Below are 199,369 nucleotides of genomic sequence, written 5' to 3' on the forward strand. Positions count from 1 at the left end.
AACCCAGCGCCGGGCGGCAGGTTATCGCCAGGCGTTCGCTACGGCTCTACACCGTCAACCGAAATCCGCCGGGGTCAATGGCGCCATCCCATGCCGCACGCGCGCCTTGTCGCATTGCGGGCTCGGGGTGACCCCGTCTTCCCACGCCGGCTTCAGGTCGTGGCACGGCGAGGGCCGCACCGCGTAGATGCCGCAATGCGCAGCCACGCCTACCTCGCCGACCAGCGAGCGGCAGCGCGGTTCCTTCTGGTTGGTGCCATGCATGTTGACCCGGTGCGGGTCGAGGTGTTCGGTGAGCGAGGCAGGGGTGATGCCCCCGGCCTCGTCGGTTTCCATCCAATGGAAGGCGACGCGATAGGTCGCGCAGCAAGCGCCGCAGCGCAAGCAAGGGTGGGTCATACGGTCAGATCGAACCTGAGAAGGTGTTGCACTTGCCGATGTCGCCGGTCTGGAAACCGGTCTTGAACCAGCGCACGCGCTGGGCGGAGGTACCATGGGTGAACGAATCGGGCACCACCCTGCCCTGCGCCTGCTCTTGCAGCGCATCGTCGCCGATCGCCGTGGCCGCGTGCAATGCCGATTCGATATCGCCCGCCTGGAGCCACTGCTGGCGCTGCTGCGAATGGTTGGCCCACACGCCCGCGAAGCAATCGGCCTGCAGTTCCTGGCGCACCGACAGGCCGTTGGCCCCTTCCATGCGGGCACCGCGGCGGCGGGCCTCGTCCACCTTGGCGAAGACGCCCACGAGGTTCTGCACGTGGTGGCCCACCTCGTGCGCAATCACATAGGCACGGGCGAAATCGCCCGATTCATGGAAGCGACGCTGCATTTCCTGGAAGAAACCGAGATCGAGATAGACCTTGCGGTCGCCGGGACAATAGAACGGCCCCACCGCCGAGGACGCCGAACCGCAGGCGGTTCGCACCCCGCCCCGGAACAGCACCAGGTGCGGCTGCTCGTAGCGCTGGCCGTTGGCGGCGAAGATCTCGCCCCAGGTGTCCTCGGTCTCGCCGAGGATGGCGCGAACGAAATCCACCTGCGGGTCGGTCGCCTCCGCCGGCCGGGTGGCCTGGGTCCGCTGCGGCGCCGGAGCGCCCTGCTCCGCCTGGCCCAGAAGTGCGGTGGGGTCCTTGTAGAAGACCGCGCCGAGGATCGCCAGGATGATGATGCCGCCGATCCCGAGCCCACGACCGCCGCCGAACGAAGGGCCGCCGCCACCGCCTTCGCCGGCGTCTTCCACGTTGTCGCTTCTACGTCCTTTCTGCCAGAGCATCGCCTTTCCCTCCTCCCGGCATGTCCCCACGAGACACGGTCGGCATGATCGCATGGACGGTTGCCGGTAAACTCCCGCGCTGTCGTCGTACCACGGATCAGTTCATGACCAGTCAGCTCCCCGCCGTCGTCACCCTGCTTACCCTACTGCTGATGTTCTACACGGTGTTTATCGTAGGCAAGGCGCGTGAACGCTATGGCATCAAGGCGCCCTCCATCTCGGGCGACCCGCAGTTCGAGCGTGCCTGGCGCGTGCAGATGAACACGCTGGAAAACGCCGTGATGTTCATCCCGGCCCTGTGGCTCGCCGCCCAGTACGTGGACCCCCTCTGGGCCGGCATCGCCGGCATGGTCTGGCTTGTCGGCCGCGTCTGGTACGCCGTGGCCTACCTGCGCGACCCGACCCGCCGCGGCCCCGGCTACATCGTCTCGATGGTGGCCTGGGGTGCCCTCATGCTGATGGCGGCCGGTGGCATGGGCATGGCCATCATGGAGAACAGCTCGGCCAACGCCGCCCAGGCGGAAGACGCCAGCGGCGACGGGCAGAGCTGAGGACCCTCGCCCTAGGAAACGTGAGCCGTCGGCCTGTTGAGGCAGGCGGCTCACCCTTAACGCTTTACTCGTCCGTCGGCAGCGCCAGAACGCGTACGCGCTGGATGCGCGCCCCATCCATCGCCGTCACCTCGAACGAGAGGGCACCGCTGTCGAAGCGATCGCCCACGCCCGGCAGGCGACCCAACCGCTGCAGCACGAAGCCGGCCAGCGTGGAGAAGTTGCCCTCCCCAGCGCCCGGCAGGCGATGGCCCAACAGGTGCTCCACGCGGCGCGCGTCGAGGCTGGCGTCCAGCAACCAGGCACCGTCCGGCTCGCTGACCGCCGAGGGATCGCCTTCGCGGGTCTCGTCGGGGAATTCCCCTGCGATGGTCTCCAGCACGTCGGCCGGGGTCACCAGGCCGAGGATGCTGCCGTATTCGTCGACCACAAGGGCCACCTGCAGGGAGGCACGGCGGAATTCGTCGATGAGGCGGAGCACGCTCAGTGACTCCAGCACCGTGATCGGCTTGCGCACTACCGACTCGTGCAGGCGGCCATTGTCACTCAGGCTGGCCAGCAGGTCGCGCGAGGACACCACGCCCACCAGTTCGTCGAGGTCGCCGTTGGCGACCAGCATCCAGTGGTGCGAAGATTCCCGCGCTTCTTCCAGCAGGTTGCCCAGTTCGTCGGACGGATCGATCCAGACGATCTCGGTCCGCGGCGTCATGATCGACCGCACGGGACGCTGGGACAGGTCGAGCACGCCCTGCACCATCTCCAGCTCGTCCTTGCCGAACACCGCCATCTCGGCGGTCTCGGTCGGCGCGTTGCCCTTGCCGTTGCCGTCCACCTCGTCTTCCGGCGTGCCGCCCAGCAGGCGCAGCACAGCCTTGGCGGTGCGGTCGCGCATGGTGCGGCCGCCCACCAGCAGGGAGCGGCGACGGTTGCGACGCATCGTCTGGTTGAACACCTCGATCATGATCGAGAAGCCGATCGCGGCGTACAGGTAGCCCTTCGGGATATGGAAGCCGAAGCCCTCGGCGATCAGGCTGAAACCGATCATCAGCAGGAACGACAGGCAGAGGATCACCACCGTCGGACGGGCGTTGACGAAGGCGGTGAGCGGCTTGCTGGCGGTGATCATCAAGGCCATGGCGATCACCACGCCGATCATCATGATCGACAGGTGATCGACCATGCCCACGGCCGTGATCACCGAGTCGAGCGAGAACACCGCGTCGAGGATCACGATCTGCAGCACGGTAAGCCAGAAGCTGCCGCGGCGGGCGCCCTTGCCGTCGTGGTCGTCGTCGGCCTCGAGCCGTTCGTGTAGTTCCAGCGTGGCCTTGAACAGGAGGAAGGCGCCGCCGATCACTAGGATCAGGTCGCGCCACGACAGGCCGAAGCCGTTCCACTCGAACAGGGGCTTGGTGAGGGTGACCAGCCAGGACATGGCGGCCAGCAGGCCCAGGCGCATGAGCAGCGCGAGGCCAAGACCCACTAGGCGCGCGTGGTCGCGCTGGCGGGCGGGGAGCTTGTCGGCGAGGATCGCGACGAAGACGAGGTTGTCGATACCGAGAACGATCTCCAACACGATCAGCGTGAGGAGTCCCGCCCAGGCGGAAGGGTTGGCTAGCCAGTCGAATGCGAACATGGGTAGGCGCGTTGGCGCCCGTTTTCCTCCTTAAGGGACGTGACACTATACAGGCCCCGCGTGACGGTCTGTGCCGCAAGCGCCATTGCGCCGCCGTCGCGCCGTCGGCTAGGGTGCGCCATGCCTCACGATACCGCCCCTGCCGCCGTCGCCCTTCCTGTCGAACCGTCGCCGCTGCCGGCCCGCGCGCCCGGCCTGCTCGAGACGATCGCCTGCATCATCGCGTATTTCGTTCTGCAGCTCGGTTTCGGAGCGCTGTTCGGGCTTATCTCGCAATTCATCACCCAGCACTACCCCGACCAGGTGCCCGCCTATCCGGATCGCCTGATCGTGGTCGTGATCCTTACGCTGCTGTGTGCCGCGGGGGTCACCACCGCCCTGCTGGTCAGGCGCTGGGGCCCGCGCAGCCTGGACGGCGGCGCGCTGGGCCTGGGCTTCACTCCGCCACAGGGCAAGTACATCGCCATCGCCACGGGCCTGGGCCTTGCCGCCCCCATCGTTGGCGGCCTGCTTACCCAGTTCCTGGCCGGCAACCACGAGGTGAGCCAGTCGGTGAGCGAAATCGCCGGCAAGGCCCATATCGGCATGCGTTTCGCCTTGCTACCCGCGGTGGTCCTGGTCGGTCCGCTGGTGGAGGAGACGCTCTTTCGCGGTGCCCTGCTCGCCGTGCTGCGCCACCGGTTGGGCGACGGCTGGACCATAGGTATTTCCGCGACGATCTTCGGGCTGGTCCACCTGCCCGACCTGGCCTGGCTCTGGTATGCGGTGCCGAACCTGGCCCTCATCGGACTGATCTGCGCCTGGCTGCGCGTACGAAGCGGCTCGATCTGGCCCGCCTTCGTCGCCCACGCGGTCAACAACTCGCTGGCGACGCTGGGCTGGTTCACCGGCTAGATCGTCTCCAGCGCCGCCACCTGACGGGCCAGTCGCGGCCCGGCATAGCACTGCGAACCGACGGGTAGCAGGCCCACGTCGGAGAAGGCGCCCCGGTACCAGCGGGCAGGCCGCGCATGGAAGCCCTCGCGATCGCCGCCGGGATCGTCCTCGCGGGTATACACCTCAAGAAAAGCCAATCCCTCAAGCATCTCGCCGATGCCGGTGAGACCGGCGCGGATCTCGGCCGGCTTCAGGTAATGCAGTACGTCCGTGCAGACGATCAGGTCGAAGCGGGTATCGAAACGCAGCTCGGCCAACTGGCCGAAACGGGCGTAACCGATGTTGCGGCTACGGCCATAACGGGCCACGGCGTACTCGCTGGCCTCCAGCCCCTGGTAGACGACGCCCGGACGCAGGCGCCGCAACTCGGCGCGCCAAGGCGCTTCGCCGCAGCCCACATCGAGCACGTTGCGGATGGGATGCCCGAGGTAGAACTCGGCCTGCCCCACCACCATGGCCACCTTGCGGCGCAGCTCCGCCGGCGAACGCACCGCATGCCCAGCGCTGCGATACCACTTGTCGAAATAGGCCTGATCGTAGGTCTTGGACATGGCGAGCCGCCCCGTGAAAACCGCCATGTTAGCCGGGCGTACACCTCGGGCATACATGACCCGTCGCAGCATCGTGCGCTATCGATGCAAGGAGACTCCCATGCCCCTCATCCGCCTGCGCATTACCGGCGACCGCGACATCTTCGACGACGTGGTCAATGCCCTCCACGGTATCGACCGGGTGGAGCGTGTCGAGGAGATCGACGACTTCATGAGCGATTTCCGTGACGACTCCAGCTCGCAGAACCTCTCCGACGACATGAGTTCGCGTGCGTTCACGGTCGAGGTGGAGGCACCGAAGAATCGCCTGGAGCGCGTGCGCGAGGTCGCTGAGGAGGCTGCCGGCAGCCGCGAGGCGACGATCGAGTTCGTCGACGAAGACGAATTCAAAAACTGACCTCCTACGGCCAGCTCCTGTAGGAGCGCGCTTGCGCGCGATACCACCCGAATCGCAAGTTCCAACGGTCAGCCAAAAGTAAACCTCGCACCCCGGACTCCGTTTAAGGTGGCGTCGCGCCTTCCACGGAGGTCCCATGCGCCCGCTCGCCGCCGCGTTACTGATCGCCCTGCTGCCCCTCCCCGCGCTCGCCGCGGATGAGCCCCTGTCGAAGGACGATGTCGCCTGGCTGGACCGGGTAACGTTCGGCATCGACACCGCCACGGTCGCGAGCTTCCGCGACCTGGGCAAGCGACGCTTCCTCGATCACCAGTTGCACCCGCGCGACGACGGCCTTCCGGCCGAGATCCGCCAGCAGATCGCCGGCTTCGACGTGATGAAGACGCCGCCTGCCACGATGATGGCGCAGATGCGCGACCAGTATCGCGACATCAACCAGATGCCCGACGGCGACGCCAAGCAGGCGGCACGCCAGGCCTTGCAGAAGCAAGGCAACGAGTATGCGCAGGAGGCCCAGGCCACCGAACTGCTCTACGCGATCTACGACGAAAACCAGTTGCGCGAGCAGATGGTGTGGTTCTGGCTCAACCATTTCAGCGTGTTCAAGGACAAGGGCCGCGTGCGCTGGCTGGTGGCCGACTACGCACAGAACACCGTACGTCCGCACGCGCTGGGCAAGTTCCGCGATCTGGTCATGGCGACGCTGAAAAGCCCCGCCATGCTGGAATACCTGGACAACGCCCAGAACGCCCGAGACAAGATCAACGAGAACTACGCGCGCGAGCTGATGGAACTGCATACGCTCGGCGTCAACAGCGGCTATTCGCAGGCCGACGTGCAGAACCTCGCACGCATCCTCACCGGCGTGGGCGTCAACTTCGACGGCCAGCCTCGCAAGTTCCGCAAGGACCTCCAGCCGTATTACCTGCAGGAAGGCGTCTTCGAGTTCAACCCGAACCGCCACGACTTCGGCGACAAGGAACTGCTGGGCAAGACGATCAAGGGCGGCGGCTTCGACGAAGTCGAGAAGGCCGTGGACCTGATCGTGAGCCAGCCGGCCTGCGCGACGTTCATTTCCACCAAGCTGGCGAAGTACTTCGTATCCGACAACCCGCCGCCGGAGCTGATCAAGGCCATGGCGAAGACCTTCCGCCGCAGCGATGGCGATATCGCGGAAGTGATGAAGACGATGCTGACCTCAAAGGAATTCGCCGCGTCGCTGGGCAGGCGCTACAAGGATCCCACCCAGTTCCTGGTGTCCACCATGCGTGTCGCTTACGACGGCAAGCCCGTCACCAATCCGCGTCCGCTGGTGAACTGGATCAACCAGCTCGGCCAGGCGCCGTACGGTCGCATCACGCCCGATGGCTGGCCCGTGGCCGACGTGGAATGGTCCAGTTCCGGGCAGATGGCCAAGCGTTTCGAGATCGCCCGCTCGATCGGCAGTGGCGCCAACCACCTGTTCGATCTCGACGAGGAAGGCAAGCGCCAGCGCGGCGGCTTTCCCCAGCTAACCACCCCGACCTACTACGCCACGCTCGATCCCCTGCTCGGCCAGAAGACGCGCGACGCGCTGTCGCAAGCCACCTCGCAGCAGGAATGGAACACCTTCCTGCTCTCCTCCCCCGAGTTCAACTACCGCTGAGGCCAGCCATGGATCGCCGCCAGTTCCTCCTCGCCCTCGCCGCCACCGTTCCTGCCCTCACGCTCGGGGGCAAGGTCTTCGCCGCCCCGGCGAACACGCCGCGCTTCCTGCTCGTATTCCTGCGTGGAGGCTACGACGCGAACAACATGCTCGTGCCGTACGCCAGCGACTTCTATTACGAGTCGCGGCCCAGCATCGCGCTGGCAAAGCCGGATCCCTCCAATCCCAAGTCGGTACGCGCGCTCGATGCCCACTGGGGCCTCGCGCCCGTGCTCGCCAATTCGATGGGGCCGCTGTGGGACAAGCGCCAGCTCGCCTTCATCCCCTTCGCCGGCACCGACGATCTTTCGCGTAGCCATTTCGAAACGCAGGACAACATCGAGTCCGGCGAAGCCGGTGAAGCGCGCAGCTACGCATCGGGCTTCATGGGCCGCCTCGCGGACGTACTGCGCGGTTCGACGCCGATCGCCTTCACCGATGCCCTGCCCCTGTCGTTCCGCGGCGCAGGCGATGTACCCAACGTCTCGCTGAAGGGCGGCGGCAAGGCCGTATTCGACGATCGCCAGTCGAAGATCCTCGCCAGCATGTACGCGGGCACGCCACTGCAAGCGGCCGCCACCGATGGCCTGCAATTGCGCCAGGAAGTGGCCCAGGACCTCCAGAACGAAATGGTCGCCGCCAGTCGCGGCGCGGTGAACGCGCGCGGTTTCGCGCAACAGGGCCAGCGCATGGCGACACTGATGCGCGATCGCTTCCGCCTCGGCTTCGTGGATGTCGGCGGCTGGGACACCCATGTGAACCAGGGCGGCGCCGAAGGCCAGCTCGCCAACAACCTCGACAACCTCGGGCAGGGCCTCGCGGCCTTCGCCGATGGCCTGGGCGAGGCCGAGTGGAACAACACCGTGGTGGTCGTCGTCTCCGAGTTCGGCCGTACCTTCCGCGAAAACGGCAACAAGGGCACCGACCACGGCCACGGCACCACCTACTGGGTGCTCGGTGGCAAGGTCCACGGCGGCCGCATCGCCGGCCAGCAGGTGGCCATCAACGCGGGCAGCCTGCTGCAGAACCGCGACTACCCGGTGCTCAACAACTACCGCGACGTCCTGGGCGGCATGATGCAACGCATGTACGGCCTGTCGTCGGCCGACCTGACCAAGGTCTTCCCGAACGCCAAGCCACGCGACCTTCAACTGGTGTAGGAGCGCGCTTGCGCGCGATCGCTACGCTTAGGGCTGCCAGACCTGCCCCTCAGGATGCGATAGCTGCCGGTCGAGGTAATACGCCGCGCTGATGAAAGCGAGGTGCGTGAGCGCCTGCGGGAAATTGCCCAGCGGTTCGCCACGCAGGCTCAGCTCCTCGGAGAACAGGCCGAGGTGGTTCGCATAGAGCACGCCACGCGCCATGATCTCGCGCGCCTCGTGCAAGCGACCCGCACGAGCCAGGCATTCCACATACCAAAACGTGCAGGTGGTGAACGCGCCCTCGCCGCCCTTCAGGCCATCGGCATTTAGGTAGCGGAAGACCAGGCCGTCGTCGGTGAGCTGGTCGCGGATAGCGTCCAGCGTGTCCAGCCAGACCGGGTCGGTGGCGGAGACGAAGCGCACCAGCGGCATCATCAGCAGTGAGGCGTCGAGGTCGGTGCCGCCCTTGGTCTGCACGAAGTAACCGTGTTCGGGATGGCGGAAGTTCTCCCAGATATCTTCGGCGATGCGGTCGCGTTCGGCGGCCCACTCGACGATCGGCCCGGGCAGCGACCGCTTGCCCGCCAGGCGCACCGTGCGATCCAGCGCCACCCAGCACATCAGGCGCGAATGCAGGAAATGCCGCGGCTTGTCGCGAATCTCCCAGATCCCTTCGTCCGCGTCGCCCCAATGGCGCGACACGTGATCGACCATGCGCCGCACGTGCTGCCAGCCGGCATGGCTGATCGCCGTGCCGTACTTGTTCGATAGGTAAATGCTGTCCATCAGCTCGCCGAAGATGTCGAGCTGGGTCTGCGAACGGGCGGCGTTGCCGATGCGTACCGGCTTCGATCCTGCATAGCCGGCGAGATGGTCGAGGGTTGCTTCGTCCTCCGCTTCGCTGCCGTCCAGCGCGTACATGATGCGCAGTGCGGAATCCTTGGCGAGCGCCATGATCCGTGCCTCCGACCATTGGCGGAAATGCTCTGCCTCTTCCACGTAGCCCATCCGCATGAAGGCATACACGGTGAACGAGGCATCGCGGATCCAGGTCGCGCGGTAGTCCCAGTTGCGTTCCGCGCCCGTCGCTTCCGGCAGGCCAAAGGTGGCGGCCGCCGCGATGGAGCCATGCCGATGCGACGTGAGCAACTTCAGCACGAGGGCGGAGCGATCCACCTTCTCGCGCCAACGCCCTCGATAGGAGGACTTGCGCATCCAGCGACGCCAGGCCTCGGCCGTATCGCGAAGGGCTGCGGCGCATTCGCGAACGTCCAGCGGCTCGATCTCCTCGTCGCACAACACGAACCAGACCTCCTTGCCCGGCTCCAGCGGGAAACGCGCATCCGCCTCGCCCTCTCCGATGCGTAGTGGCACGTTCGCCCCCAATCGCACCGACTGCGCATGCGTGTGGAAGACGACGGAGTCGCCGTACGCCTCGACCTCGGGCACGGCGCGGGCGTAGTCCAGTCGCGGACGACAACGGACATGGATATCGATCTTGCCGCGTAAGACGCGAATACAGCGGACGAGGCTTCGCGGCGCGCGGGACTGGATATCCGGGTGCGGCATGAAGTCGGTCATCTCGACGCTGCCCTCTTCGGACATCCAGCGCGTGATGAGGACGTTGGTCTCCGGCACGTAGAGCTGCATGCGGCGGGGCTCGTCCAGCGCAGGCTCCACCGAGAACTCGCCGCCCTCGTCCGGGTCGAGTAGGGCGGCGAAGATCGTCGGGCTGTCCAGGTGAGGCCAGCACAGGTAGTCGATGCAGCCGTCCGTGGCGACCAGGGCGGCGGTATCCAGGTTGCCGACGATGCCGTGCTCGCCGATACGCCGGCCGGGCATGGGGTTTTCGCGGTTCGGCACGCGCTTCTCCATCGGTGGGGACCGTACGGATAGCAATGCCATGGCGGACGTGAAGGCAGCGCCGATAGGACGCTCAGAATTCCATGCGGTAGGCCACCTTCACCAGGGCCTCGTTGACGTCCTTCAGGGCGAAGCCCCGACGGAACTGGCCATCCAGGTCATCGTTGGTGTCCTCACGATAACCGCCCCGGTTGTACACGATGTACAGGTTCGACAGGGGCGCGATCTCGTAGCGATAACGAATCTGGAAGCCCAGGTTGGCGACGCCCAGGTCGTCCACCGCCTCGTTGCTGGCGACGGCGCGACCCGTCGGCGAGATCTCATAGGCCTGGCGCATCCGGGCGGCCACGGCGAGGGTCTGGAGCTTCACCCGCAGCTCGTGGCGGTTGCCGAAGTTCCAGTTCAGGCCGCTGTCGATGCCGATGGTGCGCCCGTCGAAGCTGCCGACGAGGTTGTCGTGCTGCCAGATGAGCCAGTTCGGGTCCCACTCGTAGCTGGCGCCAGCGAAGATGCTGAAGCCGTCGGTGATGAAATAGGTCGGCGTGAACTTGAAGTAGTAGCCGAGACGACGCAGGCCGGTGAGCTGGTTGCCCGAAATCGAGCCTTCGGTGGTCCAACTCCAGCGGCCGGAGCGCGGCTGTTCGCGCTGCCACTTCAGGCGCGCCGTGGGCTTGGTCCGTAGCGGGTTGTTGCCCCGCGTCAGCAGGTCGTCATAGGCAGCCGTGAACATGTCCAGGCGCCACCATTCCGCACCACCGTCCCGACGCTGGCTGTCGCGCATGATGCGGAAACGACGGTTGATCAGGCGATTTTCCGTGTTGTCCTGCTGGGAGACACGGAAGCGCCACAGGTGCGAGGCGTAGGCGGAGTCGGCCGGGAGCTGCGTATCGCGGTAGCGCACCTCCCAGTGCAGGTACTCCATGTCGTTGCGCGGCAGGTAGCCAAAGTCGTCGATGTTCAGGCGCTTGCCGAAGTACATGCCGAGCCACTGCTGGCTCCAGCGGTCGTTCATTTCCCAGTACGCGATGCTGGTGGCGCCAAGACCTGAACTGTCGGCACCGCGCTGGTCGATCTTGCTGCCCACCACGTTGCTGGTGATGGTGAACGATGCGTTCGGCTGCCAGCGGTGGTCAATGCCCAGCACGTTGGCGTCGCGGTTGAGATAGGGATGATTGACCCGCGTGGCGAGCAAGCCGAGGGTCTGCGTGCCCAGGTTCTGCACGATGCGCAGGGCACCGAAGGTTCGCCCTGCGTCGCCCTTCTCCTGAGCAGTCAGGATGCCGTAGCTGGTGGACCCGACACTGCCGTTCACCTTGACCGCCGCGGAGATATCGGCCGACCCACGACCATCGTCGGCGGCACCGCCGACGCGACGCGTGTAGACGAGCTGGGAGTAATCGTCGAGCAGGCTGAAATCGAAGATGCCCTGATTCTCGGTGAAGAACGGACGCTTGTCGGTGAAGAAGGTCTCCGTCGGCGAGAAATTCACGACTAGGTCGTCGCTTTCCACCTGACCGAAGTCGGGATTGATCGTCGCCGTGACCTGGGTCTGACCGTTCGGCTTCCAAAGGATGTCCGCGCCCTGCTGGAACGAGGTGCCGCCATGGGCGCGATCGGTACGTGCCACCAGGTACGGGGTCACCGCGAACAGCGACTGGGAGTACGCCGGCACTTCCAGTTTTTGGAAGCTGGACAGGAAGCGACCGCGATCGAACGAGACGGTGGGCCATGCGGCACGCTCGCCGGTGGCGGCGATGATCCGGTCGATGTAGAGACCGATGGTGCGCGTGTTGCCCGACGCCTTGCGCATCGGTGCGATGTACCAGGGGATGAGGATCTCGACGGAGTAGCCTTCCGCGTCCTCGCTGGTCGCATGCTCCCAGATGCCATCCCAGTCGTAGCTGAAGTCGTTCTCGTTGGTGATGACCTCGTCCGCGATGCCACCTTGCGACTTCACCTCGAAGTCGTAGCCCACGCGGCCATCGGCGTCGAAGTCCACCATCACGTTCACGCGGTCGACGCGCGCATCCTCGTCGCGGCGAGCCTGCTGCTTCGAACGGGGAATGCCGGCCGGCTGGGTAACCCGGATCGCCACGGCCAGCCCCTTGGGCGTGGACAGCACCCAGGCGTCGATCGGCTGGCTGGCCGCCTTGCCGGTCCATGGCTGGGTCACATGAAAATCCGTGATGTGCTGCGCCCCGGCCCATTCCGCGGGATCAATATGGCCGTCGATCTTCACCTCCGCCACGGCGGAAGCCGAGGCGAAGCAAAGCGCGAGGAACAGGATGAAGCGACGGCGCATGGGATCCCCAATCGTGACAACTTGCGGGAATGGATGCGCCCCCGCGCGAAAGGGTTACCCATGACTATCGGCCTATGCCTGCGCACGGCCTCCTACGCAAAAGCCGATGCGACGCCTTCGCGGTGCTGGTAAACCGAGGCGCTGGGTTCCTGTTTGCACAGGAACGACGAGGCTGGGAGATCGTCGTTCCAGCGAACGCTGGAACCCAGCGCGAGGCAATCGGTTGTCGCCTCGCGACCTCCTACGTAAAGCCGATGCAGCGCCCTTGCAGTGCTGGCAAACCGGGGCGCTGGGTTCCTGTTTGCACAGGAACGACGAGCTCGCGATCCGTCGTTCCAGCGCACGCTGGAACCCAGCACGAGGCAATCGGTTGTCGTCTCGCGACCTCCTACGTAAAGCCGATGCAGCGCCCTTGCCGTGCTGGCAAACCGGGGCGCTGGGTTCCTGTTTGCACAGGAACGACGAGCTCGCGATCCGTCGTTCCAGCGAACGCTGGAACCCAGCGCGAGGCAATCGGTTGTCGCCTTGCGGCCTCCTACGTAAAGCCGATGCAGCGCCCTTGCCGTGCTGGCAAACCGAGGCGCTGGGTTCCTGTTTTCACAGGAACGACGAGCTCGCGATCCGTCGTTCCAGCGCACGCTGGAACCCAGCGCGGGGCGACCGGTTGTCGCCTCGCGGCCTCCTACGTAAAGCCGATGCAGCGCCCCCGCCATGCTGGCAAACCGGGGCGCTGGGCTCCTGGAACGACGAGCTCGCGATCCGTCGTTCCAGCGCACGCTGGAACCCAGCGCGGGGCGGTCGGTTGTCGCCTCGCGGCCTCCTACGCCAAAGCCGATGTGGCGCCCTCGCGGTGCTGGCGAACCGGGGCGCTGGGTTCCTGTTTGCACAGGAACGACAAGGCTGGCGATCCGTCGTTCGAGCCAACGCTGGAACGACGGCTGGGCTCAGAGCCCCAGCAGGGCTTTCGGTTCCAGGTATGCCTCCAGCCCGAACACCCCGTACTCCCGTCCCAGCCCCGACTGCTTGAAACCGCCGAACGGAGCCTTCGGCTCATGGCTCAAGGTATTCACCAGCACACGACCCGCATCGATGCGCGAAGCCACGCGACGCGCGCGCTCCGCGTCGGCGGACACGACATAGGCTTGCAAGCCATACGGCGTATCGTTAGCGATGGCGATGGCCTGCTCTTCGTCGTCGTACGCGATGATCGAAAGCACCGGGCCGAAGATTTCCTCGCGGGCGATGGTCATGTCGTTGCGCACATCGGTGAACAGCGTCGGCTTCACCAGCCAACCTTTATCCACGCCGTCGGGACGCCCTTCGCCACCGGCCAGCAGGCGCGCGCCCTCGTCGATACCCTTGCGGATGTAACCCTGTACGCGCTCCCACTGGCGCTGGCTGACCATCGGCCCGATCTGCGTTTCCGCATGGGACGGATCGCCCGACACCATCGCATTCGCCAGCGCCGCGGCGCGCGCTTCGAAATCCGCCAGCCGCGCACGAGGAACCAGGATACGCGTACCGGCGATGCAGGCCTGGCCGCTGTTGGCGAAGCCCGCATTGAGCGCAAGCGGCACGGCCACATCGAAATCCGCATCGTCGAGGATCAGCGTAGGCGACTTCCCGCCCAGTTCCAGGGTCACGCGTTTCAACGTATCCGCCGACGCGCGGACGATACCCTTGCCCACCACGGTGGAACCGGTAAACGATATCTTCGCGACGTCGGGACTAGTGACCATTTCCGCCCCCACCACGTCGCCGCGCCCTGTCACGATGTTGAACACGCCCGCCGGCGCACCGGCCGCATGCAACGCCTCGGTGACGATACGCGTCTGCCACGCACTCATCTCGCTGGGCTTGATGACGGCGGTGCAACCCGCCGCGATGGCGGTGGCGAGCTTGCCGCAGATGAAGCCCGCGTTGCTGTTCCACGGCGTGATAAGCTCGGTGACACCGACCGGTTGCATGACCACCGTCGCCTTGCCCAACTGTCGCGTGAATTCGTAATGCTCCAGCGCGTCGATCGCATCGAGGAACACGCTCGCGGCATGGTCGGTCATCCAGTGGGCACGCGACGAGGGCGCACCGTATTCCTTCACCACGGCCTCAAGCAGGTCGTCGGCGCGGGCCGCGACGGCGGTGTGCATACGTCGGAGCAGGTCGATCCGCTCGGCCACCGAGCTGCGTGAGAACGTGGCGAAAGCCCGCTTCGCCGCCGCGATCGCCATGCGTGCATCTTCCGCGTCGGCCAGGCGGACGCTGCCGAGGACTTCTTCCGTCGCCGGATTGAACAGGTCGAAACGCTCGGTGCCGTGCGGCGTGACGAAGGCACCGTCGATATAAATGGTGTCGATCGAAATCATGGAGGAACTCCTGCAGGGATGTGCCCCACAGGATGTAGCCCCTTCATTGACCTGATAAGCTGGACAACAACGAATGACCTATTAAGTAAAAGCGGACAATGCGCAGCGGACTGACCGAACTGGAAGCCGTCCTCGCCGTCGCTCGCCTGGGCAGCTTTCGGGCCGCCGCCGGTGAGCTGGACCTGTCCACCTCGGCCGTCAGTCAGGCTGTGGCGACGCTGGAAAGCCGCCTGGGCGCACGGATTTTCCACCGCACGACCCGCAGTGTCCGCCTCACGCCGACGGGCGAGCGTTTCGTCGCCGACCTGGCCCCTGCCCTGCAAGGCCTCCACACGGCCATGGACCGGGCCAAGAACGCCGAGGAAACCCCCAGCGGCACCCTCCGCCTCAATGCGTCCGGCGGCGCGGCCCTGCGGATCATGGAGCCGCTGCTGATCCCCTACATGCACCGCTACCCCGATGTGCACGTGGAGCTGATCACGGACGACCGGCTGATCGACATCGTCCGGGAAGGCTTCGACGCGGGATTCCGCACCCAGGACATGGTGCCCGGCGACATGATCGCTGTCCCTCTCGGGCCGCCGATCCGCTTCGCCGTGGTCGGTACGCCGGGCTACTTCACCCGGCATGGGCGCCCGCGTACCCCCGACGACCTGTCGCACCACAGGGGTATCCGTGCGCGCATGAGCACGGGCCATGTCTATCGGTGGGAGTTCGAGCGTCACGGCCAACCGGTCACCGTCGATGTGGACGGCGGCCTCACCCTCGACGATCCACGCCTGATGCTCGCCGCGGCGAAGGCCGGCCTGGGGCTGGTATACCTGAGCGAATTCGACGTGGTCGATGCGCTGGCCGATGGATCGCTGGAGCGCGTACTGGAGGACTGGACGCCACCGTTCGACCCGCTATGCCTCTACTACCCCGGTCGTCGCCACGTACCGGCGGCCCTGCGCGCGCTCGTCGAACTTATCCGCGAAAGCGCCGTGTAGGAACGCGTTCTACGGTGCATCGATGTCGATCGCCGTGAGCGTTAACATCGTGCGGCGATGAAAGCCGAGCTTTTCGTACAGCCGTGTCGCCCCGGCGTTGCCGTCGGAGACATGCAGGAAGGACACCAGGCCCTGCTCGCGATGCCGGTTCACCAAATCGGTGAGCAAGGCCTTCGCCAAGCCACGCCCAGCGAAGTCGGGGTGCGTGCAGACGGCGCTGATCTCGCGCGCACCGGGAACCACCATCCGCTCGCCAGCCATCGCGATCAGCCGGTTCTCGTGCAGGATGCCGACGTACGTGCCCAGTTCCGCCGTGTGTTCACGGAAGAATTCCGGATACACCATGCGCGTGAGCGCACGCATGCGCTCTCGGTGCTCCGGCCCGAGCAAAACTACCGTTTCGCGCGTGGAGGGCGCCGATTCGTCCAGCGATCGCACGAGTTGCAGCGTGGCCGGAACCGCGTGATACGCGTCGAGCGGCACGCGACGCCACCGCTCCGGCATCGCCTCCGGCGCCACGCCCAGGAAGTATCGACGTCCTGCCAGGCGCACATCGTCCTGCACTTTCGCGTCGGCACTGGCCACCGCCACGAAGGGCGCATAGCTGGCGCCATACCAGAGCGCATCGCCCGCATGACGGGCCAAGTCCGCATGACCGCCACGCAAGGAATGCCACAACGGGTTATCGAGTAAAGAGGTATCCATGCCACTCCCTTCGAAAGACCTTCTCCCCATCTGAGGGGTACCCGCGCAGATCTCAACCGGCTCTGATAACGTCACGGGGACGTATACACCCAGGGGACACCATGCTCGCTCGTACCTGCCTCGCGCTCGCCCTTTGCCTCGCCCTGCCCGCCATGGCCGAGGAAGCGAAGAAGACGCCCACGCCCAAGGAACTGCTGGCGAAGTCCTCGCCGGACGAGTGGCGCACGCCCGATCCGGCCAACCTGGTGTACATGGACCTGCCCCAGGGCCGTGTCGTCATCGAACTGGCCCAGGACTGGACACCCCAGCACGCCGCCAACATCCGCACGCTGATCCGCGAGCATTACTTCGACGGCACCCAGGTCATCCGCGTGCAAGACAACTTCGTCACCCAGTGGGGCGACGCCGACGGCGACGACAAGGCCAAGGCAAAGTCCCTCGGCAGCGCCAAGGAGACCCTGCCACCGGAGTTCACCCGCAAGGGTGGCAAGTATGCTTTCACCCGGTTGCCGGACGGTGACGTCTACGCCCCGGAAGTCGGCTTCTCCGACGCCTTCCCCGTGGCCCGCGACCCCAAGGCCGGTGAAGCATGGATCGCGCACTGCTACGGCACCGTGGGCGTGGCGCGCGACGTGGGTGCGGAAACGGGCAACGGCAGCTCGCTCTACGCCATCATCGGCCAGGCCCCGCGCAATCTCGACCGCAACCTCGCCGTGGCCGGCAAGGTGCTCAAGGGCATGGAGTTCCTCTCGGCCTATCCGCGCGGCGGCGAACCGATGGGCTTCTACGACAAGCCCGAGCAACGCGTAACGATCAAGAGCGTGCGCCTCGCCGCCGACGTGCCCGCCGCGGAACGCACGCCACTCCAGGTGCTGCGCACCGACAGCAAGACCTTCGCCGCCGTGGTCGAGGCCAAGCGTAACCGCAAGGACGATTTCTATACCCGTCCGGCGGGCAAGATCGACCTGTGCAACATCAGCGTGCCAGTGCGCGATCCGTCGAAGAAGCCCTGAAACACCTGTCGGCTCCTACCGGAGGGGTAGGAGCCGATGCATCGCCGATCAGGCGCCGGGAGTGGCTGCGACGATCGCCTCGCGCAACGCGCGAAGTTTTTCCTTCAGTTTCGCCTCGTTTTCCGGCCCCACGCGGACCATGAATTTCTGCCCTGCCGATAGCTGTTCATACGTAGGATTGGAATACACGTAGCCCTGCTTCTCCGGCAACAGTTGCAAACCGCCCTTCGGCTCCGGTGCGGCGAGCAGGTGGTCGATCACCTCGACGAGGCGATCGTTGAAATAGCCGTTGGTGCCCAGGTCGCGATAGGCCTGCTGGAACAGCGGATAGTTGCGCTTGTACCAGGTGGCGGCGGCCGTCGGGTTGATACGATCAGCCACGTACATGTAGGTGGCGTACCGTTCGGCGTTTTTCTTCGACGCCACGAACATGCCGTCGCTCGACTGCACCTGGAAGGTGCCTGTCGGCGTGCGCATCGGCAGCACGTTCATGCCGACGGACTGTTTCGGCAGCGAATCGATGGTGGAGACCATGCGCGAGATGATCGCGTCGGGCCGCAGCAGCGATTTCAGCGCACCGTCACCGGTGAGCGCCAGCAGGCCGGCCATCACCGCGTCATCGCTCTGGTCCAGTGACGGCAAGGCGGCGGTGGACGCACCGGCCGGTCCATCGATGGGATGCTGCGGAAGTGCCGGGTCATGGACCTGCGTCGGTGGCGTCGCCGATGACGAGGCCGATGCGAAGGGCGGAGCGCCCACCGCTTCCCTCGCCTGTTTTTCCCGATAGAGGAAAACACCAACCACGGCGACGATCGCCACGACCAACAAACCCGCCAACCACTTCGAACCCGACGACTGACTGCTCAACGCTGTTACTCCGGTGAAACCAACCCCCATGGGGACTACGAAGTCCATGGTTGGTTCAAGGCTGGAACGCCAACGTGGCCCACGGCGGCGCGAATCGTTGCGAATTCGTGGCAATCGACCGCCGAGGGCGAAACCTCTTGCGAAAATCCTCTGCATGGCGCAAAACTGACCGCGCTGGCCCATTCCCCCACAGGGGCCGGCACCAGGGGTTCCCCTTTCAATCGATCAGTCAGGAGGAAGTATGGCTTTCTCTGCAAGGCTCGATGCCGCACCCATCTCGGGTATCAACGTCACGCCGCTCGTCGATGTCATGCTGGTGCTGCTGATCATCTTCATGATCTCGGCGCCGGTCGTTGCCCACAAGACGCTCGTCGACCTGCCCAGTCCCAATCGCTCCTTCGTCGACCTCCGTCCCGATCCGCTGCGTATCACGGTGGAACGCGGCGACATGGTGTTCGTCGATGGGATGCTCGTGTCCGAGCCGGTACTCGAAAAACAACTCGCGATCGCCGCAGCACGTTCGGAGAAACCGCCCATCGAGCTGCATGTGCGCGACGATGCCGCCTACGAGGACGTGGCGCGAGTGATCGCCACGGTGAAGAACCAGGGGCTGGATACGATCGACTTCGCCAACGATTGAGACACTGCCGCCCTGTAGGAGCGCACTTGCGCGCGATCGCGCGCAAGCGCGCTCCTACAGGTCTTCTCCGGAAAGAAAGGCCAGTGCCGCCGTGCGGACGCATTCGTCGTCCACCACCTTGCGATGGCCCAGGTGGCGTGTCTTCAGCAGCGTCGCGCCGGGCCATAGCTGTGCGTATTGTTCTCCGTGCTCCACCGGCACCTGCTTGTCGAAGCAGTCGTGCACGATGAGCAACGGCTGCGTACGCCTGGGTGCGTGATGGCGGATATGTAGGTCGTCGATCGCATACCCGGTGCGCGCCGCCAGCGCGTCGTGCAGCGACGGACGCAAGTGTTCGGCCAGGCGCATGAAGCGCGCGAACTGCCGCGTCACTGCCTGCGGATCGGCAGGCGGCGCGATGAGCACGACACGCTTCGCCGTCCAGCCATCGTCCAGCGCGATCGTGGTGGCCGCACAGCCCAGCGAATGTGCCACCACACCGAGCGCATCGCCATAGTGCCTGGCCACGCCGGACAGCGCATGCATGAAGTCAGGCAAGGTGCACAGATCGCCATCGCTATGGCCATGCGCCGGCTGGTCGAACGCCACCGCCGCCCAGCCTTTTTCCTGCAGGAACGGCGCCCAGCTTTCCCAGCGAAGCCCCATGCTCGACCATCCGTGCACGAGCAACACATAGGGCTGCGTCGACGGATCGCCCCAGACGTAGGTGGCGATGTCCTGATCGCCGACACGCACTGTCTCGCGACGCGCGGTCATGGTCGTCTGCGCGAACGCAGCACGCGTACGGCTGCTGGGCAACGGTGTCTGGAATACGCGTGCCGCGTGCGCCACCGTGCGCCGCGGCGCCAGGTAACTGCCGACGCGCCAAGCGCAACGGATCCCGAGGATGGTCGCCACGGTACGGACGCCGAAGCGGCGAGGTGCTTTCATGGAAGATGCGGGATCGAGGGTCGGCATGCCAGGGCTTGGAGCGCGGCACCGGGGCAAGGTTCCCCGGACATCCCGCTTTCGGCTAGCTGAACACCGCGATCCCCGTCCGGTCAACCCGGCGCGAGGAAGGCCCGTTCTTGCGCCCGAGTCCGCCACTGCGGACACCCGAGGAGACACCGTATGAAGCGCTTCACTCGCACCCTGGCCATCGCCACCGCCCTGGGCCTGGCCGTCGGCGCGGCGAGCTTCGCCCCGCTCGCCACCGCGCGGGAAGTGATCGTCACCACCGTACGGGTCGCACCGCCCCCGCCGCGCTACGAGGTCGTGCCGGGACCGCGCGTCGGCTATGTCTGGGCGCCGGGTTACTGGAACTGGTACGGCGGCCGCTATGTGTGGATCGGTGGCCGCTGGTACGCCGGGCGTCCCGGCTATGTCTACCATCCGCCGGTGTGGCGTCCGTACGGCGGTGGCTGGCGGATCGAGCGTGAAACCTGGGTACGTGGGCCACGCTGGCATCGTTAAAAAAATGTAGGTTGCTACGCCGCACCTACACACCTCCCCCATAGGGGTTAAACTAGGAAACTGACAGGACATCATCGCCCCCGCCACCAGGCCGGGGCGATTTTTTTGGACGGTTACCCTCTCCGGCGGCGAAGCCACCGGAATCCACCTTGAAAGCGGTATTGCCGCCGCTTGACACTGGAGTTTGCGTTCGATGATTTTCGAAACCATCGCCAACACGGGCCACGAAGAAGTCGTCTTCTGCCATAACAAGGACGCCGGCCTGAAGGCCATCATCGCGATCCACAACACCGTGCTCGGCCCGTCCCTCGGCGGCCTGCGCATGTGGCCGTACAAGACCGAGCAGGACGCCATCAACGACGTGCTCCGCCTGTCGCGCGGCATGACCTACAAGAACGCGGTGGCTGGCCTGAACCTCGGCGGTGGCAAGGCCGTCATCATCGGCGATCCCTCCAAGGACAAGTCCGAAGCGCTGTTCCGCGCCTTCGGCCGCTTCGTCAACTCGCTCAACGGCCGCTACATCACGGCCGAGGACGTCGGCATCGACGTCAACGACATGGAATACGTGTTCCGTGAAACCGAGTACGTCACCGGCGTGCACCAGGTTCACGGCGGCTCGGGCGACCCTTCGCCGTTCACCGCGTTCGGTACGCTGCAGGGCCTGATGGCCGCGCTGCAGACCAAGCACGGCAACGAAGACGTGGGCAAGTACAGCTACGCCGTGCAGGGCTGCGGCCACGTGGGCAGCGAGTTCATCAAGCTGCTTCGCGAACAGGGCGCCAAGGTGTTCGTCACCGACATCAACAAGGATGCCGTGCAGCGCTGCGTCGACGAGCTCGGCTGCGAAGCCGTGGGCCTCGACGAAATCTACGATGTCGACGCCGACGTCTACAGCCCGTGCGCCCTCGGCGGCACGGTCAACGAGCAGACCATCGACCGCATCAAGGCGAAGATCATCTGCGGCGCGGCCAACAACCAGCTCGCCACCGATGCCATCGGCGACGAACTGGCCCGTCGTGGCGTGCTCTACGCCCCGGACTATGCCGTCAACGCCGGCGGCGTGATGAACGTCTCACTGGAAATCGACGGTTACAACCGCGAGCGCGCCATGCGCATGATGCGCACGATCTACTACAACGTCGGTCGCATCTTCGAAATCTCGGCCCGCGACAACATCCCGACCTACAAGGCCGCGGATCGCATGGCCGAAGAGCGCATCTCCGCCATCGGCAAGATCCGCCTGCCGCACATGGGCAACGGTGCTCCGCGCTTCCAGGGTCGCATGCGCGGTCAGTAAGCGTTTCACCCGTCGTTCTGAAAAAAGCCACCGCATCGCCGCGGTGGCTTTTTTTTGGGATCTTGTAGGAGCGCGCTTGCGCGCGATGCGGAGTTACCGCGAGCACCCATCGCGCGCAAGCGCGCTCCTACAGGTGCGTGATGACGCCGGGTCCGCTGGCCTGAGGACGGTTTGGGATAGTCAGCCGGCATTTAACGAGTCGTCGCGGGAACGGTCATCGCCGCAAAGTGATGACTTTTTTCTTGCCGGAAATTCATGGGCTCGTGAAGGGTGCGCCCGTTTCCGCCCAGGCGTAGCGTCGAATCACCGCCGAAAACGTGGCGGGATACCAGCTGAGATAACGGTCATGAGCGACAGGAAAACCGGTACGGTCAAGTGGTTCAACGATGCCAAGGGCTTCGGGTTCATTTCCCCGGAGGATGGGAGTGCGGATTTGTTCGTCCATTTCAGGTCGATCCAGAGCAACGGATTCAAATCCTTGACGGACGGACAAAAGGTCTCTTTCAAAGTTGTTCAAGGCCAGAAGGGACTTCAGGCTGACGAGGTCAAGGTCGACGGTACCTGACCATTACAAACAACGGAGGGTGCGTCATGAAGGACTTCTTTCGCATCGTCTTGTTCATCAACAGGGCGTTCTTCCGCGAGGAAGAGCGTTCCTTTCCCACGGAGCGGCGCATGCCGCCGGGGGCTCCCCGCCTCACGGCGGGTCAACGTGTCTCGTTCACCCTCAACGAAAGCCCCGAGGGCGGCTTCTACGCCACGGACGTGAAGCCGCTGGACGAGGACACCTGACCCACCTCAGCGGGCCGCGGCGACGGCCACCGGACCGGCGAAGCCGGTCCGGGTGACCAGCATGTCGCCGAACGTCAGCACGCAGGCCAGCGTGGCGGCGAAGAACAGACCTTTCAGCAGCACGGTTTCGGCTTTCATGGCGCAACTCCTTGAGTGGGTTCACCAGGGATGAGGCATGAAGCGTGCCAACCCGAGAACCCCGCCAGAATGCGGTTTTCCGAGGATGGGCGCCCTTCCATGAGTGTCCGCGGACGTGGCCGCCCGTCCGGACAGGCCGAACGCGGGAAAGGGACTACGCGAATACGGCACCCGCAGGCGGTGCGATCTGGTACACTCGCCGCGCCATGTGTATCTCGTAAGGCGTTGCCTGCGCGATGCTTTTGGGTGGCAGGGGATGCCGTCCGCGGGGGCGGCCACAACCGAAACCATCGATCACGACCTTCGTCGCCCTGGCGACGGTGCGGCCCGCTGTTCCCTTTGTGGCGCGGACGCCCGATCCCGGGGATGAAATGGACTTACCGAGCTATGAGCGCGATCCCAGCTGAAACCTTCACCTTCGACGACGTCCTCGGTCGCCTGCGATCGGTCCTGCACGAGACCTTCGAGATCGACCCGGCGCGCGTCACCCCCGAGGCCAACCTGTTCACCGACCTCGAACTGGACAGCATCGACGCGATCGACCTCGCCATCCAGGTCCAGGACATGACCGGCACCCGGATCAAGCCGGAAGACTTCAAGAGCGTGCGCACGGTCGGCGACGTGGTCGCCACGGTGCAGAACCTGCTCACCCGCTGAGCGGTCCGATGGCGGGCAGGCCCGGATCGCGGGACGCCGCGCAGGCCTTCGCGCCTTGCGCCGTCGTTCCCATCTACAACCACGGAAGCAGCATCGCCGCGACGGCGAACGCGCTCGCCGCCCACGGACTCCCGGTCATCATCGTGGACGACGGATCGAGTGCGGATACCCGCGCGATCCTCGACAGCCTCGTCGCCAGTCGTCACGACCTCCGCCTGATCCGCCTGCCCGTGAACGGCGGCAAGGGCAAGGCGCTTACGGCGGGCTTCCTCGCCGCCCATGAGGCCGGCTATAGCCATGTGTTGCAGATCGACGCCGACGGCCAGCACGACACCGCCGACGTGCCCCGCTTCATCGATGAAGCTCGCGCCCATCCCGACGCGATGATCTGCGGCCGTCCCATCTACGACGACTCGGTTCCGCGGGCCCGGTTGTATGGCCGTTACGTCACCCACGTTTGCGTCTGGGCCGAAACCCTGTCGTTCGACATCCAGGACTCGATGTGCGGCTACCGGGTGTATCCACTCGCGCCGACCCGCGCCGAGATCGCCCGCAAGCCACTCCCGGCGCGCATGGACTTCGACACCGAGATCGCCGTGCGCCTGTACTGGCGCGGCGTCCCCGCACGCAACGTACCTACCCGCGTGATCTATCCCGAGGGCGGGCTGTCGCATTTCCGCATGTGGCGCGACAACGTCCGCATCAGCGCGATGCACACGCGACTCCTGCTGGGTATGTTGCCGCGCCTGCCCCGCCTCGTCCTCCGAAAATTCCGCCGTACGGAAACCCGATGCGCCGTCTGATCGCCCTCGTCGCCCTGCTGGTCGCCTTCACCGCACAGGCGCAGTCAACCACACAGGTCAACGACATCCTCGCCCATCTGTCGACCCACACACAGGTGCGGGCGGATTTCACCCAGACCCGCGAGAACCCCGCGCTGGCCGCGCCGCAAGTCAGCCATGGCGACCTGCTCTTCGTGATCGGTCACGGCATGCTCTGGCACACCCGCGATCCGTTCGACGACACGCTCGTACTCACCTCGGGGCGCACCGCGCGCCTGACGGCGGAGGGTCGCGTGGAACGCGTGCCGGATGCGAACCGGGGCATAACCCAGGTTTCCGCCATGTTGCAGGGACTGCTCGCAGGCCACGCGGACGAGGCCCTGCGCCAGTTCGACGTGGCGGCCGACGGTACGCTCACGCAGTGGACGCTTCGCTTCACCCCGCGCCAGGCACGCATGGCGCGCGTCCTCGCCGGCATCACCCTGCGTGGCGGTGAATTTCTCGACGCGATCGAGGTGGACCTCGCCAATGGCGAGCGCACGCGCATCGTGTTCGCGAACACCCGGGACGCCGCTCCGCTGAATCCCCTCGAAGCGAAGGCCCTCGGCGTCCCATGAGGCGGTTGACGACCTCGGCCCGCGCCGGGCTCTTCACGCTCGCGGCGCTGCTGGTCTGCCTGCTGGGTACCTGGCTGCTGTTCGGCCGTGACACCCCCGCCCTGCGCACCGACCTGCTGGCGATGTTGCCGGCCACCGAGCGCAATCCGCTGGCCGAAGAAGCCGTCGAGCGCCTGACCCGGGCGAGCGGCGACCGGATGATCCTGCTGGTGGCGGACCGCGACGACGAGATCGCCAAGACCGCCGCTCACGAGCTGGGCACCGCGCTCGGCAAGGATCCGGCCTTCGCCTCCGTCATCGCGGAGCTGCCGCCGTTCGATCCCGCCCAGCTCGTCGCGCCGCTGCTCCCGCATCGATTCCACCTGCTGACGCCGACCGATCGCGCCGCGCTCGCCGCGCCAGGTTTCGACGCGTCCGCCGTGCTGCGCCGCCAGCTCAACGAGCCGTTCGGCGTCAACGTCGGTCCGTCGCTCGCCGACGATCCGTTCGGCTGGCTTCGTCACTGGTTCGACCGGCAACCCTGGAGCCAGGGCACCCTCATACCGGAAGACGACCTGCTCACGGCGCATCGCGACGACGGCAGCTATGTGATGGTGATCGCCACCCTCGCCGGCTCCTCCTACGATGATGGCGTGCAACGTCGCGCCCTTGCCGCGCTGGGTCGCGCGGAAGATGCCATGCACGCGGCACATCCAAACGCGCGCCTGTTGCGGACCGGTGCCGTATTCTACGCCGCTGCCGCACGCGCGGGAGCCGAGCGCGACACGCACGTGGTGGGCATCGCTTCCACCGTGGGCATCGCCCTGCTGCTGCTCTTCGCCTTCCGTTCGCCACGACCGCTGTTCATCGCGTTCCTGTCCACGGCGCTCGGTGTCGTGGGCGCGGTCGTCACCACGATCCTCGTCTTTGGGCAATTGCACCTGCTCACCCTGGTGTTTGGTGCTGCGCTGCTGGGAGAGGCCGTCGACTATTCCATCCAGTACCTCTGCGCGCGCGCCAACGCAGGGAACCACTGGCAGCCGGAAGATGGCGTACGCCAGGTCAGGCCGGCCCTGATGCTCGCGCTGGCGACCTCGCTGCTCGGTTATGCCCTGCTCGCGTTGCTGCCCTTCCCCGCGCTGCGCCAGATGGCCGTGTTCGCCATCGCCAGCATGTGCGTCGCGTGTGCGAGCGTCTTCTGGTTGCTTCCTGCGCTGGCACGCGCCCCGGCGCGCGCACCGATCTCCGCGCCGCTCGTGCATGCCGCGCGGGCCTGGCAACGCCTCGCCAGCGGCCGACGCGCCGTCGTTGTCGTCGGCCTGCTCGTCATCGCCGCGGTGCCCGGATGGCTGCGCCTGGGCCACGACGACGACATCCATCTGCTGATCTCTCCGCCACCCTCGCTCGACGCGCAGACGGCGATCATTCGCGACATCGCAGGCATGGGCGGCGGCAGCCAGTTTTGGCTGGTGGAAGGCGCGGATGCCGAAGAGACCCTGCGCCACGAGGAAGCCCTCACCGACCGTCTCGACCGCGAACACATCGGCTGGACGGGCATGACGGCGATGCTACCGTCCCAGAAGCGCCAGGCCGACAACCTCGCCCTCCTCTGCGCCAGCCAGGGTTCCACGGGATCGCCTCCTGCGACCGGAGACTGCGGAGAACGGATGCGCTCGGCGATGCTGGCCGCCGGGTTCAAGCCCGAAGCCGCGGATGCCTACGCCCACGCCTTTCCCGGCACGCCACTCACCCTTGCCGACTGGCAGGCCATGCCGGCCTACACGCCGTTCCGCTACCTGTGGCTCGAACGCGCCAGCATCGTGGTACCGCGCGGACAGGACGACGTCGCGACGTTGAAGGCGATGGCCGACGGCCTGCCTGGCGTGTCCCTCATCGACAAGCCGGCCAGCATTTCCGCCCTGTTCGGCCAGTACCGCGGGCAGGCCGTGCTCTGGCTCGGCGGCGCACTCGTGCTCGTCGGCATGGCGCTCGCCTGGCGCTATGGCATCCGCTCGGCGTGGCGCGTACTGCTGCCGCCGGCGGCAGGCATCGCGCTCAGCATGGGCACGCTCGGCTATCTCGGCGAACCGCTCACGCTGTTCCACGTGATGGCGCTCATGCTCGTGCTCGGCGTCGGCGCCAACTACGCCGTGTTCCTGCGCGAAGGCGAGCCGCATGCCGCGCATCGACCCGGCGCGGCCTATGCGGGCGTGCTGCTCTCCGCCGTCACCGCCCTGCTTTCCTTCGGACTGCTCGCCCTGAGCACGATGCCCGCGCTGCGGCACTTCGGAATCACCCTGCTCTTCGGCATCGGCTTCACCGCGCTGCTCGCGCCGGTAAGCGCGCCTGACACCAAGACATCACACGCATGACCCAGACCTCATCTTCCCGCCCTCTCCGTCGCGTCGTCGTCACTGGCTTTGGTGGCATCACGCCGCTCGGCCACGACTGGCCCACGATCGAAGCCCGTTTGCGCGAACGTCGCAACGCCATCCGCCGAATGGGCGAATGGGATTACTTCGACGCGCTCAACGGCCGCCTCGGCAGCCCGGTGGACGATTTCACCGTGCCGTCGCACTGGTCGCGCAAGCACATGCGTTCGATGGGTCGCGTCGCCCAGCTGGCCGTCGCCGCAAGCGAGCGCGCCCTCGCCGATGCCGGCCTGCTCGGCGACCCGTCGATCACGGACGGCCGCATGGGTGTGGCCTACGGCTCCTCCGGCGGCAGCATCGAGCCGGCACGCACGGTCGGCCACATGCTGGAAACCGGATCGATGCAGGGTGTCACGGCGACCAGCTACATCCAGATGATGGCGCACACCACCGCCGTGAACGTCGGCGTGTTCTTCGGCCTGAAGGGCCGCGTCATCACCACGTCGAGCGCGTGCACCTCGGGCAGCCAGGCCATCGGCTACGGCTATGAAGCGATCCAGCAGGGCAAGCAGACGCTGATGCTCTGCGGGGGTGCCGAGGAACTATCCGGTCCCGGCGCGGCCGTCTTCGACACCCTGTTCGCCACCAGCACGCAAAACGATACCCCCGGAGTGACGCCTCGTCCCTTCGATGCGAAGCGCGACGGCCTCGTGGTCGGTGAAGGCGCGACCACGCTCGTGATTGAAGAGTACGAACACGCCGTGGCGCGCGGTGCGACCATCCATGCGGAGATCGTCGGCTTCGGCACCAACTCCGATGGCGCGCACATTACCCAGCCCACCCGCGAGACCATGGCGGCCGCGATGCGCCTGGCCTTGCTCGATGCCGGCCTCGACGCCTCGGCCATCGGTTACGTCAGCGCACACGGTACCTCCACCGATCGTGGCGACGTGGCGGAAAGCCACGCCACCGCCGACGTGCTTGGCGCCAACGTGCCGATCAGCTCGATGAAGAGCTACGTTGGCCATACCCTCGGCGCCTGTGGCGCGTTGGAGTCCTGGTGGGCGATCCGGATGATGCACGAAGGATGGTTCGCACCCACGATCAACCTTGATACGCCAGACCCGGAATGCGCTGCGCTCGACTACATCACGGGCGAAGGCCGCGCCATCCACACCGACTACGTGATGAACAACAACTTCGCGTTCGGTGGCATCAACACGTCGCTGATCTTCAGGGCCTGGCGTTGATGCGTCGCGTCGTCGTCACCGGCATGGGGGCGGTGTCCTGCCTGGGGCCGGATCGCCATGCCTTGTTCGATGGCCTGCGCGCGGGGCGCACGGGCTTTTGCGACATGCCGGACTTCGCGGCGCTGGGCATGCGCAACCGTGTCGCCGCGCCGGCCGACACGGGCACGCTGGAGCCGCCACCGCGCAAGCTGCGCCGCTATTTCCCGCAGGCCGCCGAGTACGCCTGGCATGCCACCCGCGAGGCCCTGGCCGAGGCCGGTATCGACGAAGCCCGCGTGCGCGAACGCGACGTCGGCATCGTCATGGGCGGCATGGCGGCGCTTTCCGAATACGAGGCGGGGCTGGATGTCTTCCACGCCAAGGGCTATGCGCGGCTGTCGCCTTTCATCGTGCCGCGCAGCATGGGCAGTGCCGTCAGCGCGACGCTCGTGCACGCCTTCGGCTTCGGAGGGCGCGGTTTCACCGTCGGCTCCGCATGCACCAGCGCCACGCACGCGGTCGGCCAGGCGATGGAGTTGATCCAATTGGGTCGCCAGGAGATCGTAGTCTGCGGTGGCGCTGAAGAGCTGCACGACAAGGCAGCCATGTGCTTCGACGTGATGAACGCGCTGTCGACGGACAGTGTCGCCGACGACCATGTGTCCACACCCTATGCCAGGAGCCGCGACGGCATCGTGCTGGCCGGCGGTGCAGGCGTGCTGGTACTGGAATCGCTCGAACACGCGCTCGCCCGCGGTGCGACCATCCTCGCCGAGATGGCGGGCTATGGCGCGGCGTCCGATCCCGACGGCATGGTCAGCCCGAACGCCGATGGCATGGCCGAAGCGATGCACCAGGCCATCGACCTCGCCGGCACGATTCCCGACTACGTGAACACCCATGCCTGCGCCACCGTGGCCGGCGACCTGGCCGAGTGGCAGGCACTGCGTCGTGTGTTCGAGGAGCGCGGCCACCCCGTCCCCTGGATGTCGTCGATCAAGGGCCAGACGGGCCATGCGCCCGCCGCGGCCGGTGCGCTGGACCTGATTACGTCCATCGCGATGATGGAGCACGGTGTCCTGCTCGGCGGCACCCTGCCGCGGGATCTGGACGAGGCCTTCGCCGACGCGCCCCTGCTCGACGGCGAACGCGAAGCCCACGTGGACGCCGTGCTGTCCAACACCTTCGGCTTCGGCGGCAGTTGCGCCGCCCTTGTCGTCCGTCGATACCACGAGGCCTGAGCCATGATCGAGCTTCGCATCGAACGATGGCGTGCATGGGCACCGGACATCCAGGACGACGCGGGCTGGGCGGCGTGGGCTGCGTCGCCCATGCCGCTGCATGAGAACGACAGCCAGCCCGCTTGCGAGCTCGTGCCGCCGATGCAACGTCGCCGCCTGAGCCGCTTGGCGCGCATCGTCATGCACACCGCGTGGCCGCTTTGCGACGATGGTGAACAACTGCCCTTCGTCTTCGCTTCCCGGCATGGCGAGACGACCCGCACCTACGCCATGCTCGACGAGATCGGTCGTGACGCACCGCTGTCGCCGACCCAGTTCGGCCTGTCGGTGCACAATGCCATCGCCGGCCAGTGGTCGATCCTGCGCGGCCAACGCGGCGAATCCGTCGCCCTCGCCGGCGAGGCGGATACCTTCGAGCATGCGATCGTCGAAGCCGCCACCCTGATCGGCGAAGGCGCGAAAGCGGTGATCGTCGTGGTCGCCGAGGAACGGCCTGCGCCGGCCTATGACGGCTGGATCGACGATGTGCCTTGCTCATACGCCGTCGCTCTTCGCGTCGCAAGGGCCGATGCGCCCGGCGCGGGCACGCGCTGGCGGCTATCGCTTCGTGGTAATACCGACTGCGCGGCGGCGACCGGCGAGCCACACGCCCTGCGCTTCGTTCGCGCCCTGCACGATGGCGCGCCCCTCGACCACCCGTGGAAGACACGACGATGGACCTGGCAGCCGATACCGTGAGACGCCGTCGCGACGCATGGGCCTGGCGCTTCGTCAGCACCGCGCTGTCGTTCGCCCTGTTTGGCATCGGTGGCATCCTGCTGCGCGTCGCCATCCTACCCGTCGTGCTGCACTGGCCGGGTCCGCGGGAGGTTCGCCGTCGCCGTGCAAGGCGCACCGTGGGTCGGGCGTTCTGGCTGCATGCGCAGTTCATGTCGCGCACCGGCACGGTGAGCTATAGCTTCGAAGGCCTCGAACGCCTCGGCAGACCCGGCCAGATGATCGTGGCCAACCATCCGTCGCTGATCGACGTGGTGTTCCTCCTCGGCCACGTGCCCGATGCCAATTGCGTGGTCAAGCACAGCCTGTGGAAGAATCCGTGCATGCGCGGCCCCGTTACCGTGGCGCAGTACATCAGCAACGACGGCAGCGCCGATATGCTCGATCGCGCGGCCGACGTGCTGCGCGAAGGACAGACGCTCATCGTCTTCCCCGAAGGCACGCGTACCACGCCGGGCCAGGCGCCCGTCTTCCATCGCGGCGCTTCCGCCATCGCGGTGCGTGGCGCCTCGGTGGTCACGCCCGTGTTCATCCGCGTGGTGCCAACCACGCTCACCAAGGCCGAGCCGTGGTATCGCATCCCCGACCGGCGCGTGCACATGCACCTGCGTGTCGGCGACGATATCGACGTCGCGACCTTCAGCCGCGACACCCCCGCGCCGATAGCCTCGCGCCGGCTCAACGAACATCTCCACCATCTTTACGCCAGGGAATTGCAGGGATGAACACCCTCGAACGGGATATCGCCCAACTCATCATCGACACGCTCGCACTCGAACATCTCACGGTGGCCGACATTGATCCCGCGCAGCCACTGTTCGGCCAGGGCCTGGGGCTCGACTCCGTCGACGCCCTGGAACTCGCGCTGGCCTTGCAGAACACCTACGGCCTGCGCATCGCCTCGGATTCGCGCGACGCCCGCAGTCATTTCGAAACCGTCGCCAGCCTGGCCCTCTATGTCGAGGCCAGCCGCACCCATGCGTAAGCTCAGCGACATCGCCCTGCTTCTCGTGGGCGTGCTGTATCCCTTCGTCGTGTACTTCGGCACGGACCACGTTTCGCCGCCGATCTTCGGGCTGATCCTCGGCGGTCTCTGGCTGGTTCGTGCGCCGGCGCTGCTGCGCCGCCCCGGCGGTGGCTGGATGCTGGCCGTCACGCTGGCTTACTGCGCCGTGCTGGCGTTCGGTGGCAGCGAGCAGATGCTGCGCTGGTATCCCAGCCTCATCTGCGCGCTGCTGTTCGCGGCCTTCGGCCTCAGCCTGAAGTACGGGCCGCCGATGATCGAGCGCATCGCCCGGGTGACCGAACCCGACCTGCCGCCCGTCGCCGTGGCCTATACACGCAAGGTCACCTGGGTCTGGGTGGTTTTCTTTGCCGTCAACGGCATCTGCTCCGCCCTGCTCGCCGGCTGGGGCCCGTTGTCGTGGTGGACCTTCTACAACGGCATTCTCGCCTACTCGGTCATGGGCACGCTTTTCATCGGTGAATGGTTGTTCCGCCAGCGGCTGCGTCGACGGATCAACAAGGTGCCCATGGAGGCTGCCGCGGGCCGACTGGCGTCCCATCCCTGGGTGGACGGCGCGCTGGGCGGTTACGCCGGCAAGCGGGGGCCGGGCATGGTGGTGATGCCGTCGGCATCCGGTCGCCTGGCGCTGCTGCGCCATGGTCGTGCGGGACTGGTCACCGAACTGGGCCAGCATGCGGCCGGCGACGATGCCCTCGCCACGCCGTTGGTCTGGCGCTTCGTCGAAGCATTGCCCGAGCGGACGGACGTGGACGCCCTGCTGCGCGCGCCGTTGCCCACGGAAGCCATCCTGCTCGACGAGCGACGCGACGACGACGCCGTCGTGCTGCGCCTCGCGCTACCGCTGGACCTGGCGTGCTTCGCCGACCATTTCCCCGAGGCACCCGTGCTGCCCGGCGTGCTCCAGATCGGCTGGGCACTGGCCCTGGCCGCGCCACGTCTCGGTACGCAGGCCACCTGTCGGAACATCGACCAGCTCAAGTTCCAGCGCCTGCTGCGCCCCGGCGACGAGGTGGAACTGACACTGCGCGTCGACACCGTGCAGAACCGCCTGCATTTCGCCTACCGCGTGCAGGACACCCTTTGTTCGTCAGCATGGCTGCGCATGGACGCGCCCATCCATGTCTGAGCCGGTCGTGGACGAGCCGCACTGGGCAAGCCGGCGGGAACGCGGCAGCCTCCTGGGCATGCGCTTCACCGCATGGGCCGTGCGCCTGCTCGGCCGACGCGGCGCGGCGCCGCTGGTTCACCTTGTGGTGCTGTACTTCTACTTCACGGCCCGGCGCGAGCGACGGAACATCGCGAGCTATCAGCAGCGACTCGTCGAATGGAGTGGCCGTATCGACCTGTTTCCGCCCCGCGCCGTCTTCGCCCAATACCACGCCTTTGGCGACTGCATGCTCGACCGCCTGGATGTGTGGCGCGGGCGCCTTCGCCTGGCCTCCGTGATGCTGGACGACCCCGATGGCGTGCGTACGGCGCTGCTCAGCGGCCGCCGCGGTCAGATCCTGGTCTGCACCCACCTGGGCAACCTCGATGTCTGCCGCGCCATGGCGGAGTTGGGCGAAGGCGTCTCGTTGAACGTATTGATGCACCTGCCCCGCGCCGCGCATTTCAACCGCATGCTCGAAGCGTCCGGCGATCGCCGCCTGCGCCTCATGCACGTGGGCGACCTCGACACGTCAACGATGCTCGACCTCTCCCAGCGCCTGGAGCGTGGTGAATGGATCGCGATCGCCGGCGACCGCGTGGCAGTGCATGGCGGGCGCAGCGTCGTCGTGCCCTTCCTCGGCGAGCCGGCCTCGTTCCCGCAGGGCCCCTGGCTGATGGCCGCGATGCTCCGCGCGAAGACCAACCTCGTCTGCTGCCTCAAGCGCGAGGGCCGCTACCGCATCCACCTGCGCGCATTCGACGACGCGGCATCCTGGCAGCGCGCCCGTCGCGACGACGCCATCGCGGACGCCGCCAGTCGCTACGCGACATGGCTGGGCGAGCGTTGCCTCGACGCACCGTTGCAATGGTTCAATTTCCACCCTTACTGGCAACCGACGCCCGGAGTCAGCCATGCACGCTAAAGGTGTGCTCGCCACCGAGATCGATCTCGTCGTGCCGTTCTTCGACGTCGATTCGATGGAGATCGTCTGGCACGGCCATTACGTGAAGTACCTGGAGATGGCGCGTTGCGCCTTGCTGGACGACCTCGGCCACAACTATGTGCGCATGAAGGAAACCGGCTACGTCTGGCCCATCATCGACCTCCAGTTGCGCTACGCCCGCTCCGCGCGCTTCGGCCAGGCCTTGCGCGTGCGCGCCGAACTGGTCGAGTGGGAAAATCGCCTCAAGATCCACTACACGCTCAGCGACGTCGAAAGCGGCGAGCGCCTCACCCGCGCCAGCACCATCCAGGTCGCCGTACGCCTTTCCGACGGCGAGATGCAGCTTGTCTCGCCCCCCGTCTTCGTCCAGGACGTCGAGCGTCGCCTCGGCGCCTCCCGATCCCCCCGCGGAAACCCATGAAGTTCGCCAGCCCCACCTACGTCGAAGAAACCCGGATCGGTTTCGTTTTCCTGCGTACGCATACGTGGCAGCACCACGTGCTGCGCGTGGCGATCAACGACCTCAAGCGCCTTGTCGGCACACCCTTGCCGCATGGTGGCACCCTGCTCGATGTCGGCTGCGGCCAGGGCCGATCCTTCCGCCTGCTCCGTGACGCCTTCGCGCCGGAGCGCATGATTGGACTCGACGCCGATCCGCACAGCGTCGAGCTGTCGCGCGAGGAAGCCGCGCGCCAGGGCATCGACGCACGCCTGATCCTCGGCGACTGCGCCCGCATCGACCTGCCCGACGCCTCGGTGGATGTGGTGTTCTGCCACCAGACCTTCCATCACCTGGTCGAGCAGGAAAAGGCGCTCGACGAATTCTGGCGCGTGCTCAAGCCGGGCGGCCTGCTGCTGTTCGCGGAGTCCACCCGCGCCTATATCGATACCTGGGTGATCCGCTGGTTCTTCCGGCATCCGATGCACGTGCAGAAGAGCGCCGACGAATACCTGGCGATGCTGCGCGGACGCGGTTTCCGTTTCGAGGACCGCCACGTCTCGCTGCCCTACCTGTGGTGGAGCCGCTCGAAGGATTTCGGCCTCGCGGAACGCTGGGGCATCAAGGCGCCACCGCCGCCGGGCAAGCGCGACGAGACCCTGGTCAACGTCGCAGCCCGCAAACCCGTGGACGCGGTATGACTGCGACCTACCTCAACGCGCTGGGCGTCACCTGCTCGCTGGGCCAGGGCAAGGCGGCCGTCGCCGCCGCGCTGTTCGGCACCGACGACCATGGCCTCGCGGCCCTGGATGGCTGGGTGCCCGGCCACGCGTTGCCACTGGGTAACGTCGATGTCACGCTGCCCGCGGTCGCCCCCGAACGCGACACGCGCAACAACCGCTTGTTGAAGCAGGCCGTGGAGGAGATCCGCGCGGATGTCGACGCGGCCATCGCACGCTTCGGCGCGGACCGCATCGGCGTCGTGATCGGCACGAGCACCACCGGCATCGAGGAAGCCACTGGCCATATCGCCGCGCGCGGCCGCGATGGCGTGTGGCCGGAAAGCTATCGCTACGCCGATCAGGAGCTGGGCGCCCCGGCGGAAAGCCTTGCCGAGTGGCTGGGTTTGGCCGGTCCCTGCTATGGCATTTCCACCGCCTGCACATCGGGCGCACGCGCCCTGCTGAGCGCGCAACGCATGCTTCGGCTCGGCCTGTGCGATGCCGTGATCTGCGGCGGTGCCGACACGCTCTGCCGCCTGGCGATCCGTGGCTTCCACGCGCTGGAGGCCACGGCGCCGGAACGCTGCCAGCCGTTCTCCGCCTCGCGTCGCGGCATCAACATCGGCGAGGCCGCCGCCGTGTTCCTCATGACCCGTGAACCCGCCGACGTGACCTTCCTCGGCGGTGGCGCCAGCTCGGACGCGTACCATATGTCATCGCCCGAACCCGACGGTCGCGGAGCAAGCGAGGCCATGCGCCTCGCCCTCAACGCGACCGGACTCGACGCCTCGATGATCGACTACGTGAACCTGCACGGCACCGCCACCGAACAGAATGACGCGATGGAAAGCCGCGCCGTCGCCGCCGTGCTCGGTACCCAGGTACCCTGCTCGTCCACCAAGGCACTTACCGGCCACACGCTGGGCGCGGCCGGTGCGCTCGAAGCGGCGTTCTGCTGGCTTTCGCTGAGGGACGCCGAGCGTCGCCTGCCGCCCCATCACTGGGACGGCCAGTTCGACCCCGCGCTACCCGCGCTGCATTTTGTCGCGTCGGGCGACCGACTGGCCCCCGGGCGTCGTCATCTCATGAGCAATTCGTTCGCGTTCGGTGGCAACAACGCGAGCCTGATCCTGGCGGACGCCGCATGAGCGCGCGCACCATCGACCAGGTGCTGCCCCATGCCGGCCGGATGATCTGGCTCGACCGCATCGTCGTGTGGGAAACCGATCGCATCGTCTGCGAGCGCACCGTGCGCGGCGGCGATCCGCAGGTGGACGCCGCCGGTCTGCCGACCTGGACCGGCGTGGAACTGATGGCCCAGGCCATCGCCGCGTGGAACGGCTGTCGGATGCTCGATGCCGGTGGCGAGGTCCGTCCCGGTTTCTTGCTCGGCACGCGTCAGTACCGTGCCGATAGCGACCATTTCCCGCTGGGTGCCGTGCTGCGCGTGGAAGCCCTGCGCACCTTCCACGACGAGGACGGCATGGGCGCCTTCACCTGCACCATCGACGCACCGGGCGTTCACGCCGAAGCCCGCCTCACGGTGTTCAGCCCGGCCGACCCGACTCCCTTCCTCGATCCTCGCCAACATCTCGACCCCAGGGGAACCCCACCATGACCCATACCGTTCTCGTCACCGGCTCCAGCCGGGGTATCGGCCGCACCATCGCGCTGAACCTCGCTGACGCCGGCTACGACATCGTGGTCCATTGCCGCTCGCGTCGCGACGAAGCCGAGGCGGTGCGTGACGATATTCTCGCCAAGGGCAGGCAGGCCCGCGTGCTGTCGTTCGACGTGGCCGATCGCGCCGCCACCGCCGCGGCACTCGAAGCGGACGTCACTGCGCATGGCGCCTACTACGGCGTGGTGTGCAACGCCGGCCTCACCCGCGACGGCGCCTTTCCCGCGCTGAGCGAGGAGGACTGGGACACCGTGCTGCGCACCAACCTCGACGGCTTCTACAACGTGCTGCATCCGCTGGTCATGCCGATGATCCGTCGTCGCGCCGCAGGTCGCATCGTCTGCATCACCTCGGTGTCCGGCATCATCGGCAACCGTGGGCAGGTGAACTACAGCGCGTCCAAGGCCGGCGTGATCGGCGCGGCGAAAGCCCTCGCCGTGGAACTGGCGAAGCGCAAGATCACCGTGAACTGCGTGGCCCCGGGCCTCATCGACACCGACATGCTCGACCCCGACGTGCCGGTGGAACAGATCCTCAAGGTCATCCCGATGGAACGCAGCGGCACGCCCGAGGAAGTCGCCGCCGCCGTGCGCTTTCTGGTGAGTCCGGAAGCTGGCTACATCACCCGCCAGGTGCTCGCCGTCAACGGCGGCCTGTGCTGATCCCGTCCTTGTAGGAGCGCGCTTGCGCGCTCCTACAAGGAAACGCGGCTACCCTAGGCGAATGCGCCCCTTCCGCCAGCTCGCCGAATCCGATCGTTTTGCCGATGTCGCCCGCGTGTTCCTCGCGCTGGCCGGCATCGCGGCGTGGTGCACCCTGCGCGGTCCCGTCGTGGCCATCGTGCCATCCATGCTGGGCGCCATCGCCTGCGCCCTCTCGGAAACCGACGATGCGTGGCGCGGGCGCCTCCGCGGCCTCGTGGTGACCCTGGTCTGTTTCGCCCTGGCCGCCTCGGCGGTGAAAGCCGCCATCGGCACGCCGCTGCTGTTCGCGCCCATGCTCGCCTTGGGCACCTTCCTGCTGGTGATGCTCGGTGCGGCGAGCGGTCGCTACGCGACGATCGCCACCGGCACGCTGATCCTTTCCGTGTACACGATGATCGCCTCGGATGCGCCCGGCGGCAGCGGTCCGCAGGGCACGTGGGCCATCATCGCGGGCGCGGCCTGGTATGGCGCGCTGTCGCTGGCCTGGAGCGCCCTCGCGCCGCAGCGAGCCGTCCGCCATGCGCTGGCCCGGGTGTTCGAGGCGCTGGCGGCGCAGATGGACGCCAAGGCCGCCTTGTTCGAACCGGTCAGGGACCTCGACAGGCAGTCGCTGGATATCGCCTTCTCGCGCGCCAACCTGCGCACCGTGGATGCCCTCGCCTCCGCCCGCGCCGCGCTGCTCGACCGTATCGGCCGACGCCAGCCACGCGGACGCATCGCGTCGCGCCTGGGCATGTTCTTCGTCGCGCAGGACATCCACGAACGCATCAGCTCGTCACACTACCCCTACGACGAACTGGCCGCCGCGCTGTATCACAGCGACCTCATGTTCCGCTTCGGTCGGCTGATCCGTCGTCAGGCCCAGGGCTGCCGAGAGCGTGCGGACGCCATCCGCCGCACCGCGTCCCTGGGTTCGCTGGCGTTGCCCACGACGGCCCTCGACGACGTACGCGAAGCCATGGCGTATCGCCAGGCGAACGGGCGGCCCGACCAGGCCGTCGATGACGCGCTGGCGGCACTCCTGCGCAACGTGGAGGAACTGCACGTCGCGATCCAGGCCGATGGCGTGCTGCGCGAAGGCAGCGACATGGCCTTGCAGGGCGATGATCCGCCCAGCGTCCGGGAGGCCTTGGGGCGCATCCGCCTGCGACTCAACCGGCGATCGATGCATTTCCGACATGCGATCCGCCTTTCCGTCGGCATGCTCGCCGGTTACCTGTTGATGCTGGCCCTGCATCCCAGCCATGGCTACTGGATCCTGCTCACCACCCTGTTTGTCTGCCAGCCAAGCTATGGCGGCACGCGACGCCGGCTCATCCAGCGGGTACTAGGCACCACGGCGGGCCTCGTCCTTGGCTGGGCCATGCTGCGCCTGCTGCCGGGCGGCGACTGGCGCCTGCCGGTACTGGTCGCCAGCGGTGCCGCCTTCTTCGCCTTCCGCTTGCGCCGCTACGCGCTCGCCACGGGTGTCATCACCCTCTTCGTGCTGCTGTGCTTCGACCGCGTCGGTGCGGGATACGACGCCATTGGTCCACGCCTGCTCGACACCATGCTGGGCGTATGCGTCGCCGCCACCGCGATCCGCTTCGTGTTGCCCGACTGGCGCGTGCGCCGGCTGGATGACGTGGTGGCCGACGCCTTGCTGGCCTACGGCCGATACCTCGAACGCATCGTCGCCCAGTACGCCACGGGCAAACACGACGATCTCGCCTACCGCGTCGCCCGGCGCGACGCCCACGCGGCCCAGGCGGCCGTGGCGGGCAACGTGGTCGAGCTACTGGGCGAACCGGGACACCCCCACGAACGTGGCGAGCGCGCCCTGCGCCTGCTGACCGCCCTCCAGGCCGGGCTCTCGCACCTGTCCACCCTGGGCACCCACCGCCAGGTGCTGCGAGCCACCGACGCGGTCGCGCTGGCCGACCTGGCCCGGCACCTCACCCACGGTTTCGACGCCCTGGCCGAGCACGTGCGCGCCGGCACGCCGGCCACACCGCTGGACATGCCCGGCCTGTCCATCGATACCCATGCCGACGAGACCCTGCGCGTGCTCGACCGCCAGTGCCTGTTGCTGGCCCTTGTCCACGACCGTATCGCGGCCCTTCCCCCGGCCTGAATGGTGCGACGCGCCGTGGCTTGACGGGGTCCCCACGCTACGATGGGTAGCTTTTCCCCTGCCCCCATCCGGAGTTGCACCATGCGTCCGTTTTCCCTCGGTGACGATATCGACCTCCTGCGCGAAAGCGTCCGCGCCTTCGCCGAGAAGGAAATCGCCCCGCGCGCCGACCGTATCGACCGCGAAAACCAGTTCCCCCACGACCTGTGGGGCAAGTTCGGCGACATGGGCCTGCTCGGCATCACCCTGCCCGGCGACCTCGGCGGCTCCGAGATGGGCTTCCTCGCGCACATGGTGGCGATGGAGGAAATCTCCCGGGCATCGGCCTCGGTCGGCTTGTCCTATGGCGCGCACTCCAACCTCTGCGTGCAGAACATCTACCACAACGGCAACGACGCCCAGCGCCGCAAGTACCTGCCCAAGCTCGCCAGCGGCGAGTGGGTGGGCGCGCTGGCGATGAGCGAACCGGGCGCCGGTTCCGACGTTGTCGGCTCGATGAGCTGCAAGGCCGAGCTGGTCGGCGACACCTGGGTCGCCAACGGCACCAAGATGTGGATCACCAACGGCCCGGACGCCGACGTGCTGCTGGTCTACATGCGCACCGCGCCGCGTGCCGCCGGCAGCCGCTGCATGACCGCCTTCATCGTCGAGAAGGGCATGAAGGGTTTCTCCACCGCGCAGAAGCTGGACAAGCTCGGCATGCGCGGTTCGAACACCTGCGAACTGGTGTTCGACAACTGCGAGATTCCGGCGGAGAACATCGTCGGCGAGGTCAACGAAGGCGTACGCGTGCTGATGAGCGGCCTGGACACCGAGCGCCTGGTGCTCTCCGGTGGTCCGCTCGGCATCATGCAGGCGGCAGTGGACCTCGTGCTGCCCTACGTGCGTGAGCGCAAGCAGTTCAATGCGCCCATCGGCACCTTCGGCCTCATGCAGGGCAAGGTCGCCGACATGTACACCGCACTGCAATCCTCGCGCGGTTTCGCGTACATGGTGGCCCAGCAGTTCGACAACGGCGTGAAGTCGCGTATCGATCCGGCGGCTTGCCTGCTCAACGCGTCCACCAACGCGGTGACGGTCGCGCTTGAGGCCATCCAGTCACTCGGCGGCAACGGCTACATCAACGAGTTCCCGGCGGGCCGTCTGCTCCGCGACGCCAAGCTCTACGAGATCGGCGCGGGCACCAACGAGATCCGCCGCATGCTGATCGGCCGCGAACTGTTCCACGGCAAGTCGTAATCGGACCATGACGCGCCTGCGTACCGATGTACGCAGGCGCGATCGGATTTACCAGGCCACCCGCACGCTCGCCGTCCCCGAACGCGAATGATCGCGGTCGGCGAAACGCTGATCCATGCCGAACGCCAGCTGCGTGCGTTCGTTCACGTCCCAGCCCAGCTGGATACCCGCCGTGGCCGCCTGGCGTGACAGGCCGATGCCTTCCACCGGCGCCCATTGCGAGAAGCCCGTGTAGCGCGCGGCGAACACCTCGCCCTTCGTAGCGAACGCATTCTGCCAACCCAGCTTCATGTCCAGACGCAACTTGCCGTAGGACGTGAACCAGGTGCTACCCGCGCGCAGGCCGATGCCGGCCTGCCAGCGCGAGGTGGTGTGATCGTTCGCGGTCAGACCGAAGCCGTCTCCGCCCAGTTCCTGGAAACCCGAGCGGTGGATGCTGGCGTACTGCACGTTGGCGAACGGCGTCAGCGAGAACGCGCCCACCTGCGTGCGATAGCCGATCTCGCCGTACACGGCGTTGTAGCTACCATCGACATCGCTGCCCGTGAACGCAGCCTGGTCGCCGAACCGCAGCAGGCGGCGCGTATCGCCACGGAAGCTGCCGTAGCCCACGCGTCCCACCCCGTACCAGTTGGCGCCCTGGGCCCCCGCGTAGAACGATCCTTCGGTGGCACGATTGCGCTGACGATCGAAGTTGCCCGAGAGCTGGCCCGAGCTGTTCATCTGCGCCACGGACACGCCCGCGAAACCGTTGCTGCCGATTTTCACGTCCTGGCCGATCATGCCGCCGGAGAGATTGAAGCCGACGTTACCGAAGCCACCGCGATCCAGTCCTCCCTGGTTGCTGAGCGACTGGGTCCATGCACCCCGTGCGTTGCCCTGGTCCAGATGCGCGACCAACGCATCGTTACCCGCGTCGATACCGGCCAGCGTCACCGCCGTACCCGCCGCGTACAACTGGCCGGACAGGGAGTCGAGCGACTTGCGCACCGTGCCCACATCACCGGACTGCTGGAAATGACCGGCGGCAACCAACGTACCCGTCGCCACGCCGGCGCCGCCGGGCGACGCGAGCGCCGTATCGATCTGCGTGAACGCGGCGTCCATGCGCGTCGCCGACGATTGCGCGGCCAGCGACTCGGGCATCGACGACTGCGCCACCTTGTTGATGCTGATGTGCGAGGTGTCGAGCCAGACCTCGTTCGACGTGTACTGCAAGGTCGTGGACAGCAGGATCGACTTGTCCGTGGTAAACGTGTCGAACGTGTACTTGACGGCACCAGCGGAGATCACCGTCTGGTGGGCTGCCGGCACGTAGTTGCCGACCGTTCCCGCGACATGGAACTCGCCACCCAGGTAAGCCGTTCCACCCACGGTAAGTGGCGCGCCAAGCAACGCGCTGAACTGCGTCAGGGGCTGCTGGATGTAGTCGCCGTCGACGCGGATGGCATTGGTCGTCTGCACCGTCCCGTAACTGGTGAGTACCAGGTTGCCGTGGATGTCGCCGTGCGGAATGAACGTTGCCTTCTGCTGGACGCCAATCCTCCCCATGATGTCGCCCATCACTTCGAGGGTGGCGTTGCCCGTCACATTGGTACCGCCCGTAAACGTGTTGTGCTGTCCAGCCAGAACCAGCTTTCCGGAACCGGTCAGAGCGAGGCTACCTGCTCCCGAAATGTCATTGGAAAAAGTGTATTGATTGCCGCCCGGGTCCACGGAAAACGTGCCCCAGTCCAGTTTCGAGGGTCCCTTGATGGCCTTTCCGACGTTAAGCCGACCGTATCCGTAAATCGCATCCACGCCCGGATCGCCGATGTCGTCGGCCGTTCCCAGCAGGATCTGCCGAACGCTCCTTAGATCCATCGTGGGAAATATGCTTACGACCGCCGCCGCAGCACCGGCAACCTGAGGCGCGGCGAATGACGTGCCTTGCCATGTATCGTAAACAGGCGCACCTGCCGTGGCCTTTGCGTCCAAGGTCACAATGGAACCTGGAGCGGCGAGACAATACTTGGCGGCCACGCCACAGCGGTTCGAGTATGAGGCAATGGTGTCCGGATGGCTGCTATCCAGGGCAACCACCGTCAACCATCCATTTTCCAGGGCCGGGACACGCGTCGGCAGGGCGGCGACATCCGAGGGATTCGCCTTGCTGTCATTACCTGCAGCGAAGACAAAAAGCTTGCCGAGCGTGGCGGCCTGATAAGCGTTCGCGAAGCTGTTCGTCGTCGCCGTCGCACTGGCATCCCAGTAAAGACCGCCCCACGAATTGTTGATGATCGACGCACCGGCGGCGATCACATCCGCGTTGACCTTTCCGAGCGGATCGGCGGACGTCACCTTGTTGCCCTGTCCGCTTCCGTCATCGGTCGGCGGCTTGTCCGCGATGATGCGGGCACTGACGATATTCGCCTCCGGTGCGATACCACCGGCGAACTGGCCGACGGAGACGCCCGCCGCCACCTCGGCGACCGCCGTGCCATGCCCGACGACATCGCCGACGCTGAGGTCGTTGGTCGCCGGATCGACATACGTCAGGCTCTTCGTCACACGGCCCTGCAACGCGGGATTGCTGGCGATGACACCCGAGTCCACCAGCGCGATCGTGACGCCCTTGCCCTTCGCGCCAGCGGCCTGGGCCTCACGGGCGTGGGTCGCCGTCAGCTGGATGTCGAGCAGGGGATCGGTCGAGGGTGTCGACGGATTGGAGGGATTGGAAGGGCTCGAAGGATCGGACGGGTTCGAGGGATTCGAAGGCGTGGACGGATTCGAAGGCGTACCGGGTGAACTCGGCGACACCGGCGGAGGAATATTGAAGGTCGGTCGACCGCCACCACCGCCGCCGCACGCGGTCAGGCCGATACCTACGCAAACGGCCAGCGCGAGTTCGCGCTGGCGGAGCCCGTTGGACTGCATCTGGTTTTTCCCCCGAAATATGACGTCAATGTCGTGTGGCCAAGCCCTGGCCCATGGTGCAGGATGTTGCCACAGTCTTTGAGAATTTGCGTAAAGACTTGCGCCCCTGCCGCGGTGCAGATTGCCCCTCCCCCGGCGCCGCTGCGATACTCGACGGGTTTTCCACCCTGCGGGGTGGCCATCCGAGCATTACGGAGTCCCCATGTCCGACATCGTCATCGCGGGTGCCAAGCGCACCGCCATCGGTTCCTTCCTCGGCCAGTTCACCGGCGTGCCCTCGCCCGAACTCGGCGCCATCGCCATCAAGGCGGCCCTGGCGCAGTCCGGTATCGCTGCTGGCGACGTGAGCGAGGTGATCATGGGTTGCGTGCTGCCGGGCAACCTCGGCCAGGCCCCCGCCCGCCAGGCGTCCCTGAAATCCGGCCTGCCGACCTCCGCCGGCTGCACCACGATCAACAAGGTATGCGGTTCCGGCATGAAGGCGCTGATGCTCGCTCACGACCTCATCAAGGCCGGTTCGGCCGACGTGATCGTCGCAGGCGGCATGGAGTCGATGACCAACGCCCCGCACATGGTGAACGCGCGCACCGGTATCCGCTACGGCGACGGCCAGCTCGTCGACCATATGGCGTGGGACGGCCTGACCAATCCGTACGATGGCAAGGCCATGGGCGTGTTCGGCGAGCAGTGCGCCGACAAGTACCACTTCACTCGTGAAGAACAGGACGCCTACAGCATCGCGTCGGTGGAGCGTGCCAAGGCCGCGATCGCTTCCGGCGCCTTCGCCAACGAGATCGTCCCCGTGACGGTGCAGGGGCGCAAGGGCGCTCAGGATTTCGCCGAAGACGAACAGCCGGGTCGCTCGGACGTTGCGAAGATCCCGACCCTGCGCGCCGCTTTCCGCAAGGAAAACAGCACCATCACCGCCGCCAGCTCGTCGAGCATTTCCGACGGCGCCGCCGCCATGATCGTGCTCTCCGCCGACGAAGCCAAGAAGCGTGGCGTCACGCCGCTGGCGCGTGTCGTGGCTCACACCACGCATTCGCAGGAACCGGAATGGTTCACCACCGCGCCGGTCGGCGCGATCCAGAAGGTGCTCGACAAGGCCGGCTGGAAGGCCTCCGAGGTCGATCTTTTCGAGGTGAACGAAGCCTTCGCCGTGGTGCCGATGGCCGTGATGCGCGAGCTGGGCGTGTCGCACGAAAAGATGAACGTCAACGGTGGTGCCTGCGCACTGGGTCACCCGATCGGCGCCAGCGGCGCCCGTATCGTGGTCACTCTTCTCAATGCGTTGACGGCCCGTGGGGCAAAAAGGGGCGTCGCAGCGCTTTGTATCGGCGGCGGCGAGGCAACGGCGATCGCCATCGAAGTGGTGTGAACCCGACGTCGAGAAAAAACGGTCGTATCGAAATAATCACGCGGATTCCATCGGTTTTAATGACCCCTGAAGGCCGCGCCGATAATCGGTAGCCACACAGATACATCTGAGCTATTACTACGGCCGCCTAACGGCATTCCACGGCTAAGGAGAAACACAATGAATTTGACGCGTACCCTTCTCGCCTCTGCGCTCGTCGCGCTCCTGGCAGCATGCAGCAACGGCGCGCAGGATTCCGCGCAAGACGCCCAGAAGTCGGCTGCGGATGCCCAGCAGCAGGCTGACAAGGCACAGCAGGCCGCCGACCAGTCGCAGAACGCCGCGACCTCGCAGGCCGCCGACCAGGCTCAGCAGTCCGCCGACCAGGCCAAGGACGCCGCCGCCCAGGCCCAGGCCGCTGCTTCGTCCTCCACCGGCGCCGCCAAGGACGCCGCTTCCAACGCCGCGGACCAGGCCGACAAGTCGGCTGACCAGGCCAAGGATGCCGCTTCCAACGCCAATAGCGCGAAGGACGACAAGAAGTAATCGGGCCTATCGCCCTGAAACGGCCGCCGCAAGGCGGCCGTTTTTTTATGCCCTGCCGCATGCCCCCTACCGCAGCGCAGCGTTCGCGTGACGATCGACCCCGCTATGATGGCCGTTTCGTCCGTTCGCGAAGCCCCCATGCCCATCCTCACCTCGCAGATCGACACCCGTTCCGCCGATTTCCAGGCTTCGAGCCTGCGCCTGCGTACGCTCACCGACGACCTGCGCGATACGTTGAAGCGCACGGCCGAGGGCGGTGGCGCCAAGGCGCGTGAAAAGCATGTCGCCCGCGGCAAGCTGCTGCCGCGAGAGCGCATCCGCGCCCTGCTCGACCCGGGTTCGCCGTTCCTGGAAATCGCCCCGCTTGCCGCCCACGGCATGTACGACGATGCCGCGCCAGCGGCCGGCGTCATCGCCGGCATCGGTCGGGTGATGGGCCAGGAAGTCGTGGTGCTGGCCAACGACGCCACGGTGAAGGGCGGCACGTATTTCCCGATGACGGTGAAAAAACACCTGCGCGCGCAGGAAGTCGCGATGGAAAATCGTCTGCCGTGCATCTACCTGGTGGATTCCGGCGGCGCGTTCCTGCCCCTGCAGGACGAAGTCTTCCCCGATCGCGAACACTTCGGTCGCATCTTCTACAACCAGGCGCGCATGAGCTCGCAGGGTATTCCGCAGATCGCCGTGGTGATGGGTTCATGCACCGCAGGTGGTGCGTACGTTCCGGCGATGAGCGACGAGACGATCATCGTGCGCGAACAGGGCACGATCTTCCTCGGCGGTCCGCCACTGGTGAAGGCGGCCACCGGTGAAGTGGTGGATGCCGAGGCGCTGGGCGGCGCCGACGTGCACACGTCGGTGTCCGGCGTGGCCGACCATTTCGCGGAAAACGACACCCACGCGCTCGCCATCGCCCGCGACATCGTCGGCTCGCTCAATCGCGTGAAGCAGGTGCCGCTGGCCCTGCGTACCCCCATCGAGCCGCGTTTCGCCGCCGACGAACTTTACGGCGTGATTCCGGAGGACACCCGTCGCCCCTTCGACATCCGCGAGGTGATCGCGCGCATCGTCGACGATTCCGAATTCCACGAATTCAAGGCGCGCTACGGCAAGACGCTGGTGACGGGCTTCGCCCATATCCACGGGTATCCGGTGGGCATCGTCGCCAACAACGGCATCCTGTTCGGTGAATCCGCGCAGAAGGGCGCGCACTTCATCGAACTGTGCAACCAGCGCAACGTACCGCTGGTGTTCCTGCAGAACATCACCGGCTTCATGGTCGGTCGCAAGTACGAGAACGGCGGCATCGCAAAGGACGGTGCGAAGATGGTCACCGCCGTCGCCTGCTCGCATGTGCCCAAGTTCACCGTGGTGATCGGCGGCAGCTTCGGCGCCGGTAACTACGCGATGTGCGGCCGCGCCTATGGCGCCCGTTTCCTGTGGATGTGGCCCAATGCACGCATCAGCGTCATGGGTGGCGAACAGGCGGCGTCCGTGCTGGCCACCGTGCGTCGCGACGGTATCGAAGCGGGCGGTGGCCAGTGGAGCGCGGAGGAAGAAGAGGCCTTCAAGGCACCCGTCCGCGAGCAGTACGAACGCCAGGGTCATCCGTACTACGCCAGTGCCCGTCTGTGGGACGACGGCATCATCGATCCGGCGGATACGCGCCGCGTGCTCGGGCTGGCGATTTCGGCGTCGATGAATGCGCCGATCGAGCAGGGGCGGTTCGGCGTGTTCCGTATGTAATGCCCTATAGGAGCGCGCTTGCGCGCGATCGCGCGCAAGCGCGCTCCTACAATCGCTATGAGGAATGGCGGGTAAACCCCTGCCCCATCGACATTCCCGACCGGCGTGCTAACCTCGCCGGTCCATGTCCGATCTCGACCGCAACACGCCCCACGTCTTCACGCCTTCCGGTCTGAACCGGCTGGTGCGGGACTTGCTGGAAGACGCCCTGCCTGTCGGCGTCTGGGTCGAAGGTGAGTTGTCGAATGTCTCGCGACCGTCATCCGGCCACCTGTATTTCATCCTGAAGGATGCCGGCGCCCAGGTGCGCTGTGCCATGTTCCGCATGGCCGCCTCGCGACTGCGCTTCCGTCCCGTGGATGGCATGCACGTGCTGATGCGGGCCAAGGTCGGCCTCTACGAAGCACGCGGTGAATTCCAGTTGGTCGCCGACCACATGGAGCCCGCCGGCGAAGGCGCGTTGCAGCGCGAATTCGAGCAGCTCAAGGCCCGTCTCGGCGCCGAGGGGCTGTTCGACCCCGAGCGCAAGCGCGCCCTGCCCACCTTTCCCAAGCGGATCGGCGTCATCACCTCGCCGTCCGGCACCGCGATCCGCGACGTGCTCAGCGTGCTGGGCAGGCGCTTCAGCCTGGCCGAGGTTGAGGTGCTGCCCGTCCCCGTTCAGGGTCGCGAGGCCCCGCCCGCCATCGCCTCAATGCTGCGCAGCGCCTCGGCAAGCGGCCGCTACGACGTGCTGCTGGTCACCCGCGGCGGCGGCTCCCTGGAAGACCTCTGGGCCTTCAACGATGAGGCTGTCGCACGCGCCATCCACGCCAGCGACGTCCCGGTCGTCTCCGCGGTCGGTCATGAGGTGGACTTCACCATCGCCGATTTCGTCGCCGACCTGCGCGCGGCCACGCCGTCAGCCGCCGCCGAGTTGCTGGTGCCCGACGGGGCGGACCTGGAACGCCGCCTCAAACACCTGCGCCAGCGCATGGCCACCCTCGTCTCCCGCCGCCTCCAGGCCGCCGCCCAGCGCGCCGATCATTGGCAGGCTCGCTTGAATGCCCAGCGCCCCCAAGCCCGCCTGGCCCGTGACGCGCAGCGCCTGGAAGCCCTGCGTCGCCGGCTGCACATGACCATCGGGCAAGCCAACGCCCTGCGCCAGGCCCGCCTGGAGCGCCTCCAGACCCGTCTGGCCGCCCGCCACCCCCGTCTTCGGCTCGAACCCTCGAAAGCCCGCCTGGACCAGCTGAGCCAGCGCATGCGCGCCGCCATCGCCCGGCGGCTGGAGCGCGATCGCCTGCGCGTGGCCCAGCAGGGCCGCACCCTGCATGCCGTGAGCCCCCTGGCCACCCTGGAGCGCGGCTACGCCATCGTCTTCGACCAGCGCGACGCCATCGTCCGCCGCGCCAGCGATGTGGCGGTAGGCGAAAGCGTGCGAGTGATGCTGGGCGAAGGCGAGCTGACCCTGCGCCGCGACGACTGAGACCCTCTCTCTTTCTGTAGGAGCGCGCTTGCGCGCGATGGGGTGTGCGGCAACGTCCATCGCGCGCAAGCGCGCCCCTACCGATAGGAGGGGCGACGATACGCCTCACGACACCTGAACGCGTTCGGGTCGATCATGATGGGTATCGTTTCATGGAGGGCCATGCCCATGCTCGCCAAGAGCTATCCCTATTACCTCGCCAACAAGCCCGTGAAGGGCAAGGCGAAGCTCGACGTCACCGACAAGTACACCGGCAAGGTCGCCACGCGCGTCGCCCTGCCCGACGCGAACGCGCTGGAACAGGCTATCGCCGCCGCGACGGCTGCGGCGCCCGCGATGAAGCGCTTCAAGCCCTACGAGCGCCAGGCCGTGCTCGAGCATTGCGTGAAGCGCTTTCGCGAACGCCAGGACGAACTCGCCTATGCCCTATGCGTCGAAGCCGGTAAGCCGATCAAGGACGCCGTCGGCGAAGTCACCCGCCTGATCGAGACCTTCAAGATTGCCGCCGAAGAAGCCATGCGCATCAACGGCGAAACGATCAACCTGGAAATCTCCCAGCGCAGCGCCGGCTATCACGGTTACACCCGCCGCGTACCGCTAGGCCCCGTCTCGTTCATCACGCCGTTCAACTTCCCCTTGAACCTCGTCGCCCACAAGGTCGCCCCGGCTATCGCCGCCGGCTGCCCCTTCGTGCTGAAGCCCGCCGAACGCACACCGTTGGGTGCGCTGATCATCGGCGAGATCCTCGCCGAGACGAACCTGCCCAAGGGTGCGTTTTCCGTGCTGCCGATGGAGGGCCGCGACGCCGAGGCGCTGGTCACCGATCCGCGCCTGAAGCTACTGTCCTTCACCGGTGGGCTAATCGGCTGGGACCTGAAGGCCAAGGCCGGTCACAAGAAGGTCACGCTGGAACTCGGCGGCAACGCGGCCTGCATCATCGACGCCGACCAGGGACCGCATCTGGACGCCGTGGTGGATCGCCTCGTCTTCGGCGCGTTCTACCAGTCGGGCCAGAGCTGCATCAGCGTGCAGCGCATCCTCGTCCACGACGACGTCTACGACGCGCTGCGCCGCAAGCTGGTGGCGAAGGTGAAAACGCTCAAGGCCGGCGATCCGAAGAAGAAGAGCACCTTCCTCGGCCCCATGATCGACGAAGCCGCCGCCACGCGCCTGGAAGGCTGGGTCGCCGAGGCGAAGAAGGCGGGAGCCAAGGTTCTCTGCGGCGGCGGTCGCAAGGGCGCCATGCTGGAAGCCACCCTGCTGGAGAACGTGCCGCACGACGCGAAGCTGCAGCGTATGGAGGCCTTCGGCCCCGTCGCGCTGCTGCAGCGCTTCATGACCTTCGATGAAGCCATCGCCACCGTCAACGATTCCGACTTCGGCCTGCAGGCTGGCGTGTTCACGGATAACCTGCGTCACGCCATGCGCGCCTGGGACGAGCTGGACCAGGGTGGCGTGATCGTCAACGATGTGCCGAGCTTCCGCGTCGACAACATGCCCTATGGCGGCTCCAAGTCGTCAGGCATCGGCCGCGAAGGCGTGCGCTACGCCATCGAGGACATGACCGACATCCGCCTGATGGTCATCCGTGACGCCTGACACGAAGGCTACACGCTAGGGCAGTTACGCTGTTGCTTCCTCCCGATGGAAGCGACACGTGTCCACCCTGGTCTTCGTGCACGGCTGGAGCGTCACCGATACATCCACCTATGGCGACCTGCCCGCGGCGCTGAAACAACGCGCCGCGCAGGCTGGCACCGCGCTGCACATCGTCGATATCCGTCTTTCCGAATACGTGACCTTCGACGACGCGGTGACGATGGACGATATCGTCCGCGGCTTCGACCACGCCCTGCGTGACCTCGACCTGCCCGACGGCCGTTTCGACTGCGTGACGCACTCCACTGGCGGCCCGGTCGTGATGGCATGGCTGCGCGCCCAACGCCTCGCGCCGACCACGCATGCGACCGCGAAAGCCCGACATGTGGTCATGCTTGCTCCCGCCCACTTCGGCTCGGCCCTGGCGAAACTCGGCAAGGGCGTGCTCGGCCGTCTGAAGGCCTGGTTCAACGGCATCGAGCCCGGCCAGCGCATCCTCGACTGGCTCGAGCTGGGCAGCCCCGAGTCGCTGTCGCTCAACCTGGACATCGTGCACGGCGCCGACCTGGCGAGCCAGGGCACCTATCTGTTCAACCTGATCGGCGACCGACCCGACCGCAAGCTCTACGACGTCATCAACTCGTACACCGGCGAAGACGGCTCCGACGGCGTCGTGCGCCTTGCTGCCGCCAATCTCAACGCGACCCACCTGAGCCTCGTCCAGCAAGCCAGCGGCCCACTGCTGACGGCTTCGGTTACACGCGCACCTCGTACCGCTTTCCGACTGCTGCCGGGCCTTGCGCACTCCGGCGACACGCAGGGCATCATGGCGGCGAAGCCGCCCGCAAGCATCACGGTGGAGACCATCATGCGCTGCCTCGCGGTGGACTCCTCCACCGCCTACGCCGCGTTATGCGACGCCTTCGCCACGGAGAACGCCCAACGCGACGCCAGCAAGGTGGAGTTGGAACCGGCCGGTATTTTCCCGCCACGCGTGCACATCCACGACCCGCGCACGCTGCTCATCGTGCGCCTGCGGGACGACCGGGGCGAGGCGCCGGCGAATGCGCAGTTCCAGCTCACCGCCGGTCCCGACGCATCGCCCGATCACCTGCCCCCGGGATTCATGATCGATCGCCAGGCCAACGGCCGCGATCCGGCGACGTGGACGTTGTTCCTCAACCACGCGATCCTCGCGGGGGATGCCGCGGTGCCCGATCCGCGCGATACGTCGAAGATCCTGCGGGGCGCCATGCAAGCGCATTCGCCGTATGGTGCGCGCGTGCAACCGGCCGACGTGAGTGGACTGGTACGCCATCTCGCCGCAGCGACGGCAACGAACCAGGATCTTCTCGCCTCGCTACGCCCCCACGAAACGACCGTTGTCGACGTGACGCTGTCGCGTCGCGTGGCGGAAGGCGTGTTCCGGATGACCGATCGGTTGAGCCCCGAGGACTTTCATCACGCGGAGCCAGGTGCGGACCTGCCGTAACCGGGTAGGAGCGCGCCTTGCGCGCGACAGTTCGGGCGAAAACCTTGCGATTGCTGCAGCCTGGTGTCGCGCGCAAGGCGCGCTCCTACAAGGTGATTTCCTGTAGATCGCCTACAAGTGTCGGAATCAGTTCCGACACGGTCGGGTGGATCGGCACCGCCCATTGCAGGGTGTCGATCGAAGCTCCGGCGTTCATCATGTCGAGGACGCCGTGGATGGCCTCGTCGCCACCGGTGCCGAGAATCGCGGCACCCAGGATGCGACGCGTCTCCGCGTCGGCCACCATCGTCATGAAACCCTGCGTTTCACCCTTTTCGACGGCGCGCCCGACACGCGACATCGGTCGCTTGGACAACAGCAGTGACCTGCCAGAGGCTTTCGCCTGGGCGACGGTCATACCCACGCGCCCCAGCGGCGGATCGACATAGAGTGCATAACCCAGGATGCGCTCGCTCACCTTCCGCGAACCGCCATCGAGCAGGTTGGCCACGACGATCTCGTAATCGTTCCAGGCGGTATGCGTGAAGGCTCCCTTGCCATTGCAGTCGCCTAGCGCCCAGATACCTTCGACGCTGCTTTCCAGGCGATCGTTTACGGTGATGTAGCCGCGCGCATCCATCGCGACGCCCGCATGTTCCAGCCCCAGATCGTCGGTGTTCGGCCGACGGCCGACAGCGAGCAGCACATGTGAGCCGATCACTTCGGGATGACCTTCGCGACAGTCCACACCCACCGCCACGCCGTCGGCATGCTTCGCCAGACGGATGCAACACGCGTCGGTGCGCACGACGATGCCCTCGGCTTCGAGGATATCGCGCACCGCCGCCGAGATGTCCTCGTCCTCGCGCCCGATCAGGCGCGCCCCCTGCTCCACCACCGTCACCTTCGCGCCGAAACGGCGATACATCTGCGCGAACTCGAGGCCGATGTAGCTTCCGCCCACGACCACGAGATGATCGGGCACCGTTTCCAAGGAAATGATGGTGCTATTGGTGAGGTAATCCACCTCGTGAACACCGGGAAAGTCCGGTACGTTCGCGCGACCGCCAACGTTGAGGAAGATCCACGGCGCGCTCAGCGATTCGCCATTCACCTTGATGACGCGGGGGCCAGTGAATCGCGCGTGCCCACGAATCAGTTCGAGCCCCGGCATACCAGCAAGCCAGTCTTCGTTGCCTTTGCGGGAATCCAGGATCACCTTGCGCGCCCGCGCGGCGACGGTCGGCATGTCGATGCCAACCGGCCCCGTCGTCACGCCGTACTCGGCCCCACGACGTGCCAGATGCGCGGCGTACGCGCTGGCGACGAGGGTCTTGGTGGGCTTGCAGCCGGTATTGATGCAGGTGCCTCCAACCCGATGCCGCTCGATGAGCGCGACGGAACGGCCGGAGGCAGTGAGACGGGCGGCCAGCGCAGGTCCAGCCTGGCCGGCACCGATGATGATGGCGTCGAACGAACGGGACATGTGTTGTCGCCTGTCGATGCAAAGGGTGCGATCGATTCTGCCCTATCACAGCCCTGTTTGGCTTCTGTAGGAGCGCGCTCGCGCGCGATGGGTGCTCGCGGCAACCTGGCATCGCGTGCAAGCGCGCTCCTACAGCGGCACGGTCATCCGCGATGCAGCCAAAAAAAGCCCCGCGAAATGCGGGGCTCATCGTCACAGCGTCGCGTTGGCCTTTTGGCGGAATGCCCGGATGTATTCCTCGAACGCAGGCTGGTAAGCCTGCTGGATATTTTCTTCGGAGAGGAACTGCGAGATGTTGCCGCCCCTGCCGGACACCACGAAGCTCCTTTCACCCTGCGGCCCCTTGAAGGTAACCGCGGTGTCCACCCAGGTACGCAATTGCATCGTCCAGGTCAGCGCGCGCCCGAAATTGAAGGGCATGTAACACCAGAATTCCTTGATGTCGGCGCTGACCACGGGCGTGGCGGCATCCGCGTCGTCCGCTTTGACGACGCGATAACCGGCATTCTGCAGACCCGACACGAGCAGCGCCTTGACCACATCCTCTACCCGCTCGCCCTTGGGCAGGTCGTAGACGAAGCGGACCGCACCTCCCACCACCGATGCGCGGCCAGCCTCACCCAGTTCGTCCCGCGTGGCCTTGTCCAGGCGATCGCCATGGCTGTCGGGCGTGATCAGGAAGTCGCGCTGGTCGCGGATATCCCCAATGACGACCTTTTGCGCGTCCGGCTGTGCCAGTGTTTCCGGTGGTGCTAGCCGCACCGTGGTCCGGTGGATGCCGCAACCACCAAGCATGATCGACAGCGCCGCGATGGCGCCGATCCATGTCTTCTTCATCGATAACCCCTGTTTCGTGAGGGGCGAATTCTAGCGAATGCGCGCTCCGCGGCGGGAGGGCTTCGAATGGTGACCCCGGCCCGATTCGAACGGGCGACCTTCCCCTTAGGAGGGGGACGCTCTATCCAGCTGAGCTACGGGGCCCCGGTCGCGAAGCATACCCTACCGGCCCGGGCGAACAGAAGGCTTCGCCACGGGCGAAGATCAGCTGGACCGGCGAGCGCGTTGGGCGATCGCGAACGCCGCAAGGATCACGATCGGGACGCCCACGGCGATCACGGCGCCGATGACCGGCTCTTCGAGGTAGGCGATGGTGCTGCCGAAGACCACCGCCATGGCCGCCACGAGGAAACCGAACACCAGGCTCCACATGCCGCGGACATGCCCCTGCCGTGCCAGCGCGCGGTGATGGGCGCGATCGTCTTCCACCGAACGGATGTGGTGCTCCATGGTCCGCTCGACCATGTTCAGGATGCGCTCCGTCGCACCAGGCACCGCTTTTTCGTAGGCCATCACGGTTTCGGCGGACGGCAGGGTCGCGGGAATCCGCCCCCCGGCCCCTTCCAGACCGGTCGCACCGGCCACACTGTCGTCATTCATCGCCATTCTCCCCATCGACCGCCCGACTGTAATCGCCGCAAAGCGTCGCGCCAACCGACAGAGGTCACGTTCCGATGCGCCGAATCGACAAAGATCCTGCCCGACGATCGGCTAATCTTTCGCCATGCTCACGACCCTGGCCGTCACCAACTATCGTTCGCTGCGCGACCTCGTCGTGCCGCTTGAGCGCCTGAACGTCGTTGTCGGCGCCAACGGTAGTGGCAAATCCAATGTCTATCGCGCGCTACGCCTCCTGGCCGAGACCGCGCAGACCGGCATCGTGCCCGCGTTGGCACGCGAAGGAGGCATGGACTCGACGCTGTGGGCGGGCCCCGAAACGATCAGCCGTGCGATGCAGCGCCGAGATGTTCGCTTGCAAGGCGGCCCACGCCAGGACGTGGTCCGCCTCCAGCTCGGTTTCGCGAGCGACGACCTGGGTTACGCCATCGATCTGGGCTATCCCGAGCCATCGAGAAGCGCATTCGCACGTGATCCGCAGATCAAGCGCGAGGTGATATGGCACGGAGACATCCTGCGTAGCGCATCGACCCTCGTCGATCGCAGGGGGAATGTCATGAAGGTTCGCGAGGGCCGAACCTGGCACGTATCGCACCAGCACCTCAATACCTTCGAAAGCATCTTCATGCAGGCCGCCGATCCCCAGCGGGCACCCGAAGTGCTCACGTTACGGGAAACCATTCGCGGCTGGCGGTTCTACGATCACTTCCGGACCGATGCCGATTCACCCGCCCGCCTGCCGCAGTTGGGAACGCGGACACCGGTGCTCGGACACGACGGGCGCGATCTTGCGGCGGCCTGGCAAACGATCCGCGAGATTAGCGACGCCCACGCCCTGGACGCCGCGGTGAACGACGCGTTTCCCGGAGCCACCGTCGACGTGCACAACCTCGATGGTCGCTTCATTCTTCACCTCTCCCAAGAGGGCCTTCTGCGATCGCTTTCGACGGCCGAACTCTCGGATGGCACGCTGCGCTACCTGCTATGGATCGCCGCGCTGCACACACCTCGCCCGCCCGAACTGATGGTGCTCAACGAGCCGGAAACCAGCCTTCACCCCGACTTGCTGCCACCGCTGGCACGCCTCATCGGCGCCGCCGCGCGGCATTCGCAAGTGTGGGTCGTCTCACACGCACCACGCCTCATCGCCGCCCTGGAAGATCAACCGAACTGCCACACCATCACGCTCGACAAGGACATGAGCCAAACCGTCGTGAGGGGTCAGGGATTGCTGGACCGACCCGCGTGGCATTGGCCGGAGCGTTAAGCCCGGCCGAGCGCCTCACGACGCGATCAGAACATCGTGCAGGTCGGCTTGCGGATATCGATGGCCGAGATGCGGTCGTCCGCCGTCACGTGCAGGTTGACGCGATCGATGCACGAGGCGAGCAACCCCACCTGGAGTCGCTCGCATGTCGTCCATTTGCCTTCATCGTCGACGCCTTGCGCGTGGCAGGTGAAACGGACGCCGGACAGTCGCTCCTCGACGTCCGGTAACGGATCGCCGATGCGGGCGCGCTTGTGCACGACGCTCTTGAAGTGGCCGTTGGGCACGAGACGATGGCACGCGCCCAGCCCCATCGTCATGGCCGCGGTGGCGACAACGAAGACGATTCGCCTAGTTGGCGACATAACGCAGGTGCCCCGCCACACCGCCACCACCGTCCTTCGGATGATGCGCGCCATCGAGCACTGGCACGTCCTCGAAGTCGAAGGGGCTCAGCCCTTCAAGGCAGGCCACGTTCACGCCGTATTGGTTCGGATTGGAGCGTCGCTGGTGGAAGGTGTAGATGCCGCACTTCGAGCAAAAGAAATGCTTCGCCGTACCGGTATTGAACTGGTACTCGCTCAGCGCCTCCTTTCCTTGCTCGATCGTGATGCCACCGAGATCGGCCGAGACGGCCACCGCGCCGCGCATGCGGCAGAACGAGCAGTTGCACCGACGCGCGGTGCGCAAGCCGTCTGTGAGCTTCACGGTGAAGCGGACGCTGCCGCAATGGCAGGAAGCACGTGCCTCGGTGATGTCGGGGAGCATCGGTGGCCTACCCTGTGGGGAGGCTCATGATAATCCTTCAGCGGACCAGGGACAGGTGCCTCCCCGCAGGCAAGGCGGGCACGAGCGACGGCCGCTTGGCGTCGCTGCCGAACGGCCGCCACACGCCGTCGGCCCCCTCGATGCCGATGCTGGCGTCGCCACCGTCGGACGCGGCCTGGTTCAGGGCCGACCGCAGGGCCTCGTAACGGGAGGGAAACCGGTCGACGATCACGCCATCGACCCGAACCGGCCAGCGCAGGTCATCTCCGGGGTGAAAGGGAATCTCGTAGACGCGGGTCATGGCGCCATCCTCTGTAACAACTTGAGGCAAAGCATGCGGTTGCGCATGTCATCGCATGGTCGTGGAAGTTTGTTGCGGTCATGACATTTCGCCGACATCGGTCCCGCGCCGCACAACAGGTCGTGAAGGGGGTGTTTGCTAGAATCCCGGTTTTCCCTCGCACGCTGGCATCCTGCCGGCGCGTCGCCAAAGGAGTTGTCATGTCCGCCAAGATCCTCGAAGCGCTCGGCCTGAAGTCCACCGAGTCGGGTACCTACCTCGGCCGCGGCGAATGGGCCGCCACCACCGGTGCCGGCACGCTGTCCCCCGTCAACCCCGCCACCGGCGAGGTGATCGCCACGGTGCAGGCCTCCAGCGCGGCGGATTACGAGACCATCGTCCAGCGTGCCCAGGAAGCCTTCACGGTGTGGCGCAACACCCCGGCCCCGCGCCGTGGTGAGGCCGTGCGCCTGTGCGGCGAGGCGCTGCGCAAGCACAAGGACGCCCTCGGCTCGCTGGTCGCCCTGGAAATGGGCAAGATCAAGCCGGAAGGTGACGGCGAAGTGCAGGAAATGATCGACATCGCCGATTTCGCGGTGGGCCAGAGCCGCATGCTCTACGGCTACACCATGCATTCGGAGCGCCCGGGCCACCGCATGTACGAGCAGTGGCACCCGGTCGGCCTGGTCGGCATCGTCAGCGCCTTCAACTTCCCGGTCGCCGTGTGGAGCTGGAACGCCTTCCTGGCCGCCATCTGCGGCGATATCTGCATCTGGAAGCCGTCGCCGAAGACCCCGCTCTCGGCCATCGCCACGATGAAGATCTGCAACGAAGCACTGAAGGACGCCGGCTTCCCAGACCTCTTCTTCCTGTTCAACGACGCAGGCACCGAACTGGCCCAGACCTTCGTCGACGACAAGCGCATTCCGCTCGTCAGCTTCACCGGCTCCACGAAGATCGGCCGCATGGTCGGCGAGCGCGTCGCCCGCCGCATGGGCCGCAGCCTGCTGGAACTGGGCGGCAACAACGCCATCATCCTCGACAAGTCGGCCGACCTGAAGCTGGCCATCCCGGGCATCGTCTTCGGCGCCGTGGGCACCGCGGGCCAGCGCTGCACCACCACGCGTCGCCTGATCGTCCATTCGTCGATCCACGACGCCGTGGTCGATACCCTCGTGAAGGCCTACGGCCAGGTCGAGCAGAAGATCGGCGACCCCACCCTCGCCACCACCCTGATGGGCCCGCTGAACAGCCCCGAAGGCGTGCAGGCCTATGTCGACGCCGTGGAGAAGGCCAAGGCCTCCGGCGGTACCGTCCGCACGGGCGGCAAGGCGCTGACCGATCGCAAGGGCAACTTCGTGCTGCCGACGATCGTCACCGGCCTCACCAACGACGCCGAGGTCGTGCAGACCGAAACCTTCGCCCCGATCCTCTACGTGATGCCGTTCGATACGCTCGACGAGGCCATCGCCATGCAGAACGGCGTGCCGCAGGGCCTGTCGTCGGCCCTCTTCACGCAGGATCTCAAGGCCGCCGAGCAGTATCTGTCGGCGTCGGGTTCCGACTGCGGTATCGCCAACATCAACATCGGCACCTCGGGCGCGGAAATTGGCGGCGCCTTCGGTGGCGAGAAGGAAACCGGCGGCGGTCGCGAGTCGGGCTCGGATGCCTGGAAGGTGTATATGCGCCGCCAGACCAACACCATCAACTACTCCGATTCGCTGCCGCTGGCCCAGGGCATCAAGTTCGAGTTCTAACCCAAGGGTGATGCCATGACCGATCTGCGCTCCACGGAACGTTTCTCCGACCGCGTCGAGGACTATGTCCGCTACCGGCCGGATTACCCACGGGCGCTGGTCGGCTGGCTACACCACCACGGCGTAGGCGCCGACTGGACGGTGGCCGATATCGGCGCCGGTACGGGCATCTCGACGAAGATGTTCCTCGACGCCGGCCATCGGGTCACCGCCGTGGAGCCCAATGCGGCGATGCGTGCGGCGGCCACACGGTGGCTGGCCGACCAGGCGGGATTCACCGCCGTGGACGGCACGGCCGAGGCCACCGGGCTGCCTGATGGCTCAGTCGACCTCGTGATCGCCGCACAAGCGTTTCACTGGTTCGATAAGGAAAAGGTGCGCGCCGAGTTCCGCCGCGCCCTTTCGACGCGCGGGCTGGTGGCGGTGTTCTGGAATACACGCCGCCTCACGGGCACGCCGTTCCTCGAAAGCTATGAAAAGCTGTTGCACGAATATGGCGTGGATTACGTAGGCGTGGCCGAGCGCTATGCCGACGATGACACCATGCAGAAGTGGTATGGCCAGGGCTACATCGGCATGGCCTCGATTCCGCACACCCAGAAGCTCGATTACGATGCCTTGCAGGGCCGGCTGATGTCGTCTTCGTACGCGCCCAAGCCCGGCCATATCAACCACGAACCCATGCTGTTCGCCCTGCGCTCGTTGTTCGACGCCACGCAGGACGGCGGCACCATCGATTTCGACTACGACACCCGGATCTTCCTGGGTCGCCCGGACGCCTGATGTACGACCTGATCCGCCCCCTGCTCTTCACCCTCGACGCCGAAACCGCGCACGGCCTGACCCTCTACGCCTCCGACGTCGCCCAGCGCAGCGGGTTGTCGAAGTGGATCAACACCCCGCCGGACAACCTACCGGTGACGGTGTTTGGCATCACCTTCCCGAACCCGGTCGGCCTCGCGGCCGGCCTGGACAAGAACGGCGAACACCTCGACGGACTCGCCGCGCTCGGCTTCGGCTTCGTGGAGATCGGCACGGTCACCCCGCGCGCCCAGCCGGGCAACGACAAACCGCGCATGTTCCGCCTGCCGGAGTACAAGGCGGTGATCAACCGTCTGGGCTTCAACAACGGCGGCATCGACGCGCTGGTGCGCAACGTGGAAAAGGCCACGTTCCGTGGCGTGCTCGGCATCAATATCGGCAAGAACAAGGACACGCCAAACGAGCGTGCCACCGACGATTACCTGCTGTGTCTTGAGCGCGCCTATCCGCTCGCGAGCTATATCACGGTGAATATCTCCTCGCCGAACACGCAGGGCCTGCGCGACCTTCAGGAAGAGGACACGCTGCACCGCTTCATCGGCACGCTGCGCGACGCGCAGGAGCGCCTCGCCGGACAGCACGGCAAGCGCAAGCCCATGCTGTTGAAGATCGCGCCCGATCTCACCGAAGGTGAACTCGACGCCATCGCCGAGGTGCTGCTTGCCTCCGGGATCGACGGCGTGATCTGCACCAACACCACCATCGATCGCGACACCGTCGCGGGCTCGTCGCATGCAAACGAGACCGGCGGCCTCTCGGGCAAGCCACTGTTCGCAAAGTCCACCGCCGTACTGCGTGGCATGAAGGCCCGCGTCGGCGACCGCCTGCCCATCATCGGCGTCGGCGGCATTCTCGATGGCGACAGTGCCGCCGAAAAGATGGAAGCCGGTGCCTCGCTCGTGCAGGTGTACTCCGGCCTCGTCTATCGGGGGCCGAAGCTGATCAACGAAGCAGTGACCGAGATCCGTCGCCGCGGAGTCGTCGCATGAGCCTGAACAACGCCCCGGTCGACATGGGCGGCTTCACGCTCACCTCCGAGGCGCCGATGGCCGGCCGCAACACGCTGCGTGTGGACGCCCGCGCGACGCTGCTGGCCGAGGTGCACGATCCGGTGAAGATTCCCGAGTTGCTCGCCTACCCCGCCGTGAAGAGCGGCAAGGTGCTGGTGCTCGGCGAAGGCAGCAACATGCTCATCAAGGGCGACATCGACGGTACCGTGCTCGCCATGGCCAACCGTGGCGTCGAAACCTTCCAGCGCGACGATCGCGTATTGATCCGCGTAGCGGCCGGGGAACGCTGGGACGACTTCGTGCGCTGGTCGCTGGGCCAGGGCTACGCGGGCCTGGAAAACCTGATCCTCATTCCCGGCACGGTCGGTGCCGCGCCGATCCAGAACATTGGCGCGTATGGCGTCGAGGTCGCGGAGTTCATCGATACCGTCGAAGCCTGGGACACGCACGCCCAAGCGTTCGTCGTGCTCGACAAGGCCGCGTGCGCGTTCTCGTATCGCCATTCCAGCTTCAAGCAGCAGGCGGGACGCTGGATCGTGGTGGCCGTAACGTTCGCCCTGCCGCGCGAACGACCGCTGTCGCTGGATTACGCGGGCATCCGCGAAGAGATCCAGAAGATGGGTATCGAACGCCCGACGCCTTACCACGTCGCCGAAGCGGTGGTACGCCTGCGCTCGCGCAAGCTGCCGGATCCGGCGGTGATCGGCAATGCGGGCAGCTTCTTCAAGAATCCCATCGTCGGCCAGCCCAAGGCCGATGCCCTCGCCCTGGCGCATCCGGGCCTGCCCGTGTGGCCGCATGCGGGGGGCACCGCGAAGATATCCGCCGCCTGGCTGATCGAGTCGGCGGGTTTCAAGGGCGAACGCGACGGCGATGCCGGCATGTCCAACCGGCATGCGCTGGTGCTGGTGAACCACGGCAAGGCGACGGGGCCGCAGTTGTGGACCTTTGCACAGAAGGTGATCGCCGGCGTCGAGTCGAAGTTCGGCGTGACGCTTGAGCCCGAACCTTTGGTCATCTGACGACAGGTGCCTCAAATCGCTGTTGTAGGAACGCGCTTGCGCGCGATGGGTCTTGCCGCGAGCACCCATCGCGCGCAAGCGCGCTCCTACAAAAGAAGGGCTGGATCATGTACACGTTTGGGTGCCACGAGAACCTGAACTGTAGGAGCGTGCTTGCACGCGATCCCGCGACAGCGCCACCGAGGGATCGCAGGCATGCTGCCTGGCGTCGCCGTTAGCTGAGCGTACCCAGCCAGGTCAGTTCGGATTCGGAGAATCCCGCCTCGCGACGGGCGTCGAGGTTGAACGGTCCGCGCAGCGAACCGTGCATGTAGTCGTTGAGCAAGGTCGCGAACGTCGCTTCCGGCTCGATGCCGTCGCGTTCGCAGCAATAATGGAACCAGCGCGTGCCCGCGGCGACGTGGGCCACTTCCTCGCGCAGGATCACGTCCAGGATCGCCACCGTGCGGTCATCACCCTGCTTGCGCAGGCGATCCATCATGCCCGGCGTAACGTCGAGGCCGCGCGCTTCCAGTACGCGCGGCACCAGCGCCATGCGCGCGGTGTCGCTGTGCGCCGTCTTTTCGGCCATGTCCCACAGGCCGTTGTGCGCGTCGAAGTCACCGTAGGCGTGGCCCAGCTCGGCCAGTCGCCCGGACAGCATCGTGTAATGCCGAGCCTCATCGTTGGCGCACGATGCCCAGTCGCGATAGTACGCGACAGGCTTGCCCCGGAAGCGATACACCGCGTCCCAGGCCAGGTCGATGGCGTTGAATTCAATATGTGCGATGGCATGCACCAGCGCGGCGCGCCCTTCGGCCGAGCCGAGGCCTCGCTGCGAAAGCTCGCGCGGCGAAACGAGCCGGGGGCGTTCAGGCCGCCCAGGCAGGGCAATCGGCAGCGCGGGCGGCGACGCCTCGTCGGGACGAAGTTCGTCCCGGCACAAGGCGTCCCAGGTGGCGAAGGTCAGCCGGACCTTCTCGGCCGGATCGGCCGCATCGAGGCAACGGCGGGCGGCGGCGTGGAGATCGTGCATGGCGATGGATGGCGGCGCGACGGACGCGCCGCCGGATCCTCAGGCGCTGCGACGCTCGTTCTTGGCCGAATCCGAGCGCATGGTCTCCTGCTGCTGCAGGAAGTCCTTGTCCACGCCCGTGACGTATTCGCCCGAGAAGCAGGAGGTGTCGAAACGCTTCAGGTCGTCGTTGCCATCGGACACGGCCCAGATCAGGTCTTCGAGATCCTGGTAGACCAGCCAGTCGGCACCGAGCGCCTTCTCCACTTCTTCCACCGTACGACCGGCCGCGACCAGTTCGGACGTCGCCGGCATGTCGATGCCGTATACGTTCGGGAAGCGCACCGGCGGCGCGGCGGACGCGAAGTAGACGTTCTTGGCACCGGCATCGCGGGCCATCTGGATGATCTGGCGTGAGGTGGTGCCACGGACGATCGAGTCGTCCACCAGCAGCACGTTCTTCTTGCGGAATTCGAGGTCGATGGCGTTGAGCTTGCGACGCACGGATTTCACGCGCTCGCCCTGCCCCGGCATGATGAATGTGCGACCGATATAACGGTTCTTCACCAGGCCCTCACGCATCGGCACGCCGAGCGCCTGCGCCAGCGAGCTGGCCGCGGTGCGCGACGTATCGGGAATGGGGATCACGGCGTCGATACCATGGTCGGGACCGCGCTCGCGCAGGATCTTCTCAGCCAGCTTCTCGCCCATGCGCAGGCGGGCCTTGTAGACGGAGACGTCCTCCATCATCGAGTCCGGACGCGCGAGGTACACGTATTCGAAGATGCACGGCGTATGCACGGCGCCCTCGGCGCAGCGCTGCGCGTGGAGTTCGCCGCCTTCGGTGACGATCACGGCTTCGCCCGGCGCGATATCGCGCACGCGGTTGAAGCCGAGCACGTCGAGGGCGACGGATTCGGAAGCGATGGCGTACTCGCGGCCGTCGGCGGTGACGCGCTCGCCGAGCACCAGCGGGCGGATGCCGTTCGGGTCGCGGAAGGCGATGAGGCCATAGCCAAGCACCAGCGCAATGCAGGCGTAGCCGCCCTGGGCGCGCGCGTGCACGCGCGAAACCGCCTTGAAGACGTGCTCCGGCGTGAGGTCGCCGCGATCATCCACCTGCAGTTCGTGCGCGAGCACGTTGAGCAGCACTTCCGAGTCGGAATCAGTGTCGATGTGGCGACGATCGTCCTCGAACATCTCGCGACGCAGGGTCTCGGTGTTCACCAGGTTGCCGTTGTGCGCGAACGCGATGCCGTAGGGCGAGTTCACGTAGAACGGCTGGGCTTCTTCCATGCCTTCGGAGCCGGCCGTGGGGTAGCGGCAGTGGCCGAGGCCGATGCGGCCGCGCAGCTTGCTCACGCCCGCCGAGTTGAAGACGTCGCGAACCAGGCCGTTGCCCTTGTGCAGGCGCAGGCGCGCGCCGTCCACGGTGGCGATGCCGGCGGCATCCTGCCCGCGATGTTGCAGGACGGTCAGGCCGTCATACAGGGCCGATGCCACTTCCGTGGTACCGACGATGCCGATGATTCCGCACATGGGAGTTGCCTTCCTAAGGATGAGCCGCCGTGGAGGAGGCGGCAGGTTTAGCGTTGTTGTCTTGGCGCGGGGTCTGGCCGGGGAGCGCCAGGTCGCGGAGTTTCATGAGATCGCCACTGCTGGGGAGCTGGACGTCCGGCATTTTAATGTTCTCGAGCGCCGGCTGGTGCAAATATTGACGAATATTGGGTGGAATCTGCTGGCCGATCCACGCGGCGGGCGCGGCAAACTGGCCCAGCATGGTCGATTGGCGCCACCACGGATCGTTGGGCAGCGGAGTAAAACCAAGCAGGAACACCACGAAGCTCACGATCAGTACGCCACGGGCCAGGCCGAAAAGCATGCCGCACAAGCGATCCGTGCCGCCGAGACCCGTGCTCGACACGAGCCGGGAAACCATGAACCGCACCACCGCGCCGAGCAACAACACGCCGACGAAGCAAAGCCCGTAGCCGATAGCCGCACGGGCCGTGGGAACCGAGACGGTGCCGGCGAAGTAGTTCGACAGCGACGGACCGAACGCCCAGGCCACGCCAAAGGCGACCACCCAGATGACCAGCGATAACACCTCGGAAATGAGGCCTCGCGCGAGGCCGATCAAGACCGAGATGAACAGCACGGCCAGGATCGTGTAATCGGCCCAGTTGTTCATTTGCCCCCTCCCTAGCCTGAATGCCTGTGGCGACGACGGCGCTTAAGGCGCCGTCACCACCACACCGTCGAGGCCGACCTTGGCCTTGATCTGGTCTTTGAGGCGCACCGCATCGTCTCGCTGCGTCTGCGGGCCGGCGCGCACGCGCCAGAGCTTCGCACCGCTGCTGGAGGACACGGTATCGACATAGCCGGAGATGCCGGCGCCACGGAGCTTGTCGCGCAGGCGACCGGCCTCGGCCTCGCTGCTGACGGCCGCAACCTGCACGGCGAAGCCGCCGGCACGCGGGGCGGCGGCAGGCACGGCCGCAGCGGCGGCGGGCGAAGCAGCTGCCGGCTGGGGAGCCGCGGCCGCCGGTTTGGCGGGTGCCGGCACATCGGCGGTGGCCGTCTCGGCCTTGCCCGAAAGCGTGGCCGGCGCACCGGGCACGGCGGCGGTGATCTTCAGGCGGGCGGCCTCGGCGGCGGCGCGGGTCTCGAAGGGACCGGCGTTGACGCGCGTCAGCGCCTTGCCGCCCTGGTTGACCGCCGTCGCGGTGACCGGATAGCCCAGCGCACGCACCTTCTGCACCAGGGCATCCGCCTTGGAGTGGTCGGCGTACGCGCTCAGGTTGATCGAGAAGCTGCCGCGCGCGGCGGTGCCGGGCACCTGTGCCGGTGCGGGCGGCGGCGTGGCGACCGTCGGTGCAGGCGCGGTCGCCACCGGCTTGACCGGCTTCGGCGTGGCGGGAGCCGTGCTCTTCGCGGGGGCCTGGGGCTGGTTGGCGAAGTCTTCCGGCAACGCGTCCGCGGGCTTGCGCGAGGCGATATTCACGGAGGCGACGCGGTCGCTTCCGACCGGCTGGGCGCCGGTGTTGCCGGCCACCGGGGCCGCGGCGGGCTGCGCCGGGCTATTCGCCGACGCCACCGGCTGCGGCGCGGAAACGGCACCGCTGCCGTTCGGGGAGACATCGAGCGTGCGGGCCTGCAGCTCGCGATCGGGGGCCGGGGGAATCTCCAGGCTGACGGTCTGCTCGGTGTCGCCCTTGGGCGGTGCGCTGGAAAAAAGCATCGGCACGAACAGGACCAACAGCGCGATCAGAACAGCGGCACCCAACAGGCGTGTTTTCAAGGAAGGCTCCATACGACCGGCGCAATGCGGATCGTCGCGATTATAACCGTCAAAGGAGCCCCCCGCCGCCCTGCACCTCGAAGGGCGTTCACTTCCCGGAGGATAAGGCGGCGCTCGCGACGAAGAAGGAGCCGAACACCAGTACGGTGTCGTCCTCGCTCGCGGCATCGCGCGCCGCCGCCCAAGCGCTGTCCACGCTCGGGAAGGCCTCCGCTTCTGCGTCGGGCAGCGTCGCCGAAAGACTGGCCATGAGCGCGCCTTCGCCCAGGCCACGTGGCGTGTCGCGATCGAGCGCGGCGAGGTACCAGCGGGCGACGCGCGTGCCGAGCGCGGCGATCACACCGGCAGTGTCTTTGTCCGAAAGCGCGCCATACACCGCGAACACGCGCCCCTTCGGGCGCTCGGCATCGAGCCATTCCGCCAGCGCCCGGGCCGCCTGCGGGTTGTGTCCCACGTCCACGAGCGTCAGCGGCCGTTCGCCGATGCGCTGGAGCCGACCGGACACGCGCACGCGCCGCAACGCGTCGGCGATGGCCGCCGAGGACAGCGACAGTCGATCGCGCAACGCATGCAGCACCGCGATCGCCGTCGCCGCGTTGGCGAACTGCACGGGCGCGTCGAGCGCCGGACGCGGCAGGTCGTGGACGGTTCCGTCGCGATGGCTCCAGCGCCAGCCATCATCGCCCAGCATCTGGACGCTGAAGTCCTGCCCTGCCCGCTTCACCTGCGCACCGATGTCGCGCAGCGCGTCGAGCAGGCCAGCAGGGGGTGCGTCCTCGCCGACGATGGCGGGCCGGTCAGCCCGTGCAATGCCGGCCTTTTCGCGACCGATGCTGTCGCGATCGTTGCCCAGCCAGTCCTGGTGGTCGAGATCGATGGTGGTGATCGCCACGGCGTCCGCGTCCACGATGTTCACCGCGTCAAGGCGCCCGCCAAGGCCCACCTCGAGGATCGCCACGTCCAGCGACGCGCGAGACATCAGATCGATGGCGGCCAGCGTGCCAAATTCGAAATAGGTCTGCGGGATGGCGCCCCGAGCCTCCTCGATGCGCTCGAACGACGCCACCAGCGCCTCGTCGGACGCGTCCTCGCCGAGCAGGCGAATGCGCTCGTTGTAATGGATCAGGTGGGGCGAGGTGTAGCAACCGACGCGGTATCCCGCCTCGCCCAGCATCGCTTCCAGCAACGCGACCGTGGAGCCCTTGCCATTGGTTCCGCCCACCGTGATGACGATGGGCGCGGGCCGGGGCGAGCCCATCGCGCGCCAGACGGCGCCGACGCGATCCAGTCCCATGTCGATGCCGACGGTGTGGACGCTCTCCTGATAGGAAAGCCATTCGGCGAGAGTGCGGGTCATGCGGGGTCCTTGGCGCGGTCGATGCCGCGCATCCAGAAATCGAGGGTGTGTTCGCGAGCAAGCACGTCGCCGTGCTCCTTCCAGGAAAGCGTGCAGGCCATGCCGGCCACGGGCGCGTAGCCGCGCGCATGCCAGAAGGCGTCGTTGGGCCGATACCCCATGGGAGCGCGTGGATCGGCCGGATCGCGTCTCACCGAGCAGAAGGCGGTCCAGCGGAAATCCCCGGCCGAGCGCACGTGCCGCTCACGGGCATCGAAGAAGGCGTGCCCCACGCCTCGGCCGCGCCAGGGCGGCAGCAGCACGGATTCGCCGAAATAGAAGATGTCCTCCAGCGCCATGCCGCGCGCCAGGAAGGGGCTCTGGAAAGCCTCCCCATCGTCGGCCAGCGGGATGCCCGTGGAGGCGCCGACGGCCTCTCCGGCGTCGTTCCGGGCAACCACGCAGACGCTACGGGGTGAACCCGCGTACGCGGCGAGGTACTCTTTCTCATATCCGAAGTCGCCTTCGTAGAGATACGGCCAGTCGCGGAACACCGCGATACGCAACGCGGCGAGTTCCTCGATCACCGGCAGGATGGCGTCGCCCACATGGACGCCGACGGTGATCCCGGGAGTGTGTCGCATGGCGGAAAGCCCAACGAAAGAGGCGTGAAGCTTAATGTTGCAACCGGTCGCGCGCATCCCCTTGGCGCGACCCTTCGAAAGACAAAGGTTTATCGCATGTTCGCGCCGTGGTCCCACCTGGTCGACTGGACGAGCGTCCACGCCATCGTCCCCTTTCTCAGCCTGCTGCATCTCAACGGCCTGGCAGGCGACCCGCGGGAAATCGCCGAGGCGATCCTGATCTCGCTGCTGCAGGTCGGCATCATCGCCTTCCTGTTCCGCCCGCTGGAAACGCTGGCGCCCGCCGAGAAGTGGACCGATCGCAAGCTGACGAAAGTCGACTGGCAATACACGCTCATGATGCTGCTGGGCATCTTCCCGATGTTCAGCTATCTCGTGCTGACGCCGATCAGCAACTATTTCGGCGGCGCCGACGCCTCGCCGGGCGACGAGTCACTGCTGGGCATCGTGCACCTGATCCCGGCACTGAAGGACCATCCGCTGGTCCTTTTCATCGTCTATTACGCGATCTACGACCTCGTCTATTACTGGATGCACCGCCTGCAGCACGCGTTGCCGTGGTGGTGGGCCCTGCACAGCATGCACCACAGCACGCGACAGATGAGCTGCTGGGCGAACGATCGCGGCAGCCTCGTCGACGGCTTCCTGCAATCGATGGTGCTGGCCGGCGTCGGCCTGATCATCGGTGTAGCGCCCACGGAATTCGCGTGGCTGATGCTGCTGGGCGAACTGGTGCAGAACTTCTCGCACGCCAATGTCCGCGTCCGTTTCGGACCGGTGTTCGACCGCCTGCTGGTCTCGCCGAAGTTCCATCGTCTGCATCACATGCTGGTGGATCCGGATCGCCCCGATCTGCACAACTGCAATTTCGGCCAGGTCTTCTCCATCTGGGACGTGGTCTTCGGCACCGCGCTCTATAACGAGCCCATCCGCCCCACCGGCGTGGGTGATCCGATGGTGGACGCGGACAACGACAAGGGCCTGGTGGGCCTGCACTGGGCCGCCTTCCGCCGGTTCTGGGGCGCGGTCACCAGCAAGGCTGGCTGGAAGCTCGGCGACGTCGCCTTCGGCGAGGATTACCGCCCGATCCCGGTGAGCGAGATCGACCTGCACGCGCTTGAGGCCGGGCATGGGGTGAGGCGCAAGTCGGACATCGTGACCGAAGCGCCGGTCCTGCAGGCGGAACAAGCCACCCCGTAGGAGCGCGCTTGCGCGCGATCCAGGCCGCCGCCAGTCCCATCGCGCGCAAGCGCGCTCCTACAGGTGTGATCGTCGCGTCGTAGCGCGCGATGGGGCGGGTGACACGGCTACAATCCGCGCCATGGCCATCCAGAACCCCACCCGTAAAGCCCTTCCCATCGAAGTCCGCGGCAGCGCCGCCCAGCCGCTCGGCATGAGCGCGACGCAGTTCCTGCGCGATTACTGGCAGAAGCGTCCGCTGCTCATCCGCAACGCATTCCCCGACTTCGAGGCCCCGATCGAACCGAACGATCTCGCCGGCCTCGCCTGCGAGGAGGGCGTGCTCGCCCGCCTGATCGTCCATGACGAAAAGCGCGACCGCTGGACGGTGAAGAATGGCCCGTTCGACGAGGCCACCTTCGGCAAGACCCCCAAGCGCGACTGGACCCTCCTGGTGCAGGACGTCGACAAATGGGACGCCGACGTGGCCGCCCTGCTCGACAGCTTCGCGTTCCTGCCCACCTGGCGCGTGGACGACATCATGATCTCCTACGCCGAGGACGGCGGCGGCGTGGGTGCGCACGTCGACCAGTACGACGTCTTCCTGTTGCAGGGCCTGGGCCAACGCCACTGGGCCATCAGCAACGATCCGGATGCCCCACTCGACTTCCGCGACGACGTGGAACTGAAGCAGCTGAAGACCTTCGAGCCCACCCACGAATGGCTGCTCGAGCCGGGCGACATGCTCTACCTGCCCCCGGGAGTGCCCCACGACGGCGTGGCCATCGGCGACTGCATGACCCTCTCACTCGGCATGCGCGCGCCCTCGCAGGCCGAACTGACCGGCGACCTCGCCGACTTCCTCGCCGAGCGCATGCCCGAGGAACTGCGCTACACCGACCCCGACCTCGCCCCGGCCAAGCGCGCCGGCGAGATCGATTCGGCCGCGCTCAACCGCGTGCGCCAGGCCGTGCCCTTCGCCAGCGCGCTCGACCGCGACCTGCTGGCCGACTGGTTCGGCCGTTTCATCACCCGCTACCGCAACGCCCAGGACGCCGTCGCCCCGCCGAAGGCCACCACGGCGGCCGCGCTGGACAAATCCCTGGAAGGCGGCGCCAGCTTCGTCCGCCACCCGTATGCCCGGATCGCCTGGATACGCGGCAAGAAGGACGCCACGCTCTATGTGAGCGGCCATGCCTACGAATGCCCGGTGGACCTGGCCGAGCGCCTGGCCGGCGAACGCGACCTCGCCTTCGACGCCCTGCTCCCGGCCGCCGCACGGACCGTCCTGCTTGCCCTGGTAAACGACGGCCACCTCGCCGTCCGCAAGGGTCGCCGCCGGTGACCGAGCCGGCGGACACGCGCCTCTCGGCCGGGGATCGCACCGGCCTGGAAGCCGCCCATGTCCGCCTGCTCGCCGGGGCCCGGCACCGGGCTTGCCTTTACCTGCCGGTACTCGAACCCGGCATGCTCGAAAGCGAGGCGGCGCTGGCCGAACTGCGTCGCCTCGCGACGAGCGGCCGGCAGGCCCGTATCCGCCTGCTGACCCACGACGCCAACCGCGCCCATCGCGACGGCCACCGCCTGCTCGCCCTCGCCCAGCGCCTGCCTACGGCGATCGGCATTCGCGTGCCTACCGACGAAACCCACCTGCGCTACGGATCGGCCTTTGTCACCGACGAGGCCAGTGCGTTTCTGTTCAGGAGCGTGGCCACCCGCTACGAGGCCGAAGGCGACCTCGACCGCCCCGGTGAGACCTCTCGCCTGACGGCGTATTTCGACGAAGTCTGGGAGCGGGCCGAGCCAGCGTGGGAGATAAGACCACTCGGTATTTGACCTTCGTCGAATATCCGCAAATGGGTTGGCGCGCCGCAGCAGGCCGGGGCTATAATTAACGGATTCTTAGTGCCGCGGGGACCGTCCCCACATGTACCCCGCGACAACCCGCCCTTCCCGTGTGCCGGTGGTGACGTGAGCGCAAACCTGATCCGCGAGTTTTCCGAATCTTCCCAACTCGCCGGCGGAAACGCCGATTACGTAGAGCAAGTCTACGAAGCCTGGCTAGCCGATTCCGGCTCGGTCACGGCCGAATGGGATGCCTATTTCAAGTCCTTCAAGGGCCGTGAGGCGGGCGACGTTCCGCACTCCGAAGCCATTGCCCGCATCGAGGCCGCGCAGAAACAGCGCCGGACCGCCGGTGCCGCCGTGGCCGGCCCGGTCGACGACGCGTATGCGCGCAAGCAGGCCGGCGTGCTTCGCCTGCTCACCGCCTACCGTTCGCGCGGCCACCTGGGCGCCCAGCTCGATCCGCTCGGCCTGACCCAGCCCGACGTGGACGCCCCCGATCTCGGCCTCGCCTTCCACGGCCTGTCCGACGCCGATCTCGACACCGAGTTCGACGCCGGCACCTTCGCCGGTGGCGGCAAGCGCCTGAAGCTGCGCGACCTGCTCGCGACGCTCAAGAAGATCTACGCCGGCACCGTCGACGCCGAGTTCATGTACATCTCCGACTACGAGCAGCGCTCGTGGATCTACTCGCGCCTGGAAAAGGCCGCGGGCAATCCCGGCCTGCAGAAGACCGAAAAGGTCCGCGTGCTCGAGGCGCTCACCGCGGCCGAAGGCCTCGAGCGTTACCTGCACACCAAGTACGTCGGCCAGAAGCGCTTCTCGCTCGAGGGTGGCGACAGCCTGATCCCGATGGTCGACGACGTCGTCCGCGCCGCCGGCGACAACGGCGTCAAGGAAGTCGTGATCGGCATGGCCCACCGCGGCCGCCTCAACGTGCTGGTCAACATCCTCGGCAAGGCCCCCTCGCAGCTCTTCAACGAGTTCGAAGGCAAGTTCGAGCACGACGACAGCCCGATCCACACGGGCGACGTGAAGTACCACATGGGCTTCTCCGCCGACGTCAAGACGCCCAACGGCGGCGTGCACGTCGCGCTGGCGTTCAACCCGTCGCACCTGGAGATCGTCAACCCCGTGGTGGCCGGCTCGGTGCATGCGCGCCAGTGCCGTCGCCGCGACACCGCCCGCGAGAAGTCGCTGGCCGTGCTGATCCACGGTGACGCCGCCTTCGCAGGCCAGGGCGTCAACATGGAGCTCCTGCAGATGTCGCAGGCCCGTGGCTTCGCCATCGGCGGCACGCTGCACCTGGTGGTCAACAACCAGGTCGGCTTCACCACGTCCAAGCGCGAAGACTCCCGTTCCACGCTGTACTGCACCGACCTGGCCAAGATGGTCAACGCGCCGGTCTTCCACGTGAACGGCGACGACCCGGAAGCCGTGATCCAGGTCACCCGCCTGACCTACGAGTTCCGCAAGCAGTTCAAGAAGGACGTGGTCATCGACCTCGTCTGCTACCGCCGCCACGGCCACAACGAGGCCGACGAGCCGGCAGCCACGCAGCCGCTCATGTACCAGGTGATCCGCAAGCGCCCCACCACGCGCGACCTCTACGCGCAGGCGCTGGTCAAGGAATCCGCCATCGGTGCCGACGACGGCCAGAAGATGCTCGACGATTACCGCGGCCGCCTCGAAAAGGGCGCCTCGCTGATCGCCATCGACCCGAACCCGCAGCGTGACATCGCCGTCGACTGGGCCCGCTTCCAGGGCAACAAGCTGTCGATGGAAGTGAACACGGGCGTGTCCCGCGAGGTCATGGGCAAGGTGCTCGACACCCTGCTGAACATCCCGTCCAACGTCACCCTGCACGCGCGCGTCGCCAAGATCTACGACGACCGTCGCAAGATGGCCTCGGGCGAGCTGCCGGGCGACTGGGGCTTCGCCGAGAACCTCGCCTACGGCACGCTCATCGCCGAAGGCAACGACCTGCGCGTCGTAGGCCAGGACGCCGGCCGTGGCACGTTCTTCCACCGCCATGCGGTGCTGCACGACCAGAACAGCGACGACACTTACATGCCGTTGCAGAAGATCCGCGAGGGCGCGCGCGTCGACGTCATCGACTCACTGCTCTCCGAAGAAGCCGTCATGGCCTTCGAATACGGCGAAGCCACCACCTCGCCCGACCAGCTCACGATCTGGGAAGGCCAGTTCGGCGACTTCGCCAACGGCGCCCAGGTGGTGATCGACCAGTTCATCAGCTCCGGCGAAGCGAAGTGGGACCGCCTCTGCGGCCTCGCCCTCTTCCTGCCGCATGGCTACGAAGGCCAGGGCCCGGAGCACTCCTCCGCGCGCCTCGAGCGCTTCCTGCAGCTGTGCGCGCTCGACAACATGCAGGTCTGCGTGCCGACCACCCCGGCCCAGGCGTTCCACATGATTCGCCGCCAGCAGGTGCGCCCGGTGCGCAAGCCGCTGATCGTGATGACGCCGAAGTCGCTGCTCCGCCACAAGCTGGCCGTGTCCTCGCTCGACGAGCTGGCCAACGGCAAGTTCCAGCTGGTGATCGGCGAACATCGCGACGTGGCCGCCAAGAAGGTCAAGCGTGTCGTGCTCTGCTCGGGCAAGGTCTACTACGACCTGCTGGAAGACGCCGAGAAGCGCGGCCTCAACGACGTGGCCATCGTCCGCGTCGAGCAGCTCTACCCGTTCCCGCGCCCCGAAGTCACTGCCGAGCTCGAGAAGTACCCCGCCGCGAAGGAAGTGGTGTGGTGCCAGGAAGAGCCGATGAACCAGGGCGCCTGGTTCCAGATCCGCCACCACCTGCAGGCCTGCATCAACGCGAAGCAGAGCCTGTCGTACGCAGGTCGCAACCGCTCGCCGTCGCCGGCTGCGGGCCACCTCAACACCCATATCGCCGAACAGACGGCGCTCGTCGAGCAGGCGCTCGTCGCGCCGGTCGGCACCGATCACGCAGCGGAGTAAGACAAGCATGTCCATCGAAGTCAAAGTACCGGTCCTGCCCGAGTCGGTCTCCGACGCGCTCATCGCCACTTGGCACAAGAAGGCCGGTGACGCCGTCAAGCGCGACGAAAACCTGCTCGACCTGGAAACCGACAAGGTCGTCCTCGAAGTTCCGGCCCCGGTCGACGGCGTGCTCAAGGAAATCAAGTTCGCAGAAGGTTCCACGGTCACCAGCAGCCAGGTCATCGCCGTGATCGAGGAAGGCGCTGCCGCCGCACCTCCGGTCAAGACTCCTGAGCCCATCGATACCTCGGTGGCCGAAAAGGGTTCTAAGCCGACGCCGCCGGTTCATACTCCGGCCCCGATTGACCTTTCTCAGACCAAGGCCGTCGACGAGCTCTCCCCCGCCGGCCGCCGCGTCGCCGTGGAAGAAAACATCGATCCGTCCAAGGTCGCCGGCACTGGCCGCGATGGCCGCGTGACCAAGGAAGACCTGGTCAACGCCTCGAAGGGCGGTTCCGCCCCGGCCGCCGCCGCTCCCGCCGCCAAGCCCACCCCGGGTTCGCGTCCGGAAGAGCGCGTGCCGATGACCCGCATCCGCACCCGCATCGCCGAGCGCCTGATGCAGTCAAAGAACTCGATCGCGATGCTCACCTCGTTCAACGAAGTGAACCTCGCCGAGGTCGTGAAGCTGCGCAAGAGCCTGGGCGAGCAGTTCGAGAAGAGCAACGGCGTCAAGCTGGGCTTCATGAGCTTCTTCGTGAAGGCCGCCACCGAAGCCCTCAAGCGCTACCCGGTCATCAACGCCTCGGTCGATGGCAGCGACATCATCTATCACGGCTACCAGGACATCTCGATCGCCGTGTCGACCGACAAGGGCCTGGTCACGCCGGTGTTGCGCGACGTGCAGGACATGTCGTTCGCCGACGTCGAGAAGGGCATCCTCGGTTACGCCAAGAAGGCCCGTGACGGCAAGCTCGGCCTGGATGACCTCCAGGGCGGCACCTTCACCATCACCAACGGCGGCACCTTCGGTTCGCTGCTCTCCACCCCCATCGTGAACCCGCCGCAGAGCGCCATCCTCGGCATGCACACGATCAAGGAGCGCCCGGTCGTCGAGAACGGCCAGGTGGTGGCCGCCCCGATGATGTACATCGCGCTGTCCTACGACCACCGCATCATCGACGGCCGCGACGCCGTGCTGTTCCTGGTCGACATCAAGAACCAGCTCGAAAACCCGCAGCGCATGCTGCTCGGCCTGTAATGGCCGGTTGAAGGCCTATGTGAACACGGGAGTCGAAAGACTCCCGTTTTCATGTTCCGCCCCCATATTCCCCGGTAGCACATACCGTTGTTTCATCCGGAGCTAAGGAAATGAGCGAGAAGTTCGACGTCATCGTCATCGGTGCAGGCCCCGCGGGCTATGTGGCCGCGATCCGCGCCGCGCAGCTGGGTCTGAAGACCGCCATCATCGACGCCTTCGTCGGCAAGGACGGCAAGGCCGCCCCGGGCGGCACCTGCCTCAACGTGGGCTGCATCCCCTCCAAGGCGCTGCTGGACTCCTCCAAGCAGTTCCACAACCTGACGCACAACTTCAAGGATCACGGCATCACCGCCGAGAACCCGAAGATCGACATCGCGACCTTCATCGGCCGCAAGGACAAGATCGTCAAGCAGTTCACTGGTGGCGTCGGCCAGCTGCTCAAGGCGAACAAGATCACCTCGTACTTCGGCAAGGGCAAGCTGCTCAAGGGCAACGAAGTCGAAGTCAGCGGCCATGACGGCAGCAAGCAGACGATCTCGGCCACCAACGTCATCCTCGCCTCGGGCTCGGTGCCCATCGAGCTGCCGTTCGCCAAGTTCGACAACACGCACATCATCGACAACACCGGCGCGCTCGACCTGCCGGCCGTGCCGAAGCGCCTGGGCGTGATCGGCGCCGGCGTGATCGGCCTCGAGCTGGGCAGCGTGTGGAAGCGCCTCGGCGCCGAGGTCACCATCCTCGAAGCCCTGCCGAAGTTCCTCCAGGTCGCCGACCAGGACATCGCCAAGGTCGCCGCGCGCGAGTTCGCCAAGCAGGGCCTGGACATCAAGGTCAACGCCAAGGTCACCAAGGCCGAGATCAAGGGTGACGAAGTCCACCTCACCTACACCGACAAGGACGGCGCCGAGCAGAACCTCGTCGTCGACAAGCTCCTGGTCGCCGTGGGCCGTCGCGCCTACACCGACGGCCTGCTGGCCGACGACACCGGCGTGAAGCTCGACGAGCGCGGCCGCATCGTGGTCGATGCGCACAACCACACCGGCGTGGACGGCGTCTGGGCGATCGGCGATGCCGTGCGCGGCCCGATGCTTGCCCACAAGGGTTCGGAAGAAGGCGTCATGGTCGCCGAGCTCATCGCTGGCAAGCCGGGTCACGTCAACCTCGACACGGTGCCCTGGGTCATCTACACCGAGCCGGAAATCTCCTGGGTCGGCAAGACCGAAGAGCAGCTCAAGGAAGAGGGCGTGCCCTACCGCACCGGTTCCTTCCCGTTCTCGGTCAACGGCCGTGCCGTGGCGATGAACGAAGGCGTCGGCCAGGTGAAGGTGATCGCCCACGCGGAAACCGATCGCATCCTCGGCGTCCACATGGTCGGCCCGGTCGTCTCCGAGCTGATCCACGAGTGCGTCGTGGCGATGGAGTTCAAGGGCTCGTCCGAAGACCTCGCCCGCATCGTGCACGCCCACCCGGCGCTGTCCGAAGTGGTACACGAGGCCGCCCTCGCGGTCGACAAGCGCGCCATCCACAAGGGCAACTGATCGCCCTGTTGGCAAAAGCCCGTCCATGCGCAAGCATGGGCGGGCTTTGTCGTTTTCGGGGACGCGATGGTGTCTTTGTAGGAGCGCGCTTGCGCGCGATCGCGCGCAAGCGCGCTCCTACAAACACATCGAGAGGTCCCGACCATGCGCAACATCCAATCCCTCTGCGTCTACTGCGGTTCCAGCAGCGGCTCGCATCCGGCCTATGTCGAGGCCGCGACGGCCTTCGGCACGCGGCTCGCGAAGGAAGGCATCGCCCTCGTTTACGGCGGTGGCAAGGTCGGCCTGATGGGCACGGTGGCCGATGCCGTGCTCGCCGCCGGCGGTCGCGTGATCGGCGTGATCCCGCGTCAGTTGGTCGAGAAGGAAGTCGCCCATCCCGGCCTCACCGAGATGCACGTCGTCGAGACGATGCACCAGCGCAAGACGCGCATGTACGAGCTGTCCGAGGCCTTCGTCGCCCTGCCCGGCGGCTTCGGCACCATGGACGAGATGTTCGAGATGCTCACCTGGGCGCAGCTCGGCCTGCATACCTATCCCTGCGCCTACCTCGACGTGCGCGGCTTCTATAGCCAGTTGGCAGCCACCATGGACCACATGGTCGGCGAGGGCTTCGTCAAGAAGATCCAGCGCGACCAAGTCTGGTTCGGCGAAAGCATCGACGCCCTCTTCGATTGGATGAAGCACTACGAGTCCACGTACACCCCGAAGTGGATCACGCCGAGCGCCGTCGACAGCCAGTGAGGCGTCCCATGCAGCCGTTCCGTGCGTTTCGCATCCACCAGGACGACGCCGGCCACCGCGCCGGCATCGAGACCATCGCCCTCGACGACTTGACGGCCGGCGAGGTGGTCATCCGCGCCGAATGGTCGTCGGTGAACTACAAAGACGCCCTCGCAGGGACGGGCAAGGGCCGCATTCTTCGCCGCTTCCCGCTCAACGGCGGCATTGATGTCGCAGGCGTGGTGGCGGCCTCCACGTCGCCCGCGTTCCGCGAAGGCGACAGGGTGCTTGCCACCGGCTGTGGCCTGTCCGAGACGCTGGACGGCGGCTATGCCGACTACGTGCGCCTGCCTGCCTCGGCGGTAGTCGCCCTACCCGACACGCTGACCACGCGCGAGGCGATGATCATCGGCACCGCCGGCTACACGGCGGCCCTGGCGCTGCTGCGCATGACGGACAACCGGCAGACACCCACCAAGGGCCCGATTGCGATCACCGGCGCCACGGGTGGCGTCGGCATGCTGGGCATCGACATCTTCAGCGGTGCCGGGTACGAGGTGCACGCCATCAGCGGCAAGCGCGATCGCTTCGATACCTTGCGCCAACTCGGCGCAAGCACCTGCGTGGATCGCCACGAACTGGCCTTCGGCGACAAACCGCTGGAATCGGCGCGCTACGGCGGCCTGCTGGACAACGTCGGCGGCCGTACGCTCGCCGGCTTGCTGCCTTGTATCGTGCCCTATGGCAACGCCGCCATCTGCGGCAATGCGGGCGGTCCGGAGCTATCCACCACCGTGCTGCCCTTCATCCTTCGCGGCGTCGGCCTGCTGGGCGTGGCCTCGGCCGGCAGTCCGCGCGATATTCGCGAGGAGGTCTGGCGCCGTCTTGCGGGTGATTGGCGGCCGCGCCATCTCGACACCATCTGCACGCGGGACGTCGGTCTGGACGAGGTCCATGGCGTTTTCGACACCATGCTGGCGGGTGAATCCTTCGGCCGGACGGTGGTGCGGATCGCCCCCTAGGAGATTCCGACATTGCGACGTCGGCCGCGGCCGGTAGAATGGCCTCGCCGGAAGCGCATCGCGTGACGGGTTTTCGTCACCATGGCTAAAGATAAGAACACATCGGGCACTGTCCCGGGGGAAAGTGAATGGCTCGTATCCTGATCGTCGACGATTCGCCGTCGCAGTTGCTGGGCATCAAGCGCATCGTTGAAAAGCTGGGCCATGAGGCCATCACGGCGGAAGACGGCGCCCAGGGCGTCGAGGTCGCCAAGCGCGAACTGCCCGACCTCATCCTGATGGACGTGGTCATGCCCAACCTCAACGGTTTCCAGGCCACCCGCACCATCGCCAAGGAAGAAACCACCAAGCACATCCCGATCATCCTGGTCACCACGAAGGACCAGGACACCGACAAGGTATGGGGCCTGCGCCAAGGCGCGAAGGACTACGTGACCAAGCCGATCAAGGAAGACGAGCTGGTGAAGGCGCTGAAGGCGCACTTGCCCGCCTGAACCCGACATACCGTTGTAGGAGCGCGCTTGCGCGCGATGCGGGTCGCGGCGAGCACCCATCGCGCGCAAGCGCGTTCCTACAGATCAGTCAGCGCCTCGGATCGAAATCCTCGAACGCGTCCTGGAACTCCGCGTAGGCGGCCTGTTCCTCATGCGTCTCGGGTACCGGCACCCGAATCTCTAGAACGACGATCTGGTCGCCCGGCTCCGAGCCCGGCAGGCCACGCCCCTTCAGGCGCAGCTTGCGGCCCGACTGCGTGCCTGCGGGGATGCGCAGGTCCACATGCCCACCGAGGGTCGGCACGGGCACCGTGGCGCCCAGGGCCGCCTCCCAGGGCGAAATCGGCAAGGTATGCGTCACCGTGCGGCCTTCCAGCCGGAAGCGCGCGTCGTCGCGGATGGCGATCTCCAGCAACAGGTCGCCCGAGGGGCCGCCACCGGCACCCGGGTGCCCCTGCCCGCCCAGGCGGATCGTCTGGCCAGAGGTGATACCCGCGGGGATCTTCACCTCGAGCACACGCTCGCCGCCCGACGAATCGTTCAGCACCACCCGCGTCTTGCCGCCGTTGTAGGCGGTCTGCAGGTCGGTCTCGATCTTGGCCTGGATATCACGGCCCCGGCGCGCCTGCGCCTGCTGCTGACCCCGTCCACGCGCACCGCCACCGCCGAACAGGCTTTCGAAGAAGTCACTGAAATCACCGTTGCCCCGGCCACCCATGTCGCCGAAATCGAAACCGCCATCCTGGCCCCAGCCCGGCGGCGGCCGGAACTGTTCGCCCTGGCGATAGCCGCCGGCGCGGAACTGGTCGTAGGCACGACGTTTTTCGGGATCCTTCAAGGCCTCGTTGGCCTCGTTGACCGCCTTGAATTTTTCCTCGGCACCCAGCTCCTTGTTCTTGTCCGGATGGTATTTACGGGCAAGCTTGCGATACGCCGCCTTGATGTCGGCGTCGCTGGCGTCGGGCTTGACCCCGAGGGTCTCGTAGTAATCCTTGAACTCCACAGGCTCTCCCGCGCTTGTGTCGATAAACCAAAAACGAAAGACCCGCGGTGGACCTATCCACCGCGGGCCAGGCTTGCAAGCTTAGACCGAATCAGCCCGCGGCGTTGATCGCGATGCGACGCGGTGCGCTCTGCGCTTTCTTCGGAATCGCGATCTCCAGCACGCCATGCCGGCCCGCGGCGGTGATGCCATCGGCGTCGGCGCTTTCCGGAAGCGTGAAGCTGCGCTTGAACGCACCTGCCACGCGCTCGACGCGAGCGTACTTGCCTTCGGCCTCACTGGTATAGGCCTTTCGCTCGCCCTTGATGCTCAGCACGTTCTTGTCCATCTGGATTTCAATATCGGCCAGGTCGACACCCGGCACGTCGGCGAGGATCAGGAAGCGGCCGTCTTCTTCACGAATGTCGACGCGCGGTGCCCAGGCGGATTCGGGCGCGGCGGTGGGCGCGGCGATCTCGCTACCGAAGAAGTGATCGAACACATTGCGCAGGTCGGCGCCGAGGGCCGGCGAGCGACGGAAAGCGACATGACGAAGCTGGTTCATCTGTTTGACTCCAAAGAAGTTTTCCGGCCCCTCGGCCGTCTGAGGTCAAACATATGAGCGCCCGATCGCGATTCAAGGGGGCGATCGATCCAGTTGCCGTCGCTTCAGCTTAACCGGGCTCGCTTACACTGCGCGCTTTCCCCAAGAGGCTCATCCTCATGACCATCGCCGTTGGTGAACGCATTCCCGAAGCTTCCGTCAGCATCTACAAGGATGGCATCCAGTTCGTCAGCGCACGCGAGGTGCTCGGCGAAGGCAAGGTCGTGCTCTTCGCGGTGCCTGGCGCGTTCACGCCCACCTGCTCCAACAAGCATCTTCCGGGTTACATCCAGCACATCGAGGATTTCCGCACGCGTGGCGTGAAGGTCGCCTGCCTGTCGGTCAATGATCCCTTCGTGATGGAGGCCTGGGGCAAGGAGCGCGGCATTCCCGACGATATGGCGCTCCTGGCCGACGGCAACGCCACGTTCACCCGTGCCCTCGGCCTCGAACTCGATGGTACGAAGAATGGCATGGGTATCCGTGCGAAGCGCTTCGCCATGCACATCGTCGATGGCGTGGTGAAGGTGCTGAACGTGGAGGCGCCGGGCGAGTTCAAGGTGTCGTCCGCCGAGGCGATGCTCGAAGCCGTCGAGGCCTGACCTGTATCTGTAGGAGCGCGCTTGCGCGCGATCGCGCGCAAGCGCGCTCCTACAAGAGCATTGCAAAAAAAACCCGCCTTTCGGCGGGTTTTTTCATCAGGCTTCCGGCGACTCGTTGTCGTCGGCGACCGGACCGGATTCCACCGGCGGTGCATCGGCCGCCGCTTCTCCGTTCAGCGTTTCGCCTTCACCCTCGATCTCTTCTTCGGCTTCCAGGCGAACGACACCGATCAGGGTCTCGTCCTTCGGCAACTTGATGAGCGTGACGCCCTGCGTGTTGCGGCTCACCTGGGCGACCTCGGAAACGCGGGTACGCACGAGGGTGCCCTGGTCGGAGATCAGCATCAGCTGCTGGGTCTCGGTGACCTGTGTGGCGGCGACGAGGTTGCCGTTGCGCTCGGAGCACTGGATGCCGATGACGCCCTGCGTGCCGCGCCCCTTCTTCGGGAAATCCTCGAGCACGGTGCGCTTGCCGAAGCCACGCGCCGTGGCGGTGAGGATGTCACCGTCGCCGTGGGCGACGATGAGCGACACCACCGTAGCGTCATCCGCCAGCAGCATGCCGCGCACGCCGGTCGCGGTGCGGCCCATGGAGCGCACCTTGTTCTCGTCGAAACGCACGACCTTGCCGTTGGACGCGAACAGGAGCACGTCGCTTTCGCCGTTGGTCATGGCCACATCGACCAGCGCATCGCCCTCGTCGAGATTGATGGCGGCCTTGCCCTTCTGCAGCTGGAACTCGAACTCGGTGAGCGGGGTCTTCTTGACCGTGCCCTTGCGGGTGGCGAAGAAGACGTAGCACGTCGGATCGTAGTCGCGGATGGGCAACACGGCCTGCACCTTCTCGCCCTCGCCCAGCGGCAACAGGTTCACGATGGGCTTGCCACGCGCACCCGGGCCGGCTTCCGGCATCTGGTACACCTTGAGCCAGTAGACGCGACCGGTGCTGGTGAAGGTGAGCAGCGTGTCATGGGTGTTCACCACCCACAGCTGCTGCACCACATCCTCGTCCTTCAGCGCCGACGCCGAACGGCCCTTGCCGCCGCGCTTCTGCGCACGGTACAGGCTGGCGGCCTGACGCTTCACGTAACCGGTGTGCGAGAGCGTGACCACGACGTCTTCCGGCGCGATTAGGTCGAGGACGTTGAGGTCTTCCTGCGAGTGCTGAATCTCGGTGCGACGCGCGTCGCCGTAGTCTGTGCGGATCTGCTCCAGCTCTTCGCGGATGACTTCGAGCAGGCGCACCGGATTTTCGAGGATCTCGATGAGCTCGCCGATGACCTTGAGGATCTCGCGGTACTCGTCGGAGAGTTTTTCCTGCTCCAGGCCGGTGAGGCGATGCAGACGCATCTGCAGGATTTCGGTGGCCTGGGCTTCGGACAGCTGGTAGCCGCCGTCGCTGAGACCGTCACGCGGATCCATGTCTTCCGGACGCGAGGCTTCGGCACCCGTGGCAGCCAGCAGCGAGCGGACCATGCCCGGCTCCCACTTGCGGGCGACCATGCGCTCGCGCGCTTCCTGCGAGGAGTTCGAGGTGCGGATCAGCTCGATCATCTCGTCGATGTTGGCGAGCGCGACCGTCAGGCCTTCGAGGATATGGGCGCGCTGGCGGGCCTTGCGCAGTTCGAAGATGGTGCGGCGGGTAACGACTTCGCGACGATGGCGGATGAACGCCTCAAGGATGTCCTTGAGGTTCAGCAGCTTCGGCTGGCCGTCGAGCAGCGCGACCATGTTGATGCCGAAGGTGACCTGGAGCTGCGTCTGCTGGAACAGGTTGTTCAGCACCACATCGCCCATGGCATCGCGGCGGATCTCGATGACCACGCGCATGCCGTCCTTGTCGGACTCGTCGCGCAGCTCGCTGATGCCTTCGAGTTTCTTTTCCTTGACCAGCTCGGCGATCTTCTCGATCAGACGCGCCTTGTTCACCTGGTACGGCAGCTCGTGGACGATGATCGTCTCGCGGCCGTTGGCTTCGGTCTCGATCTCGGCGCGTGCGCGCACGAGAATGCGGCCGCGACCGGTGCGGTAGGCCTCGATGATGCCCGACGAGCCGTTGATGATGCCGGCGGTGGGGAAATCAGGGCCCGGGATGTGGGTCATCAGCTCGTCGACGCCCAGCGAAGGCTCCTCGATGAGGGCCAGCGTGGCGTTGATGACCTCGGTCATGTTGTGCGGCGGAATGTTCGTCGCCATGCCCACCGCGATGCCGGCGGAACCGTTGACGAGCAGGTTCGGCACGCGGGTGGGAAGCACCAGCGGCTCGCTCTCGCTTTCGTCGTAGTTCGGTCCGAAGTCGACGGTTTCCTTGTCGATGTCGGCGAGCAGCTCGTGCGTGAGGCGCGCCATGCGCACCTCGGTGTATCGCATGGCTGCCGCGTTGTCGCCGTCCACCGAACCGAAGTTGCCCTGGCCGTCGACCAGCATGTAGCGCAGCGAGAACGGCTGCGCCATGCGGACGATGGTGTCGTACACGGAGGCGTCGCCATGCGGATGGTATTTACCGATGACGTCACCGACGACGCGCGCCGACTTCTTGTAGGGCTTGTTCCAGGCGTTGCCCAGCTCGTTCATCGCGAACAGCACGCGTCGGTGCACCGGCTTCAGGCCGTCACGCACATCGGGCAGCGCGCGCCCGACGATGACGCTCATCGCGTAGTCGAGATAGCTCTGGCGCATCTCGTCTTCGATGTTGACGCGGATGACTTCTTTGGCGAGTTCTGCCATCAATCGGCTTCCTGGAAAATCCGTGAAAATGCCCCCGTCGACCGCCAACTGCCGCGGCATCGCGACGCGGTCGACCCAACCCGCCGATGATATCACAACAGGTGCCGAAAAGACAGCAAAAACACCTTTTAAATCAGTGACTTAAATAGGTGTTTTGGGGGCAGTGAAAAGCAGTGTCCTTGCCAGCACAAAGTTGGCGACGGCGCCCGCCACCGATCCCGCCGCGACGGCGACGATCGGCCACGCGTGAAGCGCGGGAAACAGATGGATGGCGAGCACGTAGGCACCGTTGTTGAAGGCGGCGCCGACCAGCATCAGGCCCATCCAATGCAGCCATTCGGAGCGCTGGTCGCGTCCGGATTCGCGGTGCGCGAAGGTCTGGTGGCGGCTCCACCACCAGGTGAAGGTGGCGGCGGCCAGGAAGGACACCACGCGTGCGCTGTAGACGTTCCAGCCCGCCAACCGGACGAGGCCCTGGGCGATGCCGCCGTCGATCGCGAAACCGAGCACGCCACCCACGGCGAACAGCGCGATTTCGCGACGCAGGCGACTCACGGGAACATAATCCGCATCTGCTCTTCGTCGGGCTTCAGGATCACGCCACGCTCGGTGACGATGGCGTCGATCAGCTCGGCCGGGGTCACGTCGAACACCGGATTCCAGGCATCGGCGCCTTCGATCACCGTGCGCGTGCCGCCCACGGACAGCAGTTCGGTGGCGTCGCGCAGTTCGATCTCGATGTCTTCCCCGCTGGCCGTGGCCATGTCCACCGTGGTGGACGGCGCCACCACCATGAACTTCACGCCGTGATGGCGCGCGGCGATGGCGAGCTGGTAGGTGCCGATCTTGTTGGCGGTGTCGCCGTTGGCGGCGATACGATCCGCGCCGACGATCACCCACTTCACCTTGCCGTCCTTCATGAGGTGCGACGCGGCCGAATCGGCGATCAGCTTCGCCGGGATACCGTCGCGGACCAGTTCCCACATGGTGAGTCGGGCACCCTGCTGCCAAGGGCGCGTTTCGCCGGCGTAGACGTGCTCGATGCGGCCCGCTTCCACGCCCGCGCGGATCACGCCCAAAGCCGTGCCGTAGCCCGCCGTGGCGAGCGAGCCCGTGTTGCAATGGGTCATCACGTGCGAGCCCGGCTCGATCAACGCAGCACCCAGCTCGCCCATGTGGCGATTGGCGGCCAGGTCTTCGTCCTGGATCGCTTGGGCCTCGCGCTCCAGCGCGGCGGCATCGGCGCCCGCATCGATGCGCGCCTTCATGCGATCCAGCGCCCACATCAGGTTCACCGCCGTGGGGCGCGCCGCGCGCAGGACGGCCAGGGCCTTCGGCAGGTCGTCGCCGGCTTTCGCGGCCAGTACTACGCCCCACGCCGCGGCGATGCCGATCGCGGGCGCACCGCGCACGGCAAGGTCGCGAATGGCTCGCGTGACGTCATCGTAGGAGACGCAGTCGAACCAGAGCTCCTCGGCGGGGAGGCGGCGCTGGTCGAGCAGGCGCAGGCGGTCGCCGCGCCACTGCACGGCGCGGATGGAGTCGTGGGAGGCGGAGGTGTTCATCCGGCCATTATCCCCCATCCCGCATCCATGTAGGAGCGCGCTTGCGCGCGATCGGTACGGAGAGGTGAGTCGCGCCCATCGCGCGCAAGCGCGCTCCTACAGGTCGGGGTCGGGGTCGGGCTGGTTGACGAAGACCAATGCGCCCAGCAGCGCCATGTAGAAGCGGAATGCGCCTTCCTGGCCGTTCCAGGTCTTCGATTGCCACATGGCGAACCATTCGCCACCGACCACCATGAAACCGAAGAACCAGACAAGGAAGCCGACGGTGCAACCGGCGATCACGAAACGCTTGGCGCGCTGGAAGGCGGCCATTGACTGGTGGCGCGCCACCCACAGTTCAATCGCGCCCAGCAGGAGCAACAAGGCCGTGAGGCCCTCCCCCGCGATGATCGCGACATAGGCGACATGCCAGGCCAGCGGCAACGTGATCGCCCGACCCATCAGGGCATTGCCGGGAAAGGTGGTGTCCATCGACAGCACGTGCTGCACGAAGGCGAAATTCGATCCATAGTCGATCAGGTTGTCGAACGTGACGATAAGGGCAAACAGGGCTAGCGCCAGGGCCATCGCCACCTTGGACCAACGAGAGATCATGCGGATGTCACCTCTGGTTCAACCACTCATGGATGGCCGGGGGCACCAGCTTCTGCGCGCGCCCGGAGACATAGATGCCGATATGGCCACCGGGAAACGCCAGCGCGGTGTAATCCTCGCTACCGATCGCCTCGCGCATCGGCGTGGAGGCCGCAGGTGGTACCAGGTGATCCTGCTCGGCGTAGATGTTCAGCACGGGCTGGGTCACGCGTTTCAGATCCACCTGTCGCTTTCCGATCTGGATCCTGCCCTGCATCAGCAGGTTCTTCTGGAAGAAATCGCGCGCGAACTGACGGAATGTCTCGCCCGCCTGGTCCGGCGAGTCGAAGATCCACTTCTCCATGCGCAGGAAATTTTCCAGTTCCTTCGGGTTATCGAGAATGTCGACAAGGCCGACGTACTTCTGCTGGTTGAGGCGCAGCGGCTTGAGCGTGAGGTACGCGAAATTCATGAGGTCGGCGGGTACGTTGCCGACGGTGTCGACGAACAAGTCGATGTCGACGTTGCGCGCCCAGTGCGAAAGCATGTTGTCCGGCGTATGGAAATCGACCGGCGTCACCATGGTGACGAGGTTGCGCACTTTCTCCGGATGCAATGCCGAGTAGCACAGCGAGAACACGCCGCCCTGGCAGATGCCGAGCAGGTTGATCGCGTCCAGGCCGTGCCGGCGACGCACTTCGTCGACGCAACGATCGAGGTAGCCGTCGATGTAGTCCTCCAGCGTGAGCCAGCGGTCGGCGCCATCGGGATAACCCCAGTCCACCAGGTAGACATCCTCGCCCTGCGCGAGCAGGTTGCGCACCATCGAGCGGTCTTCCTGGAGGTCGACCATCCACGGCGTGTTGACCAGCGCGTAGCAGATCAACAGCGGCGTTTTCGCCGTGGGCGCCTTCTCGCCCTTGAAGTGCCAGAGCGTCAGCTTGTCTTCCGTGTATACGATTTCGCGCGGCGTCGCGCCCAGTTCCACCGGGCCGACGTGGCGGAGCGTCTCCATGCCGGCTTCGAGCTTGCGACGGAACGCTTCCATCTCGGCGCGGGCACGCTCCGGATCGATATGGAAGGGAGCGTCGGTCATCGCGAGGTTTTCCGGGTCGCGGTCTTGCGCGTGGCCTTTTTGGCGACGGCAGCCTTCTTCGGTGCGGCGGTTTTCGTGGGCGCCTTGGCCGGTTTGGCTCGCAGCGTGGCGATCTCGGCCTTCAGCGCCTCGACCTCGGCGGCCAGCCCCTGCATCTGGCGCAATTCGCGGCGCATTGCCTGGAGGCGTTCGCCGAGGCTATCCACTTCCTTGCGGGTGGGCATGCCGGCCTGCGCGGACAGGCGTTCGATCTGGCGTTGCTGGAGCAGCTTCAGGCGCATCTGCGCATTGACCAGCGCCGCGTAGACCTCGCGGAACTCCGCCGATAGCGCGGCCTGCGCGTAGCTCTCCTCCGCCAGGTTTACCCAGCGATCGTAGAGCGAACGCATGGAGTCGGCGTCCGTGGGGGCCTGCTGATGACGCAGCGCCTCGGAGGCCCGGTCGTGCACGCCCTGCAACAGTGTCTGGTAGCGGGTGTACTGCTCGGCGTAGTCGATCCAGGCGCGCAGCAGGGCCTGCTGTTCCTCCTGCTGCTCGCGGGTGATCCCGAAGGCCGGCAGCGACAAGGCCTCGCGAGCCACCTTCGCCCAGTCGTCGAACCGCTCGGTACCCGGCTGGGCACCCGGAGGCGGGCCGAAACCGAACGACGGTGCGCCGGGAGCAGCCTGCCCGAAGGGCGGCGTCCCCATGCCGAAGGGCGATGTCGGGGCTTGCCCGCCCATCACCGAGCGCAGCCAGTCGCCATAGCCGTCCAGGCCGGAGAACAGGCGTCCGACGATATCGGGCGACGGCGTGACGGCCGGGCCGGCCTTGGGATCGAACTGGCGCGCCCAGGCTTCCACGCCATCGCGGACGAAGGCCTGGTACTGGTCGATGAAATCATTGGTCTTTTCGGACATGCGCTAATCGTACCGCGCCTGCCCGACACATGTAGGAGCGCGCTTGCGCGCGATGGGAGCTTGCGACACCTCCCATCGCGCGCAAGCGCGCTCCTACAACGGCAGGGGCAGCGACGAACGGGCATAAAAAAACCCGGCATCTTGCGATGCCGGGCTTTTTAGACCACAGGGGCGATGGATCAGCCCGCGGCGTTCTCTTCTTCGGTGACGGCCTTCATCGACAGGCGGATACGGCCCTGCTTGTCGACTTCGAGGACCTTGACCTTGACGATGTCGCCTTCCTTCAGCTTGTCGGAGACCTTCTCGACACGCTCGCTGGAGATCTGCGAGACGTGCACGAGGCCGTCCTTGCCCGGCATGATGGTGACGAACGCGCCGAAGTCCATCAGCTTGGCGACCTTGCCCTCGTAGATGCGGCCCGGCTCGACGTCCGAAACGATCTGCTCGATGCGCTTGCGGGCCGCTTCGGCGGCGTCGCGGTTGACCGAGGCGATCACGACGTTGCCGTCGTCGGTGATGTCGATGGTGGTGCCGGTCTCTTCGGTGATCGAGCGGATGGTGGCGCCGCCCTTGCCGATGACTTCGCGGATCTTGTCCGGGTGGATCTTGATGGTGAGCAGGCGCGGCGCGTACTCGGACATCTCCGAACGGGCCGTGCTCATGACCTTCGCCATTTCGCCGAGGATATGCAGGCGACCGCGCTTGGCCTGGGCCAGCGCCGTGCGCATGATCTCTTCGGTGATGCCGTCGATCTTGATGTCCATCTGCAGCGCGGACACGCCATCGGCGCTACCGGCCACCTTGAAGTCCATGTCGCCGAGGTGGTCTTCGTCACCCAGGATGTCGGAGAGCACGACGAAGTCGTTGCCTTCCTTCACCAGACCCATCGCGATACCGGCGACGGGAGCCTTGAGCGGCACACCGGCGTCCATCATCGCGAGCGACGAGCCGCAGACCGAGGCCATCGACGAGGAACCGTTCGACTCGGTGATTTCCGAGACGACGCGGACCACGTACGGGAACTCTTCGATCGTCGGCTTGACGGCCTGCACGCCGCGCTTGGCGAGGCGGCCGTGGCCGATCTCGCGACGCTTCGGAGCGCCGAAGCGACCGGTCTCGCCCACCGAGAACGGAGGGAAGTTGTAATGGAACAGGAAGGTGTCCTTCGACTCGCCTTCCGGCGCGTCGATGATCTGCGCGTCGCGGGTGGTGCCGAGCGTGGCCACGACCAGCGCCTGGGTTTCGCCGCGGGTGAACAGCGCCGAACCGTGGGTGCGCGGCAGGACGCCGACGCGGACCGAGATCGGGCGAACGTCGTCGAGCTGGCGGCCGTCGATGCGGACCTTGGTGGCGAGCACGCCGTCACGCAGGGTGCGGTACTCGACTTCACCGAAAGCGGCGCCGATGTCGGCATCGGTCCAGCCGTTGGCTTCGGCGTCGGACGCGATGGCGGTCTTGACGTCGGCCTTCAGCGCGCTGATGACGTCGCGACGGGCCAGCTTGTCGCGGATCTGGAAGGCTTCGCTGAAGCGCGTGCCGACGGCGGCCTTGACGGCGTCGTACAGCGCGGTCTTCGCAGCCGGGGCTTCCCACTTGAAGGTCTTGGCACCGGCTTCGGCGACGAAGGCGTTGATCGCGTTGATCGCGGCCTGCATCTGCTGGTGGCCGTGGACCACGGCGCCGAGCATGACGTCTTCGCTGAGCAGCTTGGCTTCGGATTCCACCATCAGCACGGCGTTGGCCGTACCGGCGACGACGAGGTCGAGGTCGGAGGTCTTCAGCTCGGTGGCCGTCGGGTTCAGCAGGTACTGACCGTTGGCGTAGCCGACGCGGGCGGCACCGATCGGGCCCTTGAAGGGCACGCCGGCGAGGGCCATGGCGGCCGAGGCGCCGAGCAGCGCCGGGATGTCACCGTCGACTTCCGGGTTCAGCGAGACGACCTGGGCGATCACCTGCACTTCGTTGCGGAACTCTTCCGGGAAGAGCGGGCGCAGCGGACGGTCGATGAGACGCGAGGTAAGCGTCTCCTTTTCCGTCGGGCGGCCTTCGCGCTTGAAGAAGCCGCCCGGGATGCGACCGGCGGAGTAGAACTTCTCCGTGTAGTCGACCGTGAGCGGGAAGAAGTCCTGGCCGTCGCGCGCCTTGGGGGCGGCGACCACGGTCACGAGGACGACGGTGCCGCCCATGCTGACCATGACAGCACCGGAGGCCTGCCGGGCGATTTCGCCCGTCTCCAGTGTGACTTCGTGACTACCGTACTGGAATGACTTGGTTACTTTCGCCACTGAGATCTCTCCTCGTCCTGTTTCGTTGGATTAGCGACGCAGGCCGAGGCGTTCGATCAGGCTCTGATAACGAGCGAGATCGCTCTTCTTGAGGTAGGCCAGCAGCGTCTTGCGCTTGTTGACCATCTTGAGCAGGCCACGACGCGAGTGGTGATCCTGCTTGTGCGCCTGGAAGTGATCCTGCAGCGCGGTGATGTTGGCGGACAGCAGGGCGACCTGGACTTCGGTCGAGCCGGTGTCGTTTTCCTTGCGGCCGTAGTCCTTGATGATCTGGCTGGTCTGTTCGACGGTGAGCGACATGTGTATCGATTCCTTAAAAAAGCGGATGCGAGACTTGAGCAACCTCAACGGCCCCCGATGAAGTTGCGCAAGCCTCGCTTTTGATGAAAGCCGTTAAACGAGCACGTAATTGTAACGTCCCCGGAGTAGCGGCAACAAGCCCGGTCAGGGCGCGGGCAGATTGAAGCCCCTGAGAACCTTCAGAATCCCGTCCTCGCCCACCTCTCCCAGGGCCATCAGGCGACCGTCGGCACCCCAGACGCCGCAACGCCCAGCGGGGATATCGGCCAGCGGCACGGGCTGGCCGAAGCCGAGCACGCGGGTCTGGGCAGGATCAAGTTCCACCCGGAGAATATGGGCCAGGCCGGCCTCGACGGGCAGCAGGCAGGCGTCGAGCGGGTCGGGACCTGTCTCGGCGGCGGACCGGAGCTGGTCCAGGGTGATCATGGCCGGGGCCATGAAGGGCTCCACCCAGGTCCGGCGCAGGCCGGTCAGGTGGGCGCCGCAGCCGAGGTTCGCGCCAAAGTCGACGGCCAGGCTGCGCACGTAGGTGCCCGAGCCGCATTCGACGTGAAGACGGACCGTGTCCCCTGCCCGCTCGATCACGTCCAGGCGATAGACATCGACCTCGCGGGCCGGGACATCCACCGCCTCGCCGCGCCGGGCGCGAACGTAGAGCGGAACACCGTCCTGCTTGATCGCCGAGTACGCGGGCGGGATCTGCACGATGTGCCCGCGCAGCGGCGCCAGCGCCGCCTCGATCATGGCGTCGTCCAGCACGGGGACATCCTTGGTCTCGACCACCTCGCCCTCGAGGTCGGCCGTGGTCGTGGTGACGCCCAGACGCACCTCGGCCTCGTAGGCCTTGCGCGAGCCAAGCAGCCAGCCGGCGATCTTGGTCGCCTCGCCGAAGCACAAGGGCAGCAGGCCGGTAGCCAGCGGATCGAGGCTGCCGGTATGCCCGCCCTTGGCCGCGCCCACGAGCCGACGCGCCGTCTGCAAGGCCTGGTTGGAACTCAGGCCGAGCGGCTTGTCGAGCAGGAGGATGCCGTGGATGTCACGAAAGGAGCGGCGATTCATAAGGAGCTAAAGATAAATGTAGGAGCGCGCTTGCGCGCGATGGGCCTGGCGATCAGGTCGTTCATCGCCAGGCCCATCGCGCGCAAGCGCGCTCCTACAGAGTTATTCGTCTTCGGCCGGGGCCGGCGGGACCGGGTTTTCGCGCAGCAGCGTTTCGATGCGCTCGCCGCGATCGACGGACTCGTCGTACTTGAAGCGCAGTTCGGGCACGCGGCGCAGGCGCATCGTGCGCGACAGCTCGCGACGAAACTCCTTGGCCAGCTCCTTGAGCGCCTTGACGGCCTCGACCGATTTCTCGGGCATCAACGCGGTGACCCACACCGTGGCGACGTCGAGATCCTTGGTGGTTTCCACGTCGGAAACGCTCACCGACGGCAAGCCATGGTCGCGCACGGCGGCATGCACCAGCAGGCCGATCTCGCGACGAAGCTCGGCGGAGACGCGGTCGGTGCGTTTGAAATCACGGGACGGCATATCCGCCTCCTATAAACGATAAAAGCCTCCCCGGCGTACCGGGGAGGCGATGGCTTGCGATTACAGCGTGCGGGCGACTTCGATACGCTCGAAGCATTCGATCTGGTCGCCGACCTTCACGTCGTTGTACTGCTTCACGGCGATACCGCATTCGGTGCCGTTGCGGACTTCGTCCACCAGTTCCTTGAAGCGACGCAGCGATTCCAGTTCGCCCTGGAACACCACGACGTTGTCACGGAGCACGCGGATCGGCTTGGAGCGCTTGACGATGCCCTCGATGACCATACAACCGGCCACCGCGCCGAACTTCGACGAACGGAACACGTCGCGGACCTGGGCGACACCGATGATCTCTTCGCGGATTTCCACGCCGAGCAGACCGGACGCCGCCTGCTTCACCTGGTCGATGACGTCGTAGATGATCGAGAAGTAACGGACGTCGAGGCCCGAGGTATCGATCACCTTGCGTGCCGAGGCGTCGGCACGGACGTTGAAGCCGATGATCAACGCCTTGGAGGCCGCTGCCAGCTGGGCTTCCGACTCGGTGATGCCACCCACGCCGGAGGCGATGACGTTCACCTTCACCATGTCGTTGCCGATCTGGGTCAGCGAGTCGCGGAGCGCTTCCACCGAACCCTGCACATCGGCCTTGACCAGGATGTTGAGGGTCTGCTGGCCTTCGCCCTGACCCATCTGGGCCATGATGTCTTCCAGGTGGTTCGACTTGGTGACCAAGCGGTTTTCGCGACGCTTCTGCTGACGCTCGGCAGCCACTTCACGAGCAAGACGCTCGTCCTTGACGGCCACGAAGTCGTCACCCGACTCCGGCACGCCGGACAGACCCAGCACCTGCACCGGGATGGACGGGCCGGCTTCGCCGACCTGCTTGCCCGTTTCGTCGATCAGCGCACGCATGCGGCCGTATTCCACGCCGCAGACGACGAAGTCGCCCTTCTTCAGCGTGCCCTGCTGCACCAGCACGGTGGCGACCGGGCCACGACCGCGGTCGAGGCTCGATTCGATGACCACGCCCGAGGCGCGGCCGTCGGCCACGGCCTTCAGCTCCATCACTTCGGCCTGGATCGAGATCGCGTCGAGCAGCTCGTCGATGCCCATGCCAGTCTTGGCCGAGACAGGCACGAACTGCGTGTCGCCGCCCCAGTCTTCCGGGATGACTTCGAGGTTCGCGAGACCCTGCTTGACGTGGTCCACGTTGGTGTCGGACTTGTCCATCTTGGTCAGCGCCACGATCAGCGGCACCTTGGCGGCGCGCGCATGCTTCACGGCTTCCTGCGTCTGCGGCATCACACCGTCGTCGGCAGCGACCACGAGCACCACGATATCCGTGGACTGCGCGCCACGAGCACGCATCGCGGTGAACGCCGCGTGGCCCGGGGTGTCGAGGAAGGTGACGACGCCACGGCTGGTCTCGACGTGATAAGCGCCGATGTGCTGCGTGATGCCACCCGCTTCGCCCGAGGCGACCTTGGTGCGACGGATGTAATCCAGCAGCGAGGTCTTGCCGTGGTCGACGTGGCCCATGATGGTGACCACCGGCGGACGGCTGACCTTCTCGCCGTCCAGTTCCGCGTTCTGCGTATGCGTGGCGAGTGCGGCTTCCGCGTCGTTGTCGGTAGCGCGAACCGGCGTGTGGCCGAGTTCTTCGACCACCAGCGCGGCGGTGTCGTGGTCGATCGTCTGATTGATGGTCGCCATGACGCCCATCTTGAACAGCGTCTTGACGACTTCGGCGCCCTTCACGGCCATCTTCTGGGCCAGCTCGGTGACAAGGTTGTTGTCACCGATGACCACTTCGCGCACCACCGCGGCGGTGGGACGCGTGAAGCCGTGCGGACCGCCGGACGAGGCGGAGCTGCGCGACGGTTCGATGCGACCGCCCCTGCCCGGCTTGCCACGACCGCCCTTGCCGCTGGAGCGGCGAGCACGATCGGCGTCGGACAGGTGCATCTCGCCACCGGCGAAACGCTTGCCACCGGCTTCGCGATCGTTACGACCGCCACCCGCCGTGTTGCCGCCACCGCCACCATGCTTGGGACGGGCGTTGCCACGCGTATCGTTGGCCGCTGCGACGGCACCCGGTGCCGGACGCGGCGCCGGAGCGGCGGACGCGGCAGGACGAGCGGCCGGCGCGGGAGCCGGGGTCGGTGCAGGAGCCGGGGCCGGCGGCGGAGCGGGCTTGGACACCACGCGCTCACGCTTACGCGGCTCATGGATGCGCGGCAGGATCATGCCGAGCGAGCGCGTATCGAACTTGGCCACCTGATGGGTCGGCGCGTCGTCACCGGCCGACGCGGCGGCAGCCGGCGGCGTGCCAGGTGCGGCGCTACGGGCTTCCGCTTCGGCGGCCTCGGCGACGGCGCGGGCTTCCGCGTCGGCACGGGCGCGCTCGGCGGCGGCCTGCTGCTCGGCTTCGGCCCGGCGACGGGCTTCGGCGGCTTCTTCTTCATGGCGTCGCGCTTCGGCCTCGGCGGCCTGACGGGCCGACTCTTCCGCCGCGCGACGCTCGGCTTCCTCGCGACGCTGCGCTTCTTCGTGCTCGCGCTGGGCCTGCGATTCGGCCTGGAGGCTAGCGGCCTCGTCGTGCTCGGCGTCCACGCCGGATTCCTCGGCGATGGTGCTGCGCTTGACGTAGGTACGCTTGGTACGGACCTCGACGTTGACCGTCTTGGCCGGACCCGCGCCGCGACCCGTGCCCGAGTTCACCTTCAGCTCGCCGACCGTGCGGCGCTTCAGGGTGATCTGGCGAGGCGACGCATCACCGGTTTCGTCGGCAACGGCATCGCTCTTGCCATGCGAGCGACGCAGGAATCCGAGCAGCTTCATCCTTTCGGTGCTGCTGATGGTCTGCTCTTCGCTATTGAATTTCATACCGGCTTGATCGAGCTGCCCCAAGAGCTTCTCGACAGGAGTTTTCATGTTCTGAGCCAGTTGTTTGATCGTCATGTCTGACATGTTTCTTTACTCCGCCTTTCCCGCGCGTACCCACCTTACGTGCCGTTCAGATGACCCGTACGGCTGCCTCCATCCTTGGCGGAAGGCCTTCGACCTTCCTCGGAGCGCCCCTCCGGGGCGCTTCCGGTCCCGCGCTTAGCCACCCTTCTCCAGGCGGGCGATCATCGGTGCGCGCGCAGCCATGATCAGCTGCTTGGCGCGATCTTCGGTCATGCCTTCGATATCGATGAGCTCGTCGACGGCCAGGTCACCCAGGTCGTCGAGCGTCTTCACGCTACGCTCGAGCAGGGCGAAGGCCGTAGCCTCGTCCATGACGTCGAGCTCAAGCAATTCCTGCGACGGGCCTTCGACGTTCTCCTCGACGGCCAGTGCTTCGGTGAGCAGGGCGTCGCGGGCGCGGGCGCGCAGTTCTTCCACGATGTCCTCGTCGAAGCCTTCCACGGCAAGCAGCTCGCCGCTGGGCACGTAGGCGATTTCCTCGACCGAGGAGAAGCCTTCCGAGACCAGGATGCCGGCGATTTCCTCGTCGACTTCGAGCTTGTCCATGAAGAGGCTGAGCGCGGCCTGCTGCTCGGCTTCGCTCTTGGCCGTGACCTGGTCCTGCGTCATGACGTTGAGCTGCCAGCCCGTGAGCTTGCTGGCGAGGCGCACGTTCTGGCCACCGCGACCGATGGCCTGGGACAGCTTGTCCTCGGCGACCGCGATGTCCATGGAGTGCTTGTCCTCATCCATGATGATCGACTGCACTTCAGCCGGCGCCATCGCATTGATGACGTACTGGGCCTGGTTCTCGTGCCACAGGATGATGTCGACGCGCTCGCCGTTGAGCTCGTTGGACACCGCCTGCACGCGCGAACCGCGCATGCCGATGCAGGCACCGATGGGATCGGTGCGGCTGTCGTGGGCGACCACGGCGATCTTGGCGCGATCGCCCGGATCGCGGGCGCAGCCCTTGATCTCGACGAGGCCCTGACCGACTTCCGGCACTTCGAGCTTGAACAGCTCGATCATGAATTCCGGCGCGCTGCGCGACACGAACAGCTGCGGGCCACGGACTTCCGACTTCACCTCGAACAGGTAACCGCGCACGCGGTCGCCGACGCGATGCGATTCACGGGGAATCGTCTTGTCGCGCGGGATGAAGGCCTCGGCATTGCTGCCCAGGTCGAGATAAATGTTGCCGCGCTCGACGCGCTTGACGATGCCGGTGACCAGCTCGCCCACGCGATCCTGGAAGGCGTCGACCACCAGCTGGCGCTCGGCTTCGCGGACGCGCTGCACGATGACCTGCTTGGCCGCCTGCGCCGCGATGCGACCGAATTCGGCGTTTTCGACCTGGTGCTCGATCGAGCCACCCACTTCCACCGGCTGCCCTTCGGCTTCGTCTTCGGCGTCCATGAGACGGATCTGGTAGGACGGATCTTCCATCTCGCCATCGTCGGCGATGATTTCCCACGAGCGGAAGGTCTCGTACTCACCCGATTTGCGATCGATCTCGACCCGGATATCCGGATCCTCGTCGGGGTAGCGCTTCTTGGCGGCCGAGGCCAACGCCGCTTCCAAGGCTTGGAAAATGACTTCGTGCGGCACGCCCTTCTCGTTGGCGACCGCCTCGACTACCAGCAAAATTTCTTTGCTCATTGCCGCTACTCCCATGAGGGGCCCCTGGGGCACCCCGTCGTTTCGTGTTTCGTTATTTGGTTTTCTTCTTGGCGCCCGGCTTGGGCTTCGGCTGCGGCGCATAGCCGAGTGCCACCCAGTCGGGAACCACGCGGGCGCTTTCGACGTCCGCATGTTCGAATTCGAATCGGCCAGCCTCGCCTTCCAGCACAATGTGCTCGCCGTTTACTTCAACGACGTTGCCCTTCAGGCGCCGGCGCCCCTCGATGGGAGCCTTGAGCAGCACCTTCACTTCCTGGCCGGAGACCCGGCCGAACTGCGCCGCCGTGAACAGGGGGCGGTCGATGCCGGGAGAGGAGACTTCCAGTACATAGTTGCCGGGAATCGGATCTTCAACGTCGAGCCACGCCGAGAACTCGCGGCTTGCGGCTTCGCAATCCTCGATATTCACTTCGGGCGGCTGCTCGGCGGCCTCGCGACGCTCGCGTTCGACCTCCGTGACGTCCAGGTACACGCGCAGCGTGCTCTGCCCGTCGGACGGGGAAAAATCGATGCCAAGGACTTCGAGGCCCAGTTCGGCCACGATGTCGGAGAAGCGCTGTGATAGTGCGTTGTTGTCCACGATGCCTGCGATTTTCCGGTCGCCAGAAACAAAAAAAGGGCTCGAGCGGCCCATTCCTTTCGTCGCCGATGTATCCCGACACTCTCCTCCAGCGCCCTCCGCGATGCCCTGACGGCGCTCACAGTGTGTCGCAGGACGCTTCCATGCGCCCAACAAAAAAGCCTCACGAGGAGGCTTTCTTGTAAAAAGAAAGTTCCTGAAACGCCGCGGACACGAAAGCCGGAATATTCGTCATCGGCGCTTTAAGATTCACGAATTCTATCGCATTTTTCTTCCATCGTGCAAGGAGCCCGTTCGGCGCGGGCGCCATGTAACCTCCCGCCGCCTGACGCGTTCTCGGCCTAGAATGGGGCCGGGGAACGAGGGTGACAGGATGGACGCGGCAGCGCATCTGGACGTTCACACGCTGGGCATCATCGGCCTGGCGGTGGGCGTGACCATCGCAATGAGTTTCACCCTGCTCAGCCTTGTGCTGCGCGGGATGGCGGCCCTTCACATCTGGGCAGCCGCCTTCTGGCTGCTGACCCTGGCCGGGGTGGCCGAGGGCTATGACGAGAACGCCGGATTCCTTTCAGCCATTGTCGGCAGCGTATTGATCGCCGTGGCGAACGCCGCGATGCTGATCGGTATCGCCCTACACATCGGGCGCCCGCTGCGCTGGCAGGGGCCCGCCCTGGTGGTGGCGGTCTTCCTGGCGATCCAGATCGGCTTCATGGCGTGGCCACCCGCCCAGGCCGTGGAGGCCACCGTCTTCGGCGCCAAAAGCATCCTCTGGGATGGCTGGATGATCGGGTTGCTCCTCTTCCGGGCACCGAAGGAATTGCGGACGAGCTGCGCCTTCACGGCCTTCGTCTTCATGATCGACACCTTCTTCTATCTCGCCCGTGGTGCAGTCTCGCTATTTCCTGAGACCAACTCCCACGCCTGGATCGCCCAGATGCTCACCACGTCGAACTACCTGTTCGGCATCCTCTGCACCTTCCTCCTCAGCACCGGCTTCACCCTGATGCTGGCCCAGCGCCTGGTCCACGACCTGCGTCGGGTCGCCGAGGTCGACGGCCTCACCGGCCTGCTGAACCGTACGGCCCTGGTGAAGGAATCGGGCCCGAAGATGGCCGTCGGCCGCCACCATGCCGCCCTGCTCTTCGACCTGGACAACTTCAAGGCCGTGAACGACTACTGGGGCCACGCCGGCGGTGACGCCGTGCTAAAGTACTTCGCCGACATCGTGCGCACCGGCGGCCTGCCCGAGCGGGCCCTGTTCTCCCGCTACGGCGGCGAAGAATTCCTGCTCCTGCTGCCCGACGCCAACGCCGGCGGCGCCGCCCTACTGGCCGAGGCGCTACGCGTGCGCATTCAGAACGCCCTGGCGAACTTCGCTGGCGGCACCATCGCCTTCACCACCAGCGTGGGCGTCTCCGTCGTCGTCGGCCCCGAACTCCACCGCCTCATCGAGGCGGCCGACTCCGCGCTGTACCGCGCCAAGAATGCAGGCCGGAATCGGGTCGAGGTAGCCTGAGCGTCAGGCCGCGCGAGGACGAGGACGAATCGCCGCCAGGGTGCCGCCAAGCTCCCGCTCGGCGACCTCCAGTTCGTAGTTCTGCTGCAAGTTGAGCCAGCTCCGCGCGTCGGTACCAAAGTACCGGGCCAGCCTCAACGCCGTATCGGCGCTGATACCCCGCCGACCGTTGGCGATTTCGTTGATGCGCGCGGCGGTGACGCCCAGAGCGATCGCCAGCGCATTGGCGGACAGCCCTAGCGGGATCATGTAATCCTCGCGAAGGACTTCGCCGGGATGGACAGGGGGAAGTTTCTTTGCCATGCGATATCCCGGTCAGCGAAAGATGCGATCATGCCACACCATTTATCGATCATCGATAAATGATCATGTCGAATCCGATCCTCTCGCCCAAGCGGCGAGTCCTCCGTAGCTACGTAGGTCAACTACCCAGCGGGGCAACATGCAGTGAATGCCACCCCTGCCCGTCACGTCGCATCACGTGAAGTTCCCGGCACGCATACGACACCGTGCCTGGCAGTGGCAGGCGTGACGCCAGCTGAAGCGTCATTTCAGCCACGGCATCCTCGCCACGGAGATTTCGTGCGACCGACAGGTGTGGAACGTAGTGGTCGAACTCCCGCGTGGCGCGTGGCCTTTCGGGAAAGGCGGCTTCCAGCGCAGCCGCCAATGCGGCGATCGGAGCGGATGGCTCGGGAGCTAGCCACACCGTGGACGGAAACGTGGCGATCCTGTCCAAGTCAAACGTCAGGGCGGAGTACATGGCAGCCACGTCGTCGAGCCGACGCAAACGCGACGCTGAAAGATCTTCGCTATCGAAGAACGGATAAACCAACGTGATGTGCGGCGCGAAGCCGAGTTTCGCCGAGGGATCGCATCGGGCACGAAGCTCGCCCACCCAGGGCTCCGCATCGGGAACCAGCAGCGCGAGCAACGTGCGACTCATGCGCCGTGGAACGACACCGTGCCGATCCAGTTCTTCGCACGGCGAGCAAGCCGATCGCCCTGCCCTTCGCCATCGAAGCTCACCGATACGGGATCGGTCACCGGCACGTCGCCTTCGAAGCTACGCACGTTGACCACCGCATAGCGGTGCCCGTCGATATCGCTGGTGCACACTGGCACCACGCCGCATATCGAGCACACATGGAAATCCGCCGTACGCGTTTCGAACGCATGGCGCGAAACGCGCGAGGCATCCTTGATATGCACCTCAAGGGACGCACCCGGATTCGCCGTCCACACCGCTGCATGCTTGCGGCAGAACGCGCAGGTGCAGGCCCGCGCCGGAATGGGAAGACTCTCCGGCCAGGCGAGATCGAAAACGATATTGCCGCAGTGACAACCGCCATGGATATGCACGAGCACGCTCCGTTCCGGGGACGAACGATGTTAGCGCGAAGCGTCGCAGCGCGCCCTCAACCACGCTTCAGCAGCGGCCTCGGCACGGCCACCCTCTTTCGACAAGAAATCAAAAACCCGCCTTACTCCGTGGAGACGAAGACAACTCGCGGGCGACGCCTACAGACAACTCTTCGTTGTTTTGCTACGTTTGACTCGCTGCCTGAGCTATGGGATTCACGTATCGCAGGCAGCCTTCGCTTCAAGGCGGTGAGGGCGCACGCCCTGGGGGGTTAGGAGCCCCCAGAGCATGCTAACCACCGAGTCATCCTTCAGACAAAGGACACCCCAATGGCTAACACCCATTCTACGGTACTCACCCGCCCGCCGCTTCCCCGCGGTGGCCCACCCTCCGGTGCCCGGGCCGTTCCGGCCTATCCCGAACGCGGTTGACGAACGGCGGCCTCGGCCGCGCCCGTGAGTTTTCTCAAGCCGTAAGCACCCGGCGTGTTGCCGCGCGCCGGTTCACGGGGCCCTGAGTCCGCACCACTTCCGATATCAAGCCGCCCGGCGTCCGCTCACGGACACGCCGGAGCCCCTTGTCGTCCCGGAGCGATGCGTTTCAAGACGTCAACTTGGCATTGCATTACTCGTGGCACGTCCATGCCTGCATGGCGTGCCACACCTGGGCGAAATGGTGCGGCACCTACGCAAGGAGCCCGAGATGAAGGACACCAACGAACGCTGGATTCTGGAGGATGACGATGCCTCCACCGACGCGTTGCTCAACGAGGCGAGTGAATGGCTGGCCTACGCGCAAGGCACGGCCAGCCTGTTGGCCGAATGGATGCGCGATGACGAAGGCGAGGGAGATCACCGTGAATTGTCACTGGCCTTGGGCGGTGTCGCCGCGATGATGGCCGTGGGCCGTATCTGCGTGCAGCGAGCGCATACGCAGGTGCTGTTCGATAGCCCGCAGCGCGGAGACGTATCGCATGAGGGTTGAATACGGCATGGGCATCGAACTGATCCAGGCGACGATCGCCATCGGCTTGATGGTGGTCAACGTGATGATCTTCGTGGATCAGAAGCACGGGATGAATGCGGCACGGCGCGGTGCGAGAGGATTCGCCGTAGCCGCATTCGCCAGCGCCATCGTCGCGTTGCTGGCGATGGATCACCTGATGATCCAGGTATGGATTCACCCGTCGGACGACACGACCTTCCTGCTGTTTCGCGCCGCCATGACCGGCATGGGCCTGGCGACATCCGGCGCAGTCGCGTTCTGGATCCTCTCCCGCTGGCATATGTAATGTGTAGGAGCGCGCCTTGCGCGCGACCCGCGGCAGCGGGCCAGATTGCCGCTTCGCGGATCGCGCGCAAGCGCGCTCCTACAGGTGTACGGGATCGCGAGAACCCATCGCCGATGCGATCGGCTCCCACCCTTCGGTAGGCAGATAGCGATGACCGGCATGGGCCTGGCGACATCCGGCGCAGTCGCGTTCTGGATCCTCTCCCGCTGGCATATGTAATGTGTAGGAGCGCGCCTTGCGCGCGACCCGCGGCAGCGGGCCAGAGTGCCGCTTCGCGGATCGCGCGCAAGCGCGCTCCTACAGGTGTACGGGATCGCGAGAACTCATCGCCGGTGCGATCGGCTCCCACCCTTCGGTAGGCAGATAGCGATGACCGGCACGGGCCTGATGACATCCGGTGCGGTAGCGTTCTGGATTCTCTCCCGCTGGCATGCGTAAGTCTGTAGGAGCGCGCTTGCGCGCGATCCGCGGCAGCGGGCCAGAGTGCCGCTTCGCGGATCGCGCGCAAGCGCGCTCCTACAGGTGTACGGGGTCGCGAGCACCCATCGCCGATGCGATCGGCTCCCACTCCTTCGGTAGTCAGATAACGGTGACCTGCTACCGGAGGGTGGGAGCCGATCGCACCGGCGATTGTCACAAGGGTGCCTCAGCGTACGGAGAGCCGTCGGGCCGCCGCCGGGGCGCGACTTGAGGAGCCGAGGGTAGGTGGTCGAAGAAGGCCGCGCAGCGGTGGCGGTCAGGATGACCGCCATTCCTCGCCGAGGCAGGATGCCGAGTCGAGGAACCTCGACCACCTGCCCGAGCCCGAAGGGGCGCAGCCATAAGACATGGGCCGCGCAGCGGCCCTCCTTTCCCGAGGGACGGCGGAGCGGGAGCGCCCCGGCGGCGGCCCGACGGCTCCACTAGCCACGCCCGAGCGCCGACGCGATGCCGAAGGCGAGCAACCCCTACGAAGCAAACGCCAAAAAGCAAACGGCCACCCGAAACACCGGGTGGCCGTCGTTCACATCGACCTCGTCAGTTCCAGGTCGCCTTCAGCGATACACCCGAGAACGCCGCATAGCCGTTCAACATGATGTAGTAGGTGCCCGCCTGCGGCGAAGCGAAGCTGCACGACTCCGCATTGCCCGTGAGGTACGGACGGCAGTCATAGCTCGACAGCGACGGCGCCGAACCGAACTTCACGTACAGGTCGGCATCGCCGCTACCGCCGGAAATGGCGATCTTCAGGTTGCTGGCGCCGGCCGGCACCACCACCGTATAGGCCACCTGTCCGTTCTTCGCCGCCGACAGGCCCGTGGCCGCCGTGCCGTTCTGCAGCACGTTGCCGCCGGTGTTACCGCCACCACCGGTGTTTCCGCCCGTTGCCCAGTTGGCCTGGGCATAGGTGTTGAGCTTGCCGATGTCGAAGCTGCCGAAACCAGTCGCTTCGTCGAAGCCCGTCGTCGCGTTGTAGCCATGACCCTGGTAACCGTTGTTGCCCGAGGTCACGTCATGCAACAGCGAGGTCTGCGTCGTGAAGGCCTGGTAGAACTTCGACGCCGGGAAACCGATGCTGTTGTTGGCTGCGGATTCGATACGCGCGAACGCACCGACGAACAGCGGCGACGCCAGCGACGTACCACCGACCTGCTCGGTCTGGCCATTGACGATGATCAGCGCGCCGGACGACGACGCGGCATCGAACGCAAGGTCCGGACCCACGCGCTTGGTCGAGCTGGACACCGCCGACTGCCACGACGGGGCGGTTTCGTACAGGCTGGTGCCGCCACCCGTCGCCCACAGGCGCTGGTTGTTGTCGCCCTGGCTCGGCGCGATGGCCGACAGGCCCTCGTTCCACACCGTCTCACCCGACCATGTCGTGCCACTGGTGGACAGCTGCGTGCCACCCACCTGGATCACGTACGGCGAGCTGGCCGGCTCGCTGACCGAATAATGCGTGAGGTCGATTTTCACCGTACCGGCCGAGTTGGCGACATAGCCCGGCGAACCCGACACCGGATCCTGCGACCACTGGTAGACACCCGCATCGCCCGAAGCGATCGAGAAGGTCTGGCCCTGGGCCACCGCCTGCTGGAAGATCGAATCGTCCGCCGACTGCGTACCGCTCTGCTGCGCGGCCGTCTCGTCTTCACCCAGCGACACGTTGATCAGCTTCGCCAGGTTGTCGGTCACCGCCTGGTTGTAGGTGGCCGTGATGCCAGCATCCGTGATGCCCGACGAGTTCGAGTCACCGTTGGGCGAGGTGTAGAAGATCAGCTGCTTGACGCCACCCGCGATACCGACGATATCCTGGCTGTCCAGCGACCATTCGCCGTTGGAATCCGTATCGTTCGCGAAAGTGCCGCTGCCGACCTTCTTGATCGTCGAGTTCACCGTGGCAAGACCCGCGCCCGAGGTGAAGCTGTTGAGATCGGTGACGGTCTGGGTGATCGAACCCCAGGTGATGATGCCAACGACCGTGTTGGTCGCGGCCGGTACGCCGGACGCGCCGTAGATCGCAGCGAAGTCCTGCGGATGATGCGCACTGACCGCCGCGGCGGCTTGCGTGCTGGCGGCCGGTCCCGGCACCGTCACGTTTTCCGGCTTGTAGACGTGATGCAGCGTGTGCTTCACGGACACGTTCTGCAGGCCGAGCACGGCGTTTACCGAATCGCCCAGCGAGGCCGGCACGAGAGCCGGTGCGTCGTTGGCGAAGAACTCGCGACCGTTCGCGTTGAAGCGCTTGATCGAAGTGTGGAAACCGTTGGTCGCCGCACCGGCATTACCGTCGGCGGAGATCAGCAGGTTGTTCGGCGCGACTTCGATGTTGGTGAAACCCGCCTGCTGCAGATGGGCCACGACAGCATCGACCTGGGCCTGCGTCGGTCCGAACTGGCTCTTGAACTGATCGGGCGTGAGGAACTTGCCGAACAACGCGTTGCCCGGCGTGGTGACGCCGGCGAGGAACTTCTGCAATGCGTCCTGGTTACGCAGCTTGAGGTTCACCACCACGTGCAGCGGGTGATCAGCTTCCAGCGCGGTGACCGCCGCGCCGTCGATCCGCGGCGAGCCGGTGACATTGAGCGTGTAGCCGGAGGCGACCGGCGTGGCGGCGGTGCTGGCGGCCTGCACCTGCGTGCTCGCCGTCGGCGAGATGGCCGCGCGGGTATTCGTGGACACCCAGGCCTCGTCGGCGTGAGCTGAAAGCGACGACATGGCCAGCGCGACGGCCAGCGTCAGCGCCGTCTTGCGAGTAACCCCCAAAGCGAATGCATCGATCTTCATGTGTGGTCCTTCGTTAGCCCGTAAGTTGCCTTTCGCGAATGCGAAAGACGCTGGCACTGCTGGCGAGCCGGACTGACGGCACCTTCCCTGTCCCATCCGAACGACGCATCCCCTGCCCCCGAAACGCTTACCGCAGGAAATCGCGACGCCCCACCGACCTACCGCTCCTCCCCCGTGCCCACGTCAACAAACGGCGACGAATCTTTCTTGAAACTTTCAATAGATGATGACCTTCATCGGCGTGACACACGGACGTGATGCACCCCGCAAAACAAGGCACTTCATTCATGGACGTACAGACGCCCTTACCCCTGGCCAACCGATGCGTCGGCATCGACGCATTCGCATATCCATACGCTCTTGCCGTGATTTGTTTCGAAGTCCATCCGGGCAAGTGCATCCTGCCCCCTTCCAGGATGGTCAACCCTCGTCGAAAACACGCCCGGCACCCACTAGCCGGTCGTGAACCGCATCCCCGACGATCCGGGCCACTGACCCCATCAGACATCACGCCCCCAGGAAGGCCTCGATGGCCGATACGAGGGCGAGCGGTGTTTCATTCATCGGGTAATGACCTGCGTTTCGCAGCACCTCGCATGAGGCCTGGGGATGAAGGCGCAGGTACGTCCGCGTCATAAGTGCGTGGTCGAAGACGGGATCGTGTTCGCCCACGAGAAGCTTCATGCGATGTCGGTCGACGACCTGCGCGCTGACGTCGGTATCCGTCCAGGCGCGAAGATACGCGGCGAACGCCTCGGGCGTGCTCGTCGATAGCGAGTAAGCGACTTTCCAGTCCAGCCAGGATGCCGGGAGACGCCCCCCCGTGCTGCGATCGATGATCGCGCGTCGCAGGGAGGCGTCGCCGCAGGCCCGATCGAGGACATCGCGGGTGGAGGCGTCGTAGCGCATACCTGTGGCAGGTACCGGCGCGATGGCGACGAGGCGGCGTATTCGGCCGGGCGCGAGAATCGCGACCTTTTCGAGCACCATGCCTCCCATGGAATGCCCTATCAGGCTGAAGCTGTCGAACCCCAGCTCATCCGCCAGCGACAGGATATCGATGGCGATCTCGTCGATGGTGTAGGCGCCGACGACGTCCCACCTGGCGCCGTATCCCCGGTAATCCATGAACACGTAGCTGAACGTGTCGCGGGACAGCCAAGGCTCCATCGGCTCGAACGAGCGAGCGTCGCCGAACCAGCCATGCAGGGCGATCACCGGATGCTCACCGTGCCCTACGCGATGCGTCGTCGCGGACATAGGACCTTCTCCATATTCAAGGGACGCCATCGTCGTGGACAGCCGCCCTGCCCGCCATCGACACCGGGTCGATCACTATAGAATTCGGGCCATGCGCCATACCCTGCTCGATCCGTACGAAGACCTGCCTCGCGCCGTGGTGGTGACCGCCAACGAGCATGCCCCGGGCAGCACGTTCCCTATGCATTCGCATCGTCGCGGTCAATTCGCCTACGCCTCGCGCGGCACCATCAGCGTCACCACGCCCATGGGACGCTGGCTGGTACCACCGCGACGCGCATGCTGGGTGCCGGCCGGCGTGGCGCACGACATGACCATGGGCGGCCCGGTCACAATGCTCAACGTCTTTCTCGCATCGGATGACGCACGCGCGGCCGGCATGCCAGGCCGCTGCGAGGTCTACGGGGTATCGCCCTTGCTGAGGCAATTGATCGAGGACGCGATCGACCTGCCCGCGCTCTACGATGTCGATGGGCGCGCCGGCAAACTGATGGCATTGCTGGTCGCGGAAATCGCTTCGATGCCACGCCTGCCATTGCATGCGCCGCTGCCGCTCGACCCGCGCCTGGCACGCGCTTGCCATGGCGTCTTCGCCTCACCGTCCATCGCGGTGCGAATCGACGACATGGCCGCCCGTGCGGGCATGAGCCGTCGAGCGTTCACGCGAGCATTCCGCGAAGACACCGGCATGAGTTTCGCTGCGTGGCGGCAGCAAGCCTGCCTTCTGGCGGCCATGGCCCGACTGGGCGAGGGACAATCGGTGACCCGCATCGCGTTCGATCTGGGCTACGGCAGTGCCAGCGCCTTCACGGCGGCCTTCCGGCATGCGCTCGGTGTCGCGCCAAGCCAGTACATGGACATGTAGCCCTCACCGGCGTCTTGCCGAACGACAGGCAAGAAAAAAGCGCTGACCTTGGTCAGCGCTTCTGAGATAACTGGTGACGGAGAACACAGTTCGGCCTTTACCTGCTCCACCGTCAGCGGGTTTACCCGCGTCCAGCCGAGGTCAAAGAGTGCGCTCTCCTCTTCCCCGGTCGACGAGTATAGCCTTTCGCCACTTTTGGCGCCAGAGGCCATCCGAGCAGGGATGTTCGACCAGACGTTAGAAGCCGCGCATCCGGCTCACCGTCGCCTCGGCATGCATCCGACGCGACGCCGCCGCCACGTCCACGCTGACCACGGTCTTACCGATCGGAGCCAGGGCGATGCCGGCAAGCTTCAGGTGCTGCCAGCCGAACGGGATGCCGATGATCGTCACGCAGCAGGCCACGGCCGAGCAGACATGGCCGATGGCGAGCCAAAGGCCCGCGAACACGAACCAGATGATGTTGCCCAGGGTGCCGAGCGGGCTGGTACCGATATCGCCCTGCCCCGACAACTCTCGCCGGTCCACGGCCTCCTTGCCGAACGGGAAGAACGCGAACGACCCGATCACGAAGCAGGAGCGCGCCCAGGGAATACCGACAATGGTGATCATGGCGATGAGGCCCGCCAGCCACCAACCAAGCCCCATCACCAGGCCGCCGCAAATGAACCAGATAAGGTTTCCGATCGTTTTCATGAGCCGCTCCCTGTGGACTGGCCCATACATTAGACCGGCGACGGTGCGCGACAAAGTGCCAATGGTTGGCCTTGGATCAACGTCGCAAAACGGGCGTGGTGTCGATGTGCGATTCCCACGAATCGCCATATGTCGTGACCACAAAAAAAAACGGCGCGATCCGAGGATCACGCCGTTTTAAAGAAAACTGGTAGCGGGGGTAGGATTCGAACCTACGACCTTCGGGTTATGAGCCCGACGAGCTGCCAGACTGCTCCACCCCGCATCAGAGTCAAAAAAGTATAGCTATGTGGCCGGTTTCTTGCAAGCCCTTTCTTACATCTTTGTGAAAAAAAGAGCGAATAACTTTGCGAACGCTCGCGGGCTCAGCCCGCGAACGCCTTCTGGCACCACGCGAACAGCGGTGCCCAGGTGAAGCCCAGCACCAGCAGCGCGATGGCGTTGATGGACAACACCCAACGCGACGTGACGTCCGGCGTGGCACGCACGTCGACGGCCTCGTTCGGCGCATCGAAGTACATGACCTTCACCACGCGCAGGTAGTAGTACAAGCCGATGATGGCGAACACGGCACCGACGATGGCCAGCCACAGCATGCCCGCGTCGACGGCAGCCTTCAGCACCAGCAGCTTGCCGTAGAAGCCGAAGAGCGGCGGCACGCCAGCCAGCGAGAACATCACCAGCAGCATCATGAAGGCGAACCACGGCGAACGCTGGTTCAGGCCCTTGAGATCGTCCACTTCTTCGCACTCGAAGCCGGCACGCGATAGCACGATGAGCATGCCGAACGCGGCGGCGCTGGTGAGCGCGTAGCTGACGGCGTAGAACATCGAGGCCGAGTAGCCTTCCGGACCGGCGTTGACCAGGCCCAGCATCAGGTAACCCATGTGCGAGATGGTCGAGTAGGCCAGGACGCGCTTGAGGTTGGTCTGCACGAGGGCGACGAGGTTACCGATGGCCAGCGAGATCACGGCCAGCACGGCAAGCATCAGCTGCCACTGCGGAGCGAGACCCGTCGTACCGCCGGCGATGTCACCCATGCCGGTGGACAGCAGGCGGTAGGCCATGCCGAACGCGGCGAGCTTCTGCGCCGAACCGATGAACACGGTGACGGCGGTCGGCGAGCCCTGGTAGACGTCCGGGATCCACATGTGGAACGGCGCGGCGCCGAGCTTGAAGCCGATGCCGACGATCATGAAGACCAGGCCGAACAGCAGCAGGGTCTTCCACTCCGTACCGACGATGGCGGCGTGGATCGTGCGCAGGTCGAGGCTGTGCGTGGCGCCGTAGACCATCGACATGCCGTACAGCAGCATGCCCGAGGCGAGCGCGCCCAGCACGAAGTACTTGATCGCGGCTTCCGACGACAAGCCCGAATCGCGGTTCAGTGCGACCAGGGCGTACGACGACAGCGTGAGCAGTTCGAGGCCGAGGTACACGGTGACCAGGCTACCGGCGGACACCAGGAACATGATGCCGACGCTGGCGAAGATGCTGAGCGTGTAGAACTCGCCGAACGGAATCGCGCGATCCTTCAGGTACGGCCTCGCGTAGATGAAGATCACCGCGGTGACCACCAGCGAGAACGTCTTCAGGATCTCGGACACGCCGTCGCGGACGAACATGCCGTTGAAGGCGGTGGCGCCACCGGCCGGCTGGCCGCTCACCACGAGGTAGGCGCCGACGAGGAGCACGAGGACCGACAGCCAGTGCACGGCGTCCTTCTGCGACGGCTTGAGGAAGGCGTCCAGAAGGAGCAGCACGCAGGCCGCGACCACGAGGTACACCTCGGGGAGCAGGGTTACGATGTCATTGATACCAGGCATGGAGTAATTCCCGCTCAGACTTTCGAAATGGCCAGCTGCTCGACAATCCGAGCGACCGACGCATCCATCAGGTGGACCAGCGGCTCCGGCCAGATGCCGAACAGCAGCACACCGGCAGCAAACGCGGAGAGCATGAAGATCTCACGACCGTTGACGTCGGTGAGTTCCTTCACGTGCGGGTTGGTGATGTCGCCCCACAGCACGCGCTTGACCATCCACAGGGTGTAGGCCGCGCCGATGATCAGGGTGAAGGCCGCGAACAGCGCGATCCAGGGGTTGGCGGAGAACGCGGCCAGGATGACCATGAATTCGCCGACGAAACCGCTGGTGCCCGGCAGGCCGCTGTTGGCCATGGCGAACAGCACGTAGAACGGGGCGAAGATCGGCATCACGTTGATGACGCCGCCGTAGTCCTTGATCTGACGCGAATGCAGGCGGTCGTAGAGCACGCCGATGCAGCTGAACATCGCGCCGGAGATGAAGCCGTGCGAAATCATCTGGACCATCGCGCCCTGCATGCCCAGGCGAGCTGCGTCAGGATTCTGCGATTCACGCACCAGCATGAAGCCGATGAAGATACCCAGGGTGACGAAACCCATGTGGGCGATCGACGAGTAGGCCACCAGCTTCTTCATGTCCTGCTGGACCAGCGCGATGTAGCCGATGTAGCAGACCGCGATGAGCGACAGGACGATGATCAGCCAGGAGAACTGGTGCGAGGCATCCGGCACGATGGGCAGGCTGAAACGCAGGAAGCCGTAGCCACCGATCTTCAGCATCACCGCCGCCAGCACCACCGAACCGCCGGTAGGCGCTTCCACGTGGGCGTCCGGCAGCCAGGTATGCACCGGCACCATCGGCACCTTCACCGCGAAGGCGATGAGGAAGGCGAAGAACAGCCAGCTCTGCTCCGTGAGGGTCAGGTGGACATTGGCCATGTCGGCCAGCGCGAAGCTGCCGCCGGTCTTGTGATACAGGTACAGCAGGCCGACCAGCATGAAGATCGAGCCGAAGAACGTGTAGATGAAGAACTTCAGCGTCGCGTACACGCGGCGCGGACCACCCCAGATACCGATGATGATGAACATCGGGATCAGCATGGCTTCGAAGAACACGTAGAACAGCAGCGCGTCGGTGGCGCAGAACACGCCGATCATGAGGCCTTCCAGGATCAGCATCGCAGCCATGTACTGATGCGGCTTGTTCTGGATGACTTCCCATGCGCCCACGATCACCAGGATCTGGGTGAACGTGGTCAGGACGATCAGCGCGACGGAGATGCCGTCGACGGCCAACGAGTAGTTGATGCCCAGGGACGGGATCCAGCTCATCGATTCGGTGAGCTGAAGCGTGCCGGTAGCGGCATCGTAGGCAGGCAGGAGGGCCAGACTGGCGGCGAACGTGGCGACCGCCACCAGCAGCGAGATCCAGCGGGCGAGGCCTGGGCGACCGGAGCCGGCCAGCAGCACCGGGATGGCGCCGACGACCGGGAGCCAGATCAGCAGGCTGAGCAAGTGATTCGACATATAGCTCGTTTCCCTTATTGCCCGATCAGCCAGTACCCGCCCAGGAGCAGGATGAGGCCGAGGATCATGGCGAACGCGTAATGGAAGAGGAATCCGGACTGCAGGTGGCGCACGCCACCGGCGATGCGGCGGACCAGACCCGCCGAGCCGTTGACGACGGCGCCGTCGATGATGGCGGTGTCGCCCACCTTCGACAGGCCTTCGCCCAGCTTGACGCCGCCCTTCGCGAAGACCGCGAAGTAGAGTTCATCGATCCAGTACTTGTGGTTGAGCAGTTCGTAGATCGGCTTGAGGGCCGTCTTCGCCGTGTCGGCCACCTTCGGGTTGAACAGGTAGACGTAGGTGGCGACCGCGAAACCGGCGAACGCGATCCAGAACGGCGCGGCGGTGAAGCCGTGGATGCCGGCTTCCAGCGCGCCATGGAACTCGTGCGCCAGCTCGCCCAGCACGTCGTTCTTCTCGTCGACGTGGATGGCCTTGCCGAACCAGCCGCCGTAGAGCATCGGCTTGACGGTGAACCAGCCGATGACGATGGACGGAATGGCTAGCAGGAGCAGCGGAACGGTCACAACCCACGGGGACTCGTGCGGCGCATGTTCCAGCACACCCGGGGTGTAGTGGCCATGGTCGTCGTGGTGGTCGTCATGGCCGTGGCCATGCTTCTTGTGCTCGACCTTGAAGCGCTCCTTGCCGTGGAAGGTCATGTAGAGCAGGCGGAAGCTGTAGAACGAGGTCACGAACACGCCGGCGAGCACGCAGAAGTAAGCGTAGCTGGCACCCCAGCGATGGGACTCGCCCACGGCTTCGATGATGGCGTCCTTCGAGTAGAAGCCCGAGAAGAACGGGGTGCCGGCCAGAGCCAGCGAACCGATCCACATCGTGATCCAGGTGACCGGCATGTACTTGCGCAGGCCGCCCATGTAGCGCATGTCCTGCTCGTGGTGCATGCCCATGATGACCGAGCCGGCGCCGAGGAACAGCAGGGCCTTGAAGAAAGCGTGGGTCATCAGGTGGAACACGGCGCCGCTATAGGCGGACACGCCGAGCGCGACGGTCATGTAGCCCAGCTGCGAGAGCGTGGAGTACGCGATGACGCGCTTGATGTCGTTCTGCACGATACCGATGAGGCCAGTGAACAGCGCGGTGGTGGAACCGATCACGAGGATGAACGACAGCGCGGTGTCGGTCAGCTCGAAGATCGGCGACATGCGGGCGACCATGAAGATGCCCGCGGTCACCATGGTGGCCGCGTGGATCAGCGCCGAGATCGGCGTCGGGCCTTCCATCGAGTCCGGCAGCCAGACGTGCAGCGGGACCTGGGCCGACTTGCCCATGGCACCGATGAACAGCAGGATGCCGATCACGGTGGCGGCGTCCCAGGCGTGGTTCTGGGTGATCTGCAGGGTCTTGCCCACCAGCTCCGGCGCGTGGTCGAAGGCGGTCTGGTAGTCGAGCGTGCCCAGGAAGTACAGGATCGCCGAGATGCCCAGCAGGAAGCCGAAGTCACCGACGCGGTTGACCAGGAAGGCCTTGAGGTTGGCGAAGATCGCCGTCGGGCGCTTGTACCAGAAGCCGATCAGCAGGTACGACACCAGGCCCACCGCTTCCCAGCCGAAGAACAGCTGCATGAAGTTGTTGCTCATGACGAGCATCAACATCGAGAAGGTGAAGAGCGAGATGTAGCTGAAGAAGCGCTGGTAGCCCGGGTCTTCCGCCATGTAGCCGATGGTGTACAGATGCACCAGCAGCGACACGAAGGTGACCACCACCATCATCATGGCGGTGAGGCGGTCGATCATGAAGCCGACCGAGGCGTGGAAGCGGCCGATCTCGAACCAGGTGTAGACATCCTGGTTGAAGTTGTCCGCCCCGCCGAAGACCAGCTGGTAGAGCACGTAGAACGACAGGCCGCAGGCGATCGCGACACCCAGCAGGGTGGCGGTATGCGCCCCTGCCCGGCCGATCACCTTGCCGAAGATGCCGGCAAGGATCGAACCCGCGAGCGGCGCGAGTGCGATCGTCAGGAGGATTGAAAGCGAGAGACTCATCGGATCAACCCTTCATGCTGTCGATTTCGGCGACGTTGATCGTGCTGCGATTACGGAACAGCAGGACCAGGATCGCCAGGCCGATGGCGGATTCCGCCGCGGCCACGGTGAGGATGAAGAACACGAAGACCTGGCCGGACACGTCGCCGAAGAAGCGCGAGAAGGCCACGAAGTTGGTGTTCACCGCGAGGAGCATCAGCTCGATCGCCATGAGCAGCACGATCACGTTCTTGCGGTTGATGAACAGTCCGGCGACGGCGATGCAGAACAGGACCGCGCCGAGGACGATGTAATGGGAAAGCGTGATCACTTGGCGTTCTCCTGCGTCGGTTCGGCGGGTGCCGGGGCCGGGACGACCGAGGCCATCTGGATCGAGGCGACCTTCACCACGCGGACGCGGTCGGTGGCCTTGACGACAACCTGCTGCGCGGCGGACTGGTGGCGCACGCCCAGGCGCTGACGCAGGGTCAGGGCGACGGCGGCGACGATACCCACGGTGAGGATCAGCGCGGCGATTTCGAACGGCAGCAGGAACTCGGTGTAGAGGGCCTTGCCCAGCCACGCCACGTTCGACTCGCCGGCCGGGTTCGGACCGAGCGTGTGGGCGTGCATCGCCTTCACGCCGATCATCGCCAGCATCTCGACCAGCATGACGGCCGCGACCACGATGCCCACCGGCAGGTACCGGATGAAGCCTTCGCGCACGGACTCCTGCTTGATGTCGAGCATCATGACCACGAACAGGAACAAGACCATCACCGCGCCGACGTAGACGACGACGAGGGCGATGGCGAGGAACTCCGCTTCGGCCAGCAGCCAGACGCAGGCCATGCTGAAGAAGGTCAGCACCAGGGACAGCACGGCATGAACCGTGTTGCGCACCGAGATGACCATCAGGCTGGCGATGACCGCCACGCCGCCGAAGAGGTAGAAACAGATGAGTTGGAGCAGATCGGTATTCATCGCATAGGTCTCTTCGGCGCTCAGCGGTAAGCCGCGTCCTGCGCGCGGGCGGCAGCGATGTCCTGCTCGAAACGGTCACCGATGGCCAGCAGCTGGCCCTTGGTCACCACGTTTTCGCCACGGTGCTCGAAGTGGTACTCGTGCACGTGCGTCTCGACGATGGAGTCGACCGGGCAGCTCTCTTCGCAGAAACCGCAGAAGATGCACTTGAACAGGTCGATGTCGTAGCGCGTGGTGCGACGCTGGCCGTCTTCCGGGCGCGGGGCCGAGTCGATGGTGATCGCGAGCGCCGGGCACACGGCTTCGCACAGCTTGCACGCGATGCAGCGTTCTTCGCCGTTGGCGTAGCGACGCAGGGCGTGCAGGCCGCGGAAGCGGTTCGACTTGGGGATGTGCTCCATCGGGTAGCGCATCGTGTACTTGGGGCTGACCATGTAGCGCATGGTCAGGCCCATGCCCTTGAACAGCTCGAGGAGCAGCAGGCTCTTGAAGTAATGAATGACGCGGAACATGGCTCTTTAGGCTCCCGTTCCGATGTGGACCCAGCCGAAGTACTTCATGCAGCCGGCAACGAGGACCCAGACGATGGTGATGGGAATGAAGACCTTCCAGCCGAGGCGCATGATCTGGTCGTAGCGGTAGCGCGGGAAGCTGGCGCGGAACCACAGGAACAGGAAGGCGAAGAAGAAGGCCTTGATGAACAGCCAGTGGAAACCGCCGTGGCCGATGAGGCCCCAGCTTTCCGGGAACGGCGACAGCCAGCCGCCCATGAACAGGATCGAGGTCAGGAAGCTGACCAGGATCATGTTGGCGTACTCGGCCAGGAAGAACAGCGCGAACGGCGAGCCGGAGTATTCCACGTGGAAACCGGCCACGATTTCGGATTCGCCCTCGGCCACGTCGAACGGGGCGCGGTTGGTTTCCGCGACGCCGGAGACGAAGTAGATGACGAACACCGGCAGCAGCGGAATCCAGTACCAGCTGAAGAAGCCGCCCTGCTGCGCGTCGACGATAGCCGTGAGGTTCAGGCTGCCGGTGAGCACCAGCACGCAGACGATGGACATGCCCATCGACAGTTCGTACGAGATCACCTGCGCCGCGGCGCGCATGGCGCCGAGCATCGCGTAGCGCGAGTTGGAGGACCAACCGGCGAGGATGATGCCGTAGACGCCCATCGAGGTCATGGCCAGCAGGTAAAGCACGCCGGCATTGACGTTGGCGAGCACCACGCCCGGGCTGAAGGGCACCACTGCCCAGGCCGCCAGCGCGGGCACGAGGGCCAGCAGCGGAGCCAGGTAGTAGAGCGCCTTGTTCGCGTTGGTCGGGAGCACCACTTCCTTAAGGAGCAGCTTCACGACGTCGGCGAAGGCCTGCAACAGGCCGGCAGGACCGACCTTGTTGGGTCCCATGCGGACGTGCATCCAGCCGAGCACCTTGCGCTCCCACCAGACGTAAAGTGCGACGCCGATGACCAGCGGCAGCACGATCGCCAGGATGTAGAGCACCGGCAGCAAGATGTGGTCGAAGAGTTGATCGGCCATGGGTTACGCCTTGCTCAGGGAGATGGCCGCGCCATACGGCGGGAGCATCGCGGTTTCGGAATGCGCGGCTTCGATCCACGCGGCGCCGGCAGGCACCGAGGCATCGATGGCCACCGGCAGGATCGCGTCGCCGATGCGAGCGTTGCCGCCTTCGGTCAAGCCAAGCTTGCCGGCCTCTTCCGCATTGATGCGGATGGCGGCGGCGCGGTTCAGCGGATGCGAGTTCAGCGCACCGGCGCGACGCAGCACCGCGTCGCCGCGATAGATCGGCGTCGTGGCGAGGCGCGAGAACGACACGCCCGAAGTGCGCGTGGCGAGCTGCGAGCGGGTTTCGCTGCCGCGTCCGGTCAGGCCGTCACGCAGACCGGCGAGGTCGTCGAACTCGAAACCGGCGACACCGAGCAGGCCACCCAGCGCACGCAGGACCTTCCAGCCCTGGCGAGCGTCGCCCGGTGCCTTGGCGCCGGCGGCCACGGCCTGGGCCGTGCCTTCGACGTTGACCAGCGTGCCGTCCAGTTCCGGCGTCAGGGCGATCGGCAGGATCACGTCCGCCGAGTCCTTGAGCGCGTCGCTGGCGTAGGCGGCGAACGCCACCACGGTCTGCGCCGAATGCATCGCCTGCTGCGCGAGGGCGCCGTCGGCGAAGTCGTGCGGCGGCTCGACGTTGTAGAGGATGTAGCCCTTGCGCGGCTGGGCCAGCATGGCGCGGGCATCCAGACCGCCAGCGCTCGGCAGCACGCCCACCGACGACAGGCCGATGGCGTTGGCGCCGACCGGCAGTTCGTTGAAGGCGGCACCAGCGGCCTGCGCGATGAAGCGAGCGATGGCACGCAGCCACGAGGCTTCCGGATGGGTCACCGCGGCGTGGCCGAGGATCACCACCGAACCGTCGACCGAGAGGCCCTTGAAGGCATCGCGGTGGGCGTCGGTCGTGGCGGCGCCGTTGACGGCGGCGGCGATCGATTCCGGCAGCGTCGCGCCATTCTCGGCGGCAGCCTTGGCGAGCTTCAGCAGTTCGTCGACCAGCGCGTGCGGCGCGGCCACGGCTTCACCGGCCAGCGGGTAGTTGAAGCGGAAGTGCGCCGGGTTGACGGCGTAGACCTTCGCGCCCTTCTTCACGGCCTGGCGGACGCGATGGTTGAGCAGCGGCACTTCGTGGCGCAGGTCGGAACCGACCAGCAGCGCGGACTTGATCGTGTCGAACGAGGCGATCGTCGACGCGAAGGGCTTGGCGAAGGCGTTGTCGGCGAAGTCGATCTGGCGCAGGCGGTGATCGACATGGGCGCTGCCCAGGCCACGGGCGAGACGGACGATCAGCTCGCCCTCCTCGTTCGACGTGGCACCGTGGACGAGCACGCCGAGGTCGCTGCCGGCGACGCTCTTGAGCGCTTCCTTCGCGACGGACAGGGCGTCTTCCCAGGTCGTGGTGGACCACTGGCCGTTGCGCTTGACCATCGGCGCCTTGACGCGGTCGGCCGCGTACAGACCCTGGTGGCTGTAGCGGTCACGGTCGGACAGCCAGCACTCGTTGATCGTCTCGTTGTCGCGCGGCACGTTGCGCAGCACTTCGCCGCGACGGGTGTGCATCCACAGGTTGGAACCCAGCGCGTCGTGGTAGGCGACGGACGGGCGCGCGATCAGCTCCCAGGCGCGGGCCTGGAACTGGAACGGCTTGTTGGTCAGCGCGCCGACCGGGCAGACGTCGATGATGTTGCCCGATAGTTCGCTCTCGATCGTCTTGCCGATGTAGGTGCCGATCTCGAGGTTTTCGCCGCGGCTCATGCCACCCAGTTCGTACGTGCCGGCGATCTCGCTGGTGAAGCGGACGCAGCGCGTGCACTGGATGCAGCGGGTCATCTCGGTGGCGATCAGGGGGCCGAGGTTTTCATCGGCCACCGTGCGCTTGCGCTCGACGTAGCGGGACACCGAACGGCCGTAGCCGAGCGAGATGTCCTGCAGTTCGCACTCGCCGCCCTGGTCGCAGATCGGGCAGTCGAGCGGGTGGTTGATGAGCAGGAACTCCATCACGTTGCGCTGCGACTTGAGCGCCTTGTCCGAACGCGTGAAGACCTTCATGCCCTCGCCCACCGGCGTGGCGCAGGCCGGCGCCGGCTTGGGCATCTTCTCGATTTCCACCAGGCACATGCGGCAGTTGGCGGCGATCGGGAGCTTGCGGTGGTAGCAGAAGCGCGGAATGGCGATGCCGACGGCATCCGCCGCCTGGATGATCATCGACCCCTTGGCTACCTGCACCGGAACGCCGTCGATCTCGATACTGACGAGATCCGGCGCGGCATTGGCTACGGGCTGCGCACTCATGCAGCGACTCCAGTGGTGACCGTGTCAGCCGGACCGTCGACGATCGAACGGCCATGCTCCACGTAGTATTCGAATTCGTGCCAGAAGTGGTGCAGGAAGCCCTGCACCGGCCAGGCGGCCGCTTCGCCGAAGGCGCAGATGGTGTGGCCTTCGATCTGGCCGGCCACGGCCTTCAGGCGGTGCAGGTCGTCCTGCGTGCCCTTGCCTTCCACGATGCGCGACAGCACGCGGTGCATCCAGCCGGTGCCTTCGCGGCACGGGGTGCACTGGCCGCACGATTCGGCCATGTAGAAGCGCGAGATGCGATGGCAGGCGCGGACCATGCAGGTCTTCTCGTCCATCACGATGACGGCGCCCGAACCCAGACCCGAACCCGCCTTCTGCAGCGAGTCGTAGTCCATCGTGCATTCCATCATCTTCTCGGCCGGCAGCACCTTCATGGAGGAGCCGCCCGGGATGACCGCCTTCAGCTTGTGGCCGTTGCGGACACCGCCCGCCATCTCCAGCAATTCGGAGAACGGGGTGCCGAGCTTGATTTCGAAGTTGCCCGGGTTGTTCACGTGGCCGGAGACCGAGAAGATCTTCGGGCCGCCGTTGTTGGGCTTGCCGATGTTGAGGAACCACTCCGCGCCGTTACGCAGGATCGCCGGCACCGAGGCGTAGGTCTCGGTGTTGTTGATCGTGGTCGGGCGGCCGTACAGGCCGAAACCGGCCGGGAACGGCGGCTTGAAGCGCGGCTGGCCCTTCTTGCCTTCGAGCGATTCCATCAGCGCGGTTTCTTCGCCGCAGATGTACGCACCGGCGCCGAGGGCGTTGTAGATGTCGACGTCCACGCCCGAACCACCGATGTTCTTGCCCAGCAGGCCGGCCGCGTAGGCTTCCTTCAAGGCTTCCTCGATGTGCTCGAACGGCTCGTGGTGGAACTCACCGCGCAGGTAGTTGTAGGCGACCGTCGAACCCGTGCAGTAGCAGGCGATGGCCAGGCCTTCCAGCACCGAGTGCGGGTTGAAGCGCAGGATGTCGCGATCCTTGCAGGTGCCCGGTTCGGATTCGTCCGAGTTGCAGAGGATGTACTTCTGGCCCGGCGCGTTGCGCGGCATGAACGACCACTTCAGGCCGGTCGGGAAGCCAGCGCCGCCGCGGCCACGCAGCGAGCTCTTCTTGAGTTCTTCGATGATCTCGCCCGGATCGGGCTTCTCGGCGAGGATTTTCTTCCACGCTTTCCAGCCGTCGACCTTCTCGTAGCTTTCGAGAGACCACGGCTTTTCGAAATGCAGGGTCGTGTAGACGACCTGGTGTTCCTTGGGAGCGGGTCCGACCGGACCGGTGGTGCTAGCCATTGCCCTTACCTCACTTCAGACCGTCGAGGATCGCGTCGAGCTTTTCGGCCGTCAGCTTCTCGTGGTAATGACCGTTGACGACCATCATCGGACCGCCCGCGCACGCGGCCAGGCATTCCTCTTCCTGCTTGAGGTAGATGCGGCCGTCGGCGGTGCTCTCGCCGGTCTTGATGCCCAGCTTCTTCTCGCAATGGCGCACGAGATCTTCGGCGCCGTTGAGCCAGCACGAGATGTTGGTGCAGATGGCGACGTTGTTGCGGCCCACGGGGGTCGTCTCGAACATCGAATAGAAGCTTGCGACCTCGTAGGCCCAGATCGGCGGCAGGTCGAGGTACTTGGCGACGGCGGTGATCAGCTCGTCGGTGAGGTAGCCCTGGTTCTGCTCCTGCGCCGCCATGAGCGACTGGATGAGCGCCGAGCGCTTACGATCCGGCGGGAACTTGCCGACCCAGTGGTCGATGTGCTGCCGGGTGTGATCGTTGAGCACGGCGATCGGATCGACGTCCTTCACCTGCTCGAAATGACCGGTGGCTTTCATGATTCTGTGTACTCCGTCGACTTAGCGGTCGACTTCGCCGAAGACGAGATCGTAGGTGCCGATCATCGCGACGACGTCGGCGAGCATGTGGCCACGCACGAACGCGTCCATCGAAGAAAGGTGCGCGAAGCCCGGCGCGCGCAGGTGCACGCGGAACGGCTTGTTGGCACCGTCGGAAACGAGGTAGCAGCCGAACTCACCCTTGGGCGCTTCGACGGCGGCATAGGTTTCGCCGGCCGGAACGCCATAGCCCTCGGTGAAGAGCTTGAAGTGGTGGATCAGCGCTTCCATGTCGTTCTTCATCTCGACACGGCTGGGCGGAGCGACTTTGTAGTTCTGCACCATGACCGCGCCCGGGTTGGCCTTCAGCCAATCCACGCACTGGCGGATGATGCGGTTCGCCTGGCGCATTTCCTCGACGCGGACCAGGTAACGGTCGTAGCAGTCGCCGTTGACGCCGACGGGGATGTCGAAATCCATCTTGTCGTAGGCCGCGTAGGGCTGCTTCTTGCGAAGATCCCACGCGATACCGGAGCCGCGCAGCATCGCGCCGGTCATGCCCCAGGCCTGCGCTTTCTCCGGATCGACCACGCCGATACCGACCGTACGCTGCTTCCAGATACGGTTGTTGGTGAGCAGCAGTTCGTATTCGTCGACGCGCTTCGGGAAGTCGTTGGTGAACTCCGTGAGGTAGTCCAGCATCGAACCTTCGCGCCAGGCGTTCAGGCGCTTCAGGTCGCCGCCCTTGTGCCACGGCGACTCGCGGTACTTCGACATCTGCTCCGGCAGGTCGCGGTACACGCCGCCCGGACGGTAGTAGGTGGCGTGCATGCGCGCGCCCGACACCGCCTCGTAGACGTCCATGAGCTCTTCGCGCTCACGGAAGGCGTACAGGAACACCGCCATCGCGCCCAGGTCGAGCGCGTTGGAACCCACCCACATGAGGTGGTTGAGGATGCGGGTGATCTCGTCGAACATCGTGCGGATGTACTGCGCGCGGACGGGCGCCTCGATGCCCAGCAGGCCCTCGATGGCGCGCACGTAGGCGTGCTCGTTGCACATCATCGACACGTAGTCGAGACGATCCATGTAGCCGATCGACTGATTGAACGGCTTGGATTCGGCGAGCTTCTCAGTGCCACGGTGCAGCAGGCCCACGTGCGGATCGGCGCGGACGATGGTCTCGCCGTCCATTTCCAGCACGAGGCGCAGCACGCCGTGCGCAGCAGGATGCTGCGGACCGAAGTTCATCGTGTAATTGCGGATTTCTTCCACGGCTTAATTCTCCCGCCAGCGGTCGGCGGCTTCCGCCCTGGCCTGATCGAGGTCGGCATCGTTGCGGATCGTGCGCGGCACAAGCACGCGCGGCTCGATCGAGACCGGTTCGTAGACGACGCGCTTCTGCTCGGGGTCGTAGCGAACCTCGACGTTGCCGATGAGCGGGAAGTCCTTGCGGAACGGGTGGCCGACGAAACCGTAGTCGGTAAGGATGCGGCGAAGGTCCGGATGGCCTTCGAAGATGATGCCGTAGAGATCGAACGCTTCGCGCTCGAACCAGTCGGCGCCCGGCCAGATGGAGGTGACCGAGGGCACGACGGGGAACGCGTCGTCTTCGCAGAACACGCGCACGCGGATGCGCTGGTTCAGTTCGATCGACAGCAGGTGGATCACGGCGGTGAAGCGACGCGGCTGCTCGACGTTGCGCGGACGGTCCGCCCACGTGAAGCGACCGATGGCCTCACCTTCGACGCCGCGCGAGAAGCTCTCGCCGTGCGCCGTGTCGGTGTCCCATTCGGTCTGGCCGTAGCTGAGGTAGTCGACGCCGCAGGTGTCGATGTAGACGGTGAAACGGAAGCCCGCCTCGTCGCGCAGCGCGGTGGCTACGGCGATGAGGTCGCGCGGGGCGACCTCGGCGGTGACTTCGTTGCGCTCGACCTTGACGGTGAGCATGTCGCCAAAACGCGCGGCGAGGCGTTCGACCAGCGAGGTCTCGTTGTTAACGCTCATGAGGCAGCCCTGTTAGCGCGCGATCGTGTGGGTGCGACGGATCTTCGCCTGCAACTGCAGGATGCCGTGGATCAGCGCTTCGGCCGTCGGCGGGCAACCCGGGACGTAGATGTCGACCGGAACGATGCGGTCACAACCACGCACCACCGAATAGGAATAGTGGTAGTAGCCACCGCCGTTGGCGCACGAGCCCATCGAGATGACCCACTTCGGCTCGGGCATCTGGTCGTAGACCTTGCGCAGCGCGGGGGCCATCTTGTTGACCAGCGTGCCGGCCACGATCATCACGTCGGACTGGCGGGGGCTGGGACGGAACACGACGCCGAAGCGGTCGAGGTCGAGGCGCGCCGCACCGGCGTGCATCATTTCCACCGCGCAGCAGGCCAGGCCGAAGGTCATCGGCCACATGGAACCCGTGCGGGCCCAGTTCATCAGCGCGTCGACGCTGGTGACGCCGAAACCGCGCTGCGGCAGTGGTGCGTCGCCATTCGGACGGATGATGTCGTCGACGAGGTTGAGCGGCGCCGGGTTGTGCATCACCCGGTCAATGGTGGTCATCACTCCCATTCGAGCGCTCCCTTCTTCCAGACGTAAGCGAAACCGACCACGAGCAGCGCGAGGAACAGCGCCATCTCGATCAGCGCGATGGCGCCGATCTTGTCGAACACCACCGCCCACGGAAACAGGAAGGCGATTTCGAGGTCGAAGATGATGAAGAGGATGGCGATCAGGTAGTAGCGCACGTCGAACTTCATGCGCGCGTCCTCGAAGGCCTCGAAGCCGCACTCGTACGGCGAGAGCTTTTCGGCGTCGGGGCGACGGGGGCCGGCGAGCATGCCGAGCACCATCAGGACGATGCCGAGGCCGGTGGCCACGGCGATGAACAACAGGACGGGCCAATATTGGGCAAGCACGATGCTGCGTACCTCCGCGCTTCGCTGGGCGCATCAGTGACCGTCGACGGGGACGAGCGGTCCGGCTAGGGGCGCCGAAGTTTTTTTCGAATCGATCCAAATGGGCCGATCCGCATCGACGCGACAAGCGCGCCAACGACTTCGGAGATCCTCAATCTCACGTTGGGGAACCGATCTATTGTACCAGTGCGTGCAGGTATGACGACAAGTCTTAATGGGAGAAAAACCTGCATCTAATTGGTGCAAATGCGAGTGCTTCCCATCGCGATCTCCCGGCATCCCGCCGGGACCGCCACGTACGCGTCACATCGTCTGGGTCGGCCGCTCGGAGGTGAGCGAGCCCGCGAGCAGGCCCTCGATCCGCTGCCGGGCCGCCTCGCTTTCGGACGACTCGTTGAACTGGATGCCGACGCCGGCCGTGCGATTTCCCTGAGCCCCTACCGGCGTGATCCAGACGACCTTGCCGGCGACGGACAGGCGCTCGCTCTCGTCGATCAGGGTGACCAGGAGGGCCACCTCGTCGCCGAGGTTGTAGCGCTGGGCGGTGGGCGCGAACAGGCCGCCGTTCTTGAGGAACGGCATGTACGAGATGTACAGGGAGTTCACGTCCTTGATTTTCAACAACAGGATGCCCTGTCGCGGCGAGGGTGCGGAGGCGTTCATCGGGGTATCCCCTTCAATTGCCCCGCATCCTAGCTAGGCCGGCTCCCGGGCCACAAGCCCGGCGGCCGCGTCATCGCGACACGTCCAGCCGTAGCGGTCATGGATCCAGGGCGTGGAGAGGTCCGCCGTGAGCTTGACGAAGGCCGGGCCGGGCACATCGCGCAAGGCCAGCCACCAGGCGCCGTCCCGGCGCGCCAGCGGCGCCTTGCGCCACGGCCACACCACGCTGCCCTGCCCGTCGGCCAGCACGAGGCGCAGGCGGGAGCGGGCCAGGACGCCGGGATGCCAGGGCAACCGCAGGCTGCCTCGCCCCGTCGCCTCCGGAGGCGCGCCGAACCGTTCCGGCCGCGCGGCCAGGGCCAGCATCCGGCGCTCGCTCAACACCATCTGCGTGCGGTGCTCGCGCATGGCCGCAATACGAATGGCCTCGGCATCCGCGGTGTCGAAGGTGACCGCGTCCTCCGCCAGCGCGGGACCGTGCACCATGTAGGTCAGGATCCGCGCCTCGCTACCCGCCTCCCAGGCGGCAAGACGAACCAGGACATGGGCGGCGCCATGATCCGGGTGGGAATCGGCGATATCCGGGAGGGCGATCAGGTTCGGGCGCACGCGGGCGATGACCTGGCGGATGGCCTCGACGGCCGGCCCGTGCCGGAAACGCAGCTCACCCGTCAGCCCCATGTCCGGCCAGCCGAGCGCATGCAACCGGCTCTCGTCCACGCCCAGCCGCCCCAGCGCCGCCAGGACCTCACCACGACGACGATGCCCCCAGCGCGCCCTGTCGGCCGCCCGGACCCACAGTCGCCGCTCGGCCCAGCGCTGCGGCCAGGGGTTGTTGTCGCCATCGGTAAGAAGCAGGACATCGACGGTGCCCTCGGCCGAAAGTACCTGCCGGACCAGCGCACCGGACGACAGGGTCTCGTCGTCCGGGTGGGGTGCGACGACAAGCAGCCGGGTGTCGGCATCGATGATCGGAGCGGCAGTCACGAGCGGACCTTCATGGAGGGACGGGTCCGAATAGCGCCGGTATCGCGGTCAAGAAGACGTCAACGCCATGCGGCGATCAGTTCGAGCAGGACCAGGTCGGCGCGCAACGGGCCGCGCAAGGCTTCACGCGCCCGGTTGGCGCGCCCGTACCAGGCGTCGAGTTCCTCGTCGTCCAGTCGGCTTTCCAGCGGCGACGCCGCGCCTGCGGCACGGGAGCGGAGTTCGTCCGTGGCCGCCTGCGCGGCGAACCAGAGGTAGCGCTGCGGATCGGCCGCCTGCCAACGCTTGATGACCTCCATCGCGTCGCCGCGACCGGCGGCGAGCGCCTTGAGGTCCTGGCGCACTTCGGTGCGCTGCTTGAGGGCGCCATCGGTGGCCCAGGCCCGAGCCATGCCGGGATTGCCGCCCGCGGCCTCCAGTGCGAGCACCGGATCGGGCACGCTGAGCGAGCGCAGCCACGCCAGGGAGGCCTCGCGCGACGGCACCATGAAATCAATGCGCTGGCAGCGACTGCGGATCGTGGCAGGCAGGCGGGCCGGCTCGTCGGCCACGAGGATCAGCAGGGTCGCCGGGGTCGGCTCCTCCAGCGTCTTCAGCAGGGCGTTGGCCGCCGCCGCGTTCATCGCGTCGGCCGGGTCGATGGTGGCGATCTGCCAGCCGCCGAACTGGCTGGCCATGGCCAGGCGCTGGGACAGTTCGCGGATCTGGTCGACCACGATCTCGCTGCGGGTGACGCCGTCCTTGCGCAGACCGAAGGAGAGCGCAATGACGTCGGGATGGGTGCCCGCGTCCACCAGGTGGCAGCTGCGACAGGTGCCGCAGGCTTCGCCCTCCTCCGTCGGGCGCTGGCAGAGCAGCCCCTTGACGAAGGCGGCCAGGAATTCGCGCTTGCCCAGTCCGGCCGGACCGGCCAGCAACAGGGCGTGCGGCAAGGCGTCACGTTGGCGGCGCGACTGCAAGCGCGTCCAGGCGTCGGCGTGCCACGGCCGCGCGATCACGCGGCCAGCCCCTGCGATGGCGTGCGCTTGCCGGTGTCTTCCAGGGCGATCGGTCGGCCTCGCGGGATATCGGTCACTTGCATCGCTTCAGCTGGTAGCAGGCCACGGCCCGGTTGTGTTCGTCGAGGGTAGCGGAGAAGACATGGCTGCCGTCGCCCCGGGCGACGAAGTACAGCTCCTTGCCATCGGCGGGATGCAGCGCCGCCAGGATCGCCGCACGCCCCGGCAGGGCAATGGGTGTCGGCGGCAGGCCGACCCTCGTGTACGTATTGTACGGGGTGTCCGTGGTGAGGTCGCTCTTGTGGATGTTGCCGGTGTAGGCCGCGCCCATGCCGTAGATCACGGTGGGATCGGTCTGCAGCAGCATGCGCTGCTCAAGGCGACGGACGAAGACGCCGGCGATGCGCGGGCGCTCGTCCGCCCTGCCCGTTTCCTTTTCCACGATGGAAGCCAGGATCAGGGCCTCGTACGGCGAGGCCAGGGGAAGATCCTTCGCCCTGCCCGGCCACGCACCGTCGAGCAGCTTGTCCATCGCGCCACGGGCGCGCTTGAGAATGGCCGACTCGCTGTCGCCCTTCACGTAGGCGTAGGTCTCGGGCAGGAAGCGCCCCTCCGGATTCTCACCCTCGGCACCAAGCCGCTTCATCAGCTCGGCGTTGTCGATGTCGGCCACATCGTGGGTCAACGTCGGTACCGCGTCCAGCGCCCGGCGCAGGTCGGCGAAGCTCCATCCGTCCACGATGGTGAAGTAACGCTGCAGGACCTTGCCATGGGCCATGTCGCCGATGAGATCGCGCGGCGTCATGCCCGCACGCAGGGCGTACTCGCCGGCATGCAGTCGACCGGAGGCCTGCATCTGGATGGCGAGCAGGCGCCAATACAGCGGCGAACTGCTCGTGATGCCGCGCGAACGGAGGTCGCGCACGATGTCCTTGAACGAGGTGCCACGCGCCACGTCGATACTTTGCCCCGGGCCGGGCAACGCCATCGGCGTACGCGCGAAACGCGCCCAGTCGTACCAGAGCCAGCTTCCCACGGCGATCGCCGCGACCAGCACCGTCAGCAGGATGACTCGCCAGACGACGAGCCCACGAACCTTGATCACGATTGACTTCCTTCCATCCAGGGCAACGGCAGGCCGATATCGCGCCAGTGCGACTGCAAGGCGCGGGCGACCGGGCCGGGCGACCAGGTGCGACCGGCGAATGCCCGAACGGGAAGGATGCCGCGAACGGCCGACGTGAGGAAGACCTCGTCGGCGACCACGAGGCGGGACAAGGGGATGGCGTCCACCGCCACCTCGCGACAGGCCATGACTTCCGCCCGGGCCACGCCGGCCACGCCGCAGCGATCCACGGCGGGCGTCACGATCTGTCCTTCAAAGACGGCGAACAGGTTGGCCGCCGTGGCGCTGACCAGGTCGCCGCCCAGGTCGCGCATGAGGCCTTCCCCGCGGAACGTGTCGGACCATTCGGCACGGGCCAGCACCTGCTCGAGCCGGTTGAGATGTTTCATGCCCGCCAGCAGCGGCTGCTCACCATAGCGGGTCTCGCAAAGACGCACCGCGATACCTTCCGCGTAGGCGCAGGCGTCCAGCGACAACGGCGAGGCCGCCACGACCAGGGTCTGCCGTGGCGAGGCCGGCAAGGCATAGCCTCGCTCGCCGACTCCACGACTGAGGGTAACGCGGACCACCGCGTCGTCGAAGCCATCGCAGAGACGGATCACCTCGGCGAACAGTCGGCCTTCGTCGGGAACCGACATATGCAGCCGTGCACAGCTGTCACGCAGGCGATTCCGATGGTGCGACCACAACGGCACGCGACCCTCGCGGACACGCAGGGTTTCGAACAGGCCGTCGCCATAGGTGAAACCCCGATCGGCGGGACTCAGCGAGCCACCGTCGATGAAGTCCACCGACCGACGCGTGGTCATGCCGCACCGAACACGCGCAGCAGGCCGCGTGCCTTGGCGCGTGTTTCGTCGAGTTCTTTTTCCGGCACGGAATCCGTGACGATACCGGCACCGGCCCGCAACGACACGGTGCGGCCTTCGGCCGTCAGGGTGCGAATGAGGATGTTGAGATCCATGTCGCCATTGTCATCGAGGTAACCGAACGCGCCGGTATACGCACCGCGCGGCTCGGCCTCGATGTCGCCGATGATCTGCATGCAGCGCACCTTCGGGCAGCCGGTGATGGTGCCACCGGGAAAGGTCGCCGCGATCACGTCACCCGGCGTGACGCCTTCGCGTGCGCGACCGCGCACGTTGGAGACGATGTGGTGCACATGCGCATAGCTTTCCACCACCATTAGCTCGTCGACCTTGACACTACCGGGGACGCATACGCGCCCCAGGTCATTGCGCTCGAGGTCGATCAGCATGACGTGCTCGGCACGTTCCTTCGGATGTGCCGTGAGTTCGCGAATGCGCACCGCGTCGTCGTCGCCCGGTACGCGCGGACGCGTGCCGGCGATGGGGCGGGTCTGCAACACGCCATCGCGCGATTCCACGAGGCGCTCGGGAGACGAACTGACGATGGCCCAGCCGGGTCGTTGCAAAAGCCCGGCGAAGGGCGCGGGATTCGCGTCACGCAAGGCGCGCATCAGCGCTGCGGGTGCGGGCGCCTCGGCAAAATGCGCCTGCCAGCGACGCGACAGGTTCACCTGGAAGACATCGCCTGCACGAAGGTGTTCGTGGATGCGATGCACACCGTCGATGAAACGATCGGGCTCATCCTCGTCCACCGCCAGCGGCGTCGCGAGGGGCAGCTCGGGAAGTGGAATGTCGACATCGGCCTCGAGTCGGTCGAGCCAGTGTGCGTGGCCTTCTTCGGCGATCAGGATCGTTCGGCCCTCGACGTGATCGACGATCGCCGCCGCCGGTGTACGCACCGCATACGCCACAGGGACATCGCCACGACTGGCAGGCAGGCCGAGCGAGGTTTCGATCTGTGCGACCAACTCGTAGGAAAGATAGACGAACCAGCCGCCATGGAACGGCAGACCATCGTCCACGCGCGGACGATGACGGGCCGCCCAACGACGATCGAGCGCGGCGAGGAAATCACCTTTGATCGCCTGCCCCGCTTCGTCGACGAGCGCACCATCGCCACGCAGGGTCAACGACGCATCACCCGCGGCGAACAGGATGTCGAATCGCGATTGCGGCATTCCCGTGACGGCGCTGGCGAGCAACGCGGGATAGCGCTCCGGATACGACGCGGCCGGCGCGAGGAGATCGCGCCGGCCGGCCAGGGTTCGCGTGACGAAAGCCAACGTCAGGCGCGACGGAAGATCAGCGTACCGTTGGTGCCGCCGAAACCGAACGAGTTGGACATGACGACCTGGAGGTCGGCCTTCTCCGCCTTGTTCGGCACGAGGTCCATGCCAAGGGCTGCCACTTCCGGATCGACGTTGTCGAGATTCATCGTCGGCGGAATGACACCGTCGCGCAGCGCCATGATCGAGAAGATGGCTTCAACGCCGCCGGCGGCACCGAGCAGGTGACCGGTCACCGACTTGGTGGAGCTGACCGCGAACTGGCCCTTCTTCGTGGCGTGCTCGCCGAAGACATTGCGGATGGCCTTGGCTTCGCCAAGATCGCCCACCGGCGTCGACGTGCCATGCGCGTTGACGTACTGCACATCTTCCGGCGTGAGGCCGGCATCATGCAGCGCGTTGCGCATGGCCAGTTCGGCACCGTCACCGCTCGGTGCGGTGATGTGGTACGCGTCGCCGCTCATGCCAAAGCCGATGATCTCGGCCAGGATGGTGGCACCGCGCGCCTTCGCGAACTCGTATTCCTCGAGCATGAGCATGCCCGCGCCGTTCGACAGCAGGAAGCCGTCGCGACCGGTATCCCACGGACGGCTGGCGTGCGTCGGATCGTCGTTGCGCGTAGACATCGCCTTGGCCGAGCAGAAGCCTGCCATGGCCGTCGGCGTGGTCGCGAATTCCGCACCGCCTGCCAGCATCGCGTCGGCATCGCCGTACTGGATGAGGCGCATGGCCATGCCGATGTTGTGCGCGGCCGTGGTGCAGGCCGACACGAGGGCGATGTTCGGGCCCTTCATGCCGTGATAGATCGAGAGGTTGCCCGCCACCATGTTGATGATGGAGCTGGGCACGAAGAACGGCGACACCTTGCGGGGGCCCTTGTCGTGCAGCTCGAGCGAGGTTTCCTCGATGGTGTGCAGGCCACCGATACCGGCGCCAGCGGCGACACCGATGCGACCGGCGTTTTCGTCGGTGACCTTCAGGCCCGACTGACGGAACGCATGCGTACCGGCGACGATGCCGTAGTGGATGAACGGATCCATCCGCTTGAAGTCCTTGCCGATGGCACGCCGCTTTTCATCGGTGGCCTCGTCGGCGCCTGCGCCGGTGAAAAAGGCATCGACGGGATCGAAGTCACGGACTTCGCCAGCGATACGCGTCGCGTACTGGTTCCAGTCGACCGTCTTGTCCCCGATCTCGACCGGGCTGATGGGAGCGATACCGCTCACGCCTTCGACAACGTTCTTCCAGGCGGTGGCAAGATCATTGCCGACCGGCGACAGGATGCCCATGCCGGTCACTACCACACGTCGCTTACTCATGCGTTCTCATCCTTCACTTGTTTCCGCGCAACCATACGCGGGCGCAGGTTACGGTATTCGGAAACGAAAACTGCGCCATGACGGCGCAGCTTCCGTGTCGCTCGGAGATCGACGGGAGGCGGCGCCTCCGATCGACAACCATGGGTACGATCAGGCCTTGACGTGAGCCTTGATGTAATCGACAGCCTGCTGGACCGTCGTGATCTTCTCGGCTTCTTCGTCCGGAATCTCGCACTCGAATTCTTCTTCGAGGGCCATCACGAGCTCGACGGTATCGAGCGAGTCGGCGCCCAGATCGTCCACGAACGAGGCGTTCGCGGTGACTTCATCTTCCTTGACGCCCAGCTGTTCAACGACGATCTTCTTGACGCGCTCTTCGATGGTGCTCATGTTGCCTTAACCTCCCGAGGGGAAAATCCGGCGGCATTGTAGTGGCTGAGGCATCGGCCCGCCAACACGCCGCCGTGACGTGGATAACGCCCGGAACGACTGCACCGGGCGCGAAATGACGATTGTCTCTCAAAAATGGGCCGGTGGCGACTCCCCCGACCCTTCTGCCATCACGGCATGTACATGCCGCCGTTGACGTGCAGCGTCTCACCAGTGATGTACTTGGCCGCGGGCGAGGCCAGGAAGGCCACCGCCTCGGCGATGTCCTCGCTCTGGCCCAGGTGGCCCAGGGCAATGCCCGACAGCAGAGCCTGACGCTGCTCTTCGGGCAGCGCACGGGTCATGTCGGTGTCGATGAAGCCCGGTGCCACCACGTTCACGGTGATGCCACGCGAACCGATCTCACGGGCCAGCGATTTCGAGAAGGCGATGATGCCGGCCTTCGCCGCGGCGTAGTTGGCCTGACCCGGGTTACCGGTAACGCCCACCACCGACGCGATGCTGATGATGCGACCCTTGCGGGCCTTCATCATGCCGCGCATGACGGCCTTCGACGCACGGAATACCGAGGTCAGGTTGGTATCCATAATGGCGCTCCAGTCCTCGTCTTTCATGCGCATGAGGAGCTGGTCGCGGGTAATGCCCGCGTTGTTCACAAGGATCGAAACGGCACCGGATTCCTTGCCGATCGCGTCGATGAGGGCATCGATGGATTCACCGTCGGTGACGTTCAGCACACGGCCGTGACCACCGTGGGGAGCGAGACGCTCGCCGATGGCGGCGGCGCCGCTTTCGCTCGTGGCGGTGCCATACACGGTGGCGCCGAGGGAGGCGAGGCGATCGGCGATGGCTGCACCGATGCCACGGCTCGCGCCGGTGACGAGGGCGACTTCACCCTTGAGGGAATGGGTCATGGGGAGGTTCCTTACGGATGAATGGGGTTCAGGCGGCCACGGCGGCGTCGAGCTCGGCGGGCGTGCCGATCGCCTTGGCCTCGACCGACTTGTCGATGCGCTTGATCAGACCGGCCAGCACCTTGCCCGGGCCGCATTCGAAGGCCTGGGTGATGCCATGGGCGGCAAGCGCCTGCACGCATTCGGTCCAGCGCACGGGCAGGTAGAGCTGGCGCTGGAGCGCGGCACGGATGTCCTCCAGGGAGGTGTGCACGGTGGCATCGGCGTTCTGCACGACCGGAATCGAAGGCGTCTGCCAGGCGATGGCGGCCATCTTCTCGCCCAGACGGTCGGCGGCTTCGCGCATGAGCATGCTGTGCGACGGCACGGATACGGCAAGCTTCACGGCCTTCTTCACGCCGAGCTCGGCGAGACGGGCCAGGGCGCGATCTACCGCCTCGGCATGACCCGCGATGACAAGCTGGCCGGGGGAGTTGAAGTTGGCGGGGGCGACGATCTGGCCCTGGGCAACTTCCTCGCAGACCTGGGCGATCTGGGCGTCGTCGCCGCCGAGGATGGCGGCCATCGCACCGACACCCGCCGGCACCGCCGCCTGCATGAGGCGACCGCGCTCGGCCACCAGGCCGGCGGCGTCCTTCAGGGAGAGCGCGCCGGCGGCCACCAGGGCGCTGTACTCACCCAGACTATGGCCGGACAGGTAAGCGGGCAGCTTGCCACCCTGCTTCAGGTAGACGCGCCACACCGCCACGCTGGCGGCCAGCAAGGCCGGCTGCGTGTTCTCGGTGCTGTTGAGCTTTTCCTCGGGACCGTTCTGGCTGATCTCCCAGAGGTCGACGCCCGCCCCTTCCGACGCCTCGTCGAAGGTGGCCTTGACCTCAGGATGGGCGGCGGCGAGTTCGGCAAGCATGCCGACGGACTGCGAGCCCTGGCCGGGGAAGACGATGGCGAGCGAGGCGCTGGTTTGGGACATGCGTGACGGTTCCGGGACTTCAAACCGCGCATGGTGCCAGCAACCCATGGGCGAATGCACCATTCGCGAGGGTTTGGAGACAGGGCCTCACCGGATCGCGCGCAAGCGCGCTCCTACACAACGCAGCCGGGCAGGACCGCGCTTGCGCGCGATCCGGGTGTGCCGGAAACGCAAAACGGCGCGTTGCCGCGCCGTTTTGCAGGATCGTTCCTTGCGGAAGGATCAGTCTTCGACTTCAACCGCACCGCGGGTGTCGATGACCTTCTTGCCACGGTAGTAGCCATCCTTGGTCACGTGGTGACGCAGGTAGACTTCACCGCTGGTCGGGTCGGTCGACAGCTGAACGGTCTTCAGCGCGTCGTGCGAACGGCGCATGCCGCGGGTGGACGGGGTCTTGCGGCTCTTGGCAACGGCCATGGCGAATCTCCAGCGAAATTATTTCTTCATGAGTTCGCGGAGCGCCGCGAACGGGTTTTCGGTCGTTTCCGGCGGGGAGATTTCTTCCTCGTCGGCTCCAGCTATCTCTTCGGGCAACTCGTAGTCCGGATTGACCGGAACCAGGGGCAGCGCCAAAAGCAGTTCGTCTTCGATCGTGGCCAGCGGATCCAGCTTGCCGTCCTGCTCCAGCAGGAGCGGTTCGTAGCCGGGCGGAAGCGATGCCTCCTCGCGCTCTTCGACGATCAGTCCGAGACGGCCATCCAACACCACCGGTAGCGCGAACGGCTCCAGCGAACGTTGACAGACCAGCATGAGCGTCACCCGGGCACGGACCGCCACGTAGGCGACACCGAGTTCGTCCCGGCCGAAATCGAGCTCATAGGTTACGTCACCCTCGGAGGACGCAACCAACTCGCCCAGGCGCTTGAACGCCGACACGGGGAGCTGACCCTGGAACGAACGCCGCGCACGAACTTCGCGCCAAGCGTCCACGGACGATGGCAAAGTCACGGACATAATCGGGAAATGGTAGGCACCAACACCCTTGAAGTCAACCGGTTAGATGCCTTCCGGGGACTTTTGCGCCTCCCGACGCCTTTCGGGCAGACTCTCAGCCCGGGCCGAAGTGTGCCGCAACACGCCCGCGAGGGGGAAGTAGTCGCGTGTTTTCCTTTGTGTATTACGCACTTGCGGCGACGATCCTCGTCGCCTCGGGGTTCTGTGCCTGGGCCTTCCGGCACCAGCGCCATCGGCGTCGACGGGGCGCCCTGCAGGATCTCCACGACCATGCCGACCGATTGGAAGCCGATCTCAAGGACTGCCGCGACCGCCTCCAGCGAGCCCACGCCGTGATGTCCACGCATCCGGAGCTACCGGCCACCGGCGAGGTCGAGGCAAAGCAGGCGGTGGATTCGGGCCTGCGCGCCCTGCTCAGCCAGCGCCTCTGGATCCGCGACCGCGCCCCGCTGGCCAGCCAGCGCGAACTGGACCAGGCCGTGGATGCGCTCGTACGAGCCCGGGAACGTCTCGAACCCCGCCTTCGCGCCCTCGACGATGCCCAGGCGGCGCTCGATACTGCCGTCCGCGAACACATCCATAGGGATTTCTGATCTTGTCCACGCCGCCCATCGTCATCCTCGCCTCCACCTCGCACTATCGCGCGGGCCTGCTTCGCCGCCTCATCGAACGGTTCGAGCAGGCATCACCGGGCACCGAGGAAGACCACCGCGAGGGCGAAGCCCCGGCCACACGCGCCGCGCGGCTGGCCGAGGCAAAAGCCCGGGCGGTCGCGGCACAACGTCCCGGCACCGTGGTGATCGGCTCGGACCAGGTCGCCGACCTCGACGGCACGGTGCTCGACAAGCCGGGCACCGTGCACGCGGCGCATCGCCAGCTTGCCGCGAGTTCCGGTCACGATGTCGTCTTCCATACCGCCGTGTGCGTGATCGACGTACAGGGCGACGCGCTTGTCCACGTCGACGAAACACGGGTCACCTTCCGGCCCCTCTCGCTCGCGGACATCGAGCGTTACGTCGAACGCGAGCGCCCTCTCGACTGCGCGGGCAGCTTCAAGTGCGAAGGCCTGGGCATCGCGCTGTTCGATCGGATCGTCAACGAAGACCCCACCGCCCTCGTCGGCTTGCCGCTCATCGCTACCTCGCGCCTGTTGCGCAAGGCCGGCATCGAACTGCCCTGACCGGACTCAGCGCGTGGACGCCCGCCACGCGGTTGTCCATACGATGCAGTCGTCGGGGTTGCCCATCGGGGCGACCGTCGCTCGCGCCTTCGCCTCGTAGAGCGCCACGCGCCGTCGACCGTCGAAAAGGTCGACGCGCGCCAGGGGCCGCACGATATCCACACGAGAACACAGCGAGCCCAACCAGTCGCGTGTCTCGCGTTCGCGCAGCGCGGTCTCGTCCACGGCAAGCAGTAGCCGTGTTCCCGGTCGCTCGTGCAAGGCCGACTCATCGAGCCGCCAGGTCGCCAACTGTGGCGCACGGCCATGCTTCGTGTTCAACGGGCTGTCCAGGGCGTAGACGGCACGCGGGCCGCCGAGGGCAAAACGCAGCTCCGCGGCGAGCATGAAATTGTCGGCCACGACCAGCGCACCGCTGTCGTGGAGCAATTCGCTACGGACCATGGCCGCGCTTTCGCGCCAACCGGTGAAGTTCGATGGAAAGGCCTTCATCCGCGCCAGCATCGTGGCCCCATCGGCGGAGGCCGCCAGCCCCAGGTAGACGAAACCACCGCAAAGACCCACGAAGGCGATCGCGAATCCCGTCGACGCGACGCGACGCCACGTACGCGCCGATTCGGCCAGTTGCGCCGGTAGTACGGCGCAAAGCAGCAGATAGCCGGGCAACGGCCAGTGCGCACGGAAGCGCAGGTCGTCGGCGAAAAGCCCCAGCAGGAAGTAACCGAGCAGGAAGGTTCCTGCGACAGCGGCCACCAGATCGTACGGTGGCTTGTCTCGGGACACCCACGCACGCCACAGCGACCAGGCCAGCACGATCCACGCAAGCGGCGTACAGGCCACGGCCTGCTCCAGGGGCTGCACGAACGCGTCGGCATGGAAACGCCAGGGATTGCGCTCGACCACCTGGAACGCGACGCCCGCCCCATGCGATTGCAGGTTGTAGACGAGGATAGGTATCAGCCCCAGCGACGCCACGCCGAGCGCGAGCCACAACCCGCCCTGTCGCCAGCAGGTACGCCCCCGGCGCATGACCAGCAGGAAGACCAGGCCCGCGAGCATGGCCATGGCCGCGCGATAGTGCGTCGCCCACGCGAGCGCCAGGCCCACGCCCATCACAATCCAGTCGAGCCACGCATCGCGATCGAGCGCTCTCGCGAAACCTTGCGTCGCCAGGAGGATCGCGAACGTCAGCGGCACGTCGGGCAAGGCCATCACGCCGAGGCTTCCGACAAGCGGCAGGCACATCGCCAGTACGCCCGCCTGCCACCCCGCGAGTTCGCCGCCGTGACCACGCGCGATCGCCCGGACCTGAAAGGGAATCAACGCGCCGATGAGCAGGAACGGCAGGCGCAGGGCGAGAAGCCCATGCCCAAAGACGATGCCGGACGCCCCGATCAGCCAGGCGGTCAACGGCGGCAGGTCGCTGTAGCCCCATGCGGGCGAGAGGCTTTCCTGCCAATAGAAGGCCTCGTCACCAAACGGCGACAGGGTGCATGCGATCACCGAACGGGCGACGAAGGTCACGACGAACAGGATGAGGAATACGCCTCGCCAGGCGCGTTCACGCGCCGCTAAACTCGACCGATCACCCATCGACAGGACCCGCCTCCCGGGCGCACGTTCCGATCATGTCAGTTACGACTCCGCTCAACGATGAAATGCTTCGGCACCGCCTCGATGCCGCGCTCGCGCAGGTCAACGGCGTGCTGCTCGGCAAGCCCAGGCAGGTCAAGCTTGCCTTCGCCTGCCTGCTCGCCGGCGGCCACCTGCTGCTGGAAGACGTACCCGGCGTCGGCAAGACCACGCTGGCGCATGCGCTGGCGGTCACCTTCGGCCTCGATTTCCAGCGTATCCAGTTCACCAGCGACCTGCTTCCTTCCGACATTATCGGGGTGAGCGTGTACGAACGGGAGACCGGCGAGTTCCGCTTCCATCCCGGCCCCATCTTCACCAGCCTCCTGCTGGCAGACGAGATCAACCGCGCCACGCCGAAGTCGCAGAGCGCGCTGCTCGAGGCCATGGCCGAAGACCAGGTCACCGTCGACGGCACCACGCACGCGTTGCCGAAACCGTTCTTCGTCGTCGCCACGCAGAACCCCCTCGACCTGGCTGGCACCTTTCCCCTGCCCGATTCGCAGCTGGACCGTTTCATGCTCCGTCTCAGCCTCGACTACCCCGACCCGCAGGCCGAACGCGCCCTGCTCATCGGCGAGGATCGACGCGACATGATGGGCCACCTCACGCCGCGCCTCGACACCGCATCCATCGCCGCCCTGCACGCCGCCGTGCCCGGGATCACCGCCAGCGGCCGCCTGCTCGATTATTTGCAGGCCCTGCTCGGCGCCAGCCGCAAGCACAACGACGTTCGCGTGGGGCTGTCGCCTCGTGCCGGCCTGGCACTGCTGGCCGCGGCCCGAAGCTGGGCCCTGCTCAGCGGCCGCGACTACGTTATTCCCGAAGACGTGCAGGCCGTGTTCGTACCGGCGGCGGCCCATCGCCTTGTGTCTGCGCGAGGCGGCCATCGCGATGCCATCGCCCGCGCGATCCTCGCCGACACGCCGGTACCCTGATGACCCCGCGTGGTCCGGGCCTGCTCGCCTGGGCGGAGCGTCGCCTGCCGTCGCTCACCCGGCTCCGCCCTCGGGAACCCCTGCCCATCCATTTGCATCGCCGACGCATCTATATCGTGCCGACGGGATTCGGGCTGGGCTTTTCGCTCCTGCTGGCCGTGATGCTCCTGGGCGCGCTCAACTACACGAACAACGCAGCGCTGGGCCTCACCTGCCTGCTGGGCTCCGCCGTCGTGGGCAGCATGCTCGTGGCCTTCCGCACCCTCAACGGTCTGGTGGTGGGTGGCATGCGAACGGACAGCGTCCGCGCGGGCAGCCCGGCTCGCGTATCGCTCGATGTATCGGCCCCGCAGCGCATACGGACGGCCATACGTCTCGATGTCGAGGGTGTGCAGCAGGTTTTCACGGTTCGCCCCGGCCAGCCGGCCCTCGTCGAGTTTCCCCTCGAAACCTCGTTCCGTGGGTGGCTCCCACTACCTCGCCTGCGCATCCACACGCGCTGGCCCATGGGACTGTTCCGCGCATGGAGCTGGCTCCACCCCGACCAGGCCATCCTCGTCTACCCTCGCGCCGAAGCACTTGGCCCCGCCCCGATGGTGCCCAGCGGCGATGCCGACCGGGGCCGCCCCCGGGCAGGCGACGAACTGGCGTCGCTGCGTGAGTATCGGGCGGGCGATCCTCGTCGCCAGATTGCCTGGAAGCTCAGTGCCCGCCACCACAGCCTGCTGGTGAAGGACCTGGAACAACCGGCGCCGCAGGATGACTGGCGGCTGGACTGGGATGCCATGCACGGACTGGACGACGAGTCGCGCATCGCCCGCCTCGCTCGCTGGGTGGACGAAGCTCGCGACAGTGGACGCCGCTGGAGCCTTCGCCTGCCCGACGCCTATTTCGATATCGCCCAGGGCGACGAGCACTACCACCGCTGCATGACTGCCCTCGCCTTACGCCCATGACCGGCTTTCGTCGCTCGCTACGACGTCCTCCTGTCGATCCGACGACGATCGGCCGACGCGCGTTCGACCTGCTCTGTATCACCATGGGCTTCCTGCTGCTGGTGCATGCAACGCACCTGCCGTCCTGGCTGACGGGCGCGCTCGCCACCGTGCTTGCGCTGCGCTGGCGCCATCGCCGACGTGGCGGTAAGAAGGTGCCGACGCTCATCAAGCTCCCCATGCTGGCGCTGCTCCTGGCAGCCATCGTCCTGCATTACGGAACGTTGTTCGGACGGGACCCCGGAAGTGCGTTCGCTGTCGGCTTGCTCGTGCTGAAGCTGCTGGAAAGCGAGCGTGTGCGGGATGCCCGCGTCGGCGTGGCATTCGCCTGCTTCGGACTCATGAGCGCCCTGCTGTTCGGGCAAGGCCTGGTCGCCAGCGGCATCGTGAGCCTGGGCCTGTTTCCCGCGCTCGCGACACTGCGCGCCCTCGAAAATCCGGATGCGGACATCGCCGGCTGGTCGATCCAGTGGAAGCCCGTCTTACTCTCCCTACTGGCATCGATCCCCCTGTCGATTTTCGCTTTCCTTTTCATCCCGAGGCTGGGCAGTCCGCTCTGGGGTGCGCCCGACAGCGGGCAGGCGGCTACCGGTCTCTCCGATCGGCTGGCGCCGGGACGCATGCTCGACCTGATGACCGACGATACGCCCGCGATGCATATCACGTTCGACGGCCCTCCTCCGCCCAACGCGCAGCGTTATTTCCGCGCCTATGTCATGCAGTGGTTCGACGGCAATGAATGGACGCCGGGATCGCACGCCACGCGCCGCCCGCCCGCGCAGGCAGAGTACGGACGTCGTATCGCGTATCACGCGGCCGTGGAGCCGTCCCACGATCGCGTGCTGCCGCTGCTCGACATGCCCACCCTGGCGCCCCCCGATACGGTGCTCGGCCCTGACCGCACGGTGCGATCGAACCGCCGCATCGACGACGTGGTGAACGTTTCTGCGCTAGCTGCCCTCGATTATCGACTCGAGCCCACGCTGGACGATAGCGTCCGGCACGACAACCTGGCACTCCCCGTCGGTGCTGGCCCCCGTGCCCGCGCACTCGCAAGTTCCTGGTCGCAGCGATTCGGTAGCAACTCTACGGCGATCGTGCAGGCGGCCCTCGCGATGTTCCACGACGGCTTCTCGTACACACTGGCCCCCGAACCCCTCGGCGGCGATCGCATCGATGACTTCCTGTTCCAGACGAAACAGGGCTACTGCGAGCACTTCGCCTCAAGCTTCACCTTCCTGATGCGCGCCGCCGGCATACCGGCACGCGTCGTCACCGGCTACCAGGGCGGTTACTGGAACGACCGCGCCCACTACCTGCTCGTGCGCCGATCCGATGCCCACGCCTGGTCCGAGGTGTGGCTCGACGGACGCGGGTGGGTTCGTATCGATCCCACCGCGGCGGTGCGCCCCGAGCGCGTGCAACTCGGGGCCGCCGCCGCGGCGATCGGGCAGCGCGACGGCTGGCTCGACACCCCCTGGATACGCGAGATGCGCGATCGCTGGGATGTCGTCAACCAATGGTGGAACCGGGGCGTTATCGGTTTCGACAGCTTGCGTCAGCAAGGCATGCTCCAACCCTTCGGAGTCGACCATGCGGACGTGACCGACCTGGCCGTGGTCCTGGCCATCGGTTGCTCGCTGCTGGTGACCATCGCCTTGGGCTGGGCGATCTTCCAGCGACGTGAAGGCGATGCGCTGGATGCGTGGATGCGACGTCTTGAGCGCAAGCTCGCACGGGCCGGCGTCGCTCGTCGAACCAGCGAAGGCCCGAAGCATTTCCTCACCCGCGCGGCACGTGCCCTGCCGGCCCAGCGAAATGCCTTGGAAAGGTTGTGCGAGCTTTACTTGCGGTCGCGCTACGCCCACGACGAACCGCCGCCTGAATCGATCAGAGCATTCGGACACGCGGTAAGGGAATTAAAGGCGCGCCGCGTGGTCAAATAAGGGTATGGCGTCGGCCGTGCCCGGTGCCCTGGGAGATGTGACATGTCCATGTACAAACCGCTGGCCGTCGTCGCCGCGACCCTGGCCCTTGGCGCCTGCGCCACGGTGCCGCAGCCGCTGCAAGGCCAGTTCAACGATGTAACCACCAGCAACGCCCAGCAAGGCGGCGCGCCGGGCGCGAAGGTCCGCTGGGGTGGTGAAATCATCAAGACGGAGCCGGGTCCGCAGCAGACCTGCTTCTTCGTGCTTTCCGAGCCGCTCGACAGCGAAGCCCGCCCGACCTCCAACAAGCAGGAGACCCAGGGTCGCTTCGTGGCCTGCCGCGACGGCTTCTACGATCCGGAAGTCTTCGTCCGCGGTCGCGAGATCACGGTGACCGGCACGTTGCGTGGCGCTGTCACGCAGAAGGTCGGCGACTTCGATTACGCCTATCCGCGCGTCGAGGCCGACGTGGTCTACCTGTGGCCGAAACGCGTTCCGGTGAACCGCTACCCGCCAGGCTTCTACGACCCGTTCTGGGGTCCGGGCTTCGGTCCGGGCTGGGGTCCGTACTATGGACCGTGGGGCGACCCGTTCTGGTACCGCCCGCGCACGATCATCGTGCGTCCACCTCCGCCGCCTCGCGCGCGCTGATGGTGGCAAAGAAAAAGCCGGCGATGAGCCGGCTTTTTCTTGCGTCTTTTGTAGGAGCGCGCTTGCGCGCGATGGGGGTTGCCGCAAGAACCCATCGCGCGCAAGCGCGCTCCTAGAGGCTTAGCCCGGCGGCCAGGTCATCTGGCGACCGGCCAACAGGTGCACATGGATGTGGAATACCGTCTGTCCACCGTGCGTGTTGGTGTTGATCACCGTGCGATAGCCGTCCTTCGCGAAACCCTGCGACCGCGCGTACTCGGCTGCGGCCAGTAGCAGCTTGCCGAGCAGTTCGGCATCCGCCGGCTGCGCGTCGTCCAGCGTCGCGATGGCGCGCTTGGGAATGAAGAGCACATGCACGGGCGCCTGCGGATTGAGGTCGCGAAAGCCGAGCACGTCGTCGCTCTCGAAGACGATGTCGGCAGGGATCTCGCGGCGGACGATCTTGGCGAAGATGGTGTCGGTCATGCGGATTTCCTTGCGGTTTCAACCAAGCGACTGGCGGCTGCCGAACGCGTGCGCGAGCGTGCCCCGGTCGACGAATTCCAGTTCGCCACCCAGCGGCACGCCATGGGCGAGACGCGTGGCGCGGATGCCCGCGGCCTTGGCGAGCTGCCCAAGGTAATGCGCGGTGGCCTCGCCTTCCACGGTGGGATTGGTGGCGATGATCATCTCCTCCACGTCGCCCTCGCCAAGACGCTCGACGAGCAACGGCAGGCCCAGTTCGTCGGGACCCAGTCCATCCAACGGCGACAGGCGTCCCAACAGCACGAAGTAGTGGCCACGGTACCCGGTAGCCTGTTCAATGGCGGCCAGGTCCGATGGCGACTCCACGATGCAGAGCACCTGCTTGTCGCGACTGCTGCTGGCGCACAGCGAGCACACAGGTGTCTCGCTGAAGTTGCGGCAGCGAGTGCAGTTGCCCACGTCGCGCATCGCCGACTCCAGCGCGGAAGCCAGGCGCATGCCACCCTGCCGCTCGCGTTCGAGCAGGTGGAAAGCCATGCGCTGGGCACTCTTCGCGCCGACGCCCGGCAGGCAGCGCAAGGCGTCGATCAGTTCGCCGAGAAGGCGGGAACCGTTGCTCATCGGGGTGTCGTCAGAACGGCATCTTGAAGCCGGGCGGCAGGTTCAGCCCGGACGTGACGCCACCCAGCCGGCTACGGCTGAGTTCGGCGATCTTGTTGACGGCGTCGTTGACGGCCGCGGCGACGAGATCCTCGGCCATTTCCGGATCATCGGCGAAGGCCTGGCGATCGATGTGCACCGAACGGACCTCGTGGCCGCCGGTCATCGTGACCGTGACCAGGCCACCGCCGGCACTGCCGGTGATTTCCGCCTTCGCCAGTTCTTCCTGCGCACGCTTCATTTCGTCCTGCATGCGCTGGGCCTGCTGCATCAGCTGACCGATTTGACCTTTCATGTTCCTGGCTCCACGGGTTTGATCGATTGCGGGATGACGCGCGCGTCAAATTCGCGCTTGAGCGTCTGTACGAGCGGGTCGGTCTCCATGGAGGCCTCCGCGTTGGCCTGCGCGTCGCTGGCCGCCTGCGCGCGCCGTTCTGCCGGCGTACCGAGGCTGCCGCCGGTGTTGCCGGCAGTCTCGGCGACGAAGCGGAAGCGTACGCGGCGCCCGAGCGCCTGCGAGACCTTTTCTTCCATCTGGCTGGTGAGCGGCTCGACCGCCAGGTGCATGTGCGAGGGTTGCAGTGCCAGCATCATCGCATCGCCCTCCATGCCACGCAGCGAACAGTTCTGCGCGAGCTGGCCGATCGGGCCACGCAGGTTCGCGCGCTCCACGACGTCGTGCCAGTCGGGTAGGCCGTTCGCGCCGGTGGCCAACGGACGCGGGGCGGCCGGCGGCGGTGGCGCCGGTGCCTGCACCGGCGCAGGCACGGGGGCCGGTGCCGGAGGCGCCTGGCGCTGAACGGGTGCGGCTGCAGGCATCGGCGACGGTGCGGGCGCGCTACGCGAAGGAGGCGCGGCCACCGCCGGCACGGCACGCGGTGCCGGCGCAGCCGAGGCCTGGCCGGGCTCCGACGGGCGGAACGCGAACATGCGCAGCAGCACCATCTCGAAGCCGATGCGGGCGTCGGGCGCCATGGGCAGCTCGCGGCGACCCGACGTGGCGATCTGGTAGTAGAGCTGGACGTCCTCGGGGGCCATGCGTTCGGCGACGGCCGCCAGTGCGGCATCGCTTTCCTCGCCACGATATCCCGGCACCAACTGGAGCAACTGCACGCGATGGAGCACGGTGGCGAGATCGTCGAGCACGCCACCGAAGTCCGGCGAGAACGAGGCAATGCGATCCGACTCGGCCATCAGGGCCGCGCCGTCGCCCGAAGCGAGCGCATCGAGCACGCCGAGCACCTGGCCGCGCTCGACGCTGCCGAGCATGGCCCGCACGTCACCCGCGCGCAGCGAGCCGCCGCCATAGGCGATGGCCTGGTCCAGCAGGGAGAGACCGTCACGCAGCGAGCCGTCGGCCGCATGGGCCAGCTCGACGATGGCGTCGTCCTCGTACTCAATGGCCTCGGCGCCGAGGATATGGCGCATCTGGCCGGAGATCTGGTCCGGCAGCAGGCGCTTGAGGTTGAACTTGAGGCAGCGCGACAGCACCGTGACCGGCAATTTCTGCGGATCGGTGGTCGCGAGCAGGAACTTGACGTGCGGCGGTGGCTCTTCCAGCGTTTTCAGCAGCGCGTTGAACGCCGGCTTGGAGAGCATGTGCACCTCGTCGACGAGGTAGACCTTGAAGCGCCCGCGCGAGGGCGCGTACTGGGCGTTCTCGATCACTTCGCGGACATCGTCCACGCCGGTGTTGCTGGCCGCGTCGATCTCGAGCAGATCGACGAAGCGGCCGGCATCGACCGCCGTGCAGACGGCGCACTCACCACAGGGATCCGCCGATTCGCCACGCTCGCAGTTGAGCGACTTGGCGAAGATGCGGGCGATCGTGGTCTTGCCGACACCGCGCGTACCCGTGAACAGGTAGGCGTGATGCATGCGGCCGGATTCGAGCGCGTTGGTGAGCGCACGGACCACGTGCTCCTGCCCGACCAGTTCGGCGAACTTGCGCGGGCGCCACTTGCGTGCGAGGACCTGATAGGACATGCGGGCTACCTTGGGACGACTGTCGATTGTGCCAAGGACCGGAGGCGGGCGAAAGCTTGCGCCTGAAAAGGCGATGACCCTGCCAGCCACACCCCGGCACCCGAATCATCCGCTACCGTTGCTTCCTTCCGGACCTGGCGGGATTTACAGACTATCGTCGCGGGGGGACCGACAGGGTCACCATAAAGACGTTGGTTCCGATGGCTCGCCCGCGGGTTCGAATCCCGCCCGGCGAATCGTTCATCGGGGCGGCAACCTTTCGGCTGCCTGGTTGTTGCAAGTGGCGGAGAGGGCGGGATTCGAACCCGCGATACGCTATTAACGTATACACACTTTCCAGGCGTGCTCCTTAAACCACTCGGACACCTCTCCGCACTGGTACAACTTCTTCCTTGCCGGGATCCTGCCCGACAAAGAAGCGGAAGGATAACGGGAGCGTGGCGGCGACACAAGCACCACGACACGCCCCATCGACAGGAGGCCTTAGCCCGCCGTCGGGCGCGTCGGATGTGGCTCGGGTAGCACCAGGCGCTCATCCGGATGCGCGATGCGATAGCCGCGCGCCTGCAGCGTCTCACCCTCGCCGACACTGCCGTAGTGGTAAAGCGCCATGCGCGCGCGCAGCGCCTCGGGATACTCGCGCTCCAGGTCGTCCACGCCGGTATGCGACGGATTGCCCACCACGCCGCAGTCATGGGCCACCAGTTCGCCATGGGCGCCATGGATCGCCAGGGCCTCGGGCACGGGCCGGGTATCGCCCGTGAAGACGAAACTGCCGCGCAGGGCCACGCCGTACGAAGTGCCCTGCACGTGATGCCGCGTGGGGAAGACGTCGAACCAGTGGCCTTCGTGCCAGAAACCGCGGGTGCAAGGGACCAGGTGGAAGGCCTCCCAGTAATTCACGCCGCCTTCCGCGAGGGCGCCAGGATAGTCCGCCACCCTGCCCTGCAACCACGGCAGCAACCCGGCATGCAGGAAGACCTTCGTGCGTCCGCGTAGGGCCTCGTCGAACCACAGGCGGAAGAACAGGCGTTCCATACCCGCCACGTGGTCCATATGCGTATGCGTGATGTAGAGCGCGCGCGGCGGCGCGCCATAGGCGGCCACGTAGCGGTCGAGCGTGTCGGGACCGCAATCGACGAGCAGCAGCGGGTCGCCATCGCGTTCGAGCACCACGGCCGAGGAACCCAGTTCCACCGCATGGGCGGCGCCCGTACCCAGGAAATGCAGATGCCAGTTCACCGGAAACTCCGTTCGTACGCGGCCACGAGCGCCGGCCAAAGGACCGCCTCGAAGGTGTCGCCCCCCTCGGCGGCCCCCACCTTCACCAACGAACGGCGCAGGCGGGCGAGGTTGCTTCGCCGCCATCCTTCCGCAGGCGTGCGCAAGCGCCCTTTGTCGAAATCGATCAGGTGCAGGCCCGCGCCGTTGACCAGGATGTTGTGGGCATTGAGGTCGGCATGCCAGGCCCCTTCCTTGTGGAAGCGCGCCACCAGTTCGCCGACCCGGGCGGCCAGGGCTTCGTTGAAGCCGCCGTCGGCCACCTTTTCGGCCAGGGTGCTCGCGTCGGGAATGCGCAGGGTGAGCAGATCGGCCGAGTAGCGCAGGCCGTGGCGCTGGTAGCGTGCCGCCAGGGGCGGCGATACCGGCAATCCGCGCCGCTCCAGCTCCACGAGCAGGCGAAACTCCCGCTCGCTGCGGGTACGCTGGCGTCCGGTGAAGAGGTAGCGATCCCCCAGCAGGGTGGCCACCATGCCGCCTCGCCGATAATGCCGCAGAACCGCCTCGCCGGCGGGCGAATCGATGATGGCCACGCCGCCACGACCGCCCGACTGCGTACGCAGCAGGCCCTGTTCCCGCCAGTGCTCCGGCGAGAACCAATCGGGGTCGACTTGAGCTGTACGGGCCGCGTCGAACAAAATCGTTCCTTCCGCAGCCTCCGTTACGCGATGGTCTGTCATTGTCGGGCCACCCTTCGTGGCGGCCTCCCGTTCCGGTAATCCAATCGTGCCCAGTCTAACAAGCCGTCCACTCCCGTCGGGAGATTCCAGTCTCTGCATCCTGCGCACGTCCGCCATCGGCGACGTCACGCACGTCGTGCCGCTCGTGCGGACCCTGCAGGCGACGTCCCCGTCCACCCGCCTGACCTGGCTGGTGGGCAAGCTCGAACGCAAGCTGGTGGGCGACCTGCCCGGCGTGGAGTTCGTGACGTTCGACAAGGGCAAGGGCCGTGAAGCCCTCCGCGACGTACGCCAGGCCCTGGCGGGCCGGCGCTTCGACGCGCTGCTGCATATGCAGGTGGCCTTGCGCTCCAACCTGCTCAGCCTCTCGGTCAAGGCCGATCGCCGGATCGGCTATGACAAGGCCCGTTCCAAAGACCTCCACGGCCTCTTCGTCAACGAACGCATCGCCGCTCGCAGTGGCGAACACGTGCTCGATGCGATGGCCAGCTTCATCGAACCTCTCGGCCTGAAGCAGACCGAGGTGCGCTGGGATATCCCAGTCTCCGCGGACGACCAGGCCTGGGCGGCCGCGCAGCTCCCTGGCGACGCGCCGACCCTGCTCGTGAGCCCGATGTCGAGCCACACCGTGCGGAACTGGCGCGTGGAGCGCTACGCTGCCTTGATCGACCATGCCATGGCGCGAGGGATGCGCGTGGCCATGGTGGGTGGACCGTCAGAACCCGAACGCGCCCTCGCCGACGCGATCCTCGCGCAGGTGAAGGGCGCACCGCTCGACCTCACGGGCAAGGACACCCTGAAACGCTTCATGGCGCTGCTCGCCCGCACAGCGATGATCCTCACGCCCGACTCGGGCCCGATGCACATGGCCAATGCCGCAGGCGTGAAAGTGCTTGGCCTGCACGCGGCCAGCAATCCGCATCGGTCGGGACCGTATTTGGATCGGCGCTGGTGCGTCGACAAGTACGACGCGGCGTCGCGGAAATTCCTCGGCAAGCCCGCGTCGGAAATCCCCTGGGGGACGAAGATCGAGAAACCCGGCGTGATGGATCTCGTCGAGGTGGACGAGATGGTGGATCGGTTCGAGGCCTGCGCCGAGTTCCTGCATTTACCCCTGTAGGAGCGCGCTTGCACGCGATCGCGCGCAAGCGCGCTCCTACAGGGCGCGGTAATCCTGGTAGGACTTCTCTTCGACCAGCGTCGAGCCGAGCTTGAGGTTGATCTCGCGCTTGATGGCCGCGCGCTCGTCGTTCTGGAAGTAGACCGAGCGGGCCAGTTCGACGAAGGAGGCGTCAAAGGCCTGCGCACGCTCCTTCAGGCGAATGTTGTCCTCGATATCCCAAAGGCGCTTGTTCACGGCGAGCAGGCGTGCCGTCTCGTCGGCGATGTCGATCTTCGATGCGGCATCGTTCGTCCAGGTGGCTTCGAGCAGTTCGAGCTCGTTGCGGACGTTGGCCAGCTTCGCCTCGTCGCGGATCTCCTGAAGCTTGATCTGCAGGATGGTCATCTTGTCGATCAGCTCGCCGTAGGACACCGGGGTCTGGATCAGGCTCATGGGTCGATCTCCACACGTTCGGACGCGGAGGGTAACAGCTTTCATTCCTTCGGATAGACGGCCAGCGACTCCGCCAGATGATCGAATACGGCGCGGATGCGATGGCTGGCGCGCAAGTCTTCGTGGGTCACGACCCAGGCGTCGAGCGGTATCTCGACGATACGGGGAAACAGGCGCTCCATGCCGTAACGGCGCCCCAACGGGGCCTGACAGATGCCGATGCCATAGCCGGCACGCATCGCTGCGAGCGCCGCGAGGTCGTTGTCGGTGCGCAGGCTGAAATCCTCCCGCGCATAAGGCAGGCCCGCCGGACGCATGGCCCGGATGTGGGGCCGCTCCTCGTCGTAGCCGATCAGCGTGTGCTCGCGCAGGTCTTCCAGCCGACGCGGACGACCCGCCAGGTCGAGGTAATCCGGATGGGCGAAGAATCCCAACGGTATGCGGCAGGCATGACGGGCCACCAGCGCGTCCTGCGACGGCGGCGTATTGCGCACCGCGATGTCGGCATCGCGTCGCAGCAGGTTTTCCATGCGATCGGTGGTGGACAGCTCGATGACGATGCCCGGATGCGTACGCCGGAACGCTGCGAGGATGCGCGGCAGGACCTCGGCCCCCATCACTTCGCTGGCGGTGATGCGCACTACGCCACGCAGTTCGTCCTTCGCACCCGATGCCGCCCGCAACACCGACGCCGCGGCGGCGGCCATGGATTCGGCATGTGGCAACAGTTCACGTGCGGCATCCGTGGGCGCCAGTCCTTGCGGCCCCCGAGCGAACAGCGGCACGCCCAGCGAGACCTCCAGTTCGCGCACATGGCGCCCCAGGCTGGGCTGGGTCATGCCGAGCGCCCTCGCCGCGGCGGATAGGCTGCCCTCCCGCATGACCGCGAGAAAGGAACGAAGCAAATCCCAGGAAAGGCTCTCGCTATTCATTTTTTTATGGCAACCATAAGTATTTCGCCAATTCCCGTATATCACGGAAGGATCCAGACTGGCCGCACTTTTTTCAAGGAATACCGTCCATGACCCGCAAGACCGCGCTCGTCCTTGGTGCCACCGGTGGCGTGGGTGGCGAAACCGCCCGCGCCCTGCTTGCCGCCGGCTGGGAAGTGACTGCTCTCACCCGCCGCGCGTCGCCCGTGTCGTCGGACATCCGCTGGGTGCAGGGCGATGCGATGAACGTCGAAGACGTGCGTTCCGCTGCCAAGGGCGCCTCCGTGATCGTCCATGCGGTGAACCCGCCGGGCTATCGCGACTGGGAGCGGCAGGTGCTGCCGATGATCGACAACACGCTCGTCGCGGCACGTCACCACGGCGCACGCGTGGTGCTGCCCGGCACGATCTACAACTACGGTCACGACGCGTTCCCGCTGCTGCGCGAAGACTCGCCGCAGCATCCGGTGACCCGCAAGGGCGAAATCCGCGTGGAGCTGGAAAAGCGCATGGAGAAGGCGGCGCGCGAGGGCGTGCGTTCGCTGATCCTGCGCTGCGGCGATTTCTTCGGACCGCACACCGGCAACAACTGGTTCTCCGGCGGACTGGTGAAGCCCGGCAAACCCCTTTCCGTGTTGCCGTATCCCGGCGCCCCCGACCTGCCGCATGCATGGGCCTACCTGCCCGATGTCGGCGCGACGATGGCCGCGCTGCTCGCCCAGGAGGAAACGCTCGCTCCCTTCGCACGGTTTCATTTCCACGGATACCAGATCACCGGCAACGAACTGCTTGCCGCGTTGCATCGCGTCACGGGCAATCCCTCGCTGCGCCTGGGCATGTTTCCATGGCCGCTGCTGACGCTCGCGTCGCCCTTCGTGGAAACGGTACGCGAGTTACGCAAGATGCGTTACCTGTGGAAGGCACCCGTGGAACTGGACGGCACGCGACTGACGGAGCGACTGGGCGACGTGCCGCACACACCGCTCGACACCGCGCTGGCACGCACGCTCGACGCATTGCACGTGCGCGCTGCGCGTTGACACCACGCACACGCGGGAAGATGCTCCATGGGACACCGATAGGGAGATGGAGCCATGTCGATGAGCCAACCTTCCGTGCTGATCGTCGGTGCAGGTCCTACGGGCCTCGCCGCTGCACTTTTCCTCGCTCGCCAGGGCGTGCAGCCACGCATCGTCGACATGGCCCCCGCGCCCGCACCGCATTCGCGCGCACTGGCGGTGAATCCGCGAACGCTGGAACTGCTCGAGCCCACCGGCGTCAGCGAACGCATGGTGGCCGAAGGACGCCCCACCCTCGGCGTATGCTTCCATGAAGGCGGCAAGGTACTGGCGCGCGTGGACGCCGAACGCGTCCATCCGCGCTACGGGCTCACCGTGTTGTCGCAGGCACGCAGCGAAGCCTTGCTGGCCGAAGCGCTGGAGGCTCAAGGCATTGTCGTGGAACGGGGGCGCAAGGCGAGGCTGCTATGCCAGGACGAGACGTCGGCGCGGGTCTGCCTCGACGACGATTGCGTGGGCGTCGGCAACTTCGACATGGTGTTCGCCGCGGACGGTGCGCACAGCCGCTTCCGCGAAAAGCTGGGCATCGACTTCCCCGGCGACACCTATCCCGAAGCGTGGCCGCTGTTCGACGTGCCGCTGGAGACACCACTGGATCGCCGGTACGCCCACGTGCTGTTCTTCCCGGACGGCATGATCTTCCTTCTCGCGCTCGACGATACCGTGTGGCGGGTGATCTCCAGCGTGTCCGATCCCCTGTCCCGCCTTCCCGCCGGCAGCACGGCCGGGACACCGCTATGGAGTTCCACCTTTCACATCGCCCATCGCGTCACCGCGCGTTGCGCCCTGGGCCGGGTGGCGCTGGGCGGCGATGCGGCGCACATCCATTCGCCCGTCGGCGCGCGCGGCATGAACCTCGGCATCGAAGACGCCGCCGCGCTCGCCCGTTGCGTGGCCGCGCAACCGGACAACCCCGTGGAAGCCCTGTCGCGTTATCACAGCCAACGCCACGGAGTGCACGAGGCCGTGGTGGAACGCATCCATGCCATCACCTCGATGGCACGAGGTGGCAATGCCCTGCTCCGCGGCCTGCGGCACACCGTGCTGCCCGCCGCCGCGCGCGTTCCGCTGTTCCGCCGCTTCGCGTTGCGCACCGTCATGGGACTGGACCACCCCGCTCCTGGTTAGAATTGGCCCATGGCCCTTACCCTGCTCATTGCCGACGACCACCCCATGTTCCGCGGCGCGCTGTTGCACGCCCTAGCCGACCTGCTGTGCGACGGTCGCGCCCTGGAGGCAGGCAGCCACAGCGCGATGGAAGCCGTGCTGGCCTCGGGCGAGGCCGTCGATCTCGTGCTGCTGGACCTGACGATGCCGGGGGCCATGGGCTTTTCGTCCCTGCTCTGGTTGCGCGGAGAGCATCCCGATATTCCCGTGCTGGTGGTCTCCTCGAACGATCATCCGCGCAATGTCCGTCGTGCGCAGCAGTTCGGCGCCGCCGGTTTCGTTTCCAAGTCCGCGCCTGCCGAGGTGCTGCGCGACGCCGTGGTTGCGGTGATGCGTGGCGACACGGCCTTCGTCGGGACGCGCGCGGAGCGCAGCGACGAGGACGCGCGCTTGGCCGTGCGGCTGTCCAGCCTTACGCCCCAGCAATTCCGCGTGCTTATGCTTTTGGCCGAAGGCATGCTCAACAAGCAGATCGCGGCGGAGCTGGGCTTAGCCGAAAACACGGTGAAGATCCACGTCACCGCCGTCTTGCAGAAACTCGAATGCCGTTCGAGAACGCAAGCCGCTGTGTTGGTGAAGTCGCTGGATATCGACGAAGGCGTCGAAGGGTCGCATTTGTAGGAGCGCGCTTGCGCGCGATCGCGCGCAAGCGCGCTCCTACAAATATTCCATCAGCAGGCGGCTCAGCACCGCGCGCAGGCGAGCTGGTGCCAAAGGCTTGGTGAGATAGCGCAACCCATCTTCCGCCGCATGCAGGATATCGGCCTGCGAAGGCCGCGCCGCGATCAGCACCGTGGGTGGCGTCACACCCCACCGCGCCGACAAGGCTACACGCAGGCCATCGCCGGACGCGCCCTGTAACGGATGCTCCAACAACAGCGCATCAGGCGCATCATCGATCTCGGCCTGGCGCATCGCCGCCTCCGCGCTGCCGACCGCCGCCACCTCGCAGCCCCATCCCACGAGCAGTGCCGCCGTGGCCGCACGCGTGGCATCGTCGGCATCCACCAGCAACACGCGTCGTCCCGCCAGCGGCGAATCGTCTTCGATGCGATGCGCCGAAGGGGCCGTGTCGCCGGGTGCGACGACCATCGGCACCGCGATGGAGAACACGCTGCCCCGCCCAGGCCACGAACGTACCGCCACCGGCGCACCCAGCAGGCGACCGACGCGATCGACGATGGACAGGCCCAGTCCGGCGCTGCGCCGGTCGCGATCCACGCCACTATCCAGGCGTAGGAACTCATCGAAGATGGCGCGGGTCTTTGCCTCGGGAATGCCCAGGCCGGTATCCCATACCTCGATTCGGGCGAGCCCGGCCACACGTCGAACGCCGATCAGCACACGGCCGCGTGGCGTGTAGTGGATCGCGTTGGAAAGGAAGTTCTGCAGCACGCGACGTAGCAGCAATCCATCGGTCCGCGCGTGCAGACCGGTCCGCACCGCGTGCAACGACAGGCCTCGCGCCGCGGCGAGCACACCGAACTGCCGGGCCAGGTCGGCCAGCATCGGGCCGAGGGCAACGGTGGCCAGGCGTGGTTCCACGGCCCCACCCTCCAGCCGCGACACATCGAGCAGGCTCGCCAGCAATTCGTCCTGTGTCTGCAAGGCCTGGCGCACACGCTCGATCAGCTCGCGATCCTCCGTGCTCGTCGACCGGTCAGCCAGCGCGCCCACGAACATGCGCGCCGCATTCAGCGGTTGCAGCAGGTCGTGCACGGCCGCCGCGATGAACCGTGTCTTCGACCGGCTGATCCGCTCCGCCTCGGCTTTCGCCTCGTTGAGGTCGCGCGTGCGCTCTTCCACCCGCAGTTCCAGCGAGCTGGCCAGCGTGCGCAGTTCGCGCGCCGCCGCCTTGTAGGCGGTGATGTCCGCATAACTGGTGACAAAGCCGCCATCGGGCAGTGGCGTCCCGTGAATCTCGAAGGTGGTGCCATCGGGACGCTCGCGCTCGTACATGTGCGGACTACCCTGGCGCAGGTAGGCAAGGCGACGCTCGATGGCTTCGTCCATGTCCCCTGGCCCGAGCAGGCCACGCCGGGAATTGAAGCGGAACATGTCCTCGATCGGCCGCCCCACCCGCATGTACTCGTCGGGAAAGCCGAAGATCTGCTGGTAGCGCGAATTCCAAGCGACCAGCCGCAGGTCGGCGTCGACCACGCTCACGCCCTGCGGCAAGTGTTCGAGACTGCGCTGGCCGGTCTGCGTGGCCTCGTGCGCGGCGGCCACCACGCTGTCCTGCGCCGTACGCAACGCCGACGCGTGGTGCGCCACCATCTGCTCCAGCTCTTCGCGACTGCGTTGGCGAAGCCGCGCCAGGCGCCAGCGTTGCTGGAGGAACAGGCCGAACAGGATCACCGGCAGCCACGCCAGGAACACCGCCAGCGCCGCGCCACGGCCCGCGACGATCGCAGGATGCGCGTCGGCGAGCAGATGCAAGGTCCAGGCTTGCTGCGGCATCGGCAAGGCGCGCCAGACCACCTCGTGCCGCGACGCGGGCGAGATCGCCTTCACGCGTTCGGCACCCTCGCCGACCGCACCGCGAACATCGCGCCGCACCTCGGGCAACGCGCGCCCCCCGTACTGCCGCGTGGCGTCGATGCCAGCCTTTTCGTCGACGGAGAGCGGACGCAGCGTCCGGTAGCTCCATGCGCCGTCGCGATTGTCGAGGAAGACCACTCCGTGCGCATCGGCGAGCAGCACGATGTCGTCGCCCTTGCGCCAGTCCTGCGGGAGTTCGTCGAGGGTGATCTTGAGCACCACCACGCCCAGGCGCTCGCCGTGGTCGTCGTCGATCGCCTGGGCGATGAAGTAGCCCGCCACGTTCGTGGAAACGCCCATCGCGTAGAACGTGGCATGCCCGTCGCGCATCGCGTCCTGGAAATAGGGGCGGAAGCGGTAGTCGATGCCGACGTTGCTTTCCGGGGTGTCCCAGTTGTTCGCGGCGACGGCGCGGCCGTACCTATCAAGCAAGGTCAGCGTGGAGGCGTGGGCGGCTTCGTTGGCCCGCTTCATCCAGTCGTCGAGGGCTCGCACCTGCGCGGCGGACGGCGGCTCCGCCAGCGCGGCACGCAGGTGCGGATCCAGCGCCAGCACCGTCGGCAGCACCCGGTAACGGTCGATCAGGCGCTGCACCGCCAGCGCATGCAATCCAAGCCGGTCGGCCGCCTGCGCGGCGATCGTGTCGAGGCTCCGCCGCCAGGCCAGCCAGCCGCCCAGCGACGCGCTTCCCACCATGGCGAGCAGGAGCAGGAAAAACCAGAGCCAGCGGAGACGGCGGCGGATCGACATCGGCGGCATCGTCGCACACCCGGCGGGCACCTAACCGGAATGTGTTATGGGTGAATCGGCCGGAAAGGGCTACAAAACGGCATCCCATGCCCGGCCCCCGCCATGTCTCCCTCCAGCCACGCCCTTCCCGCCACGCCCCAGCCGTTCTGGCGCCAGACCTACGTCCAGGTCCTCGTCGCCATCGCCCTCGGTGCCCTCGTCGGCCATTACTGGCCCGAGACCGGCGCCGCGCTGAAGCCGCTGGGCGACGCCTTTATCAAGCTGGTGAAGATGGTGATTGCCCCCGTGATCTTCCTCACCGTGGTCACCGGTATCGCCGGCATGCCTCATATGAAGGCGGTCGGCCGCGTGGTGCTCAAGGCCCTCGCCTATTTCCTCGTCTTCTCGACCCTGGCGCTGATCGTGGGACTGGTGGTGGCCAACGTGGTGCAGCCGGGCGCGGGCCTGAACATGCACATCCCGACGCAGACCTCCGCCGAGGTGACGGTTTATGCGGCCAAGGCACACGACATCTCGCTCGTGGGCTTCCTGCTGGACATCATCCCCGACACGATGCTCGGCGCGTTCACCTCCGGCAACATCCTGCAAGTGCTGCTGATCGCCGTGCTGTTCGGCCTTTCGCTGACGCTCGCCGGGGAGCGCGCGCGTCCGGTGGTGGATTTCCTCGACGCCCTCACGGCACCGGTGTTCCGCCTCGTGCACCTGCTGATGAAGGCGGCACCCTTCGGCGCGTTCGGCGCCATCGCCTTCACCATTGGCTGCTACGGCGTCGGCACGCTGTCGAACCTGCTCCTGCTGGTCGCCACCTTCTACGGCACGTCGTTGCTTTTCGTGGTGGTGATACTCGGCAGCGTCGCGCGTCTCACGGGCTTCTCGATCTTCCGGCTGCTGCGCTATCTCAAGTCCGAGCTGCTGCTCGTGCTGGGCACCTCGTCGTCGGAAGCCGCGCTGCCCTCGCTGATGGAAAAGATGGAACGCGCCGGCTGCGACAAGTCGGTCGTGGGCCTCGTGGTACCCACCGGCTACTCCTTCAATCTCGACGGCACCAACATCTACATGACACTCGCCGCGCTGTTCATCGCGCAGGCGACGAATACGCCGCTCACGCTCGGCGAGCAGATCGCCTTGCTGCTGGTGGCGATGGTCAGTTCCAAGGGAGCCGCCGGCGTCACCGGTGCCGGCTTCATCACCCTCGCCGCCACGCTGTCAGTGGTGCCGTCGCTACCCGTGGCGGGCATGGCGCTGATCCTCGGCGTGGATCGCTTCATGAGCGAATGTCGCTCACTCACCAACTTCATCGGCAACGCCGTCGCCACCGTCGTCGTCGCGCGCTGGGAAGGCGCGCTCGACCGCAAGGCCCTCGACGAGGCCCTCGCCAACCCGCCTGTCCCCCGGGACGGGCAACCGCTTCACGTTACCCAGGGGAAAACACCATGACCTTTTTCCGTGTCGCGATCTTCGCCGCGACCGTCGCCCTCGCCTGTGCGGGCAACGCTCTCGCCCAGGATGCGCCAGGCAAACCGTCGACAATCGACCTGTGGCCGGGCAAGGCTCCGGGCGGCAGTGGCCCCTCGGGTCCCGAGCGCATCGGCCAGAGCGGTACCGGCGTCGGCGCGGTGTCGAACGTCAGCCGGCCACGCATCGAGATCTACAAGCCCGCCAACCCGAACGGCGCCGCCGTGATCCTGCTGGGCGGCGGCGGTTACTTCCGCATCGGCATCGGCCACGAAGTGATGCCCACCGCGAAGTGGCTCGCCGCGCTCGGCGTGACGCCGGTGGTGCTCTATTACCGCCTGCCCGCCGATCACTGGCCCGCCGTCGCCCCGTTCCAGGACGCGCAGCGCGCCATCCGCATCGTCCGCGCCCGCGCGCAGGAACTCGGCATCGATCCCAAGCGCATCGGCATCCTCGGCTTCTCGGCGGGCGGTAACCTCGCCGGCATCGCGGAGACGCGTTTCGCGGATGCGTTCTACGCGCCGATCGATGCCACGGATCAGGTCTCGGCCCGTCCGGACTTCGCTGGCCTGATCTATCCGGTCGTATCGTTGCGGGCGCCGTACGACACCACCCGTTCCAGTCGCGAACTGGCGACACAGAAGGACTCGGTGCAGGCCTACTCGGCCGAGTTGCATGTCTCCCATGACACGCCGCCGACCTTCCTCGCCCAGGCCGCGGACGACCCGATCGCGAACATCGGCAACAGCCTGGTGATGTTCGACGCGCTGAAGAAGAACGACGTGGATGCCGAACTGCACGTGTTCGACAAGGGTGGCCATGGCTGGGGCCTGGGCGATCCGGGTTCCGCGGTCGCCGCGTGGCCTCGCTTGTTCGCCGCATGGGCGCGCCGTAACGGCTTTTTCTCGGCCGTGGATACCTCGCCCTTCGCGCGTGCCGCGAGCGACACGCCTGCCAGCAAGACCAACGCCGCGAACGACGACAGCGGTCCGGACGAAAACTGAGCGCCTGCCGGCGCTCCAGGGGAGACAACCCATCATGCGTAATCACACTCGCCTTTGCACGGCGATCGCCGCCGTATTGCTCGCCGGCCCAACCATGGCTGCCGACACCGTCAGCAACGCCGAACTGCTCAAGCTCATCAAGGCGCAATCCGCCGAGATCGAAGCGCTCAAGCGCCGCCTCGCCACCGTCGAGCACGAACGCCACCCCGCGACCGCCGATACCCCAACGACCGCCGTCGCCTCGACGGGCGACCCGGGTGCCCGACGCGATGCGCAAGTGCAAGCCGCCATCGCCGATACCCGCGAGAGCGAGATGGCCGTAGCCTTCGCGCGCGGTGGCGGCAACGGCGGATCCGGTGGCGGCAGCACGCGCTGGGGACGCGGCAACGAAGCCGGCCCCATGTTCCGCAGCGACGATGGCTTCTTCACTTTCAAACCCGACGGCCGCCTGCTCGTCGATTTCACCCGGACCAAGGGTTCCAGCTACGCGACGCGCAATATCAGCGGCGCGCAGATCACCAGCGCACGCCTCGGCGGCGAGGGCACGGTGGGAGCCCTCGGCTACCACGTCGAAGCCGACTTCGCCGACAACAAGGTCGCCCTGCGCCAGACCTACCTCACCTACGCCACGCGCCTGTTCGGCAACACCACCAAGTTCTACCTCGGCAACTTCCTGAAGGATCTCGGCACCGAAGGCTCGTCCGAATCCGCGCGCGTGCCGTTCATGCTGCGCAACGCGGCCACGGCCGTGGGCCAGCCGGTGGTGAGCTACTTCGGCATGGGCGCCCAGATGCGCATGTACGGCGACAACTGGCACTACAGCCTGTCGATCAACGGCAACGCGCCCAGCAGTTCCACCTCGGGCACCAGCACCGATTCCACCACCTACCTCACCCGTGCGCACTGGAACCCGCTGAAGAACGAGAACGGCTTCCTGCATGTCGGCGCCTGGTACTACTACGAGAAGATCAGCGACGGCGTCACCAGCATCAACAACACCCCGTCCATCGCGCTCGACTACAACGACAACCTCGCCGTCTCCGCCAGTTCCATCGCCAATCCGACGCAGGACCGCGGCAAGGGCTTCGAGCTGGGTGGCGTGCTCCGTAACTTCTGGATGATGAACGAATACGGCAAAAGGACGATCGATTCGCGAACCGCGGGCTCGCTCAGCCGCCATGGATCGTCGTTCGCCGCCGGCTGGATGATCACGGGCGAAGCACCGGGGTTCTCGTCGCGCTCGGGTAGCTGGAAGGGGGTGAAGGTCAACCATCCGGTCACGTCCGGCGGCTGGGGCGCGTTCGAACTGGCGGCCCGCGTCGACCACTACGACTTCGCCGACGCGCCACGCGGCGGCAAGGGCAAGAGCTATACGCTGGGCCTCAACTGGTACCTCAACGACTGGTCGCGGCTCATGCTCAACTACATCCACTGGAACACCGCCAACAAGGTCGGCAGCTTCCAGGGCCCCGATGCCGGCAACTCCATCGGCATGCGCGCCCAGGTCGTCTTCTGACCATCGAGGGCCCGGATCGGCAGGGATGCCGGCCGGGTCTTCACGCTTGCGGGCTAAAGGCCGGAGGGGACTCGCCGATTATTCAGGTGACTTCATCGATGCTGCGTCCATGCCCGTCCAGAACGCCCGCCACGTAAACCTCCGCGCTATCCTGGCCCAACTGGAGGCGGACGGCGTCGCCGGCTACGCCGAACAGGCCCAGTACCTGGGCAACATCACCGAAGGTCGCCTCTCTGCCATGGACCGTGGCGGCGCCATCGACGTGATGTTCGCCGAACATGTGGAGTGGGTACTCCATCGCCGCCGGGGTTGGATGGACGAGCTGCATTCGGACGACCCTCTCGAGGCCTGAGGCCCCCTTCCGGTGGCCTGAAAGGGACTCGAAAGTTATTGCGACTAGGCTGGCGCTCACGTCCCCACGTGAAATCCCGCCATGCCCGCCCTGAACAGGATGCTTCAGAGCTTCCGTGACCGTGACGACTGGTCCCGCCGCCGGTCCTACCAGGCTTCGGCCCTGCGCTACGCACTGCGTTGCCTCGGCGCCCCCTTGTTGCACCTGCGCTGGCTGACCCTGCTGGATAGCCACCCGGGTCTGCGCGCCGCTGTGCGCCGCGACGGTCGCCTCATCGAACGCTGGCAGCACCGGTTCCTGCGTCGCGGGCTTGGCCCGCGCCGTACGCTGCGCACCCTGCTCGATCACTTCGATTTCGTCTCCACCCGGCTGCCTGCCGGCATGCTGGAGCAACTCTACGTGGATGGCCGCGTCGAGCTGACGGAAGCGGCAATGAAGAGCGGCGAACCCCTCCGAGTGCTGCTCATGCCACCGGTCCGCAAGGGCTGCGAAGGCGAACTCAACCTCGCCCTGGCTACGGCCGACGATACCTTGTTGTTCTCGGCCACCATCACCCTCGTACCGTCCCGCCGCGAATTGCTGGTCGGTTGTCTCCAGGGTCCGTCTACCGAGGATGGCCAGGACCGCGTGCGCACCGTCACCCGACAGTGCCACGGACTGCGCCCGAAGAACCTGCTGCTGTCACTGCTCTACGCGCTCGCCGCCGAACATGGCATCCGTCGCATTCGTGGCATCGGCAACGCACGCCATGCCCTGGCTCGCTCGGGCAAGGTCAAGGCCTCGTACGATGCGTTCTGGCTGGAGTCCGGCGGCGTGCTCGCCCGCGATGGTCTTTTCGACCTGCCGCCCTCGGAGCCTGTTCGCGACGAACAGGAGGTCGCCAGCAAGCACCGGTCGGCATTCCGTCAGCGCGAGGCGCTGCGACATGAACTGGCCCGCCGGATGATCGCGGCGTTGTCGACGGATGGCGCCCGCCAGGATGCCGACGCAGGACGTGCCGCCGCCTGAGTCATCGGCCCACGCTCGATAGCGGATGCCTATCGGGATGATCGGAAGGTTCGATTTCCAGCGCCCTCGCCCCACCGACTAAGCTCACGGGCCTGTCAGGCGAGGGAACGGAATGGACGATATCGCGACCTCGCCAAAACCCAACTTCACGGGATTGTCCTTCCGCGACCTCGAATACGTAGTCGCGGTATCCGACCTGGGCAGCTTCGTGGCGGCCGCACGCCATTGCCACGTCGCCCAACCCTCGCTTTCCGTGCAGGTGCGCCGTATCGAGGAGCGCCTGCATACGCCCATTTTCGAACGCACGGCGCGTGGCGTGGTCACGACATCCGCCGGCCGGGCCATCGTTGAACAGATGCGGCGGGCGCTGGCGGAAGGACGCGCCCTGCTCGCCCTCGCCCGGCGACCGGACAGGGCGTTCAATGGCACGTTGCGTCTGTCCGCCATTCCGACGCTGGCCCCCTATTACTTTCCGCGACTGCTCGAACCCGTTCGCGACACCTTCCCCGACCTGGAGCTCCAGCTTGGAGAGGGCGGCGGCGACGATCTCTGCGCGAAACTCATGGCCGGCGACATCGATGCCGTCATCATGTCGGCCCCCGTCATCCACCGCGCGCTCGATCACTGCCCGCTGGGAGGCGAGAGCCTGCTCATGGCGTGCCCCGCGACCCATCCGGCAGCTCGCGCCAACGGGCCCGACTGGCATGAGCTGGACGACGCCTCCCGCCTGCTGCTCGCGGAACCGGACTGCCTGCGCAACCAGGCCATCCACGCAGCGGGCGCTCCCGGCTCGGCGAAAGCGTCGCCGACGCTCGACGCGCTGCTCTACCGCGTTGCATCAGGCGAAGGCTGCGCGTTGGTCCCCGCCTTCGCCGAACGCCTCGTTCCCGGCGTGGTCTATCGACGGTCTATGCGCGTGGAGCGCCAGCGCGAACTCGTCATCGCCTGGCGCACGAACACGGCGCATCGCGCCGACATGCATCGCCTCGCGGAACGGATCGCGACGATCCGACCATAGGCGATTCGCAATGCGGCGCCGTGTCACTTAGCGAAAAACTATGCGATACCACGAAACAATGCGGCGCGCGTCACACTCGCGACCATGCATTCATTGCCGCTATGGCGACCATAGCAACGAACGATTGGAAGGCCGAACGCGCCGTTCGCACCATGCCTGCCAGCACCAGAGGGGTGTATGGAAGGAATGAGACATTGAACAAGGTAACGATGGGACGGCTCGCCTTCGCGCTGGCCGCGATCCTCGGCGGCACCGCCGTCGCTCAAGACAAGCATCTGACCACCGACGGCGGTGCCCCGGTGGGAGACAACCAGAACTCGCAGACCGCCGGGCCGGCCGGTCCCGTGCTGTTGCAGGATTCGCACCTCGTCGAAAAGCTCCAGCGGTTCGACCGCGAGCGTATTCCCGAGCGCGTGGTGCACGCACGCGGCACCGGCGCCTTCGGCAGCTTCACGCCGAGCGGCGATGTCTCCGACCTCACCCGCGCCAAGGTCTTCACGCCGGGCACGAGCACCCCCGTCTTCGTGCGTTTCTCCACCGTGATGGGCTATCGCGGCTCGCCCGAGCAGGCGCGCGATCCGCGCGGCTTCGCCGTGAAGTTCTACACGCAGGACGGCAACTGGGACATGGTCGGCATCAACTGGCCGATCTTCTTCATCCGCGATGCGATCAAGTTCCCGGACTTCGTGCACGCCAACAAGCCCAGTGCCGTCACCGGCGTGCAGGACGCGGACCTGGCCTTCGACTTCTTCGCGCATACGCCCGAGGCCACCCACATGCTCACCCGCCTGTACACGGTGGAAGGCATGCCGGACTCCTACCGCCACATGGACGGTTTCGCGGTGCACGCCTTCAAGTTCGTCAACGCGAAGGGTGAAGTGCATTACGTGAAGTTCCACTGGAAGAGCCTGCAAGGCATCCACGGCCTGCGTCCGAACGAGATCGGTCCGTCGATCGGCAAGGACTGGAACCTCAGCACCAACGATCTCTACGGCGCGATCCGCAAGGGCAACGATCCGAAGTGGGATCTGTACGTGCAGGTACTCACGCCGGAGGAACTGACGAAGTTCGACTTCGATCCGCTCGACGACACCAAGGTCTGGACCGGCGTGCCCGAGCGCAAGATCGGCACCATGACGCTCAACCGCGTGCCCGACAACTACTTCGAGAGCACCGAGGAATCGGCCTTCGCCCCGTCGCGACTCGTGCCGGGCATCGAGCCGTCGGAAGACCGCATGCTCCAGGGTCGCCTATTCGCCTATGCCGACACGCAGATGTACCGCCTGGGTGCCAACTACAACAGCCTGCCGATCAACCGTCCCGCCGTCGCCGTGAGCAACGAGAACCAGGATGGCGCCATGAATTCGGACGGCCGCAAGGGCGAGACGAACTACGAGCCCTCCGGCATCAACGAGGTGTCCGAGGATCCGTCGGCAAAGAGCGTGCGCACGGCCCTCCAGGGCACGACGCAGCAGCAGGCGACGAGCAAGCCGCGCAACTTCTTCCAGGCCGGCGAGTACTACCGTTCGCTGTCCGCCCAGGACAAAAGCGACCTCGTGACCGCACTCAGTGGCGACCTCTCGCATGTGCGAACGCAGGACAACCTGTACCGCATGCTGTCGTACTTCTATCGTGCGGACCACGACTACGGCGAGCGCCTGACCAAGGCCGTGCATGCGGACCTGGCGAAGGTGAAGAGCCTGTCCGATACGTTGCAGGACTAAGGGAGACAGGGCCTCCGGGACATCCCCGGAGGCCTGACCGCATGAAGACGCCTTCCCTGCTCCGCCGCCCTTCCCTCTGGCTGCCCCTTTTGGGCGTGCTCGTTCTCGCCGGTACGTGGCTCATGTCGCCGTCGCTGCGCCTCGCCGTCCATGGCATCGATGCGGACAGCATCGGCAAGGCGCACTACGTGGACGCCCACACCTATGACGACGCATGGTTCGACGCCGCCCGCGTCGGACGTGTCGATATCCTCGGTGCCCTGCTCGACGCGGGGTATCCCATCGACGCGACGACGAAGTCCGGTTATACGGCGACCATCCTGGCGGCCTACGACGAGCAACCCGCCGCGCTCGACTACCTGCTCGGTCGAGGCGCCAATGCGTGCGCGGGCGACCGCAACGGCAATACCGCGCTCATGGGCGCGTTGTACAAGGGCGAACTCGATATAGCGCGACGGCTATTGAAGACGAGCTGCCTCATCGACCAGGCCAACAACGCGGGCGAAACCGCATTGTCGTTCGCCGCGATGTTCGGCCGCGTCGGGATCATGCGCGAACTGGTCGATCGCGGCGCCGATCCCGGCCACCGAGATGCACAGGGAAGCACGCCTTATCAGGTCGCCGAAAAACAAGGGAACCAGGAAGCCATGCGAGTGCTTCTGCGCATGGCACCCTGAGCGGGTCAAGCCGTTTCGACCGGCACCGGCTCGCTGTCCGGACCGCCCGGCGAAGGTTCCGCGTCCACGGCGGCTGTCATACGGATTCGGATTAGGATTCCCCGCTGGGCATCGACTATCACGCTGATATTCTCTTTTTTGAAGCGGCCGGGGATGAAGAGATCGATATCTCCACTAGACGAAGAGGCGACCAGGCGGCCCTCCGTATCCCGGTAGACATTAAGTCCCGGCCATGCGATCTGCGGCCCACCTGCCGCCACATCGCCGCTTGCATCGACGGTATAGATATCGCCCTGGTCTGTCATGGTGTCGCCCTCATCGGTGGAGTAACGGGACAGAAAGCTTGAAAGGGTCCCTGGACCCGCCGCAACGCCCGATTCCGGGGGGACGTCATTCGCAAATCCTCCATCAGGAGGCAGGTCGTTCTCTTCCCAGAGTCAACCTACATGCCCGTGACGGCGGACGCTCTACACTGTGAGCTCCTCTCCCGTCAGGAACGAAGGCTCCGTCATGATGCAATGGGACACGCTGCTCAACGCGAACCGGCTGGGCAACCGGCCGTCCAAGGAAGAAGAAGGCCGCTCCCCCTTCCACTCGGATCACGACAAGGTGATCTTCTCGGGCTCCTTCCGGCGCCTGGCCCGCAAGACCCAGGTCCATCCGCTGGCCACCAATGACCACGTCCACAACCGCCTGACGCATAGCCTGGAAGTCGCCTGCGTGGGTCGCTCGCTGGGCATGCGCGTGGGCCAGCGACTGCTGGACAAGCACCATATCCCCGATCACCTGACGGCGACCGACCTGGGCGATATCGTGCAGACCGCCTGCCTCGCCCACGACATCGGCAATCCACCCTTCGGCCATACGGGCGAGGAAGCCATCCGGCACTGGTTTGCCGAAGATGCGGGCAAGGAACTCATCCGTGATCTCGCGGACGAGGAGGCGTCCGACCTGCGCCTGTTCGAAGGCAACGCGCAGGGTTTCCGCGTGCTCACCACGACCGAGTACCACCCCTACGACGGTGGGCTGCGCCTCACCTACGCCTCGCTCGGCGCCTTCGTCAAATACCCTTGGCTATCGGCCGACGCGGTGGGCGGTCAACGCCCCAAGCGCAACAAGTACGGTGTCTATCGCTCGGAAACCGCCCTGTTCGAAGAGGTGGCCCGTGCCACCGGCCTCATCGCCAAGGGACCGCACTGGTATGCGCGCCATCCGCTCGTGCACCTCATGGAGATGGCGGACGACTTCTGCTACGCCATCCTCGACCTGGAGGACGGCATCGAGATGGGTATCCTGCAATGGGAGGAAGTCTTCGACCTGCTGCGCCCCATGCTGGACGAGCGTCGCATCGACGAATTACAGCGCGACCTGCGCGGCCTTCGTCCCGGACGCAAGCCGCCCCTCATACGTGGCAAGATAATTTCCGGCTTCGTCGATGCAGGCACCGAGGCCTTCATGGCCAACGAGGAGGCCATCCTCCGTGGCGAGGTCAGCGAGCTGCTGCCCTTGTGCGAAACACGCGTGCGCCAGTGCGTGCAGGCCGCGAAAGACTTGGCACGCAACCGCGTCTACCAGCACCCGCGCAAGGTGGAACTGGAGATTGGTGCCTACAACACCATCGCCACCGTGCTACGGGTCGTCTGCGGCGTGGCCGTCGAACATGCGGAAGGCCGGGGCAAGGACAATTACCGCTCCAAGCGCGTGATCGACCTGATCGGCGAGAACTCGTTCCACCCCGAGTTGCACGAGCCCGGTGAAAAGTCGCCGAAGTACCACGCACTGATGCGTGCCCTCGACTACGTCAGCGGCATGACCGACAACTACGTGACCCACCTGGCAAGACAGTTCAACGGCTCGGGGGATTACCGTTGAAGGCCAGCCTTCGCCATGACGCGAAGGCTGGCCCTCGATCACGGCATCCGTCAGCGGCTGGCCGCCTTCCTTACGGACACGCCCTTTCGCTTCAAGGCTTCCTGCAAGGTCGCCAGGGCTTGGTCGGCCTGGATGAAACCATGCCCGGACTTGTAGTCGACGCCGGGATCGTCCATGTCCAGCGCTGAGTCCTTCAGTGCGCCGTAAAGGTCGTCGGTCTTCGCCGTAGGAGCTGCCTGCCATAGCAACGCCGCTACCGCGGCTGCATGCGGCGCGGCGGCCGAGGTACCGTAGAAATTGTAGGACAGGTAACCCGGGATCTGGCTGCAATCGGCGACCGCGGCACGGGTACCGGCCCGGTTACGACTGTCGCTGCCGAAGAACGTCGTCGTTGTGCCATCGGGCGCGACGAATTCCGGCTTGGCCGGTGTGCGTGCCGCCGCGAGAGGCGTGCCATCGGAATTGAACAGGAATGGCGTACCGCCGTAGGACGAAAAATCCTCCAACAGGGCGGTGCGCAAGGTCGGTTGGCAGTATGGCGTACTGAAATAGTCCGCTGCACCGACGGCTGCCGCATGGTCGGCCAAAGGATGCCCGTAGATGGTCCCCGAATCGGTACCGAAGCGGCTAAAGGTTGCGAAGCCATTCTGGATGATCAGATGCACACGCCCTGGTGCGGTCCCTTGCACCAGCCCCAGGCGCAAGGTGATGCCCAGGTTCTGGTTGCCCGTGTAGCTCACGCCGACGCGTGCCTGGGCAGGCTGGCCCACGCCCGATGGACCGGAGCAATACGGTGCGGTCGGATTCAGGGTCTTGCCGTTCTGGTCACCAATGCACAGGTTCAGCGACGACGCCGAGCCCGGGCCTGTCGCTGGCTGATCCCAGTACGCCGACACCGTAAAGGAGTTGACGCCACCGGGATTCACCCCTTGCAAGTTCACCGGAATATTCACGGTGGTCGAGTTGCCAGATACATCGAAGTTCAGCAGTCGCTCGCCGACGTTAAGCGGCTGGGTTCCGCTGCGAACCCTTGCGACGGCCGTCGGCGAGAACGCCGGCCTGCTGTTGTCATAGGCACCCCGACCACCCTTGGCACCATTGCCGGCCGCCGAAAAATAGGCCGCGCCGTCCTGCGTGACGGTTTCATTGATGGCGTCGCCGATGATGCCTTCCTGGAACAGGGGCTCATCGAAAAAACCCAGGTCATCGACAATGATCTGCGCACCCGCGCCGTCGCGCCCGAAGCTGTCCTTCTGCCCTACCGGCAGCGCCAGCGTACGGATGCCCTGGGCGAAATCCGTCTGCGTCGACGGTGCATAGAACGCAATCTTCGCACCGGGCGCCACGTCGTGGATGATCTGCGCCATGGCCCGGCCTTCGTCGGTACCGCTATTGATGCAGTCACCTTCTTCCTTCACGATCTGCGGGGAAGCCGGAAGATCGTCGCTTTTGATGTCGTCTTCCATGCTGCGCTCGTGCGACCAGGAAACGTTGTTCTTGTTGGCCGTGTTGCGCTGACCCGAGCAGTTGAAACTGTCGGAAATGACACCTACGGTCAGGCCCTTGCCGTCCACCTTCGGCACATAGGTGTCGCGCAACAGCTTGCTGTGCTGCGACGAATCACCCTGGGATCGCACATCGCCCGCATTGGTGTGTACTTCGGGGGCACTGATGCGAAGCACGCCATCGAGCGCGGCGGCCTGGTCGATTTTCGATACGGGAAGGCGTCCCCCGATATTGTTGCGGAATACGGCCTCAGTCTTGAAACCAAGCGCTTCCAACTGTTTCCTCAGCGCACCCGGATCCCCTTTGCTCACGACGTCCACATTCACGAAGTCCTGAGTGGCGACCGGTGTACTGGCGCTGCTTCGGGATTGCGCGGTGGAAGACGGCGATGGCGCGGAAAACGACGACGCCGGCGACACCTCCTGCTTCAACCGAAGCAGCTTGCTATCCAGCTTGGCGTTTGTGCCGCTGGCGCGTTCCGACGTCGATACTGCCGGCCCCACATGCGTGGGTGAAAGATCCTGCTGCGCATTTGCCGCCGTGACCACACCCAGGGCGGACCACAAGGCAAGTACGAGACGGCTATTTACATGAGACATCAATGACATCCTCAGTCGGGCTCACCGGCACCATGCCGATGCATGCCACATTGAGAACGCATCCTTCAACGCATCACCCTACTTTCCCCCATGAATCATGGCATCAAATGAAAATAGCCATCCAAAGGTAAACGCAGTCAAAACGATTCACCCCACCTTCGATGCATGAACACCGTGATCACGCGCGGCAGGCGCACTCAAACCACCGCCATCATCACGAGCACCAGGACCAACAGAAACAGGTAGACGCGAGCGTGGACAGAATCGGGGATACGACCGATGAAAGGCGACGTGGCACGGATGCCGATCCACGACCCTGCGGCGAGCACGAGGAAGGCGCGCAGGTCCACGTAACCCGCATAGCCTGCGCCCAGCATGGCACCCTGCCGCCAGGCGAACGCCACGTAGGCCAGCGATCCCGCCACCGCCATCGGCAGCGACAGCGGATTGGCCATGGCCGTGGCCTGGGTCATGCTCGCTCCCTGGCGACGCATGAGCGGCACGGTCATCACACTGCCCCCCACGCCGAGGAATGCGGCGATCGCGCCGATGACCAGCCCCGCGAGCGCGGTGGCCCTACGCGACATCGTGCGCATCGATGTCGCGGCAGGCGCCATGAAGCCGGGGCGCACCAGGCAATCCAGGATGGTGACGCCCAGGTACGCGACAAACGCCCAGCGCACCCAGTCGCCCCGCAAGGCCGTCGCCATCCAGGCGCCGCCGATGGCCCCCAGGGCGATGTAGCCGGCGAACGCACGGACACGCCCCCAATCCACCGTGCCGGCGCGATGGTGGCGCCAGGAGGCCATCCCTGCACCGAACACCATCACCGCCGTGGACGTCGCCACGGCCACCTGCATCGCCACGGCACCGATCGCGCTATCTGCCCCGTGGGAAAGGGTCAGCACCGCGTACAACAAAGGCACCACGACAAAGCCACCGCCAAAGCCGAACAACACGGTGGTGACGCCGGCCAGGGCACCGCAGAACAGGAGGAGGAGATACACGACTCGTACCGGAGGAAGGAAATCCAGCCTGCACCATAGCCCCCGTACGATTGGCCTACCTTCGAGGATCGGACGATAATCCTCGCAAATCGGCCAATCGGGACGCCCATGCGCAATACGCCCCTCACCACCGTCGACCACACGCCCCGCGCCGTGATCGCGATCGGTACCGATTACCCACCCGGCACCCTGCTGGATACGCACAGCCATCGACGCGCGCAGTTCCTTTACGGGATGACCGGGTTGATGGAAGTCCGTACCGACGACGGTGCCTGGGTGGTCCCTCCCTACAGCGGTGTGTGGATTCCGGCCGGCAAGCCGCATGCCGTACGGATGCAGGGCGTGACCACCCGCAGCCTCTATATCGGTCCCGACGCCGATCCACGCGAACAATCGCATTGTGACGTGCTCGCCGTGTCGCCGCTGCTGCACGAACTACTGCTGGCCTCGGCCGACCTGGATGCGCTCTACGATGTGTCCGGCCGCGACGGTGCGCTCGTCACCCTGATCCTGCACGAACTGCGCGTCGCCCCGCCCCTTCCCTTTTTTGCGCCCATCCCTGGCGATCCCGCGCTGGCCGCCCTGTGCATCGCGTTCCTGCGGCATCCGGACGCGCGCCAGACCGTCGACACCTGGGCCGCGCGGCTCAACACAAGCGTACGGACTTTCCACCGCCATTTCGGCCAACAGACCGGCATGCCTTTCAGCACGTGGCGCCAACGCGCCTGCTTGCTCGCGGCGCTGCCACGCCTGATCGCGGGGGGCACGGTGACCGCCATTGCCCTCGACCTCGGCTACGACAGCCCCAGCGCTTTCTCCACCATGTTCCGCAAGGTGCTGGGCCGTACGCCCTCGCAGTTCGCCGAGACTTCGCGAAAGGGCACCCCTTCATGAGGCCCATGGACCGGCGGTGACTTCCGGCACCTTGCGCCCCTTCCTTCCACCTCGCACCCTGATCCGTACAACATAACAATCGGAGGGGTATCCATGCGTCACGTACTGCTGACCGCCGCCCTGGCGGCCACCTGGTTCTCCGCGCCGGCGCTCGCCGTCGAGGCCGGGAAGGCCACGCCACTCATCGAACGTACCGCCCTTTTCGGCAATCCGAGCCGGGTCGCCGCCAAGCTGAGCCCCGACGGCAAATGGCTGGCCTGGATCGCGCCGAACAAGGGCGTGCTCAACCTGTGGGTCGCGCCGATCGACCATCCCACCCAGGGGCAGCCCCTCACCGAGGAGACGAAGCGACCCATCCGCCAGTACCTCTGGTCGCCGGATTCCTCCGCGTTGCTGTTCATCAACGACAAGGGTGGCGACGAAAATTTCCTGCTCTACAAGGTGGGCATAAAGGATCACAAGCAGCAGTCACTCACCCCGTTCGAGAAGACCCGCGTGGAGATCGTGGGGACGAGCGAACACATCAAGGACCGCATCCTCGTCGGCCTCAACAACCGCGACGCTCGCTGGCACGACGTGTATAGCCTCGACCTGGCCAGCGGTAAGCTGACCAAGGTGCTGGAGAACCACGGTGACTACGCGGGCTTCCTCGCCGACGACAACCTCGCGCTGCGCATCGCCATTCGTTCGCGCCCCGATGGCGGCAACGACTTCTTCCATGTGCAGGGCGACAAGGTCGACGACAAGCCGTTCAGCAGCGTCGGCCTGGACGACTCGCAGACCACCCAGCCCAGTGGCTTCACCTATGACGGCAAGACGCTCTACTGGCTCGATTCGCGCGACCGCGATACCGCTGCACTGACAAAACAGGACGTCGGCAGCGGCAAGACGACCATAGTCGCGCAAAACCCCAAGGCCGACATCGGTGGCGTGATGGCCAACCCGAAAACCGGCGAAGTGCAGGCCTACGCGGTCGACTACCTCAAGAACGAATGGACCGCGCTGGACCCCTCCATCGCGGGAGACCTCGACTTCCTCAAGACCCAGCTGAAGGGCCAGTACGACGTCACCTCGCGCACCGACGCCGACGACCTGTGGACGGTGGACGTCGACCCGGTGAACGCGCCCGGTACGACGTACCTCTACCAGCGCGCGAACAAGAAGCTGACGAAGCTCTTCGTCAGCCGGCCCGAACTGGAAAAGGCCACCCTCGCACCGATGTATCCGCGCGAGATCGCGTCACGTGATGGTTTGACCCTGGTCTCCTACCTCACCCTGCTCGCCGGCAGCGACAGCAAGCATCCGGGCGTGCCGGACCATCCACTGCCGATGGTGCTGTTCGTGCACGGTGGCCCGTGGGCTCGCGACAACTACGGCTATAACCGCTATCACCAGTGGCTCGCCAATCGCGGTTACGCCGTGCTGTCCGTGAACTATCGCGGCTCCACCGGTTTCGGCAAGCGCTTCATCTCCGCCGGCGACCTGCAGTGGGGCAAGAAGATGCACGACGACCTGCTCGACGCCGTGAAGTGGGCCGTCGACCAGAAGGTGACCTCACCCGAGCAGGTCGCCATCATGGGTGGCTCCTACGGCGGCTACGCCACGCTCGCGGGCCTTACCTTCACGCCGGATACCTTCGCCTGCGGCGTGGATATCGTGGGACCGTCGAACCTGCAAACCCTGCTGAAGACGATTCCGGCGTACTGGGAAGCCGGCAAGGTGCAGTTCTACAAGCGTATGGGCGATCCGACCACGGAAGCCGGCCGCCAGTTGCTCCAGGAGCGCTCGCCGCTGACCAAGGCCGATGCGATCAAGAAGCCCTTGCTCATCGGCCAGGGCGCCAACGATCCGCGCGTCAACCAGGCGGAGTCGGACCAGATCGTGAAGGCCATGGACGCGAAGCACATCCCGGTGACCTATGTGCTGTTCCCCAACGAAGGCCATGGCTTCGCACGCCCGGAAAACAACATCGCGTTCAATGCCGTGGCCGAGCAGTTCCTGGGCAAATGCCTTGGCGGTCGCAGCGAGCCGATCGGCAACGCGTTGAAGGCATCCACCGCGAAGGTGCCGCATGGCGCGGCCTTCGTGCCGGGCCTGGAGCAGGCGTTAGGTAGCGGCAAGTAATCAGCAAAGGTCCCCGGCGCCTGCCGGGGACCTTTGCTCAGAGCGCGGCGTCCAGTGCCGCCTCGCAATGGATCAAGGTGGTATCGAACACCGGCACGGCGACATTGCCCTGGTTCAACAGCATGCCTACCTCCGTGCAACCGAGGATCAGGCAGTCCGCACCGCGTTCGCGCAAGCGCTCCGCGATGGCGACGTAGCGGTTGCGACTGTCCTTATCCACGATGTTCCTGCATAGCTGCTCGTAGATGATCCGGTGAGTTTGTGCCCGGTCGTTGGCCTCGGGCACGATCGGCGCCAGGCCGGCGGCGGCCAGTCGATCCAGATAGAACGACTGTTCCATGGTGAAGGCCGTGGCCATCAGCCCCGGTCGACGAAGACCGGCACGAACGATGCGCGACGCCGTGGCGTCTGCGATATGCAGCAACGGGATACTCACCTGGCGCATCATCGGCTCGGCCAGCTTGTGCATCGTGTTTGTCGCCAGCACCAGCACCTCCGCGCCGCCACGCTCCAACGCCAGGGCCTCCCGATTCAGCACCTCACCCGCTTCGTCCCACCGACCCGCGACCTGCAAGGCTTCGATATCGGCGAAATCCAGCGAGCGGATCAGCAGCTGCGGGGAATGCAGCCCACCTAGGCGTTCGCCCGTGATCCGGCATAGCTCACGGTAATACGTCTGCGTGGAGGCGGCGGACATGCCGCCGAGGATGCCGATGGTCTTCAAGCGTGTCGCTCCGCCCAGGGGTACCCGAGCCTATCAGGTCGGCTGCCGGTTCAGCGCCATGTGCTGCAAAAGCATGATCGTCTTCGCGTCCACGATCGTGCTGCCGATCGCGGCTAGCGCCGCCGACAACGGCATCTCCAGTACCTCGACGTCCTCGCCTTCGCTCGCCAACCCACCGCCATCGCCGACGCGCATGTCCGCATCGTACTCGCCGACGAAAAAATACAGTTTCTCCGTGACCGAACCGGGGCTCATGAAGGCCTCGAACACCTTGCGTACGTCGCGCACGCGATAGCCGGTCTCCTCCTCCGCCTCCAGGCGGATGCGATCCTCCGGCGTAGCGTCGTCGAGCAAGCCGGCCGCCACCTCGACCAGCATGCCGTCATGACCGTTGACGAAGGCCGGCATGCGGAACTGGCGCGTGAGCAGCACGGTATCCGTGGCCGGGTTGTGCAGGAGGATGGCGGCGCCGTTGCCCCTGTCATAGGCCTCGCGACTCTGTCGCTGCCAGGTGCCGTCACGGCGAAGGAAATCGAAGGTGATCTTCCTCAGTACGTACCAGTTGTCCGAGAGCACGGTGGTGTCGACGTGCCTGACGCGGTCTTTCGTGGTGTCCATGTCCTCTCCGATGTAAATCCGCCAGTGAGTGCAGGCCGGCGCGCCATCCTATCGCAAGCGTGAAATCCTACGAACATGAACGAATCGGACGGAATGCTTTGACGTCGAAATAAAACCCATCGTCGCATCGGGGATGAAGATCGAACCTGGAAAATCCATCACACTTTGATCGAACACCCGGATGCGCCGACGTGACTACCATGGACACGGGATTGTCATATCGACGATCTCGCATACGTTCAAGGCAACACCTGTTCCCAATCACACGAGAGGAAGATGCTACTCATGAAGATGCTTTTTTCCCTGAAGAACAAGCTCACCCCGAAGAAGAGCCTGAAGGCCTACGCCTGGTACCTCTGGTACTGAACCATCGCGACGGCACGCCCTTGAACTGAAGGGACACAACCGTCGATCCACGCCGCGCCAGGCGAGGCGATCCATCGGCTTGCAGGGCGCGGCTTCACCGCACGGGGACACGGACATCATGCATCCAGCCGCACAGGCCAGGACTACCGTATTCGCACCGAGACTCCAGGACCTGCTACGCGAACACCGCGGCAAGGACATGTTCCGCATCGACGACGACACCATCGGTGTCGCCGGCCCCGAGCTCACCCACTGCATCCTCGCCACCCGCTACGCCACGGAATTTGAACGCCCTACGTTCAAGCCACTCCACGGCCGATCCATCCAGCGCGCCGACGCGACGAAATGGATGCAATCCATCGGCCGGGACGTCCGCGCGGCACTGAAGAAACCGCTTCCCGCATCCACCGATCTGTCGGGCGAATGGCCCGGCGTCGGACATAACTACCTGCGCGACCTGCTGCTGCCCAACGATCCGCATCGCCTGCGCGTGCTGATGAGCCGCGTGCTGGAACTGACGCCCAAGCTCACCTGGGCCGTGATCGCCGTCGGCGCCTTGCGCGGTTTCGACCTGCGCGACGACGCGTCGGTGGTGGCGGGGCTTCCCGCTGGCGCAACGAGCTACCACGACCGGCGCTACGCGATGGGGCTGTACCGTCGCACGGTCGCCCCTGTCTGCTTCACCATCTCCACCCTTGTCGCCAATGCGCTGTGGCTCGGCTCGCCCTTTGACGACAACACCCCGAACGACCACATCCTCTACGAAGCCATGCGCTTGCTCCCGCCCTCGTGGAACATGCTGCGCAACGCGTCGCCCGAGTATGCCGAGATCGATCCGCGTATCGGCCCCAAGGACGACATCCTGATCCTGCCATTGCTCAGCCAGCGCGACCCCGCCCTATGGGAAGCGCCCGACGAGTTTCGTCCGGAACGCTGGGCCGGCATCGACCCCGACGACCATCCAGGCTACCTGCCCTTCGGTCATCGCTCGGAACGTTGCTGGGGACGGCACATGGTCATGCCGCTGGCGGGCATGCTGCTCGATATCCTGCGCAACGAGGGCATGGCCGTCAGTCCGGCGCAAACGACCGTGGACGTGCCCCTCGCCGGATTGCTGAGCGTGTCGGAAGTGAAAGTGACCCGCCAGTAGCGACCACTCATGGTGCGGGAAGGCACGCCTGATTAAGATCGCGGCATGTCCCGCTCCGAACGACTTCTCGACCTGCTGCAACGCCTGCGTCGCCGCAGGCGCCCCGTGAGTGCCCAGGTCCTGGCCGACGAGCTGGGCATCAGCCTGCGGACGCTCTATCGGGATATCGCCAGCCTCCAGGCCCAGGGGGCGCCCATCGAAGGCGAGGCCGGCATCGGCTACGTCCTCCGTCCCGGCTTCATGCTGCCCCCGCTGATGTTCGGCTCCGCCGAGCTCGATGCGCTGGTGCTGGGTATGCGCCTTGTCCTGGAACGGGGCGATCGCGACCTGGCACAGGGCGCGGCGAACACGCTGGCGAAGATCGCAGCGGTGCTGCCACCGGATTTGCGGCGGGAACTGGAAGACTCGGCCTTGCTGATCGGCAGCGGGCCCCGACCACCCGGCAACACGATCGACGCTCGTCTCCTCCGCGACGCGCTACGCCTCGAACAGAAGCTCGACATCGTCTACCTGGATCCGCACGGCAGGCGTACGAGGCGCACGGTCTGGCCCTTCGCCATCGCCCACTTCGAGCAATCGCACATCCTGATGTGCTGGTGCGAATGGCGGGGGGATTTCCGGAACTTCCGCACCGATCGCATCCAATCGGTGACGCTGCTGCCGAACCGCTATCCGACACGCAAACGAGCCTTGCTCAAGCAGTGGCGGCAGACGGAGGACGTGATCGGCAAAACGATCCTGTCAGAAACTGACATCGACTGGACCTAGGGTAAGGGCTCCCTCCCCTCCGGGTTGTCCCCATGAAGTTCGCCTCCATCCGTCTCGCCACCCGCCAATTCGAAGACCTCGTCCGGTTCTACCAGGCCCTGTCGACCATCGAACCCACCCGCCTCGCCGAAGGTTTCGCCGAAATCCGATTCGACGGCGCGACGCTGGCGATCAGCGACGAGTACCTGATCCGACTTCACAACAACGGACTGGCCGTCGCGGCCAGCAATCGCTCGGCCATCCTGGAATTCGAGGTGGACGACGTCGCGGCGGTGCTGTCCCGTATCGATGGTTCGGCCGTCGCGATGCCTGTCACGGTCATGCCCTGGGGGAACACATCGCTGATCTTGCGTGATCCCGACGGGAATCTGGTCAACGTCTTTTCAAAACCGTCGCGATGACACCTGTAGGAGCGCGCTTGCGCGCGATCGCGCGCAAGCGCGCTCCTACAACATCAACGATGCAGGGGACGGGCCACCGATGACGGCATGCTGCGCACGGTCTCGCCACCCGGAAGCTTCACGATGTCCACGTGATCACCCTTGTTCATCAAGGCAAATCCGCCGGTATCCGACAAGAGCGGATCGCCCGAACCATCACGCACCTTACTCACCTTGCCACTGACGGTATCGACACGCAGCCACGCCAGGTGATCGGAATCGATCACCGCGGCGATGAAGATCGTCTTGCCGTCCTCGCTCAATGCGAATGCGTTGTCGACGGAGCTGGGCAGGTCGTAATGCGTGCCCTGCTCGTCGATGTGCGACAGGTAAATCTTGCGCAGGTTTCCGCTGGGCACGTCCACGGCCGCCAGGGACGTGGTGCCGGTGAGGAAATCGTCCACCACGTCCATCACCGTGTAGAGCGTCTTCCCGTCCGGTGACAGTTGCGCGCAGCACTGCCAATCCGACGCCTTGAGGTTACCGATCTGCCCGGTCGGCGTCATGGCGACGACCTCGGGCTTCTGTTCCCCAAGATGGATCACGTAGATGCGCTCGTCGGTCCGGGCGATGAAACGATCCGCCTGCGCGGCGTAATTCACGTAGGGCAGCTTGTCGCCCGCATCGGGCAAGGCGATCTCCGTCACCGCCGCCCCATCACCGAGCACGCCAAGGTGCCCCGGACCGAGCACGACCAGGCAACGCCCGTGACTGTCGATCGCCGGCTGCGGCACGCCCGAGGGCTGCTTCGCCTTGGCCGTGATACTGCCCGACCGCAGGTCGTAGAGCAGGTAGTTTTCGTCGTAATCCGCCCCACACAACCGCGCGCTTTCCCGGCTAACGTCAAAGCGACCGAGATTCGGCAGCCCCGGAAGATCGCGCCCTGCGCTGCCATCGAATGTCTCCAGGCGCGCCGGCTTGTCGAATTCCAGGCGGACGTACTGGTCGGTGGCGAGGGGTTGGGTGTCGTTACAGGCGGCGATCCCAGCGATCAGCACGGATACGCCGAGCAGGTAGCCCAGGCGGCGAAGAGGGGTATGACGCAGACTGATCATGATTCCTTCCATCGAAGAGAGGCCGCACGACGCGTCGGATACGAACGTCATCATCCCTGGGGTTGAATAACCACCACCAGCACGTTCGATCGACGTTGGGCGTGTGGCTGAATAACAGGAAAGGCGAAAAAAACGAAGCCCCGCACATGGCGGGGCTTCGCGAACATCTGAATAATGGCGGAGAGGGTGGGATTCGAACCCACGGTACGCTTACACGTACGCCTGATTTCGAGTCAGGTACATTCGACCACTCTGCCACCTCTCCGCAGGGTCGACGGCGGGCTGTGGGGCCTGCCGAGTTGGCAATCATAGTGGGTCTTTCGCGCCGTGACAACAGGCTTTTGTTGCGGCATCCTGCCCAGGCATTCCCGGGTGTTTTCCGCCCGACTACCCGCATCGCAAGGCCCACATGATCGAGTTCGGACACGGCACGCACACGGGGCTTCGTCGCCTGCGCAACGAGGACACCTACTACGCGGACGCCTCCCTGGGGCTGTTCCTGGTGGTGGATGGCATGGGCGGACACCGGCATGGCGAGGTGGCCTCGGCCACGGCGCGCGATGGCGTGGTGGCCCAGGTCAGCGCAGGACAGTCGCTGGTGGATGCGATCCAGCGGGTCAACGAGGCCCTGATCGCCCGCTCCAGCGGGCTGGCCGAGTCGCGCCCCATGGGCACGACCATCGCGGCCGTCCGCGTCGTCGGCCGAAGCTACGAGGCGGCCTGGGTGGGCGACAGCCGGATCTATCGGTGGGACGCCGGACTCGAACGCCTGTCGCACGACCACTCCATCGTCGAGGCGCTGGTCGAGGCCGGCGAGCTGACCGAGGCGCAGGCGCGGGTTCATCCGCAGCGCAGCGTGCTCACCCAGGCACTGGGTATCACCCTGCCCGACCAGCTGCATATCGGGCTGGCCCGTGGCGAGCTGCAACCGGGTACGCGACTGCTGCTGTGCACCGACGGCCTGACCGACGAGGTCACCGATGAACGGCTCGGAGAGATCGTGTCGCGTGGTGACATCGCCGCGCAGGAGTGCGTGGATCAGTTGCTGTTGCAGGCGCTGTCGGGAAGTGCGCGGGATAACGTCACAGCGATTTTGTTGCGCGCGGCTGTCTGATGACATCGCTGGTCATGTGTTGACCAGCGCAAGGCAACACGTTGACGCATAAGTGTGGATTGGGGTTATCCACATGGTTATGCAGGGGGTTTCCACATTCTGTGTGGATAACGCGCTTCGATGTTGCGGGGATCGCGAGCTCGCTCCTACAGAGGCGGTGACGACCTGGTCAGGGAGTGAGCAGCGCAATGCAACGTGTTGATGGGGAAGCGTGCTTTCAGGTTATCCACATGCTTATGCAGGGGGTATCCACATTTCGTGTGGATAACGCTTCGGTGTGGCGGGGGTCGCGAGCAAGCTCGCTCCTACAGCGGTAGCGGCATGTGGTCAGGGATTGAGCAGCGCAACGCAAGGTGTTGATGGGGAAGCGCGCTTTGCGGTTATCCACATGCTTATGCAGTGCGTATCCACATTCCGTGTGGATAAACGCGTGCTCAGTGGACGGTGTCGGATTCGAGCTTGCGCCAGATGCTCTGGCCGCCGGCGGCCTTGTCGAGCGCGTCGAGGCGTCGCGTGTGCAGCGATTCTTCTTCGTCGGTCGCACGCAGCACGATGGGGCGTCGCGTAATCACGATGTCGTCGAACGCGGCTTTCGATCCATTCTCCGCATTGGCGTCGAAGACGAAATCGAGACCGACCTGGCCCGAGGTCATCGCGACGTAGACGTCGGCCAGCAACTGGGCGTCGAGCAGACCGCCGTGGAGGTCGCGGTGCGTGTTGTCGACGCCGAGGCGCTTGCAGAGCGCGTCGAGGCTGTTGCGCTGGCCGGGGTACATCGTGCGCGCCATCGCCAGGGTGTCGAGCACCGTGGCGTGGTCGGCGATCTGTCCGTATTGCGAGCCCGCGCGACGCAGTTCGGCGTTGAGGAAGCCCACGTCGAACGCCGCGTTGTGGATGATCAGCTCCGCGCCGCGAATGAAGTTGAGGAATTCTTCGACCTTCTCTCGAAACAGCGGCTTGTCGACGAGGTCTTCGTCCTTGATGCCGGTAACCTTGCTGGCCTCTTCGTCGATCGCGCGCTCGGGGTTGAGGTAGGTATGGAAGTTGTTGCCCGTCGGACGACGGCCGACCATCTCCACCGCGCCGATTTCGACGAGGCGATGACCTAGCTGCACTTCCAGGCCCGTGGTTTCGGTATCGAGTACGACCTGCCTCATGCCACCTTGCCCTTCGTCTTGTAGATGATCGCCTGGTCGCGTGCCGCGACGTCCACGCGCTCGTTCTCCACGTGGCCGTTGTGGCCCTTCACCCATTCCCAGGTCACCGAATGGACGTTGGCCGCCGTGTCGAGGCGGATCCAGAGGTCCTGGTTCTTCACCGGCTTCTTGTCGGCGGTCTTCCAGCCGTTGCGGCGCCACTTGGGCACCCATTCCTGCACGCCCTGCATGACGTACTTGGAGTCGGTCATGAGGTGGACCTTGCATGGGCGGGTCAGGGCCTCGAGGGCCGAGATCGCGCCCATCATCTCCATGCGGTTGTTCGTGGTGTCGGCTTCGCCGCCGGAAAGCATCTTTTCGATGCCCTTGGCCCGCAGCAGGGCGGCCCAGCCACCCGGGCCGGGATTGCCGAGGCAGGCGCCGTCGGTGAAGACTTCAACGGTATCGGTCATGTGGTCAACTGAGGTTCTGTCGGGCATTGCGGCGGGCGCCGGAGGCGAAGGTACCGGACATCGGTGCCGGCACCGCCACCGGACGGGGGCGCAAGGGTAACGCCGTCGGCCTTTTTTTGCGCGCCAGCAGTAGATAGCCGCCGCCCAGCACCGTCTCGGCGAACGGCGAGCCGCTCGCGCGGGGCCAGGGACTGCCCAGGCGCCGAGGCATGCTCAGCTCGAAATCGTCGCGGACCAGGCGCTGACTCCACCACCACGGCCAGGTCAGGCGCGGCCGGGGGCCGCGGCTGCTGTGCCGGGCGACCCAGGGCGACCACAGGCCGACGGGGTGAATGCCGGTGATGGCCAGCATGCCGCCGGGGGCCAGGATCCGGATGGCCTCGTCCAGGAGGTTGTCCTGGCGGGAGGTGGTTTCCAGGGCATGGCGCAGCAGCACTACCCCGAAGGCGTCGTCCACGAACGGCAGGCGCTCCAGGCCGCTGGCCTTCACGTCCCCACCCAGGGCCGCACCGGCCACCCGGACCGTGGCCCAGTGGCCCAGCAGGGGGATGGCCGGCGCCGGGGCCTGGAGGGCCGCCGTGAGGTGCAGGCCATGCTCGCCGGTGCAGCGGGTCAGCAGGGGGCCGAGCACGCGAGCCTCATCGGCCAGCAGCTTGCCGATCTGGGGCGAATCGTAGATGTCGGAGGCTGGATGCGGCATGAGACCTGAGTGTAGTGAGGTTGAACGGCTCCCGCACCGTTAACGCACAACTAACGAGTACGGTATACCGCGCTGATATAGTCCGGCTCCCCCGCCCCTCCAGGCGGCCATTTCTTGGGTGTTCGCGCCCTATCGACGTAACGGAGCCGGCCCGATGCATTGGGTACCCGTCGCGGCCTTGAGCGACAACTACATCTGGCTGGTCGCCGACGACGCAGGCAATGCCTTCGTCGTGGATCCCGGTGAAGCCGCCCCCGTGGAAGCCGCGCTCGCCGAGCGTGGCTGGGAGCTGCGTGCGATCCTGCTCACGCACCACCACAACGACCATGTCGGTGGCGTCTCCGATCTCGTGGCTCGCCACGACGTCGAGGTCTACGCCACCGCCGATCCGCGCATCCAGCCGAAGAACCACTTCGTCGAAGACGGTGACACCATCACCCTCGCGTCGCCGAAGGCCACTTTCAAGGTCATCGCCGTCCCCGGGCACACAAGTTCGCATGTGGCCTACTTCGGCGAGGGCTTCCTGTTCTGCGGCGACACCTTGTTCAGCGTCGGCTGCGGCCGCCTCTTCGAGGGCACGCCGGAGCAGATGCTCGCCTCCCTTGATCGCTTCGCCGACCTGCCTCCCGAGACGCTGGTCTGCTGCGCCCACGAGTACACCGCGGCCAACATCCGATTCGCGCTCAGCGTGGACCCGGACAACGGCCCCTTGCGCCTCCGTCGTGACGAGGTGGCGCGCTTGCGCGAGGAGGGCCGCCCCAGCGTGCCCAGCCAACTCGCCAACGAGTACGCCACCAACCCCTTCCTCCGTGTCGACAGCGAGGCCATCGCCCGCTGGGTCGAAACGCAAGGCAAGGAAAACGCCACGCGGGTGGAGCGCTTCGCCGCGCTCCGCCAGGCCAAGGACACCTTCAAAGCATGATCGCTCTCACCCGGCGGCTGTTACCCACCCTCATTCCGCTCGTGCTGACCGCCTGCGCGGCCACGCCGTCGCGCCCGGTCGCCCCGCCGCCCGCCCCTGCCCCCGTGCAGCCGGTGCAGGACGTGACCATCGTGCCGAAGATGATCCGCCCGCCCGCACCGGCTGATTTTTGGTCGAACATGCGCGACAGCTTTGGCATGCAGGGCTGCTCGGCCGATCCGCAGGTGACGGCCTGGGCGCGCACCTATACGCAGCGCCCCAATCGCTTCGAACAGCAGATCAACGAAGTGCTGCCGCTGATCATCTACGCACACAAGTCGGCGATGCAGCATGGCGTGGCGGGTGAGTTCGCGCTACTGCCATGGGTGGAAAGCCAGTACCGCCATGTGCCCGGCAAGAAGAATCGCCCCGCCGGCATGTGGCAGATCATGCCCGAGACCGCGCGCACGCTCGGACTGCGCGTGGACAAGAATTACGACGAGCGCCTCGACATCACCAAGTCCACGGAGTCGGTGATGTCCATGATGCGTCGTTACTACGACGACCTCGGCGATTGGCGCCTGGTCGACGTGGCTTATAACGCGGGTGAGTTCGGCCTCAAGAAGACCATCGACAAGCACGGCGGCCCGTCGGACGACGACGGCTTGCCCGATGTGCCGATGAAGGCGAATACCAAGGAACACCTGGTCAAGCTGATGGCCATCGCGTGCATCGTGCGCAATCCGGAACGCTTCAATGTCCGCTTGCCTCGCCAGGACGGCGACGAGGCGCTCCAGGTGGTGCAGGTGTCGAATCCGCAGTCGCTGGCCCAGGCGGCGAAGCAGTCCGGCCTGTCGATGGACGACTTCCGTGGTTTCAATCCGGCCTATCGCACGAACAAGGGCACGGTGTACTCCACCCTTCTGCTGCCGAAGACAGCCGCCGACCAGTACAAGCTCGGCCCGGTCGATCCGGTGGCCGATGTGGCGGATACCGCATCCCCCGCCGACGATGTGGAAGACGCACCGGCGAAGTCCACCAAGCATGGTAAGGCTGCGCGCTCGTCAAAGAACGCGAAAGCCGTGGCGAAGGTGACGAAGAAGCCCGCCGGCAAGGCAAGCAAGGCGGAAGCCCCGCAGCTGGCGATCCACAAGGTCAACAACGGCGAATCGCTGTGGTCGATCGCGCGCCAGCACCAGGTAAGCGTCGATGAGCTGGTGAAGTGGAACGACCTGCCGTCGAAGGCTGTGAAGCCGGGCCAGGTGTTGAAGCTCACCGCTTCACGGTAATGTCGTAGCCGACGTGTCGCGCTGTCGGTGAACCGAACCCCGCCTACCGTCGTTCCAGCGAACGCTGGAACCCAGCGCGAGGCAATCGGTTGTCGCCTCGCAGCCTCCTACGTAAAGGCCGATGCAGCGCTCTCGCGGTACTGGCGAACTGGGGCGCTGGGTTCCTGTTTTCACAGGAACGACGTGAGGTGATGTGTCGTTCTAGCGAACGCTGGAACCCAGCGCGAGGCGAGCGGTTGTCGCATCGAGGTCTCCTACGTAAAGCCGATGCAGCGCCCTCGCCGTGCTGGTGAACCGGGGCGCTAGGTTCCTGTTTTCACAGGAACGACGTGAGGTAATGCGTCGTTCCAGCGAACGCTGGAACCCAGCGCGGGGCGATCGGTTATCGCTACGCAGCTTCCTACGTAAAGCCGATGCAGCGCCCTCGCCGTGCTGGTGAACCGGGGCGCTAGGTTCCTGTTTTCACAGGAACGACGTGAGGTAATGCGTCGTTCCAGCGAACGCTGGAACCCAGCGCGAGGCGATCGGTTGTCGCGTCGCGGCTTCCTACGTAAAGCCGATGCAGCGCCCTCACCGTGCTGGCGAACCGGGGCGCTGGGTTCCTGTTTTCACAGGAACGACGTGAGGTGATGTGTCGTTCCAGCGAACGCTGGAACCCAGCGCGAGGCGATCGGTTATCGCGTCGCGGCCTCCTACGTAAAGGCCGATGCAGCACCCTCGCCGAGCTGGCGAACCGAGGCGCTGGGTTCCTGTTTTCACAGGAACGACGAGCTGGGGGGCCAGCTCGTCGCGCTACTCCTTCAGAGCTGCACCACGTCCCACTGCACGTCGGCGCTCACGTCAGCGTTGTAATCCACGCCTTCCGCTTCGAAACCGAACAGCTTGATGAAGTCGTGCTTGTAGCCGGCGTAGTCGGTGTCGTCCCACAGGTTCGCCGTGGTGACGGTGGGCCACAGTGCCTTGCACTCGCCCTGCACGTCGTCGCGAAGCTCCCAGTCGTCCAGGCGCACGCGACCTTCGGCGTCCGTCTCTGCCGGCGCGCCGTCGATGCGATACAGGCGATCGTGGAACAGACGGTTGATCTGTTCGATCGTGCCTTCGTGGATGCCCTTGGCCTTCATGATCTTGAAGACCATCGACACGTAGAGCGGAATCACGGGGATGGCCGAGCTGGCTTGGGTCACGACCGACTTCATCACGCCCACATAGGAACGCAGGCCACGCGCGGCATGGCGCTCACGCAGTTCGTTCGCCGTGCGGTCGACATGCTGCTTGGCCTGGCCCAGCGTGCCGTGCCAGTAGATCGGCCAGGTGATGGACGTGCCGACGTAGCTATAGGCGATGGTGGTGGCGTTGTCGGCGAGCACGCCGGCTTCGGCCAGCGCATCGATCCACAATGCCCAGTCCTCGCCACCCATGACGGTGACGGTGTCCTTCACTTCCTGCTCGTTGGCCGGCTCGACGGTGGCCTGCACCACTTCGTTCTTGTTGGTGTCGACGGACGACGCGGTGAAGGTGTCGCCCATCGTCTTCAGCGCCGAACGCACCACCGTGCCCGGCTCGCCAAGCTTCGTGCCTTCGGGCAGCTTGCGGACGGGCGAAGCCAGCGAATAAACGACGAGATCGACCTTGCCGCCCATCTCGTTCTTGATGATCTCGATCGCCTTCGCGCGCGTTTCATTGGCGAACGCATCGCCGTTGATCGACTTGGCGAACAACCCCGCCTCGTGGGCCAGCTTGTCGAAGGCGTAGGAGTTGTACCAACCCGCCGTGCCGGTCTTGGTCTCGCTCGACGGCTTCTCGAAGAATACGCCCAGGGTGGCGGCCCCGTGGCCGAACGCGGCGGTGATGCGGGAAGCCAGGCCGTAGCCGGTGGAAGCGCCGATAACGAGCACGTTCTTCGGGCCGGCGGCGAACGTGCCGCTGGCCTTGGTGATGGCGATCTGCTCTTCGACATTCTTCGCACAGCCGACCGGATGGGCGGTGGTGCAGATGAAGCCGCGGACCTTGGGTTGGATGATCACGGATGATTCCTTTGACGCGATTTAGGCGGCCATTGTACTGGCGGGACGGGACATTCGCTTCCGCATGGTGGGACTTGGGATTTTGCTCTTGTAGGAGCGCGCTTGCGCGCGATTCAGGGTTGCCGCGAACGTCCATCGCGCGCAAGCGCGCTCCTACGAGGGAGCCACAAAAAAGCCCCTCCGGGGAGGGGCTTTTTTGTTTGCCTTGGCGGCTCGGCTTACATGCGGTCCTGGGCGACCTTGATCTCAGCCTTGGCCTTCAGCGCCTGGATGTAGTCCATGGTGACTGCCTGGGCCATGGCGTCCGTCATCTGACCGCGCAGGCCGTCACGCTGGGCCTTCTCGACCTTGGACGGATCGCCGTCCGTGACCTTGTCGACGGCCACGAGCGCGTAGGCGGCGTTGTCCGTGCGGATGACCGACCAGACGGGCTTGCCGTCGACCGGACGCGGCAGGGCGAACGCTTTGATGAGGATGTCCTGCGGCACGTCCTTGGTGGTGGCGAGCTTGTCGCGTTCCAGATCGGCCAGGGTATGCACGGGCGCCTTGGCCAGTGCGGCAGCGTCGCCACCCTTGGCGAGCTCCGCCGCCACATCGTCGGCCTGCTTCTTCGCGAGAGCATCGATGCGGTCGTCGAGGATGCGCTGGCGGACGGCGTCCTTCACCTCGGCGAGAGCCTTCGGCGCCGCGGCATTGTGCTTGTTGAGATGCATGACGATCGCGTCGCCCTTACCGATCTGCACCAGCGAGGAGTTGTTGCCCTGGTTGAGCACGTCGTCCGCGAAGGCGGCCTGCACGAACTTCGGATCGGTCGGGATGCCCTGACCGCCCTGGCGACCGAACAGCGGGGAGGTCTGGATCGGCTGGCCCAGCTCCTTCGCCACCGATTCGAGCGAGCCCGGGTTGCGCTCCGCAAGGTCGGCCATCTGGCCCGCACGCTCGTTGTAGAGGCGCTCGCCTTCGTTCTTCGCCCAGTCTTCGGCCAGCTGGCCACGGACTTCCGCGAACGGCTTGGCATCGCCAGCACGCGCGTCGCGCAGCCAGATGATGTGATAACCCTCTTCCGGCGACAGCACCGGCTCACGGGTGATGTCACCCTTCTTCATGCCGAACAGGGCGGTATCGAACGCGGCATTGGCCACGCCCTTCTCGAGCCAGCCAAGGTCGCCACCGGTGCGCTTGGAGCCGGCATCGTCCGAATTCTCGGCGGCGAGCTTGGCGAAATTCTCCGGCGTGGCTTCGGCGGCGATCTTCTTCGCCTTCTCGAGCGCGGCCTTCTGCTGGTCCGGCGTGGCGTTCTTGGGCACGTCGATGAGGATGTGCGACGCCTCGCGCTGCTCAGGCTGCGCGTAGCGCTGCTTGAACTTGTCGTAGTACTCGTGCAGCTGCTCGTCCGTGGGCGTACCGATCTTCAGGTCGGCCTGCTTCACTTCGAGGTAGTCGACCGAGACCTGCTCGGGCACGGTGTAATCGGCGATGTGCTGCTTGTAGAACGCGTCGATGTCGGCATCAGACACCGTGGTGTCGGTGAGCGACGGGCGCGGCAGCTCGACGAAACGCAGGTCGCGCTTCTGCATGCGCAGACGGAAGAAATTGTCGACATCCGCATCGCTGACGAGCGTGGTAGCGGAAATCGCCTGCGGGATCAGCTGCGTGGAGAGCGAGGAACGAATCTTCGCCTCGTACATCGCCGGCGTCATGCCCTGCATGTTGAGGATGGCGCGATAGGCTTCGGGGCTGAACTGGCCGTTGACCTGGAAGCCCGGATCGGTGCCGATCGTGCTGCGCACATCGGCGTCGGACACGGTCAGCTTGAGGTTGGTGTTCGCCTGCTGCAGCAGCGCCTGGCTGATCATGCCGTCGAGCACGCGCTGCTTGAACTCGGGCTTCTCGAGATCGGCGGCGGTGTACGGCGAGTTCGGCGTCTGCGAGATCTGCTGGCGCAGCTCGTTCAGGCGATTCTGCCAATCCTGCTGCGAAATCTCCTGGTCGCCCACCTTCGCGACATAGGTATCGACATGCGAGACGAAGTACGACTCGATGCCGAAGAACGCGACAGCGAAAACGCAGACGCCGAGGACGATGGCCGCCGGCCAACCATGGATCTTGTTACGCAGGGCTTGCAACATGATGCGACTCGCAACGGTTGCGCCGGCAAATCCTTACCGACGGTAGATAAAGCAAAGGCGCCACACGGGCGCCTTTGCGGACCAATGGCGGAGTGGACGGGACTCGAACCCGCGACCTCCGGCGTGACAGGCCAGCATTCTAACCAACTGAACTACCACTCCACTTTCCGTTTGGTGGGTGCTGAGGGGATCGAACCCCCGACCAGCGCCGTGTAAAGGCGACGCTCTACCGCTGAGCTAAGCACCCCCGACGGTAAGACCAATTAGTTTACGTGATCCTTGAGCGCCTTGCCAGCCGTGAAGGCCGGAACCTTCGACGCCGGGATCTTGATCTCTTCGTTCGTACGCGGGTTGCGGCCGGTACGGGCGGCGCGGCTGCGCACCTTGAACGTGCCGAAGCCGACGATCGCCACGTCGCCACCGCTCTTGAGGCCTTCCTTCACGGCATCGATGAAGGCTTCAAGCGCGCGACCGGCGTCGGCCTTCGACAGCTCGGACTTTTCGGCAATGGCGGCGATCAGTTCGGATTTATTCATTACGTGACTCCTAAAGGTGATTCGAATCGCCGGACAGCGATCCTGAACGAAGAAGGCAATAGGTCGTAAGGGCCTTTCGGGCTGGAATGCGACCCCGTGATCGATGGAGCCGTTGCGGCTCGGATGATCGCGGTGTCGCCTTTATACCAGTGCCCTACCCCCGCCGCAATACAAGCAATACCAAGGCTTTCAGCGCATATGCATGCTAAATGCAGGGTTGCGCCGACAACGAAAAACGATTATTGCGGGTGCACAATGACAGGACGACGAAAACGAAAAGAGCGCACGACAGTGCGCTCTTGTTCGTTACACGAAACGATCAATGGGTGACGGACGGCGCATCCTTCGCCTTGCCCTTGCCCTTCGATCGCGGCACTTCGACGCTCTCGCCAGCCTTCTTCGGGCCAAGCGGACGCTCAAGCGCAAGGTCGAGCACCTCATCGATCCACTTCACCGGATGGATCTCCAACGAAGACGTGATGTTCTCCGGCAAATCCGCAAGATTCTTGCGATTTTCCTCGGGAATGATCACCGTGGTGATGCCACCTCGATGCGCCGCGAGCAGCTTTTCCTTGAGGCCACCGATGGGCAGCACGCGGCCGCGCAGGGTGATCTCGCCGGTCATCGCCACCTCGGAGCGCACAGGCACCTTGGTAAGCGCCGAGACGAGCGCCGTGCACATGGCGATACCCGCACTCGGGCCGTCCTTCGGCGTGGCGCCCTCCGGCACGTGGATGTGGATATCGAGCTTCTCGTGGAAATCGGCGGCGATGCCCAGGCCCTCGGCGCGCGCACGAACCACACTGAGCGCGGCCTGGATGGATTCCTTCATCACGTCGCCCAACTGACCGGTGTGGACCAGACGGCCCTTGCCCGGCACCACCGAGGCTTCGATGCTCAGGAGATCGCCACCGACCTGCGTCCAGGCCAGGCCCGTGACGAGACCGACCTCGTTCTGCTGCTCGGCGCGACCGAAGTCGAAGCGACGGACGCCGAGATAATGATCGAGGTTCGACGCGTCGACGCGAACGAGGTCCGGCGCAAGCGCCTTGCCCTTCGCCGCCTTCGCCGCCGGCTTCTTGACCTTGGCCTTCGCGCTGGCCGGCACCGTGCCCAGCGCCAACTCCTTCACCACCTTGCGGCAGATCTTGGAGATTTCGCGCTCGAGGTTGCGCACGCCGGATTCGCGCGTGTAGTAGCGCACGATGTCACGCAACGCATCTTCGGCGACACCCAGTTCCTCGACCTTCAGGCCATTGGCCTTGAGCTGTTTCGGCAGCAAGTACTTCTGCGTGATGTTGAGCTTCTCGTCCTCGGTGTAACCCGGGATACGGATCACTTCCATGCGGTCGAGCAGCGGGCCCGGGATGTTGAGCGAATTCGCCGTGGCGATCCACATCACCTCGGAAAGGTCGAGATCGACTTCGAGGTAGTGATCGTTGAAGGCGTTGTTCTGCTCGGGGTCGAGCACCTCCAGCAGCGCCGACGACGGATCGCCACGGAAGTCCATGGACATCTTGTCGATTTCGTCGAGCACGAACAGCGGGTTCTTCGAGCCGACCTTGTTGAGGTTCTGCACGATGCGACCTGGCATCGAACCGATGTAGGTACGGCGGTGACCGCGAATCTCGGCCTCGTCACGCACACCACCCAGGCTCATGCGGACGAACTTGCGATTCGTCGCCTTGGCGATGGACTGGCCGAGCGAGGTCTTGCCCACGCCGGGCGGACCGACGAGGCAGAGGATCGGGCCCTTCATGCGATCGACGCGCTGCTGCACGGCGAGGTATTCGAGGATGCGCTCCTTGACCTTCTCGAGGCCGAAGTGGTCGGCGTCGAGGGTCTCCTGGGCCAGCGCGAGGTCCTTGCGGACCTTACTGCGCTTCTTCCACGGCACGCCCACCACCCAGTCGAGGTAGTTGCGCACGACCGTGGCTTCGGCCGACATCGGCGACATCTGCTTGAGCTTGTTGAATTCCTGCTTGGCCTTGGCAAGCACGGCCTTGGGCATGCCGGCGGCTTCGATTTTCTTCTGGAGTTCCTCCAGTTCGTTCGCGCCCTCCTCGCCCTCACCCAGCTCCTTCTGGATGGCCTTCATCTGTTCGTTGAGGTAGTACTCGCGCTGGCTCTTCTCCATCTGCGACTTCACGCGGCCGCGGATGCGCTTCTCGACCTGCTGGAGATCCATCTCGCCATCGACGAGACCGATGAGCAGCTCGAGGCGCTCACCGACATCAGAGGTTTCGAGCACCTTCTGCTTATCGGCCATGCGAACCGACAGATGCGCAGCGATGGAGTCGGCAAGGCGCGACGGATCCTCGATGCCCGAGAGCGTGGCGAGGATTTCAGGCGGCAGCTTGCGGCTCTGCTTGACCAACTGTTCGAACAGGGAAACGAGCGAGCGCGACACGACGTCCAGCTCACGCTCGTTGCTGCTGTAGATGGGTTCGATCACACGGGCACGACCACTCATCATGCCGGCTTCGTCTTCGAACGAGTCGATCTGCACGCGCGACTGACCTTCGACCAGCACCTTCACGGTGCCGTCCGGCAGCTTCAGCAGCTGCAGGACGCCGGCCAGGGTGCCGATCTGGTGCAGGTCGCCGACCGCCGGGTCGTCGATGTCCGGGCTCTTCTGCGCGACGAGCAGGATCTGCCGCTCGCCTTCCATCGCCTGCTCCAGTGCACGCATGGACTTGTCGCGTCCCACGAACAGCGGAATGACCATGTGCGGGTAGACGACAACGTCACGCAGGGGCAGGACCGGCAACAGGTCCAGCGCGGCTCCGCTCGTGGTTTGGCTGCGATTCTTCGCCATGTGCTTGGGATTTCCCTCGGAGATTTTGGGGCTCGCCCCGACACTGCGCCGGAGCCACCATGAACGTCAAGTGGTGGCGCCGGGAAAGGCGATCAAGAGTCCGCGATGAAACGAAAACGGCCCCGACGCCTTGCGACGCCGGGGCCGTCGGGAGGGAGGCACGGGCCCTTAGGCCGCGTCGCCGCCCTCGCCCGCGATCCGCTGCTGTTGCAGGTTGCCGCGGTAGATCAGGTAGGGCTCCGCCTGGCCTTCGATCACGGCGTCGTCCACCACCACCTTGCTCACGTGCTCAAGGGACGGTAGTTCGAACATCGTGTCGAGCAGGACCTGCTCCAGGATGGTGCGCAGGCCGCGTGCGCCGGTCTTGCGCTTGAGCGCGCGACGGGCGATAGCGGACAGGGCCTCCGGACGGAACTCCAGCTCGGCGCCTTCCATATCGAAGAGCTTGCGGAACTGCTTGGTGACCGCGTTCTTCGGCTCGGTGAGGATCTGCACCAGGGCGGCCTCGTCGAGTTCGTCGAGCGTGGCCACGACCGGCAGGCGGCCGACGAATTCCGGGATCAGGCCGAAACGGACCAGGTCCGCCGGCTCGACTTCCGACAGCATCTTGCCGACGTTTTCGGTGCGGTTCTTGGAACGCACCTCCGCGCCGAAGCCGATGCCGGTGGTCTCGGAACGCTGCTGGATCACCTTCTCCAGTCCGGCGAACGCACCGCCGCAGATGAAGAGGATGTTGCGCGTGTCGACCTGCAGGAACTCTTGCTGCGGGTGCTTGCGACCGCCCTGCGGCGGCACCGAGGCGAGCGTGCCTTCGATGAGCTTGAGCAGGGCCTGCTGGACGCCTTCGCCGGACACGTCGCGGGTGATCGACGGGTTCTCGCTCTTGCGCGAGATCTTGTCGATTTCATCGATGTAGACGATACCACTCTGCGCCTTCTCGACGTCGTAGTCGCACTTCTGCAGGAGCTTTTGAATGATGTTCTCGACATCTTCGCCGACGTAGCCCGCCTCGGTGAGGGTCGTGGCGTCGGCGATGGTGAACGGAACATTGAGCAGGCGAGCCAGGGTCTCGGCCAACAACGTCTTGCCCGAACCGGTGGGACCGATCAGGAGGATGTTGGACTTGCCAAGCTCGACTTCGTCGTTCTTCTGGCGCGATTCCATGCGCTTGTAGTGGTTGTAGACGGCAACCGACAGCGCCTTCTTGGCGCGCGTCTGGCCGACCACGTACTGGTCGAGCGCTTCCATGATTTCGCGGGGCTTCGGAAGGTGGGTACGGCCGGAGGCCGCCTTTTCTTCCAGTTCCTCGCGAATGATGTCGTTGCACAGCTCAACGCATTCGTCGCAGATGAACACGCTGGGGCCGGCGATCAGCTTGCGCACTTCATGCTGGCTCTTGCCGCAGAAGGAGCAGTAAAGAATCTTGCCGCCGTCATTGGAACGGCTCTGCCGCTCGTCGCTCATGCTTTGGGCCCTACTGAGAATCCAGGTGCGCTTTGAGAATAGCACAGCACTCCGCCCCTGAACGCAGGGGCGAAGTGCCGGTTTTCACAAGCGAAAAGTTCAATCAAGCCGAACGGACGGTTTCGTCCGTGCGCTTTTCGGCCACCGAGTCGATCAGGCCATAGGCCTGGGCCTCGGCGCCGCTCATGAAGCGGTCGCGCTCGGTGTCACGGGCGATCTCGTCCACCGTCTTGCCGCTGTGGTGGGCCAGGATGGCGTTCAGCCGCTCACGCATCGTGAGAATTTCACGGGCGTGAATCTCGATATCCGTCGCCTGGCCGGAAATGCCACCCGCCCACGGCTGGTGGATCATGATCCGGGAGTGCGGCAGCGAGAAGCGCTTGCCGGCCGCACCCGCGGCCAGCAGCAGGGCGCCCATCGAGGCGGCCTGGCCGATGCACATGGTGCTGACGTCCGGCTTGATGAACTGCATCGTGTCGTAGATCGCCATGCCCGCGGTGACGGAACCACCGGGGCTGTTGATGTACAGGTTGATGTCCTTGTCCGGGTTTTCGGACTCGAGGAACAGCATCTGGGCGACGATCACATTGGCCATGTAATCGTCGACCGGGCCGACCGCGAAGATGATGCGCTCCTTGAGGAGACGCGAATAAATGTCGTACGAACGCTCGCCGCGCGAGGTCTGCTCGACGACGATGGGCACCAGGTTGAGGTTCTGGATCGGAGCCATGGACATGCGGTCTCTCCTTCGTATGGGGCCCGGGGTGGTAACCAGAGGATCGGCGCTTACGCGCCGACCGGTCGCATCACCTCGTCGAAGCTCAGTTCCTGGTCGGTGGACTTGGCGTTGTCCGCCACCCACTCGGCCACCTGATCTTCCATCACGCGGTTCTGCAGTCCCTGCATCAGTTGGGGATCGCCGTTATACAGTTCAATGACCTTTTCCGGCTCTTCATAGGTAGAAGCAATCGCCGTGAGCATCTCGGCCATGCGCTTGCGGTCGAGACGGAGCTCGTTCTTGCGGGCGATCTCGCCCATCAGCAGGGCGGCGATGACACGCTGGCGGGCGAACGGCAGGGCCTCGGCCACCATCTCCGGCGACGGCTGCTGGCCGCGCGGCAGGTTGCCGGCGGCGAGGCTCTGGGCCTCGGCGTTGGCCATCAGGTCGGGGACGTCCAGCTCCGGGTAGGCGCCGGCCAGCTTCTCGGCCACTTCGGACTTGAGGCGGGCCATCAGGGTGGCCTTGAGCTCGCGCTCGAGGTTCGACCGGACTTCCTTGCGGAAGGTCTCGATACCGCCTTCGACCACGCCGAAGAGCTTCACGAACTCATCGTCGACGGCCGGGAGGTTCGGCTCCTGGACCTTGACGATCTTCAGGGTGACCTTGGCGGTCTTGCCGGCGAGATCCGGGTTGCGGAAGTCTTCCGGGAAGGCGACGTCTTCGACCAGGTCGTCACCGGCGGTGCGGCCGGTGAGGGCCTCGTCGAGCGCCTTGAACAGGGTGCCCGAGCCGAGCACGCTGCCAGCACGCTCCAGGCCTTCGGCCGGGAAGCGGTAGTCGCCGGCTTCGGCGGCGTATTCGAACATGACGAAGTCGCCGTCCTTCGAGGCACGCGACACTTCGTCGAAGCTACGACGCTGGGTGCGCAGGGTCTCGATCATCTTGTCGATGTCGGAGTCCTTGACCTCGGCCTTCGGGCGGGCGATCTCGATGGCGGCGACGTCGATCGCCGGGAACTCCGGCATGATCTCGAAGGTGGCGGTGTAGGCGATTTCGCCATCGACCGGGTTACCCGTGGTGTCGACCGACGGGTTGGCGATGGGCTGCAGCTTTTCCTGCGTGACGGCGTCGCGCAGCGTGGAGCCGATGAGCTCGGACAGCGCCTCGCCACGGACCTGCGCGCCGAAGCGCTGCTTGATCACGTTGGTGGGCACCTTGCCGGGACGGAAGCCCTTCAGGCGGACCGTGCGACCCATTTCCGCGATGCGCTCGCTGACCTGCGCCTCAAGGCGCTCAGCCGGGAACTTCACCGTGAGCTTGCGCCCGAGCTTGCCGACATTCTCAACCGAAACCTGCATGACCTCTCCTGAAACCACCACGGTACGTGGCGCGATGGCGACCATCCGTCGCCGAACCGAAACAAAGGGAATTAACACGGATGCCGGATCGATCGCCTCCCCGGTGGCGAAAAACCCCGCAAATGACTGCCCATTCTACGTTTTGCCTTCCCGCCCCCGCAACATGCCCTATTCCCCCGCCCAGCGGCGAGGACCGTCGCCCCCGGCAGCCAGCGCATCCCCCGGATTGGCGAGCGAACAGGCCTCCAGGGAGAGGCAGCCGCAACCGATGCAGCCGGTCAGCCGATCCTTGAGATTATGCAGTTGGGCGATACGCTGCTCGAGCTCGTCCCGCCACAGGGCGGACAGCGCCGCCCAGTCATCGCGGCTCGGCGGCCGACCGGAAGGCAGGTTGGCGAAGGCCTTGCCGACGGCCTCCAGGGGCATGCCTACCCGCTGGGCCACCCGGATCACGGCGATCCGGCGCAGCACATCGCTGCCGTAGCGACGTTGGTTACCCGCGGTGCGCAGGCTCTGGATCAGCCCCTTCCGCTCATAGAAGTGCAACGCCGAGACGGCCACCCCGGCCCGCCGGGACACCTCGCCGACACTGAGTTCGCGCATGGGGTTGACCTCAACTTTGGTTGAGGTTCTATGCTGCACGCCCCGGTCGCCGAGCGCAAGCGTGCGACACTGCCCCTACCCAGGATTCATACGGATGAACGTGAGCACCCGCGACCCAGACCTCGCCGCGGCCAGGAAGGCTATCCCGCCCGAGGGCATCCTTTCCCCGACGTACCGCGCCGCCACCATCGGCATGGTGGCGCTGATTTCCCTGATCGCCTTCGAGGCGCTGGCCGTGACCACGGCCATGCCGACGGTGGCTCGCGAGTTGGACGGCCTGAAGCTGTATGCCCTGGCCTTCGGCGGCGTGCTCGCCACCAGCGTCGTCGGCATGACCCTGTCGGGTCGCTGGAGCGACCGCCGCGGCCCGGCGCCGGCGATCTGGACCGGGCTGGTGGCCTTCGTCGCCGGCCTGCTCATCGCCGGCTTCGCCATGAACATGCCGACCCTGCTCGCCGGCCGCCTGGTCCAGGGCTTCGGTGCCGGCTGCCTCTATCCTGCGCTGTACGTGATCGTGGGACGCCTGTACCCCGACAGCCTGCGGCCGAAAGTCTTCGCCTCGTTCTCGGCCGGATGGGTGGTGCCAGCCCTGATCGGCCCCGCCATCAGCGGCGCCGTCGTGGAGCACGTCGGCTGGCGCTGGGTATTCCTCGCCGTCCCCGTCCTCGCCGTACCGGCCGCCCTCGCCCTTCGCGGTGCGCTGGCCTCGCTAGCGCCCCCGACACATACGCCAGCGGAGCAACACGGCCGCATGCTCAACGCCGTCGGCGCATCGGTTGGCGCCTGCCTGCTCTTCGTCGCCGGCCAGGAGACCGGTTGGCTGACCGTGGCGATCCTCATCCCCGCCCTGGCCTTGCTGGTGGGCTGCGGCCGCCAGCTGTTGCCCAAGGGCACCCTGAGCGGCGCGCGCGGACTGCCTTCGGTGATCGCGCTACGCGGCATCATCGCTTCCGCCTTCTTCGGTACCGAGGCCTTCCTTCCCTTGATGCTGTCGCACGAACACGACATGTCGCCGACCCGGGCCGGCCTCGCGATCAGCTGCGGCGCGCTGGGCTGGTTCGCGGGCTCCTGGTATCAGGGCCACTACGCGAAGATCACCCGACAGGCGATCATCCATCGCGGCACGGTCGCGATGCTGGTCGGCGCCACGGCGGCCGGCCTGGGCACCTTCGCCTGGATGCCGGTGGCGGCGTCCATCGCGGGCTGGGCGCTTTGCGGCCTCGGCATGGGCATGACCTATGCCTCCGTTTCGGTGGCCACGCTGGCGATGTCGTCCACCGAAGAGCAAGGCTCGAACAGCTCGGCGCTCCAGCTCTGCGAATCGCTCACGGTTTCCACGACACTCGCCCTCGGCGGCTCCCTGTTCGCCGCCCTGCTGACCATTTCCTACACCGCTGCCTTCAGCGCGAACTTCATCATTACGGCGCTGCTTGCCCTGCTCGGCGTGCTGGCGGCCTACCGGACGAACGTGCCTAGCTGAGGCCTCCAAATGGATAGGCGTGGCCGTGATCCGGAAAGGCCATTGACAAGCAGATCACTCGGATCGTAATTTCATACGAGAAGCGGAACTGCCGTCGATGCCGACGCATTACGCCATCAGGGGCAAAGAACACAGCCATCGCTACCCGCATAACGAGCCGGGTCCGTCAGGTATGCCCAAAGTCTATGCAGCAAGTCCTTCAGAAAGGCAGGCGTATGGATCGAAAAGCATTAAGAACAAGGCTCCGGTCGGCACTCGTCCGTACCAGGCTACGCATCCACGCCGCATCGACGGCGGTTCCCACGGCCATCGCCATCATAGTCGCATTCGCGAATGGCGCACCCGGCCAGTGCAAAGCGCAGACTGTTACTTACTACTACACCGACCCACAAGGAACCATCCTGGCGACAACGGATGCACAAGGCAATGTAACCGCTACGTTCGACCATAAGCCCTTCGGAATTGACGCACTGACACCCGGAACGGGTCCGGGATTTACCGCGCATGTCGAGGATAGCAAAACAAGCCTCATCTATATGCAGGCTCGTTACTACGATCCGACGCTGGGACGATTCTTAAGCGTTGATCCCATCGCCGGGAGAATGAACGTCTACGCCTATGCGCGCAATAATCCCTATACATTCATTGATCCTTCGGGAGCCCAGGATTGCAGCGATGCCTGCATGCAGATGCGCTGGGTGTCGGACAACTTTACTTTTGGACAACCCATGATCTCAGGGGAAAACATGCCTCAGCTGACATTTGGCAAGGGTACGGAAGACGCCCAAAAGAGTTGGAACGACAACAAGAGGCAGATCGTCCGAGACCTTTCGCGCAGCTATCATCGCTTCAAGCCTGGAACACGCGTAGGGGTCGAGCTCTCCTACAACACAGCGGATGCGGCATCCTTCGACGGAGCAACGATCTTCCTCAATTCAGACATCCTGTCCGGTTCGAGCACACTGATGATAGGTGGAATTCTTGGCCACGAGCTCTATCACGTCGCCGACTACACCCATGGTCGCTACAATCATTCGAATGATATTTTCAAAGGTTATGCACTGAGAGCCCGGAGCGAGGTGGGTGCTTATACCTGGAACATCCGAACTGCCGATCATTACGAATTAAATGATCCCGACTACATAGACCAGTTCAAGAACAACATAAATCTGTTTACACCTTGCGCCAACTTCAACTGCGACATGAGTATCTTCAAGTGATTCGGAAAAGCCATCGAATCATAGCGATCATCATGATGGCGATTGTTGCTCAGTCTTGCGCCACGAACCCTCCCTCACAGCCAGGGCGCACCGCCGAATTCCTCGAGCCAGGCACATCCAAATCCGCCCAGGACTACGCATCATGCGTCATACATGCTTTCGCACCCGAGACTCCCACGATCGTAGAGCATCATAGTCTACTGATCCTCTCGATCGGTGAGGGCACTACACACGCGTGGAAAATCAGCATTGGGCCTTCCCTCATCGGAGGCCTCCGGACGAAAATTCTGCTTAGAGAGTTGCCCGACGGAACGGAAGGCCAAACGATACGCGCGATGCTGAGAACGTGCCTCTGAATTTCATTCCGCGCTGACCGCGTCGCTCGCTTTCGAATCCGCCCCTCTCTCCTCCAGCTCGCGCAGATAGCGACGTAGCAACCCCGATCGTCGCGGTCGGAAACTGATGGCGGTCGCCTCGACCTTGCGGATGCGCTCCAGCCGGAACATGCGGAAATCGTCGCGCAGGCAACAGCGCGACAACAGCACGAGGGTCTGCTCCAGGTACACCACGGCCAAGGGCCAGATGGTGCGTCGGGTCGACGCGCCGTGCCGGTCGGAGTAATCGATGACCAGCGCCCTCTCCATCCAGCATGCCCCGCGGATGGCGTCGACATCCGGCAGCGGTGCATAGCGCTGGCCGTATCGCCTGACATGGGAGATGGCATGGACCATATGCTCCTGCGTCTTCGATGGCAGCGTGGCCGCCACCTTGGCCAGCACGGCGCCTGCGGCTTCCGCCAGCGCTTCATCGCCCATGTGACGCACCTCGGCCATGCCCAGCGCGATGGCTTCGATTTCCAGGCGGGTGAAGGCTTGCGGTCGCATGATGCCGTCGTTGACGAGCGTGTAGCCGTAGCCACGCTCACCGTCGATGTCGGCACCGCCCGCACGCAATACCTCGATGTCCCTATAGACCGAGCGCAACGAGACGCCCGCCGACGACGCCAACTGCTGCGCCGTGACGGGAGGCGGCAGGCTGCGCAGGAGGTGCAGCAGGCGAAACAGACGATCGGAGCGCGGCATTCAGCTGACAGGAACTGGCAGTAGGGACTCGTATCTTACGCCCCATCACATCCCTCACCTGGAGCCTTCGCCCATGTCCCTGCGTACCACGCCCCACCTCAACTTCCGCGGCCAGGCCCGTGACGCCCTTTCCTTCTATCAAAAGGCCCTGGCAGGACAACTGACCCTGGTGAGCTATGCCGACGCAGGACAGGGCGACAAGGCCTCCGATCCCTCCTATGTCCTGTGGGGACAGGTGGTCACGGACGCGGGCTTCCAGGTCATGGCCTATGACGTGCGCCTGGACCAGCCGTGGCAGCCTGGCGAGAACGCCTTCTACATCTCGTTGCGATGCGATAGCGAGGCCGAGGCGCTCTCGCTCTGGAACGCGCTTGCCGAAGGCGGCACGGCGATCCAGCCGATCGCGCCCTCCCCGTGGTCGCCTCAGTACGGCATGCTGAAGGATCGGTTCGGCATCGTCTGGGTGATCGATGTCGCGGTGGCGTACGGCTGATTCCAGCCATTGGTCAGGGCTGGGCCGGCGCGAGCCAGCCCTTCCCTGCCTTCAGGTCGAGCGTCAGATCCCAGTCGTCGAGAAACGACGAGCCGATGTTGCCATCCATGATCAGGCCGGAGACAACCGCTTTGCCGGCAAGCGTCACGCCCGGGACGATGTCGCGATGGATCGCCTGCGGACCGGCCACGTCTGGCTTCAGCCCCAGTAGCGCGGCGACATGTTTTCCGACCAGATAGGTGCCGCTGCGGTTACCGGTATCCAGTTCCATCCAGACCATGCCGGCCGATGTCGGCAGCCCGGCGTGGACAGTGAGCGCGACGCCACCCGAATCGCGAACCAGCCGGATCGGAATGGCGTGCGCGCTTTGGACGCGCTTGGCGAGACTTGCCGGCGTTTCGAGCACGAGGCGTCGCGCTCGCGACTGGATCGTGATCTGCCGCCCGTCGAACACGTCCAGGCCAATTCCGCCGCTCAATGGCGCCATGCCCTTGGGCATGAGCTTCATCAGGTCGAAAACGCCCAGTGTCGGAATGGGCAAGGTCACACCGGAGATCTGTAATCGGGCGGCGTTGCACTTCTGCATATCCAGCCGCTCCCCGATCGCACGAAACCCCGTGATCTGTCCCCAGGGCGTGCACCCGATCCGCGCGGCGACATCGGGTGTCACCGCCGTCACGCCCCAGCCACTGTCGAACAGGAACGTGCCGGGCACGCCATCGATGCGAGCTTCGATGGATTGACCCGTTTCCTTCGAGGTTTGCAGCACCAGCGAGGCAGGCTGAGTGGAGACGGCGTGCGCCGTCGCCACCGCAGCCATCATGATCGATGCGCCCAGCGCGGCGAATCGCCGCCGCCGAGGATGACGAGCAGACTGTGGCATACGTATGCCTCCGCATCATGGATGGAGTCGACGGCGAGCCGCTTTGCAGCCACGTTATGCCCGTCCCCCACCTTCCACGAAGTGCTTAACGTCATGCCGTGACGTCCAGCCCGCCGATGCTCCGCCTCTTCGGCGGCAGATTATTTATCGGGGTTTTCGCACAGCTTGCCGGGCTCATGCTCGGTCTCGCAGGAACGACCTGACGTGGCAACACGGGACCAACCGGTGCCGCCATCCGATTTCTCCTGCCAGCGGTAGGTCCACCGCTGATAGAACGCGGACGTGTGGTTCACGATCGTGATCCTCTGTCCGGATTGCCCCTTGGCGGGAAATGGACGAGGCGGACCGACATCCGGGGTAGCGTCCGTATCGTTGATGCTCGCTGCATCCACCGTTGATGGCGGAGTCGTGGCCGTGAGGACGATTTCTCCTACTTCACCATGGCCCCATGTCGTGCCATCCGGCTTCTTCTCGTCGCCATCATGGAGCTTGATCCAGGCGGCCCATTCCGCGTGCAGAGGCGAGCCGGGTTTCAGTGCGAAAACCTGGCGGGACTCGACGAGCCTGTAGCCCTGCTCACCCGACTGGGCGGTAAGGGCAAACGCGGACCCGGTGGCGCTGGCAAGCGCCATGACCAACACAACAATCCCTTGCTTGCAAAATGTCACTTTGCGCCTTCTCTGTGGTCGTTGACTAGGAAATGCGCACCCCGAGCCCCTCGACGCCAATATACGGTTGGCCTCGGGCTGGGGCAGCATTTTTCGTCGGTCCACCGAAAATGCATATCGATTCGTAAGAAATTCTTCCGTTGGTCATTGGGGCACGTGTCGTCGACCGCGGCCACACAAACGGCCTTCGGCCTCTGGCCGCAACACGGGAGAACTAAACCGGATAGGCCCGCTGCCAATGCCCCATGGGACTGCCCGGTCACCCGCATTGCGCGATGGTGACGGTGTGAGACACCACCCCAGGGACCACCGTGGACAAGATGCGGCCCTTGGCGGGGCGCAAGAGCCAAGTATCTGACTCAAGGAAGAAACACGTGGTGCGAAAGGAGGGACTCGAACCCTCACGGATTTCTCCGCCAGAACCTAAATCTGGTGCGTCTACCAATTCCGCCACTCTCGCTCGCGGCGCCATTTTAAGGATGAGTCACCCGAAGGTCCATCGGGTCTTTCACTCCCAGCCTCCGGCCCCATGAATCAGGCCGCCGAGCATTGCAGTCCGACCGGGTTTGTTGATCGGAATCGCATCAAGGCATCTACGCTGACGAACCCAGGGAGAACCACGCCACCGCACCTCCCGTGACACCCGGAACACAGGTAACGTGCCATCACACCACGGAGCTATCTGTACCCGGTATGACGGAGTCGCCAAGGCCCGGCTGCAAGCCCGTGGGGTCATCACGCCAACAGCGCCATCATCCAGCACAAGGAGTCCTCATGCGTTTGCCCAGCCCAGCCGCTTCCCTTCTCGCCGCCACGTCCCTGCTCTTCGGAGGCGCGGCCACCGCGGCTCAACCGGCGACCACCGGCCTCGGATCATCGTGGCCGAACGCGACCGACGTAAGCGCTAGCCCCCAGTACCACGTCTATCGCTTCGAACGTGACGGGATTCGCTATATCCAGATCAACGATGCGACCGGAACCGTACGAGGTGCCGTCGCCTATATCGGCGGCCAGATCCTCGACCTGATCTTGCCCCTGATTTACGGACACCTATCTAAGCGACATTGGCCAGCTCGTACTGCTCTGGGCTGAGGTAGCCCAGGGTCGAGTGCAGCCGGATCCGATTGTAGTCAACCTCAATGTAGTCAAACACATGAGCCTTGGCCTGCTCCCGTGTGGCGAGGTGTTCACCATGGATGGCCTCGACCTTCAGACTGTGGTTCCAACTCTCCATTGCTGCGTTGTCGTAGCAGTTGCCTCTGGCACTCATGCTGGCGATCAAAGCGTATTGCTCCAACAGGGCGCGGTGCTC

Annotated in this window: 189 protein-coding genes, 7 tRNA genes and 1 other RNA gene; 87 read left to right on the plus strand and 110 right to left on the minus strand. The window is 65.6% G+C overall.

Features of this window, described 5'->3' with window-relative positions:
* Positions 1 to 54 precede the first annotated feature (54 nt).
* On the minus strand, positions 55 to 399 hold the full coding sequence (locus GAK28_RS04570) for a YkgJ family cysteine cluster protein (protein WP_291775677.1): 345 nt from the start codon (positions 397 to 399) through the stop codon (positions 55 to 57).
* Positions 400 to 403: 4 nt separating this feature from the next.
* Positions 404 to 1,273 carry a neutral zinc metallopeptidase gene (locus GAK28_RS04575; protein WP_291775680.1) on the minus strand — a complete coding sequence of 290 codons (870 nt, stop codon included), beginning with the start codon at positions 1,271 to 1,273 and terminating at the stop codon, positions 404 to 406.
* A gap of 104 nt (positions 1,274 to 1,377) precedes the next feature.
* On the opposite strand from GAK28_RS04575, the gene GAK28_RS04580 reads away from it, so the two are divergent.
* Positions 1,378 to 1,824 (plus strand): MAPEG family protein, encoded by a 447-nt coding sequence (locus tag GAK28_RS04580; RefSeq protein ID WP_291775683.1) that lies wholly within the window; start codon positions 1,378 to 1,380, stop codon positions 1,822 to 1,824.
* A gap of 64 nt (positions 1,825 to 1,888) precedes the next feature.
* Here the strand turns inward: GAK28_RS04580 and GAK28_RS04585 are convergent, their stop codons facing one another.
* Entirely contained in the window at positions 1,889 to 3,460 is a 1,572-nt protein-coding gene (locus tag GAK28_RS04585; RefSeq protein ID WP_291775686.1) for a TerC family protein, read from the minus strand.
* A 120-nt stretch (positions 3,461 to 3,580) separates the two neighbouring features.
* On the opposite strand from GAK28_RS04585, the gene GAK28_RS04590 reads away from it, so the two are divergent.
* Positions 3,581 to 4,354 (plus strand): CPBP family intramembrane glutamic endopeptidase, encoded by a 774-nt coding sequence (locus GAK28_RS04590; protein ID WP_291775688.1) that lies wholly within the window; start codon positions 3,581 to 3,583, stop codon positions 4,352 to 4,354.
* On the opposite strand, the gene GAK28_RS04595 is transcribed toward GAK28_RS04590, so the two are convergent.
* On the minus strand, positions 4,351 to 4,947 hold the full coding sequence (locus GAK28_RS04595; RefSeq protein WP_291775691.1) for a class I SAM-dependent methyltransferase: 597 nt from the start codon (positions 4,945 to 4,947) through the stop codon (positions 4,351 to 4,353). The genes GAK28_RS04590 and GAK28_RS04595 overlap by 4 nt on opposite strands.
* Positions 4,948 to 5,047: 100 nt before the next feature.
* Between GAK28_RS04595 and GAK28_RS04600 the strand changes: the two genes are divergently transcribed.
* The 3 genes from GAK28_RS04600 to GAK28_RS04610 all read left to right on the plus strand — a co-directional run bounded on the left by GAK28_RS04600 (position 5,048) and on the right by GAK28_RS04610 (position 8,188).
* Positions 5,048 to 5,344: a hypothetical protein gene (locus GAK28_RS04600; protein WP_291775694.1), complete on the plus strand. Its 297-nt coding sequence runs from the start codon at positions 5,048 to 5,050 to the stop codon at positions 5,342 to 5,344.
* Positions 5,345 to 5,480: 136 nt separating this feature from the next.
* Entirely contained in the window at positions 5,481 to 6,989 is a 1,509-nt protein-coding gene (locus tag GAK28_RS04605; RefSeq protein ID WP_291775699.1) for a DUF1800 domain-containing protein, read from the plus strand.
* Between the two features lie 8 nt (positions 6,990 to 6,997).
* Entirely contained in the window at positions 6,998 to 8,188 is a 1,191-nt protein-coding gene (locus GAK28_RS04610; protein WP_291775701.1) for a DUF1501 domain-containing protein, read from the plus strand.
* A gap of 27 nt (positions 8,189 to 8,215) precedes the next feature.
* Here the strand turns inward: GAK28_RS04610 and GAK28_RS04615 are convergent, their stop codons facing one another.
* From GAK28_RS04615 to GAK28_RS04625, 3 genes are all read right to left on the minus strand, one after another.
* Positions 8,216 to 10,033 carry a glycoside hydrolase family 15 protein gene (locus tag GAK28_RS04615; protein WP_291775703.1) on the minus strand — a complete coding sequence of 606 codons (1,818 nt, stop codon included), beginning with the start codon at positions 10,031 to 10,033 and terminating at the stop codon, positions 8,216 to 8,218.
* A gap of 73 nt (positions 10,034 to 10,106) precedes the next feature.
* Positions 10,107 to 12,335, minus strand: a complete 2,229-nt coding sequence (locus GAK28_RS04620) for a DUF5916 domain-containing protein (RefSeq protein WP_291775705.1) — start codon at positions 12,333 to 12,335, stop codon at positions 10,107 to 10,109.
* Positions 12,336 to 13,279: 944 nt separating this feature from the next.
* Positions 13,280 to 14,698 (minus strand): aldehyde dehydrogenase family protein, encoded by a 1,419-nt coding sequence (locus GAK28_RS04625; RefSeq protein WP_291775706.1) that lies wholly within the window; start codon positions 14,696 to 14,698, stop codon positions 13,280 to 13,282.
* A gap of 98 nt (positions 14,699 to 14,796) precedes the next feature.
* Here GAK28_RS04625 and GAK28_RS04630 point away from each other — a divergent pair, with 98 nt between their 5' ends.
* The gene (locus GAK28_RS04630) at positions 14,797 to 15,687 is read left to right on the plus strand and encodes a LysR family transcriptional regulator (RefSeq protein ID WP_291775708.1); all 891 of its coding nucleotides are present in this window, start codon (positions 14,797 to 14,799) and stop codon (positions 15,685 to 15,687) included.
* A gap of 9 nt (positions 15,688 to 15,696) precedes the next feature.
* On the opposite strand, the gene GAK28_RS04635 is transcribed toward GAK28_RS04630, so the two are convergent.
* Positions 15,697 to 16,392: a GNAT family N-acetyltransferase gene (locus GAK28_RS04635; protein WP_291775710.1), complete on the minus strand. Its 696-nt coding sequence runs from the start codon at positions 16,390 to 16,392 to the stop codon at positions 15,697 to 15,699.
* 101 nt (positions 16,393 to 16,493) lie between these two features.
* Between GAK28_RS04635 and GAK28_RS04640 the strand changes: the two genes are divergently transcribed.
* Positions 16,494 to 17,405: a peptidylprolyl isomerase gene (locus tag GAK28_RS04640; protein ID WP_291775712.1), complete on the plus strand. Its 912-nt coding sequence runs from the start codon at positions 16,494 to 16,496 to the stop codon at positions 17,403 to 17,405.
* Positions 17,406 to 17,453: 48 nt separating this feature from the next.
* On the opposite strand, the gene GAK28_RS04645 is transcribed toward GAK28_RS04640, so the two are convergent.
* Positions 17,454 to 18,272: a DUF3014 domain-containing protein gene (locus GAK28_RS04645; RefSeq protein ID WP_291775714.1), complete on the minus strand. Its 819-nt coding sequence runs from the start codon at positions 18,270 to 18,272 to the stop codon at positions 17,454 to 17,456.
* A gap of 241 nt (positions 18,273 to 18,513) precedes the next feature.
* On the opposite strand from GAK28_RS04645, the gene GAK28_RS04650 reads away from it, so the two are divergent.
* Positions 18,514 to 18,912, plus strand: coding sequence for a biopolymer transporter ExbD (locus GAK28_RS04650; RefSeq protein ID WP_291775716.1), 399 nt, complete (start codon positions 18,514 to 18,516; stop codon positions 18,910 to 18,912).
* A 54-nt stretch (positions 18,913 to 18,966) separates the two neighbouring features.
* Here the strand turns inward: GAK28_RS04650 and GAK28_RS04655 are convergent, their stop codons facing one another.
* Complete coding sequence (locus tag GAK28_RS04655; RefSeq protein ID WP_291775719.1) at positions 18,967 to 19,842, minus strand: alpha/beta fold hydrolase; 876 nt, start codon at positions 19,840 to 19,842, stop codon at positions 18,967 to 18,969.
* A 180-nt stretch (positions 19,843 to 20,022) separates the two neighbouring features.
* On the opposite strand from GAK28_RS04655, the gene GAK28_RS04660 reads away from it, so the two are divergent.
* The 4 genes from GAK28_RS04660 (at position 20,023) to GAK28_RS04675 (ending at position 22,453) form a co-directional block, all read left to right on the plus strand.
* A complete protein-coding gene (locus GAK28_RS04660) occupies positions 20,023 to 20,364 on the plus strand; it encodes a YXWGXW repeat-containing protein (protein WP_291775721.1) in 342 nt (113 codons plus the stop codon).
* Between the two features lie 193 nt (positions 20,365 to 20,557).
* Entirely contained in the window at positions 20,558 to 21,661 is a 1,104-nt protein-coding gene (locus GAK28_RS04665; RefSeq protein WP_291775723.1) for a Glu/Leu/Phe/Val dehydrogenase dimerization domain-containing protein, read from the plus strand.
* 346 nt (positions 21,662 to 22,007) lie between these two features.
* Positions 22,008 to 22,226: a cold-shock protein gene (locus GAK28_RS04670; protein ID WP_291775726.1), complete on the plus strand. Its 219-nt coding sequence runs from the start codon at positions 22,008 to 22,010 to the stop codon at positions 22,224 to 22,226.
* A gap of 26 nt (positions 22,227 to 22,252) precedes the next feature.
* Positions 22,253 to 22,453, plus strand: coding sequence for a hypothetical protein (locus GAK28_RS04675; RefSeq protein ID WP_291775729.1), 201 nt, complete (start codon positions 22,253 to 22,255; stop codon positions 22,451 to 22,453).
* A 6-nt stretch (positions 22,454 to 22,459) separates the two neighbouring features.
* Here GAK28_RS04675 and GAK28_RS04680 read toward each other — a convergent pair whose 3' ends face one another.
* On the minus strand, positions 22,460 to 22,591 hold the full coding sequence (locus GAK28_RS04680; protein WP_291775732.1) for a hypothetical protein: 132 nt from the start codon (positions 22,589 to 22,591) through the stop codon (positions 22,460 to 22,462).
* Positions 22,592 to 22,978: 387 nt separating this feature from the next.
* Between GAK28_RS04680 and GAK28_RS04685 the strand changes: the two genes are divergently transcribed.
* The 18 genes from GAK28_RS04685 to GAK28_RS04770 all read left to right on the plus strand — a co-directional run bounded on the left by GAK28_RS04685 (position 22,979) and on the right by GAK28_RS04770 (position 40,263).
* Entirely contained in the window at positions 22,979 to 23,248 is a 270-nt protein-coding gene (locus tag GAK28_RS04685; RefSeq protein WP_291775734.1) for an acyl carrier protein, read from the plus strand.
* Between the two features lie 8 nt (positions 23,249 to 23,256).
* Entirely contained in the window at positions 23,257 to 24,051 is a 795-nt protein-coding gene (locus GAK28_RS04690; RefSeq protein WP_291775737.1) for a glycosyltransferase family 2 protein, read from the plus strand.
* A complete protein-coding gene (locus tag GAK28_RS04695; protein WP_291775740.1) occupies positions 24,039 to 24,647 on the plus strand; it encodes an outer membrane lipoprotein carrier protein LolA in 609 nt (202 codons plus the stop codon). Before GAK28_RS04690 ends, GAK28_RS04695 begins: the two co-directional genes overlap by 13 nt.
* Positions 24,644 to 26,998, plus strand: a complete 2,355-nt coding sequence (locus tag GAK28_RS04700; RefSeq protein ID WP_291775743.1) for an MMPL family transporter — start codon at positions 24,644 to 24,646, stop codon at positions 26,996 to 26,998. Before GAK28_RS04695 ends, GAK28_RS04700 begins: the two co-directional genes overlap by 4 nt.
* Positions 26,995 to 28,248: a beta-ketoacyl-ACP synthase gene (locus GAK28_RS04705; protein ID WP_291775746.1), complete on the plus strand. Its 1,254-nt coding sequence runs from the start codon at positions 26,995 to 26,997 to the stop codon at positions 28,246 to 28,248. Before GAK28_RS04700 ends, GAK28_RS04705 begins: the two co-directional genes overlap by 4 nt.
* Positions 28,248 to 29,468 carry a beta-ketoacyl-[acyl-carrier-protein] synthase family protein gene (locus tag GAK28_RS04710; protein WP_291775749.1) on the plus strand — a complete coding sequence of 407 codons (1,221 nt, stop codon included), beginning with the start codon at positions 28,248 to 28,250 and terminating at the stop codon, positions 29,466 to 29,468. The genes GAK28_RS04705 and GAK28_RS04710 overlap by 1 nt, the downstream gene beginning before the upstream one ends.
* A gap of 3 nt (positions 29,469 to 29,471) precedes the next feature.
* Positions 29,472 to 30,206 carry a beta-ketoacyl synthase chain length factor gene (locus GAK28_RS04715; RefSeq protein ID WP_291775752.1) on the plus strand — a complete coding sequence of 245 codons (735 nt, stop codon included), beginning with the start codon at positions 29,472 to 29,474 and terminating at the stop codon, positions 30,204 to 30,206.
* Entirely contained in the window at positions 30,182 to 30,970 is a 789-nt protein-coding gene (locus GAK28_RS04720; RefSeq protein WP_291775755.1) for a lysophospholipid acyltransferase family protein, read from the plus strand. Before GAK28_RS04715 ends, GAK28_RS04720 begins: the two co-directional genes overlap by 25 nt.
* Entirely contained in the window at positions 30,967 to 31,230 is a 264-nt protein-coding gene (locus tag GAK28_RS04725) for a phosphopantetheine-binding protein (protein WP_291775757.1), read from the plus strand. Before GAK28_RS04720 ends, GAK28_RS04725 begins: the two co-directional genes overlap by 4 nt.
* Positions 31,223 to 32,398 carry a hypothetical protein gene (locus tag GAK28_RS04730; protein WP_291775759.1) on the plus strand — a complete coding sequence of 392 codons (1,176 nt, stop codon included), beginning with the start codon at positions 31,223 to 31,225 and terminating at the stop codon, positions 32,396 to 32,398. The genes GAK28_RS04725 and GAK28_RS04730 overlap by 8 nt, the downstream gene beginning before the upstream one ends.
* Entirely contained in the window at positions 32,391 to 33,344 is a 954-nt protein-coding gene (locus tag GAK28_RS04735; RefSeq protein WP_291775761.1) for a glycosyl transferase, read from the plus strand. Before GAK28_RS04730 ends, GAK28_RS04735 begins: the two co-directional genes overlap by 8 nt.
* Positions 33,334 to 33,786, plus strand: a complete 453-nt coding sequence (locus GAK28_RS04740; RefSeq protein ID WP_291775763.1) for an acyl-CoA thioesterase — start codon at positions 33,334 to 33,336, stop codon at positions 33,784 to 33,786. Before GAK28_RS04735 ends, GAK28_RS04740 begins: the two co-directional genes overlap by 11 nt.
* Positions 33,783 to 34,505, plus strand: coding sequence for a class I SAM-dependent methyltransferase (locus GAK28_RS04745; protein ID WP_291775766.1), 723 nt, complete (start codon positions 33,783 to 33,785; stop codon positions 34,503 to 34,505). Before GAK28_RS04740 ends, GAK28_RS04745 begins: the two co-directional genes overlap by 4 nt.
* Positions 34,502 to 35,674: a beta-ketoacyl-[acyl-carrier-protein] synthase family protein gene (locus GAK28_RS04750; protein ID WP_291775770.1), complete on the plus strand. Its 1,173-nt coding sequence runs from the start codon at positions 34,502 to 34,504 to the stop codon at positions 35,672 to 35,674. The genes GAK28_RS04745 and GAK28_RS04750 overlap by 4 nt, the downstream gene beginning before the upstream one ends.
* The gene (locus GAK28_RS04755) at positions 35,671 to 36,144 is read left to right on the plus strand and encodes a 3-hydroxylacyl-ACP dehydratase (protein ID WP_291775773.1); all 474 of its coding nucleotides are present in this window, start codon (positions 35,671 to 35,673) and stop codon (positions 36,142 to 36,144) included. Before GAK28_RS04750 ends, GAK28_RS04755 begins: the two co-directional genes overlap by 4 nt.
* On the plus strand, positions 36,141 to 36,869 hold the full coding sequence (gene fabG / locus GAK28_RS04760; RefSeq protein WP_291775777.1) for a 3-oxoacyl-ACP reductase FabG: 729 nt from the start codon (positions 36,141 to 36,143) through the stop codon (positions 36,867 to 36,869). The genes GAK28_RS04755 and fabG (GAK28_RS04760) overlap by 4 nt, the downstream gene beginning before the upstream one ends.
* A gap of 61 nt (positions 36,870 to 36,930) precedes the next feature.
* Positions 36,931 to 39,024, plus strand: coding sequence for a YccS family putative transporter (yccS, locus tag GAK28_RS04765; RefSeq protein ID WP_291775781.1), 2,094 nt, complete (start codon positions 36,931 to 36,933; stop codon positions 39,022 to 39,024).
* A gap of 81 nt (positions 39,025 to 39,105) precedes the next feature.
* Positions 39,106 to 40,263 (plus strand): isovaleryl-CoA dehydrogenase, encoded by a 1,158-nt coding sequence (locus tag GAK28_RS04770; RefSeq protein ID WP_291775783.1) that lies wholly within the window; start codon positions 39,106 to 39,108, stop codon positions 40,261 to 40,263.
* 48 nt (positions 40,264 to 40,311) lie between these two features.
* Here the strand turns inward: GAK28_RS04770 and GAK28_RS04775 are convergent, their stop codons facing one another.
* Positions 40,312 to 43,179 carry an autotransporter serine protease gene (locus GAK28_RS04775; protein ID WP_291775785.1) on the minus strand — a complete coding sequence of 956 codons (2,868 nt, stop codon included), beginning with the start codon at positions 43,177 to 43,179 and terminating at the stop codon, positions 40,312 to 40,314.
* 202 nt (positions 43,180 to 43,381) lie between these two features.
* On the opposite strand from GAK28_RS04775, the gene GAK28_RS04780 reads away from it, so the two are divergent.
* The 6 genes from GAK28_RS04780 to GAK28_RS04805 all read left to right on the plus strand — a co-directional run bounded on the left by GAK28_RS04780 (position 43,382) and on the right by GAK28_RS04805 (position 51,387).
* Positions 43,382 to 44,557 (plus strand): thiolase family protein, encoded by a 1,176-nt coding sequence (locus GAK28_RS04780; protein ID WP_291775786.1) that lies wholly within the window; start codon positions 43,382 to 43,384, stop codon positions 44,555 to 44,557.
* A 159-nt stretch (positions 44,558 to 44,716) separates the two neighbouring features.
* Entirely contained in the window at positions 44,717 to 45,082 is a 366-nt protein-coding gene (locus tag GAK28_RS04785; protein ID WP_291775790.1) for a hypothetical protein, read from the plus strand.
* A gap of 138 nt (positions 45,083 to 45,220) precedes the next feature.
* Entirely contained in the window at positions 45,221 to 46,828 is a 1,608-nt protein-coding gene (locus tag GAK28_RS04790) for a carboxyl transferase domain-containing protein (protein WP_291775793.1), read from the plus strand.
* A 124-nt stretch (positions 46,829 to 46,952) separates the two neighbouring features.
* A complete protein-coding gene (xseA, locus tag GAK28_RS04795; protein WP_291775795.1) occupies positions 46,953 to 48,296 on the plus strand; it encodes an exodeoxyribonuclease VII large subunit in 1,344 nt (447 codons plus the stop codon).
* 168 nt (positions 48,297 to 48,464) lie between these two features.
* Positions 48,465 to 49,895: an aldehyde dehydrogenase family protein gene (locus tag GAK28_RS04800; RefSeq protein ID WP_291776029.1), complete on the plus strand. Its 1,431-nt coding sequence runs from the start codon at positions 48,465 to 48,467 to the stop codon at positions 49,893 to 49,895.
* A gap of 58 nt (positions 49,896 to 49,953) precedes the next feature.
* Positions 49,954 to 51,387 carry a phospholipase gene (locus GAK28_RS04805; RefSeq protein ID WP_291775798.1) on the plus strand — a complete coding sequence of 478 codons (1,434 nt, stop codon included), beginning with the start codon at positions 49,954 to 49,956 and terminating at the stop codon, positions 51,385 to 51,387.
* An 85-nt stretch (positions 51,388 to 51,472) separates the two neighbouring features.
* Here the strand turns inward: GAK28_RS04805 and GAK28_RS04810 are convergent, their stop codons facing one another.
* From GAK28_RS04810 to GAK28_RS04825, 4 genes are all read right to left on the minus strand, one after another.
* Positions 51,473 to 52,852, minus strand: a complete 1,380-nt coding sequence (locus GAK28_RS04810) for an FAD-containing oxidoreductase (protein ID WP_291775800.1) — start codon at positions 52,850 to 52,852, stop codon at positions 51,473 to 51,475.
* Positions 52,853 to 53,044: 192 nt separating this feature from the next.
* Complete coding sequence (locus tag GAK28_RS04815) at positions 53,045 to 53,689, minus strand: hypothetical protein (RefSeq protein ID WP_291775802.1); 645 nt, start codon at positions 53,687 to 53,689, stop codon at positions 53,045 to 53,047.
* 67 nt (positions 53,690 to 53,756) lie between these two features.
* Positions 53,757 to 53,833 (minus strand) — tRNA-Arg (locus tag GAK28_RS04820).
* A 60-nt stretch (positions 53,834 to 53,893) separates the two neighbouring features.
* On the minus strand, positions 53,894 to 54,289 hold the full coding sequence (locus GAK28_RS04825; RefSeq protein WP_291775804.1) for a DUF2335 domain-containing protein: 396 nt from the start codon (positions 54,287 to 54,289) through the stop codon (positions 53,894 to 53,896).
* A 124-nt stretch (positions 54,290 to 54,413) separates the two neighbouring features.
* Between GAK28_RS04825 and GAK28_RS04830 the strand changes: the two genes are divergently transcribed.
* Positions 54,414 to 55,574 carry an AAA family ATPase gene (locus GAK28_RS04830; protein ID WP_291775807.1) on the plus strand — a complete coding sequence of 387 codons (1,161 nt, stop codon included), beginning with the start codon at positions 54,414 to 54,416 and terminating at the stop codon, positions 55,572 to 55,574.
* Positions 55,575 to 55,600: 26 nt separating this feature from the next.
* Here GAK28_RS04830 and GAK28_RS04835 read toward each other — a convergent pair whose 3' ends face one another.
* Genes GAK28_RS04835 through GAK28_RS04845 form a run of 3 tightly spaced genes read right to left on the minus strand, consistent with a single transcriptional unit; the run spans position 55,601 to position 56,643 of the window.
* Positions 55,601 to 55,939 carry a hypothetical protein gene (locus tag GAK28_RS04835; RefSeq protein WP_291775810.1) on the minus strand — a complete coding sequence of 113 codons (339 nt, stop codon included), beginning with the start codon at positions 55,937 to 55,939 and terminating at the stop codon, positions 55,601 to 55,603.
* On the minus strand, positions 55,926 to 56,342 hold the full coding sequence (locus GAK28_RS04840; RefSeq protein WP_291775812.1) for a GFA family protein: 417 nt from the start codon (positions 56,340 to 56,342) through the stop codon (positions 55,926 to 55,928). Before GAK28_RS04840 ends, GAK28_RS04835 begins: the two co-directional genes overlap by 14 nt.
* 37 nt (positions 56,343 to 56,379) lie before the next feature.
* Positions 56,380 to 56,643, minus strand: a complete 264-nt coding sequence (locus tag GAK28_RS04845) for a hypothetical protein (RefSeq protein WP_291775814.1) — start codon at positions 56,641 to 56,643, stop codon at positions 56,380 to 56,382.
* Positions 56,644 to 56,843: 200 nt separating this feature from the next.
* Between GAK28_RS04845 and GAK28_RS04850 the strand changes: the two genes are divergently transcribed.
* From GAK28_RS04850 to murB, 4 genes are read left to right on the plus strand one after another with little or no spacing between them, the layout of a single operon-like run.
* Complete coding sequence (locus tag GAK28_RS04850) at positions 56,844 to 58,379, plus strand: aldehyde dehydrogenase family protein (protein ID WP_291775816.1); 1,536 nt, start codon at positions 56,844 to 56,846, stop codon at positions 58,377 to 58,379.
* A 15-nt stretch (positions 58,380 to 58,394) separates the two neighbouring features.
* The gene (locus tag GAK28_RS04855; RefSeq protein ID WP_291775817.1) at positions 58,395 to 59,162 is read left to right on the plus strand and encodes a class I SAM-dependent methyltransferase; all 768 of its coding nucleotides are present in this window, start codon (positions 58,395 to 58,397) and stop codon (positions 59,160 to 59,162) included.
* Positions 59,162 to 60,190, plus strand: a complete 1,029-nt coding sequence (locus GAK28_RS04860) for a quinone-dependent dihydroorotate dehydrogenase (RefSeq protein WP_291775819.1) — start codon at positions 59,162 to 59,164, stop codon at positions 60,188 to 60,190. Before GAK28_RS04855 ends, GAK28_RS04860 begins: the two co-directional genes overlap by 1 nt.
* Positions 60,191 to 60,213: 23 nt before the next feature.
* On the plus strand, positions 60,214 to 61,233 hold the full coding sequence (gene murB, locus GAK28_RS04865) for a UDP-N-acetylmuramate dehydrogenase (RefSeq protein ID WP_291776031.1): 1,020 nt from the start codon (positions 60,214 to 60,216) through the stop codon (positions 61,231 to 61,233).
* A 214-nt stretch (positions 61,234 to 61,447) separates the two neighbouring features.
* Here the strand turns inward: murB and GAK28_RS04870 are convergent, their stop codons facing one another.
* The 6 genes from GAK28_RS04870 to GAK28_RS04895 all read right to left on the minus strand — a co-directional run bounded on the left by GAK28_RS04870 (position 61,448) and on the right by GAK28_RS04895 (position 67,508).
* Complete coding sequence (locus GAK28_RS04870) at positions 61,448 to 62,248, minus strand: ferritin-like domain-containing protein (protein WP_291775822.1); 801 nt, start codon at positions 62,246 to 62,248, stop codon at positions 61,448 to 61,450.
* 39 nt (positions 62,249 to 62,287) lie between these two features.
* A complete protein-coding gene (gene purF, locus GAK28_RS04875; protein ID WP_291775825.1) occupies positions 62,288 to 63,766 on the minus strand; it encodes an amidophosphoribosyltransferase in 1,479 nt (492 codons plus the stop codon).
* 13 nt (positions 63,767 to 63,779) lie between these two features.
* Positions 63,780 to 64,418: a CvpA family protein gene (locus GAK28_RS04880; protein WP_291775828.1), complete on the minus strand. Its 639-nt coding sequence runs from the start codon at positions 64,416 to 64,418 to the stop codon at positions 63,780 to 63,782.
* A gap of 42 nt (positions 64,419 to 64,460) precedes the next feature.
* A complete protein-coding gene (locus GAK28_RS04885) occupies positions 64,461 to 65,528 on the minus strand; it encodes an SPOR domain-containing protein (RefSeq protein WP_291775830.1) in 1,068 nt (355 codons plus the stop codon).
* Positions 65,529 to 65,616: 88 nt separating this feature from the next.
* Positions 65,617 to 66,885, minus strand: coding sequence for a bifunctional tetrahydrofolate synthase/dihydrofolate synthase (gene folC, locus GAK28_RS04890; RefSeq protein WP_291775831.1), 1,269 nt, complete (start codon positions 66,883 to 66,885; stop codon positions 65,617 to 65,619).
* Positions 66,882 to 67,508 (minus strand): GNAT family N-acetyltransferase, encoded by a 627-nt coding sequence (locus tag GAK28_RS04895; protein WP_291775833.1) that lies wholly within the window; start codon positions 67,506 to 67,508, stop codon positions 66,882 to 66,884. Before GAK28_RS04895 ends, folC begins: the two co-directional genes overlap by 4 nt.
* A 96-nt stretch (positions 67,509 to 67,604) precedes the next feature.
* On the opposite strand from GAK28_RS04895, the gene GAK28_RS04900 reads away from it, so the two are divergent.
* The 9 genes from GAK28_RS04900 (at position 67,605) to pilH (ending at position 78,528) form a co-directional block, all read left to right on the plus strand.
* Positions 67,605 to 68,708 (plus strand): sterol desaturase family protein, encoded by a 1,104-nt coding sequence (locus GAK28_RS04900; protein WP_291775835.1) that lies wholly within the window; start codon positions 67,605 to 67,607, stop codon positions 68,706 to 68,708.
* A 121-nt stretch (positions 68,709 to 68,829) separates the two neighbouring features.
* The gene (locus GAK28_RS04905) at positions 68,830 to 70,032 is read left to right on the plus strand and encodes a cupin domain-containing protein (RefSeq protein ID WP_291775836.1); all 1,203 of its coding nucleotides are present in this window, start codon (positions 68,830 to 68,832) and stop codon (positions 70,030 to 70,032) included.
* Positions 70,029 to 70,523, plus strand: a complete 495-nt coding sequence (locus tag GAK28_RS04910; RefSeq protein WP_291775838.1) for a hypothetical protein — start codon at positions 70,029 to 70,031, stop codon at positions 70,521 to 70,523. The genes GAK28_RS04905 and GAK28_RS04910 overlap by 4 nt, the downstream gene beginning before the upstream one ends.
* Before the next feature lie 135 nt (positions 70,524 to 70,658).
* Positions 70,659 to 73,508, plus strand: a complete 2,850-nt coding sequence (locus tag GAK28_RS04915) for a 2-oxoglutarate dehydrogenase E1 component (RefSeq protein WP_291775840.1) — start codon at positions 70,659 to 70,661, stop codon at positions 73,506 to 73,508.
* A gap of 7 nt (positions 73,509 to 73,515) precedes the next feature.
* Positions 73,516 to 74,751, plus strand: a complete 1,236-nt coding sequence (odhB, locus tag GAK28_RS04920; RefSeq protein WP_291775842.1) for a 2-oxoglutarate dehydrogenase complex dihydrolipoyllysine-residue succinyltransferase — start codon at positions 73,516 to 73,518, stop codon at positions 74,749 to 74,751.
* 110 nt (positions 74,752 to 74,861) lie between these two features.
* Positions 74,862 to 76,289 carry a dihydrolipoyl dehydrogenase gene (gene lpdA / locus GAK28_RS04925; RefSeq protein ID WP_291775844.1) on the plus strand — a complete coding sequence of 476 codons (1,428 nt, stop codon included), beginning with the start codon at positions 74,862 to 74,864 and terminating at the stop codon, positions 76,287 to 76,289.
* A gap of 144 nt (positions 76,290 to 76,433) precedes the next feature.
* Positions 76,434 to 77,033, plus strand: coding sequence for a TIGR00730 family Rossman fold protein (locus GAK28_RS04930; RefSeq protein WP_291775847.1), 600 nt, complete (start codon positions 76,434 to 76,436; stop codon positions 77,031 to 77,033).
* A gap of 8 nt (positions 77,034 to 77,041) precedes the next feature.
* Positions 77,042 to 78,034, plus strand: a complete 993-nt coding sequence (locus GAK28_RS04935) for an acryloyl-CoA reductase (RefSeq protein ID WP_291775848.1) — start codon at positions 77,042 to 77,044, stop codon at positions 78,032 to 78,034.
* A 128-nt stretch (positions 78,035 to 78,162) separates the two neighbouring features.
* Positions 78,163 to 78,528, plus strand: coding sequence for a twitching motility response regulator PilH (pilH, locus tag GAK28_RS04940; RefSeq protein ID WP_291775849.1), 366 nt, complete (start codon positions 78,163 to 78,165; stop codon positions 78,526 to 78,528).
* A gap of 88 nt (positions 78,529 to 78,616) precedes the next feature.
* On the opposite strand, the gene GAK28_RS04945 is transcribed toward pilH, so the two are convergent.
* On the minus strand, positions 78,617 to 79,531 hold the full coding sequence (locus tag GAK28_RS04945) for a DnaJ C-terminal domain-containing protein (RefSeq protein WP_291775850.1): 915 nt from the start codon (positions 79,529 to 79,531) through the stop codon (positions 78,617 to 78,619).
* 91 nt (positions 79,532 to 79,622) lie between these two features.
* Positions 79,623 to 80,075, minus strand: coding sequence for an Hsp20/alpha crystallin family protein (locus GAK28_RS04950; RefSeq protein ID WP_291775852.1), 453 nt, complete (start codon positions 80,073 to 80,075; stop codon positions 79,623 to 79,625).
* 158 nt (positions 80,076 to 80,233) lie between these two features.
* Here GAK28_RS04950 and GAK28_RS04955 point away from each other — a divergent pair, with 158 nt between their 5' ends.
* Positions 80,234 to 80,716, plus strand: coding sequence for a peroxiredoxin (locus GAK28_RS04955; RefSeq protein WP_291775855.1), 483 nt, complete (start codon positions 80,234 to 80,236; stop codon positions 80,714 to 80,716).
* 96 nt (positions 80,717 to 80,812) lie between these two features.
* Here the strand turns inward: GAK28_RS04955 and gyrA are convergent, their stop codons facing one another.
* The 13 genes from gyrA to rimP all read right to left on the minus strand — a co-directional run bounded on the left by gyrA (position 80,813) and on the right by rimP (position 96,909).
* A complete protein-coding gene (gyrA, locus tag GAK28_RS04960) occupies positions 80,813 to 83,443 on the minus strand; it encodes a DNA gyrase subunit A (protein WP_291775857.1) in 2,631 nt (876 codons plus the stop codon).
* 141 nt (positions 83,444 to 83,584) lie between these two features.
* The gene (locus tag GAK28_RS04965) at positions 83,585 to 83,998 is read right to left on the minus strand and encodes a GtrA family protein (protein WP_291775859.1); all 414 of its coding nucleotides are present in this window, start codon (positions 83,996 to 83,998) and stop codon (positions 83,585 to 83,587) included.
* The gene (mtnA, locus tag GAK28_RS04970; RefSeq protein ID WP_291775861.1) at positions 83,995 to 85,026 is read right to left on the minus strand and encodes an S-methyl-5-thioribose-1-phosphate isomerase; all 1,032 of its coding nucleotides are present in this window, start codon (positions 85,024 to 85,026) and stop codon (positions 83,995 to 83,997) included. Before mtnA ends, GAK28_RS04965 begins: the two co-directional genes overlap by 4 nt.
* Before the next feature lie 78 nt (positions 85,027 to 85,104).
* Positions 85,105 to 85,602, minus strand: a complete 498-nt coding sequence (locus tag GAK28_RS04975) for a DUF2165 domain-containing protein (protein WP_291775864.1) — start codon at positions 85,600 to 85,602, stop codon at positions 85,105 to 85,107.
* A gap of 7 nt (positions 85,603 to 85,609) precedes the next feature.
* A complete protein-coding gene (locus tag GAK28_RS04980) occupies positions 85,610 to 86,677 on the minus strand; it encodes a class III poly(R)-hydroxyalkanoic acid synthase subunit PhaC (protein WP_291775866.1) in 1,068 nt (355 codons plus the stop codon).
* A complete protein-coding gene (locus tag GAK28_RS04985; RefSeq protein ID WP_291775868.1) occupies positions 86,674 to 87,576 on the minus strand; it encodes a poly(R)-hydroxyalkanoic acid synthase subunit PhaE in 903 nt (300 codons plus the stop codon). The genes GAK28_RS04980 and GAK28_RS04985 overlap by 4 nt, the downstream gene beginning before the upstream one ends.
* Before the next feature lie 179 nt (positions 87,577 to 87,755).
* Positions 87,756 to 89,861: a polyribonucleotide nucleotidyltransferase gene (gene pnp, locus GAK28_RS04990; RefSeq protein WP_291775870.1), complete on the minus strand. Its 2,106-nt coding sequence runs from the start codon at positions 89,859 to 89,861 to the stop codon at positions 87,756 to 87,758.
* Between the two features lie 30 nt (positions 89,862 to 89,891).
* The gene (rpsO, locus tag GAK28_RS04995) at positions 89,892 to 90,161 is read right to left on the minus strand and encodes a 30S ribosomal protein S15 (protein WP_291775872.1); all 270 of its coding nucleotides are present in this window, start codon (positions 90,159 to 90,161) and stop codon (positions 89,892 to 89,894) included.
* Positions 90,162 to 90,305: 144 nt separating this feature from the next.
* Positions 90,306 to 91,220 carry a tRNA pseudouridine(55) synthase TruB gene (gene truB, locus GAK28_RS05000; protein ID WP_291775875.1) on the minus strand — a complete coding sequence of 305 codons (915 nt, stop codon included), beginning with the start codon at positions 91,218 to 91,220 and terminating at the stop codon, positions 90,306 to 90,308.
* A 102-nt stretch (positions 91,221 to 91,322) separates the two neighbouring features.
* Positions 91,323 to 91,694 (minus strand): 30S ribosome-binding factor RbfA, encoded by a 372-nt coding sequence (gene rbfA / locus GAK28_RS05005; RefSeq protein WP_291775878.1) that lies wholly within the window; start codon positions 91,692 to 91,694, stop codon positions 91,323 to 91,325.
* Between the two features lie 60 nt (positions 91,695 to 91,754).
* Entirely contained in the window at positions 91,755 to 94,667 is a 2,913-nt protein-coding gene (gene infB, locus GAK28_RS05010; protein ID WP_291775880.1) for a translation initiation factor IF-2, read from the minus strand.
* Between the two features lie 135 nt (positions 94,668 to 94,802).
* Positions 94,803 to 96,308 carry a transcription termination factor NusA gene (gene nusA, locus GAK28_RS05015; RefSeq protein WP_291775881.1) on the minus strand — a complete coding sequence of 502 codons (1,506 nt, stop codon included), beginning with the start codon at positions 96,306 to 96,308 and terminating at the stop codon, positions 94,803 to 94,805.
* Positions 96,309 to 96,360: 52 nt separating this feature from the next.
* Positions 96,361 to 96,909, minus strand: a complete 549-nt coding sequence (rimP, locus tag GAK28_RS05020; RefSeq protein WP_291775883.1) for a ribosome maturation factor RimP — start codon at positions 96,907 to 96,909, stop codon at positions 96,361 to 96,363.
* 373 nt (positions 96,910 to 97,282) lie between these two features.
* On the opposite strand from rimP, the gene GAK28_RS05025 reads away from it, so the two are divergent.
* Positions 97,283 to 98,428 carry a diguanylate cyclase gene (locus tag GAK28_RS05025; RefSeq protein ID WP_291775885.1) on the plus strand — a complete coding sequence of 382 codons (1,146 nt, stop codon included), beginning with the start codon at positions 97,283 to 97,285 and terminating at the stop codon, positions 98,426 to 98,428.
* A 3-nt stretch (positions 98,429 to 98,431) separates the two neighbouring features.
* Here the strand turns inward: GAK28_RS05025 and GAK28_RS05030 are convergent, their stop codons facing one another.
* The 3 genes from GAK28_RS05030 to GAK28_RS05040 form a co-directional block, all read right to left on the minus strand.
* Positions 98,432 to 98,731 (minus strand): HigA family addiction module antitoxin, encoded by a 300-nt coding sequence (locus GAK28_RS05030; RefSeq protein WP_291775888.1) that lies wholly within the window; start codon positions 98,729 to 98,731, stop codon positions 98,432 to 98,434.
* A gap of 118 nt (positions 98,732 to 98,849) precedes the next feature.
* The gene (locus tag GAK28_RS05035; protein WP_291775891.1) at positions 98,850 to 99,362 is read right to left on the minus strand and encodes a 2'-5' RNA ligase family protein; all 513 of its coding nucleotides are present in this window, start codon (positions 99,360 to 99,362) and stop codon (positions 98,850 to 98,852) included.
* 8 nt (positions 99,363 to 99,370) lie between these two features.
* Complete coding sequence (locus GAK28_RS05040) at positions 99,371 to 99,796, minus strand: hypothetical protein (protein WP_291775893.1); 426 nt, start codon at positions 99,794 to 99,796, stop codon at positions 99,371 to 99,373.
* A 697-nt stretch (positions 99,797 to 100,493) separates the two neighbouring features.
* Between GAK28_RS05040 and GAK28_RS05045 the strand changes: the two genes are divergently transcribed.
* Entirely contained in the window at positions 100,494 to 100,775 is a 282-nt protein-coding gene (locus GAK28_RS05045; RefSeq protein WP_291775895.1) for a hypothetical protein, read from the plus strand.
* A complete protein-coding gene (locus GAK28_RS05050; RefSeq protein WP_291775898.1) occupies positions 100,765 to 101,082 on the plus strand; it encodes a hypothetical protein in 318 nt (105 codons plus the stop codon). The genes GAK28_RS05045 and GAK28_RS05050 overlap by 11 nt, the downstream gene beginning before the upstream one ends.
* 1,017 nt (positions 101,083 to 102,099) lie before the next feature.
* Here GAK28_RS05050 and GAK28_RS05055 read toward each other — a convergent pair.
* Complete coding sequence (locus GAK28_RS05055) at positions 102,100 to 104,349, minus strand: protease pro-enzyme activation domain-containing protein (RefSeq protein ID WP_291775900.1); 2,250 nt, start codon at positions 104,347 to 104,349, stop codon at positions 102,100 to 102,102.
* A 507-nt stretch (positions 104,350 to 104,856) separates the two neighbouring features.
* Positions 104,857 to 105,609, minus strand: coding sequence for an alpha/beta hydrolase (locus tag GAK28_RS05060; RefSeq protein WP_291775903.1), 753 nt, complete (start codon positions 105,607 to 105,609; stop codon positions 104,857 to 104,859).
* Positions 105,610 to 105,700: 91 nt separating this feature from the next.
* Here GAK28_RS05060 and GAK28_RS05065 point away from each other — a divergent pair, with 91 nt between their 5' ends.
* On the plus strand, positions 105,701 to 106,474 hold the full coding sequence (locus GAK28_RS05065; protein ID WP_291775905.1) for a helix-turn-helix transcriptional regulator: 774 nt from the start codon (positions 105,701 to 105,703) through the stop codon (positions 106,472 to 106,474).
* A gap of 237 nt (positions 106,475 to 106,711) precedes the next feature.
* Here the strand turns inward: GAK28_RS05065 and GAK28_RS05070 are convergent, their stop codons facing one another.
* The 28 genes from GAK28_RS05070 to GAK28_RS05205 all read right to left on the minus strand — a co-directional run bounded on the left by GAK28_RS05070 (position 106,712) and on the right by GAK28_RS05205 (position 132,668).
* The gene (locus GAK28_RS05070) at positions 106,712 to 107,170 is read right to left on the minus strand and encodes a YccF domain-containing protein (RefSeq protein WP_291775907.1); all 459 of its coding nucleotides are present in this window, start codon (positions 107,168 to 107,170) and stop codon (positions 106,712 to 106,714) included.
* A gap of 188 nt (positions 107,171 to 107,358) precedes the next feature.
* Positions 107,359 to 107,435: transfer RNA gene (locus tag GAK28_RS05075), tRNA-Met, on the minus strand.
* A 100-nt stretch (positions 107,436 to 107,535) separates the two neighbouring features.
* Positions 107,536 to 108,996: an NADH-quinone oxidoreductase subunit NuoN gene (gene nuoN, locus GAK28_RS05080; protein ID WP_291775909.1), complete on the minus strand. Its 1,461-nt coding sequence runs from the start codon at positions 108,994 to 108,996 to the stop codon at positions 107,536 to 107,538.
* Positions 108,997 to 109,010: 14 nt separating this feature from the next.
* Positions 109,011 to 110,522: an NADH-quinone oxidoreductase subunit M gene (locus GAK28_RS05085; protein WP_291775910.1), complete on the minus strand. Its 1,512-nt coding sequence runs from the start codon at positions 110,520 to 110,522 to the stop codon at positions 109,011 to 109,013.
* Positions 110,523 to 110,536: 14 nt separating this feature from the next.
* Complete coding sequence (gene nuoL / locus GAK28_RS05090; RefSeq protein WP_291775912.1) at positions 110,537 to 112,570, minus strand: NADH-quinone oxidoreductase subunit L; 2,034 nt, start codon at positions 112,568 to 112,570, stop codon at positions 110,537 to 110,539.
* A 4-nt stretch (positions 112,571 to 112,574) separates the two neighbouring features.
* On the minus strand, positions 112,575 to 112,880 hold the full coding sequence (gene nuoK, locus GAK28_RS05095) for an NADH-quinone oxidoreductase subunit NuoK (protein ID WP_166947070.1): 306 nt from the start codon (positions 112,878 to 112,880) through the stop codon (positions 112,575 to 112,577).
* Complete coding sequence (locus tag GAK28_RS05100) at positions 112,877 to 113,533, minus strand: NADH-quinone oxidoreductase subunit J (RefSeq protein WP_291775916.1); 657 nt, start codon at positions 113,531 to 113,533, stop codon at positions 112,877 to 112,879. The genes nuoK and GAK28_RS05100 overlap by 4 nt, the downstream gene beginning before the upstream one ends.
* A gap of 20 nt (positions 113,534 to 113,553) precedes the next feature.
* Positions 113,554 to 114,045, minus strand: coding sequence for an NADH-quinone oxidoreductase subunit NuoI (gene nuoI / locus GAK28_RS05105; RefSeq protein WP_291775918.1), 492 nt, complete (start codon positions 114,043 to 114,045; stop codon positions 113,554 to 113,556).
* A gap of 6 nt (positions 114,046 to 114,051) precedes the next feature.
* On the minus strand, positions 114,052 to 115,074 hold the full coding sequence (gene nuoH, locus GAK28_RS05110; RefSeq protein ID WP_291775919.1) for an NADH-quinone oxidoreductase subunit NuoH: 1,023 nt from the start codon (positions 115,072 to 115,074) through the stop codon (positions 114,052 to 114,054).
* 3 nt (positions 115,075 to 115,077) lie between these two features.
* A complete protein-coding gene (nuoG, locus tag GAK28_RS05115) occupies positions 115,078 to 117,393 on the minus strand; it encodes an NADH-quinone oxidoreductase subunit NuoG (RefSeq protein ID WP_291775920.1) in 2,316 nt (771 codons plus the stop codon).
* The gene (gene nuoF, locus GAK28_RS05120; RefSeq protein WP_291775921.1) at positions 117,390 to 118,733 is read right to left on the minus strand and encodes an NADH-quinone oxidoreductase subunit NuoF; all 1,344 of its coding nucleotides are present in this window, start codon (positions 118,731 to 118,733) and stop codon (positions 117,390 to 117,392) included. Before nuoF ends, nuoG begins: the two co-directional genes overlap by 4 nt.
* A 10-nt stretch (positions 118,734 to 118,743) precedes the next feature.
* Positions 118,744 to 119,271 carry an NADH-quinone oxidoreductase subunit NuoE gene (gene nuoE / locus GAK28_RS05125; RefSeq protein ID WP_291775922.1) on the minus strand — a complete coding sequence of 176 codons (528 nt, stop codon included), beginning with the start codon at positions 119,269 to 119,271 and terminating at the stop codon, positions 118,744 to 118,746.
* A gap of 21 nt (positions 119,272 to 119,292) precedes the next feature.
* Positions 119,293 to 120,522 (minus strand): NADH-quinone oxidoreductase subunit D, encoded by a 1,230-nt coding sequence (locus GAK28_RS05130; protein ID WP_291776033.1) that lies wholly within the window; start codon positions 120,520 to 120,522, stop codon positions 119,293 to 119,295.
* Between the two features lie 27 nt (positions 120,523 to 120,549).
* Entirely contained in the window at positions 120,550 to 121,278 is a 729-nt protein-coding gene (locus tag GAK28_RS05135; protein ID WP_291775923.1) for an NADH-quinone oxidoreductase subunit C, read from the minus strand.
* Between the two features lie 12 nt (positions 121,279 to 121,290).
* A complete protein-coding gene (locus GAK28_RS05140; RefSeq protein ID WP_166947079.1) occupies positions 121,291 to 121,845 on the minus strand; it encodes an NADH-quinone oxidoreductase subunit B in 555 nt (184 codons plus the stop codon).
* Positions 121,836 to 122,192: an NADH-quinone oxidoreductase subunit A gene (locus GAK28_RS05145; protein ID WP_291775926.1), complete on the minus strand. Its 357-nt coding sequence runs from the start codon at positions 122,190 to 122,192 to the stop codon at positions 121,836 to 121,838. The genes GAK28_RS05140 and GAK28_RS05145 overlap by 10 nt, the downstream gene beginning before the upstream one ends.
* A 303-nt stretch (positions 122,193 to 122,495) precedes the next feature.
* A complete protein-coding gene (locus GAK28_RS05150; protein ID WP_291775928.1) occupies positions 122,496 to 122,855 on the minus strand; it encodes a PilZ domain-containing protein in 360 nt (119 codons plus the stop codon).
* 33 nt (positions 122,856 to 122,888) lie between these two features.
* Positions 122,889 to 123,842 carry a PIG-L family deacetylase gene (locus GAK28_RS05155; RefSeq protein ID WP_291775929.1) on the minus strand — a complete coding sequence of 318 codons (954 nt, stop codon included), beginning with the start codon at positions 123,840 to 123,842 and terminating at the stop codon, positions 122,889 to 122,891.
* 59 nt (positions 123,843 to 123,901) lie between these two features.
* Positions 123,902 to 124,840 carry a DNA polymerase III subunit delta' gene (holB, locus tag GAK28_RS05160; protein ID WP_291775930.1) on the minus strand — a complete coding sequence of 313 codons (939 nt, stop codon included), beginning with the start codon at positions 124,838 to 124,840 and terminating at the stop codon, positions 123,902 to 123,904.
* Positions 124,841 to 124,913: 73 nt separating this feature from the next.
* Positions 124,914 to 125,945 carry an endolytic transglycosylase MltG gene (mltG, locus tag GAK28_RS05165; RefSeq protein ID WP_291775931.1) on the minus strand — a complete coding sequence of 344 codons (1,032 nt, stop codon included), beginning with the start codon at positions 125,943 to 125,945 and terminating at the stop codon, positions 124,914 to 124,916.
* Positions 125,942 to 126,775 carry an aminodeoxychorismate lyase gene (gene pabC / locus GAK28_RS05170; protein WP_291775932.1) on the minus strand — a complete coding sequence of 278 codons (834 nt, stop codon included), beginning with the start codon at positions 126,773 to 126,775 and terminating at the stop codon, positions 125,942 to 125,944. The genes mltG and pabC overlap by 4 nt, the downstream gene beginning before the upstream one ends.
* Complete coding sequence (locus GAK28_RS05175; RefSeq protein WP_291776035.1) at positions 126,772 to 128,097, minus strand: aminodeoxychorismate synthase component I; 1,326 nt, start codon at positions 128,095 to 128,097, stop codon at positions 126,772 to 126,774. The genes pabC and GAK28_RS05175 overlap by 4 nt, the downstream gene beginning before the upstream one ends.
* 23 nt (positions 128,098 to 128,120) lie before the next feature.
* A complete protein-coding gene (fabF, locus tag GAK28_RS05180) occupies positions 128,121 to 129,440 on the minus strand; it encodes a beta-ketoacyl-ACP synthase II (protein WP_291775933.1) in 1,320 nt (439 codons plus the stop codon).
* Positions 129,441 to 129,590: 150 nt separating this feature from the next.
* Complete coding sequence (gene acpP / locus GAK28_RS05185; RefSeq protein WP_045827801.1) at positions 129,591 to 129,830, minus strand: acyl carrier protein; 240 nt, start codon at positions 129,828 to 129,830, stop codon at positions 129,591 to 129,593.
* A 170-nt stretch (positions 129,831 to 130,000) separates the two neighbouring features.
* Positions 130,001 to 130,744 (minus strand): 3-oxoacyl-ACP reductase FabG, encoded by a 744-nt coding sequence (fabG, locus tag GAK28_RS05190; protein WP_291775935.1) that lies wholly within the window; start codon positions 130,742 to 130,744, stop codon positions 130,001 to 130,003.
* A gap of 28 nt (positions 130,745 to 130,772) precedes the next feature.
* Positions 130,773 to 131,714, minus strand: coding sequence for an ACP S-malonyltransferase (gene fabD, locus GAK28_RS05195; RefSeq protein ID WP_291775937.1), 942 nt, complete (start codon positions 131,712 to 131,714; stop codon positions 130,773 to 130,775).
* Positions 131,715 to 131,936: 222 nt separating this feature from the next.
* The gene (gene rpmF / locus GAK28_RS05200) at positions 131,937 to 132,131 is read right to left on the minus strand and encodes a 50S ribosomal protein L32 (protein WP_291775939.1); all 195 of its coding nucleotides are present in this window, start codon (positions 132,129 to 132,131) and stop codon (positions 131,937 to 131,939) included.
* A gap of 18 nt (positions 132,132 to 132,149) precedes the next feature.
* Positions 132,150 to 132,668 (minus strand): YceD family protein, encoded by a 519-nt coding sequence (locus tag GAK28_RS05205; protein WP_291775940.1) that lies wholly within the window; start codon positions 132,666 to 132,668, stop codon positions 132,150 to 132,152.
* A gap of 146 nt (positions 132,669 to 132,814) precedes the next feature.
* Here GAK28_RS05205 and GAK28_RS05210 point away from each other — a divergent pair, with 146 nt between their 5' ends.
* The gene (locus GAK28_RS05210; RefSeq protein WP_291775941.1) at positions 132,815 to 133,261 is read left to right on the plus strand and encodes a hypothetical protein; all 447 of its coding nucleotides are present in this window, start codon (positions 132,815 to 132,817) and stop codon (positions 133,259 to 133,261) included.
* The gene (locus GAK28_RS05215; RefSeq protein ID WP_291776037.1) at positions 133,258 to 133,848 is read left to right on the plus strand and encodes a Maf family protein; all 591 of its coding nucleotides are present in this window, start codon (positions 133,258 to 133,260) and stop codon (positions 133,846 to 133,848) included. The genes GAK28_RS05210 and GAK28_RS05215 overlap by 4 nt, the downstream gene beginning before the upstream one ends.
* 6 nt (positions 133,849 to 133,854) lie before the next feature.
* Here the strand turns inward: GAK28_RS05215 and GAK28_RS05220 are convergent, their stop codons facing one another.
* Positions 133,855 to 135,441, minus strand: coding sequence for a glycosyltransferase family 39 protein (locus GAK28_RS05220; protein ID WP_291775942.1), 1,587 nt, complete (start codon positions 135,439 to 135,441; stop codon positions 133,855 to 133,857).
* A gap of 35 nt (positions 135,442 to 135,476) precedes the next feature.
* On the opposite strand from GAK28_RS05220, the gene GAK28_RS05225 reads away from it, so the two are divergent.
* Genes GAK28_RS05225 through GAK28_RS05240 form a run of 4 tightly spaced genes read left to right on the plus strand, consistent with a single transcriptional unit; the run spans position 135,477 to position 139,992 of the window.
* Entirely contained in the window at positions 135,477 to 136,418 is a 942-nt protein-coding gene (locus tag GAK28_RS05225) for an AAA family ATPase (RefSeq protein WP_291775943.1), read from the plus strand.
* A complete protein-coding gene (locus GAK28_RS05230; RefSeq protein ID WP_291775944.1) occupies positions 136,418 to 137,374 on the plus strand; it encodes a DUF58 domain-containing protein in 957 nt (318 codons plus the stop codon). Before GAK28_RS05225 ends, GAK28_RS05230 begins: the two co-directional genes overlap by 1 nt.
* Positions 137,371 to 139,359: a DUF3488 and transglutaminase-like domain-containing protein gene (locus GAK28_RS05235; protein ID WP_291775946.1), complete on the plus strand. Its 1,989-nt coding sequence runs from the start codon at positions 137,371 to 137,373 to the stop codon at positions 139,357 to 139,359. The genes GAK28_RS05230 and GAK28_RS05235 overlap by 4 nt, the downstream gene beginning before the upstream one ends.
* A 42-nt stretch (positions 139,360 to 139,401) precedes the next feature.
* Complete coding sequence (locus tag GAK28_RS05240) at positions 139,402 to 139,992, plus strand: Slp family lipoprotein (protein WP_291775948.1); 591 nt, start codon at positions 139,402 to 139,404, stop codon at positions 139,990 to 139,992.
* 120 nt (positions 139,993 to 140,112) lie between these two features.
* On the opposite strand, the gene GAK28_RS05245 is transcribed toward GAK28_RS05240, so the two are convergent.
* The 8 genes from GAK28_RS05245 to GAK28_RS05280 all read right to left on the minus strand — a co-directional run bounded on the left by GAK28_RS05245 (position 140,113) and on the right by GAK28_RS05280 (position 145,064).
* A complete protein-coding gene (locus GAK28_RS05245; RefSeq protein ID WP_291775949.1) occupies positions 140,113 to 140,457 on the minus strand; it encodes a histidine triad nucleotide-binding protein in 345 nt (114 codons plus the stop codon).
* A gap of 18 nt (positions 140,458 to 140,475) precedes the next feature.
* Positions 140,476 to 141,078: a recombination mediator RecR gene (recR, locus tag GAK28_RS05250; RefSeq protein WP_291775951.1), complete on the minus strand. Its 603-nt coding sequence runs from the start codon at positions 141,076 to 141,078 to the stop codon at positions 140,476 to 140,478.
* A 10-nt stretch (positions 141,079 to 141,088) separates the two neighbouring features.
* Entirely contained in the window at positions 141,089 to 141,412 is a 324-nt protein-coding gene (locus GAK28_RS05255; RefSeq protein ID WP_291775952.1) for a YbaB/EbfC family nucleoid-associated protein, read from the minus strand.
* A complete protein-coding gene (dnaX, locus tag GAK28_RS05260) occupies positions 141,409 to 143,103 on the minus strand; it encodes a DNA polymerase III subunit gamma/tau (RefSeq protein WP_291775953.1) in 1,695 nt (564 codons plus the stop codon). Before dnaX ends, GAK28_RS05255 begins: the two co-directional genes overlap by 4 nt.
* A gap of 77 nt (positions 143,104 to 143,180) precedes the next feature.
* Positions 143,181 to 143,277: signal recognition particle sRNA small type (gene ffs, locus GAK28_RS05265), an RNA gene on the minus strand.
* A 107-nt stretch (positions 143,278 to 143,384) separates the two neighbouring features.
* Positions 143,385 to 143,475, minus strand: a tRNA-Ser gene (locus tag GAK28_RS05270).
* 111 nt (positions 143,476 to 143,586) lie between these two features.
* Positions 143,587 to 144,345 carry an MBL fold metallo-hydrolase gene (locus GAK28_RS05275; RefSeq protein ID WP_291775954.1) on the minus strand — a complete coding sequence of 253 codons (759 nt, stop codon included), beginning with the start codon at positions 144,343 to 144,345 and terminating at the stop codon, positions 143,587 to 143,589.
* Positions 144,342 to 145,064 (minus strand): 3-deoxy-D-manno-octulosonic acid kinase, encoded by a 723-nt coding sequence (locus GAK28_RS05280; protein WP_291775955.1) that lies wholly within the window; start codon positions 145,062 to 145,064, stop codon positions 144,342 to 144,344. Before GAK28_RS05280 ends, GAK28_RS05275 begins: the two co-directional genes overlap by 4 nt.
* Before the next feature lie 46 nt (positions 145,065 to 145,110).
* Here GAK28_RS05280 and GAK28_RS05285 point away from each other — a divergent pair, with 46 nt between their 5' ends.
* On the plus strand, positions 145,111 to 146,184 hold the full coding sequence (locus GAK28_RS05285) for a glycosyltransferase family 9 protein (protein ID WP_291775956.1): 1,074 nt from the start codon (positions 145,111 to 145,113) through the stop codon (positions 146,182 to 146,184).
* A gap of 36 nt (positions 146,185 to 146,220) precedes the next feature.
* Here GAK28_RS05285 and GAK28_RS05290 read toward each other — a convergent pair whose 3' ends face one another.
* Together GAK28_RS05290 and GAK28_RS05295 are read right to left on the minus strand one after the other, a co-directional pair.
* Positions 146,221 to 146,619, minus strand: coding sequence for a DUF6165 family protein (locus GAK28_RS05290; protein ID WP_291775957.1), 399 nt, complete (start codon positions 146,617 to 146,619; stop codon positions 146,221 to 146,223).
* Between the two features lie 41 nt (positions 146,620 to 146,660).
* Positions 146,661 to 147,551, minus strand: a complete 891-nt coding sequence (locus GAK28_RS05295; RefSeq protein ID WP_291775959.1) for a LysR family transcriptional regulator — start codon at positions 147,549 to 147,551, stop codon at positions 146,661 to 146,663.
* Positions 147,552 to 147,640: 89 nt separating this feature from the next.
* Between GAK28_RS05295 and GAK28_RS05300 the strand changes: the two genes are divergently transcribed.
* From GAK28_RS05300 to GAK28_RS05310, 3 genes are read left to right on the plus strand one after another with little or no spacing between them, the layout of a single operon-like run.
* Positions 147,641 to 148,591 (plus strand): NAD-dependent epimerase/dehydratase family protein, encoded by a 951-nt coding sequence (locus tag GAK28_RS05300; protein WP_291775960.1) that lies wholly within the window; start codon positions 147,641 to 147,643, stop codon positions 148,589 to 148,591.
* A 60-nt stretch (positions 148,592 to 148,651) separates the two neighbouring features.
* Complete coding sequence (locus GAK28_RS05305) at positions 148,652 to 149,758, plus strand: NAD(P)/FAD-dependent oxidoreductase (RefSeq protein WP_291775962.1); 1,107 nt, start codon at positions 148,652 to 148,654, stop codon at positions 149,756 to 149,758.
* A 9-nt stretch (positions 149,759 to 149,767) separates the two neighbouring features.
* Positions 149,768 to 150,418, plus strand: a complete 651-nt coding sequence (locus GAK28_RS05310) for a response regulator transcription factor (protein WP_291775963.1) — start codon at positions 149,768 to 149,770, stop codon at positions 150,416 to 150,418.
* A gap of 36 nt (positions 150,419 to 150,454) precedes the next feature.
* On the opposite strand, the gene GAK28_RS05315 is transcribed toward GAK28_RS05310, so the two are convergent.
* Entirely contained in the window at positions 150,455 to 153,088 is a 2,634-nt protein-coding gene (locus GAK28_RS05315) for a PAS-domain containing protein (protein WP_291775964.1), read from the minus strand.
* Positions 153,089 to 153,190: 102 nt separating this feature from the next.
* On the opposite strand from GAK28_RS05315, the gene GAK28_RS05320 reads away from it, so the two are divergent.
* The 8 genes from GAK28_RS05320 to GAK28_RS05355 all read left to right on the plus strand — a co-directional run bounded on the left by GAK28_RS05320 (position 153,191) and on the right by GAK28_RS05355 (position 161,842).
* Positions 153,191 to 154,525, plus strand: coding sequence for a dicarboxylate/amino acid:cation symporter (locus GAK28_RS05320; RefSeq protein WP_291775965.1), 1,335 nt, complete (start codon positions 153,191 to 153,193; stop codon positions 154,523 to 154,525).
* Positions 154,522 to 155,547 carry an alpha/beta hydrolase gene (locus GAK28_RS05325; RefSeq protein WP_291775966.1) on the plus strand — a complete coding sequence of 342 codons (1,026 nt, stop codon included), beginning with the start codon at positions 154,522 to 154,524 and terminating at the stop codon, positions 155,545 to 155,547. The genes GAK28_RS05320 and GAK28_RS05325 overlap by 4 nt, the downstream gene beginning before the upstream one ends.
* Before the next feature lie 34 nt (positions 155,548 to 155,581).
* Entirely contained in the window at positions 155,582 to 157,063 is a 1,482-nt protein-coding gene (locus tag GAK28_RS05330) for a porin (protein ID WP_291775967.1), read from the plus strand.
* A gap of 109 nt (positions 157,064 to 157,172) precedes the next feature.
* Positions 157,173 to 157,415, plus strand: a complete 243-nt coding sequence (locus tag GAK28_RS05335; protein ID WP_291775968.1) for a hypothetical protein — start codon at positions 157,173 to 157,175, stop codon at positions 157,413 to 157,415.
* An 81-nt stretch (positions 157,416 to 157,496) separates the two neighbouring features.
* Entirely contained in the window at positions 157,497 to 158,423 is a 927-nt protein-coding gene (locus GAK28_RS05340; protein WP_291775970.1) for a DUF535 family protein, read from the plus strand.
* Positions 158,424 to 158,535: 112 nt separating this feature from the next.
* Positions 158,536 to 159,441, plus strand: coding sequence for a LysR substrate-binding domain-containing protein (locus GAK28_RS05345; protein ID WP_291775971.1), 906 nt, complete (start codon positions 158,536 to 158,538; stop codon positions 159,439 to 159,441).
* A gap of 194 nt (positions 159,442 to 159,635) precedes the next feature.
* On the plus strand, positions 159,636 to 161,165 hold the full coding sequence (locus GAK28_RS05350; RefSeq protein WP_291775972.1) for a catalase: 1,530 nt from the start codon (positions 159,636 to 159,638) through the stop codon (positions 161,163 to 161,165).
* Between the two features lie 41 nt (positions 161,166 to 161,206).
* Entirely contained in the window at positions 161,207 to 161,842 is a 636-nt protein-coding gene (locus GAK28_RS05355) for an ankyrin repeat domain-containing protein (RefSeq protein ID WP_291775973.1), read from the plus strand.
* Positions 161,843 to 161,847: 5 nt separating this feature from the next.
* Here the strand turns inward: GAK28_RS05355 and GAK28_RS05360 are convergent, their stop codons facing one another.
* Positions 161,848 to 162,147 (minus strand): hypothetical protein, encoded by a 300-nt coding sequence (locus tag GAK28_RS05360; RefSeq protein WP_291775974.1) that lies wholly within the window; start codon positions 162,145 to 162,147, stop codon positions 161,848 to 161,850.
* Positions 162,148 to 162,352: 205 nt separating this feature from the next.
* On the opposite strand from GAK28_RS05360, the gene GAK28_RS05365 reads away from it, so the two are divergent.
* Positions 162,353 to 163,714, plus strand: coding sequence for a deoxyguanosinetriphosphate triphosphohydrolase (locus GAK28_RS05365; RefSeq protein ID WP_291775975.1), 1,362 nt, complete (start codon positions 162,353 to 162,355; stop codon positions 163,712 to 163,714).
* Between the two features lie 50 nt (positions 163,715 to 163,764).
* Here the strand turns inward: GAK28_RS05365 and GAK28_RS05370 are convergent, their stop codons facing one another.
* Both GAK28_RS05370 and GAK28_RS05375 read right to left on the minus strand, forming a co-directional pair.
* Positions 163,765 to 165,819, minus strand: a complete 2,055-nt coding sequence (locus GAK28_RS05370) for a S8 family serine peptidase (RefSeq protein WP_291775976.1) — start codon at positions 165,817 to 165,819, stop codon at positions 163,765 to 163,767.
* A 197-nt stretch (positions 165,820 to 166,016) separates the two neighbouring features.
* Complete coding sequence (locus GAK28_RS05375; protein ID WP_291775977.1) at positions 166,017 to 166,826, minus strand: sulfite exporter TauE/SafE family protein; 810 nt, start codon at positions 166,824 to 166,826, stop codon at positions 166,017 to 166,019.
* Between the two features lie 108 nt (positions 166,827 to 166,934).
* Here GAK28_RS05375 and GAK28_RS05380 point away from each other — a divergent pair, with 108 nt between their 5' ends.
* Entirely contained in the window at positions 166,935 to 167,720 is a 786-nt protein-coding gene (locus GAK28_RS05380; RefSeq protein WP_291775979.1) for a helix-turn-helix transcriptional regulator, read from the plus strand.
* 93 nt (positions 167,721 to 167,813) lie between these two features.
* Complete coding sequence (locus GAK28_RS05385) at positions 167,814 to 169,844, plus strand: S9 family peptidase (RefSeq protein WP_291775980.1); 2,031 nt, start codon at positions 167,814 to 167,816, stop codon at positions 169,842 to 169,844.
* Between the two features lie 37 nt (positions 169,845 to 169,881).
* Here the strand turns inward: GAK28_RS05385 and GAK28_RS05390 are convergent, their stop codons facing one another.
* Together GAK28_RS05390 and GAK28_RS05395 are read right to left on the minus strand one after the other, a co-directional pair.
* Positions 169,882 to 170,568, minus strand: coding sequence for an aspartate/glutamate racemase family protein (locus tag GAK28_RS05390; RefSeq protein WP_291775982.1), 687 nt, complete (start codon positions 170,566 to 170,568; stop codon positions 169,882 to 169,884).
* Positions 170,569 to 170,601: 33 nt separating this feature from the next.
* On the minus strand, positions 170,602 to 171,186 hold the full coding sequence (locus GAK28_RS05395; protein ID WP_291775983.1) for an NUDIX domain-containing protein: 585 nt from the start codon (positions 171,184 to 171,186) through the stop codon (positions 170,602 to 170,604).
* A 276-nt stretch (positions 171,187 to 171,462) separates the two neighbouring features.
* Between GAK28_RS05395 and GAK28_RS05400 the strand changes: the two genes are divergently transcribed.
* The 4 genes from GAK28_RS05400 to GAK28_RS05415 all read left to right on the plus strand — a co-directional run bounded on the left by GAK28_RS05400 (position 171,463) and on the right by GAK28_RS05415 (position 173,871).
* Positions 171,463 to 171,552, plus strand: coding sequence for a tryptorubin family RiPP precursor (locus tag GAK28_RS05400; RefSeq protein ID WP_291775984.1), 90 nt, complete (start codon positions 171,463 to 171,465; stop codon positions 171,550 to 171,552).
* A 118-nt stretch (positions 171,553 to 171,670) separates the two neighbouring features.
* Positions 171,671 to 172,702: a cytochrome P450 gene (locus GAK28_RS05405; protein ID WP_291775985.1), complete on the plus strand. Its 1,032-nt coding sequence runs from the start codon at positions 171,671 to 171,673 to the stop codon at positions 172,700 to 172,702.
* 45 nt (positions 172,703 to 172,747) lie between these two features.
* Positions 172,748 to 173,470 (plus strand): YafY family protein, encoded by a 723-nt coding sequence (locus GAK28_RS05410; RefSeq protein ID WP_291775986.1) that lies wholly within the window; start codon positions 172,748 to 172,750, stop codon positions 173,468 to 173,470.
* Positions 173,471 to 173,502: 32 nt separating this feature from the next.
* Positions 173,503 to 173,871, plus strand: a complete 369-nt coding sequence (locus GAK28_RS05415) for a VOC family protein (protein ID WP_291775988.1) — start codon at positions 173,503 to 173,505, stop codon at positions 173,869 to 173,871.
* Positions 173,872 to 173,924: 53 nt separating this feature from the next.
* On the opposite strand, the gene GAK28_RS05420 is transcribed toward GAK28_RS05415, so the two are convergent.
* Positions 173,925 to 174,965 carry a hypothetical protein gene (locus tag GAK28_RS05420; RefSeq protein WP_291775989.1) on the minus strand — a complete coding sequence of 347 codons (1,041 nt, stop codon included), beginning with the start codon at positions 174,963 to 174,965 and terminating at the stop codon, positions 173,925 to 173,927.
* Positions 174,966 to 175,140: 175 nt separating this feature from the next.
* Positions 175,141 to 175,230, minus strand: a tRNA-Ser gene (locus tag GAK28_RS05425).
* A 144-nt stretch (positions 175,231 to 175,374) separates the two neighbouring features.
* On the opposite strand from GAK28_RS05425, the gene GAK28_RS05430 reads away from it, so the two are divergent.
* A complete protein-coding gene (locus GAK28_RS05430; protein WP_291775990.1) occupies positions 175,375 to 176,079 on the plus strand; it encodes a protein phosphatase 2C domain-containing protein in 705 nt (234 codons plus the stop codon).
* A gap of 434 nt (positions 176,080 to 176,513) precedes the next feature.
* Here GAK28_RS05430 and dnaQ read toward each other — a convergent pair whose 3' ends face one another.
* The 3 genes from dnaQ to GAK28_RS05445 are packed head-to-tail and all read right to left on the minus strand — an operon-like array spanning position 176,514 to position 178,388.
* Positions 176,514 to 177,236, minus strand: coding sequence for a DNA polymerase III subunit epsilon (gene dnaQ, locus GAK28_RS05435; RefSeq protein WP_291775991.1), 723 nt, complete (start codon positions 177,234 to 177,236; stop codon positions 176,514 to 176,516).
* On the minus strand, positions 177,233 to 177,688 hold the full coding sequence (rnhA, locus tag GAK28_RS05440; protein WP_291775992.1) for a ribonuclease HI: 456 nt from the start codon (positions 177,686 to 177,688) through the stop codon (positions 177,233 to 177,235). The genes dnaQ and rnhA overlap by 4 nt, the downstream gene beginning before the upstream one ends.
* Before the next feature lie 4 nt (positions 177,689 to 177,692).
* The gene (locus GAK28_RS05445) at positions 177,693 to 178,388 is read right to left on the minus strand and encodes a methyltransferase domain-containing protein (protein WP_291775993.1); all 696 of its coding nucleotides are present in this window, start codon (positions 178,386 to 178,388) and stop codon (positions 177,693 to 177,695) included.
* 154 nt (positions 178,389 to 178,542) lie between these two features.
* Between GAK28_RS05445 and gloB the strand changes: the two genes are divergently transcribed.
* Both gloB and GAK28_RS05455 read left to right on the plus strand, forming a co-directional pair.
* Positions 178,543 to 179,310: a hydroxyacylglutathione hydrolase gene (gloB, locus tag GAK28_RS05450; RefSeq protein ID WP_291775995.1), complete on the plus strand. Its 768-nt coding sequence runs from the start codon at positions 178,543 to 178,545 to the stop codon at positions 179,308 to 179,310.
* Positions 179,307 to 180,578 (plus strand): transglycosylase SLT domain-containing protein, encoded by a 1,272-nt coding sequence (locus GAK28_RS05455; RefSeq protein WP_291775996.1) that lies wholly within the window; start codon positions 179,307 to 179,309, stop codon positions 180,576 to 180,578. Before gloB ends, GAK28_RS05455 begins: the two co-directional genes overlap by 4 nt.
* A gap of 800 nt (positions 180,579 to 181,378) precedes the next feature.
* On the opposite strand, the gene fabV is transcribed toward GAK28_RS05455, so the two are convergent.
* The 10 genes from fabV to soxR form a co-directional block, all read right to left on the minus strand.
* Positions 181,379 to 182,602, minus strand: a complete 1,224-nt coding sequence (fabV, locus tag GAK28_RS05460; RefSeq protein WP_291775997.1) for an enoyl-ACP reductase FabV — start codon at positions 182,600 to 182,602, stop codon at positions 181,379 to 181,381.
* Between the two features lie 218 nt (positions 182,603 to 182,820).
* Positions 182,821 to 184,731: a SurA N-terminal domain-containing protein gene (locus tag GAK28_RS05465; protein ID WP_291775999.1), complete on the minus strand. Its 1,911-nt coding sequence runs from the start codon at positions 184,729 to 184,731 to the stop codon at positions 182,821 to 182,823.
* An 85-nt stretch (positions 184,732 to 184,816) separates the two neighbouring features.
* Positions 184,817 to 184,893, minus strand: a tRNA-Asp gene (locus GAK28_RS05470).
* 10 nt (positions 184,894 to 184,903) lie between these two features.
* Positions 184,904 to 184,978: transfer RNA gene (locus GAK28_RS05475), tRNA-Val, on the minus strand.
* 16 nt (positions 184,979 to 184,994) lie between these two features.
* Positions 184,995 to 185,267 carry an HU family DNA-binding protein gene (locus tag GAK28_RS05480; protein ID WP_291776001.1) on the minus strand — a complete coding sequence of 91 codons (273 nt, stop codon included), beginning with the start codon at positions 185,265 to 185,267 and terminating at the stop codon, positions 184,995 to 184,997.
* Between the two features lie 319 nt (positions 185,268 to 185,586).
* Positions 185,587 to 188,085 carry an endopeptidase La gene (lon, locus tag GAK28_RS05485; RefSeq protein WP_291776003.1) on the minus strand — a complete coding sequence of 833 codons (2,499 nt, stop codon included), beginning with the start codon at positions 188,083 to 188,085 and terminating at the stop codon, positions 185,587 to 185,589.
* Between the two features lie 168 nt (positions 188,086 to 188,253).
* Positions 188,254 to 189,549 (minus strand): ATP-dependent Clp protease ATP-binding subunit ClpX, encoded by a 1,296-nt coding sequence (gene clpX, locus GAK28_RS05490; RefSeq protein WP_291776005.1) that lies wholly within the window; start codon positions 189,547 to 189,549, stop codon positions 188,254 to 188,256.
* Between the two features lie 103 nt (positions 189,550 to 189,652).
* A complete protein-coding gene (gene clpP / locus GAK28_RS05495) occupies positions 189,653 to 190,285 on the minus strand; it encodes an ATP-dependent Clp endopeptidase proteolytic subunit ClpP (protein ID WP_166947137.1) in 633 nt (210 codons plus the stop codon).
* 50 nt (positions 190,286 to 190,335) lie between these two features.
* Positions 190,336 to 191,628, minus strand: coding sequence for a trigger factor (tig, locus tag GAK28_RS05500; protein WP_291776008.1), 1,293 nt, complete (start codon positions 191,626 to 191,628; stop codon positions 190,336 to 190,338).
* Between the two features lie 168 nt (positions 191,629 to 191,796).
* On the minus strand, positions 191,797 to 192,231 hold the full coding sequence (gene soxR / locus GAK28_RS05505; protein ID WP_291776010.1) for a redox-sensitive transcriptional activator SoxR: 435 nt from the start codon (positions 192,229 to 192,231) through the stop codon (positions 191,797 to 191,799).
* Between the two features lie 94 nt (positions 192,232 to 192,325).
* Between soxR and GAK28_RS05510 the strand changes: the two genes are divergently transcribed.
* Together GAK28_RS05510 and GAK28_RS05515 are read left to right on the plus strand one after the other, a co-directional pair.
* On the plus strand, positions 192,326 to 193,711 hold the full coding sequence (locus GAK28_RS05510) for an MFS transporter (RefSeq protein WP_291776012.1): 1,386 nt from the start codon (positions 192,326 to 192,328) through the stop codon (positions 193,709 to 193,711).
* Positions 193,712 to 193,926: 215 nt separating this feature from the next.
* Positions 193,927 to 194,931, plus strand: coding sequence for an RHS repeat-associated core domain-containing protein (locus tag GAK28_RS05515; protein ID WP_291776014.1), 1,005 nt, complete (start codon positions 193,927 to 193,929; stop codon positions 194,929 to 194,931).
* Between the two features lie 359 nt (positions 194,932 to 195,290).
* Here GAK28_RS05515 and GAK28_RS05520 read toward each other — a convergent pair whose 3' ends face one another.
* Positions 195,291 to 196,013 carry a YafY family protein gene (locus tag GAK28_RS05520; RefSeq protein ID WP_291776016.1) on the minus strand — a complete coding sequence of 241 codons (723 nt, stop codon included), beginning with the start codon at positions 196,011 to 196,013 and terminating at the stop codon, positions 195,291 to 195,293.
* A 73-nt stretch (positions 196,014 to 196,086) separates the two neighbouring features.
* Between GAK28_RS05520 and GAK28_RS05525 the strand changes: the two genes are divergently transcribed.
* Complete coding sequence (locus GAK28_RS05525) at positions 196,087 to 196,506, plus strand: VOC family protein (protein ID WP_291776018.1); 420 nt, start codon at positions 196,087 to 196,089, stop codon at positions 196,504 to 196,506.
* Between the two features lie 13 nt (positions 196,507 to 196,519).
* Here the strand turns inward: GAK28_RS05525 and GAK28_RS05530 are convergent, their stop codons facing one another.
* The 3 genes from GAK28_RS05530 to GAK28_RS05540 form a co-directional block, all read right to left on the minus strand.
* The gene (locus GAK28_RS05530) at positions 196,520 to 197,389 is read right to left on the minus strand and encodes an aspartyl protease family protein (RefSeq protein ID WP_291776020.1); all 870 of its coding nucleotides are present in this window, start codon (positions 197,387 to 197,389) and stop codon (positions 196,520 to 196,522) included.
* A 140-nt stretch (positions 197,390 to 197,529) separates the two neighbouring features.
* A complete protein-coding gene (locus GAK28_RS05535) occupies positions 197,530 to 198,021 on the minus strand; it encodes a hypothetical protein (protein WP_291776022.1) in 492 nt (163 codons plus the stop codon).
* A 411-nt stretch (positions 198,022 to 198,432) separates the two neighbouring features.
* A tRNA-Leu gene (locus GAK28_RS05540) sits at positions 198,433 to 198,517 on the minus strand.
* A 314-nt stretch (positions 198,518 to 198,831) separates the two neighbouring features.
* Between GAK28_RS05540 and GAK28_RS05545 the strand changes: the two genes are divergently transcribed.
* Positions 198,832 to 199,149 carry a hypothetical protein gene (locus tag GAK28_RS05545; protein ID WP_291776023.1) on the plus strand — a complete coding sequence of 106 codons (318 nt, stop codon included), beginning with the start codon at positions 198,832 to 198,834 and terminating at the stop codon, positions 199,147 to 199,149.
* Here the strand turns inward: GAK28_RS05545 and GAK28_RS05550 are convergent.
* Positions 199,112 to 199,369, minus strand: a 258-nt coding sequence (locus tag GAK28_RS05550) for an IS3 family transposase (protein ID WP_291776025.1), incomplete at its 5' end; no start/stop codon positions are given. The two genes, GAK28_RS05545 and GAK28_RS05550, sit on opposite strands and share 38 nt — an antisense overlap.

This window comes from Luteibacter sp. (assembly GCF_009912395.1).
Classification (GTDB): Bacteria; Pseudomonadota; Gammaproteobacteria; order Xanthomonadales; family Rhodanobacteraceae; genus Luteibacter.

What these genes read in the sequence shown, in the direction of transcription:
- GAK28_RS05150 (WP_291775928.1), bottom strand. Translation starts at nt 122,855, where the DNA reads ATGAACGCCTCCGCACCCTCGCCGCGACAGGGCATCCTGTTGTTGAAA.
- clpP (WP_166947137.1), bottom strand. Translation starts at nt 190,285, where the DNA reads ATGTCCATGGCTCCGATCCAGAACCTCAACCTGGTGCCCATCGTCGTC.
- GAK28_RS05085 (WP_291775910.1), bottom strand. Translation starts at nt 110,522, where the DNA reads ATGTCGAATCACTTGCTCAGCCTGCTGATCTGGCTCCCGGTCGTCGGC.
- GAK28_RS04790 (WP_291775793.1), top strand. Translation starts at nt 45,221, where the DNA reads ATGCCCATCCTCACCTCGCAGATCGACACCCGTTCCGCCGATTTCCAG.
- GAK28_RS05340 (WP_291775970.1), top strand. Translation starts at nt 157,497, where the DNA reads ATGCCCGCCCTGAACAGGATGCTTCAGAGCTTCCGTGACCGTGACGAC.
- GAK28_RS04895 (WP_291775833.1), bottom strand. Translation starts at nt 67,508, where the DNA reads ATGCGACACACTCCCGGGATCACCGTCGGCGTCCATGTGGGCGACGCC.
- GAK28_RS04630 (WP_291775708.1), top strand. Translation starts at nt 14,797, where the DNA reads ATGCGCAGCGGACTGACCGAACTGGAAGCCGTCCTCGCCGTCGCTCGC.
- GAK28_RS05510 (WP_291776012.1), top strand. Translation starts at nt 192,326, where the DNA reads ATGAACGTGAGCACCCGCGACCCAGACCTCGCCGCGGCCAGGAAGGCT.
- GAK28_RS04690 (WP_291775737.1), top strand. Translation starts at nt 23,257, where the DNA reads ATGGCGGGCAGGCCCGGATCGCGGGACGCCGCGCAGGCCTTCGCGCCT.
- GAK28_RS05305 (WP_291775962.1), top strand. Translation starts at nt 148,652, where the DNA reads ATGAGCCAACCTTCCGTGCTGATCGTCGGTGCAGGTCCTACGGGCCTC.
- GAK28_RS05220 (WP_291775942.1), bottom strand. Translation starts at nt 135,441, where the DNA reads ATGGGTGATCGGTCGAGTTTAGCGGCGCGTGAACGCGCCTGGCGAGGC.
- lon (WP_291776003.1), bottom strand. Translation starts at nt 188,085, where the DNA reads ATGGCGAAGAATCGCAGCCAAACCACGAGCGGAGCCGCGCTGGACCTG.
- GAK28_RS05415 (WP_291775988.1), top strand. Translation starts at nt 173,503, where the DNA reads ATGAAGTTCGCCTCCATCCGTCTCGCCACCCGCCAATTCGAAGACCTC.
- GAK28_RS05295 (WP_291775959.1), bottom strand. Translation starts at nt 147,551, where the DNA reads ATGAATAGCGAGAGCCTTTCCTGGGATTTGCTTCGTTCCTTTCTCGCG.
- truB (WP_291775875.1), bottom strand. Translation starts at nt 91,220, where the DNA reads ATGAATCGCCGCTCCTTTCGTGACATCCACGGCATCCTCCTGCTCGAC.
- xseA (WP_291775795.1), top strand. Translation starts at nt 46,953, where the DNA reads ATGTCCGATCTCGACCGCAACACGCCCCACGTCTTCACGCCTTCCGGT.
- gloB (WP_291775995.1), top strand. Translation starts at nt 178,543, where the DNA reads ATGCATTGGGTACCCGTCGCGGCCTTGAGCGACAACTACATCTGGCTG.
- GAK28_RS04835 (WP_291775810.1), bottom strand. Translation starts at nt 55,939, where the DNA reads ATGTCGCCAACTAGGCGAATCGTCTTCGTTGTCGCCACCGCGGCCATG.
- GAK28_RS05335 (WP_291775968.1), top strand. Translation starts at nt 157,173, where the DNA reads ATGCCCGTCCAGAACGCCCGCCACGTAAACCTCCGCGCTATCCTGGCC.
- rbfA (WP_291775878.1), bottom strand. Translation starts at nt 91,694, where the DNA reads ATGCCGTCCCGTGATTTCAAACGCACCGACCGCGTCTCCGCCGAGCTT.
- GAK28_RS05535 (WP_291776022.1), bottom strand. Translation starts at nt 198,021, where the DNA reads ATGGCGCTTGCCAGCGCCACCGGGTCCGCGTTTGCCCTTACCGCCCAG.
- GAK28_RS04775 (WP_291775785.1), bottom strand. Translation starts at nt 43,179, where the DNA reads ATGCAGTCCAACGGGCTCCGCCAGCGCGAACTCGCGCTGGCCGTTTGC.
- GAK28_RS04780 (WP_291775786.1), top strand. Translation starts at nt 43,382, where the DNA reads ATGTCCGACATCGTCATCGCGGGTGCCAAGCGCACCGCCATCGGTTCC.
- GAK28_RS05290 (WP_291775957.1), bottom strand. Translation starts at nt 146,619, where the DNA reads ATGAGCCTGATCCAGACCCCGGTGTCCTACGGCGAGCTGATCGACAAG.
- nuoN (WP_291775909.1), bottom strand. Translation starts at nt 108,996, where the DNA reads ATGCCTGGTATCAATGACATCGTAACCCTGCTCCCCGAGGTGTACCTC.
- gyrA (WP_291775857.1), bottom strand. Translation starts at nt 83,443, where the DNA reads ATGGCAGAACTCGCCAAAGAAGTCATCCGCGTCAACATCGAAGACGAG.
- GAK28_RS04680 (WP_291775732.1), bottom strand. Translation starts at nt 22,591, where the DNA reads ATGAAAGCCGAAACCGTGCTGCTGAAAGGTCTGTTCTTCGCCGCCACG.
- GAK28_RS04735 (WP_291775761.1), top strand. Translation starts at nt 32,391, where the DNA reads ATGTCTGAGCCGGTCGTGGACGAGCCGCACTGGGCAAGCCGGCGGGAA.
- GAK28_RS04670 (WP_291775726.1), top strand. Translation starts at nt 22,008, where the DNA reads ATGAGCGACAGGAAAACCGGTACGGTCAAGTGGTTCAACGATGCCAAG.
- nuoE (WP_291775922.1), bottom strand. Translation starts at nt 119,271, where the DNA reads ATGAAAGCCACCGGTCATTTCGAGCAGGTGAAGGACGTCGATCCGATC.
- GAK28_RS04985 (WP_291775868.1), bottom strand. Translation starts at nt 87,576, where the DNA reads ATGTCCGAAAAGACCAATGATTTCATCGACCAGTACCAGGCCTTCGTC.
- GAK28_RS04730 (WP_291775759.1), top strand. Translation starts at nt 31,223, where the DNA reads ATGCGTAAGCTCAGCGACATCGCCCTGCTTCTCGTGGGCGTGCTGTAT.
- GAK28_RS05300 (WP_291775960.1), top strand. Translation starts at nt 147,641, where the DNA reads ATGACCCGCAAGACCGCGCTCGTCCTTGGTGCCACCGGTGGCGTGGGT.
- GAK28_RS05430 (WP_291775990.1), top strand. Translation starts at nt 175,375, where the DNA reads ATGATCGAGTTCGGACACGGCACGCACACGGGGCTTCGTCGCCTGCGC.
- rpsO (WP_291775872.1), bottom strand. Translation starts at nt 90,161, where the DNA reads ATGTCGCTCACCGTCGAACAGACCAGCCAGATCATCAAGGACTACGGC.
- GAK28_RS04710 (WP_291775749.1), top strand. Translation starts at nt 28,248, where the DNA reads ATGCGTCGCGTCGTCGTCACCGGCATGGGGGCGGTGTCCTGCCTGGGG.
- GAK28_RS04685 (WP_291775734.1), top strand. Translation starts at nt 22,979, where the DNA reads ATGAGCGCGATCCCAGCTGAAACCTTCACCTTCGACGACGTCCTCGGT.
- GAK28_RS05530 (WP_291776020.1), bottom strand. Translation starts at nt 197,389, where the DNA reads ATGCCACAGTCTGCTCGTCATCCTCGGCGGCGGCGATTCGCCGCGCTG.
- nuoL (WP_291775912.1), bottom strand. Translation starts at nt 112,570, where the DNA reads ATGAGTCTCTCGCTTTCAATCCTCCTGACGATCGCACTCGCGCCGCTC.
- GAK28_RS05465 (WP_291775999.1), bottom strand. Translation starts at nt 184,731, where the DNA reads ATGTTGCAAGCCCTGCGTAACAAGATCCATGGTTGGCCGGCGGCCATC.
- GAK28_RS04810 (WP_291775800.1), bottom strand. Translation starts at nt 52,852, where the DNA reads ATGTCCCGTTCGTTCGACGCCATCATCATCGGTGCCGGCCAGGCTGGA.
- GAK28_RS04740 (WP_291775763.1), top strand. Translation starts at nt 33,334, where the DNA reads ATGCACGCTAAAGGTGTGCTCGCCACCGAGATCGATCTCGTCGTGCCG.
- GAK28_RS05360 (WP_291775974.1), bottom strand. Translation starts at nt 162,147, where the DNA reads ATGACAGACCAGGGCGATATCTATACCGTCGATGCAAGCGGCGATGTG.
- GAK28_RS04570 (WP_291775677.1), bottom strand. Translation starts at nt 399, where the DNA reads ATGACCCACCCTTGCTTGCGCTGCGGCGCTTGCTGCGCGACCTATCGC.
- GAK28_RS04620 (WP_291775705.1), bottom strand. Translation starts at nt 12,335, where the DNA reads ATGCGCCGTCGCTTCATCCTGTTCCTCGCGCTTTGCTTCGCCTCGGCT.
- GAK28_RS04705 (WP_291775746.1), top strand. Translation starts at nt 26,995, where the DNA reads ATGACCCAGACCTCATCTTCCCGCCCTCTCCGTCGCGTCGTCGTCACT.
- GAK28_RS04700 (WP_291775743.1), top strand. Translation starts at nt 24,644, where the DNA reads ATGAGGCGGTTGACGACCTCGGCCCGCGCCGGGCTCTTCACGCTCGCG.
- GAK28_RS04665 (WP_291775723.1), top strand. Translation starts at nt 20,558, where the DNA reads ATGATTTTCGAAACCATCGCCAACACGGGCCACGAAGAAGTCGTCTTC.
- GAK28_RS05055 (WP_291775900.1), bottom strand. Translation starts at nt 104,349, where the DNA reads ATGAAGATCGATGCATTCGCTTTGGGGGTTACTCGCAAGACGGCGCTG.
- nusA (WP_291775881.1), bottom strand. Translation starts at nt 96,308, where the DNA reads ATGAGCAAAGAAATTTTGCTGGTAGTCGAGGCGGTCGCCAACGAGAAG.
- GAK28_RS05320 (WP_291775965.1), top strand. Translation starts at nt 153,191, where the DNA reads ATGTCTCCCTCCAGCCACGCCCTTCCCGCCACGCCCCAGCCGTTCTGG.
- GAK28_RS05400 (WP_291775984.1), top strand. Translation starts at nt 171,463, where the DNA reads ATGCTACTCATGAAGATGCTTTTTTCCCTGAAGAACAAGCTCACCCCG.
- GAK28_RS04610 (WP_291775701.1), top strand. Translation starts at nt 6,998, where the DNA reads ATGGATCGCCGCCAGTTCCTCCTCGCCCTCGCCGCCACCGTTCCTGCC.
- fabD (WP_291775937.1), bottom strand. Translation starts at nt 131,714, where the DNA reads ATGTCCCAAACCAGCGCCTCGCTCGCCATCGTCTTCCCCGGCCAGGGC.
- soxR (WP_291776010.1), bottom strand. Translation starts at nt 192,231, where the DNA reads ATGCGCGAACTCAGTGTCGGCGAGGTGTCCCGGCGGGCCGGGGTGGCC.
- GAK28_RS04655 (WP_291775719.1), bottom strand. Translation starts at nt 19,842, where the DNA reads ATGAAAGCACCTCGCCGCTTCGGCGTCCGTACCGTGGCGACCATCCTC.
- GAK28_RS05455 (WP_291775996.1), top strand. Translation starts at nt 179,307, where the DNA reads ATGATCGCTCTCACCCGGCGGCTGTTACCCACCCTCATTCCGCTCGTG.
- GAK28_RS04650 (WP_291775716.1), top strand. Translation starts at nt 18,514, where the DNA reads ATGGCTTTCTCTGCAAGGCTCGATGCCGCACCCATCTCGGGTATCAAC.
- GAK28_RS05365 (WP_291775975.1), top strand. Translation starts at nt 162,353, where the DNA reads ATGATGCAATGGGACACGCTGCTCAACGCGAACCGGCTGGGCAACCGG.
- murB (WP_291776031.1), top strand. Translation starts at nt 60,214, where the DNA reads ATGGGCGGCTTCACGCTCACCTCCGAGGCGCCGATGGCCGGCCGCAAC.
- GAK28_RS04830 (WP_291775807.1), top strand. Translation starts at nt 54,414, where the DNA reads ATGCTCACGACCCTGGCCGTCACCAACTATCGTTCGCTGCGCGACCTC.
- GAK28_RS05405 (WP_291775985.1), top strand. Translation starts at nt 171,671, where the DNA reads ATGCATCCAGCCGCACAGGCCAGGACTACCGTATTCGCACCGAGACTC.
- GAK28_RS05045 (WP_291775895.1), top strand. Translation starts at nt 100,494, where the DNA reads ATGAAGGACACCAACGAACGCTGGATTCTGGAGGATGACGATGCCTCC.
- GAK28_RS04750 (WP_291775770.1), top strand. Translation starts at nt 34,502, where the DNA reads ATGACTGCGACCTACCTCAACGCGCTGGGCGTCACCTGCTCGCTGGGC.
- GAK28_RS05130 (WP_291776033.1), bottom strand. Translation starts at nt 120,522, where the DNA reads ATGAACTTCGGTCCGCAGCATCCTGCTGCGCACGGCGTGCTGCGCCTC.
- GAK28_RS05395 (WP_291775983.1), bottom strand. Translation starts at nt 171,186, where the DNA reads ATGGACACCACGAAAGACCGCGTCAGGCACGTCGACACCACCGTGCTC.
- GAK28_RS05280 (WP_291775955.1), bottom strand. Translation starts at nt 145,064, where the DNA reads ATGACAGACCATCGCGTAACGGAGGCTGCGGAAGGAACGATTTTGTTC.
- GAK28_RS05345 (WP_291775971.1), top strand. Translation starts at nt 158,536, where the DNA reads ATGGACGATATCGCGACCTCGCCAAAACCCAACTTCACGGGATTGTCC.
- GAK28_RS05545 (WP_291776023.1), top strand. Translation starts at nt 198,832, where the DNA reads ATGCGTTTGCCCAGCCCAGCCGCTTCCCTTCTCGCCGCCACGTCCCTG.
- GAK28_RS04975 (WP_291775864.1), bottom strand. Translation starts at nt 85,602, where the DNA reads ATGATCTCTCGTTGGTCCAAGGTGGCGATGGCCCTGGCGCTAGCCCTG.
- GAK28_RS04595 (WP_291775691.1), bottom strand. Translation starts at nt 4,947, where the DNA reads ATGTCCAAGACCTACGATCAGGCCTATTTCGACAAGTGGTATCGCAGC.
- GAK28_RS05385 (WP_291775980.1), top strand. Translation starts at nt 167,814, where the DNA reads ATGCGTCACGTACTGCTGACCGCCGCCCTGGCGGCCACCTGGTTCTCC.
- lpdA (WP_291775844.1), top strand. Translation starts at nt 74,862, where the DNA reads ATGAGCGAGAAGTTCGACGTCATCGTCATCGGTGCAGGCCCCGCGGGC.
- GAK28_RS05025 (WP_291775885.1), top strand. Translation starts at nt 97,283, where the DNA reads ATGGACGCGGCAGCGCATCTGGACGTTCACACGCTGGGCATCATCGGC.
- GAK28_RS04625 (WP_291775706.1), bottom strand. Translation starts at nt 14,698, where the DNA reads ATGATTTCGATCGACACCATTTATATCGACGGTGCCTTCGTCACGCCG.
- GAK28_RS05230 (WP_291775944.1), top strand. Translation starts at nt 136,418, where the DNA reads ATGACCCCGCGTGGTCCGGGCCTGCTCGCCTGGGCGGAGCGTCGCCTG.
- GAK28_RS04900 (WP_291775835.1), top strand. Translation starts at nt 67,605, where the DNA reads ATGTTCGCGCCGTGGTCCCACCTGGTCGACTGGACGAGCGTCCACGCC.
- GAK28_RS05205 (WP_291775940.1), bottom strand. Translation starts at nt 132,668, where the DNA reads ATGTCCGTGACTTTGCCATCGTCCGTGGACGCTTGGCGCGAAGTTCGT.
- GAK28_RS04605 (WP_291775699.1), top strand. Translation starts at nt 5,481, where the DNA reads ATGCGCCCGCTCGCCGCCGCGTTACTGATCGCCCTGCTGCCCCTCCCC.
- GAK28_RS05325 (WP_291775966.1), top strand. Translation starts at nt 154,522, where the DNA reads ATGACCTTTTTCCGTGTCGCGATCTTCGCCGCGACCGTCGCCCTCGCC.
- GAK28_RS05525 (WP_291776018.1), top strand. Translation starts at nt 196,087, where the DNA reads ATGTCCCTGCGTACCACGCCCCACCTCAACTTCCGCGGCCAGGCCCGT.
- GAK28_RS05245 (WP_291775949.1), bottom strand. Translation starts at nt 140,457, where the DNA reads ATGACCGACACCATCTTCGCCAAGATCGTCCGCCGCGAGATCCCTGCC.
- tig (WP_291776008.1), bottom strand. Translation starts at nt 191,628, where the DNA reads ATGCAGGTTTCGGTTGAGAATGTCGGCAAGCTCGGGCGCAAGCTCACG.
- recR (WP_291775951.1), bottom strand. Translation starts at nt 141,078, where the DNA reads ATGAGCAACGGTTCCCGCCTTCTCGGCGAACTGATCGACGCCTTGCGC.
- GAK28_RS04815 (WP_291775802.1), bottom strand. Translation starts at nt 53,689, where the DNA reads ATGAAGAAGACATGGATCGGCGCCATCGCGGCGCTGTCGATCATGCTT.
- GAK28_RS04600 (WP_291775694.1), top strand. Translation starts at nt 5,048, where the DNA reads ATGCCCCTCATCCGCCTGCGCATTACCGGCGACCGCGACATCTTCGAC.
- GAK28_RS05515 (WP_291776014.1), top strand. Translation starts at nt 193,927, where the DNA reads ATGGATCGAAAAGCATTAAGAACAAGGCTCCGGTCGGCACTCGTCCGT.
- GAK28_RS05310 (WP_291775963.1), top strand. Translation starts at nt 149,768, where the DNA reads ATGGCCCTTACCCTGCTCATTGCCGACGACCACCCCATGTTCCGCGGC.
- GAK28_RS05135 (WP_291775923.1), bottom strand. Translation starts at nt 121,278, where the DNA reads ATGAGCGTTAACAACGAGACCTCGCTGGTCGAACGCCTCGCCGCGCGT.
- dnaX (WP_291775953.1), bottom strand. Translation starts at nt 143,103, where the DNA reads ATGTCCTATCAGGTCCTCGCACGCAAGTGGCGCCCGCGCAAGTTCGCC.
- fabG (WP_291775935.1), bottom strand. Translation starts at nt 130,744, where the DNA reads ATGACCCATTCCCTCAAGGGTGAAGTCGCCCTCGTCACCGGCGCGAGC.
- GAK28_RS04590 (WP_291775688.1), top strand. Translation starts at nt 3,581, where the DNA reads ATGCCTCACGATACCGCCCCTGCCGCCGTCGCCCTTCCTGTCGAACCG.
- GAK28_RS05520 (WP_291776016.1), bottom strand. Translation starts at nt 196,013, where the DNA reads ATGCCGCGCTCCGATCGTCTGTTTCGCCTGCTGCACCTCCTGCGCAGC.
- pabC (WP_291775932.1), bottom strand. Translation starts at nt 126,775, where the DNA reads ATGACCACGCGTCGGTCGGTGGACTTCATCGACGGTGGCTCGCTGAGT.
- GAK28_RS05420 (WP_291775989.1), bottom strand. Translation starts at nt 174,965, where the DNA reads ATGATCAGTCTGCGTCATACCCCTCTTCGCCGCCTGGGCTACCTGCTC.
- GAK28_RS05100 (WP_291775916.1), bottom strand. Translation starts at nt 113,533, where the DNA reads ATGAATACCGATCTGCTCCAACTCATCTGTTTCTACCTCTTCGGCGGC.
- GAK28_RS04675 (WP_291775729.1), top strand. Translation starts at nt 22,253, where the DNA reads ATGAAGGACTTCTTTCGCATCGTCTTGTTCATCAACAGGGCGTTCTTC.
- GAK28_RS04845 (WP_291775814.1), bottom strand. Translation starts at nt 56,643, where the DNA reads ATGACCCGCGTCTACGAGATTCCCTTTCACCCCGGAGATGACCTGCGC.
- folC (WP_291775831.1), bottom strand. Translation starts at nt 66,885, where the DNA reads ATGACCCGCACTCTCGCCGAATGGCTTTCCTATCAGGAGAGCGTCCAC.
- GAK28_RS05140 (WP_166947079.1), bottom strand. Translation starts at nt 121,845, where the DNA reads ATGGGAGTGATGACCACCATTGACCGGGTGATGCACAACCCGGCGCCG.
- GAK28_RS05255 (WP_291775952.1), bottom strand. Translation starts at nt 141,412, where the DNA reads ATGAAAGGTCAAATCGGTCAGCTGATGCAGCAGGCCCAGCGCATGCAG.
- GAK28_RS04785 (WP_291775790.1), top strand. Translation starts at nt 44,717, where the DNA reads ATGAATTTGACGCGTACCCTTCTCGCCTCTGCGCTCGTCGCGCTCCTG.
- odhB (WP_291775842.1), top strand. Translation starts at nt 73,516, where the DNA reads ATGTCCATCGAAGTCAAAGTACCGGTCCTGCCCGAGTCGGTCTCCGAC.
- GAK28_RS05235 (WP_291775946.1), top strand. Translation starts at nt 137,371, where the DNA reads ATGACCGGCTTTCGTCGCTCGCTACGACGTCCTCCTGTCGATCCGACG.
- nuoF (WP_291775921.1), bottom strand. Translation starts at nt 118,733, where the DNA reads ATGGCTAGCACCACCGGTCCGGTCGGACCCGCTCCCAAGGAACACCAG.
- GAK28_RS04715 (WP_291775752.1), top strand. Translation starts at nt 29,472, where the DNA reads ATGATCGAGCTTCGCATCGAACGATGGCGTGCATGGGCACCGGACATC.
- GAK28_RS04720 (WP_291775755.1), top strand. Translation starts at nt 30,182, where the DNA reads ATGGACCTGGCAGCCGATACCGTGAGACGCCGTCGCGACGCATGGGCC.
- GAK28_RS04980 (WP_291775866.1), bottom strand. Translation starts at nt 86,677, where the DNA reads ATGACCGACGCTCCCTTCCATATCGATCCGGAGCGTGCCCGCGCCGAG.
- GAK28_RS04755 (WP_291775773.1), top strand. Translation starts at nt 35,671, where the DNA reads ATGAGCGCGCGCACCATCGACCAGGTGCTGCCCCATGCCGGCCGGATG.
- mtnA (WP_291775861.1), bottom strand. Translation starts at nt 85,026, where the DNA reads ATGGGGGATAATGGCCGGATGAACACCTCCGCCTCCCACGACTCCATC.
- rnhA (WP_291775992.1), bottom strand. Translation starts at nt 177,688, where the DNA reads ATGACCGATACCGTTGAAGTCTTCACCGACGGCGCCTGCCTCGGCAAT.
- GAK28_RS05240 (WP_291775948.1), top strand. Translation starts at nt 139,402, where the DNA reads ATGTCCATGTACAAACCGCTGGCCGTCGTCGCCGCGACCCTGGCCCTT.
- GAK28_RS05370 (WP_291775976.1), bottom strand. Translation starts at nt 165,819, where the DNA reads ATGTCTCATGTAAATAGCCGTCTCGTACTTGCCTTGTGGTCCGCCCTG.
- GAK28_RS05330 (WP_291775967.1), top strand. Translation starts at nt 155,582, where the DNA reads ATGCGTAATCACACTCGCCTTTGCACGGCGATCGCCGCCGTATTGCTC.
- pilH (WP_291775849.1), top strand. Translation starts at nt 78,163, where the DNA reads ATGGCTCGTATCCTGATCGTCGACGATTCGCCGTCGCAGTTGCTGGGC.
- GAK28_RS04695 (WP_291775740.1), top strand. Translation starts at nt 24,039, where the DNA reads ATGCGCCGTCTGATCGCCCTCGTCGCCCTGCTGGTCGCCTTCACCGCA.
- GAK28_RS04870 (WP_291775822.1), bottom strand. Translation starts at nt 62,248, where the DNA reads ATGCACGATCTCCACGCCGCCGCCCGCCGTTGCCTCGATGCGGCCGAT.
- clpX (WP_291776005.1), bottom strand. Translation starts at nt 189,549, where the DNA reads ATGAGCGACGAGCGGCAGAGCCGTTCCAATGACGGCGGCAAGATTCTT.
- GAK28_RS04855 (WP_291775817.1), top strand. Translation starts at nt 58,395, where the DNA reads ATGACCGATCTGCGCTCCACGGAACGTTTCTCCGACCGCGTCGAGGAC.
- GAK28_RS04800 (WP_291776029.1), top strand. Translation starts at nt 48,465, where the DNA reads ATGCTCGCCAAGAGCTATCCCTATTACCTCGCCAACAAGCCCGTGAAG.
- GAK28_RS05380 (WP_291775979.1), top strand. Translation starts at nt 166,935, where the DNA reads ATGCGCAATACGCCCCTCACCACCGTCGACCACACGCCCCGCGCCGTG.
- nuoG (WP_291775920.1), bottom strand. Translation starts at nt 117,393, where the DNA reads ATGAGTGCGCAGCCCGTAGCCAATGCCGCGCCGGATCTCGTCAGTATC.
- GAK28_RS05070 (WP_291775907.1), bottom strand. Translation starts at nt 107,170, where the DNA reads ATGAAAACGATCGGAAACCTTATCTGGTTCATTTGCGGCGGCCTGGTG.
- dnaQ (WP_291775991.1), bottom strand. Translation starts at nt 177,236, where the DNA reads ATGAGGCAGGTCGTACTCGATACCGAAACCACGGGCCTGGAAGTGCAG.
- GAK28_RS04950 (WP_291775852.1), bottom strand. Translation starts at nt 80,075, where the DNA reads ATGAACCAGCTTCGTCATGTCGCTTTCCGTCGCTCGCCGGCCCTCGGC.
- GAK28_RS04930 (WP_291775847.1), top strand. Translation starts at nt 76,434, where the DNA reads ATGCGCAACATCCAATCCCTCTGCGTCTACTGCGGTTCCAGCAGCGGC.
- GAK28_RS05445 (WP_291775993.1), bottom strand. Translation starts at nt 178,388, where the DNA reads ATGCCGCATCCAGCCTCCGACATCTACGATTCGCCCCAGATCGGCAAG.
- GAK28_RS05065 (WP_291775905.1), top strand. Translation starts at nt 105,701, where the DNA reads ATGCGCCATACCCTGCTCGATCCGTACGAAGACCTGCCTCGCGCCGTG.
- GAK28_RS05030 (WP_291775888.1), bottom strand. Translation starts at nt 98,731, where the DNA reads ATGGCAAAGAAACTTCCCCCTGTCCATCCCGGCGAAGTCCTTCGCGAG.
- yccS (WP_291775781.1), top strand. Translation starts at nt 36,931, where the DNA reads ATGCGCCCCTTCCGCCAGCTCGCCGAATCCGATCGTTTTGCCGATGTC.
- GAK28_RS04575 (WP_291775680.1), bottom strand. Translation starts at nt 1,273, where the DNA reads ATGCTCTGGCAGAAAGGACGTAGAAGCGACAACGTGGAAGACGCCGGC.
- rpmF (WP_291775939.1), bottom strand. Translation starts at nt 132,131, where the DNA reads ATGGCCGTTGCCAAGAGCCGCAAGACCCCGTCCACCCGCGGCATGCGC.
- fabF (WP_291775933.1), bottom strand. Translation starts at nt 129,440, where the DNA reads ATGAGTAAGCGACGTGTGGTAGTGACCGGCATGGGCATCCTGTCGCCG.
- GAK28_RS04640 (WP_291775712.1), top strand. Translation starts at nt 16,494, where the DNA reads ATGCTCGCTCGTACCTGCCTCGCGCTCGCCCTTTGCCTCGCCCTGCCC.
- GAK28_RS04905 (WP_291775836.1), top strand. Translation starts at nt 68,830, where the DNA reads ATGGCCATCCAGAACCCCACCCGTAAAGCCCTTCCCATCGAAGTCCGC.
- GAK28_RS04770 (WP_291775783.1), top strand. Translation starts at nt 39,106, where the DNA reads ATGCGTCCGTTTTCCCTCGGTGACGATATCGACCTCCTGCGCGAAAGC.
- GAK28_RS04825 (WP_291775804.1), bottom strand. Translation starts at nt 54,289, where the DNA reads ATGAATGACGACAGTGTGGCCGGTGCGACCGGTCTGGAAGGGGCCGGG.
- GAK28_RS04635 (WP_291775710.1), bottom strand. Translation starts at nt 16,392, where the DNA reads ATGGATACCTCTTTACTCGATAACCCGTTGTGGCATTCCTTGCGTGGC.
- GAK28_RS04580 (WP_291775683.1), top strand. Translation starts at nt 1,378, where the DNA reads ATGACCAGTCAGCTCCCCGCCGTCGTCACCCTGCTTACCCTACTGCTG.
- fabG (WP_291775777.1), top strand. Translation starts at nt 36,141, where the DNA reads ATGACCCATACCGTTCTCGTCACCGGCTCCAGCCGGGGTATCGGCCGC.
- GAK28_RS04880 (WP_291775828.1), bottom strand. Translation starts at nt 64,418, where the DNA reads ATGAACAACTGGGCCGATTACACGATCCTGGCCGTGCTGTTCATCTCG.
- GAK28_RS04840 (WP_291775812.1), bottom strand. Translation starts at nt 56,342, where the DNA reads ATGCTCCCCGACATCACCGAGGCACGTGCTTCCTGCCATTGCGGCAGC.
- GAK28_RS05225 (WP_291775943.1), top strand. Translation starts at nt 135,477, where the DNA reads ATGTCAGTTACGACTCCGCTCAACGATGAAATGCTTCGGCACCGCCTC.
- infB (WP_291775880.1), bottom strand. Translation starts at nt 94,667, where the DNA reads ATGTCAGACATGACGATCAAACAACTGGCTCAGAACATGAAAACTCCT.
- GAK28_RS04955 (WP_291775855.1), top strand. Translation starts at nt 80,234, where the DNA reads ATGACCATCGCCGTTGGTGAACGCATTCCCGAAGCTTCCGTCAGCATC.
- GAK28_RS05060 (WP_291775903.1), bottom strand. Translation starts at nt 105,609, where the DNA reads ATGTCCGCGACGACGCATCGCGTAGGGCACGGTGAGCATCCGGTGATC.
- GAK28_RS04660 (WP_291775721.1), top strand. Translation starts at nt 20,023, where the DNA reads ATGAAGCGCTTCACTCGCACCCTGGCCATCGCCACCGCCCTGGGCCTG.
- GAK28_RS04935 (WP_291775848.1), top strand. Translation starts at nt 77,042, where the DNA reads ATGCAGCCGTTCCGTGCGTTTCGCATCCACCAGGACGACGCCGGCCAC.
- GAK28_RS05480 (WP_291776001.1), bottom strand. Translation starts at nt 185,267, where the DNA reads ATGAATAAATCCGAACTGATCGCCGCCATTGCCGAAAAGTCCGAGCTG.
- GAK28_RS05315 (WP_291775964.1), bottom strand. Translation starts at nt 153,088, where the DNA reads ATGTCGATCCGCCGCCGTCTCCGCTGGCTCTGGTTTTTCCTGCTCCTG.
- acpP (WP_045827801.1), bottom strand. Translation starts at nt 129,830, where the DNA reads ATGAGCACCATCGAAGAGCGCGTCAAGAAGATCGTCGTTGAACAGCTG.
- GAK28_RS04745 (WP_291775766.1), top strand. Translation starts at nt 33,783, where the DNA reads ATGAAGTTCGCCAGCCCCACCTACGTCGAAGAAACCCGGATCGGTTTC.
- GAK28_RS04585 (WP_291775686.1), bottom strand. Translation starts at nt 3,460, where the DNA reads ATGTTCGCATTCGACTGGCTAGCCAACCCTTCCGCCTGGGCGGGACTC.
- GAK28_RS05410 (WP_291775986.1), top strand. Translation starts at nt 172,748, where the DNA reads ATGTCCCGCTCCGAACGACTTCTCGACCTGCTGCAACGCCTGCGTCGC.
- GAK28_RS05355 (WP_291775973.1), top strand. Translation starts at nt 161,207, where the DNA reads ATGAAGACGCCTTCCCTGCTCCGCCGCCCTTCCCTCTGGCTGCCCCTT.
- nuoH (WP_291775919.1), bottom strand. Translation starts at nt 115,074, where the DNA reads ATGGCCGATCAACTCTTCGACCACATCTTGCTGCCGGTGCTCTACATC.
- purF (WP_291775825.1), bottom strand. Translation starts at nt 63,766, where the DNA reads ATGTGCGGAATCATCGGCATCGTCGGTACCACGGAAGTGGCATCGGCC.
- GAK28_RS04725 (WP_291775757.1), top strand. Translation starts at nt 30,967, where the DNA reads ATGAACACCCTCGAACGGGATATCGCCCAACTCATCATCGACACGCTC.
- GAK28_RS04860 (WP_291775819.1), top strand. Translation starts at nt 59,162, where the DNA reads ATGTACGACCTGATCCGCCCCCTGCTCTTCACCCTCGACGCCGAAACC.
- nuoI (WP_291775918.1), bottom strand. Translation starts at nt 114,045, where the DNA reads ATGTTCCGCGTCATTCATTACTTCAAGAGCCTGCTGCTCCTCGAGCTG.
- GAK28_RS05050 (WP_291775898.1), top strand. Translation starts at nt 100,765, where the DNA reads ATGAGGGTTGAATACGGCATGGGCATCGAACTGATCCAGGCGACGATC.
- GAK28_RS04850 (WP_291775816.1), top strand. Translation starts at nt 56,844, where the DNA reads ATGTCCGCCAAGATCCTCGAAGCGCTCGGCCTGAAGTCCACCGAGTCG.